General features: G+C 69.0%; 200 protein-coding genes, 1 tRNA gene and 2 pseudogenes (2 of these 203 only partly in view). 116 read left to right on the top strand and 87 right to left on the bottom strand.

What is annotated here, in order from left to right; translation table 11 throughout:
* A protein-coding gene (locus tag CYFUS_RS49990) for an ankyrin repeat domain-containing protein (RefSeq protein ID WP_198316420.1) crosses the window boundary here: on the top strand, window positions 1-3,090 show its 3' portion. It extends 1,077 nt beyond the left edge of the window; the window shows 3,090 of its 4,167 coding nt (coding positions 1,078-4,167); the start codon falls outside the window, past its left edge; it ends in the stop codon at window positions 3,088-3,090.
* Here the strand turns inward: CYFUS_RS49990 and CYFUS_RS49985 are convergent.
* Window positions 3,087-4,493: a Fic family protein gene (locus CYFUS_RS49985; RefSeq protein ID WP_157759127.1), complete on the bottom strand. Its 1,407-nt coding sequence runs from the start codon at window positions 4,491-4,493 to the stop codon at window positions 3,087-3,089. The genes CYFUS_RS49990 and CYFUS_RS49985 overlap by 4 nt on opposite strands.
* Window positions 4,494-5,046: 553 nt before the next feature.
* Here CYFUS_RS49985 and CYFUS_RS49980 point away from each other — a divergent pair.
* Both CYFUS_RS49980 and CYFUS_RS49975 read left to right on the top strand, forming a co-directional pair.
* Window positions 5,047-5,952, top strand: a complete 906-nt coding sequence (locus CYFUS_RS49980; protein ID WP_095991676.1) for a hypothetical protein — start codon at window positions 5,047-5,049, stop codon at window positions 5,950-5,952.
* A gap of 57 nt (window positions 5,953-6,009) precedes the next feature.
* On the top strand, window positions 6,010-6,567 hold the full coding sequence (locus CYFUS_RS49975; protein WP_157759126.1) for a hypothetical protein: 558 nt from the start codon (window positions 6,010-6,012) through the stop codon (window positions 6,565-6,567).
* Window positions 6,568-6,593: 26 nt separating this feature from the next.
* Here CYFUS_RS49975 and CYFUS_RS49970 read toward each other — a convergent pair whose 3' ends face one another.
* Window positions 6,594-7,469 carry a LysR substrate-binding domain-containing protein gene (locus CYFUS_RS49970; protein WP_095991674.1) on the bottom strand — a complete coding sequence of 292 codons (876 nt, stop codon included), beginning with the start codon at window positions 7,467-7,469 and terminating at the stop codon, window positions 6,594-6,596.
* Between the two features lie 140 nt (window positions 7,470-7,609).
* Between CYFUS_RS49970 and CYFUS_RS49965 the strand changes: the two genes are divergently transcribed.
* Together CYFUS_RS49965 and CYFUS_RS49960 are read left to right on the top strand one after the other, a co-directional pair.
* Window positions 7,610-8,671 carry an NAD(P)H-dependent flavin oxidoreductase gene (locus CYFUS_RS49965; protein WP_095991673.1) on the top strand — a complete coding sequence of 354 codons (1,062 nt, stop codon included), beginning with the start codon at window positions 7,610-7,612 and terminating at the stop codon, window positions 8,669-8,671.
* A gap of 169 nt (window positions 8,672-8,840) precedes the next feature.
* Window positions 8,841-10,463, top strand: a complete 1,623-nt coding sequence (locus CYFUS_RS49960) for a serine/threonine-protein kinase (RefSeq protein ID WP_095991672.1) — start codon at window positions 8,841-8,843, stop codon at window positions 10,461-10,463.
* Here CYFUS_RS49960 and CYFUS_RS49955 read toward each other — a convergent pair.
* Window positions 10,438-11,379, bottom strand: a complete 942-nt coding sequence (locus tag CYFUS_RS49955; RefSeq protein WP_095992696.1) for a LysR family transcriptional regulator — start codon at window positions 11,377-11,379, stop codon at window positions 10,438-10,440. The two genes, CYFUS_RS49960 and CYFUS_RS49955, sit on opposite strands and share 26 nt — an antisense overlap.
* Before the next feature lie 109 nt (window positions 11,380-11,488).
* On the opposite strand from CYFUS_RS49955, the gene CYFUS_RS49950 reads away from it, so the two are divergent.
* The 4 genes from CYFUS_RS49950 (at window position 11,489) to CYFUS_RS49935 (ending at window position 21,486) form a co-directional block, all read left to right on the top strand.
* Window positions 11,489-12,574, top strand: a complete 1,086-nt coding sequence (locus CYFUS_RS49950) for an L-dopachrome tautomerase-related protein (protein ID WP_095991671.1) — start codon at window positions 11,489-11,491, stop codon at window positions 12,572-12,574.
* 97 nt (window positions 12,575-12,671) lie between these two features.
* Window positions 12,672-13,814, top strand: a complete 1,143-nt coding sequence (locus CYFUS_RS49945; RefSeq protein WP_095991670.1) for an SH3 domain-containing protein — start codon at window positions 12,672-12,674, stop codon at window positions 13,812-13,814.
* 578 nt (window positions 13,815-14,392) lie between these two features.
* Entirely contained in the window at window positions 14,393-18,928 is a 4,536-nt protein-coding gene (locus tag CYFUS_RS49940) for a hypothetical protein (RefSeq protein WP_095991669.1), read from the top strand.
* Entirely contained in the window at window positions 18,925-21,486 is a 2,562-nt protein-coding gene (locus CYFUS_RS49935) for a hypothetical protein (RefSeq protein ID WP_157759125.1), read from the top strand. Before CYFUS_RS49940 ends, CYFUS_RS49935 begins: the two co-directional genes overlap by 4 nt.
* Here CYFUS_RS49935 and CYFUS_RS49930 read toward each other — a convergent pair.
* Window positions 21,468-21,752 carry a hypothetical protein gene (locus tag CYFUS_RS49930; RefSeq protein WP_232537271.1) on the bottom strand — a complete coding sequence of 95 codons (285 nt, stop codon included), beginning with the start codon at window positions 21,750-21,752 and terminating at the stop codon, window positions 21,468-21,470. The two genes, CYFUS_RS49935 and CYFUS_RS49930, sit on opposite strands and share 19 nt — an antisense overlap.
* A gap of 211 nt (window positions 21,753-21,963) precedes the next feature.
* Here CYFUS_RS49930 and CYFUS_RS49925 point away from each other — a divergent pair, with 211 nt between their 5' ends.
* Entirely contained in the window at window positions 21,964-22,869 is a 906-nt protein-coding gene (locus CYFUS_RS49925) for a type VI immunity family protein (protein WP_157759124.1), read from the top strand.
* A 76-nt stretch (window positions 22,870-22,945) separates the two neighbouring features.
* Here the strand turns inward: CYFUS_RS49925 and CYFUS_RS49920 are convergent, their stop codons facing one another.
* The gene (locus CYFUS_RS49920; RefSeq protein WP_095991666.1) at window positions 22,946-23,686 is read right to left on the bottom strand and encodes an Imm52 family immunity protein; all 741 of its coding nucleotides are present in this window, start codon (window positions 23,684-23,686) and stop codon (window positions 22,946-22,948) included.
* Between the two features lie 13 nt (window positions 23,687-23,699).
* Entirely contained in the window at window positions 23,700-25,064 is a 1,365-nt protein-coding gene (locus CYFUS_RS49915) for a Tox-REase-5 domain-containing protein (RefSeq protein ID WP_232537270.1), read from the bottom strand.
* Between the two features lie 516 nt (window positions 25,065-25,580).
* Here CYFUS_RS49915 and CYFUS_RS49910 point away from each other — a divergent pair.
* The 11 genes from CYFUS_RS49910 to CYFUS_RS49860 are packed head-to-tail and all read left to right on the top strand — an operon-like array spanning window position 25,581 to window position 37,083.
* Window positions 25,581-26,228 carry a cytochrome c3 family protein gene (locus CYFUS_RS49910; protein WP_095991664.1) on the top strand — a complete coding sequence of 216 codons (648 nt, stop codon included), beginning with the start codon at window positions 25,581-25,583 and terminating at the stop codon, window positions 26,226-26,228.
* Window positions 26,216-29,218, top strand: a complete 3,003-nt coding sequence (locus tag CYFUS_RS49905) for a TAT-variant-translocated molybdopterin oxidoreductase (RefSeq protein WP_095991663.1) — start codon at window positions 26,216-26,218, stop codon at window positions 29,216-29,218. Before CYFUS_RS49910 ends, CYFUS_RS49905 begins: the two co-directional genes overlap by 13 nt.
* Window positions 29,211-30,593, top strand: coding sequence for an NrfD/PsrC family molybdoenzyme membrane anchor subunit (gene nrfD, locus CYFUS_RS49900; RefSeq protein WP_095991662.1), 1,383 nt, complete (start codon window positions 29,211-29,213; stop codon window positions 30,591-30,593). The genes CYFUS_RS49905 and nrfD (CYFUS_RS49900) overlap by 8 nt, the downstream gene beginning before the upstream one ends.
* 3 nt (window positions 30,594-30,596) lie before the next feature.
* On the top strand, window positions 30,597-31,130 hold the full coding sequence (locus tag CYFUS_RS49895; RefSeq protein ID WP_095991661.1) for a DUF3341 domain-containing protein: 534 nt from the start codon (window positions 30,597-30,599) through the stop codon (window positions 31,128-31,130).
* Window positions 31,127-31,720: a c-type cytochrome gene (locus CYFUS_RS49890; protein WP_095991660.1), complete on the top strand. Its 594-nt coding sequence runs from the start codon at window positions 31,127-31,129 to the stop codon at window positions 31,718-31,720. The genes CYFUS_RS49895 and CYFUS_RS49890 overlap by 4 nt, the downstream gene beginning before the upstream one ends.
* Window positions 31,717-32,898 carry a hypothetical protein gene (locus CYFUS_RS49885; RefSeq protein WP_095991659.1) on the top strand — a complete coding sequence of 394 codons (1,182 nt, stop codon included), beginning with the start codon at window positions 31,717-31,719 and terminating at the stop codon, window positions 32,896-32,898. Before CYFUS_RS49890 ends, CYFUS_RS49885 begins: the two co-directional genes overlap by 4 nt.
* A complete protein-coding gene (locus CYFUS_RS49880; RefSeq protein WP_095991658.1) occupies window positions 32,895-33,284 on the top strand; it encodes a hypothetical protein in 390 nt (129 codons plus the stop codon). The genes CYFUS_RS49885 and CYFUS_RS49880 overlap by 4 nt, the downstream gene beginning before the upstream one ends.
* A 53-nt stretch (window positions 33,285-33,337) precedes the next feature.
* A complete protein-coding gene (coxB, locus tag CYFUS_RS49875; RefSeq protein ID WP_095992695.1) occupies window positions 33,338-34,459 on the top strand; it encodes a cytochrome c oxidase subunit II in 1,122 nt (373 codons plus the stop codon).
* Window positions 34,437-36,059, top strand: a complete 1,623-nt coding sequence (locus CYFUS_RS49870) for a cbb3-type cytochrome c oxidase subunit I (protein ID WP_095991657.1) — start codon at window positions 34,437-34,439, stop codon at window positions 36,057-36,059. Before coxB ends, CYFUS_RS49870 begins: the two co-directional genes overlap by 23 nt.
* Entirely contained in the window at window positions 36,049-36,687 is a 639-nt protein-coding gene (locus tag CYFUS_RS49865) for a cytochrome c oxidase subunit 3 family protein (protein ID WP_095991656.1), read from the top strand. The genes CYFUS_RS49870 and CYFUS_RS49865 overlap by 11 nt, the downstream gene beginning before the upstream one ends.
* A 12-nt stretch (window positions 36,688-36,699) precedes the next feature.
* Window positions 36,700-37,083 carry a cytochrome C oxidase subunit IV family protein gene (locus CYFUS_RS49860; protein ID WP_095991655.1) on the top strand — a complete coding sequence of 128 codons (384 nt, stop codon included), beginning with the start codon at window positions 36,700-36,702 and terminating at the stop codon, window positions 37,081-37,083.
* Window positions 37,084-37,091: 8 nt separating this feature from the next.
* On the opposite strand, the gene CYFUS_RS49855 is transcribed toward CYFUS_RS49860, so the two are convergent.
* Complete coding sequence (locus CYFUS_RS49855) at window positions 37,092-38,060, bottom strand: HEAT repeat domain-containing protein (protein ID WP_095991654.1); 969 nt, start codon at window positions 38,058-38,060, stop codon at window positions 37,092-37,094.
* Between the two features lie 56 nt (window positions 38,061-38,116).
* Window positions 38,117-39,079: an aldo/keto reductase gene (locus CYFUS_RS49850; protein ID WP_095991653.1), complete on the bottom strand. Its 963-nt coding sequence runs from the start codon at window positions 39,077-39,079 to the stop codon at window positions 38,117-38,119.
* Window positions 39,080-39,487: 408 nt separating this feature from the next.
* Between CYFUS_RS49850 and CYFUS_RS49845 the strand changes: the two genes are divergently transcribed.
* The 3 genes from CYFUS_RS49845 to CYFUS_RS49835 all read left to right on the top strand — a co-directional run bounded on the left by CYFUS_RS49845 (window position 39,488) and on the right by CYFUS_RS49835 (window position 42,211).
* Window positions 39,488-40,114, top strand: a complete 627-nt coding sequence (locus CYFUS_RS49845; RefSeq protein WP_095991652.1) for a TIGR02265 family protein — start codon at window positions 39,488-39,490, stop codon at window positions 40,112-40,114.
* Between the two features lie 134 nt (window positions 40,115-40,248).
* On the top strand, window positions 40,249-40,533 hold the full coding sequence (locus CYFUS_RS49840; RefSeq protein WP_157759123.1) for a hypothetical protein: 285 nt from the start codon (window positions 40,249-40,251) through the stop codon (window positions 40,531-40,533).
* Between the two features lie 163 nt (window positions 40,534-40,696).
* Window positions 40,697-42,211: a methyl-accepting chemotaxis protein gene (locus CYFUS_RS49835; protein WP_095991650.1), complete on the top strand. Its 1,515-nt coding sequence runs from the start codon at window positions 40,697-40,699 to the stop codon at window positions 42,209-42,211.
* A 7-nt stretch (window positions 42,212-42,218) separates the two neighbouring features.
* On the opposite strand, the gene CYFUS_RS49830 is transcribed toward CYFUS_RS49835, so the two are convergent.
* Window positions 42,219-42,707 (bottom strand): hypothetical protein, encoded by a 489-nt coding sequence (locus tag CYFUS_RS49830; protein WP_157759122.1) that lies wholly within the window; start codon window positions 42,705-42,707, stop codon window positions 42,219-42,221.
* A gap of 372 nt (window positions 42,708-43,079) precedes the next feature.
* Between CYFUS_RS49830 and CYFUS_RS49825 the strand changes: the two genes are divergently transcribed.
* The 5 genes from CYFUS_RS49825 (at window position 43,080) to CYFUS_RS49810 (ending at window position 46,810) form a co-directional block, all read left to right on the top strand.
* A complete protein-coding gene (locus tag CYFUS_RS49825) occupies window positions 43,080-43,454 on the top strand; it encodes a helix-turn-helix transcriptional regulator (RefSeq protein WP_232537904.1) in 375 nt (124 codons plus the stop codon).
* 33 nt (window positions 43,455-43,487) lie between these two features.
* On the top strand, window positions 43,488-45,344 hold the full coding sequence (locus tag CYFUS_RS49820) for an NADH-quinone oxidoreductase subunit L (protein ID WP_198316419.1): 1,857 nt from the start codon (window positions 43,488-43,490) through the stop codon (window positions 45,342-45,344).
* Complete coding sequence (gene mbhE / locus CYFUS_RS52160; protein WP_198316418.1) at window positions 45,248-45,775, top strand: hydrogen gas-evolving membrane-bound hydrogenase subunit E; 528 nt, start codon at window positions 45,248-45,250, stop codon at window positions 45,773-45,775. Before CYFUS_RS49820 ends, mbhE begins: the two co-directional genes overlap by 97 nt.
* Window positions 45,772-46,203: an MnhB domain-containing protein gene (locus tag CYFUS_RS49815; RefSeq protein ID WP_095991647.1), complete on the top strand. Its 432-nt coding sequence runs from the start codon at window positions 45,772-45,774 to the stop codon at window positions 46,201-46,203. Before mbhE ends, CYFUS_RS49815 begins: the two co-directional genes overlap by 4 nt.
* An 88-nt stretch (window positions 46,204-46,291) precedes the next feature.
* The gene (locus CYFUS_RS49810; protein WP_157759121.1) at window positions 46,292-46,810 is read left to right on the top strand and encodes a hypothetical protein; all 519 of its coding nucleotides are present in this window, start codon (window positions 46,292-46,294) and stop codon (window positions 46,808-46,810) included.
* 77 nt (window positions 46,811-46,887) lie between these two features.
* Here CYFUS_RS49810 and CYFUS_RS49805 read toward each other — a convergent pair whose 3' ends face one another.
* Together CYFUS_RS49805 and CYFUS_RS49800 are read right to left on the bottom strand one after the other, a co-directional pair.
* A complete protein-coding gene (locus CYFUS_RS49805) occupies window positions 46,888-48,171 on the bottom strand; it encodes an MFS transporter (protein WP_095991645.1) in 1,284 nt (427 codons plus the stop codon).
* A gap of 80 nt (window positions 48,172-48,251) precedes the next feature.
* Window positions 48,252-48,818, bottom strand: a complete 567-nt coding sequence (locus CYFUS_RS49800) for a PIN domain-containing protein (protein ID WP_095992694.1) — start codon at window positions 48,816-48,818, stop codon at window positions 48,252-48,254.
* A gap of 223 nt (window positions 48,819-49,041) precedes the next feature.
* On the opposite strand from CYFUS_RS49800, the gene CYFUS_RS53695 reads away from it, so the two are divergent.
* Complete coding sequence (locus CYFUS_RS53695; RefSeq protein ID WP_095991644.1) at window positions 49,042-49,515, top strand: helix-turn-helix domain-containing protein; 474 nt, start codon at window positions 49,042-49,044, stop codon at window positions 49,513-49,515.
* A 5-nt stretch (window positions 49,516-49,520) separates the two neighbouring features.
* On the opposite strand, the gene CYFUS_RS49790 is transcribed toward CYFUS_RS53695, so the two are convergent.
* Complete coding sequence (locus tag CYFUS_RS49790) at window positions 49,521-50,582, bottom strand: enoyl-CoA hydratase/isomerase family protein (protein ID WP_095991643.1); 1,062 nt, start codon at window positions 50,580-50,582, stop codon at window positions 49,521-49,523.
* Between the two features lie 37 nt (window positions 50,583-50,619).
* Window positions 50,620-51,690: a branched-chain amino acid aminotransferase gene (locus CYFUS_RS49785; protein WP_198316417.1), complete on the bottom strand. Its 1,071-nt coding sequence runs from the start codon at window positions 51,688-51,690 to the stop codon at window positions 50,620-50,622.
* A 138-nt stretch (window positions 51,691-51,828) separates the two neighbouring features.
* On the opposite strand from CYFUS_RS49785, the gene CYFUS_RS49780 reads away from it, so the two are divergent.
* From CYFUS_RS49780 to CYFUS_RS49730, 12 genes and pseudogenes are all read left to right on the top strand, one after another.
* Window positions 51,829-53,226, top strand: coding sequence for a PLP-dependent aminotransferase family protein (locus CYFUS_RS49780; protein WP_232537268.1), 1,398 nt, complete (start codon window positions 51,829-51,831; stop codon window positions 53,224-53,226).
* A gap of 72 nt (window positions 53,227-53,298) precedes the next feature.
* Window positions 53,299-55,050, top strand: coding sequence for a PAS domain-containing hybrid sensor histidine kinase/response regulator (locus CYFUS_RS49775; RefSeq protein ID WP_232537267.1), 1,752 nt, complete (start codon window positions 53,299-53,301; stop codon window positions 55,048-55,050).
* Between the two features lie 100 nt (window positions 55,051-55,150).
* Complete coding sequence (locus CYFUS_RS49770; RefSeq protein ID WP_095992692.1) at window positions 55,151-55,735, top strand: Uma2 family endonuclease; 585 nt, start codon at window positions 55,151-55,153, stop codon at window positions 55,733-55,735.
* A gap of 137 nt (window positions 55,736-55,872) precedes the next feature.
* Window positions 55,873-57,021, top strand: a complete 1,149-nt coding sequence (locus tag CYFUS_RS49765; RefSeq protein ID WP_157759120.1) for a hypothetical protein — start codon at window positions 55,873-55,875, stop codon at window positions 57,019-57,021.
* A gap of 239 nt (window positions 57,022-57,260) precedes the next feature.
* A complete protein-coding gene (locus CYFUS_RS49760) occupies window positions 57,261-57,647 on the top strand; it encodes a sodium:proton antiporter (protein ID WP_157759119.1) in 387 nt (128 codons plus the stop codon).
* The gene (locus CYFUS_RS49755) at window positions 57,647-59,023 is read left to right on the top strand and encodes a complex I subunit 5 family protein (RefSeq protein ID WP_095991638.1); all 1,377 of its coding nucleotides are present in this window, start codon (window positions 57,647-57,649) and stop codon (window positions 59,021-59,023) included. Before CYFUS_RS49760 ends, CYFUS_RS49755 begins: the two co-directional genes overlap by 1 nt.
* On the top strand, window positions 59,020-59,511 hold the full coding sequence (locus CYFUS_RS49750) for a Na+/H+ antiporter subunit E (RefSeq protein ID WP_095991637.1): 492 nt from the start codon (window positions 59,020-59,022) through the stop codon (window positions 59,509-59,511). Before CYFUS_RS49755 ends, CYFUS_RS49750 begins: the two co-directional genes overlap by 4 nt.
* Window positions 59,512-59,530: 19 nt before the next feature.
* Window positions 59,531-59,803 carry a monovalent cation/H+ antiporter complex subunit F gene (locus tag CYFUS_RS49745; protein WP_095991636.1) on the top strand — a complete coding sequence of 91 codons (273 nt, stop codon included), beginning with the start codon at window positions 59,531-59,533 and terminating at the stop codon, window positions 59,801-59,803.
* Window positions 59,800-60,120: a cation:proton antiporter gene (locus CYFUS_RS49740; protein ID WP_095991635.1), complete on the top strand. Its 321-nt coding sequence runs from the start codon at window positions 59,800-59,802 to the stop codon at window positions 60,118-60,120. The genes CYFUS_RS49745 and CYFUS_RS49740 overlap by 4 nt, the downstream gene beginning before the upstream one ends.
* Window positions 60,121-60,135: 15 nt before the next feature.
* Window positions 60,136-60,318 (top strand): annotated as a pseudogene (locus CYFUS_RS54450) (hypothetical protein); the annotation flags it as partial.
* Window positions 60,319-60,331: 13 nt separating this feature from the next.
* Window positions 60,332-60,580, top strand: a complete 249-nt coding sequence (locus CYFUS_RS52150; RefSeq protein ID WP_198316416.1) for a hypothetical protein — start codon at window positions 60,332-60,334, stop codon at window positions 60,578-60,580.
* A gap of 126 nt (window positions 60,581-60,706) precedes the next feature.
* Window positions 60,707-61,060 (top strand): DUF1428 domain-containing protein, encoded by a 354-nt coding sequence (locus CYFUS_RS49730; protein ID WP_002621275.1) that lies wholly within the window; start codon window positions 60,707-60,709, stop codon window positions 61,058-61,060.
* A 44-nt stretch (window positions 61,061-61,104) separates the two neighbouring features.
* Here CYFUS_RS49730 and CYFUS_RS49725 read toward each other — a convergent pair whose 3' ends face one another.
* Both CYFUS_RS49725 and CYFUS_RS49720 read right to left on the bottom strand, forming a co-directional pair.
* Window positions 61,105-61,749, bottom strand: a complete 645-nt coding sequence (locus CYFUS_RS49725) for a glutathione S-transferase family protein (protein ID WP_095991634.1) — start codon at window positions 61,747-61,749, stop codon at window positions 61,105-61,107.
* An 87-nt stretch (window positions 61,750-61,836) separates the two neighbouring features.
* Complete coding sequence (locus CYFUS_RS49720; protein WP_232537903.1) at window positions 61,837-62,808, bottom strand: AraC family transcriptional regulator; 972 nt, start codon at window positions 62,806-62,808, stop codon at window positions 61,837-61,839.
* Window positions 62,809-62,882: 74 nt separating this feature from the next.
* Here CYFUS_RS49720 and CYFUS_RS49715 point away from each other — a divergent pair, with 74 nt between their 5' ends.
* Window positions 62,883-63,695, top strand: coding sequence for an SDR family oxidoreductase (locus CYFUS_RS49715; protein ID WP_198316414.1), 813 nt, complete (start codon window positions 62,883-62,885; stop codon window positions 63,693-63,695).
* A 64-nt stretch (window positions 63,696-63,759) separates the two neighbouring features.
* On the opposite strand, the gene CYFUS_RS49710 is transcribed toward CYFUS_RS49715, so the two are convergent.
* The 4 genes from CYFUS_RS49710 to CYFUS_RS49695 form a co-directional block, all read right to left on the bottom strand.
* Window positions 63,760-64,926 carry an FAD-dependent oxidoreductase gene (locus tag CYFUS_RS49710; protein ID WP_157759117.1) on the bottom strand — a complete coding sequence of 389 codons (1,167 nt, stop codon included), beginning with the start codon at window positions 64,924-64,926 and terminating at the stop codon, window positions 63,760-63,762.
* 50 nt (window positions 64,927-64,976) lie between these two features.
* Entirely contained in the window at window positions 64,977-65,594 is a 618-nt protein-coding gene (locus CYFUS_RS49705) for a TetR/AcrR family transcriptional regulator (RefSeq protein WP_095991630.1), read from the bottom strand.
* A 307-nt stretch (window positions 65,595-65,901) separates the two neighbouring features.
* Window positions 65,902-66,372, bottom strand: a complete 471-nt coding sequence (locus CYFUS_RS49700; RefSeq protein ID WP_095991629.1) for an NUDIX hydrolase — start codon at window positions 66,370-66,372, stop codon at window positions 65,902-65,904.
* Window positions 66,369-67,655 carry a DUF2380 domain-containing protein gene (locus CYFUS_RS49695; RefSeq protein ID WP_332468332.1) on the bottom strand — a complete coding sequence of 429 codons (1,287 nt, stop codon included), beginning with the start codon at window positions 67,653-67,655 and terminating at the stop codon, window positions 66,369-66,371. The genes CYFUS_RS49700 and CYFUS_RS49695 overlap by 4 nt, the downstream gene beginning before the upstream one ends.
* A gap of 781 nt (window positions 67,656-68,436) precedes the next feature.
* On the opposite strand from CYFUS_RS49695, the gene CYFUS_RS49690 reads away from it, so the two are divergent.
* Window positions 68,437-68,859: a hypothetical protein gene (locus CYFUS_RS49690; protein WP_157759116.1), complete on the top strand. Its 423-nt coding sequence runs from the start codon at window positions 68,437-68,439 to the stop codon at window positions 68,857-68,859.
* A 190-nt stretch (window positions 68,860-69,049) separates the two neighbouring features.
* Here the strand turns inward: CYFUS_RS49690 and CYFUS_RS49685 are convergent, their stop codons facing one another.
* Window positions 69,050-69,934: a hypothetical protein gene (locus tag CYFUS_RS49685; RefSeq protein ID WP_157759115.1), complete on the bottom strand. Its 885-nt coding sequence runs from the start codon at window positions 69,932-69,934 to the stop codon at window positions 69,050-69,052.
* A gap of 329 nt (window positions 69,935-70,263) precedes the next feature.
* Between CYFUS_RS49685 and CYFUS_RS49680 the strand changes: the two genes are divergently transcribed.
* From CYFUS_RS49680 to CYFUS_RS49670, 3 genes are all read left to right on the top strand, one after another.
* Window positions 70,264-72,954: a kelch repeat-containing protein gene (locus tag CYFUS_RS49680; protein ID WP_198316412.1), complete on the top strand. Its 2,691-nt coding sequence runs from the start codon at window positions 70,264-70,266 to the stop codon at window positions 72,952-72,954.
* Window positions 72,955-73,076: 122 nt separating this feature from the next.
* Window positions 73,077-75,296 (top strand): TonB-dependent receptor, encoded by a 2,220-nt coding sequence (locus CYFUS_RS49675; protein WP_198316411.1) that lies wholly within the window; start codon window positions 73,077-73,079, stop codon window positions 75,294-75,296.
* A complete protein-coding gene (locus CYFUS_RS49670) occupies window positions 75,293-76,420 on the top strand; it encodes a hypothetical protein (protein WP_157759114.1) in 1,128 nt (375 codons plus the stop codon). The genes CYFUS_RS49675 and CYFUS_RS49670 overlap by 4 nt, the downstream gene beginning before the upstream one ends.
* Window positions 76,421-76,581: 161 nt before the next feature.
* On the opposite strand, the gene CYFUS_RS49665 is transcribed toward CYFUS_RS49670, so the two are convergent.
* On the bottom strand, window positions 76,582-77,073 hold the full coding sequence (locus tag CYFUS_RS49665) for a DUF6607 family protein (protein ID WP_332468450.1): 492 nt from the start codon (window positions 77,071-77,073) through the stop codon (window positions 76,582-76,584).
* 29 nt (window positions 77,074-77,102) lie between these two features.
* On the opposite strand from CYFUS_RS49665, the gene CYFUS_RS49660 reads away from it, so the two are divergent.
* On the top strand, window positions 77,103-77,303 hold the full coding sequence (locus CYFUS_RS49660; protein WP_198316410.1) for a hypothetical protein: 201 nt from the start codon (window positions 77,103-77,105) through the stop codon (window positions 77,301-77,303).
* A 241-nt stretch (window positions 77,304-77,544) separates the two neighbouring features.
* Entirely contained in the window at window positions 77,545-79,713 is a 2,169-nt protein-coding gene (locus CYFUS_RS49650) for a M4 family metallopeptidase (protein ID WP_095991622.1), read from the top strand.
* Window positions 79,714-80,037: 324 nt separating this feature from the next.
* Here CYFUS_RS49650 and CYFUS_RS49645 read toward each other — a convergent pair whose 3' ends face one another.
* Window positions 80,038-81,543: a carboxylesterase/lipase family protein gene (locus CYFUS_RS49645; protein WP_095991621.1), complete on the bottom strand. Its 1,506-nt coding sequence runs from the start codon at window positions 81,541-81,543 to the stop codon at window positions 80,038-80,040.
* A gap of 324 nt (window positions 81,544-81,867) precedes the next feature.
* Here CYFUS_RS49645 and CYFUS_RS49635 point away from each other — a divergent pair, with 324 nt between their 5' ends.
* The 5 genes from CYFUS_RS49635 to CYFUS_RS49620 all read left to right on the top strand — a co-directional run bounded on the left by CYFUS_RS49635 (window position 81,868) and on the right by CYFUS_RS49620 (window position 88,558).
* A complete protein-coding gene (locus CYFUS_RS49635; RefSeq protein WP_157759113.1) occupies window positions 81,868-82,425 on the top strand; it encodes a TetR family transcriptional regulator in 558 nt (185 codons plus the stop codon).
* A 591-nt stretch (window positions 82,426-83,016) separates the two neighbouring features.
* Window positions 83,017-84,717, top strand: coding sequence for a PQQ-dependent sugar dehydrogenase (locus CYFUS_RS49630; protein ID WP_198316409.1), 1,701 nt, complete (start codon window positions 83,017-83,019; stop codon window positions 84,715-84,717).
* Window positions 84,718-85,062: 345 nt separating this feature from the next.
* A complete protein-coding gene (locus CYFUS_RS52140) occupies window positions 85,063-85,191 on the top strand; it encodes an SEL1-like repeat protein (protein WP_198316408.1) in 129 nt (42 codons plus the stop codon).
* 189 nt (window positions 85,192-85,380) lie between these two features.
* Window positions 85,381-87,018, top strand: a complete 1,638-nt coding sequence (locus CYFUS_RS49625) for a BNR-4 repeat-containing protein (RefSeq protein WP_198316407.1) — start codon at window positions 85,381-85,383, stop codon at window positions 87,016-87,018.
* A 40-nt stretch (window positions 87,019-87,058) separates the two neighbouring features.
* Window positions 87,059-88,558, top strand: coding sequence for a glycoside hydrolase (locus tag CYFUS_RS49620; RefSeq protein WP_095991616.1), 1,500 nt, complete (start codon window positions 87,059-87,061; stop codon window positions 88,556-88,558).
* A 296-nt stretch (window positions 88,559-88,854) separates the two neighbouring features.
* Here CYFUS_RS49620 and CYFUS_RS53685 read toward each other — a convergent pair whose 3' ends face one another.
* Entirely contained in the window at window positions 88,855-89,307 is a 453-nt protein-coding gene (locus CYFUS_RS53685) for a hypothetical protein (protein ID WP_232537266.1), read from the bottom strand.
* Window positions 89,308-89,969: 662 nt separating this feature from the next.
* Between CYFUS_RS53685 and CYFUS_RS51535 the strand changes: the two genes are divergently transcribed.
* Window positions 89,970-90,128: a hypothetical protein gene (locus tag CYFUS_RS51535; protein WP_157759112.1), complete on the top strand. Its 159-nt coding sequence runs from the start codon at window positions 89,970-89,972 to the stop codon at window positions 90,126-90,128.
* Window positions 90,125-90,379 (top strand): hypothetical protein, encoded by a 255-nt coding sequence (locus tag CYFUS_RS49600; RefSeq protein WP_095991614.1) that lies wholly within the window; start codon window positions 90,125-90,127, stop codon window positions 90,377-90,379. Before CYFUS_RS51535 ends, CYFUS_RS49600 begins: the two co-directional genes overlap by 4 nt.
* 124 nt (window positions 90,380-90,503) lie before the next feature.
* Here CYFUS_RS49600 and CYFUS_RS49595 read toward each other — a convergent pair whose 3' ends face one another.
* Together CYFUS_RS49595 and CYFUS_RS49590 are read right to left on the bottom strand one after the other, a co-directional pair.
* The gene (locus CYFUS_RS49595; RefSeq protein WP_198316406.1) at window positions 90,504-95,858 is read right to left on the bottom strand and encodes an Ig-like domain-containing protein; all 5,355 of its coding nucleotides are present in this window, start codon (window positions 95,856-95,858) and stop codon (window positions 90,504-90,506) included.
* Window positions 95,859-96,143: 285 nt separating this feature from the next.
* Window positions 96,144-96,920 (bottom strand): helix-turn-helix transcriptional regulator, encoded by a 777-nt coding sequence (locus tag CYFUS_RS49590; RefSeq protein ID WP_095991612.1) that lies wholly within the window; start codon window positions 96,918-96,920, stop codon window positions 96,144-96,146.
* Window positions 96,921-97,033: 113 nt separating this feature from the next.
* Here CYFUS_RS49590 and CYFUS_RS49585 point away from each other — a divergent pair, with 113 nt between their 5' ends.
* Together CYFUS_RS49585 and CYFUS_RS51530 are read left to right on the top strand one after the other, a co-directional pair.
* Window positions 97,034-98,113: an alcohol dehydrogenase catalytic domain-containing protein gene (locus tag CYFUS_RS49585; protein ID WP_095991611.1), complete on the top strand. Its 1,080-nt coding sequence runs from the start codon at window positions 97,034-97,036 to the stop codon at window positions 98,111-98,113.
* A gap of 14 nt (window positions 98,114-98,127) precedes the next feature.
* Window positions 98,128-98,207: transfer RNA gene (locus tag CYFUS_RS51530), tRNA-Ser, on the top strand.
* A 48-nt stretch (window positions 98,208-98,255) separates the two neighbouring features.
* Here CYFUS_RS51530 and CYFUS_RS49580 read toward each other — a convergent pair.
* On the bottom strand, window positions 98,256-98,711 hold the full coding sequence (locus CYFUS_RS49580; RefSeq protein ID WP_095991610.1) for an immunity 26/phosphotriesterase HocA family protein: 456 nt from the start codon (window positions 98,709-98,711) through the stop codon (window positions 98,256-98,258).
* A gap of 2 nt (window positions 98,712-98,713) precedes the next feature.
* Complete coding sequence (locus tag CYFUS_RS49575; protein WP_157759111.1) at window positions 98,714-99,442, bottom strand: hypothetical protein; 729 nt, start codon at window positions 99,440-99,442, stop codon at window positions 98,714-98,716.
* A 716-nt stretch (window positions 99,443-100,158) separates the two neighbouring features.
* Here CYFUS_RS49575 and CYFUS_RS49570 point away from each other — a divergent pair.
* The gene (locus CYFUS_RS49570; protein ID WP_232537265.1) at window positions 100,159-100,971 is read left to right on the top strand and encodes a hypothetical protein; all 813 of its coding nucleotides are present in this window, start codon (window positions 100,159-100,161) and stop codon (window positions 100,969-100,971) included.
* Here CYFUS_RS49570 and CYFUS_RS54270 read toward each other — a convergent pair.
* Both CYFUS_RS54270 and CYFUS_RS49565 read right to left on the bottom strand, forming a co-directional pair.
* Window positions 100,959-101,090, bottom strand: a complete 132-nt coding sequence (locus CYFUS_RS54270; protein WP_269770193.1) for a hypothetical protein — start codon at window positions 101,088-101,090, stop codon at window positions 100,959-100,961. The genes CYFUS_RS49570 and CYFUS_RS54270 overlap by 13 nt on opposite strands.
* 105 nt (window positions 101,091-101,195) lie before the next feature.
* Window positions 101,196-102,101 (bottom strand): LysR family transcriptional regulator, encoded by a 906-nt coding sequence (locus tag CYFUS_RS49565; protein WP_157759110.1) that lies wholly within the window; start codon window positions 102,099-102,101, stop codon window positions 101,196-101,198.
* A gap of 102 nt (window positions 102,102-102,203) precedes the next feature.
* On the opposite strand from CYFUS_RS49565, the gene CYFUS_RS49560 reads away from it, so the two are divergent.
* Window positions 102,204-103,124 carry an NAD-dependent epimerase/dehydratase family protein gene (locus CYFUS_RS49560; RefSeq protein WP_095991608.1) on the top strand — a complete coding sequence of 307 codons (921 nt, stop codon included), beginning with the start codon at window positions 102,204-102,206 and terminating at the stop codon, window positions 103,122-103,124.
* A 231-nt stretch (window positions 103,125-103,355) separates the two neighbouring features.
* Here CYFUS_RS49560 and CYFUS_RS49555 read toward each other — a convergent pair whose 3' ends face one another.
* The 6 genes from CYFUS_RS49555 to CYFUS_RS49530 all read right to left on the bottom strand — a co-directional run bounded on the left by CYFUS_RS49555 (window position 103,356) and on the right by CYFUS_RS49530 (window position 109,882).
* A complete protein-coding gene (locus tag CYFUS_RS49555; RefSeq protein WP_095991607.1) occupies window positions 103,356-104,345 on the bottom strand; it encodes an aldo/keto reductase in 990 nt (329 codons plus the stop codon).
* A 144-nt stretch (window positions 104,346-104,489) separates the two neighbouring features.
* Window positions 104,490-105,515 (bottom strand): aldo/keto reductase, encoded by a 1,026-nt coding sequence (locus CYFUS_RS49550; protein ID WP_095991606.1) that lies wholly within the window; start codon window positions 105,513-105,515, stop codon window positions 104,490-104,492.
* Between the two features lie 284 nt (window positions 105,516-105,799).
* Complete coding sequence (locus tag CYFUS_RS49545) at window positions 105,800-106,648, bottom strand: helix-turn-helix transcriptional regulator (RefSeq protein ID WP_232537264.1); 849 nt, start codon at window positions 106,646-106,648, stop codon at window positions 105,800-105,802.
* A gap of 169 nt (window positions 106,649-106,817) precedes the next feature.
* Window positions 106,818-107,015, bottom strand: coding sequence for a hypothetical protein (locus CYFUS_RS51525; protein ID WP_157759109.1), 198 nt, complete (start codon window positions 107,013-107,015; stop codon window positions 106,818-106,820).
* Window positions 107,016-107,247: 232 nt separating this feature from the next.
* Window positions 107,248-107,427: a hypothetical protein gene (locus CYFUS_RS49535; protein WP_095991605.1), complete on the bottom strand. Its 180-nt coding sequence runs from the start codon at window positions 107,425-107,427 to the stop codon at window positions 107,248-107,250.
* A gap of 1,291 nt (window positions 107,428-108,718) precedes the next feature.
* Window positions 108,719-109,882: a hypothetical protein gene (locus CYFUS_RS49530; protein WP_095991604.1), complete on the bottom strand. Its 1,164-nt coding sequence runs from the start codon at window positions 109,880-109,882 to the stop codon at window positions 108,719-108,721.
* Window positions 109,883-110,218: 336 nt separating this feature from the next.
* Between CYFUS_RS49530 and CYFUS_RS51520 the strand changes: the two genes are divergently transcribed.
* Together CYFUS_RS51520 and CYFUS_RS49525 are read left to right on the top strand one after the other, a co-directional pair.
* Complete coding sequence (locus tag CYFUS_RS51520; RefSeq protein WP_157759108.1) at window positions 110,219-110,344, top strand: IS66 family transposase; 126 nt, start codon at window positions 110,219-110,221, stop codon at window positions 110,342-110,344.
* Window positions 110,345-110,353: 9 nt separating this feature from the next.
* Window positions 110,354-110,911, top strand: coding sequence for a dihydrofolate reductase family protein (locus CYFUS_RS49525; protein WP_095991603.1), 558 nt, complete (start codon window positions 110,354-110,356; stop codon window positions 110,909-110,911).
* A 253-nt stretch (window positions 110,912-111,164) separates the two neighbouring features.
* On the opposite strand, the gene CYFUS_RS49515 is transcribed toward CYFUS_RS49525, so the two are convergent.
* Window positions 111,165-111,626: a DUF6968 family protein gene (locus tag CYFUS_RS49515; protein WP_232537263.1), complete on the bottom strand. Its 462-nt coding sequence runs from the start codon at window positions 111,624-111,626 to the stop codon at window positions 111,165-111,167.
* 473 nt (window positions 111,627-112,099) lie between these two features.
* On the bottom strand, window positions 112,100-113,026 hold the full coding sequence (locus CYFUS_RS49510) for a heme-dependent oxidative N-demethylase family protein (protein WP_095991602.1): 927 nt from the start codon (window positions 113,024-113,026) through the stop codon (window positions 112,100-112,102).
* Window positions 113,027-113,288: 262 nt separating this feature from the next.
* Here CYFUS_RS49510 and CYFUS_RS49505 point away from each other — a divergent pair, with 262 nt between their 5' ends.
* From CYFUS_RS49505 to CYFUS_RS49490, 4 genes are all read left to right on the top strand, one after another.
* On the top strand, window positions 113,289-115,073 hold the full coding sequence (locus CYFUS_RS49505) for a thiamine pyrophosphate-requiring protein (RefSeq protein ID WP_095991601.1): 1,785 nt from the start codon (window positions 113,289-113,291) through the stop codon (window positions 115,071-115,073).
* A gap of 62 nt (window positions 115,074-115,135) precedes the next feature.
* Window positions 115,136-116,287, top strand: a complete 1,152-nt coding sequence (locus CYFUS_RS49500; RefSeq protein WP_095991600.1) for a zinc-dependent alcohol dehydrogenase — start codon at window positions 115,136-115,138, stop codon at window positions 116,285-116,287.
* 11 nt (window positions 116,288-116,298) lie between these two features.
* A complete protein-coding gene (locus CYFUS_RS49495; protein WP_198316404.1) occupies window positions 116,299-116,703 on the top strand; it encodes a hypothetical protein in 405 nt (134 codons plus the stop codon).
* A gap of 55 nt (window positions 116,704-116,758) precedes the next feature.
* The gene (locus CYFUS_RS49490; protein ID WP_095991599.1) at window positions 116,759-117,895 is read left to right on the top strand and encodes an aminotransferase class V-fold PLP-dependent enzyme; all 1,137 of its coding nucleotides are present in this window, start codon (window positions 116,759-116,761) and stop codon (window positions 117,893-117,895) included.
* A gap of 10 nt (window positions 117,896-117,905) precedes the next feature.
* Here the strand turns inward: CYFUS_RS49490 and glgC are convergent, their stop codons facing one another.
* Window positions 117,906-119,156: a glucose-1-phosphate adenylyltransferase gene (gene glgC / locus CYFUS_RS49485; protein ID WP_095991598.1), complete on the bottom strand. Its 1,251-nt coding sequence runs from the start codon at window positions 119,154-119,156 to the stop codon at window positions 117,906-117,908.
* A gap of 240 nt (window positions 119,157-119,396) precedes the next feature.
* Here glgC and CYFUS_RS49480 point away from each other — a divergent pair, with 240 nt between their 5' ends.
* Both CYFUS_RS49480 and pgm read left to right on the top strand, forming a co-directional pair.
* A complete protein-coding gene (locus tag CYFUS_RS49480) occupies window positions 119,397-119,828 on the top strand; it encodes a hypothetical protein (RefSeq protein WP_095991597.1) in 432 nt (143 codons plus the stop codon).
* Window positions 119,829-119,907: 79 nt separating this feature from the next.
* Window positions 119,908-121,545, top strand: a complete 1,638-nt coding sequence (pgm, locus tag CYFUS_RS49475) for a phosphoglucomutase (alpha-D-glucose-1,6-bisphosphate-dependent) (RefSeq protein WP_095991596.1) — start codon at window positions 119,908-119,910, stop codon at window positions 121,543-121,545.
* 69 nt (window positions 121,546-121,614) lie between these two features.
* On the opposite strand, the gene CYFUS_RS49470 is transcribed toward pgm, so the two are convergent.
* Both CYFUS_RS49470 and CYFUS_RS49465 read right to left on the bottom strand, forming a co-directional pair.
* Complete coding sequence (locus tag CYFUS_RS49470; RefSeq protein ID WP_095991595.1) at window positions 121,615-122,178, bottom strand: PIN domain-containing protein; 564 nt, start codon at window positions 122,176-122,178, stop codon at window positions 121,615-121,617.
* An 18-nt stretch (window positions 122,179-122,196) separates the two neighbouring features.
* Entirely contained in the window at window positions 122,197-122,694 is a 498-nt protein-coding gene (locus tag CYFUS_RS49465; RefSeq protein WP_232537262.1) for a helix-turn-helix domain-containing protein, read from the bottom strand.
* A 420-nt stretch (window positions 122,695-123,114) separates the two neighbouring features.
* Between CYFUS_RS49465 and CYFUS_RS49460 the strand changes: the two genes are divergently transcribed.
* The gene (locus CYFUS_RS49460) at window positions 123,115-126,195 is read left to right on the top strand and encodes a protein kinase domain-containing protein (RefSeq protein ID WP_198316403.1); all 3,081 of its coding nucleotides are present in this window, start codon (window positions 123,115-123,117) and stop codon (window positions 126,193-126,195) included.
* Window positions 126,196-126,228: 33 nt separating this feature from the next.
* Here CYFUS_RS49460 and CYFUS_RS49455 read toward each other — a convergent pair whose 3' ends face one another.
* Together CYFUS_RS49455 and CYFUS_RS49450 are read right to left on the bottom strand one after the other, a co-directional pair.
* Window positions 126,229-126,558 carry a Flp family type IVb pilin gene (locus CYFUS_RS49455; protein WP_095991593.1) on the bottom strand — a complete coding sequence of 110 codons (330 nt, stop codon included), beginning with the start codon at window positions 126,556-126,558 and terminating at the stop codon, window positions 126,229-126,231.
* A gap of 75 nt (window positions 126,559-126,633) precedes the next feature.
* A complete protein-coding gene (locus CYFUS_RS49450; protein ID WP_095991592.1) occupies window positions 126,634-127,626 on the bottom strand; it encodes an aldo/keto reductase in 993 nt (330 codons plus the stop codon).
* A gap of 134 nt (window positions 127,627-127,760) precedes the next feature.
* Here CYFUS_RS49450 and CYFUS_RS49445 point away from each other — a divergent pair, with 134 nt between their 5' ends.
* From CYFUS_RS49445 to CYFUS_RS49420, 6 genes are all read left to right on the top strand, one after another.
* On the top strand, window positions 127,761-128,396 hold the full coding sequence (locus CYFUS_RS49445) for a LysE family translocator (protein ID WP_095991591.1): 636 nt from the start codon (window positions 127,761-127,763) through the stop codon (window positions 128,394-128,396).
* A gap of 57 nt (window positions 128,397-128,453) precedes the next feature.
* Window positions 128,454-131,003, top strand: coding sequence for a bifunctional lysylphosphatidylglycerol flippase/synthetase MprF (gene mprF, locus CYFUS_RS49440; protein ID WP_095991590.1), 2,550 nt, complete (start codon window positions 128,454-128,456; stop codon window positions 131,001-131,003).
* Window positions 131,000-132,433 carry an AcvB/VirJ family lysyl-phosphatidylglycerol hydrolase gene (locus CYFUS_RS49435; protein ID WP_095991589.1) on the top strand — a complete coding sequence of 478 codons (1,434 nt, stop codon included), beginning with the start codon at window positions 131,000-131,002 and terminating at the stop codon, window positions 132,431-132,433. Before mprF ends, CYFUS_RS49435 begins: the two co-directional genes overlap by 4 nt.
* A 60-nt stretch (window positions 132,434-132,493) precedes the next feature.
* A complete protein-coding gene (locus CYFUS_RS49430; protein WP_095991588.1) occupies window positions 132,494-133,762 on the top strand; it encodes an MFS transporter in 1,269 nt (422 codons plus the stop codon).
* A gap of 112 nt (window positions 133,763-133,874) precedes the next feature.
* Window positions 133,875-134,294 carry a hypothetical protein gene (locus tag CYFUS_RS49425; protein WP_157759106.1) on the top strand — a complete coding sequence of 140 codons (420 nt, stop codon included), beginning with the start codon at window positions 133,875-133,877 and terminating at the stop codon, window positions 134,292-134,294.
* Between the two features lie 98 nt (window positions 134,295-134,392).
* Window positions 134,393-135,814: a serine/threonine protein kinase gene (locus tag CYFUS_RS49420; protein ID WP_198316402.1), complete on the top strand. Its 1,422-nt coding sequence runs from the start codon at window positions 134,393-134,395 to the stop codon at window positions 135,812-135,814.
* Window position 135,815: 1 nt separating this feature from the next.
* Here the strand turns inward: CYFUS_RS49420 and CYFUS_RS49415 are convergent, their stop codons facing one another.
* Window positions 135,816-136,547 (bottom strand): immunity 52 family protein, encoded by a 732-nt coding sequence (locus CYFUS_RS49415; protein ID WP_095991585.1) that lies wholly within the window; start codon window positions 136,545-136,547, stop codon window positions 135,816-135,818.
* The gene (locus tag CYFUS_RS49410) at window positions 136,540-138,240 is read right to left on the bottom strand and encodes a restriction endonuclease fold toxin 5 domain-containing protein (RefSeq protein ID WP_095991584.1); all 1,701 of its coding nucleotides are present in this window, start codon (window positions 138,238-138,240) and stop codon (window positions 136,540-136,542) included. Before CYFUS_RS49410 ends, CYFUS_RS49415 begins: the two co-directional genes overlap by 8 nt.
* A 203-nt stretch (window positions 138,241-138,443) precedes the next feature.
* Between CYFUS_RS49410 and CYFUS_RS49405 the strand changes: the two genes are divergently transcribed.
* Together CYFUS_RS49405 and CYFUS_RS49400 are read left to right on the top strand one after the other, a co-directional pair.
* Window positions 138,444-139,739, top strand: coding sequence for an AAA family ATPase (locus CYFUS_RS49405; RefSeq protein ID WP_095991583.1), 1,296 nt, complete (start codon window positions 138,444-138,446; stop codon window positions 139,737-139,739).
* Window positions 139,736-140,503, top strand: coding sequence for a hypothetical protein (locus CYFUS_RS49400; protein WP_095991582.1), 768 nt, complete (start codon window positions 139,736-139,738; stop codon window positions 140,501-140,503). Before CYFUS_RS49405 ends, CYFUS_RS49400 begins: the two co-directional genes overlap by 4 nt.
* Before the next feature lie 3 nt (window positions 140,504-140,506).
* On the opposite strand, the gene CYFUS_RS49395 is transcribed toward CYFUS_RS49400, so the two are convergent.
* Window positions 140,507-141,931, bottom strand: coding sequence for an RtcB family protein (locus CYFUS_RS49395; RefSeq protein WP_095991581.1), 1,425 nt, complete (start codon window positions 141,929-141,931; stop codon window positions 140,507-140,509).
* A 323-nt stretch (window positions 141,932-142,254) separates the two neighbouring features.
* Here CYFUS_RS49395 and CYFUS_RS49390 point away from each other — a divergent pair, with 323 nt between their 5' ends.
* The gene (locus CYFUS_RS49390; RefSeq protein ID WP_095991580.1) at window positions 142,255-143,514 is read left to right on the top strand and encodes a sensor histidine kinase; all 1,260 of its coding nucleotides are present in this window, start codon (window positions 142,255-142,257) and stop codon (window positions 143,512-143,514) included.
* Between the two features lie 17 nt (window positions 143,515-143,531).
* Here the strand turns inward: CYFUS_RS49390 and CYFUS_RS49385 are convergent, their stop codons facing one another.
* Window positions 143,532-144,560, bottom strand: coding sequence for an NUDIX domain-containing protein (locus CYFUS_RS49385; protein WP_232537261.1), 1,029 nt, complete (start codon window positions 144,558-144,560; stop codon window positions 143,532-143,534).
* A 130-nt stretch (window positions 144,561-144,690) separates the two neighbouring features.
* On the opposite strand from CYFUS_RS49385, the gene CYFUS_RS49380 reads away from it, so the two are divergent.
* Complete coding sequence (locus tag CYFUS_RS49380) at window positions 144,691-145,389, top strand: hypothetical protein (RefSeq protein ID WP_157759104.1); 699 nt, start codon at window positions 144,691-144,693, stop codon at window positions 145,387-145,389.
* Between the two features lie 21 nt (window positions 145,390-145,410).
* Here CYFUS_RS49380 and CYFUS_RS49375 read toward each other — a convergent pair whose 3' ends face one another.
* From CYFUS_RS49375 to CYFUS_RS49360, 4 genes are all read right to left on the bottom strand, one after another.
* Complete coding sequence (locus CYFUS_RS49375; protein WP_095991578.1) at window positions 145,411-146,208, bottom strand: hypothetical protein; 798 nt, start codon at window positions 146,206-146,208, stop codon at window positions 145,411-145,413.
* Window position 146,209: 1 nt separating this feature from the next.
* Window positions 146,210-147,313, bottom strand: coding sequence for an AAA family ATPase (locus tag CYFUS_RS49370; RefSeq protein WP_095991577.1), 1,104 nt, complete (start codon window positions 147,311-147,313; stop codon window positions 146,210-146,212).
* Window positions 147,314-147,398: 85 nt separating this feature from the next.
* The gene (locus CYFUS_RS49365; RefSeq protein WP_198316401.1) at window positions 147,399-148,802 is read right to left on the bottom strand and encodes a sensor histidine kinase; all 1,404 of its coding nucleotides are present in this window, start codon (window positions 148,800-148,802) and stop codon (window positions 147,399-147,401) included.
* Entirely contained in the window at window positions 148,799-149,464 is a 666-nt protein-coding gene (locus tag CYFUS_RS49360) for a response regulator transcription factor (protein WP_095991576.1), read from the bottom strand. Before CYFUS_RS49360 ends, CYFUS_RS49365 begins: the two co-directional genes overlap by 4 nt.
* Before the next feature lie 114 nt (window positions 149,465-149,578).
* Between CYFUS_RS49360 and CYFUS_RS49355 the strand changes: the two genes are divergently transcribed.
* The 6 genes from CYFUS_RS49355 (at window position 149,579) to CYFUS_RS51515 (ending at window position 156,292) form a co-directional block, all read left to right on the top strand.
* Window positions 149,579-150,655, top strand: a complete 1,077-nt coding sequence (locus CYFUS_RS49355; RefSeq protein WP_095991575.1) for an ABC transporter substrate-binding protein — start codon at window positions 149,579-149,581, stop codon at window positions 150,653-150,655.
* A gap of 19 nt (window positions 150,656-150,674) precedes the next feature.
* Complete coding sequence (locus CYFUS_RS49350; RefSeq protein ID WP_095991574.1) at window positions 150,675-152,345, top strand: ABC transporter permease; 1,671 nt, start codon at window positions 150,675-150,677, stop codon at window positions 152,343-152,345.
* Window positions 152,338-153,393 carry an ABC transporter ATP-binding protein gene (locus CYFUS_RS49345; protein ID WP_095991573.1) on the top strand — a complete coding sequence of 352 codons (1,056 nt, stop codon included), beginning with the start codon at window positions 152,338-152,340 and terminating at the stop codon, window positions 153,391-153,393. The genes CYFUS_RS49350 and CYFUS_RS49345 overlap by 8 nt, the downstream gene beginning before the upstream one ends.
* Window positions 153,381-154,835 carry an OprO/OprP family phosphate-selective porin gene (locus CYFUS_RS49340; RefSeq protein ID WP_232537260.1) on the top strand — a complete coding sequence of 485 codons (1,455 nt, stop codon included), beginning with the start codon at window positions 153,381-153,383 and terminating at the stop codon, window positions 154,833-154,835. Before CYFUS_RS49345 ends, CYFUS_RS49340 begins: the two co-directional genes overlap by 13 nt.
* Before the next feature lie 244 nt (window positions 154,836-155,079).
* Window positions 155,080-155,856 (top strand): hypothetical protein, encoded by a 777-nt coding sequence (locus tag CYFUS_RS49335; protein WP_157759103.1) that lies wholly within the window; start codon window positions 155,080-155,082, stop codon window positions 155,854-155,856.
* On the top strand, window positions 155,828-156,292 hold the full coding sequence (locus CYFUS_RS51515; RefSeq protein WP_157759102.1) for a hypothetical protein: 465 nt from the start codon (window positions 155,828-155,830) through the stop codon (window positions 156,290-156,292). Before CYFUS_RS49335 ends, CYFUS_RS51515 begins: the two co-directional genes overlap by 29 nt.
* 24 nt (window positions 156,293-156,316) lie before the next feature.
* Here the strand turns inward: CYFUS_RS51515 and fdhD are convergent, their stop codons facing one another.
* Window positions 156,317-157,741 (bottom strand): formate dehydrogenase accessory sulfurtransferase FdhD, encoded by a 1,425-nt coding sequence (gene fdhD / locus CYFUS_RS49330; protein ID WP_095991571.1) that lies wholly within the window; start codon window positions 157,739-157,741, stop codon window positions 156,317-156,319.
* On the bottom strand, window positions 157,738-158,985 hold the full coding sequence (gene glp / locus CYFUS_RS49325) for a gephyrin-like molybdotransferase Glp (RefSeq protein WP_095992683.1): 1,248 nt from the start codon (window positions 158,983-158,985) through the stop codon (window positions 157,738-157,740). Before glp ends, fdhD begins: the two co-directional genes overlap by 4 nt.
* A 93-nt stretch (window positions 158,986-159,078) precedes the next feature.
* Here glp and mobA point away from each other — a divergent pair.
* Both mobA and CYFUS_RS49315 read left to right on the top strand, forming a co-directional pair.
* A pseudogene (gene mobA / locus CYFUS_RS54755) lies at window positions 159,079-159,719 on the top strand (molybdenum cofactor guanylyltransferase).
* Between the two features lie 61 nt (window positions 159,720-159,780).
* Window positions 159,781-160,563, top strand: coding sequence for an SDR family NAD(P)-dependent oxidoreductase (locus CYFUS_RS49315; RefSeq protein ID WP_095991570.1), 783 nt, complete (start codon window positions 159,781-159,783; stop codon window positions 160,561-160,563).
* A 15-nt stretch (window positions 160,564-160,578) separates the two neighbouring features.
* Here the strand turns inward: CYFUS_RS49315 and CYFUS_RS49310 are convergent, their stop codons facing one another.
* Window positions 160,579-161,010: a winged helix-turn-helix transcriptional regulator gene (locus CYFUS_RS49310; protein ID WP_198316400.1), complete on the bottom strand. Its 432-nt coding sequence runs from the start codon at window positions 161,008-161,010 to the stop codon at window positions 160,579-160,581.
* Window positions 161,011-161,112: 102 nt separating this feature from the next.
* Between CYFUS_RS49310 and CYFUS_RS49305 the strand changes: the two genes are divergently transcribed.
* A complete protein-coding gene (locus tag CYFUS_RS49305; protein WP_095991568.1) occupies window positions 161,113-161,967 on the top strand; it encodes an SDR family oxidoreductase in 855 nt (284 codons plus the stop codon).
* A 33-nt stretch (window positions 161,968-162,000) separates the two neighbouring features.
* On the opposite strand, the gene CYFUS_RS49300 is transcribed toward CYFUS_RS49305, so the two are convergent.
* On the bottom strand, window positions 162,001-163,059 hold the full coding sequence (locus CYFUS_RS49300; protein ID WP_095991567.1) for a hypothetical protein: 1,059 nt from the start codon (window positions 163,057-163,059) through the stop codon (window positions 162,001-162,003).
* Between the two features lie 68 nt (window positions 163,060-163,127).
* Entirely contained in the window at window positions 163,128-164,228 is a 1,101-nt protein-coding gene (locus tag CYFUS_RS49295; RefSeq protein WP_095991566.1) for an esterase/lipase family protein, read from the bottom strand.
* Window positions 164,229-164,774: 546 nt separating this feature from the next.
* Between CYFUS_RS49295 and CYFUS_RS49290 the strand changes: the two genes are divergently transcribed.
* Window positions 164,775-165,290 (top strand): hypothetical protein, encoded by a 516-nt coding sequence (locus CYFUS_RS49290; RefSeq protein WP_095991565.1) that lies wholly within the window; start codon window positions 164,775-164,777, stop codon window positions 165,288-165,290.
* A 15-nt stretch (window positions 165,291-165,305) separates the two neighbouring features.
* On the opposite strand, the gene CYFUS_RS49285 is transcribed toward CYFUS_RS49290, so the two are convergent.
* From CYFUS_RS49285 to CYFUS_RS49245, 8 genes are all read right to left on the bottom strand, one after another.
* Window positions 165,306-166,151 (bottom strand): ankyrin repeat domain-containing protein, encoded by an 846-nt coding sequence (locus tag CYFUS_RS49285; RefSeq protein WP_095991564.1) that lies wholly within the window; start codon window positions 166,149-166,151, stop codon window positions 165,306-165,308.
* A gap of 140 nt (window positions 166,152-166,291) precedes the next feature.
* Window positions 166,292-166,999, bottom strand: coding sequence for a hypothetical protein (locus tag CYFUS_RS49280; RefSeq protein WP_095991563.1), 708 nt, complete (start codon window positions 166,997-166,999; stop codon window positions 166,292-166,294).
* Between the two features lie 64 nt (window positions 167,000-167,063).
* Window positions 167,064-168,944, bottom strand: coding sequence for a serine/threonine-protein kinase (locus tag CYFUS_RS49275; RefSeq protein WP_095991562.1), 1,881 nt, complete (start codon window positions 168,942-168,944; stop codon window positions 167,064-167,066).
* Window positions 168,945-169,179: 235 nt separating this feature from the next.
* Complete coding sequence (gene nrfD / locus CYFUS_RS49270) at window positions 169,180-170,340, bottom strand: NrfD/PsrC family molybdoenzyme membrane anchor subunit (RefSeq protein ID WP_095991561.1); 1,161 nt, start codon at window positions 170,338-170,340, stop codon at window positions 169,180-169,182.
* On the bottom strand, window positions 170,337-171,134 hold the full coding sequence (locus tag CYFUS_RS49265; protein ID WP_095991560.1) for a 4Fe-4S dicluster domain-containing protein: 798 nt from the start codon (window positions 171,132-171,134) through the stop codon (window positions 170,337-170,339). Before CYFUS_RS49265 ends, nrfD (CYFUS_RS49270) begins: the two co-directional genes overlap by 4 nt.
* Before the next feature lie 6 nt (window positions 171,135-171,140).
* A complete protein-coding gene (gene fdh / locus CYFUS_RS49260; protein ID WP_420042673.1) occupies window positions 171,141-174,407 on the bottom strand; it encodes a formate dehydrogenase in 3,267 nt (1,088 codons plus the stop codon).
* Window positions 174,408-174,525: 118 nt separating this feature from the next.
* Window positions 174,526-175,755, bottom strand: coding sequence for a phospholipase D-like domain-containing protein (locus tag CYFUS_RS49250; protein ID WP_198316399.1), 1,230 nt, complete (start codon window positions 175,753-175,755; stop codon window positions 174,526-174,528).
* A gap of 161 nt (window positions 175,756-175,916) precedes the next feature.
* A complete protein-coding gene (locus CYFUS_RS49245; protein WP_095991556.1) occupies window positions 175,917-177,365 on the bottom strand; it encodes a phytoene desaturase family protein in 1,449 nt (482 codons plus the stop codon).
* A gap of 193 nt (window positions 177,366-177,558) precedes the next feature.
* Here CYFUS_RS49245 and CYFUS_RS49240 point away from each other — a divergent pair, with 193 nt between their 5' ends.
* From CYFUS_RS49240 to CYFUS_RS49230, 3 genes are read left to right on the top strand one after another with little or no spacing between them, the layout of a single operon-like run.
* On the top strand, window positions 177,559-178,542 hold the full coding sequence (locus tag CYFUS_RS49240; RefSeq protein WP_095991555.1) for an SDR family NAD(P)-dependent oxidoreductase: 984 nt from the start codon (window positions 177,559-177,561) through the stop codon (window positions 178,540-178,542).
* A gap of 58 nt (window positions 178,543-178,600) precedes the next feature.
* A complete protein-coding gene (locus CYFUS_RS49235) occupies window positions 178,601-180,259 on the top strand; it encodes a hypothetical protein (protein WP_095991554.1) in 1,659 nt (552 codons plus the stop codon).
* 11 nt (window positions 180,260-180,270) lie between these two features.
* Window positions 180,271-180,903 carry a hypothetical protein gene (locus CYFUS_RS49230; protein ID WP_095991553.1) on the top strand — a complete coding sequence of 211 codons (633 nt, stop codon included), beginning with the start codon at window positions 180,271-180,273 and terminating at the stop codon, window positions 180,901-180,903.
* Here the strand turns inward: CYFUS_RS49230 and CYFUS_RS49225 are convergent.
* A complete protein-coding gene (locus CYFUS_RS49225) occupies window positions 180,897-181,523 on the bottom strand; it encodes a YigZ family protein (protein ID WP_095991552.1) in 627 nt (208 codons plus the stop codon). The genes CYFUS_RS49230 and CYFUS_RS49225 overlap by 7 nt on opposite strands.
* A gap of 160 nt (window positions 181,524-181,683) precedes the next feature.
* On the opposite strand from CYFUS_RS49225, the gene CYFUS_RS49220 reads away from it, so the two are divergent.
* On the top strand, window positions 181,684-182,121 hold the full coding sequence (locus tag CYFUS_RS49220; protein WP_198316398.1) for a DoxX family protein: 438 nt from the start codon (window positions 181,684-181,686) through the stop codon (window positions 182,119-182,121).
* Window positions 182,122-182,346: 225 nt separating this feature from the next.
* Complete coding sequence (gene gor, locus CYFUS_RS49215) at window positions 182,347-183,750, top strand: glutathione-disulfide reductase (RefSeq protein WP_095991551.1); 1,404 nt, start codon at window positions 182,347-182,349, stop codon at window positions 183,748-183,750.
* Here the strand turns inward: gor and CYFUS_RS49210 are convergent.
* Together CYFUS_RS49210 and CYFUS_RS49205 are read right to left on the bottom strand one after the other, a co-directional pair.
* Window positions 183,747-184,682, bottom strand: a complete 936-nt coding sequence (locus CYFUS_RS49210) for a proline dehydrogenase family protein (protein ID WP_095991550.1) — start codon at window positions 184,680-184,682, stop codon at window positions 183,747-183,749. The genes gor and CYFUS_RS49210 overlap by 4 nt on opposite strands.
* A gap of 17 nt (window positions 184,683-184,699) precedes the next feature.
* Complete coding sequence (locus CYFUS_RS49205) at window positions 184,700-185,419, bottom strand: alpha/beta fold hydrolase (RefSeq protein ID WP_232537259.1); 720 nt, start codon at window positions 185,417-185,419, stop codon at window positions 184,700-184,702.
* Between the two features lie 982 nt (window positions 185,420-186,401).
* Between CYFUS_RS49205 and CYFUS_RS49195 the strand changes: the two genes are divergently transcribed.
* The 8 genes from CYFUS_RS49195 to CYFUS_RS49160 all read left to right on the top strand — a co-directional run bounded on the left by CYFUS_RS49195 (window position 186,402) and on the right by CYFUS_RS49160 (window position 194,805).
* Window positions 186,402-186,947 carry a cell wall protein gene (locus CYFUS_RS49195; RefSeq protein ID WP_095991548.1) on the top strand — a complete coding sequence of 182 codons (546 nt, stop codon included), beginning with the start codon at window positions 186,402-186,404 and terminating at the stop codon, window positions 186,945-186,947.
* A gap of 87 nt (window positions 186,948-187,034) precedes the next feature.
* Complete coding sequence (locus tag CYFUS_RS49190) at window positions 187,035-187,901, top strand: tryptophan 2,3-dioxygenase (protein ID WP_095992680.1); 867 nt, start codon at window positions 187,035-187,037, stop codon at window positions 187,899-187,901.
* 73 nt (window positions 187,902-187,974) lie between these two features.
* Window positions 187,975-188,727 (top strand): hypothetical protein, encoded by a 753-nt coding sequence (locus CYFUS_RS49185; RefSeq protein ID WP_095991547.1) that lies wholly within the window; start codon window positions 187,975-187,977, stop codon window positions 188,725-188,727.
* Window positions 188,728-188,757: 30 nt separating this feature from the next.
* Window positions 188,758-189,870 carry a hypothetical protein gene (locus CYFUS_RS49180; RefSeq protein ID WP_095991546.1) on the top strand — a complete coding sequence of 371 codons (1,113 nt, stop codon included), beginning with the start codon at window positions 188,758-188,760 and terminating at the stop codon, window positions 189,868-189,870.
* A 174-nt stretch (window positions 189,871-190,044) separates the two neighbouring features.
* Complete coding sequence (locus CYFUS_RS49175; RefSeq protein WP_198316397.1) at window positions 190,045-191,958, top strand: sensor histidine kinase; 1,914 nt, start codon at window positions 190,045-190,047, stop codon at window positions 191,956-191,958.
* Window positions 191,959-192,115: 157 nt separating this feature from the next.
* Window positions 192,116-193,627: an adenylate/guanylate cyclase domain-containing protein gene (locus tag CYFUS_RS49170; protein ID WP_095992679.1), complete on the top strand. Its 1,512-nt coding sequence runs from the start codon at window positions 192,116-192,118 to the stop codon at window positions 193,625-193,627.
* Window positions 193,628-193,691: 64 nt separating this feature from the next.
* Window positions 193,692-194,051, top strand: a complete 360-nt coding sequence (locus CYFUS_RS49165) for a type II secretion system protein GspG (protein WP_095991544.1) — start codon at window positions 193,692-193,694, stop codon at window positions 194,049-194,051.
* A 175-nt stretch (window positions 194,052-194,226) separates the two neighbouring features.
* Complete coding sequence (locus CYFUS_RS49160; protein ID WP_095991543.1) at window positions 194,227-194,805, top strand: Fis family transcriptional regulator; 579 nt, start codon at window positions 194,227-194,229, stop codon at window positions 194,803-194,805.
* A 28-nt stretch (window positions 194,806-194,833) separates the two neighbouring features.
* Here CYFUS_RS49160 and CYFUS_RS49155 read toward each other — a convergent pair whose 3' ends face one another.
* Both CYFUS_RS49155 and CYFUS_RS49150 read right to left on the bottom strand, forming a co-directional pair.
* On the bottom strand, window positions 194,834-195,301 hold the full coding sequence (locus tag CYFUS_RS49155) for a hypothetical protein (protein ID WP_095991542.1): 468 nt from the start codon (window positions 195,299-195,301) through the stop codon (window positions 194,834-194,836).
* 130 nt (window positions 195,302-195,431) lie between these two features.
* A complete protein-coding gene (locus tag CYFUS_RS49150) occupies window positions 195,432-196,109 on the bottom strand; it encodes an SCO family protein (RefSeq protein ID WP_095991541.1) in 678 nt (225 codons plus the stop codon).
* A gap of 211 nt (window positions 196,110-196,320) precedes the next feature.
* Here CYFUS_RS49150 and CYFUS_RS49145 point away from each other — a divergent pair, with 211 nt between their 5' ends.
* The 4 genes from CYFUS_RS49145 to CYFUS_RS49130 all read left to right on the top strand — a co-directional run bounded on the left by CYFUS_RS49145 (window position 196,321) and on the right by CYFUS_RS49130 (window position 201,919).
* Complete coding sequence (locus CYFUS_RS49145) at window positions 196,321-199,257, top strand: ATP-binding protein (RefSeq protein WP_269770191.1); 2,937 nt, start codon at window positions 196,321-196,323, stop codon at window positions 199,255-199,257.
* 160 nt (window positions 199,258-199,417) lie between these two features.
* Window positions 199,418-200,002 (top strand): DUF4136 domain-containing protein, encoded by a 585-nt coding sequence (locus CYFUS_RS49140; protein ID WP_095991540.1) that lies wholly within the window; start codon window positions 199,418-199,420, stop codon window positions 200,000-200,002.
* A 143-nt stretch (window positions 200,003-200,145) separates the two neighbouring features.
* Window positions 200,146-201,252, top strand: coding sequence for a LysM peptidoglycan-binding domain-containing protein (locus CYFUS_RS49135; RefSeq protein WP_095991539.1), 1,107 nt, complete (start codon window positions 200,146-200,148; stop codon window positions 201,250-201,252).
* 241 nt (window positions 201,253-201,493) lie between these two features.
* Window positions 201,494-201,919, top strand: coding sequence for a nuclear transport factor 2 family protein (locus CYFUS_RS49130; protein ID WP_095991538.1), 426 nt, complete (start codon window positions 201,494-201,496; stop codon window positions 201,917-201,919).
* Here CYFUS_RS49130 and CYFUS_RS49125 read toward each other — a convergent pair.
* From CYFUS_RS49125 to CYFUS_RS53670, 10 genes are all read right to left on the bottom strand, one after another.
* A complete protein-coding gene (locus tag CYFUS_RS49125) occupies window positions 201,916-203,028 on the bottom strand; it encodes an ArsA family ATPase (protein ID WP_095991537.1) in 1,113 nt (370 codons plus the stop codon). The two genes, CYFUS_RS49130 and CYFUS_RS49125, sit on opposite strands and share 4 nt — an antisense overlap.
* Entirely contained in the window at window positions 203,025-203,984 is a 960-nt protein-coding gene (locus CYFUS_RS49120; protein WP_232537901.1) for an ArsA-related P-loop ATPase, read from the bottom strand. Before CYFUS_RS49120 ends, CYFUS_RS49125 begins: the two co-directional genes overlap by 4 nt.
* Window positions 203,985-204,101: 117 nt before the next feature.
* Entirely contained in the window at window positions 204,102-204,785 is a 684-nt protein-coding gene (locus CYFUS_RS49115; protein WP_095991535.1) for a hypothetical protein, read from the bottom strand.
* 87 nt (window positions 204,786-204,872) lie between these two features.
* Window positions 204,873-205,244, bottom strand: a complete 372-nt coding sequence (locus tag CYFUS_RS49110; protein WP_095991534.1) for a hypothetical protein — start codon at window positions 205,242-205,244, stop codon at window positions 204,873-204,875.
* A 342-nt stretch (window positions 205,245-205,586) separates the two neighbouring features.
* Window positions 205,587-206,210 (bottom strand): class II aldolase/adducin family protein, encoded by a 624-nt coding sequence (locus CYFUS_RS49105; RefSeq protein WP_095992677.1) that lies wholly within the window; start codon window positions 206,208-206,210, stop codon window positions 205,587-205,589.
* Between the two features lie 32 nt (window positions 206,211-206,242).
* On the bottom strand, window positions 206,243-207,358 hold the full coding sequence (mtnA, locus tag CYFUS_RS49100; protein ID WP_095991533.1) for an S-methyl-5-thioribose-1-phosphate isomerase: 1,116 nt from the start codon (window positions 207,356-207,358) through the stop codon (window positions 206,243-206,245).
* Window positions 207,359-207,446: 88 nt separating this feature from the next.
* Complete coding sequence (locus CYFUS_RS49095; protein ID WP_095991532.1) at window positions 207,447-208,790, bottom strand: hypothetical protein; 1,344 nt, start codon at window positions 208,788-208,790, stop codon at window positions 207,447-207,449.
* Window positions 208,791-208,908: 118 nt separating this feature from the next.
* Window positions 208,909-209,793, bottom strand: a complete 885-nt coding sequence (locus CYFUS_RS49090; protein WP_095991531.1) for an S-methyl-5'-thioadenosine phosphorylase — start codon at window positions 209,791-209,793, stop codon at window positions 208,909-208,911.
* Between the two features lie 88 nt (window positions 209,794-209,881).
* Window positions 209,882-210,307, bottom strand: coding sequence for a hypothetical protein (locus tag CYFUS_RS49085; RefSeq protein WP_157759099.1), 426 nt, complete (start codon window positions 210,305-210,307; stop codon window positions 209,882-209,884).
* A gap of 218 nt (window positions 210,308-210,525) precedes the next feature.
* Window positions 210,526-211,146 (bottom strand): LysM peptidoglycan-binding domain-containing protein, encoded by a 621-nt coding sequence (locus tag CYFUS_RS53670; RefSeq protein ID WP_157759098.1) that lies wholly within the window; start codon window positions 211,144-211,146, stop codon window positions 210,526-210,528.
* A 108-nt stretch (window positions 211,147-211,254) separates the two neighbouring features.
* On the opposite strand from CYFUS_RS53670, the gene CYFUS_RS49075 reads away from it, so the two are divergent.
* Together CYFUS_RS49075 and CYFUS_RS49070 are read left to right on the top strand one after the other, a co-directional pair.
* A complete protein-coding gene (locus CYFUS_RS49075) occupies window positions 211,255-212,379 on the top strand; it encodes an aminotransferase class I/II-fold pyridoxal phosphate-dependent enzyme (RefSeq protein WP_095991528.1) in 1,125 nt (374 codons plus the stop codon).
* Window positions 212,380-212,386: 7 nt separating this feature from the next.
* Entirely contained in the window at window positions 212,387-213,295 is a 909-nt protein-coding gene (locus CYFUS_RS49070; RefSeq protein ID WP_095991527.1) for an NYN domain-containing protein, read from the top strand.
* Between the two features lie 27 nt (window positions 213,296-213,322).
* On the opposite strand, the gene CYFUS_RS49065 is transcribed toward CYFUS_RS49070, so the two are convergent.
* Window positions 213,323-213,838 carry a nuclear transport factor 2 family protein gene (locus CYFUS_RS49065; RefSeq protein ID WP_095991526.1) on the bottom strand — a complete coding sequence of 172 codons (516 nt, stop codon included), beginning with the start codon at window positions 213,836-213,838 and terminating at the stop codon, window positions 213,323-213,325.
* A 75-nt stretch (window positions 213,839-213,913) separates the two neighbouring features.
* On the opposite strand from CYFUS_RS49065, the gene CYFUS_RS49060 reads away from it, so the two are divergent.
* The gene (locus CYFUS_RS49060) at window positions 213,914-214,531 is read left to right on the top strand and encodes a hypothetical protein (RefSeq protein WP_095991525.1); all 618 of its coding nucleotides are present in this window, start codon (window positions 213,914-213,916) and stop codon (window positions 214,529-214,531) included.
* Between the two features lie 6 nt (window positions 214,532-214,537).
* Here the strand turns inward: CYFUS_RS49060 and CYFUS_RS49055 are convergent, their stop codons facing one another.
* Complete coding sequence (locus CYFUS_RS49055; RefSeq protein ID WP_095991524.1) at window positions 214,538-216,472, bottom strand: molecular chaperone DnaJ; 1,935 nt, start codon at window positions 216,470-216,472, stop codon at window positions 214,538-214,540.
* A gap of 179 nt (window positions 216,473-216,651) precedes the next feature.
* On the opposite strand from CYFUS_RS49055, the gene CYFUS_RS49050 reads away from it, so the two are divergent.
* Window positions 216,652-216,870 carry a hypothetical protein gene (locus tag CYFUS_RS49050; RefSeq protein WP_095991523.1) on the top strand — a complete coding sequence of 73 codons (219 nt, stop codon included), beginning with the start codon at window positions 216,652-216,654 and terminating at the stop codon, window positions 216,868-216,870.
* On the opposite strand, the gene CYFUS_RS49045 is transcribed toward CYFUS_RS49050, so the two are convergent.
* From CYFUS_RS49045 to CYFUS_RS49030, 4 genes are all read right to left on the bottom strand, one after another.
* The gene (locus CYFUS_RS49045; RefSeq protein ID WP_198316396.1) at window positions 216,871-217,683 is read right to left on the bottom strand and encodes an MBL fold metallo-hydrolase; all 813 of its coding nucleotides are present in this window, start codon (window positions 217,681-217,683) and stop codon (window positions 216,871-216,873) included. It abuts the gene before it with no gap.
* A 63-nt stretch (window positions 217,684-217,746) separates the two neighbouring features.
* Window positions 217,747-218,058: a hypothetical protein gene (locus CYFUS_RS49040; RefSeq protein ID WP_095991521.1), complete on the bottom strand. Its 312-nt coding sequence runs from the start codon at window positions 218,056-218,058 to the stop codon at window positions 217,747-217,749.
* Window positions 218,059-218,154: 96 nt separating this feature from the next.
* A complete protein-coding gene (locus CYFUS_RS49035; RefSeq protein ID WP_232537258.1) occupies window positions 218,155-219,429 on the bottom strand; it encodes an AmpG family muropeptide MFS transporter in 1,275 nt (424 codons plus the stop codon).
* Window positions 219,430-219,576: 147 nt separating this feature from the next.
* Complete coding sequence (locus CYFUS_RS49030) at window positions 219,577-220,167, bottom strand: hypothetical protein (protein ID WP_095991519.1); 591 nt, start codon at window positions 220,165-220,167, stop codon at window positions 219,577-219,579.
* 202 nt (window positions 220,168-220,369) lie between these two features.
* On the opposite strand from CYFUS_RS49030, the gene CYFUS_RS49025 reads away from it, so the two are divergent.
* Genes CYFUS_RS49025 through CYFUS_RS49010 form a run of 4 tightly spaced genes read left to right on the top strand, consistent with a single transcriptional unit; the run spans window position 220,370 to window position 223,521 of the window.
* Window positions 220,370-221,656, top strand: a complete 1,287-nt coding sequence (locus tag CYFUS_RS49025; RefSeq protein ID WP_095991518.1) for a LamB/YcsF family protein — start codon at window positions 220,370-220,372, stop codon at window positions 221,654-221,656.
* Window positions 221,657-222,553, top strand: coding sequence for a biotin-dependent carboxyltransferase family protein (locus CYFUS_RS49020; RefSeq protein WP_095991517.1), 897 nt, complete (start codon window positions 221,657-221,659; stop codon window positions 222,551-222,553). It begins immediately after the preceding gene.
* 35 nt (window positions 222,554-222,588) lie between these two features.
* On the top strand, window positions 222,589-223,296 hold the full coding sequence (locus CYFUS_RS49015) for a YcnI family protein (RefSeq protein ID WP_095991516.1): 708 nt from the start codon (window positions 222,589-222,591) through the stop codon (window positions 223,294-223,296).
* Between the two features lie 12 nt (window positions 223,297-223,308).
* Window positions 223,309-223,521: a hypothetical protein gene (locus CYFUS_RS49010; protein ID WP_157759097.1), complete on the top strand. Its 213-nt coding sequence runs from the start codon at window positions 223,309-223,311 to the stop codon at window positions 223,519-223,521.
* A gap of 75 nt (window positions 223,522-223,596) precedes the next feature.
* On the opposite strand, the gene CYFUS_RS49005 is transcribed toward CYFUS_RS49010, so the two are convergent.
* Entirely contained in the window at window positions 223,597-223,992 is a 396-nt protein-coding gene (locus CYFUS_RS49005) for a hypothetical protein (RefSeq protein ID WP_095991514.1), read from the bottom strand.
* 117 nt (window positions 223,993-224,109) lie between these two features.
* On the opposite strand from CYFUS_RS49005, the gene CYFUS_RS49000 reads away from it, so the two are divergent.
* The gene (locus CYFUS_RS49000; protein ID WP_095991513.1) at window positions 224,110-224,691 is read left to right on the top strand and encodes a GNAT family N-acetyltransferase; all 582 of its coding nucleotides are present in this window, start codon (window positions 224,110-224,112) and stop codon (window positions 224,689-224,691) included.
* A 45-nt stretch (window positions 224,692-224,736) separates the two neighbouring features.
* On the opposite strand, the gene CYFUS_RS48995 is transcribed toward CYFUS_RS49000, so the two are convergent.
* Entirely contained in the window at window positions 224,737-225,144 is a 408-nt protein-coding gene (locus tag CYFUS_RS48995) for a plasmid stabilization protein (RefSeq protein WP_095991512.1), read from the bottom strand.
* Between the two features lie 85 nt (window positions 225,145-225,229).
* Between CYFUS_RS48995 and CYFUS_RS48990 the strand changes: the two genes are divergently transcribed.
* A complete protein-coding gene (locus CYFUS_RS48990) occupies window positions 225,230-226,093 on the top strand; it encodes an alpha/beta fold hydrolase (protein WP_232537257.1) in 864 nt (287 codons plus the stop codon).
* Between the two features lie 11 nt (window positions 226,094-226,104).
* Here the strand turns inward: CYFUS_RS48990 and CYFUS_RS48985 are convergent, their stop codons facing one another.
* On the bottom strand, window positions 226,105-226,384 hold the final stretch of the coding sequence (locus tag CYFUS_RS48985; protein WP_095991510.1) for a hybrid sensor histidine kinase/response regulator. It continues 1,367 nt past the right edge of the window; 280 of the gene's 1,647 nt are visible here — the last part of the coding sequence; its start codon lies beyond the right edge, outside the window; the stop codon is at window positions 226,105-226,107.

The following is a 226,384-nucleotide window of genomic DNA, read 5'->3' as shown; positions in this document are numbered from 1 at the left end:
TCGGGCGCGCTGCTCGTGCGCGAGCACTTCATCGCGCGAGCCACCTCCGAGCCCGTGAAGGAGGCCCTGACGCGGGCGCACGAGCGCTTCCTCTTGCGGTGGGCCTCGGAGACCGGGCAGCGCGCGGAGGAGGTCCGTTTGCGGCGCGAAGGGGTGTCCTTCTCCCAATGGGAGGGGGCGTTCGATCATACCCCCTACGTGCGCGCCCTCCTGAAGGAGGAGATCCCCGAGCTCGAGGCGCTGGCGGCGCGCAACCCGTCGGACTTCAAGTCCCTGCTCGGCCAGCGCGAGGCCCGCACGCTGCTGCACTGGGCCGCGCTCGGGGGCGCGGAGAAGAGCGCGGCGTGGTTGCTGGATCGGGGGGCGGTGCTGGAGGCGGAGGAACCCGCGCGCGGGTCGTCCCGGGGAGGCACCCCGCTGCGGATGGCGCTCGAGGAGGGTCACCTCGGTGTGGCCGCGTTGTTCGTCGAGCGCGGCGCGGTGTGGGGACAGGGCGAGCCTGGGGGAGAGGCCTCGCCGGAGCGGGATCGCCTCCTCGCCCGGGCCCGGAGGAATGGCGAGCTGCGCGCCGCGCTGAGGGAGGGACGGCTCGAGGTGCTGCCCGCGCTGCTCGAGGCGGGCGCGAGCGTGGATGCCGCGGCGGAGCTGCTCGCTCCCTCGGCGCTCGCGTGGCGCGTCCTGCGGGGAGATGGACTCGAGGCCCTCACCCGGCGGGAGCTGAACGCGCGGCCGGCCGACGTGGCGGGCCGCTCGGTGCTGCATTACGCCGCGGCGGCGGGCAACGTCGCGGCGGTGGAGAAGCTGCTGTCGCTCGGGCTCGCGGTGAGCGCGAAGGACAGGACGGGCATCACGCCCCTGGGCTACGCGGCGCGGCGCGGAGACGTGCCCACGCTGCGCCGGCTCCTGGAGGCGAGGGCCTCCGCGCTGGAGCCCGCGCGGCCGGGAATGCCCGCGCTCGACTTCGTCCTGTGCGAGCCCCATCCGGAGGCGGCCCTGTTGCTGCTGGAGCGGGCGGAGGCGTCCTCCACGAGCGCCGCGTGCTGGCCGAAGGCGCTGCGGCACGTGCTCTCGCGGGGCGAGGAGCGGGAGGCGCTCGCCCTGCTGGGCCACTGGAAGCCCACCGGGGAGGACTTCTCCTCGGAGCTGGCCCTGGCGGCGGCCGTGGGGGGCCGCACGCAGGTGGTGCGCTGGTTGTTCGACAACCTGGAGCCGCTCGCCCAGGGCTGGCGGCAGGCCCTGCTGTGGAAGGCCGCCGAGGTGGGGGCTCGGGACACGGTGGCGCTGCTGATCGATCGGAGCCCGCCGGGCGAGGTCCGGGCGCTGCTCCAGGAGAGCGCGCGCCTCGCCCTCGTCGCGGGGCGGCCCGCGGTGGCGATGCTCGCGGTGGATCGGGGCGCGGAGCCGTTGACGCTGTCGGCGGAGAAGGATTCCCGCAGGCTCGTGGGAGCGACGCCGGAGCATCCCCGGGCGGTGTCGCTGGCGGGCCTGGCGCTGGCGCTGGGCGAGCGGACGTTCCTCGAGCACCTGGAGCGTCAGCGGCCCGAGGTGTGGAAGCGGCTCCAGGAGGATCTGGACTACTTCCCGCTGGCGGTGCGGGGAGGGCAGCTCGCGCTCGTGCGGCGCTATGTGGAGACGGGGGCGAACCTGCTGGGCGAGGACGTCACGGGCGCGCCGCTCCTGGGGACCGCGGGCAGCGTGGAGGTGGCGGACTGGCTCTTCGAGCATGGCGCCATCCTGGAGCCGCCCCCGCCGCTCGGAGATCCCACCGTGCCGCGGGTGGAGCCGGATCCCCCCTTCACCGTGGCCGTCTCCCGGGGGCACTTCGACGTGGCCCGGTTCTTCCTGTCGCGTGGTGCCACGGCCCGCGTGGCTCCGGTGCTCGCGTTCCTCGAGGCGCGTTTGAACGCCGGCGAGCCCCTGGAGGAACTGGGGGCCAACACGCTCCAGGCGCTGGGCGAGCTGCTCCGGCAGCCGGCGTGGACGGTGGCGCAGCGGGTGGAGGTGGTGGAGCAGCTCGCCCGGCGCTTCTGCGGCACGCCCGCGCTGTTGGAGTCCGCTCTGTCCGGGCTGTCCACCGCGGAGGTGGCGGAGCGGACGGGGCCCGTGCTCGTCCAGCTCACGCGGTGCGCGGATCCCCGGACGCTCGAGGTGCTGGTGCGGCGGGGCGCGAACCCGCACGCGGTGGATGGCGCGGGGCTGGACGTGCTCGCGCATGCGCTCCGAGCGGGGAATGTGCCAGCGGCGCGGGCGCTGCTCTCGTTCGGGGTGAAGCCGCTGGCCTCGGTGGGAGACCCCTTCGCCCCGGTGCGGCTCGCCGTGGACATGAAGCTGGACGGACTGGCGCGGGAACTGCTCGAGCGGGGATTGGAGGCGCGCGAGCTGGAGGGGCCGCGGCTCGACGCGGCCCTGGTGTTGGCGCTGCGGACCCACGCCTGGACGCTGGCGGCGCGGCTGTTGTCACGAGGGGCGAGCGTCCGCGCGGAGAGCGGGGAGGGGCCCACGGCGCTCACCCTGGCGTTGAGCGAGGGTGGGCCCTGGCTGGTGGAGCTGTTCCTGGCGATGGGGGCGACGGATCCCTCGGGCGAGGCGCTCGCGGTGTTGCTGGGCCAGGGACAGCAGGACGCGGCCCGGCGGCTGCTGTATGAGGGGCGCGTGCCACCGGACATCGCGTTCGAGCGGCTGTCCACGGCGCTCGCCGCGGGGGCGGAGGCGGGCACCTCCACGCTCCTGCACGACTGGGCGATGCGCAAGTGGAGCACGCTCTCGCGGGAGAACCTCGAGTGGCTGCTGCGGCTCGCGGTGAGCGAGGATGACGAGGCGTTGTCGGCGGTCCTGTTGGAGCAGGGGCGGTTGGACGTGCGGCTCGCGGACGGCGAGGGGAGGACGCTGCTGCATCGCGCGGCCGAGCGGGCGGGAGCGCGGCTGGTGGAGTACCTCGTGGGGCATGGCGCGCCGCTGGACGCCGAGACACGGGAGTGCGTGCGTCCGTTGGATCTGGCGCGGGGGCGCGAGGACCGTGAGGGGCGCAAGGTGGTGAGAGTGCTCGAGGAGCGGGGTGCCACACCTGGCGGATGCCGGGGCCCGGGTTAGCGGGGAGCCCCGAAGGGTAGCAGGTGCTCCTGGACGATCTGCTCCAGGGCTCGCACTTCGTCCTCGGAGAGGGCGCTGAAGTACTTGTTCCGCTTGGTCGGCGACAACCGGCCTTCGTTCTGGAGACAGAACTGGACGAAGCGGTTGCGCATCGTGTCCGACATCTCGACGACGTTCTCCATCTTCTCTCGGGCCTCTCGGTAGCGGACGACGAAGTCCAACTCCTCGCGAAACTCCGTGTGGATGGTCTCCTCGGTCCAGCGGTAGAGATCCTCGGCCATCCGCGTGAAGTCGCTGTAGCGGTAGAAGCCGCCCGTCTCTTCCTTCACCGAGAGGCTCCACGCCTCGTCCGTTTCGTACTTCAGCCGGGTCATCAGTGGCTTGGAGAAGGACTCGAGGCACGCATCGTACTCCCCCCGTTTCTGCAACATGACGGCGGAGATGGGAAAGACGAGCCCCTGGGGAGTGAAACCAGCACGCGACAGGATGTAATGGATGAGCAGCCGGTGGAGCCGTCCATTTCCATCCTCGAAGGGGTGGACGAAGACGAAACCGAAGGAGATGGCGGCCGCATGGACGATCGGCTCCACCTGGGATGCCGTCATCCGCTCCAGGCAGGACAGCAGTCCGCTCATCAAGCGGGGAACGTCCTCGGGACGCGGCGGAACGAAGTGGATCCGCTGACGCATTCCCACGGATTCACCGACGTAGTTCTGCTCCTCGCGATAGTCATGCTCCCCGAAGCGCGGCTCCACGATCACGTTCTGCATCTGGACCAGTGCGGCCTTGTCGAGAGAAGTCCTGTCGGGCAGCTCTCGCAAGAGGGAAACGAAGCGCGCGGCACGATCCTCGCTGGGCTTCTCCCGCTCGATGTCGAACGAGGAGCGTGTCTCCTTCGTGTAGAGGTAGCTGACGGCACGGCGCAGGGCATCCTCGTCGTAGGACGCCACGATCCGCTTCGCCTCCTCGGCGAGCCGTTTCGCCTCGAACGCCTGGAGCGTGGGCGTGCGGCGCACCATGGGACAGAAGTCCACGTTGCCCAGGAGATTGTCGAGCACCCGGTGTCGCCGGCTTCGCACGGGAGCCGCCGTGTAATAGCGCTCAGGGTCGAGCAACTCGATGTAGTTGCCCTGGGTCGCGTCCTCCAGGGGCAACTGGCGTCCCATGAGGAACTCGTAGAGAAACCACAGTCGGCGCGTGTACTGCCCCGTGGGCCGCTCCTGGATATGGCGGCACAGGTCGTTCACGAAAGACGTCCCCTCCACCGCGCGGAACAACGCGGCGAGCACCTCCAGGGAAAGCCCCTCATGCTTGAGGGCGAACTCCAGGTGGGCGAAGAGCGATGGGCCCGGGTCGTAGGCGCTCGGATAGACCGCGAACTCGTGCCCCCCACTGAGGTGCACGCGCTTGCTCGATACTTGCGCCCAGGAGGAGGTCTGGTGCGGAGGAAGCACAGCGAGGCGGTAGTCCTCGATGACTTTCGCGTACCCGATGGGGGTACTCCCGGAAGCATTCACTCCTGAACCCCTTGATTCCACTGGCTCTTTGGTCGAAATCGGTGGTGGTTTGTCGAAATCGATAGCCGGAGACCTTCTACGCAATTTGCATTTCAACGCGTGTAGAAATCGTTAGAAACAGGGCCTGTTTCCCCAGAACAGTTATGTTCCAGGCCCTCCAGCCGAGCGGCGGAGGAGCGTCTGAGCGTCCCCTTGGCTGGATGGGTGGGGTGTGCGTGCGCGACGCCACCGTCAGCCGCGCGAGTCACTCCAGGGGCTTGTAGATGTCGTCGTCGAAGGACTCATCGGGCGGCGTCAGGCGTTGCCGGCGCGTGTCCTACAGCTCGAGTCACAGTGCCTCGGGGCTGGGATGGAAGCCCTTCGATCGGGTGCGTCTCGTTGAATAAAAGGCAGCCGAGCGAGTCAGGGGACACAGGCCGTTCGCCGCCCCGAGGAAATCATGACTCGCCGCCTCCAGTTCCTGTCCGCCGCAGTGCTCACCGGAATGCTGCTCGCCGCTCCCCAGGCCGAGGCCCGCTTCGGCAAGCGCTCGTCGACGGAGTCCCAGGACGACTCGCGTGAGACGCGCGAGTCGCGCGACTCGGGCTCGACGCACGATGCCTCTCCGGTGAACGCTCCCTCGCCTTCGCATGACTCCGGGCGCGACGACCGCCCGCGCGGACGGCCCCGTTACGAATCCCGACCACGCTATTATGCGCCGCCGCCTCCCGTCGTGTATGTCGACCCGGCCCCCTCCTATTACGTCGAGCCGGCCCCGTCTTATTACGCGGCGCCCGTGTCCTCCTCGGTGGCCGCCGCGGCGGACGAGTACATGTCTCGCCGCTACAAGAACTTCCTGTTCGGGCTCGACACCCTGATCCTCCGGGAGGGTGCCGGGGTGGCGCTCCATCTGGGCTTCGAGGGGGATCGGCTCGGCCTGATGCTGCGCGCGGGCGCACTGAGCTTGCGGGCGGATGATGGCAGTGGTGACACGGACTCCCTCGCCCTGCTGTCGGGGCACTTGTCGTGGGCGGTGCTCAAGGGGGACAGCGGCCGGTTGCGGCTGGAGGGCGGGTTGTCCATGGCCCGGGCGCCCGACATCACCTTCGTGGGCCCCAGTCTGGGCGTCTCGGCCGAGTACTACCTGTCGGACTTCTTCGCCCTGGAGGGGCGGGTGCACCTGACCCCCGTGCCCTACCGTCAGCTCGACGCGGCGGGCGGGGTGGTCGTGTACTTCGGCTACAAGCTGTTCGCCTTGCGCGGCGGCATGCGGATGCTGGTGCTGAACGATGCCGGCCTGGTGGATGGCGTCGTGCACCAGGACGTGCTCCCGGGTCCGTACCTCTCGATCGGCCTGACCATCTGACGCCGGGCGCGCGTGGGGTTCTGGGTTAGCGTGAGTGCCCAGGAGACGAGGGGCACCATGCGAGCTTCGTGGAAGGCGTGCCGAGGACTGATGTGGATGGGAGCGCTGTGCGCCTCGTGCGAGGCGCTGGCGCTGTCGCTGTCGCCCTGGCTGATTCCGGCCTCGTTTCCCCAGCCCGGCGAACTTTATCTCAACGGGGGGTTCCTCTTCAGCGCGACGGGGCGCCCCAGTGGTCCGGCGATGGGGCTCGGCGCGGAGCTCAGCCTCCATGCCTTCTTCGAGGCCGTGCCCATCGCGGGGGTGGGCGTCTTCGGCCAATGGCAGTCCATCAACGGCGAGCATCACCGTGTCTGCGCTGGCGTGCAGGCCACCACCCTCGTCCTGGGAGCCGAGCTGGGCGTGGCCCATGACTTCGCCGGAGCCCAGGGAGTGGCGACGACGAGCGTGCATCTCCAGCCCTTCTTCAGCATGGGCTTCCTGACGGCCGGCCTGCGCATCGGGATTCCGGTGGCGACCGGTCCCGGAGATCGGCCCGGTTATGGAAGCGACGTGGGTTTCGTCCTGTCGCTCAAGCTGCCGGTGCCGTTGAAGAAGAATCTCGACGGTGAGGGCTGACGGGCTCCCTCCACGCGAGCCGGGCCTCAGCGGCCCCCGTGGATGCGCTGGGCGCAGTCGATGAAGCGCAGGAGCGCCCGGGAGGTGAAGCCCTCGCGTCGGCGGATGAAGACGGTGGTGACGCGCGAGCGCGAGGTGGGCAGGGCATGCACGGCGACCGAGCCCGCGCGCCAGGCCGCCTCCACCACGGCGCGCGGCAGCAGCGTGAGGCCCATGCCCGCGCTCACGCAGCCGAGGATGCCATCCAGCGTGCCGAGCTCGAGCGTGCGCAGCGCCTTGAGCCCGCGCGAGGCCAGGAAGTGCTCGAGGTGCTGGCGGTAGGCGCAGCCGGTGCGGAAGACGAGCACCTTGGGGCCTCCGCTCAGGGCCGGGAGCTCCTCGAGGCGCACGCCGGGCGCCGTCACGAGCACCAGCTCCTCGGTGACCACGGGCTCCTCGATGAGCTCGCGGTGGCGCACCGGCCCCGCCACGAAGGCGCCCTCCAGCCGGTGCTCCAGCACGTCCGCGAGGAGCCCCTGGGTGGTGCCGGTGCGCAGCGAGACGTCCACCTGGGGACACTCCCGGGTGTACGCGACGAGGATGGGCGTGAGGCGCAGCGCGGCGGTCGTCTCCAGCGAGCCCAGGCTCAACGTGCCGTGTGGCTCGGGGCCGTCCGCCACGGCCTGGCGGGCCTCGGCCATGAGCCGCTCGGCCTGGGTGGCGTAGGGCAGCAGCCGCTGGCCCGCGCTGGTGAGCTTCACCCCGCGGCTGTGCCGGTCGAACAGCGGCACGCCCAGCTCCTCCTCCAACCGGCGGATGCGCGCGGTGACGTTGGACTGCACCGTGTGCAGCTCCTGTGCCGCCCGGCCGATTCCCCCCGTGCGGGCCACGGCCTCGAAGACCTTGAGTTCGGCTGCGTCCATGTCGGCACCTCGCGGGGGAGCGCGGCGCGGAGGGCTCGGGAGGAGCCATCGCTTCGGGCGATGACTCCCATCTGAACGATTCGCTACCGCGGATGGGCTCGCGGACACATTGTAGAGTCGGAGTTTCCCAGGAGGAAGGCATGACCCGGTCCACCGCTTGGAGTCGGCTCGCCGCGTTGCTGGGCGTCGAGCATCCCATCATCCAGGCCCCCATGGCGGGGGGCGCCACCACCCCGGAGCTGGTCGCCGCCGTGTCGAACGCGGGCGGGCTGGGCTCGACGGGCGCGGCCTACTTGAAGCCCGAGGACATCGTGAAGCACTCGCGGCGGGTACGCGAGCTCACCGACCGTCCCTTCGCCATCAACCTCTTCGTGCCCCCGCCGCCGCCCGCCGAGGTCGCGCCGGACCGGATGCTGGCGGTGCTCGCGGACTACCATGCACGGCTCGGGCTCGCGCCGCCCCAGCCTCCCACCTCCCCCATGCCCTCCTTCGAGGAGCAGGTGGACGCCGTCGCGGAGAGCGGCGCGCGCGTCTTCAGCTTCATCTTCGGGGTGCCGCCCGCGGGAGTGCTCGCGCGGCTGAGGGCGAGGGGCCTGGTGCTCGCCGGCACGGCCACGACCGTGCGGGAGGCGAAGCTGCTGGAGGAGGCGGGCGTGGACTTCATCGTCGCGCAGGGCAGTGAGGCCGGAGGACACCGGGGCACGTTCGTGGGGCCCGTGGAGAAGGCCCTGGTGGGCACGATGGCGCTGGTGCCGCAAGTGGCCGACGCCGTGGGCTTGCCGGTGGTCGCCAGCGGAGGCCTCATGGATGGGCGGGGCATCCGCGCCGCGCGGGCGCTCGGGGCGGCGGGCGTGCAGCTGGGCACGGCGTTCCTCACCTGCCCGGAGTCGGGCATCGCTCCCGTCTACAAGGCCGCGCTCCGAGAGGCGAAGGACGACTCGACCGTGCTCACGCGCGCCTTCTCCGGCCGTCCGGCCCGGGGGATCGCCAATGACTTCACCGAGGCCCTGCGCGACTCGCCCGACATCCTGCCCTTCCCCCTCCAGCACGCGGCCACGACGCCGCTGCGCGGTGCCTCGGCGGCGCGAGGCGACTCGCGCTTCATGGCGCTGTGGGCGGGACAGGCCGCCGCGCTGTCGCGGAGCCTGCCCGCGGCGGAGCTGATGCGCACGCTCATCGAGGAGTCCGAGCGCGGGGCTTGAGCGCGGGACGTTGCCTCCTGGCCGGATGCCCTCCGAGCGTGCTGACGGACCACCGCTGGCCCTCCCTCCGAGGCGGAATAGGGCCTCGATGAGCGTCCTTCTCTACCGGGCTCATTCGAGCCCTCCTCCCGCATTCGGGGGAGATGGGGGGCGAGGAGGCAGCGGGTTCGTGACACGGCAGGTCGGCAGATATCAGCTCATCCGCAAGCTCGCCGTGGGAGACACCGCCGAGGTGTTCCTCGCCAGGGCCACCGGGCCCCTGGGCTTCGAGAAGACGTTGGTGGTGAAGTGCCTCCTGCCGCACCTGGCTCGGGAGCCCTCCTTCGTGGAAGCGTTCCTCTCCGAGGCCATGGGGGCCGCCCGGCTCGCCCACCCGAACATCGTGCAGATCCTCGACTTCGGCGAGGCCGATGGCGCCTGCTTCCTGGCCATGGAGTACGTCGATGGGCCGAGTCTGCGCACGCTCCTGCGGCGCGCCTCGGCCCGGCGCCTGTCCCTGCCTCCCGCGGTCTGTGCCCGGCTCGTCTCCCAGGCCTGTGAGGGGCTGGCCTTCGCCCATGACTTCGTGGATCCGGACACGGGCGAGCCCCTGGGACTCCTCCACCGGGGCGTGAGTCCGGATCACCTCCTGCTGTCGCGTCAGGGCACGGTGAAGGTGGTGGACTTCGGCATCGCCCGGGCCTCTGGCCGGAGCCATCGGAGCCGCGGTGGCATCGGCCCGGGCAGGCGCGCGTACCTGGCGCCCGAGCAACTGCGCGCCCGGCACCTGGACCGGCGCGTGGATGTGTATGCGCTCGGGGTGGTGCTCCATGAGTTGCTCACGTTCCACAAGCCCCCCAGCGTGACCCTCCGCGATGAGCCCGTGCCCGAGGCCCTCCAACGCATCCTCGACCGGGCGCTCGCCCGGGAGCGTCACCAGCGCTACCCGGATTGTCATGCGCTCCAGGTGGAGCTGGAGGACTTCATCCTCGCGGAGGGCAGGGCGGTGACGACGCAGCAGGTGACCGAGCTCATCCACCGGGCCACCTCGGGCACGGGCCTGCCCGCGCAGCGGCTCTCTCGGGCCGTCGCGCCCCGCTCCCCACGTCGCGCGCCCATCGCTCCGCCCCGGGTGGCCGCGGAGGCGCGCGCCCTGGACTCGACTCCCGAGTGGCGCCCCCTCCCCGCTCTGCCCGAGCACCCGGTGGCTCCCCCGGAGGTGTTCTTCCCCGAGAACCCGCCTCCGTCCGCCCTGGCGCTGACGCTCGCGCGCACCCGGCCGACGCTGGAGGCCTGGTCGTGGACGCGGCAGGTGCTCGTCGGCGGCCTGCTGCTCGTGGCGGGCGGGGGCATGATGCCGTGGATGCGGAGCACGGCCCTGGAGCGCACCGAGTCCTCGGCCGTGGCGCTTTCCCTGGCCTCCTCCGCGATTCCTGCTCCCTTCCCACGAGCCCTGGAGCAGGTGCCTCGGGAACTGGCCCTGGGGGAGGAGGCGGCGGCTGCCTTCGCGGAGTCCGCTCCTCCTTCGCCCGCCGCCCGCGAGCGCATCGCGCGCTCCGTCAAATCCAGACGTCCCTTCCCCGCGGCCCTGGGCCACCTGGATGTACGCGCGCACCCCCATGCCGTCTATGCGGTCGTCACCGTGGATGGGCAGCCGAGTGGAACGACGCCCCTGGACAAGGCGCTGGAGCTGCCCGTGGGCACCTATACCGTGACGCTCACCAGTCCCTCCCTGTCGAAGACGGTGACGCGACGGGTGGAGGTGAAACCCGGCATGACGACGCCCCTCACCGTCTCCTTCCAGGAGGAGTGAGGGCCTGGTCGCCGGGGGTGGGCGCGAAGGCGGCCTCGGTGGCGTCGAGCAGGGTGCGCAGCCGGGGCTGGCGCTGGAAGTCCCGGTGATAGCCCACCCAGATGTCCCGGCCGGGGGGCTGCTCGCCGAGGTCCACCCGCTCGAGGCCCGGCAGGGCCTCCCCGAGCTGACAGGGCAGTACCGCGACTCCCGCTCCCGCGGCGCACATCCTCGCCTGCACGTCGCGGCTGTTGCTGCGCCCCGAGATGCGCGCCTGGGGCAGTAGCCTCGTGAGCCAGCCCACGTCCGCCAGGTGGTTGAACGCCAGGTCCATGGTGATGAGCCCATGGCCCACGCCACCCGTGGACGGGTCGGGGCGCCCCCGCTGCTTCAGGTAGTCGCGCGAGGCATAGGCCTCGTAGGTGACGTGCGTGAGCCGCTTCTGCACGATGTGCGCTTCCTCGAAGCGGCGGAAGCGGAAGACGAGGTCGGCTTCGCGCCGGTCGAGGTTCAACAGCCGCGTCTCCGTGATGAGCTCCACCTCCAACCGGGGATGCTGGAGCTGGATCCGGGCGAAGATGGGAGCCAGGACGTGGCTGGCGAACCACTCCGAGCTGGAGACGCGCAACGTGCCCTCCACCTCGCTGTCCCGCCCCGCCAGGCGTCGCGCGAAGGCCACGGCCTCCTCCTCCATGCGCTCGGCGTGGGCGAGCACCGCCTTGCCCTCGTCGGTCGGGACGAAGCCCTCGGTGGTGCGCCGCATCAGCTTGCAGCCCACGGTGCGCTCCAACGCCTGGAGTCGGCGTCCCATCGTGGGCTGCGTCTGGCCGATGGCTCGCGCCGCGCCCATCAGTGAGCCCGCCCTCGCGATGGCGAGAAACACCTTGAGGTCGTCCCACTGGAGATCGTTCACGTCCTTCGCCCGGTTCGATGGCATGCGCGAACGCATACCGCGAATTCAGAACTGTCGATTTCGGAACGAGGGCTCTTCGAACACTTTCCCGCCCGTGACGGTGCCTGTGCCGTCCCTATCGAGGAGCTTTCCCATGAGAACCTTTCCGCTCGTCACGAGTCTGTTGTTGAGTGCATGCGCCCTGCCCGCCGTCTCCTCCGCGACGAGCCCTTCGCTCGTCGTCGCCGCCGAGAGCGACGGGATGATCTGGAATGGCGTGGCCTTGTCCGACGAGGGACAGGTGTTCGTCGCGGGTCCGCGCTGGACCGGGTCCACGGGGCCGGCGCTCGGCGTCCTGGACGCGCAGGGCCAGCCCCACGCCTATCCCGATGATCGCTGGAACGCGTGGCAGCCGGGACAGGACGCGAGCGCGGCCTTCGTGAACATCAACGCCATCCACAAGGGTCCGGAGGACTCGCTGTGGGTCATCGACACGGGCTCGCCCGACTTCGGCGGAGCGCCCCTGCCGGGTGGCGCGAAGGTGGTGCGCATCGACTTGAAGAACGGCCAGGTGGTCCGCATCTACCCGCTGGGCTCCGACGTCGCGACGCCCACGAGCTATGTCGATGACATCCGCTTGAAGGGCACGCGGGGCTACCTGACGGACGCGGGCCGTCCCGGGCTCATCGTGCTCGACCTGGAGACGGGCGCGGCGCGGCGGGTGTTGGACCACACCCCGCCCGTCACGGCGCCCACGGATCGGCCCATCGTGCTGGAGGGCAAGGTGCTCAATGGGCCGGATGGCGCGCCGCTCCGGGTGCACGCGGATCCGCTGGAGCTGAGCGCGGATGGACGGTGGCTCTACTTCGCGTCCCTGCATGGGCCGTGGTCGCGCATCGAGACGCGCTGGCTGGACGATGCGAGCCTCTCGCCCGCGGCCGTGCTGTCCCACGTCGAGCCCTGGGCCGATCTGCCGCCCACGGGGGGCACGACGCTGGACGCGCATGGGAACCTGTACTTCAGCGACCTGGCCGAGGACGCGATCAAGAAGCGCACGGCGGATGGGCGCATCGAGACGCTGGTCGCGGATCCCCGGCTGCACTGGGTGGACGCGCCCTTCCTGGCCGCGGACGGATGGCTGTGGCTGCCGGTGCCGCAGATGGACCGGGTGGCGCTGTTCAACGGGGGCGTGTCGCGCACCGTGCGGCCCGTCCAGTTGCTGCGCCTGCGGGTGCGGTGAGCCTTCCACGGGGAGGAGAACTCCTCCCCGCCTATGCTCCACGAGGAGGAGCGTGCCATCATGACCTGGCGGGGAATCACCCCCTCGGGTCTTCGAGATGAAAACGGTACTGCTCACGCTACTGCTCGCCGCGGCTGGTGAAGACGCCGGCGTCCTGCCAAAGGTCTACGTCCAGGGCTCATCGGTCAACCTGCGCAAGGAGCCGAGCAAGGACGCGGAGGTGCTGGTCAAGGCGCCCATCGGGACGGAGTGCTCGGTGACGGACACGGCCGCGGCGGAGTGGATGAAGGTGCGCTGCGGGGACTACGAGGGTTACGCCGCCGTGTCGCTGGTGGCGCCGGAGAAGCCCTCGGTGGAGACGCTGAGGGCCGAGGCGAAGAATCCCATGCTCACGCCCGAGCACCGCGAGGAGAGCGCGCTGCGCGCCGCGCTGCTGGCTCCGGAGGACGCGGAGTTGCCGAAGCTGCTCGGCGAGCTCTTCTTCGAGCGCAACTTCAAGCTCCTGGCGGGCTTCAAGGGCACGGGGGCCTCGAAGCGGACCTTCTCGACCTACTGCGGTTTGCGCGGGGCCAATGTCTGCATCTTGGAAGTGGCGGGGGGGTTCCTCCGGGATGTCAAGATTCGAGTCGAGACAAGAAAAGACCTGTTCATCATCGCGGTGAAGGATCCGGAAAATGTCACGATCTACCGTGGCAAACACCAACTCGATCCGGAGACGACGAAGTTGACGATGGATGTCCTCGAGCGGAACTCCTTTCCCTCGACTCCGGTGATGGACAAGGCGCTCTTCGCGGGGGTGGAGGATGTCGATGTCAGAAACGCGGACCTCCCCTTCGGTCGATTCGTACTTGATGATGCTTCTCATGCGCTCCTGAACGGGGTTCCTTCTGCGTGGTCCCTGCTCAAGCAGGATGGCGAAGGCCGTTTCTGGACGCCGATCAACGATTGTCTCAAGACGCCCTATCTGCTCGAGTTCGTTCCGGACATCCACGGTCGTTGGATGATGTTGCGTGAAAAGGGGGCAGAAGGAAGAGAGACGTTCTGGATTACCTCGGTGTCGAAGCGGGAGAATGAACTCCAGCTGTCGCTTGCGAAGACCTACGGAAACGACATGACTCGCATGGTGTTCAAGCTGCCCGAGGGGCGTAAGGATATCGGCTACCTGAACGATGTGGCTTATACGTTCAAGTTGCGCAGGTACCCGGCGCAACACGACAATTGTAAAGAGGGAGGGCCTTGAGTTGTTGGCTGGTGTGACTCGCCACCCCGGGCGCGGTCTCTTGGGTGAGTCGTGCACGCAATGCATTTGTCGGGTTTCGTTATGTGACTGACAGGGGGATCAATGAGGAGTTCCCCTCATTGATAAGCAGCATGAAGAAAAGTAGATACGTGCCGGACTGGAAGTATGAGCTCCCGGAAAAGCTGCTCGCCAGGCTGGAGGAATACCACATCCTCAAGGTTCCTCTTCTCGGGCAGCATTACCCGGGTGGACCCTCGGACTGGTGCGGTCGAACTTCCTGCTCCATGGCGTACAATTATTACCAGGTTTTGCAGGGAGGCGATGATTTCGAATCCAGGCTCATTACCCACTGGGATGGTGGCAGGCAGGGCTGGTTCGTCGATCTTCGTTATCCGAACGGAGATCGAGCGTTTCACACGAAACCAAGAGAGCCTCCGGTTCACTGCAATCTCAGCGGCTATTCGGTTTCGAACCCTGATTACACTCAAGGCGATGTCGCTGTCGTCAAGCCACCCGAAATCGGGGTGAGTAGACCTGATTACAGCGCCTCCGCGGTTCTTGGATTCTCGCGGGGCGTCGTGTTGCCTTATGGTGAGTCCGGCCGGAAGGCCCAGGCCATCCAGATCGCGAACGATCCGGGGCAGATCGCGGCCAGGTTGGAGACCATCCTCCAAGCGGTCACCTCGAACAACCCGGTCATCTTCTACTCGGGTTTCTCCACCGAGAAGAGCGCGCCCATCCACCTCATCCTGATCATCGGTTACGCCTACATCACCGATGACAACGGCCGGCATCTCTGGCTCGCGGTGGCGGACCCCGCGACCCATGGAAACAAGATCTCCGCGCGCAAGGGGGCGGCCATCTTCTTTCCACCCACCGCCGATGCGCCAAACGACGTGGATGCGGTCGCCGAGCGCAAGCTGACGCACGAGCACGACCTCATCCGCGTCATTCCAGGGGCCTGGGAAGAAGCCCAGGGGGCATTGATCCTCATCCGTGCCCGGAAGCTGTTCGAGGAGAATCCCTTCAGCCGGCTCGACGACCTGTTCATGGACTATTGGTCGGACGGCGCGAAGGGGGGCACCTTCATCTATTCACACAAATCGACGCGGGTGCCTCCGGACTTCGTCTACACGAACGTGATGCGCTCCGTCTCCTTGCCGCTCGATGGCCAGCAGATGCGCTTCCGCCCCGTCAACGGCTACGTGACGGCGGAGCAGTCCGAGATGGGGCTCTTCCCCTTCGGGGGTCATCGGACACTCCACTCGGGGGTGCACCTGGAGCGCTCCCAGTTCCCAGCGCGGCCACCCCCGCCGCCTCCTTCCAAGAAGCCGGAGGAGACGAAGGCGCAGGGCTCTGGCAAGGGCGCGAAGAGCACCGCCCAGCCGGCTCCCCCCGTCACACCGACCAATCAGCGAGAGGTTCGCTGCCTGGCGCCTGGCCACATCGTGGCGCTCCGGCTGACGAATGCCCTTCCGGCCGCGGAATCCAGCGAAGCAGCCAAGGCGGGCCGCGAGAAGAACAAGCTCGCCCAGGAGCTCGTGGGAAACCACAACTCCTTCGTGCTGGTCCGGCACGACGTCGAGGTGATTCCACCCAAGGACGAGGACGCCCAGCCGGGCGCGGGCACGCCGGAGCGCTTCACCTTCTACAGCCTCTACATGCACCTGATGCCCCCGGACTGGAAGGACGCCAACACGTACCGGGACGTCGCCTGGCTCAAGACGCTCGCGCGCCGCGAGGGCTCCCTGGTGGTGATCGATCCCAAGCATCCGGCCTTCGGTCAGGTGCGCTGGCTTCAGCCTCCGTCCGAGGCGAGCAGCCCGGTGCAGGAGGACATCCTCCTGAAGTCGGGAGGCGAGTTCTCCGTCATCGGCGCGGGGCTCGGGTTGCCGGAGCCGCTGGAGCTCGGCGAGGGCACGGAGGGCGTGTCCGCCGTCTGGAGGAAGCCGGATCGCGACGTGACCGAACTCCACGAGGCGCTCATCGCGGGCAAGGTCGTCACGCTCGCCCATCCCTTCCTCATGGTCCGGGCTGGCGAGGTGCTCGGGTACCTCGATGACAAGAGTCGGGCGATGGGCGATGGCTTCCTCCACTGGGAGATCCTCGCGCCCAGCCAGAACAGCTCCATCGAGAAGCTGCTGAAGTTCACCGAGCAGAAGCTCGGGCTGTCGGCGGAGGGCGCGCCGTTCTTCAAGTTCTTCGAGGAGAAGGATCGAAACAACTTCTTTGAGCCTCCCCAGGATGAGTCCGGCAAGGGCAACGAGGTCATCGATCAGGTCCTGGCGCTCGCGCCCGAATCGAAGCACGCCAATGGGCCGGATTATGCGCGCTTGAAGCACTTCCGGAACACCTACAGCGAGGAGACGCTCCAGGAGATCCTCACGACCTATACGACGCTCCCGTTCTCCTCCGAGGAGCCCGAGTCCTCGGGGAAAGGGATTCCAGACGAGCCCAGCTACCCCGTTGATCTCCTCATCACCAACTACAAGGACTCCCTGCCTCCGGGGGCCTATCAGCTCAAGCTCACGTTCGAGCCGCCCTCCCGGGAACTGCTGATCGACTACGACGGCAAGCAGACCCACCTGCGGATCCGCCTGCCCGCGAACGCGCGCAAGGTCTTCGTGGAGCCGGCGGATCCAAGCCGCCTCCTGCTCCAGACTGGAAGTGGTGGCGGACAGGACGCCTTGAAGCGCGACGCCGCGCACTTCAAGAACGTGGCCTCCGTCCGCTGGCGCAACGTGGTCCTCCGGCACCTCAACGCGTGGATCCCCGAGGGCATCGCGAAGCAGGTGGAGGCGCAGCTGCGCTTCTACGAGGAACTCCAGATCGGCAAGACCCTCGTGAACTCCGAGAACGAGGAGGCGGCCACGCGCGCCATCAAGGAACTCTCGGACGTGGTGGGCTGGTGGGCGCACCAGGAGACGGTGGTGCTGGGCGTGCCGGGCCAGGAGAAGTCCCTGTTCGCCGCGCAACCCAACGGCGAGCAGTTGCCCAAGGACACGCTCCTGGACAACCCGCATCCAGTCACCTTCGCCTGGCTGTTGATGCTGCTGACGAATCACGGCCTCGTCCGGTTCTCGGACACACGGCCCTGGTTGTCCGACGAGGCGAAGGCGCTCTCCGCCATCGGGTGGGTCCCGGCCCGGCCGGAATACCCGCCGATGCGGGTCGGGGAGCACATCTATCTCGCGGCGATACAGCGGGGCGGCGCCACCGAGTCGGTGACGGCGCGCGTAAGCCATGAACAGCGGACCTACGAGCTGCCACTGGGAAAGGCCCGGGAGGGCACGGTCATGTATCCCCTCGAGTTCCCCGGGTGGGGCACCTGGAAGCTCGATGCCACGGGGGTCAAGGCGCTGGGGGGACTGGAGCTGACGGGACTCGAGCCGGTGCTGCTGTCCGCACGGAATCCGGCGGGCCTGACTTCCCACGAGGATGGCTCGTTCTCGTGGCGGATTCCGTTCCGCGACCATTGCCCGAAGAGCATCCGGGGCTGGGTGCTCCTGCGTGTGGCGAGCGCGGAGGATCCCAAGAAGCTTCCCCCCAAGAAGCCGGGTAGGCAGAAGCCAGGTGCGGAGCCACCGGCGCCCGCGCCGCCGCTCGAGTTCCAGGTGGCCGCGGTGGCCATCCCCGTCGAGGGGCGCGAGAGCTTGGCGTTCAGCGAGGCCAGGGGGTTCCAGGTCATCGACGGCTACGTCAAGCGAGGTGCGGTCAAGGATGCCAGCACCTATGTCTCGCAACACTTCACCTACAAGGCCTTCCTCGACGCGGCCGCCAAGGACGCGAAGGGCGCGGCCAGCACCGAGCCCCTGCTCGCGTGGGAGCTGGTCGACGCGGTCGAGCGCATCCAGTGCATGTACGGTCCCCGTCAGGCATTGGCGTTGACCGCGCTCTCCGGGGATGGCCTGTCGATCGTGCTCAGGTCCCTGAACCCGGACGTGCTGCGCCAGGTGGTGGCCCGGGCGAAGGACGAGGGGTGGATTCAGGACGCGGAGGAGGCGGGTAAGGGCGCCGTCCTCATCCGGGTAAAGGAGCCGCAGGCGAGCCAGCACCCCGGAGAGATCGTCATCGAGTTCGATGCCCACGAGGCCTTCTCCGCACTCCGCAAGACCCTTCAGCCCGAGAAGAAGCTGGTCGTGCAGTTCGGCTGTCTGTTCCCCAATGGCGGCCATCTGCATGACCCGCGTCTGTCTCGGACGGAGACGCTGGGCAAGCGTGCCGAGAAGGTGGACGTGGAGGAACTGAGAGGTCAGGCGAGTGCTGGCCATCTGGAGCTGTGGTCGACCGTCGAGGCGGAAGAGCTGCATCAACAGCCTTCGTTCGGGGTTCCGGAGGTTCAGCTCACCTCGGTGGGCATCCAGATCACCGTCCCCCTGTTGGGGGCCGATGAGCGTTTCTGGAAGGCGACCGCGCCGGTCATCAAGACCGGTCAAGACAAGCTCGATGTGAATCCGAAGTCGACCATCCAGGCCTCCGCCCATGGGCTCGGACTCGTTCGGCAGGTGAGATTCGATGGCGACGTGTGGAAGGATGAGGAGTTGAAGGATGCCGTGCTCCGTATCTTCGCGGAGGCCAAGAACAAGCGTGTGCCGCTGGAGACAGAGCGGATCGACGTCGAGCCATCGAAGACAGTTGATTACGACACGCAGCGTGGCGCCGAACTCGAGCTCAAACCGAGGCCGGATGATCCGTTCGTGCTGGGGGTCTCCCTGAAGACGTTCGCCGTCCCCTCGGGCCGGAGCTTCAAGCTCGAGCTCGTCGCGCCCGCGGACGGAGAGGGCGGAGCGCCACGGCCCTTGAAGCTCGCGAAGAACACCCTCGTCTACAAGTCGATGGTGAAGGGGTACGGCGTGACGCGCCCGGATGGCATCCTCCAGGCCGAGGTGAACCTGAGGGACGTCTCGGTCGCGCTCAAGGGGGGTCAGCGCTTCACGGTGCGCGCCGTTCCCGTCGCCAAGGGCGATGCGGATCTGCGCACCGAGGCCGAGGGCTCGCTGCCCGAGCCGCTCCAGCAACCGGCCATGCAGGATGTCCACGACTCCTTCCAGGGCATGTGGCCGGTGGATGGAATCAACATGCCCATGAAGAGCGAGGGGATGTGGCCCCCGTGACGACGAAACTCGAGCTGCGCATCACCCCGGGCTCGGAGAGTGTGCTCCGGCTCGTCGCCGTTCCACCCACGGAGCTGGCGCTCAAGCTGGTGGGCTCCCGGCGCAATGGGCGGACCTGCACGTTGACGCTGCGGGGAACGCAGAAGCACCTGCCCTCGGACACGGTGTGCAATGTCCTGTTCAAGACCACCAGCCTCCACGCGGATTCGCGGGATCACTCGGTCGTCGGCGTGCCCATGCACATCGAGGGCACCTCCTGCACCGTCGAGGTGAACGTCGATATCTTCGAGGCGGGTCTCTTCGGCAAGGGCAGGTCCGAGCTCACCGTCGTCCCGGACTTCCCGCTCGCCAAGGGGTGCACCGTCTCCAACCCGTTCGAGTTCGACCACCCGCTGAGGATCGAGGGGCTGGAGCTGGGTCCGGCGCTCCTCTTCGGCCGGCGCTTCGCGCTCGAGCCCAAGCGGGATCCGGTCTTCCGCAAGTCGAAGCTCGTGCTCTCCGTCTTCCACTCGCAGGCGCTCAAGAAGGACGAGAAGCCGAAGATGGCGCCGGAGACCCAGCGCTTCGCCACCTTCGACTGGGCTGCTCGGGACGAAGTGATGCACTGGCGCATCGGCTGCGCGGAGAGCGAGGGCTCCCTGCTGCTGCTCGATCTGAAGGCGCGCGACGACACCACCTACGACTTGCGGCTGGAGCTCCTCCAGGAGACGGAAGGAGAGGAGAAGTGCTACCTGGTCTGGGAGAAGCCGCGCGCCCTCGGGTTCAAGCGTCCCGTGCTCTCGGGGTTCGAGCTGGGCTCCTCCTCCGTGCGCATCCAGGTCGACGGCATCGAGCCGGGCTTCGAGCTGCCCATGGAGCTGTCACTCTGGCGGTGGGCCGTTCACGTCATGGACGATCGCTATGAGATTCCCGTGATGTACCGCCTCGGGCCGCCTTCGCTGGTGGATGCGCCCTCGTCCACGTTCTTCTGGTCGCTCTTGTTCCCCGGGCACACGGTGCAGCGCGAGAACCTCTTCGCGCTGCTGCGAGTCCCCAAGACGCTGTCGGGAACCGACGAGTACGTGCCCTTGAGCGTGGTGTTCGACTACGACGAGTCCCGCTTCCTCCAGTTCGATGACGAGCAGCTCTGGCTCGAGCCGCCGAGGAATCCCCGGGGCACTCGGCCCAAGCAACAGAAGACCCCCAAGGAGCTGGCCACCGCGCTCGCCTCCAAGGAGCTGACGTTCCGGCCCACCCGGACTCCGGACTTCGGCGACGTCCGGGTGGGCGTGCGTGAAGACAAGATGTTGGTCTCCATCAAGCTCATCGGAGATCCCTCCTACTGGAGCGCGGCGGCGCCGGTCTTCTCCGTCCATGGGCAGGTGACTCCGCCCGCGCGGGACCAGGTGAGTGACGCGCGAGGTCCCGCGAGCTACCCGCCGCCCGCGCGGCCGCCGCAGGAGCTCATGAAGCTCACCGCCTCGCCCTCCCAGGACAACCCGCGGTTGTACGAGGCGCTGGTGCCGTTGTCGGACAAGCGCCTGCTGGGCCAGAAGGTGTGCATCCAGGGCAAGGTGTCTCATCCGGGCGCGATGCTCTGGGGTGAGCTGGTGCCCGCTCCGCCCGTCTTCTCCCTCAACTACGAGGCGGTGCCCCGGTTCAGTGGCCTGGAGATGAGCTTCATCGAGCTCACCGACGACACCTCGCATGTGCAGTTCCGGTGTCATGCCCACCACATGCCGAACGGGGGGAAGGACGGAGCCGTCCTCGAGTTCCGCGTGTACGAGAAGTTCTCCAACCTGCCGGAGCCGATCGCGCTGACGATCCTCCGGCTTCGCTATGACGTCCCGAAGGGAAAGGGCGGGTACTGCGATGCCCAGGGCGTGCTGCGGGCCCGGCTCGTGGACGAGGAGGACGTGGAGCGGGTGCGGGGCGCGGGCAGGTTCCGGCTGGAAGCCGTCGTCACCAGCAATGGGGGGAAGGTGCTGTCCCACGCCGTTGCCGTGCTCGCCATGGAGTTTGGTGGAGCGCCTCGCTCCACCGAGGGAAAGCTGATCTACGAGACCCACCCGCTCGTGAAACCAGACTTCAAGAACAAGGTGCTGGCCATCTGCGCGGTGCTGGGGATCGACCCGAATCACCTGATGGCTTGTATGGCCTTCGAGACGGGGGAGAAGTTCTCGGCCAAGGTGCAGCACACCGGTGGTGCCCAGGCGTATGGGCTCATCCAGTTCACCAAGGATGGAGCCTCGGAGCTCGGCAAGACACTGGCTGAACTCCGGGCGATGACCGAGCTGGAGCAGCTCGACTACGTCCAGCTCTACATGAGCCGCTGCATCAAGGCCCGCGGACCGCTGCGGACGTTGAGCGACGTCTATATGGCCATCCTCTGTCCCGCCGCCGTGGGCAAGCCGGAAGAGCACATCTGTTACAGGGCGGGGACGAAGGCCTACACGCAGAACATCAACCTGGACAACAAGGACCCGGAGAAGCGCAAGGGCTACATCACCAAGCAAGATGCGACCGCCCGGGTGAAGGAGTTCGAAGACAAGGGTCGCAATTACATCACCCAGGGCTGAGGGGGCCGCGTCACTCGCTGGCGGGCTCTGGCTCCGGAAAGGTGGATTTCGGTGGCCTCCTTCTTCGCGTTCCACATCATCTGGCGGAAGCCCATGTCCTGCATGACCTCCTTGCCCGCGCGGATCCTGCCCTGGAGCAGGAGCTTCTCCAGCTCCGTGATGTCCACGCGGACAGGATGGCCCGGCAGCTCTCGGGGGACGCCTCGGCCCGCCCGGTACCACTGGGTGAAGGGCCGGACGGTGATACATGAGTGCGTTTCGTGCACGAGCGAGCCCTACTGCCTGGCTCGGATGGAGTATGGAGAGGTGCTGTATTTGAGCATTTTGGCCGGCGGCAATACCTGGCGTGGTCCGTAGAAGAGAGAGTCGATGCGCTACCCGCGAGTCCGAATCCCTGGACCCATCTCGTACACCTCGTCGGCGTCAGGGTCTGGCGTTGTCGAGCACTCATGGGCTCGACTCGTCGTGCGGGAGCTCGTGCGCATCGTCTTTTTCGTACCTCACGATCACTTCGACATCGCGGCGGGCGTGTCTCATGCCCTCGACAGCTACCTGCGCGCTGTGGATGACCGTCCGAATCCGTTGTCCGAATACACCTGCGGCTACTGGGAGCCGTCCAGGCTCGGTGACAGGGGCTGGGAACTCATCCGGGACACCCTGAACCCGAAGGAACGCAGGTACTTCGACGACTACGATGAGGACGAGGCCTTCCATCCAGAGAAGGCGGGCGCCGAGCCTTCCTTCGGCATTCACGGTGCGCAGGACAGTGGTTTCTCCTTCACCTACCACGCTCGCCTTCCGTGGCGTGAGACACCGCCTGGCTCCGTCAGTGTCCTGCGCGCGACCCTTGCAACGGAGTACCTCGAGGAGAGGGGGGCGGACTTCGTGCGCGAACTCGCCGTCGCCATGGCTTCACGGCTTCCCTTCGTCTCCGGGCACGTGGGGCTCGCGCTCGACGTCGCGTTTTCCTCTCTAGAGCAACTCGACATCCTGCGTCCGTTGATCTTCCGTCACCCTGGTTTCGATATTCGCGATGCCGGTGTTCGCGACAACCTGGGCACTCGGGTGGATGGTGTGCACTGGATGAACTTCGTGGGCCCTCCCGTGCTTGGCGAACTGGGGGGAACCACCGGTCTTCGCGCGAAGCTCCAGTCGCCCACCACTACCGTGCGCGAATTGGACGGTGAGCGTGTGCTGGTAAGCCTGGGGTCAGAGCCCGAAGCGGGAGACCTGGCTCAGGGACAGCCTCTTCCCGCGTACCGCGAACTCGCGCGGGTACTGGAGCCCTGGTTGGAGCCCTTCCCGTGGGGCTTTCTCCGTCGTCAGGGCCATGAGCGCGATGAGGGGGAGTTGCGCCGTTGGTGGAGACGCTTCCTCGACTGACCTCACGGCCCGTGGCTCCGGTGGCTGCGGGGGCGGTGAGCCTTTCCCATGGACCTGGGGGAGCCTCCCGCTCGTTTCACTCACCGGCGGGCTCTGGCTCCGGAAGCTCGATGAGGCCCGCCCGGTCGAGCAGCTCGCGCACGCGGGTGGTGAAGGCCACGTGCTCCGGGTTGCTCGCACTCATGGGCTCGGGGGAGAGGTGGAGGAGCCAGCCCAGCGTCCCCACCGGCTCGATGCGCACGGGGGCGGGAAGCGGCGGCAGCCTGCCCAGCCTGCGAGACAGGTACGTCAACCAGCCCACGCGCACCTCCCATTTTCCCTTCTCGACGAGGCGGACCATCTCGGTCGAGCTGACCATGGCGAAGTCCGGGTCCCACGCGGTGGCCATGCTGGTGAGCACTTCGGCGAGCACGGGAGCACACAGCAGCCGCTCCCGGAGCGGGCTCTCCCGGGTCGGGTAGAGCAGGCACGAATTGGGCCCGCCCCAGGGGAGGAAATAGCCACCGCAAGCAAGGTGGATTTCGGTGGCCTCCTTCTTCGCGTTCCACATCATCTGGCGGAAGCCCATGTCCTCCATGACCCTCTTGCCCGCGCGGATCCTGCCCTGGAGCAGGAACTTCTCCAGCTCCGTGATGTCCGCGCGGACAGGATGGCCTGGCAGTTCTCGGGGGACGCCTCGGCCCGCCCGGTACCACTGGGTGAAGGACGGATCACACCGCGCCAGCATGTGGAGGAAGAGTTCCGCGCGCCGGGCACACTCCAGCGCGGTTTCCTTGCGAGGGCCCCAGTACGCCCCCACGTAGTAGCTGTCCTGCATGCGTGCTCCTCCTCTATCGCTCGGGCCGAGTATGCTGGACGGTGATGTTGTTCCATCTTCGATCCGCGAAGATCTTGCGAAGGAACTTCGCGACGTTGGCATCGGCGACATGCCAGATCAGCGGTAGCCCCAAGTCGTGGGCAACCCGCGATTGCGCCTCGGCTTGCTTCATCATCTCGTTGAACTTGCCGGATTGGCTGTACCAGTACTTGGGCGTGCCATCCGCGTTGAAGAAGGAGCAATAGCCGGGGCCCTTGGCCTCCAATAGCTCCTTGGCCTTGATGCCGTCGAACTCCACTTCCCCAATCTTGTACACCCACCATGCGGGCCGTCCCGTCACCTGCTCCTGGTAGTCCAGGGAGTCCTTGGATTTGGTGGTGGGCTTCTTGTACGTCCACTTGCCGGGTCCCTGCGCCGAAGCCGTTTTGGAGGGTGTCCCCGCCTTGCCGCTCGCGCCGCTGGGCTTTCCCGGGCCTCTGCCCGCCATGTGGAGGATGGAGAGGGCCTCGAGGTTCACGCCCACGGTGGTCGCGGCGCCTCCTGCCACGATGGCTCCGCCCAGCACCCACTCACCCCTGGCCGTGAGTGAAAATGTCGGCAGTCCGGCCCCCCATCCGCTCATGCGCCCCAGGGTGGCCTCCGCACCTCCGAGCATCATCAGCACATGCGTGGACAGGCGCGCCGCCTCGCGAATCTGGTCTTCCCGAGACATGGCGCCATAGCGTGCGAAGTACTCGGGCGAGGAGACGATGAGGTGGGCCACCGTGGTGGGAAGTTGCGCGAGATCCTCCACGGTACGGATGGGGTGGAGGATGGAATGGGCGAGCGCCATCGCCATCTCTCCCAGCGCGTCCTGGGCCCCATCCAGCGCGGCGTTGAGTGGATCTCTCCCCAGTCCCAACTCGGTCAGGGGCGGACCGTCCGCCCGCCTCAGTGCTTCGGTGACCGGGTAGAAGACGCCCCCGCGCGAGAAGTAGAAGTCGCCCACCACGAGGCGCCTCACCCGCCACTGGCCTTCCACGAGTCGGAGCGGCCCCATGCGCTGGAGGGGCGTGCCAGTGAGCGCGGCCACGAGGTAGCCGTCCGGGCGCACCAACACCAGGAACCAGAATCGCTCGGCACGCCACTTCAAGTCGGCGTACTCCACACGCTCGCCGCCCGCGAGCACCTCGCGCAGCAGCCAGCACAGCACCCGGCTCGGGGCGAAGCTCTTCTGCGTCACCGGCATCTTCGCCAACCGGTTCAGAAGCTGGCGCGCCTGCTCCTGGTAGAGCGCCGCGCCCGCCGGATGCCGGGCCTCTTCTCCAAGGCCGCTGGCCTCCTGCACCACCTGGAATGCGTCAGCTGTTTCCTCGGCGATGTCGCCGGAGCCTCCCACCGCCTCTGCGGGAGTGGAGGGGACGGTGGGCTGCTGCGGCCCAGGGTGATAGGGGAGACCGACGCCGCTTGTCGGGCTCCCTCGCGGAGAGCCCGTGGCGCACCCTTCGGATAGCATGACCACGGCCAGGGTCATGAGGACTGCGCCAAACTGACGGTTCGGGAGACGAGGTTCTGTCGCCGCGTGGGGTCCCGCACCAGGTGCATGGTGTGTATTCATCGAGCGTGCCGCCGGGGTCATCCCGCCCATTTTGTGCATGTCAAACTTCATACAGTGTCCGCGAGCCGCTCGGGATGGAGACGCTTCCTCGACTGACGTCACGGCCCGTGGCTCTGGTGGTTTCGTCTCCCCAATGACACTCAGCACACAGCAGCATGGGCCGGCGGTACAGGGTCATGGCAGGCTTCATCGCTCCCGCCGCTCAATTCCAGACGCTTCCAGCCCATTCTCGCGGACCACGACCAAAGCGTGATTGTCGCCCCTATCGAGTCTCTTTAGGGTCGATGGCTCGTCCTTATGGCCTGGATCTTCACACCTCGCGCGAACACCGTGGCCCGGGTGGCCGCGCTGGGCCTGTTGGCCACGCCGGTGCTCGGAGTGGGCTCGCTGTGGCTCTATGCCCGGAGCCCGCTCGCGCAGAACATGCGCCAGCCCGTGGCGCAGCCGGTCCAGTTCGATCACCGCCACCACGCGGGCGACGAGGCCATCGACTGTCGTTATTGCCACAACACCGTCGAGGTCTCCCCGAGCGCCGGCTATCCCTCGGTGTCCACCTGTCTCAACTGCCACGCGCAGGTCTGGAACCAGAGTCCGCTCCTGGAGCCGGTACGCCAGTCTTTCTTCGCCGACCGTCCCATTCCCTGGCGGCGGGTGCATGACCTGCCGGACTTCGTCTACTTCAACCACTCCATCCATGTGCGCAAGGGCGTGGGGTGTGTCACCTGCCACGGCCGTGTGGACTTGATGCCCTCCGTCACCCAGGAGCATCCGCTCTCCATGGGCTGGTGCCTGGAGTGCCACCGCGATCCCGCTCCCCACCTGCGCCCGCTGTCGGCCCTCACCTCGATGCGCTGGGAGCGCCGTCCGGAAGATCCCTCGCCCGAGGAGCTGGTGCGCCGCCTCGACGTCCACCCCCGAATGGACTGCACGACATGTCATCGCTGATCGACCGCTACGCGCTGCCCGTCCTCCAGGACTCGCCCCGGCCTCGCGCCGACGCCGGACGTCCACGCGCCTGGCGCAGTCTGGAGGAACTGCACCGCTCGCCCGAGTGGGAGCGCGCCGCCTCGCGGGAGTTCCCTCCGGGCGCGGCCGAGCCTCCCCAGGGACTCGAGCGGCGCCGCTTCCTCCAGCTCGCGGGGACGGTGGCGGCGCTCGCGGGGTTGGCGGCGTGCAAGCGGCCCGCCGAGAAGGTCATGCCATACACCGTGCAGCCCCCGGACGTGACGCCCGGTGTGCCCAACGCCTATGCCACCGCCTGGGCCCCCGAGGGCTACGCGGCGGGGCTGGTGGTGACGAGCTGGGAGGGCCGCCCCACCAAGGTGGAGGGCAACCCGGACCACCCGGTGAGTCTCGGCGCCACCCACCCTCACGCCCAGGCGCTGCTCGTGGACCTCTATGACCCGTCACGCACGCGGAGCGTGACGCACCGGGGCGCGCCGAGCTCCTTCAATGCCTACCAGGACGCGCAGGTGGAGCACGCGCGCCGCCTGGAGGCCGTGGGTGGCGAGGGGCTGTGGCTGCTGTTGGAGCCCTCGGCCTCGCCCACGCGGCGCGAGCTGGTGGAGCGCATCCGCCAGCGCTTTCCCAAGGCGCGCGTGGAGACGTACCACGCGCTCGCGCGGGACAACGTGTACGAGGGGGCGCGGCTGGCTTTCGGCCGTCCGGTGGAGACGCTCGTGCGCCACGACGAGGCGCGGGTGGTGTTGTCGCTGGACGCGGACTTCCTCGTGCAGGGGCCTGCGAGCCTGCGCGAGGCGCGGGAGTTCGCCCGCTCGCGCACCCCCGAGCGCGGGACCATGGGTCGGCTGTACGTGGCGGAGAGTCACTTCAGCGTGACGGGGATGAACGCGGACCACCGGCTGCGCATGAAGCCCTCGGAGGTGGAGCGCTTCGCCCTGGCGGTGCTGGGGGAGCTGGCGAATCGGCTGCCGGGGCTCGAGCGCTTCCGGGAAGGCATTGCCCCCTGGCCGGAGCGCGCGCGCGCGGTGCGCGCGGTGGCGGAGGATCTGGCGCGGGCGGGGCCTCTCGCGGTGGTGGTGGTGGGCCCGAGGCAGCCGCCGCGGGTGCACGCGCTGGCGCACCTGCTCAACGCGCGCCTGGGCAGCGCGGGGCGGATCGTCACCTACCAGGAGTCCGGGGTGGAGCCGGGCCCGAGCGGGCTGGAGGTGTCGCGCGCGCTGGCGGAGGCGGCACTCGCGGGCCGGGTGGACACGGTGGTGGTGACGGCGTTCGACCCGGTGTCCTCGGCGCCGGTGGGGGTGACGTTGGGAGCGGCGCTCGCGGTGGTGCCCAACGCGGTGGCGTGGGCCTACCGCGAGGACGCCACGGCGAAGCGGTGCGCGTGGGTGCTCCCGGCGGCGCACGTGCTGGAGTCCTGGGGCGACGCGCGGGCGGTGGATGGCACGGTGAGCCTCGTGCAGCCGCTCATCCGGCCGCTCTTCCAGGGGCTCACGGAGCTGGACGTGCTCGCGCCCTTCGCGGGCGTGGCGGAGCGGACGGCGTACCAGCTCGTGCGGAGCCACTGGGAGCGGGAGCGGGGAGGGCCGGGGGTGGCCTTCGACGAGGCGTGGGATCAGGCGCTGGCGGTGGGCACCGTGCCGGACACCGCGCGGCCCGCGCTCGGGGTGACGGTGGACGCGGGCGCGGTGGAGACGGTCGTGCGGGCCTTCACGGGCGCGCCGTCCGAGGGCCTCGAGCTCAACCTGGTGCCGGGCTACAAGGTCCAGGACGGGCGCTTCTTCGCCAACCCCTGGCTGCAGGAGATGCCGGATCCGCTGACGATGCTGGCCTGGGGCAACGCGGCGCTGGTGAGCCCGGCCACGGCCGAGCGCCTGAAGTTGTCCCCGAGCGGCACGGTGCGGCTGACGCTGCGGGGCCGGCGGGTGGAGGCGCCGGTGTTCGTGCTGCCGGGGCACGCGGACGACACGGTGACGCTGGAGCTGGGCTGGGGCCGCGAGGGCCCGGAGCACGAGGTGCTGGGGGTGGATGCCTTCCTGCTGCGGCACGTGGACGCGCCGTGGTTCTCGGGGGGGCTCCAGGTGGAGCCGGGGGAGGGGGAGGGCGGGTGCGTGACGGTGCAGCAGCACTGGTCCATGGAGGGCCGGGAGGTGGCGCTCCAGGACACGCTGGACACCTTCGAGAAGAAGCGGCCCGAGTACCTCAAGCACCTCAAGGGGGAGGTGGCGGCGCTGTACGACCCGTTCAAGTACGCCGAGCCCTACCAGTGGGCGATGGCGGTGGACTTGAACCGGTGCATCGGCTGCGGGGCGTGCGTGGTGGCGTGCCAGGCGGAGAACAACGTGCCGGTGGTGGGGCGCGAGCAGGTGGCGCGGGGACGGGAGATGCACTGGCTGCGGGTGGACCGCTACTTCGAGGGCTCGCCCGACGCTCAGCGCGCCCTGCCGCAGCCGATGATGTGCCAGCACTGCGAGACGGCGCCGTGCGAGTACGTGTGCCCGGTGAACGCCACCGTCCACTCGGACGAGGGCCTCAACCAGATGGTCTACAACCGCTGCGTCGGCACGCGGTACTGCTCCAACAACTGTCCGTACAAGGTCCGCCGCTTCAACTACCTGGAGTACCGCCCCCGGGTGACGGAGGTGGAGAAGCTGGGACTCAACCCAGACGTCACGGTGCGCTCGCGTGGCGTCATGGAGAAGTGCACGTACTGCGTGCAACGGATCGAACGCGCCCGCATCGAGGCGCGCAAGGCGCGGAAGCCCATCGACACCCAGGCGCTCCAGTCCGCGTGCGCGCAGGTGTGTCCCACCGAGGCCATCGTCTTCGGCTCGCTGCACGAGCGGGAGTCGGAGGTGGCGCGGCGCCACCGGGACGCGAGGCATTACGCGGTGCTGCACGAATTGGGCACCCGCCCGCGCACGGCCTACCTGGCGCGCATCACGAACCCGAACCCGGAGCTGGAGCATGGCTGAACCACCCGCCACGCCCTCGGGCGATGCGCTCGTGTCCGAGCCGCTCATCAAGGGCGCGCCGAGCCCCGAGCACCTGTCGGAATCGCTCCTGCGGCCCACCCTTGGCGCGGCGGGGCGAGGCTGGTGGGTGCTGCTCGGCCTCTCGGGGCTCGGCACGGCGCTGTTCCTCACGGCCATCACCGTGACGCTGGTGAAAGGCATTGGGGCGTGGGGCAACAACATCCCGGTGGCGTGGGCCTTCGGCATCATCGACTTCGTGTGGTGGATTGGCTTTGGCCACGCGGGCACGCTCATCTCCGCCATCCTGTTGCTCTTCCAGCAGAAGTGGCGCGCGTCGGTGAACCGCTTCGCCGAGGCGATGACGCTCTTCGCCGTGGTGCAGGCGGGACTCTTCCCCCTCTTGCACCTGGGGCGGCCCTGGGTGGCGTACTGGCTCATCCCCTATCCGAGCACCATGCGCGTCTGGCCGCAGTTCAAGAGCTCGCTGCCGTGGGACGTGGTGGCCATCACCACCTACCTCACCGTGTCGGTGCTCTTCTGGTACCTGGGCCTCCTGCCCGACCTGGCGACGGCGCGCGATCGGGCGCCCACGCCGCGCAGGCAGTTCTGGTACGGGCTGGTGTCACTCGGGTGGACGGGCTCGGCGCGGCATTGGCACCACTGGCGCACGGCGTACCTGTTGCTCGCGGGGCTGGCCACGCCGCTGGTGCTCAGCGTGCACACCATCGTCAGCTTCGACTTCGCCATCGCCCAGGTGCCCGGCTGGCACACCACCATCTTCCCTCCCTACTTCGTGGCGGGCGCCATCTTCTCCGGACTCGCGCTGGTGCTCACGCTGCTGCTCCCCACGCGCGGCGCGCTGGGGCTCGGCCACGTCATCACCGAGCGGCACGTGGACATCCTGTGCAAGCTGCTGCTGGCCACGGGGCTGATGGTGTCCTACGGCTACCTCCAGGAGAACTTCTTCGCCTGGTACAGCGGCGACGAGGCGGAGATGGCCGCCTACTCCTTCAAGCGCTCGGGCACGTGGGCGGGCCTGTTCTGGTTCCAGATGCTCACCAACGTGGTGCTGCCCCACCTCTTCTGGTTTCCCCGGTTGCGCCGCAACCTCGCGGTGGTGTGGCTCGTCTCGCTGGCCGTGGACGCGGGCATGTGGGTGGAGCGCTTCACCATCATCGTTCCCTCGCTCTCGCGCGACTTCCTGCCGGGCAGTTGGCACACGTACTCGCCCACGTGGGTGGATCTGTCGCTGCTGGGCGGCTCCATGTGCTTCTTCGGCTTCCTCTTCCTGCTCTTCCTCAAGTTCGTCCCGCCCGTGTCCATCAGCGAGGTGAAGGAGCTGCACCACGAGTTGACGGCGGAGAAGGGGGCCTGAGCCATGCGCTACTGGGTGGTGGGGGAGTTCGGCTCGGGAGCGGAGGCGAAGCGGGCCCTCACGGCGCTGCGCGAGCGCGGCTGCGCGGCGGACTCGCTGGATGCCTTCTCGCCCTACCCGGTGGAGGGGCTGGACGAGGTGCTCGGGTTGAAGCCCTCGCCCCTGCGCGCCTTCGCCCTGTTGGCGGGCCTGTCCGGGGCGGTGCTGGCCTATGGGGTGCAGTGGTGGACCAACGCGGTGGACTGGCCGCTCAACGTGGGCAACCGGCCGCCGCACTCCTGGCCGACCTTCGTCCCCATCACCTTCGAGACGACGGTGCTCTTCGCCTCGTTGACGCTCTTCTTCGGGCTGATGGTGCTCTTCCGCTTTCCCCGGCCGCACCATCCGCTCTTCGAGCTGGAGTCCTTCCGCAGCGCATCCACCGGCGGCTTCTGGGTGAGCGTCACCACGAGTGAGCACGCCCGGACGGAGGTGCTGCTCGGCCACCTGCGCGAGCTGGCGGCGCGCACCACGGCGGTGGTGGAGGAGGAGACATGAGGCGCGGGCTCGCGGGGCTCCTCCTCGTCGGGGTGCTCGGGGGGTGCTCGGTGGACTTCCAGGGGTGGGCGGGGATGAAGGATCAGCCCAAGGGTCTGCCCTTCCGGGAGAACGCCTTCTTCGCGGACGGGCGGACGATGCGCCAGCCGCCGCCGGACACGGTGCCGAGGAGCCGGCGGGGAATCTCCCGGCGCTTCCTCACCGGCCGCGAGGCCCCGGACGCGGGCTACGTGGAGGAGATTCCGCTCGCGCTCACGCGGGAGTTCGTCGAGGGCGGACAGGGCTCCTTCGAGATTTATTGCGCGACCTGTCACGGGGTGCTCGGGGACGGGGTGAGCCAGGTGGCGCGCAACATGGGGCTGCGCGAGCCGCCCTCGCTGGTGGATCTGCCCGAGTACGAGGACGGGTACGTGTACGCCGTCATCAGCGAGGGGTATGGGCTGATGCCGGGCTACGCGGAGAAGCTGACGCCGGAGCAGCGCTGGGCGGTGGTGGCCTACGTGCGGGCGCTGCGCGAGAGCCAGCGGGCGAGGCTCGGAGACGTGCCGGCCGAGGCGAGGGCGCGGCTGCTCGAGGAGGGCGCGCCATGAAGGTGATGGAGCGCTTCACGGGCGGGCGCGTGCCCATGCTGGCCGCGGCGGCGGTGGGCGGGGTGGGGCTCGCGGTGACGGGCCTGGGGTGGGCGGTGGACACCCGGCGCGCGCTCTTCGCGTACCTGTTCGCCTTCGCGTACTGGGCGGCACTGGCGGTGGCCTCGCTGGTGCTGCTGGGCACGTGGCATGCGTCGCGGGCGCGCTGGCCGGTGGTGCTGCGCCGCATGCTGGAGACGATGGCGGCCTCGCTGCCGCTCTTCGCGCTGCTCTTCGTGCCGCTGCTCGCCGGGGCGCACCTGCTCTACCCGTGGCTCGGGCCGCCTCCCGCGCTGTCCGAGGAGGACTTGAAGAAGCTCGAGCACAAGCGCCCGTGGCTCAACCTGCCCTTCTGGGGAGCGCGCGCGGTGCTGTACTTCGCGGTGTGGAGCACGGTGAGCGAGCTGCTGTTGCGCTGGTCGCGCCGGCAGGACGAGACGGGCGAGCCCCGGCTCACGCGGTGGCAGTGGTGGTTGGGCGCGGGGGCGCTGCCCGGAGTGGCGCTGGCCATGTCCTTCGCGTCACTGGACTGGCTCATGTCCCTGGAGCCGCTCTTCGTGTCCACGGTGTATGGCTTGTATTGGTTCTCCGGGGCCTTCGTGGGCGCGCTGGCGCTGCTGACGCTGGCGACGGCGCTGGCGCGGGGGCCGCAGTTGTATGGCGAGCTCGTCAATGCCTCGCACTGGGCGAGCCTGGGCAAGTTCCTCCTCGCCTTCAGCATCTTCTGGGCCTACATGGCCTACAGCCAGTTCTTCCTCATCTGGATCGCGGATCTGCCGCAGGAGGTGCCCTGGTACGTGTTGCGCGCGACGGGGGCGTGGCAGCCGGTGGCGATGGCGGTGGTGGGCTCGCGCTTCGTGTTGCCCTTCTTCGTGCTCCTGTCGCGTCCCTTCAAGCTGCATGGCCGCACGCTGGCGGGGCTGGCGGTGTGGATGTTGTGCGCGCACGCGGTGGACACGTGGTGGCTGGTGATTCCGGTGGTGAGCCCCGAGGGGCCGCGGCTGCACTGGGCGGACGTGTCGGCGTTCCTCGGCGTGGGAGGCGCGGCGGTGGCCTTCACCCTGTGGCGGCTGCGGGGGCACGCCACCATGCCCGTGGGAGACCCCTACCTGCTCGAGTCCCTGGGGTACGACGAATGAGCGGCGAGTCCCAGCGGGAGTGGAAGACGTCCGAGCGCGACCCGGATGCCACCAAGGGGTGGCAGGTGGGCACGGTGCTGCTGGTGACACTGCTCCTCTTCACCGCCTTCGTGTGGGTGACCTGGAAGCAGCTCCAGGCGCGCGAGTGGCACCTCAACCCCGAGGGACCCTCCGAGCCTCCGGCGCTCGAGCAGCCGGAGATCAACATCGTGAACACGGGGCCCTTTCCGCTCGACACGCGGGCCTACGACGAGAAGAACGCACAGGCGGAGCAGCTGCACGGGTATGGCTGGGTGGATCGGGACGCGGGGGTGGTGCGCATGCCCATCGAGTGGGGCATCGAGCGCGTGGTGGGTGGCGCGCGGCGCGACGGAGGCAGCCCATGATGCCAGGGGGCGAGGACGTGGGGGGCGTGGTGGACGCGGGCAACGGCGGGACGCTGAACGAGTTCTTCCGCCAGGTGCTCTTCCTGCCGGAGCAGGCGTCCACCTTCGCCCGGGACGTGGATCATCTGCACTACGTCATCATCAGCACGGCGATGGTCGTGGCCACGCTCATCTTCGGCCTGGCGGGGTTCTTCCTCATCCGCTACCGCAGGCGCTCGGAGTCGCAGGCCACGCGCAAGGTGCAGACGTCGCTGGGCTGGGAGGTGCTCTTCGTGGGCTCGCCGCTCGCGGTGTTCCTCGCGTGGTTCTTCATCGGCTACCACGACTTCGTGTGGATGCAGACGCCGCCGCCCGAGGCGATGGACGTCTACGTGGTGGCCAAGCAGTGGATGTGGAAGTTCACCTATCCCGAGGGCCCCAACGCCATTGGCGTGCTGCGGGTGCCGGTGGGCCGGCCGGTGCGGCTGCTGCTCACCAGCCGGGACGTCATCCATTCGTTCTACGTGCCGGCGTTCCGGGTGAAGCAGGACGCGCTGCCCGGGGCCTATACCCAGACATGGTTCGAGGTGACGCGGCCGGGCCGCTACCGGGTGATGTGCACGGAGTACTGCGGATTGAAGCACTCGGAGATGTGGGCGGAGGTCGTGGCGCTCTCGCCGGAGGACTACGCGGCGTGGCTGCGCGAGCAGCGCGCGGGTCCGGTGGCGCTGCGGGACGCGACACCTGGGGCTGCCGAGCGCGACGAGCCCCTCGTCCCGGCGCGTCTGGCGATGGAGTACTCGGCGGAGGCGCCGCATGGGGAGTTGATGACGGCGGAGCGGGGCACGCTGGCCGAGCGGGGCGAGCGGGTGGCGGCGGAGAAGGGGTGTTTGAGGTGCCACACGGTGGATGGCACGGCGCACATCGGGCCCACGTGGTGGGGGTTGTACCGGCGCGAGGAGCGGCTCGAGGGGGGAGGGACGGTGGTGGCGGACGAGGCGTACCTCACCGAGTCGATGATGAAGCCACAGGTGAAGCAGGTGGAGGGCTACGCGCTGGTGATGCCGTCGTTCCAGGGGCAGTTGGACGCGGCGGAGGTGGCGGCGCTCATCGAGTACATCCGGACGCTGCGCGGCGCGCGGCGGGACGACATCCGGCCGGGAGGGCCCGTGTATGAACCCATCGACGGCAGGTAGCCTGGCCGAGCCCACCTATCTGAATCACGAGACGACGGTGCGCTCGTGGCTGCTCACGCGCGATCACAAGCGGATTGGCGTGATGTTCCTGGTGCTGGTCATCTCCGCGCTGCTGCTCGGCGGCGTATTCGCGATGTTGCTGCGGATTGAACTGCTCACGCCCGGGCCGACGATCATGGGCCCGATGACCTACAACCGGGTGTTCACCCTGCACGGGGTGACGATGGTGTGGCTGTTCATGATTCCGGCGATTCCCTCGGCGTTCGGCAACTTCGTGCTGCCGTTGATGCTGGGGGCGAAGGAGGTGGCCTTTCCGCGGCTCAACCTGGCGTCGGTGTACATCTACGCGGCGGGCGCGGCGCTGACGGTGTTCGGCATGGTGTGGAGCGGCGCGGACACGGGGTGGACGTTCTACACGCCCTACAGCACGACGTCGCCCACGGCGGTGACACCCATCCTGCTGGGCGTGTTCATCATCGGCTTCTCCACCATCATCACCGGGCTGAACTTCATCACCACGACGCATACGCTGCGGGCGCCGGGGATGCACTGGTCGCGCATTCCGCTCTTCGTGTGGGCCATCTACGGCACGTCGGTCATCCAGGTGGTGGCAACGCCGGTGCTCGCGATGGTGCTGGTGCTGGTGGCGCTCGAGCGGGTGGCGGGAGTGGGCATCTTCGATCCCACGCGCGGGGGGGATCCGGTGCTTTTCCAGCACATGTTCTGGTTCTACTCACACCCGGCGGTCTACATCATGGTGCTGCCGGCCATGGGCGTCATCACCGAGGTGGTGTGTGCCTTCAGCCGCAAGAACATCTTCGGCTATCGGATGATCGCCGCGTCCACGTTTGGGATTGCGTTCGTGGGGTTCTTCTCGTGGGGGCACCACATGTTCGTGTCGGGGCAGTCCACGTTCGGCTCGGGCATCTTCGGGGTGTTGAGCATGCTGGTGGCCATCTTCACGGCCATCAAGATCTTCAACTGGGTGGCGACGATGTATGGGGGCGCCATCGACTTGAAGGTGCCGCTGCTCTACGTGCTGGGCTTCATCTTCCTGCTCACGTTCGGAGGGATGACGGGGGTGGCGGTGGCGACCACGTCGCTGGACGTGCACTGGCACGACACGTACTTCATCGTGGCGCATTTCCATTACATCATGGTGGGCTCGGTGCTGATGGCCTTCCTGGCGGCGCTGCACTACTGGTGGCCGAAGATGTTCGGACGGCTGTTCCCCGAGCGCTGGGCATCCGTCGCGGCGTGCACCATCATCTTCGGCTTCATCGTGACGTTCCTGCCGCAGTTCCTGTTGGGGAACATGGGAATGCCGCGGCGCTACTACCAATACCCGAGCGAGATGCAGTGGCTGAACGTGCTGAGCACGGCGGGCGCGTCGCTGCTGGCGTTTGGCTTCGGGCTGATTGGCCTCTACCTGGTGTGGTCGCTGCGCTACGGGAAGGTGAGTCCGGCGAATCCCTGGGGCTCGAGGGGGTACGAGTGGTTCAGTGCCTCTCCGCCCGGGCCGCACAACTTCCGCGAGCCGCCGCGCTTCGAGCGCGAGGTCCACGACTACACGGTGTCCGAGGCGCCCCATGTCTTCTGAGACGACGCCCTGGCGGGAGTACTTCGGGAGCCGGGAGAACCAGAGCCATGCGGCGCAGCTGGGGATGTGGATCTTCCTGGGCTCGGAGGTGTTGCTCTTCACGAACCTGTTCGTCGGGTACGCGGTGTATCGCTATTACTACCCGGAGGTCTTCATCGAGGCGAGCCACCACCTGGCGACGGGGTGGGCCACGGTGCAGACGCTGCTGTTGGTGACGAGCAGTCTGTGCGTGGCGTTGGCGGTGCACTTCATCCGGAGCGGGAGGGCGTTCTGGATGGGGGTGGCGCTGCTGGTGGCGATGGGCCTGGGATTGGGGTTCCTCGTCATCAAGGGCTGGGAGTACTGGAAGCACTGGACGGAGGGAGCACTGCCCGGGGAGTACTACCGGCTGGCGGAGCTGCCGGATCGGGGAGGGAGCCTGTTCTTCACGCTGTATTTCCTGCTCACGGGGCTGCATGCGCTGCACATGCTGGCGGGGCTGAGCGTGTTGGGGTGGCTGGTGTGGGGGGCGTTGGTGGGGAGGTACACGGCCGAGTACCACGTACCGGTGGAGGTGGGCGGGTTGTACTGGCACCTCGTGGATGTCTTCTGGCTGTTCATCTATCCGCTGCTGTACCTGGTGGAGTGAGGGGAGGGCGCCATGGCGGAGCACGGGAGGAAGAGCGTCTGGGGTTACGTGGGGATATGGGGCGTGCTGGTGGTGCTGACGGTGGCGACGTGGTTGTTGGGGACGCGGGGGCACCTGGGGCACTGGTCGTTGCCGGTGGCGCTGGGGATTGCCCTGACGAAGACGGCGCTGGTGGCGATGTTCTTCATGCACCTGGTGGAGCAGCCGGGAGCGCGGCGGGTGGTGTTTCCGGTGTCGGCGCTGTTCCTGGCGTTGTTGCTCGGGCTGTCGTTGGTGGAGGCGATGACGCGGGTGCGCATGGCGAGGCCGGATGGGCCCAAGGCGCTGGAGCCCGTGCGTCCGGCGTCGACACGCACGGCCCCGCCGGGTTCACCCACGCGGAGGGTGGGACATTGAGCTGCCAGTCACCCGCGCAGCACCTGGGCCGCATCATCGAAGACCTTGGCCAGCGTAGGGTCCGCTGGCCGGTGCGCTTCGAGGAGCGCCGCATCCTCCTTGCGGCCCAGGTGCTTGAGCAGGACTGCGGCTTGAAGGGAGCACTTGAGAGAAGATGTCGCCGCGACCCACTTCCGGGCCATGTCACGCAACCTGTCGAGGGTGGTATCCGGGAGCATGGGGAGGAGATGCTCCGGCTTCAAGAGGAGCAGGGAGAACAAATCCACGCAGTAGGCCGAGGCTGCTCCTTTGTGGTTCACGGCCGTGTCCATCAGGGGCTCGGCCGAGGAGATGAAGGCGGGCAGGGTGGAGACGAGCGTCTCGGGTAGCTCCTCGGTGAGCACCGTGAGCACCTCGCCCTTGAGCTCGATGGGAACGGAGCCATCGGCGGCCCAGTGACGGAGTTCTTCCGGGGGCTTTTCCAGTAGCACGAGCAAGCCGTGCAGGGCGGTGGGAGTTGGATGTGCGAGCCTCTCCAAACACTGTCGGACGATGGGAATCAGCTCTGGATGCCGTTTGCGCCACAGGGCACAGGCCACATCGTTCAAGTCAGCGGGCTCTGGCCTGTCCGAGGCGACCAGCCGCTCCAGCCTGCGTGCGAGGCTCGCTCGTGCGCTCGCCCCTCGGATACGTCCCAGCGCTTGGGTGATGGCCTCCGCGACGGCGGCCCCATCATGACTTCCCCGTGCTTCCTCCAGGGCGAGCTGGTGCTCGAGGAGTTTGACGCTGGCGGCGCCGCCCAGCTCTCCGAGGCCGAATGCCGCGGCCTGTCGCGCGACTGCGTCAGGAGCCTCCAACATGGCCTCCAGCAGGGACCTGGCCTTGCGCGCACCGAACTGAATCACTTGGGCACGTGTCCGGGTCTCGTCTCCCTCGCGAAATGCCTCGATGAAGCTCAAGGCCAGTGTCGGGCGTGGCGGGGCGGGGACTCTGCTCATACCTGGATCATGTCCCAACCCGCGCCCCATTGCTTCCTGAGGCAAGTGTCGGCTCCTCACGTCTGCATCTGCGCCTGCAACTCCTCGGGCTCCTCGCCCAGCCACTGGGGGTTGGTCGCCGTGCCATCGTAGATGGATGACGTCTTGAACGGCTCGAACTCGCCCCGCAGCGCCGCCGTGCGCGTCCTGGCCAGCAGCGCCTGCAACTGCTCGTCGCTCAAGGGCTTGAAGGTGCGCACCGCCTCGAAGGCCTGCTCGAGGATGTCCATCCGGTCCACGCCCGTGATGACCACCGAGGTGGGCAGGTTCAGCGCGTAGTGCAGGCACTCGATGGGCGTCACCGTCTTGGAGCGGAGGATGGCGCCGTTGGCCATCGTCTTCATCGCGAGCACGCCGATGCCGTCCTTCACCAGCTCCGGCACCACGAGCTTCGCGAAGCTGCGGAAGTGCGCGTCCATCAGGTTGAGCGGTAGCTGCACCGCATCGAACGTGAAGCCGCGCTCGCGCGCCAGCTCCAGCATGGCCAGGTGGATGCGTGGATCCTTGTGCCCCGTGAAGCCGATGTAGCGCAGCTTGCCGGCCCGCTTCGCCTCGAGCAGCGCCTCCTGGGCTCCGCCCTCGCGGAAGATGCGATCCGGATCCTCGAAGCGCAGGATTTCATGGTGTTGCACCAGGTCGATGCAGTCCGTCTGCAGCCGCTCCAGCGAGTGCTCCAACTGCCGCGCGGCCTCCTTCTTCGTGCGGCCGTCGATCTTCGTCATCAGGAAGACCTTGTTCCGGTAGCCCTCCTGGAGCGCCTTGCCCATGCGCAGCTCGCTCAGGCCCTCGTTGTAGTCCCAGCAGTTGTCCATGAAGTTGATGCCGCGGTCGATCGCCGCGCGCACGATGCGCAGCGCCAGCTTCTCGTCCACCTGGGGCAGCCCGAGGTGCCAGCCCCCGAGGCCGATCGCCGACACCCTCTCCCCGGTGCGCCCCAGGGTCCGGTACGTCATCTCCGCGCGCGTGTCCGAGTTCGCCATGGTCTCTCCCCCCTCACACCCTGGGGATGAGCGTCGCCGGGAGGAAGTCGTCCGGGGCGCTCCGCCCATGCGCTGCCCGGGATGCCCCGCCTGCTTCCCTGCCCTCGGCGACCCCCGTCGGCGGTCCGGCCCGAGGGTGGGAGGTGCGCCTGTTTCCCGCTACCCCCGGGGTTTTCCGGGGTTGCAGAATCGTGTCAGCAGGACGTGGGCGTCCTGTTTCACTGACAGTGAGGGACATGGCCGACGCGGTGCGTGGAATTGATACGTGTCAGGCCGATGGATCGGGATGAACGGTTTTACCCGGACGTTCAGGTGTGACAGGATTTGCCGGCCAATGACTGAGCGGGGTCCGTCGTCACCGGTCAAGAAGGGGTCTGGCTGGAGGACGGCCTGGGGAGGGTCCACGCGATGAGCGGTCTCGGAGCTGAGGCGTACAGGGTTCAGACCGGAGCGGAACTGGGGCACCTGCTCACGTGGCTGGGGCCCGAGGACACCTTGAGGGGCATGTTCTTCCGCAGCCTGCAGGAGGCGATGTTGACGCTCCTGGGCGAGGCGGCGATGGAGGCGTGCCTGGAGGAGGTCACGGGCGAGCGCGACTTCGTGGACTTCTTCGCCTACCCGGCGGTGGACTTCCTGCGGATGGTGCGGCGCGCGGCGTGGCTGATGGAGGAGCGCGGGTGCGAGGGGCAGGAAACGCTGCGGATGCTGGGGCACCTGGGCACGGCGGCGTTCCTCAAGAGTCCGGCGGGCAAGGCGATGGACGTGCTCGCCTCGGGCACGCCGCGGCGGGTGCTCGAGAACCTGCCCATGGCCTACCAGATGCTCTCCCCCAAGGGAGGCCCGCTGTCGGTGACGGCGCTGGGGCCCACGCGCGCCCGGGTGAACTTCTCGCGCGACGTGCTGCCGTGCGCGTACCTGGAGGGGCTGCTCGAGGCGTTGCTCAAGAAGGCCGGCGCGCGCGGCGTGCGCATCGAGGGCCGACGCGTGAGCGCCTTCTCTTGCGAGTTCCTCCTGGCCTGGACCGAGGGCGACTGAGGGCCCGTCGCGCGCTGCGTCGTGCACGCGTTCACCGCCACGATGTTCAAGATGTGGCGGATGGAGAGCGGGACCCGCTGGAAAAGAGTGGCCCCTCTGTCGGCGGTCCCGCGGTCCTGGGCTACACTCGCCGTATGTCCTCTCAGCCCCCCGGAAAGCTCATCGTGCTTCCCTCGGCGCGGCAGCACTGGCACCGCGAGCGGATGCGTCGGCGGAAGATGAAGGTGGTGTTCGCGGGGGTGAGTCTGCTGGGACTCCTGGTGGCCCTGATGGACGTGGCCCTGGAGACGACCGAGGCTCCTCCGGGCGAGGGCGAGGAGGCCTCCTGGGAGAGCGGACCGCACCCGACCTCGGGCAAGGGGACGTCCGGGCGGAGGGACTCGGGACGGGACTGGTTCAGCACCATGGGTGAGCCGTAGCACCCACCCGGAGGGAGGGCGTCCGGACCAGGGAAGCCCTCTGGCGGGTGCTCTCCCCGTGGGGGGACGGACGGGCGAGCGAATGGCACCGACGGGAGACGGTCCACGTCTGATACGGTGAGGGTTCCGGATGCGCGGCTGACGCGGTCCGGGGCAGCTCCCTATGGACACCCTCCCCCGCCCTCAACCGATGCAGGAGACCTACGAGGACTTCCTGCTGACGCGTGGCCCGGCCCGACTGCGGCAGCTGTCGGTCATCGCCGTGGCGGCGACGGTCGTGTTGTTTTCCCTCGATGTGCTGCACGCCTGGGCGGGCCTGGGTGGTGGGCGGCCCTTGTCGGTGATGGCCCTGGCGCGCCTGCCCTGGGCGCTGGTGCCGCTGGTGATGTGGTCGGTGCGCGGGCTGCTCAGCCGCGAGGCGCTGCCGCCCGCCATCTTCTGGGCCACGGCCCTGTTCGCCATCGGCAACGAGTGGACCTTCTACCGCATCGGCACGGCGGGCTCGCTCTACCACGGGGTGATGGTGCTCCTGAACGTGCTCACCGGGCCGTCGGTGCTGCCGGTGGGCCGCGCGGGGCGCTATGGCTACTACGCGCTGCTGGTCGCGGGGCACCTCCTGCTCGACGCGCTGGGCTCGTCGATGTCCTTTGGCGCCTCGCTCGTGTTGGACCTGACGCTCTTGGCGGGCGCGCTCGGCGTGGTGCTGCTGCTCGAGGCGCTGCACCGCGGGCAGATCCGCCAGTTCTACCTGCGCCGCGACATGCGGCGCGCGCTGGCGGAGCTGGAGGAGTCGCGCGGCAGGGTGTTCCAGACGGGGCGCACGCTGGCGGGCTCGGCGCAGACGCTGTCCACGACGCTGGCGGAGATGTCCAACCAGGCGGCGCTGGTGCGCACCGCGGCGCTGCGCATCTCCGCGGCGAGCGAGCAGATGGCGAGCGCGGCCGGGGCGCTCTTCCGCCACTCGCGCGTGAGCGCCACCCAGGCCGAGGAGGCCCAGCGCTACACGGGCGAGGTGGACGTGCTGGTGAGCGGCATGGAGACGAGCCTGTCGGCCATTGGCCAGGCGGTGGGCCGCAGCGCGCTGAGCGTGCAGAAGCTGGAGGAGAGCGCGGACCGCATCAACGGCTTCGTGGAGACCATCCAGGAGATGGCGGCGGCGACGAACATGCTGGCGCTCAACGCGGGCATCGAGGCGGCGCGCGCGGGCGAGCATGGGCGGGGCTTCGCGGTGGTGGCGCGCGAGGTGGGCAAGCTCGCGGCGGAGTCGGGCCGCAGCTCGCAGCGGATTGGGGAGGTGGTGGGGGGCGTCACGCGGCAGATGTCCGAGACGCTGCACGCGGTGGGGCACATCCGCGAGACGGCCGGGCGCTTCACGCCGGTGCTCGAGTCGGCGCGCACCACGCTGCGCTCCATCCGCGAGACGGTGCTGCAGAACCAGAAGTTGATGGAGAAGAGCTCCAGCGAGGCGGATCGTCAGGCGGAGCAGACGACGCACATCTCCCAGGGGTGCGCGACGCTCCTGGAGCTGGTGGACACGTACGTGCGCATGGGCTCGGACGTGTCGGCCACGGCGATGCAACTGGGGATGATGGCGGACGAGCTGAGCCGGCTCATGCCGGAGCCGGAGCAGGTGGCGTCTCCGCCGCCGCCGCCGCCGCGCGAGCCGGGCGGCTTCTGAGGCGGCGTCAGTTCTCCGGGGACCAGTAGGAGATGACGGCCTCGTCGTCCACGAGGCGCGAGTTGAAGTGGCCCCAGATGTCGGAGATGGCGATGGCGTGGCCGCTGGACAGCCGGGGCGTGAGGTAGAGCGCGTGGTAGACGGCGCCGCTGCCATCGTCCACGGCGCCCAGCTTCTCCAGGGGGCGCCGGGTGGCGGGGCACAGGAGGGTGCACCGGGTGCCGGGGGCGATGTCGGTGAAGCCCTGGCGGCGCGTGTCGCCGTGGATGGGGGACAGGTGCACGAGTCCCTCGCGTCCCTCGGGCGTGCGCACGAGCACGGTGATGGCCGGGTAGCCGTTGAAGCGCACGTCGCAGAAGCCCACCAGGTTGTCGCCCCCGGGGCCGAAGGCCTGGGTGACCACGAGCGTCACTCCGTCGGACAGGGGCGGAAGGCTCTGCGACTCGGCGGGAGACCGGTCCACGTGGGACGAGGCGACGAGAGTCTCATTGTTCATGCAGGTGTCCTCCGGAGTGGTCATGCGGCGCCGCAAGATAGGTGCGGGGCCCTCGACTGGACACCCCCCCACGCGTACGCGGGTCCGGTGGGCTCGCGCCTACAAGGCCCCACAGAGGTGTGCCGGGAGGGGCGTCTGGGAGGAGAGGAGGGGGCGGCGATGACCTCCGGGGTCGGGTCGGCGCGCGGGCGACCTGGACGGCACCATACCTCGGAAGAGGGAGAGGGTTGGGTCAACTCCGGAAATGGGTAGAGCGCATTGACAGGATGTAACAAGTCAGTAAGGTGGGAAGCTCGCCGTCGCCTTGTCCGCTCCCGCGCAGGAGGCCGTCTCGTCATGCCCAGGCTCCCGGTTCGAGTTGAACGTCCCTTGGTGAGGGCCCTCGGTGCGCGGTTGCATGCCGTGCGGGTGCGCGCGGCGCTGACCCAGGCGCAGGTGGCGCGCCGGGTGGGGCTGGCGCCCGCGGAGTACGGCCGCATCGAGCGGGGCGAGCGTCTGCCGAGCATCCCCGCGCTGCGGCGGCTGTGTCTGGAGTTGGGAATCGACTCGGACGAGCTGTTGGGGCTGGGGGCGTCCTCGCCGCAGTTGCGCCGGCTGGTGCAGGCCGTGCGCCGGCTGAGCGCCTCGCAGTTGCGGATGCTGCACCTGCTGGCCGAGTCGCTCCAGCCGCCCTCGCGCGGCCAGGCGCTGTCCACCAGCGCACGAGCGTCCGGAGAAGCTCCGCTCGCGAGGCGCCCGGGCACCTAACCTCGGGGGCCCTCCTCTCCTCCCGGGCCCGAGATGACCGTCGTCCTTCCGCTGTTGCTCGTCCTGCTGGGTGTCGCCCTGGTGCTCGGGGTGGGTGCGTGGCGTCCGTCCTGGGCGGGACCGGTGGGCGCGCTCTGCTCGGCGGCGGCCCTGGGCGCCTTCCTCCGGTCCCGCGCGGCGGGCTTCGCCGGGGTGTCGCTCGAGTGGATTCCCACGTGGAACGTGCGCCTGGCGCTCGCGCTGGATGGGCTGTCCTTCCTCTATGGCACGTTGGTGCTGGGCGTGGGCCTGCTCGTCCTCGTCTACGCGTGCGCCTACCTGCCGCACTACCTCGAGGAGCGCCACCGGCCGCGCCGCGACGAGGTGCGCCTGTACGCGTGGGTGCTCGCCTTCATGGGGGCCATGCTGCTCCTGGTCATGGCGCGCGACGCGCTGCTGCTCGTCATCGCGTTGGACCTGACGACGGTGGCCAGCTACTTCCTCATCGGCTACGACCGGGAGCGCACCGGCTCGCGCTCGGCGGCGCTCATGGCGCTCGTCGTCACCGGGGGCACCTCGGTGGTGCTGCTGGCGGGGGTGGTGTCGCTGGGGCTCGCGTGTGGCACCTTCGAGCTGTCCGGGCTCGCCGCCCGCGCTCCCGGAGGCCCCCGCCTCTTCGTGGCGCTGGGCTGCGTGGCGGTGGGAGCCCTGGCCAAGAGCGCCCAGGTGCCCCTCCACTTCTGGCTGCCGCGCGCCATGGCGGCCCCCACGCCGGTGTCCGCCTACCTGCACTCGGCGGCGATGGTGGCCGCGGGCGTCTTCGTCCTCCAGCGCTTCCTGCCCGTCTTCGCCCTCGCGCCCGAGGTGCTCCAGGGGCTCGCCGGGGTGGGGCTTCTGTCCATGCTCGTGGGCAGCCTCTTCTCGCTGTGCGCGTGGCGCTTCAAGCGCGTGCTGGCGTACTCCACCATCGCCCAGTACGGCTACGTGCTCGTGCTGGTGGGGCTGGGCGGTGCGGGCGCTCCGCTCTACGTGCTGGCCCATGGCCTGTGCAAGGCGGCGCTCTTCCTCACCGTGGGCGCCGTCACCCACGCCACCGGCGAGGAGTCGCTCGAGAAGGTCGGGGGTCTGTGGCGCTCGTTGCCGGGGCTCGCGGGCGCGAGCGCCGTGGCGGCCGCGGGGCTCGCCGGGCTGCCGCTCACGCTGGGCTTCTTCAAGGACGAGCTCTTCTTCCGCGCGCTCGTGGAGCGGGGCGGGGCGTGGAGCGCGGCGGGGGTGCTCGGCGCGGCGCTGACGCTCGCGTACACCGGGCGGCTGTGGACGGGCCTCTTCCTGGGAGCGCCGCGCGGGGCGCGGGGACACGCCTCGTGGGGGCTGGTGGCGCCGGTGGCGGTGCTGGGGGCGGGGGTACTGCTGGGGGGCGTGTGGCTCGGGCCGCTCAACCAACTGGTGGACGCGGCGGAGGGGGAGATGCTCGGGCACCCGGCGCCGCTCGGGCTCGCCTACCACCTGGATGCGCGGGCGGAGAACCTGCTCGCGCTGGGCGCGTGGGCGCTGGGGGTGGGGGTGCTCGTCACGCGCCGGCGGTGGGAGGCTCCGCTGGAGGCGCTCACGCGCGCGGCGTCCGGCGTGGGCGTGGAGCGGGCCTATGGCGCGCTGCTGGCGGGCGCGGACGCGCTGTCGGATGGGCTGCGGCGGCTGGAGGTGCGCGACTTGAGGGACCGGGTGGCGTCGGTGCTGGTGCCCGCGGGGCTGCTCGGCGCGGCGGCGCTCTGGGCCACCCGGGGACGGGGCCGCTCTTCTCCTGGGGGCAGGGGGTGGGGCTCGCGGACGCGCCGCTGGTGCTCGGGCTGCTCATCGCCGCGGGCGCGGCCGTGGCGACGCTGCGCGCGGCGAGCCACCTGCACCTGGTGATGTTGCTGTCGTGCGTGGGCTTCAGCCTCGCGGCGGTGTTCGCCTTCGCGGCGGCGCCGGACGTGGCCTTCACCGCGGTGCTGGTGGAGACGACCTTCACGCTGCTCTTCCTCGCGCTGCTCTCGCGGCTGCCGCGCCACAGCCAGGAGCACGCGCAGGTGGAGGCCTCGCGCACGCGCTGGCGTGACTGGGTGTTCGCGGGGGTGGCGGGGGTGAGCGCCACGGCGACGTCGTGGAACGCGCTGACGCACCTGCGCGAGGAGCGCGTGGTGGGCGCGCACGTGGCGTGGACGGAGGCGGCGCATGCCCGGGACGTGGTGTCGGCCATCATCACCGACTTCCGGGGGCTGGACACGGTGGGTGAGACGTCGGTGATGGTGGTGGTGCTCTTGGGCATCATCCACCTGCTCACCGGGGAGCGCGCGGAATGAAGTCCTTCATCCCCTCCACGTCCCGGGTGGTGTTGCTGCCCGCGCTGGTGGTGGCGGTGGCGGTGTGGCTCAAGGGCTACGTGGAGGCGGGGGACAGCTTCGGCGCGGGCGTGCTGGGGGCGCTCGCGGTGCTGTTGCAGTACGTGGCGAGCGGGAGGCAGGAGGCGCGGCGTCTGCCCGGCGTGCGCTACGCGCCCCAGGTGGCCGGCGTGGGCCTGCTGCTGTTGTTGGGCGTGGCCTTCGGGCCGCTCGTGTGGGGAGCCGCGCCGGTGACGCACTACCCGCGCCCGGGCGGAGTCGTGACGCACTTCGGCACGCTGGAGTTCCACACCTCCGTCCTCTTCGACGCGGGCATCTTCCTGGTGGTCATGGGCTTCATCGTGACGGCCATCGATGGGCTGGTGGCGCAATCCCACCGGAGGGGGTAGCGCGTGGCGTGAATATTCAATTAAGCCTCCCGTCCGGGGTGCCCGTGCGCGATTGCACCGCACTCCTAATCCCGAGGGGGAACACACGATGTCGAAGCGTCTTGGAACCGTGGTCGCCGTGGTTGCCGTGATGACGAGCCAGGTGGGCTGCTACACCACGAAGGTCGTCAGTCAGGCCCGGCCCGATGGGCCCGCGTACACGGATCGCCAGTGGTTCACGATTGGTGGCCTCGTGCCGCTCTCCGGCCCCGCGGGGCGCGAGTGCGAGAGCCTGTCGACGGTGGAGAGCAAGCTGAGTGGCACGGACTGGCTCATCAACGCGGGCCTGGGGATCGCGGGCGGCATCGTGGGCGGACTGGTGTGCGGTGGTTCCTCCAACGATCCCTACCTGAATACTCTCGCCAGTGCCTCCTGTGCGGCGGGGTTCTCCACGCTGGTGCCCTTCCTGATCAGCTCGCGCACGGTGGAGTACACCTGCGCCGAGGGCTACGGCGGCGACAACCGGGGCAGCGGGCGCCTGGACTACATGCCGCCGCGCCAGGGCTACCGGGTGGCTCCTCAGCAGGAGGGCGCGCCCGCCGAGGCTCCTCCCGCGCAGACGCCTTGAGCCTGAGTTGACGGAAGTTCACCGAGGGGGTTGGAGCCACATGCGCTCCAGCCCCCTCGGTGCGTTCATGCGCCCGTTCACTCCTGGGGGCGGGAGGTGGCGAGCACGTCGGGCCGTCCGCGCCACAACGGGCGGGTCTTCCACAGCCAGAGGGTGCCGTAGAGCAGGGACGCTCCGGCGAGTCCCCAGGCGGCGCGGGTGAGGCCCACGCCCTCGGCGGCGACGCTGGCGGCGAGCGAGGACACGCCGATGCCCAGGGTGGCGAGGCCGAAGTCCAGGCCCATGATGCGCCCGCGCAGCCGGTCCGGCGTGGACACCTGGAGGCCATAGGTGGAGAGCGTCCACTGCGCGCCGCCGCCCAGGTGCGCGAGCAGCACGCACCCCGCGGCGAGCAGGAGCGAGGGGGCGGCGGGCAGCAGGAGATAGGCGAGCCCGTAGGTGATCATCGAGACGCCGCACGCGAGGAACAGGCGGCGATCATCCCGGCGCACCCAGCGCTGGCCGAGGAAGGGGCCGATCAACGCGCCCAGGCCGCGCGCGGACAGGAGCAGCCCCACACCCTCGTCTCCGGAGCCGAAGTTGCGCGCGGCGAACGCGGGCAAGAGCCCCACGAGTCCATTGCCCAGACCCACGCCCACCTTGGTGGTGAGTAGAGAGAGGGAGATGGGGTGGCTGCGGGCGAACGTCCAGGCCTCGTGGAGCTGGCGCCAGGTGCCGGTGTCGGCGGCGGTCGAGGTGACGGCGCTGGAGGGGGGACGCTGGAAGGAGCGGCGGATGCCGCGCACGAGCCAGGCGGAGAGCAGGAAGGTGGCGGCGTTGAGGAGGATGCTCACGTGGCGGCCGAAGGCGAGCGTGGCGAGGCCGCCGAGCGCGGCGCCGACGAAGAGCATGCTGCCCCAGACGCTGCCGAGCGCGGCCTGGGCGACGGGGAGCTCCTCGGGGGAGACGACGTTGGGGACGGAGGCCTCGGCGACGGGGTCGAAGAAGGCGGAGAGCGCGGCGAGCAGGGCGACGCACAGGATCGCGAGGAGGGGGGCGCGCCAGAAGAGGGCGGCGAGCATGCCGAGCGCGGGAAGGACGCGCACCAGGTCCACGGTGACCATGAGGCGCTGTCGGTCCATGCGGTCGGCGAGCAGGCCGGCGAAGGGGGACAGGAGGCTCGCCGGCAGGACGCTGGCGGCGTAGACGGCGGCCGAGGCGCTCAGGTGGCCGGTGGTCTCGGTGACGAAGCCGCTGATGGCCACGAAGGCGAACCAGTCGCCGAGCATCGACACGACGGTGGCGAGGAAGAGGCGGCGGTAGTCGGCATTGCGCCGCAGCAGCGCGAGCACGCTGCGCAGGGAGGGAGAAGCGGTGTCCATGAAGGTGCGGCGCAGCCTACCCGGGGCGGCCCCGCCGCGCGGATTCCCGTCGTGTAACGCGCTTTGTCACGGAGCCGCGGTCAGACACCGAGCAGTTGCTTGAGTCTGGCGACCGAGACGGACAGGCCATTGTCGTGGAGTCGCTCCAGGATGTCGGCGGGGGTTCTCGGGGGCGCGCTCAAGATCGCGGCTTGTGCCCGGATGATCTGGACGACCGTGGCTTCATCCAAGCCGATGAGATTCCGGACGAAGTCGTCGGGATGTTGCGCCTCCATGCCGTAACGGTCGAGGACGGGGGAGGGGAAGTCCTTGAGGTTGGAGGTGACGATGACCTGGGCACCACACCGGATGGCCGCGGCGACGACATGACGGTCGTCCACATCGGGCAGGCCGTGGATGCTCTCGATGAGGTCCTCATACCCCTCCACATTCACGTCGGGAATGGCGGTTTCCAACAGTTGTCGGCTTCGTGCGAGCCGGCCGGGGTCCAGGTCAGGACGCCGCCGCGCGATGCCACGGAAACATTCGTCCAGGATCCGCCGCGTCCACTTCGCCTGGCAGAGACCGGACAGCCCCAGTCGTACGAGCAGATCTCGGAGAGGGGCCGGGTGGAGGACACACGCGTCATACAAGACGATGAACGGCATGTGGATGGACCCGCCAAGTAGTAAGGTCACAGGTGACTTTTCCCGTAATACAGGGGAGGCACTGCTGTCCAGGCCCGTGGACATGATGGTTTGCTTGCTCGCTGGTCGTCACCTGCTCCGATTCGGCGTGCCGTTGCGTTTGTTTCGATTGCTGCGAATATTGCGGTGGGGTGCCAGACGGACCCCAGCGGCGGAAACGAGCCGATGCCAAGGGAGTGGCGAGATGGGAACCGCGCTGGATTTGATGGATGTGGTGCCTCCCAGTGAGGCCGAGGCCCAGGAGGCCGCACAAGCGGTCCGGCTCCTCTCCCCCTTGCTCAAGGCGTCCAAGCGAGGCGCTTCCCACGTGACGCTACGGCCCGAGGATCCCCGGGTGAAGGAAGCCGTGTCCGTTCCTCGGGGGGCTCTCGTGTTGCTCGTCCGGGTGCTGGAGCAGATGGCGCGGGGGAACGCGGTGACCCTCGTTCCCATCCATGCGGAACTCACGACCCAGGAAGCCGCCAATCTGCTCAACGTGTCGCGGCCCTACCTCATCGGCCTGCTCGACCAGGGGAAGATCCCCTTCCACAAGACGGGCACCCACCGCCGCATCCGCTTCGAGGACCTGCTCGCCTTCAAACGCGAGGAAGAGCGGCGTCAGGAGCAGGTCCTGAAGGAATTGGCCGCCGAGGCCCAGGACCTCGATCTCGGCTACTGAGGGGCTCACTCCCCCGGCGCGAGCGGCGCGAAGAACGCCTCTACGTCCTCGTCCCGCACCTCGGCGAGCGTGGATGGGTTCCACTGGGGCTTCTGATCCTTGTCCACGAGCACCGCGCGGATGCCCTCGCGGAAGTCCGGCTGGGACATGAAGCGCTGGCTCAGCCGGTACTCCATCGCCGCCACCTCGTCGTAGGACATGCCCCGGCCGAGCCGCAGCTGGCGCAGCGTCACCTTGAGGCTCGTGGGCGACATGCGCCCGAGCGTGGCGCGCGTCTCCTCCGCCCACGGCGTGCCCTCGGCCGCGAGCGCCTCGAGGATCTCCTCCACCCGGTTGCCCGCGAAGCACCGGTCGATCTCCCCCGCGTGGGCCGCGAGCGGCGAGGGCCCTGGCTCCGAGGTGAAGTCCGACAGCACCCGGGAGACGACCGCGTGCGCTGACCCGCCGCCCCAGTCCGCCGCCGCGAGCGCGTCCACCACGGCGTCCAGCCGATCATGCTTCACGCGCTGAGTCGCGTACCCGAGCCACAGCGCGTCCGCCGCGCCGCACCGGTTTCCCGTCAGTCCCAGGTACGTGCCCGACTCGCCCGGAAAGCGTGGCAGGAACCAGCCGCCGCCCACGTCGGGAAACAAGCCGATGCCCGTCTCCGGCATGGCCAGCAGCAGCCGCTCGGTGACGACGCGGTGCGAGCCATGCCGGCTCAGCCCCAGCCCCCCGCCCATGCAGATGCCATCCACCAGCGCCACGTAGGGCTTGGGGTAGTGGTGGATGAGCTGGTTGAGCCGGTACTCCTCGCGGAAGAAGGCGCGCGAGAACGGCTCCTGCTCCCCGGGCACGGGCGTGTCCAGCGTGCCGGCCACGGCCCGCACGTCCCCGCCCGCGCAGAAGGCCCGGCCGCCCGCGCCGCGCACCACCACCGCCTTCACTTCGGGGCGCCCCGCCCACTCCTCGAGCGCCGGGTGCAGCGCGCGGATCATCCCCAGGTCGAGCGCGTTGTGCGCCTTGGGGCGGTTGAGGGTCACCAGGGCCAGCGGCCCGCGCGTCTCCAGCAGCACGTCCGGATTCATGCCCCGGGGATAGCACGCCCCGGGGCCCTCCGGAGTCCTACGCGATGACCGTCATCCACCCGTGCCGGTCCGGCTGCGTGCCGTACTGGATTCCGGTGAGCGCGTCGTACAGCCGCTGGGACACCTCGCCCACCCGGCCCTGGCCGATCTTCAGCTCGCCCTCCTCGAAGCCCAGTCCGCCCACCGGAGAGATCACCGCCGCCGTCCCCGTGCCGAACACCTCGTGCAACGCCCCCTCGCGGTGCGCCTCGCGCAGCTCGTCGATGGACAGCTTGCGCTCGCTCACCTTCATGCCCCAGTCGCGCAGGAGCGTCAGCGCGCTCTCCCGCGTGATGCCCGGCAGGAACGTCCCATCCAGGGGCGGGGTGACAATCTCCTCCCCGATGCGCACGAAGAGGTTCATCGTTCCCACCTCCTCGATGTAGCGGTGCTCCAGCGCGTCCAGCCACAGCACCTGCGCATAGCCGCGCTTCTTGGCCTCCACCGACGCCTGGAGGCTCGCCGCGTAGTTGGCCGCCGCCTTCGCCCCGCCCAGGCCCCCGGGCGCCGCGCGCGTGTGCCGCTGCTCCACCCAGATGCGCACCGGCTCCGCCCCGTTGCTGAAGTAGTTGCCCACCGGGCTGAGGATGGCGAAGAAGATGTACTTGTCCGCCGGCCTCACCCCGAGGAACGCCTCCGAGGCGATCACCACCGGCCGCACGTACAGCGACGTGCCCGGCGCGCTCGGCACCCACGCCGCCTCCTCCTTCACCAGCGCCTCGATGGACTCGCGCGCCAGCTCCGGTGGCACCACCGCCATGCTCAGCCGCTCGGCGCTCGCCGCCAGACGCGCGCAGTGATCCATCAGCCGGAACGCCCGCAGCTTCCCATCCCGGCCCCGGAACACCTTCGCCCCGTCGAACACCGACTGCGCGTAGTGCAACGCCGCCGCGCCCGGATCCAACCCCAGCGGCCCGTACGGCACGATGCGCGCCTGGTGCCACCCGCGCTCCGGCGCGTAGTCCATCCGGAACATGTGGTCGGTGAAGTACTTGCCGAAGCCCAGCACGTCCGTGGCGGCGGGCTTGGGCTTCAGGACGGCGGCTCGCTGGACCTCGATGGGCATCATGCTGCGGCTCCTCTGGCTGTAGGGGGGCGGGGACGGTTCCGACGCAATTTCGTGACAAGTTGCGCCGGAATCGAGACAATCGATTACGTGGGACTCCAATCTTCGTCAAGTGTACCGATTGTCACCGAGACAAGCTGGATGCCGAGGCTCGAGGGGCGTCGGGGGCCGCTGTACCGGGTGATCGCGGACGCGCTGGCCGAGGATCGCGACGCCGGGCGGCTCCTGCCGGGCACGCGCCTGCCCACGCACCGGGAGCTGGCCGAGCGGCTGGGCGTCACCGTGGGCACGGTGACGCGCGCCTATGGCGAGGCGGAGAAGCGGGGCCTGGTGCGGGGCGAGGTGGGCCGGGGCACCTACGTGCGGGACAAGGCCGCGCCCACGCACATGCCCACGCCGCCCGAGGCGCGCGAAGCGGACGAGGGCTCGGTGGTGGAGCTGAGCATCAACGCGCCCGCGACGCCCGAGGGAGACCCGGCGAGCCAGGCATTGCGCGCGTCGCTGGAGGAGCTGGGTCGCTCGCCCCGGCTGGCGGAGCTGCTCGCCTACCAGCCGGCGGCGGGGGCGCTCAAGCACCGCGAGGCGGGCGCGGCGTGGGCGGGGCGCTTCGGCCTGTCGGCCCGGCCCGAGCAGGTGGTGGTGTGCGCGGGAGGCCAGCACGCCATGGAGGTGGCGCTGGCGGCGCTCACCCAGCCCGGCGACGTGCTCGCCACCGAGGCGCTCACCTACCCGGGCATCAAGGTGCTCGCGCGGCGCTTCCAACTGAGGATTCAGGGGCTGGCGCTGGACGCGGACGGACTCCTGCCGGACGCGCTGGAGGCGGCGTGCCGCGCGGGCCCGGTGCGCCTGCTCTACCTCCAGCCCACGTGCCACAACCCCACGGGCGCGGTGATGTCCGAGGCGCGGCGGCGCGAGGTGGCCGAGGTGGCGCGCCGCCATGGGGTGCTGGTGCTGGAGGACGACTCGTATGGGCTCCTGCCCTCGGTGCGCCCGCCGCCGCTCGCGTGCTTCCTGCCCGAGTCGAGCTACTTCATCGCCGGGGTGAGCAAGCTGCTCACGCCGGGGCTGCGCATCGGCTACCTGGTGGGGCCGGCACGGGCGCGCTGCGAGCGGCTTGCCGAGGAGGTGGGCCTGGCCTCGCTGATGACGACGCCGCTCATGGCCGAGGTGCTCTCGCGCTGGGTGGAGGAGGGCACGGCGGACGCGCTCGTGGTGGCCCAGCGGCGCGAGGCGGGCGAGCGTCAGGCGCTGGCGCGCGCGGTGCTCGGGGCGGGGGTGCGCTGCCAGGAGTCGGTGCCGCTCTACCACCTGTGGCTCGGGCTGCCCGAGGGGCGGCGCAGCGAGGCGTTCACCGCGCAGGCGCGGCGGCACGGGGTGTCGGTGACGAGCGCGGACCTGTTCGGCGTGGGGCCGGGGCTGGTGCCCGCGGCGGTGCGCGTGTGCATCGGCACTCCGCGCACGCGCGCGCAACTGGAGCGGGGCCTGCGGCGCCTGCGCGAGGTGCTGGACGCCGGGACCGAGCCGCTCGCGGTGGTGTGATTTCCGGCGGAGCGGGACTTCGCCCGCCCCCTTCGCTTGACGGACCCGGTGCCCGGTGTTCTGTAGAAATCCGTGGGCACTCCAATGGACACGGCGCCGAGCGAGCGACTGGCCACGCTCGAGGCGGAGAACGCGCGGCTGCGCCAGGCACTGGCGTGGGCGGAGGCCAATGGGACCTGGATTGGACCTCCCGGGGAGGGCACCCATCCCTCCGCCCTGGTGCGGCTCGCGCCGAGGATCTCCTGGACGGCGGACCCCGAGGGCCGCATCACCGGCCTGCCCGAGAGCTGGGTGGAGTTGACGGGCACGGAGCGCGAGGCGGCGCTTGGAGACGGGTGGCTGCGCCTGGTGCACCCCGATGATCGCTCGGCGGTCTCCGCGGCGTGGGCGCGGGCCATCTCCTCCACGGGCCCCTTCGAGGCCGAGTACCGCATGCGCCTGTCCCGGGGGGACTACCGGTGGATGCACACGCGTGCCCTGCCCCTGCTCGGCCCGAAGGGGGACATCCTGCGCTGGCACGGCATGACGGAGGACGTGCACGAGCGGCGCGCCGCCGAGGACTCGCTGCGCGTGCTCAACGAGACCCTGGAGACGCGCGTGGCCGAGCGCACGCACGAGCTCGCCGCCGCCAACGCCCGGCTCCAGTCGGAGATCGCCGAGCGCGGACGCGCCGAGGAGGCCCTGCGCCACGCCCAGAAGATGGAGGCGGTGGGCCAGCTCACCGGCGGCATCGCGCACGACTTCAACAACCTGCTGTCCGGCATCCTCGGCTCGCTGTCCATTCTCCAGAAGCGATTGGAGCTGGGCCAGGTGGATCAGGCTCCGCGCTACATCAACTCGGCCATGGCCTCGGTCAACCGCGCCGCGGCGCTCACCCACCGGCTGCTCGCCTTCTCGCGGCGCCAGCCGCTCGAGCCCCGGCCCGTGGAGGCTCACGCGCTCATCGTCTCGCTCGAGGAGCTGATGCGCCGGACGATCGGCCCCTCCATCCAGCTCGAGGTGCACCCGGCCGAGGGGCTCTGGCACACGCTGTGTGATCCGCACCAACTGGAGAACGCGCTGCTCAACCTCGTCATCAACGCGCGCGATGCGATGCCGTCCGGGGGGAGGCTGACGCTGGAGACGGAGAACACCCGGCTGGATGCGGGCGACCCCACGGCGCCGAGAGACCTGGCGCCGGGCGCGTACGTGCGCATCCGCGTGACGGACACGGGCAGTGGCATGCCGCCGGACGTGATCGCCCGGGCGTTCGAGCCCTTCTTCACCACCAAGCCGCTGGGCCAGGGCACGGGCCTGGGGTTGTCGATGATCTACGGCTTCGCCCGGCAGTCCGAGGGCCACGTGCGCATCGACAGCGAGGTGGGCCGGGGCACGAGCGTGACGCTCTTCCTGCCGCGCTTCCTGGGCGAGGCGCTGGAGGAGGGGGCGGTGGCGGGGGCGCCGGTGGCCGCGCGGGCGGAGGGCGAGACGGTGCTCGTCGTCGAGGACGAGCCGCTGTTGCGCGAGCTGGTGTTGGAGATCCTCGGGGAGCTGGGCTACCGGACGATCGAGGCGGCGGATGGGCCCGAGGGGCTCAAGGTGGTGCAGTCGAAGAAGCGCATTGATCTGCTCGTGACGGACATCGGGTTGCCGGGGCTCAATGGGCGGCAACTGGCGGACGCCGCGCGCGAGCTGCGCCCGGGGCTCAAGGTGCTCTTCATGACGGGCTACGCGGAGAACGCCGTGTTCGGCACGGGCTACCTGGACGCGGGCATGCAGATGATCACCAAGCCCTTCGATCCGGACGCGCTCGCCACGCGCGTGCGGAGCATGTTCGAGGGCTGAGCCCGTCCCACCCGACCTCGGATGTCGGACGGCCGGGTAGACTGGAGGAGTGGGGAAGAGCACGGCCCCACGGGTGTTGATCCTCCAGGAGGCGCGGCGCATGGGTCAGGGGTTGAAGATGGGACGGGGCAAGAAGCCGGCGACGTATGCGGACATCGAGGCCCTGCCGGACGGGTGGGTGGGCGAGCTGCTGGAGGACGAGCTGCTGGCCTCGCCCCGGCCCGCGGTGGGCCATGCGCACTGCGCCTTCTTGTTGGGCGTCGAGCTGGGAGGCCCTTTTTCCCTCGGACGCGGAGGGCCGGGGGGCTGGTGGTTCTTGGATGAGCCCGAACTCCACCTGGGGCGGGATGTGCTCGTGCCGGACCTGGCGGGCTGGCGCCGTGAGCGCATGCCCCAGCCGCCTTCCGCGCGAGAGCCCTTCGTTCCGCTCGCGCCGGACTGGGTGTGCGAGGTGTTGTCACCCTCCACGGCGCGGGTGGATCGGCACCGCAAGCTGCCGGTGTACTTCCGCGAGGGCGTGAGCCATGCGTGGCTCATCGATCCGCTCGCGCGCACGCTGGAGGTCTTCCGGAGGGACGCGGGGGGCTGGGCCCGGACGGAGACCCACGCGGGAGACGTGCCGGTGCGCGCCGAGCCCTTCGAGGCGGTGGAACTCGGGTTGGGAGCGCTCTGGCTCGTTCCCTGAGTGGAGATGAGTGTCCCACGGGGGAGATGAGCAGGATCGCCGCTCTCCCTTCGAGGGGCGCATGGCAGGCGGATTGCTCTGGCGGCACGGCGAAACCATTGCCTGGCCGGGTGCCAGGGTCGAGGGAGCCGCCGTTCATGGGTCGAGGGGTCTGGGGAGTGTTGGTGGGGGTGTGGATGGTGCTCGGCTGTGGTCCGTCCCGCTCGGAGGAGTGCGCGCCCGAGTGGGGCTGGCCGTGTACGGGGGGCAGGGCGTGTGTGGAGGGTGTATGTGTCGAGGACCCGGACGCCGGGCCGCCGTGCGTGGTGGGCGCGACACGGGCGTGCGAGGAGGGCTGCGCGGGAATCCAGACATGCGGGAGCGGTGGGACGTGGGGCCCGTGCGAGACGTGTGGCGAGGGGCAGCGGTGCGAGGGCCGCCAGTGCGTCTGTGATTCGACGTCGTGCGCGGGGGGCTGCTGCCAGGGAAATACCTGTCTGCCCGGCACCGCGCCCACCGCGTGCGGCACGGGAGGCGTGGCGTGTGTCATGGATGCGCAATGTGGCAAAGACACGCCTCGCTGTGAGCCGGGCTCGGGCACCTGTGTCTGCGTGAAGTCGGAGCCGCGCGAGAGCCAGTGCGGTGATGGGCGGGACAATGACTGTGATGGGCTGGTGGACTGCGCGGATCCGGACTGTGGCGCACGCGCGTGTGGTGCCCAGGGCCAGACGTGTGGGGGCTCCGCGTGCGTCTGCCCGGGGGGCTCGACGGAGCGGGCGTGTGGGGATGGGCAGGACAATGACTGTGATGGGCTCGTCGACTGCCGGGATCCGGATTGCGAGGCGCGCACGTGCCGGGCGGCGGCCGGGGTGTGCGACCAGGAAGAGGTGTGTGGCGCGGGCGTGTGTCCGGGGGACCGGCGCGTGGGCCCGGACGTGGTGTGCCGGCCCTCGCGGGGCATGTGCGACGTGGAGGAGCGGTGTGACGGAGTGGGCGTCGCGTGCCCCGGGGATCGCAAGGTGGCGGCGGGCTCCGTGTGCCAGCCTTCCACGGGTGGGTGCGATCCGGCCGAGGTCTGTGATGGCGTGAGCCCCGCGTGCCCGGTCGATCGCTATCTGCCCGCGGGCCAGGTGTGCCGCGCGGCGGCGGGCGTGTGTGACAGCGCGGCGCGGTGCTCGGGGACGAGCGGCGTCTGTCCCGACAACGCGGTGGACCATGCGCGGTGTGATGACGGCAAGGCGTGCACCATCGACTTCTGTGCCACGAATGGCTCCTGCCAGCACGTGCAGAAGGGCGTCTGCATTTGAGCCGGGTGTGCGTCCCCGCGCGCCGTGTAGGGAGGCGGCACTTCATGGGCCAGAACGTTCCCTAACGGACGTGCCCGCCCGCGCCCCCGTTCGTGCCCGGCCACTGGGGGCGCCTCGCCTTGTATGAGGAAGGGACTCCCCGGGAAGTAGGACGTGCCTGCCCTCGGGGTCCCTTCCACTCCGGGAACCGACCGACCGATGTGCCCGCCTTTCCCTCCGCCCGTGACCTGGAGCCCCGCGTGAACGCCGCCGTGGCCCTCACGGTGGGGCTGCTCTTCGGCGTGGGGGTGCTGCTCACGCTCAAGAGGGATCTGGTGCGCATGGCCGCGGGAGGGCTGCTGCTCACCAACTCGGCCATCCTCTTCATCCTCTCCACGGGCTTTCCCGAGCGCGGCGAGCCCCTGCACGACGAGGGCGCCACCCGGGTGGTGATGACGGATCCGCTCGCCCAGGCGCTGGCGCTCACCGCCATCGTCATCGGCTTCGCCACCTCGGCGCTGCTGCTGGCGTTCGTCTACCGGATGCACGAGCAGCACGGCTCGCTGGACCTGCGCGACGTGGTGCACGCCGAGCTGGAGGAAGAGCAGTCGCTCACGCGAGAGCCGTCCGAGCCGGAGGAGCGCTGATGCCGCTCGTGTTGCCCCTGGTGGGCGCGTGGGGGCTGGCCGCCGTGCTCTCCTTCCTGGACGGGCGCAAGAAGGCCGTGGCCGTCCTGGCGGTGGTGGGGCTCGTGGGGGTGCTCGGGGCGAGCCTCGCGCTGCTGCCCGCGGCCCTGCACGGCCCCGTGCCCGAGGTGGTCGCCGGAGGGTGGCCGGTGGGTATGGGCATCCGCCTGCGCGCGGATGTGCTGTCGGTGCTCTTCTGCGTGGTGACCAACGCGGTGCTCGCCGGGGCACTCCTGTGCGAGCTGCTCGAGGGCATCGGCACGCGCAGCTTCCCGGCGCTGGTGCTCTTCCTGGCCGCGGGGCTCAACGGGGCGTTCCTCACCGCGGACGCGTTCAACTTCTACGTCTTCTTCGAGCTGTCCATGGGCGCGGCCTTCGCGCTGGCGAGCTACGGCCGGGGGGCCTCGGCGCTGCGGGCGGGCTTCACCTTCGTGGTGGTGAACCTCATGGGCTCGGTGTTCTTCCTCACGGCGGTGGTGATGCTCTACCAGGCCACGGGGACGCTGGACATGGGAGGCATCGCCGAGTGGGTGGCCAGCCCCCACACGCGCCGGCTCGAAGTGCCGGGGGCACTGCTGCTCAGCGCCTTCGGGGTGAAGCTGGGGCTCTTCCCGTTCCACTTCTGGGCGCCGGCGGTGTACCGGGGGGTGAGCACGTCCATCGCCGCCATCTTCGCCGGGGCGCTGGTGAACATCGGCAGCTACGCGCTGGTGCGCCTGGGCCCGGGAGTGCTCGGCGACACCCTCGCGCATGGCGCCGAGGTGCTGGCGGTGCTGGGCGGAGCGAGCCTCGTCTACGGCTCGCTGCTCGCGCTCGCGCGGCAGGTGCCCGCGGAGACGCTGGCGTACGCGTCCATCGCCCAGGCGGGCTACCTCTTCGCGGCGCTGGGGCTCGGGTCGGGGCCGGGCGTGGCGGCGGCGGTGCTGCTCGCGCTGTCGGGCTCGCTGGACAAGGCGGTGCTGTTCCTCGCCATGGGGTTGCCGGGGTCGCGCTCGCGCGCGGCCTTCGCGGCGGCGGCCTTCAGCTCCGCGGGCCTGCCGCTGTCGTTGGGCTTCCTCGCCAAGACGGAGCTCTTGCGCGCGATGCTCGTCGGCGAGCGCTGGTGGCTGGCGGGCTTCGTCGTGCTCTCGAGCGTGCTGTCGCTGGTGGCGCTCGCGCGCACCTTCCAGCGCCTGTACTGGGTGGAGGCCCGTGCGCGCGAGGCGCATGACGGGGCGGCGAGCGGGGTGGTGCTGGCGCTGGCGTTGGTGGGGGTGGGGGTGGGCGTGTGGCCCGAGCCGCTGCTCGCGGTGAGTGCCCGGGTGGCGGGGGCGCTCGTGGGGGGAGGAGGGCCATGAAGCATTGGGGAGTGCCGTGGGTGCTGCTCACCGGGGTGTTCGTGTTGATGGTGGGCCAGGTGACGGTGGCGGACGTCGCGCTGGGGGCCGGGGTGTCGGCGGGGCTGCTCGCGTGGAGTGGGCGCTGGCTGCTGGACGGGCGGGCTCCGGGAGCGGTGGGGCCGAGGCGGCTGTGGGCCTTCGGGGTGCTGGTGGGCGCGGTGCTGGTGGACGTGGTGCGGGGCACCTGGCGCATGGGGTGGCTGATGCTCGGGCCCCGGCCGGCGGAGCGGCAGGGGGAGGTGGAGGTGGCGCTGGGAGAGCGCACGGACGGAGGGGCGCGGGTGTCGGCGCTGCTGGCGAGCATGTCGCCGGGCTCGGTGCTGCTGGGCATCGACTGGGAGCGGCGGGTGATGCGCTTCCACCTGGCGGATGCGTCGCGAGCGGAGGAGTTCCGCGCGGAGCTGGAGCGGTTCTACCGGGAGCGCCAGCGGGCGGTGTTCCCTTGAAGCGGGAGGTGGCGAGCCCATGCACGACGTCGTCTTCTACGTGGCGCTGGTGTGGCTGATGGGGCTGCTCGGCGTGTTGGTGGTGGTGTCGGCGCGGGCGCGCTCGACGCTGGACGTGGTGCTGGCGCTGGACACGCTGGCGCTGGTGTTCGTGGCGGTGCTGGGGCTGTTCGGCGCCTGGCGCGGGGTGACGGGCTACCTGGACGCGGCGTTGGTACTGGCGCTCGTCTCCTACGTGCAGACGGTGGCGGCCACGCGGCACCACGCGGAGCACAAGGCGGGGCCGCGATGAGCGCCGAGGCGTTCAAGTGGGTGGCGGACGCGCTGGTGCTGCTGGGGCTCGTGGCGGTGACGGTGTCGGTGGTGGGCATCATCCGCCTGCCGGGCATCCTCATGCGGGTGCACGCGGCGGGGCAGGCGGTGTTCGTGGGCGTCGTCATCATCCTGATGGGGGCGGTGGGCTCGGGCCAGTGGCCGCTCATGTGCCGTGCGCTGCTCGTGGCGGTGTTCCTGATGCTCACCGCGCCCATGTCCGCGCACGCCATCGCCCGCGCGGCGGCGCGCGAGCAGGGGGAGGCGGTGGCGGAGGAGGTGGACGCGGGGCAGTGAGCGGCGCGGTGCTCCCTGGCGTGCCCCGCCCCGCAGAATCCCTCGCCGGAACAGAAGCCCAAGCCGGAGCCAAAGGGCCCGGATTTCCCCCCTCTGGGCCTCATCGAAACCTCGGAGCGGGAGTGCCGCCGCAGGTACGAACCCATCCCGGTGCCGCACGAGGGCAAGGATGACGCGCATAACAGGTGCGCCGATCAATTTCCGCTAGCCCATGAGCCGCACTCCGGGCCGGCGCAGAATCCATTCATCTCCAGCAGACAGCCTGCTGCGCTCCATCCGCGAGGTGCTCGGCGCGGAGATCGCGACGGGCGAGGTGCTGGCCGCGTGGGGCGCCGCCTACCAACAGCTCGCCGAGCTGCTCATCTCGCGCTGCTCGCGCAATGGCTGCCCCGGGAGCGGGACATCGACGTCTACTTCCTCGGACCCACGTCCTTCATGGCGTCCATCCAGCGCTCCTTGAAAGAGTTGGGGGTGCCCGAGCATCAGTGCCACCACGAGTTCTTCGCTCCGGCGTCGCCATTGGCCTGACACGCCCCGCGGAGAGGCTATCCTCGGAGTCCCAACGAAGCAGTCCAGGAGAAGCGTGATGAGCTACGTCGATGGATTCGTGGTGCCGGTGCCCGCGGGCAAGAAGGACGCCTACCGCAAGATGGCCGAGGAGGCCGCCGCGCTGTTCAAGGAGCACGGTGCCACGCACGTCGTCGAGTGCTGGGGGGACGAGGTGCCCGACGGCAAGGTGACCGACTTCAAGGGCGCGGTGAAGGCCGAGGCCGGGGAGGTGGTGGTCTTCTCGTGGATCTTCTGGTCCTCGAAGCAGGCGCGCGACGAGGGCAACGAGAAGATCATGAAGGACCCGCGCATGAAGATGGACATGAACTCCGTCTTCGACGGCAAGCGTATGATCTACGGCGGCTTCGACGTCCTCGTCGACGTGCGCTGAGTGTTCCCACCTGGAAACCCGTCCGAGCCGGGTTCGGCGTCGCCTCAAGCCGGCACCGGCGGCAACTCCGGCGCGCTCAAGCCCGCGAACGGATCCGCCCACGCCGGCAGCGCCATCAGCCGTTGGTGCCACCGGTCCACGGCTGGGTAGTCCGCGAGCGGCAGGCGCGCCACGTCGTTGAACGGCAGGAACACCGCCATGCGGAAGTCCGCATAGCTGAGCCCGCTCGGCAGCAGCCAGTCGCGGTCGCGCAGCTGGTCCTCGAGGATCGTGGCGCTCGCATGGAAATGCGACAGCCCTTCGTCCAGCGCGGCCTGGTTGAACGGTCCGAGGCCGTAGCGCGGTTTCGTACCCCGTTCGAAGTGCACCGTGTCGCAGGCGCGCATGAAGTGGTCGCGCGCCCAGCTGACCCACCGGATCATGCCGGGCAGGTCGTGGCCGGTGCGCCAAAAGTCCGACCCCACCATCTGCGACAGCCGGCAGGCGATCGCATCCGCCTCCCACAGTGACCCGCCTTCCTCGGCCAGGATGGGCAGGCGCAGCGACGGGTTCAGGTGCCGGTACCGCTCGGCCTGGCCTGGCGCCAGCGGCTCCGCGAACTGGAAGCTGACGGGCGCCGCCAGATGCCGGGCCACGGCCACCGCGAGTCGCGGGTTGGGGTTGCGGGAGAAGTAGAGGGTCGTCGTCATGCGGGCGATGGAACCGATACCATGGACGCCGGGCAGTATGCGACCGGGGCACCGAAGCTCACCTTGGCAGGAGTCCTCCGTGCGTGGTCATCGCGCGGCTTCTCGCATTCGCCTTCTGTAGCGCCCTGGTGGTTCGCCAGCCCAGACGCGGAACGCCTTGCTGAACGTCACCTCCGTCTCGTAGCCGACTTGCTCTGCAATCCGCGCAAGCCCGTCGTTGCTTGTGCACAGCAGTCCCGCCGCGAGGTGCATCCGACGGTGGGTGACGTAGGCCATGACGGTCTCGCCAACCAGACGGCGAAAGCGCTGTGCGAAGACCGTTCGTGAGAGCCCGACCGCACGAGCGAGGCGCTCGACGGTCCACGGCTCGGCAGCGCGAGCGTGCACGAGACTCAGGGCGCGGCCGATGGAAGGGTCGAGCAGCCCCCGCAGCCATCCGCTCGAGGGGGCATCCCGCTCCGAGGCGATGTACGCCCTCACCGCCTGCACGAAAAGAATGTCGGCGACACGCTCCGCGATGGTCACCGCACCAGGGGCCTCGGAGAACGCCTCGTCGATGAGGAGGCGAATGGCGTTTTCAAGCCACGACGGGCCTCGACCGTGCTCACCCGCGACGCGGATCAGCGGGGGAAGCACCTCGAGCACGGGGTTTCGGCGTCGGTCTTGAAACGCGAACACGCCCGACATCACCCGAACGACCTCCCCTCTGGCCGAGCCGAACCGGATGGCTGCGGGACGGCCGGCCCGCTTTCCCGGCGCCCACGTCTCCACGACTCCGTTTTGCAGCAGAACCGACCTGAACGGTGTCACGGGCGCGGACGCCGATGACGACAGGGTATGAGCGTCGCCATGGGGAAGGACAACCAGATCGCCGGCTGCGAGCTCGATGGGCTTCTTGTGTTCCATTCGCAGGACGCAGCGCCCTTCGATGACCACATGAAAGGGCGCGCCCCCCTCGAGCCGCTGCTTGCGCAAGCCCCATGGAGCGTGAAGCTCGAAGACACTCAAGACCGTGCTCTCGAGTCGCAGATCTCGGAGGATATCGCTGAGAAGATCCACGGCCCGTACGATGAGCGAAGAAATCGCTCGTCGCAAGCATTCTTCGTCCTGGAGGCGGCTGCTACACGAGCGGCGTGATCGACGCGCGACAGGCGCGCGCCGAGGCACACCACGAAGCGTCACGGATGAGCGGAGAGCGAAAAATGAGCGGAGAGCGGAAGAGCGGCGTGCTGATCACGGGCGGCGGGTCGGGGATTGGGCTGGCAATGGCCGCGGAGTTTCTGAAGCGCGGATACGACGTCGCGATTTGCGGACGCGATCCGGAGAGATTGGCCGCCGCGAAGGGGAAGCATCCGGGGCTTCGCACGATGGAGGCTGACGTTGCTCGCTCCGAGGACCAGGCGAGGTTGGCCTCGTGGCTCGCGGCCGACCTGCCGCATCTCGGCGTCCTCGTGAACAACGCTGGCATCATGCATGCGTCAGACTTCCGCGGAAGCGTCGGGTTCGGCGAAATCCGGTCCGAGCTCGACACGAACCTGCTCGCTCCCGTCGCACTGACGGCCGCGCTGCTTCCGATGCTCGTTCGCAACGAGAAGCCCACGGTCGTGAACGTTACCTCCGGTCTCGCGTTCTGCCCCTCGGCTGAGTTTCCCGTGTACTGCGCGACGAAGGCCGCGCTGCATTCCTTCACCCTCAGCCTGCGGCATCAACTGACGGGGCGCGTCCGTGTGGTTGAGATCGCGCCGCCCATCGTCGCGACCGGACTCGACAAGAGGAGCCAGGCTCGGCGTCCCGCGGAGGGATCTGGACCGCCCGTCCTCTCCGCCGAGACCTTCGCGAGCGAGGCGGTGCAGCGCTTCGAACAAGGTGAAGCCGAGATCGTCATCGGTGTGGCGAACGGGCTGAGGCAGCGCGGCGAAGCGTTGTTTGCCAACATGAACCCATAGGTGCGCAGAAGAGGCCACCCTTCCATGGGGGCATGCTCACTCCCACTCGAGCCGGGAAGCCACGTCACGCGGCCCGAGCGCCCTCGCGGCGCGCGCTGTAGAAGCTTCGCATCCCCTCCATCATCCAGCCACGAGGCGTGAGCGCGAGGAAGGAATCGCGAACCGCCACCACCGCCCGGTTCCGTCCGAGAATCATCGACCCCATCCACCGGGCCTTGCGCTGGAGCCGCTCGGCGATGGGTTGCACGCGGGCCGAGTAGGTAGCGAGCGCGGCCTGGGCGTCGGAGGTGGTGCTCAGCGCCTCGGTCAACACGGCGGCGCTCTGGAGCGCGAAGGCACTCCCCATCCCCGACAGGAACGTGGGGCACGCGGCGGCGTCACCCAGCAGGCCGACCCTCCCGCGCACGATGGAGTCGAGGCGGATCATCTTGATGTCGTCGACGAACACGAAGCTCTGGTCGTCGATCCTCGCGAAGGCGGTGCGCACCTCCGGTGCGAAGGCGTTGTACTCACGGGCGAAGAACGCTCGCGTGGCGGTGGCCCCCCGGAGCTTCGGCCGGAGGATGTCCCCGCCGTGGTACACGATCACCGAGAGGCGCCCCGGTGCGCTCGGGACCATCGCCACCATCTTGCCGCGGCCGAGATACGCCGAGATCTCCCCGAGCTCGAGCCCATGCGCCACATCGATGTCGATGGCGACGTAGCTGCCTCCGAGCAGGAGCTCTCCGCTCTCGCCGAAGAGCCGCTTGCGCACCTTCGAGTGGACTCCATCGGCGCCAATCAGCAGGTCTCCCCACTCCTCGCGGCCATCGGAGAGCACCACGGTCACGCGCCCGGCCTCCTCGCGGAAATCGGTGACCTCGGTCCCAAAGCGCACGTCGACGTCGTCCCGCACGCGCCGGTGGAGCACATCGTGGAGATCGGCCCGCCGGATCGGGAGGAACCCCCCCAATCCCGCGTTCAAGGCGGCCAGGTGCTCGGCGCGCAGGCGCTGCCCTCCCTGTGTGCGGAACCGCACCTGGCCCGAGAGCGGAAGCGCACGGGCCTCGCATTCCTCGCGCACCCCAAGCCGGTCGAGCATGGCCACGCCCTCGGCCTTCAGCGCAACGAAGTGGCCCAGCGGCCGGAATTCGCGCGCGCGCTCGATCACCAGGCAGTCATGGCCCGCGTCGCGGAGAAGCCGCGCGAGGGCGAAGCCGCCAATTCCACCTCCCGAGATGAGCACCTTCATGTTCATTCCTCCTTCGGTTCGAGTGCGCGGTTTCGGCGCACACACTGCACTCAAGGGCGCAGCAGGCGCTGATAGGTGTCGAACACCACCCGCGCGTGCTTGCGCACGACGGCCCCGCTCAACGTCTTGCGGCTGGCGACGAGCGCCTCGTCGAGCACGGAGTCGCTCACCACCATCAGCGAGACCAGGAGCTCGACCGGGAGATCCGTGCGCACGCAACCGAGCTTGCGGCCCAACTGGATGACCGAGCGGAACTGCTCCTCCTGCCGACGACGCAGCATCGGGGCCAACCTCGGGCTCGCGCGCAATTGCTGGCTGAGCTGACGGAACGCGCCGAGCAACTCGGGGAATTTGCAAGCCGCCACCAGCCAGGCCGAGAAGGTCTGCTCCAGGCTCGGCCAGAATTCCTCGGCACTCACCGGCTGCTGGGGCAGAAGCGGCGGAAGCTGCGCCTCCAGGCGGTCGTACAGGTCCTCCGCGACGGCCGTGAAGAGGTCCTCCTTGTCCACGAAGTAATAGTAGTAGGCCCCCTTGCTCAGGCCCGCCTTCGCGAGGATCGCATTGAGCGAGGCCCCCTCGATTCCCTTCTCCGTGAACTCATGGAGCGCGATGCGCAGCAGCTCGGCGCGCCGGGCCTCGGGAAGTTTGTAGAACCGTTCGAGTGGCATGGACCAATGGTATAGACCACTGGTCTAAAACGCAACGCATTCTCGCCTTCAACACATTCCGTCCCCTTGGCCCCTGGTCACCGTGGGCCGGATTTCCGCTCCTCGGCCAGCAGCTGAAGTACTACAACCGCTTCGACGTGCAGGTGAGCCGCGTGGGCCCCGAAAAGGTGTCAGACGATTTGTAGTCGGCGGGATGTCGGAACGAGTTCTTTGACACCTTCCCCGGGGGCGACAGGGGGTGTGGGCCTGATGGCTCGGACCATTTCAGGAACGGTCCTCGCTCGTTATCTTATCTATGGAATGAAGTTCAGACTTCCTCGTCGGGAAGCAGGGTGAGGAGCAGTTCGTCGTCAGGTCTGAGCGGACGCCAGCCAGGCGGAGGTGGTGCGGCGAGGAGCGCATCACTGGCCTGGTCGACGCGCTCCTTATGGGTTTCCGGGGTGTAGGCGAACCACGAGCCAAGTGCCTTGGCCACCTTGAACCGGTTGGCGTCGTCCAGTACCGCGGGCCACCCGCCGGGGACGCTCTGGGACCAAAGGCGCACGAATACATCACGCACAAAGCGTGTGACCTGCTTGCGTTGCTCCGCCTCGGCGAGCAACCCGCGCAACACCTGTACCCCGGCGACATCGTCCTCTCCAAGCTCCTTGGCCAGGGCTACCAGCGAGGCGGTGGGACGCGCATCAGCGAAGGAAGTGAGCGAATCGTAGCCACGCTCGCGGACTCGCTCGTACAGTCGAGCCACCCAGTTGCCCTGCCAGGGATGTCCATCTCTCACGGACCTCTCCACGGGATGAATTTGAGCGGGATGTAGTACTCCTCCATACGCTCCGCGACGATGTCCAGGATCTCATTCCGCGTCAACATCCGGCCTGTCCTGGTCTCGGCTTTTTGCAACGCCTCCAGGATCATCCGATTCCATTCGCCGGGCCATGTGCGGCCCAGCTTCCAATTCCCACCGCCATGGATGGCCTCGTGGTTCGCCTGCTCCAGCTTGACGCAGAACTGGTCGATATCCATCTCGCCGGTGAAGCCGCGCTTCTCGAACCACTCGCGGAACTCCTTGGGCAGGATGTGGTGTCGTGGTGGCTCGTTCATGCCAGCCCCCGCTCTGCCCGTCACGTGCATTCCCTGCACCTCGGGCCCGTCGCCGAGCGCGTCGCGCACACCCTTGGGCAGCTCGTCGTGAGACTGCGCCATCATCACCTGGCCGGCCTGAATCCGCACGGCGGCGCTGACGGCCGGCAGGGAGAGGACGCCCGCCCGCACCAGGTGGCGCATCATCTCCACCCACTCGGCGGACACGACGAGGCGAGTGCCCATCATCACGCCGTCGCCACTCACTGTCAGACTCATGCCGAGCAGGGCGGGAGCGGACGGTGGAAGAGAGGGCAGCGAGAACTTCAACGCCGAGAGCAGGGTGATCGCTTCGATGGACTCCTTGAGAACCAGAATCTTCTGGAGCTTCTCCGCCCCCGCGCGCATGGCCTCACGCGTCGCCGCGAATTCGCGGGTGAGGTGGCCTACCAGGGCAGGGATGTCTCTAACCACCGCCTCCACCTGTCCTGACTCCCCGGAGGAGAGCGCCGTCATGGCGGGCTTGAGCATCTTCTGGACGCGGTCCAGGTCCACGACCAGCCACTCCACGCTGTAGATGTGCTGTTTGAGGGCGACGTCGGTGAGGTGGATGAAGTCGAGCCAGACGGCGAGCAGGAGGGAGCCCATCATGGCGGCCTCGAGCCGTGGACCGGCGCGGCGCAACAGGGCGAGTTGCATGTCCGGGTCCTTCACCTCCGAAGCAGCGTTGGCCAACTGGGTGGCGGCGGCGAGTTCGGCATCCATCCAGCGCAGTTGCAGGACACCATGGTCCACGTAGCGGACGAAGAGGCCGGAGGCCCTGCTGGCGATGCCAGGGGTGCTGGCCTCGAGTCTGGAGAGTTCGCCGGAGAGCCGACGTGTGGAGCCGGACACGTCGCCGACGGCACTGCGAAAGGCCAGATGGGCCGCGAGGGCGCTCTGCCATGTAGTTCCCTCGGCGCTGCCAGCGCCCGCCGCCGCCATGGCTTCTCGTGAGTCCTGGCGACGTTGCAGCCGCGCCGGTGCCTTGGGCTCGCGAGGGGAGGGTGGGGGAGAGGAGCGGGCGAGTGGAAACTCCTCGTTCGGCCTTTGGGGCAAAGGAGGCACCGCGACCTCGTGTGTCATGTGGCGCGAATTCATCCCATGGCTGGGCGGTGACGCCAGCGATGCACAACTGGTGGACAGCAGGGCCGTGGCGAGCAGCAGGCCTATCCACTGTGCCCCTGGTGAGTTATCGATCATGGTCCACCCCCCATCAGCCCGTGCGCCCAGCACATCCGAGGCGAAATCCTCAGCGTAGAGGGGTCCCAGTGGGGAGTGTCAACCCGGGGAAGGTGTCAAGGACTCGTACCAACACTTCGTCTCCTACGACTCCTCTGACACCTTGCCTAGCGAAGCGTTGTTTGTCGACATGAACCCGTAGGTGCGGATCGTGAAGCTCGAGAAGATCCGTAAGGGCGGGTTGGCGGTGGTCTACCTGGGCCCGGGCGTCTACAGCGCGACGCACGAGCGCAGCGGGATGCTGGTGGCCCGGCGCCCAGTTGCAGGCGCTCTACCAGCAGAACCCGAACGCGCCCATGTTCCGGGCCATCGATAGCGATGACGGGACGACGGGCTTGAGCTACCAGCGGCTCCTGGAGCACGCGACGGTCCTCGTCTCCCTCCCGTTGCCCCCCACACCCGGCTCCTCTTCGACCCGTGGGCCACCCAGCTCACACTGCGGCGTGGCATTCCGAGCACACTCGACACCCCCGCGTTGGATCCCGTGCTGATGCAGGATGGGCGCGCCCCTTTGCTCACGGCCCAGGCCCACGACGCCATCATGGGGCACGCCCAGGAGACGCGGGAGCCCACCGCCCGGGAGCTGGCGGGCATCGCCAGCTTCGAACAGACGCTGTTCTTCTCCCAGGCCTTGGAGAACCACGCGCGGACGGGCGTGGCGCCGGCACTGCCCGAGGGCAACACCGAGTCCGAGAAGCGGGGCCGGGCCTTCTTCCGGCCCGAGGGCGCCTGCGGCCAGTGCCACGGCGGCCCCCTGCTCAACGAGACGGGGCCCCGCAACATCCTCGGGCAGCCCCGGGGAAGCCGCTTCTCCAACGCGTTCGTCTCGGAGATCAACTTCCTCGCATTACCTGCCGCTCGCCGCCATCGAGCAGCCAGGCCCCGTCACGCTCCCGACCAAAACTGACTGACGCAGCCTCGCCCTACCTTGACACCAAGCGGACCCATCCTCGCCCCATCCAGGTGGGGTAGGCGAGCTGTTACGGCTTCACGGCAACCCCCCGTCTCATGACGTGGAGCCCCTGCCGCCCGCCAAGCACCAGGGGCCTGTCAAGCCGGAGGCTTCGGCGCAGGTGCCCGCGCCGAATTGGGAGAAGTCACTTCGCATCCCGTGGCTGCCACGCGGACAGCTTGCCACCCGCATACCGGTAGTGCAGCGTGTCATGCACTAGGTTACTCTCGACGCCCGTGGCCAGCTCGGTCCGGAGCTGGGTCTGGCGCACCTCGATGTCCAACCCCTGTTCCGAGGGCTTGACCTCGACCTCCGCCAGCGACGAGCGCTTGTGGGGCCCCTCCAGCTCGTCGCGCCGGAGGTCCACCGAGAGCAGCTCCTGGAACGTGGAACCTCTCAGCGACAGGAAGAAGCGGCCTATCCCATTGACGCGCTCGGTGCGCCTGAGTGACTCCGTGACGTCCAGCACCGCCGGGGCTGAAGCGAACTCGTGGAGGGTAATGGACTGAAGCGCTTGCCGACGGGTGTGAGCCAGCACGCGAGCGCTCTTGCCGATACCCGAGACCAACGCCAAGTAGCCCGCGCAGTCGGAATCCGGCGAGCCGGAGTAGGTGAGCGTCCGCGGACTCCTCGAAGACAGCAACAGGCGGCGGGCAAACTGTGCACACCACTCCCGCCGACTCTTCGGCACTTGCGAGAAGAGCAATGCACTGGCGTCGTCCGCAGAGAGCCTCTCGCTCGCCCCCAGAGGCTCCAGTTGAGACAGGAATGTATAGTCCGTGGTCCGGCTATCCAGTGCGACCTTCACCACCTGCTCAGGTTTTCCCTCCCAGCTCTTCTCGCCCACCATGGCAAGGACGGTGACGACCGTACCCGCTGCCACATTCGTCAGATCTTCCCTCTTGAGCGCACTGCTCCTGAAGAGGTCCAGCCTCCGCACTGCCTTCGCTTCAAAGGGAACCTGATGCCAGGTGGCATGTACTTCGGAGGGCTCGCTCGCCCAAGCAGCGGTGCTGGCGAGCGTAACCATGACAAGGGTGCAAAACCACGTCATTCCATACCGAGAAGACAATTCAATGAATTTTGGGCTCATGTGTCGGGGGGCATGGATGGTTACACGGTTTGGCAGACGTGGCAATCCTCGGTGCTGTGTTGATGCTCCAGCGAGGTCGACGAGTTGGACGATTTCGTCCGAAGCTGAAGCCAGGTGGACAGATCCGTCCAATCTCTTGTTTCTTCCAGAAGTACACACTTCAGGGACATGACCTCGAGGGCATTGGCACATGGCTTGCTGTTCGCGCTGGTCCCCGTTCAAGAAACCGGGTGACCAGGTGTGTCAAAGCCCATGAGGGAGTCTTCGTGACACTATTCAGAGCAAATACCGCCGCATTGATGTTCTTGCTGTCGTTGGGGTCTTCCGGCGTGGCACTGGCGGATCGCACCTACACGAAGAACGCAGATTTCGATGAGGGCACGCTCAATGGGCTCAACCATGATCCACCCAATGAAGATCAACTACAGATCAGTGAACTGCCGAAGGTCCCCCCCTTTATCTGGGTGGCCAACTATATCAACGGTACGGTCACAAAGATCAATACGGATACCAGAAAACAGGTGGCCAAGTACCACTCCGTGCTGAAGCAAAACTGGGATGGCAGTCTTCCAGATGTGGAAGATCCGAATATGATTGGTAACTGCAACTCTCCTTCGCGAACAACAGTGGATGGTGATGACAATGCCTTCGTCGCCAACCGTGGACTTTGCCTCAATGGCAGCCACACGAGGGCCTCGGTCACCAAGATCGCTGGCTCGTTGGGCTACTGTGTGGATCGCAATAAGAATGGCCGCATTGACACCTCTAGCGATCTGAACAGAGACGGGATCATCGGCAACGAGGAGGGGAAAGCCAAGGAATTTCTTGGTCAGGAGGATGAGTGCCTTCTTTGGACGAAAAATTACGCGGAGAAAGGAGACCTGGGCCGCTCGATCGCCATAGACGGTGATCAAAATATCTGGCTGGCTGGCTATGATTCTTCCAAGCTGTACAAGCTGAGTGGCAAGACCGGCGAGAAACTGTTGAAGGATCCCATCGACCTCAATGCGGAGCGTGGCGGTGGGGCCAACATCTATGGGCTTGCCGTTGGACCCGGAGGGTTCATCTACACTTCGGATGTGGGTGGTCGGAAGTTGAGGAAGATAGATCCGAAGGCTTCGGCGGGAAAGTATGTGGTATCCCAGGTCGAATCCGACGTGCCTACCTATGGTATTGCGGTGGATCGTAAGGGAATCGTCTGGCTGGGTCGTTGGATCGAGTACGACGGCGGCGAGAAGAAGGGCGGAGTGCTCAGGGTAGACTTCACCACGGGCATGTTCGAGAAGGTGGCCGTCAGTTCTTCTGCGGACTGCCAGGGGTATACCCGTGGGGTGGCCGTCGATGGCATCGGCGACATCTGGGCAGCTTGCTATAAAAACCATAAGTTGTTGCACTTCAAGCGGAACCCTACGACAGATATCGTTTCATACCATGCGAGTTATGACACGCCGGCTGGGACGTTGGGCGTGACGATTGATAGTCACCAACTCCCCTGGACATCCAATCACGACAGTGACACGGTGACGAGGGTAAATCCGCTCACCGGGATTGTCGAGTCATCTCCTGCCGGTGGCAACCCGTATTCCTACTGGGACATGTCGGGGTATCAGTACCGCAACTCCACCGTGCGACAGGGCGAGTGGGTCGTCACATATGACAGCGGCAAGCCGGGAACCGCATGGGGCACCGTCCATTGGAATCGTGAGCCGAAAGGCTCCATTCCAGCGGAGACGAGCATTGAGGTCTCCGGACAGGCCGCGGACGACCTGGGGGCGCTGCCGTCTCAGCCCATCTTCCCGATCACTCGCGCCAAGTCCTTCACGGCTGACGGCGTGACGGGCCGATACCTGCAACTGAGGGTCGTGCTTCGCACCAAGGACCTTCCGGTCTCTCCAGTGCTGAGTGATCTGAGCATCATTCCCAGCTGGAGCTGGGGCGACCATCCAACCCCCATGTGCAAGGGGTCGACTCCAGAGAGCCCTCTGCCTCCAGGCTGCAGTGTCTTGCAGTATCATCGCTCGGTGCTGCTGGACGACGGCAGGGTGTTCAGTGTTGGTGGCTACACAAATACCAGTGTGCGTTTTTTCAATCCGGCGACTGCAAGTTGGAGCGACGCCGCTCCCATGTCGGCCTCCAGGCGGCATCATTCGGCGACCTTGCTCGGGAGTGGTCGTGTCCTGGTGACCGGTGGTGTCGGAGGCAGGCCAGATGGCGCAGCCGACTTGTATGATCCGAAAAGCAATACCTGGACGCGTGCTTCGTCCATGCGGAAAGCGCGAGCCCGTCATACGGCGACGTTGCTGGCGAGTGGCCAGGTCCTGGCCGTTGGAGGTGAAGGGGCGGCGAGCACAACGGCTGAGTTGTATGATCCAACCACCAACACCTGGGTGGACACGGGTGGTTTGAACGATGGCCGTTATAGGCATACGGCTACTTTGCTGAAGGATGGCCGGGTCCTTGTGGCCGGAGGCTTCAATGCCAGCGGAACTGCCTTGGCGTCATCCGAGGTCTACGATCCTGTGACGGCTTCCTGGACGAGGTACTTCTTGACCGAAGCCCGTGTCGGGCACACGGCGACCTTGCTGAAGGATGGTCGGGTTCTCCTCACCGGTAATGGGCAGGGAGTCGCTAGTGCGGCGTCGACGGAGATCTTCGAGCCGGTTACCAACACATGGTCGCGTACCGCTAGCATGGCCTACAAGCGCTCCATGCATGCGGCGGTATTGTTGGAGACAGGCCATGTGCTCGTGGCTGGTGGCTATCACGACGCCGCCGTGGGCATCCTCAAGCAGGCCGAGTTGTATGACCCGAGTACCGGAACCTGGAGTTCGCTCGGATCGATGAAACTGCCTCGCTACGAACTCACACTCACCTTGCTTCCCAATGGCGAGGTGCTGGCGGTTGCCGGAATCGGGACGACTTTCTCAGATGTCTCCTCGGAAGTGTTCTCACCGTAGCCCCATGGGCCAGGGCCGTTGAGCGCAGGTCCGCTCCACATGCTCCGCCCCTCCTTTCATTTCGTGAAAGTAGGGGTGGGCTCTTCCTTCATCGGGCACCGAAAATGGGTGAGCCACAGGGGGTGCACGCTCGTACTCGAGCACGCCCCGGATTCTTCTCCTTCATCGGAGCACTCTTCATCGCGGGAGCATTGGGCGCATCGACGAAAGTCCAGGCGGAGCACCAGGACCCTCAACGCGAAACGACGGTCACAGCCACGACGAACGAGCAGCAGGAGCTTCCCGAAGGGCGAGCATTCAGCACGGTCCACCGTTCGGACCTCGAGCGCCGCCTGCCGCGCTCCGCTCCCGATGCGCTGCGCTATGAGCCCGGCGTCTTCGTTCAACAGAGTGGCCACGGCCAGGGCTCCGCCTTCATTCGGGGCCTTACGGGCCAGCAAACCCTCCTTCTCTTCGACGGCATCCGGCTCAACAACAGCACTTATCGGCAGGGCCCCAACCAGTATTTCTTCACCCTCGACTCCTCCACCATCGACTCCATCGAGGTGTTGCGCGGGGGAGGCTCCACCCGCTTCGGTTCGGATGCCCTCGGCGGCGTCATCCTGACCCATCCGCTAGAGCCTGCTCTTTCAGGAGAAGGCTTTCGAGTCCGTCCCCAATTGCGGTTGCGCGGCACCAGCGCGGATCGGGAGAGGGGTGGCCGGTTTCAGCTCGAGGCCAGCTGGAATGACCAAGTGAGCTTCATGGGAGGCGTTGGCGCTCGCCAGGTCTCGCTCCTGGAGAGCAGCGGACCGGTGCTCAATCCCACCGACGGGGGGCTCCCCGATGTGCCCCGCTTCGCCCCGGATCAACGCACCCAGCTCGGCACGGGTTTCAACGAACTCACCGCCGACGGGCGGGTGGTGTGGCGCCCCGCTCCGGGTCACACCCTCATCCTGGCCGGCTATCTCTATCGGCAGTACGATGCGCCTCGGACGGACCAGTGTGCGCCTCCCTATGCGCCCTACGACGAGTGTCTGCGCTATGAGCAGCAGTTCCGCACACTCGCCTACGCTGTCTGGGACATCACGGTGCTCGGCGCTCCGGCCCAGCAGGCTCGATTCACCCTGTCCTGGCAGCGCCAGCACGAGCGCCGTCGTCACGACCGCCCCGCCTCCTTCGTCTCCTCGCTCGGGACGGATGATGTGGATACCTTGGGCTTCACGGGACGGGCGCATGCTCGGCCCCTGACGCTACCCGGTGGGCACCCCCTGGTGCTCGATTATGGCGTGGAGACCTACGTGGACCTCCTGCACTCCGCGTCCACGACCAGCTTCACCGACGTAGGCTTGTCCGTGCGGCGAAGCCGGGGCCAATACCTCGATGGCTCCTGGTACCTCTATGGAGGTGCCTTCCTGGACGCAGAGCTCTCGCTGCCCCAACGCTTCGTGGCGCGCGCCGGAGCACGCGCCTCATGGATCACAGCGCACGCTCCGGGAGATGCCGAGTCCGGTTCCGCCCCCGTGAACCGCTCGTGGTGGCCCGTCGTGGGTCATGCCGGAGTGGAATGGACGCCCCTCGGGGGACTCACTCTGCTGGCCAACGTGGACCGCTCCTTCCGGGCACCCAACCTCGACGATCTCACCTCACGTCAGCAGACCGGTCCGGGCTTCCAGTTCGAGAACCCGCACCTCCAGCCCGAGCGGGCCACCACCCTCGAGATCGGCACCCGGGTCCGCACTTCGCTCGTGACGTTCCAGTTCTGGGCCTTCTCCATGCTGCTGGAAGATGCCGTGGGCAAGCGCCCGCGCGACAGTGGGGATTGCCCGGTGAACACCCCTCAGTGCGTGTCGTCCTGGTCACGCCTCCAGCTTGTCAACGCACGTGAACTGTCCGAGCTGAGGGGAGTGGAGGCCTCCGCGCGGCTGCGTCTGATTCCGGGCCTCGTTGCCAACCTCACGGGCGCATGGACCTGGGGAGAGGGACCCAACCTCGGGGACCCGCCCTCGGACCCCTCCATTCCCTTCGAGTACCGGGTACCGCTTTCTCGCGTGCCTCCGCTCAATGGCACGTTGGAGCTTTCCTGGACCCACCCACTAGGTCTGGGCGCGGGCGGGGCGTTGCGCTGGGCCGCCGCGCAGACGCGGCTCGCGGTGGCGGACCGCTCGGATGCACGCATTCCCCTGGGAGGTACTCCGGGTTTCGCCGTGCTCGATGCCCGCCTCTCCTACCGCCTGGACAGGGTGCTGACCGCGGGCCTCGTCCTGGAGAACCTGTTGGACACCCCCTACCGCTACCACGGCTCGAGTGTGAATGGCCCGGGCCGGGGGATCAGCGTCTCTCTCGAAGGAGCCCTGAAGTGAATACATCTCGATTGAAGCCCCTGTACCCGCGTTTCCCCTCGCTGACACTGGTCGCGCTCCTCTGCGCCTGTCATGGCGATGTTACCCCGCCCACGGACGAGCCGGCGCCCATCACCGATGCGTCAGGTGAATGTATCGATCGGCCCAAGTACACGGAGGACGTGTCCAACTGCACGCCGCTGGCGACTGATTACCAGCCGCGCGTGGCGGGCTCCGCTCAGGACGCGTGGGCGGTGTGCATCTCGGACGACAACACCTACCACCGCCTCTACACCAGCATCTCCACCATCGGCCGTGTGGCGGCCTTCGACTTCATCGCCGATTCGCTGTGGATGAAGACGAAGGAGCCCACTGTGGAGGACTTTACTCAGGCGCGCCTGCGCTACACCGAATCGGAGGGGCTGGGCTCGCGGGTGGAGCGGCGCGAGGACATCCACTACCCGGCGGCTCCCGCGGCCTGCAACTCGAGCGCATCCATTCCCGCGGACTACCCGGAGCGCTGCGTGGGTCCGGCGAAGCTGCGGCCGCTCATCAACGAGTCCTTTGCTTCGGGCATGCGAGGAGAGACGCCCCGGGTGAACGCGGCCCGCATCGAGGCGGCGCTGCTCTGGTTCCTTTACGTGTCACCCCTGTCCGAGGTGACGAGTTGCACGACGAAGGACGCGGACTGCGACAGTGCCTGGGCCTACTACACGGGCGGAACGCCTCGCGACGAGGCCGTGGGATTGGCTCGCTATGTGAGGGAGCTGGCACCCGAGACGCACGAGCGTGCGTACGATGCCACGCTGGCCGTGCGCTGCTGGAGGGATCTGGACCGGGCGACTCCGGCGACCCAACTCGAGCTGCGGGATCGGGCCCGCTCGCAGCTCGACGCGGCGCTGCTGCGTGGCATGGCCGTCATCGTGCGTCAGCGCTTCCAGGAGTTGTCGTGCACCTCCGGCGAAGCGCGGGAGGCGCGCTGGGCCTTCTTGAAGGTGCTCGTGCCCTTGATGGATCGCGAGGCTCGTCTGAGGGACGAGGCCAGGGCGGACACGCTCGAGCGCGAGGTGCAGAGGGCCCATCCGGAGGAGGTAGACATCCCCGCCGCTGTCGCGGCCCTGGATGCGCTCTTCGCGTGTCCATGACGCGCCACGCCGGGCCGCCGGGGCCACACAGAGGGCCTATCCCTGGAGCAGGGCCAGAACCCGTCTCCGGCCCCTCCAGGTCGCATCCGGCGTAGTGACTCTGGAGCGGTACTCCACCACGCGAAGTGCGCCTGCGAGCCCCCTCACCACTAGCCTCCTGGTCAGGGGGCCTTGGTTGCGGCAGCGGGGCGGTAGGTCTGGATGATCTCCAGGATCCGCTTCCTGGCCTCGACCTTCCCCGCCGGCTCGGCCAACCGGGGCAGCACCTCGTCCTCCAGCTCCATCAACTTCATGAAACGCGGAGGAGCCTCGGGTGGAGTGACCTCGGTGAAGTCATCCACCTGCTCGAACAGTTCCGCCCAGGTCTCCTGCAGCAGCCGCCAGTAGGCCGACCTCGGCTTCGCGAAGTCCATCGCCTGCTGGCAATCCTTTTCCGGCATCCGCAGGTACCAGTTGCGGCCCACTTCCTCCGCCAGCGGCTTGCGCTCCTCACCCGCCACCACCGTCTTCACGTTCTTCTGCCGCTCCACGAAGTGCGAGGGGAACGTGACCAGCCGGGTACCGTGCACCAGCGCCTGGTAGTCCGAGCGCTTCATGTCCCGCGTCTCCCGTCCCGGGATGGGAGCGAAGTTGTCGCCGCACTCCCACTCCAGCCGCTGTGCGCATAAGAGGAATGGGGGAAATGTCGAGGGCAGAGGGGGGAGAGCGGTTCGATGTCCGCATCGTCTCCGGCTCCGTCGCGCTCATCAACGGCGTCTACTTCGCGCGCGTGGACTTCCAGGGCTCGGGCCTGCTCGAGATAACCCTCGCCTTCAGCGCCGTCTGGGAGCAGCGCGGCGGCGTGTGGAAGGCGCTCCTGCACCACACGTCGAAGTTGGAATGAACAGGCGGGTTCACGCCGGAAATGACGAGCAGCGCGCCCAATGCCTGCATCCACGTGGGCCGCCCGCCTCGCACCAGCCACGCGGTGAGCGCCGCCACCACAGGCGCGCATGAGAGGGTTGGAAGTCATTGGGGGATGCAACACCAGACAGACGACCCATTCCAGTGTCCTGGTTGCACTGCACGGAAATGCATGATGGATTCCCTTCGCGGCATTCCGCCGCGAGTGGAGGAACCCGTCGATGCGCAATCGCTTGCTCGCAACCTGTTTGTCGCTCTCGCTCGCGGCTTGTGGAGGAACGGAAGCACCCACCACCACCAAAGACGCCCACTCCGCCCTCGCCGCGCTGCCCTCAGCGGAGATCATCGGCACGCACGAGGATGGTGTCCCCTTCATGATTCGCGGCGAACTCGGCTCGGTGGGCGGCTCCGTGCGGGGGCTCGCCGCACGCGAAGTCCATGAGCGCGTCAGCAGCACGCTGGCCGCCGTCGCCCCCGTGTTCCACCTGCGCGCCGAGGATCTCGTCGTGCAGCGCGCCTCGCGCGACGAGCAGGGCCACACGCACATCCGCTATGCACAGGTGCGCAACGGCCTGCCCGTATTCGGCCACGAGCTCATCCTCCACGTGGATACGTCCGGCCGCGTCTATGCCGCCAACGGCTCGGCGCGCGACGGCGAGTCCGCCCCCAACCCCGAGGAGGCAAGGGTCTCACCCGAGGCCCTCCAACGCGCCGCGCTCGACTCGACCCCGGGCGGCGTACGTGTGGAGGGCGAGCCCCGGCTCCTCTACGCCCGCTCCACCCGGGACCAGCGGCTGAAGCTGGCCTACGAGGTGCTGGTCACGGGTGAGCACCTCGGCACGCCCGTCCAGGAGCACGTCTTCCTGGACGCACTCGATGGCACTCCCGTCCTGCGTGACTCGGACATCCAGAACGCGCGCAGCCGCCGCGTCTACTCGGCGAACAACGGCACCTCGCTTCCCGGCACCTTGAAGCGGGCCGAGGGAGCCCCGCCCACGAGTGACGTCGTCGTGGACAAGACCTACGACAACCTCGGCATCACCTACGACTGCTACAACATCCTCTTCAACCGGCAGTCCTACGACGGCGCGGACGGGCAGCTTCGAGCCACCGTCCACTACAGCACGAACTACACCAACGCCTTCTGGAATGGGAGCCAGATGGTGTGCGGCGACGGCGATGGCGTCACGACCGGCTCGCTCTGCATGGACATGGACATCATCACGCACGAGTTCACCCACGGGCTGATCAGCACCACGTCCAACCTCACCTCCTCGGGCGAGCCCGGCGGCCTCAACGAGAGCCTGTCCAACATCCTCGCCGCCGTCTGCGAGAGCTGGACGACGGGTACCTGGTCCACGGGCGCGGACATCTGGAAGATCGGCGAGGACACGTCCCTCGGCGGCACGGTCTACAGCATGGCCGACCCGGCCGCGCATGGAGCGCTCGACTACTACACGCCCCTGCCTTCCGACGTCCACGACCTCGCGGGCATCAGCGATCTGGCCTTCACGCTGCTGTCCAAGGGCGGCCAACACCCGCGCGGCAGGAGCACCCTCACCGTCACGGGCATTGGCGTCGAGAAGGCCGGGCGCCTCTTCTACAAGGCCAACACGGACTACTTCACCGCCAGCACCACGCTCGCCCAGGCGAAGACCTACACCGAGCTGGCCGCGGACGCCCTCTACGGTACGGGCTCGGGGATGAGGACCTCCGTCACCCAGGCATGGCAGGCGGTGGGCGTCGGGGTGGTCCCCGCGCCGTGCCCTCCGCTGGCCAACGGCACCGCGCTCACCGGCCTCTCAGGCGCCTCGGGCAGCGTGAGCTGCACCTATTCGATCTCCGTGCCAGTGGGCGCCACCCACCTGAAGGTGGAGGCCTCCGGAGGCACGGGTGACGTGGACCTGTACGTCAAGTTCGGCTCGGCGCCGACCACGTCGTCGTTCGACTGCCGGCCCTATCTGGGCGGCAACACCGAGTCCTGCACCTTCCCCACGCCGAGTGCCGGCATCTACTACATCATCCTGCGGAGCTTCTCCGCCTACTCGGGCGTCTCCCTCAAGGCATCGTTCACACCGCCCGTGGGCGCGTATGTCTTCCCGAACCTCTCGGGTACCTCAAGCTCCGAGCAGTTCTTCACGTACAACGCGGCGGCCGGGCAGGCGGTGACCGTCACCCTGTCACCGGGCGAGGGAGGGAGTACGGGTGATGTCCACCTCTACGTGAAGTTCGGCTCGGCCCCCACCTCCACCGCGTACGACTGCCGCCCCTATCTCTCGGGCAACAGCGAGCGGTGTACTCTCAGCCAGAGCCAGGCGGGCACGTACTACGTCATGCTCAAGGGGTTCTCGGCCTACACGGGCGTCGATCTGACGCTCTCCGTGCCCTGAGAAAGTCTGGCGGGCACCTCGAGCGGACGGGTGGCACTCGACAGCCGCTCCGGGATGCGCGCGACGAGCACGTCGATGGCGGCGCGCACCTTCGAGGGCGAATGGGGGAAATGTCGAGGGCAGTGGGGGGCGCAGAGGGGCAGAAGAAGCCCCGCGCAGCGGTCAGTAAGGAGCCGATGAGGAGAAGACGCGGAGAGGAGACTCCCGCCGAGTTGCGCAGGAGGACGTTCGACTTGGACATGTTCGTCCGCGTGAGGTGTGGAGGACGGCGGCGGGTTGGGGGGCGGGTCCTCTCGGCTCGAGCGCCAACCGCGAGAGAGAGGCTCAGACCGTCATCGGCGCGACGACGGGCGTGTAGGCGGCCGCCGGCATGACTGGCTCGCTGATCGTCGTGCGCGCCGCGAGCTGGTGGACCGCTCGCGTCTGGGAATCGAAGGTGGGCCAGGACAGGTGCCCGTCGGTGACGAAGCGGACCCACGTGCCGTGGACGTAGTCCGCCAGTTCCTGCGGCGCCGACATCCCTGTCATGCCGCGCCGGCCGGTGGTGCTGGTGAGGGTGTCGAAGACGAACGGCAGCTCGAGGCCGTGCGCCGCACCCATTCGCCCCCCGGCGGCGGGGGAGGCCCAGTCGAACTCGTAGACGTGCGTCCGGCCCTGGTGGGCGGCGGCGAACTGGCGGGCCGGCCAGCGGAAGGCCATGTCGGTCAGGACCCGGGCGAGAACCGCTCCACCCCGACGCTCGGCGCGCGAGGTGGCCTGCTCGGCATAGGCATCGAACAACTCGTCTGCTCGTGGCGCGATGCGGCGCAGCAGGCGGCGTGAAATCCCGGTGGGCAGCCACGACAGCCGGGTGGGGCCGAACCAGTAGCTGGCCTCGGTCGCGGTGGTCCCGATGAGCAGGTCCACGTCCGCGCCTGCCCCCCGCTCCAGGGCGAGCAGCGGATGTACTGGCAGCACGTCGTCGCCATGGACCGGGTTGACGACACCCAGGCCGAAGGACGGGTCGAAGCCGTTGGCGTCGCGCAGGTCGAGTGTTCCAGGGCGGGACACCTTGTGCAGCGCCTGCACAGCGCGCTCGGGCGGCACGGAGCGGAACCCCTCGGCATCTGGCGTCACCGAGAGCGCCCGTGCCAACGCCATGGTGGTGCGCTCGGCGATCGACACCGGGTAGACCGCCGAGCCATGCCCGCTCTGCACGACGGCACGGCGGAACAGCCCGACCGAGAGGGGACTGCTCACCAGACAGGCGACCAGCATGGCTCCGCCGGACTCGCCAACCACCGTCACGTTGCCGGCGTCCCCACCGAAGGCGGCCACGTTGTCCTGGAGCCAGCGCAGGGCGGCGATGACGTCGCGCAGGCCCAGGTTCGTGGGGGCGCCGGGGATCGGGACAAAGCCCTCGACGCCCAGCCGGTAGTTCATGGCGACGGCCACCACGCCGTCACGCGCGAACGCCGTGCCGTCGTAGACGGCGGCGTCCTTGGTGCCCAGCACGAGCCCACCGCCGTGCACGTACACCACCACCGGCCGAGCGGCCGCGTCGACAGGCGCCCAGACGTTGAGGGTGAGGTAGTCGTCACCGCGACGCCAACGCGCACCGGTGACCGCGAAGGCATCCAGCCCCGCGAAGGAGTCGAGGGCTCGCTGCGGTGCGCTGGGCCCAGCATCGAGCACGGGACGCACGCCCTCCCAGGGCCGCACCGGCTGCGGTGGTCGCAGGCGCAGTGGCCCCATCGGCGGCGCCGCGTACGGCACTCCCAGGAAGGTCGCCACCCCTCCTGACTGCTGGCCCCGGACTACGCCCTGCCTCACGGACACATCGATGTGCATGGCACCTCCCTCGCGGTTGATACTCAGTCTCAATATGAGACTCGGTATCATGTCGAGTCAAGGTCTCACGTCGCGCCGGACAACCACCCACGGGTCGGCGGGGCTGAAAAGCCAAGTCATTCCGGATGTTTGGATGCCATGCGCCATCGAGAAAACCGATCTGGACCGCCTCGGCCGGGATGGGTCCATTCCGGGGTGCCTGTCCTTTGAGCACCAGAGGGGTGTGCCCGCGGGCCGAATCCAGTGAACGGTCACGACGTAGGATGGGCGGCTGTGAGCCGAGTGACCGGAAGAGATACCGCCTGGGACCGTTCCCGCCACGCCGTGCAGCAGAAGGTGCAGGAGTTGGCCTTCGCGCTGTTCGCCGAGCACGGCTTCGACGCGACGACGGTCGAGCAGATCGCCGCGGAGACCGGCGTGTCACGAGCGACGCTGTTCCGGTACTTCGGGACCAAGGAAGACATCGTCCTCGGCGACACCGCCGAGCAGTGCGCGGTCCTCACCACGGCCTTCGCGGCGCGCCCGCCGGAGGAGGACGTCTGGATCTCGCTCCAGAGAGCGGCCGAGGCTCTGCCGAGCGCGCAATCCCCGGAGCACGCCCGGCAGGTCGCGATGCTGGTGCACAGCAGTGCTTCGCTGCGCAGTCGCTACCTGGTCAAGATGGCCGCGTGGCAGGAGGTGCTGGTCCCACTGGTCGAGCAACGCCTGGGCGCCCAGCGCGGGACGCGTTCACGGGTGCGGGCCGCCGCCATCGTCGCGTGCTCGCTGGCCTGCCTGGATGTCGCCGCCGATGCGCTCCGCCACAGCGCGGAGCTCACGCTCGACCAGTTGTACGGCGAGGCGGTCTCCGCGGTCAGAGGCCCGGCCGGACCGAAGAGCTGACCCGAACTCAGGAGCACCAACAGCATCGCCATACCGCATGACTTCAGGGCGAATGCCCGTAACGGGAACTCGCGGGCCACCGGACGGCGCAGAGGTGTCAGAACGAGTCCTTTGACACCTTCCCGAGACACCTTCCCGAGCGCTCGCGAGTGCCCACGGGAGCGCGTTCTTCGCCTTCGACCCCGCCCGCCCCCGTCCCCCTCCGCGTCTCGACAGCGCGGTCGGCGAGCCTGTCCTCCCATCAACCTGTCACTCATTCTTGTCTTCCAACAAATCCATATTCACTTGCTCTTGTCTTCTAACAAATCTGTATTCATCTACCCTTGTCCGCAGCAGACCCGCACCCAGCGTATGGGCACGCAAGGTATGCAATGGAAGACAACCCGCACTCCAGAGACGGCGCTCCCGCTCCCCTCGAAGGACGCGTGAGAATTCACGTGCATGCACCCCGTGAATTCGCGCCTGGGTGCATCTCGTCGTGATATGAGACAGACATCCCAATCCGGCGCTCTCGCCCGTTCTGGGAAAGGAAACCGCTTTGTCGCCAACCGGGTTTCCTGCGACCCAACTCAAACAACATGGAGTTCCGCAATGCGTCGCGTGCAACACCCGCTTCTGCTGCTGGCCGGCCTCGCCGCCCCATGCGCCCTCGCGCAGACCGCACCGGTCAATCTCGCGCTGAACAAGCCCATCACCGCCAGCAGCACCGAGAACCCCGAGGCGTTCAAGGCGGCCAACGCCAACGACGGAGACCTGGGCACCCGCTGGAGTTCGGAGTTCGTGAGCCCCTCGTGGATCACCATCGACCTCGGCAGTGAGCAGTCGATCGGCCGCGCGGTGCTCCACTGGGAGAACGCGTACGCCACCACCTACACCATCCGGGTCTCCAACGACGGCACCACCTGGAGCACCGTGCACACGAAGACCAACGGCCAGGGGGGCACGGAAGACATCTCGTTCACGCCCGTCCTGGCGCGCTACGTCTCGATGTACGGCACGCAGAAGAGCGGCCCCTACGGCTACTCGCTGCACGAGTTCGAGGTCTACGCCACCAGCGGCGGCAGCCAGCCAGATCCGGATCCGACCGACCCGCAGCCCCCCGCCGAGCCGGGCACGGCGCCCACCGTGTCATACAACGCGCGTGTCACCGGCAACCAGACGGAGCCCGCGGCGCCGTTCAACATCACCGATGTGGCGGCCTTCACCAACCCGTGGGGTCTGGACTTCCTGCCCGACGGCCGCATCGTGGTCACCGAGAAGAGTGACCGCATGTACATCGTGACGCCGGCCGGCGTGAAGACGTCCGTCAGCGGCCTGCCGGTCTCCGTGGGCGCCAACGGCGGTGGCGGCCAGAGCGGTCTCCACGACGTGGCGACCTCGCCGACCTTCGCCCAGGACCGCAAGCTGTGGTTCAGCTACGTGGCCAAGGGCGCGGACAACAACAATCACCTCACCCTGGCGTCCGCGCGCCTCGATGAGGGCGGCGCTACCGCGAGCCTGTCCAACCTCCAGGTCATCTGGCAGGAGCCGTCGAGCTACTCCGTCCGCGGTCAGCCGGGCGCGCGCATCGCGTTCGCGCCGGATGGCCAGCACGTCTACCTCGCCGTGGGCGATGGCGACATCCCGGCCGCCAATGGTGACCGTGGGCACGTCGCGCAGCAGACGGACAGCGCGCTGGGCAAGATCATCCGCCTGAACCTCGACGGCAGCACCCCCAGCGACAACCCCGAGGCGTCCTTGGGCGGCGTGCGCGGACAGGTGTGGGCCAAGGGCTTCCGCAATCCCTACGGCCTGGCGTTCGACGGCAGCGGCAACCTGTGGCTCAGTGAGATGGGCCCCGCCTCCGGCGACGAGTTCAACTTCATCATCAAGGGCGCCAACTACGGCTGGCCGCTGGTGAACAACGGCAACCGCTACAACGGCGATGCCTACCTGCCGGGCCAGCCGTATCCGCGGCATGACACCGCTCCGCAGTTCACGCCGCCGGCGGCATACTGGGGCTGGTTCTCCACCACCGCCTCCATGTCTCCGTCCGGACTGGCGTTCTACAACGGCGACCTCTTCCCCCAGTGGAAGGGCTCCGCGCTGATCGGCGGAACCTCGTCCATCGCGCTGTACCGTATGGTGATCGACCCGGCGACCAACAATGTCACGGGCGTCGAGCGCTACGGCCGCAGCGCGAACGACGTGTACACCGGGAGGGTGCGCGCACTGAAGGTGTCTCCTGACGGCAGCATCTGGTACCTCAGGGACGGTGGCGACGGCTTGCTGCGAAAGCTGACCCCTCGGTAGTCGAGCGTCACGATGGGACCGGGTTCGTCCCGGTCCCATCCGCCGATCCAGGAGCCCCCTTTACCGGTGAGCTTCATGTGTTGGATCGGCTGGCGGGCCACATTGATGAGCCCCCACAAGAACCCTCGTGACGACCACAGCCAGACCAGCCCCAAGAACAACGCCCATCCCTGAGAGCCATGGAGGGCCAGATAGACAATTCCACCGAACATGCCCACCATGACGGGCAGATAGGGCATCCACATGAAGAAATCTGCCTGGTCCGCCCTCCTTGGAGGGGCGACAGGGGGTGTGGGCCTGAGGGCTGTGGCTGCTCGAGCCTCAACACCCACGGGAGGCCAGGCCATGGCCTGTTACGCTCTCGGAGTCTGCTATGACGAGGGCCGTGGAGTCGCGGTCGACAGGAAGCGGGCGCTCGAGCTGACCAACAGTGCGCGCCAGGCCGGTTTCGCCCTGGCCTGTGGCACCAGGTAGGCCACGGGATGGGGGCCTGAGAAGGTCCTCACCATGGCTGAAGTTCTCCAGGACGCCTCGAAGACAGCCACCTTGAAGGGAATGGTCCGTGCTTCGAGGTTTTACCTGTTTTGCATGCTTTCCTCGCCGAGGTGGGGTTAAGCTGGTGACGTCCCCGGCCTGGGGATGTCAACGACACAGGGAGGCTCCGTGGTCACGTCGCGCTTTCTCGCCTTGTGCGCTCTGCTGCTTCCACGCCTGGTCGTGGCGGAGCCCTTCCAGGGACTGGCCGACCCCGGCGCCGTCATCGGTCAGCTGGACGGCGTGGTGCTCGAGGGAGACCAGTACTTCCTGCACGGGTGGACTTGTCAGCAGGGGGTCGCGGCTTCCTTGCGGATCCATGTCTATGCCGGAGCCTCGGCGTATGACGAGCCCCGGGGCCAGCTGGTCCTCGAAGGGGCCTCGCAATTCATGGCCGAGTCGGCGGTCGGAGAGCGGTGCGGAGCGGGCAACGGACGCTATCGCTTCCACGTGGCCATTCCGGAGAGCGTCCTCGCGGCGGTCGGCGGGCAGCCACTCTACGTCCATGGGCTGCGCGTGCTCGGCACCGTGCGGAACTCGGCCCTCGTGAACTCGGGGAAGATTCGCTTCCCCCATCCGCTCGGGAGCGCACCCCGTGGGTGCATGCCGTCGCTCTGGAACGACAACGTGGAGCGAAATGCGTATCCCTCGGGCAACGCCCAGGGCCAGGGCCAGCCCTGGGTCTACATGGCCTGGGTGTGGCGGGAGACGCCCGCGGTGGAGACCAATCACAGCGTCTCGGTGGCCCGGAGCCAGGATCTGGTGAACTGGTACAACACCTGCGGGGAGAAGCTCACGCTTCCCCTCACGACCGCGTCCCACGCCGTCGTCGATCCGATCCAAACCCACCAGGGCGTGCTCAACAACCTGAATGTCGGCTTCGATGGCGAGGGCCGCCCCGTCGTGACCTATCAGACGTACAAGGTTGTCTATTCCGCGGACGTGCCGCCCGTCTGGACCACCCAGGTCTACAACGCCCGGCTCGAGGGCGGTCAGTGGAAGATCCATCAGAACCGCCTGGAGGGGGGGAGCGCGGATATCTCCGGGACGGGAGAGATCGCCTCACTCGGCGCCACGGATGGACCGCTGCACTGGGACGCTCAGGATCCGGCGCTGACCTATTACCTGCGCTGGGAGTCGATGCCCACGAATCGGGACCTGCCCTATGATTGCTCGGGACGCGCGCTCTCCGTGTCGCAGCCCACGGAGACGACCTGCCCGGACAAGTTCCTGACGGATCTCGTCGTCTGGAGCTACGACGCGACGGCGAAACTCTGGCGCGCCAGCCGCGTCGACCGGGCCTGGGGCGGGAGCTCCGCCACGTTCGACTTCGTGGTCTTCAAGCGGCACCAGCTCGTCGCCTACTACGACGCCAACCGGCGCGTGAAGGTCGCCATCCGCAATGGCGACGGGGCATGGACCTACAAGGTCCTCGATGATCAATTCAAGGGCTGGGACAGCCACAACTATCTCACGCTGGAGGTCGACGACAACCACGACATCCACCTGTCGGGCGACCTGCACGGCCATGCGCTCACCTACTGGCGGTCGCGCGGGCTCGTCGCCTCGTCGTTCGCCCGTCAGCCCATGGTGGGAACACTGGAGACGCAGGCCACCTATCCCCGCTTCTACCGGGGCCCACAGGGCGATTTCCTCTTCAAGTACCGGCAGGGGGGCAGCGGAGACGGGGAGTGGATCATCAACCGTTACGATGTCAGGACGTACCGCTGGTCGCGGCTCCTCGCCCAGCCGCTTTTCGGAAGGTAACGACCGACACGAAGGACAGCACTCGCGCCAGGGAGATGACATGTCGATTCAAACAAGGAAATCCTTCTCATGGGCGGTCGGTGCCGCGACCTCGCTCGTCGCCGCACTGACGCTCGGTGGAACCCAGGCGCGGGCCGACTATGTCGTCACGCCCAACCCCTCCAGCACCTTCGGCACGTGGCAGGGGTGGGGCTGTTCGCTGGCATGGTGGGCCCATGCCTTCGGTGACCGCGAGGACCTGGCGGATGCCGTCTTCACCCAGAACGCCTCCGTGAGCCTGTCCACCAACGCGGGCACCTACTCCGTGCCGGGTCTCGGCATGAACGTGGTCCGTTACAACATCGGCGGTTATGGCACCCGGGCCGTCGGGACAACCGTTCCCCTCTATCCCCCCACGAGCACGCTCCCGGACTTCAAGCGTATCCCTGGCTATTGGCTCGACTGGTCCAGCACGGATCCCTCCTCTTCCAGCTTCGACTGGAACATGGACTCCCGGCAGCGCAACATGATGTGGAAGGCACGGGATCGCGGTGCGAACGTCTTCGAGGCGTTCTCCAACTCACCCATGTGGTGGATGGACTACAACAAGAGTTCCGCGGGCAGCAATGGTGGCGGTGACAACCTCCAGTCCTGGAACCATGGCGACTTCGCTCGCTATCTGGCCACCGTCGTCAAGTACGCCAAGGACCACTGGGGGGTGAACTTCACCACGGTCGAGCCGTTCAACGAGCCGGCGGAAACCTGGTGGACGTACCCCAAGAACCAGGAAGGCTGTCACTTCGACAACGCCACGCAACGCCAGGTCCTCGGCTACCTCCGCACCGAGCTGAACAACCGGGGGCTCCAGGGCGTGGGTATCGCCGCCTCGGACGAGAACTCTCCGGACCGGGCGCTCAGCACCTGGAACGCCTTCGATGCGACCACGAAGGCGCTGGTCAACCAGATCAACGTGCACGGCTACAGTGGCCTCGAGCCCTACCGGGGGCCGAACCGGGGTCCCCTCTACTCGGCCACGAGCGGCAAGCGGCGCTGGGTCTCCGAGTATGGGGATGGAGACGGCAGCGGCATGCCGATGGCCGACTCCATCATGCGCGATCTGCGGGAGTACCACCCGACCGCCTGGGTCTACTGGCAGCCGTTCGACAGTGGGGGGTGGGGCCTCGTCCAGTCCAACCCCGGTGACAACTGGATCGGAACGGCCAATGCCAAATGGTATGTCATGGCTCAGTTCAGCCGACACATCCGGCCGGGCATGACCCTGCTGAGTGGAGATGACCGGAACACCGTGTTCGCCTATGACGCCGTGGCCCGCAAGCTGGTCGTGGTGACGGTGAACTTCGCGACGGCTCAGTGGATTGACTATGATTTGTCCCGATTCGGCACGGTCAGCGGCCCCATCACCCGTTGGACCACGGTGACCGCCAGCGGGGGAGAGCGGTACGCGCAATACCGTGACACGAGCTTGAGCGGGAAGCGCTTCTGGTCGTGGTTCCCCGCCAACACCGTCCAGACCTTCGAGATCCAGGGCCTCTCCCCTTGAGGCGAGCAGCCCATTCACCGTTTTCCCGCCATCCCGATTAATGTTCTCGGACCTTGGTTTCCCTCCATCGACTCGTCTTCCTCACGACCACCTTGCTGGCGCATAAGAGGAATGGGGGCAAGGTCGAGGGCAGCGGGGGGAGCAGAGGGGCAGAGGAAGGCCGCGGAGGGGAGCCCACGAGCTGTGAGCCATGGCGGTGCACTCTAAGTGGAGACCCCTTGGGGTACACGCCTGCCGGGTCCGCCCTCCTTGGAGGGGCGACAGGGGGGGGCCTGAGGGCTGTGGCTGCTCGAGCCTCAACACCACGCGGCCTGGGGTGGCCCTCGCGCTGGGGCCAGGCGCGCACCTGCCATGGGCAATCCCAGGTGCTCCAAGATCGCTCCCACCCCGCCCCCTTCCTTGTCAATCGCAAGCGGACCTTCGAGGTTGATCCGACGACCCTCAAGCTCAGCGAGGCGCCACCGTGGGAGGCCGGCGCCTTCGGCGGATGGCACGAGCTCGTCAAGAACCGCTTCTTCTACCTGCCGACGCACGACGCCCTCGTCTAGGTGCGCAAGGGAGAAGAGAACGTGCGCATCTTCCGACTCCCCTGAGCTGTGGCCCACCCGCTCGACGAGTGAACGCGCGGCGTAGGCTTCGAACTGCAATCGACCGACGCGGCGGCCCACCAATCCCTCCGCCGGATTGTTGTCCAGACGCAGCGCCACATCGGCCTCGCGGCGAAGGAGCGAGACCTGCACATTGGTCACGCCGAGGGTCACTTCCACCCCCGGATAGAGGAGGGGGGATGGGCATCGCCGCAGGCGGCGGGAACGCACTATAGGCGCCCGGAGGGGGCCTTGCCTGGGCGATGGAAACGGGGGTAGAAGCACGGAGCATGACGTTTTGAGTAGGAGTCTTCGGAATGACCTCCCGCGTGATGGGGCTCGGCGTGCTGGTCGCCACGGCGGTTCATGCCCAGGCAGTGGCTCCAGCTCCACCTCCAGCTCCGTCCATCCCAGTGCCTGTTCCCCGGTACGTGCCCGCGGGAGCGGGGGCACCCGTGGTGGGACAGCCAGGCGATCAAGCCGCGCCGGTCGCACGCTCGCCCAACACTCGCGTGCTTCCACCAACACCCGAGCCTGGGCTTTGGGCTGCGGATGAGTTGGGCGCCGTCAAGAGGCCCACCGCCCCCCAGCCGGACGTCGACGAATTGCTCCTTGCCCGACCGAGTCCGGGCGCTCCCGCGCTGCCGATCTGCCGTCAGCGAGTCTTGCGCGCCTCCAAGGCGTCTGGCAGCGAGGAGACCCGCCACAATCTCCCTCGCACCTCCCGGGAGTGCCTGACGGCGCGCCTCCTGCTCCACTGCTTCCACCGGGAGCAGTACGAGTTTGAGGCGAGCCTGCGTCAGACGCCCCGGACGGAGGAGGTCATGCGCGCCATCGAGCGGCGCGAGAAGGAGGCAATCACGACGGCCCTCTGGCAGGCGAGACTGTGTGAGGCGTTCCAAAGCCTGCCGTCAATCGAGGGTCTCCACGCGGTTATCGTCGCCTGGCTTGAGCGGCAGTTTCCCCGTCCGGTGTCGCGATGACGGCCACATCAGGAAAGACAGAGGCGGCCTTCCGCCTTTCTGGGGTCACGGGCAGGATTGAGAAAGTCCGCGAGAACGCGGGCCGGGACGTCGAAAAGCTCGCGGCACTCTCCGCCGAGCTCGAGCGCGAGCTACGCGAGGAATTCCCGGGCGAGCCGCTCATCGCCTATTATGCCAAGACAATCCTAGCGGACTTCTGCTCGCTAGCCCGTCACGGCATTTTTCCGGAGCCGTTCCGCGAAGAGCTTTAGCCTGGCTAACTCCACAGTTGGACGTCACCCGACGAGGCCCATCGTTCTGGCATGGAGCACCTCCTACCCTGGGATACTGGCACCCTCCTTCCATGCACCGAGGGCGCCAGTACCCGTATGGCGGCTATTTGATCGTCACGGTGACCGCCGCGGACGTGGTGACATTGCCGGCCGCATCGGTGGCCCGGGCCGTCAGCGTGTGCTGGCCCTTGGCCGCGAACAGGATGCTCCAGCTCACGCTGTAGGGCGCCGTGGTGTCCGTACCGATGACGGTGCTCCCATCGTAGAACACCACCTTCGTCACGCCGCTGGGGTCGCTCGCACTGGCCTGAAGGGTGGCGTTCACGGACAGTGCCGACAGCGACGCCCCATTCGCCGGAGAGGTGATGGCCACGGCCGGGCCAGTGTTGTCCACGGTGAAGGTGCGCGAGGCACTCTGGACATTCCCTGCGGCGTCATAGGCCTTGACGGTGATCGTGTGGCTGCCATCGGGCACCCCCGTGGTGTCCCAGCTCAGGTCGTGAGAGGTCGAGGTATCCGTCCCGAGCAGCGTCTGCCCGTCGTAGAACTCGACCTTCGCGACGTACTGGTTGTCGGTGGCGTTGGCCATCACCGTGACGGTTCCCTGGATGTTCGTGGCCGTGGGCGCGCTGACCGACACTTGCGGAGCGACGTTGTCGACGAGCACCGAGAGCCCCGAGGAGGTCGCCGTGAGGCCAACACCATCGTAGGCCTTCGCCGTGAGCGTGTGGGTCTCCTCCGCCGCGCCCACGGTATTCCAGCTCACGGAGTACGGCGCGCTGGTCGCGGTGCCGATCAGCGTCGCGCCGTCATAGAACTCGACCTTCGCGAGGGTCTGGTTGTCGCTGGCGGTGGCCGACAGCTGGATGGTCCCGTGGACATAGAAGGCGCCCAGAGAGGTGAGCGACACCTGCGGAGCGGTGTTGTCGACGATCACCGTGACCCCAGCGGAGGTCCCCGTGAGGCCAACGCCATCGTAGGCCTTCGCCGTGAGCGTGTGAGTGCTCCCAACCGCGCCCAGGGTATTCCAGCTCACGCTGTAGGGCGCGGTCGTGTCTGTCCCCAACAGCGTCGCGCCGTCATAGAACTCGACCTTCGCGATGGCCTGGTTGTCGCTGGCGGTGGCCGTCACCTGGACGGTCCCCTGCACGTAGGTGGCCGTGGGAGAGGTGATCGACGCGGTCGGAGCCGTGTTGTCGACGCTCACCGTGACCCCAACGGAGGTCCCCGTGAGGCCAACCGCATCGTAGGCCTTCGCCGTGAGCGTGTGGTCTCCATCCGCCACCGCGCTCGGGTTCCACGAGATCGCGTAGGGCGAGGAGGAGCTGGAGCCGATCAAGGAGCCGTCCACGTAGAGCTCGACACGGGAGACCTGTGAGTCGTCGGTGGCGCTGGCCTGGACCGTCACGTTCCCACGCACCGTGGTGCCCGCCGAGGGAGAGGTGATCGACACCGTGGGCGCGGTGGTATCGCGCACGACCGTCACGTTCACCGGCGGCGAGACCTCCACGTTGCCCGAGGAGTCGTAGGCACGGGTGGTCAGGACATACGGACCGGTCGGATCGGCGATGGTGTTCCAGCTCGCGCTGTAGGGAGACGAGTAGTCGGTGCCGAGCAGGCGGGTGCCCGCGTAGAACTCGACCCGCCACACCTTGCTCGGGTTGCCGGCCGTGGCGGAGAGCGTCACCGTTCCCGCCACGCTCGCCCCATTCGTGGGGCTCGTGAGGGTGGCGAGCAGCGACGCGTGATCGTTGGTCACCGTCACCACCACGGGGCTCGAGGTGCCCGGGTTCCCGGCGGCATCCCGGGCCACGGCGGTCAGCGACTGGCTGCCGTTGGGGACGTTCCAGCTGTTGAAGCTCACGCTGTACGGCGGCGTGTCATCCGTCCCGAGCAGGGTCGTCCCCGCGTAGAAGTCCACGCGCGCCACGTCGTAGTCATCGCTCGCGATGGCGGTCGCCGTGGCCATCCCCGTCAGCACCGCACCCGCGGCCGGAGAGGTGAGCTGCGCGAACGGCGGCGTGGTGTCCGGCGCGTCGGCGAGCGTGAAGACCAGGTCGTCGTGGTCATTCCCGCTGCCGGAGCTGCACGAGGAGACATTCGTGGTCGTGCGATAGTTCGCGCGCACGGCCTGCACGCTTCCGGAGGGCAACCGGTACTCCGCGGAGAGCGTCTGCGAGCCATACACGCTCGGCTTGAGCGTGGTCAGGAACGTCCACGACGGGTGGGCCGCGTCACTCGTGTAGTACAGGTCCAGGGACTCCTGGGTCTGGCTGTAAGACCAGACGTCGACGTCGATGCGGACCCGCTTTCCGGCGGCCAGGTTCGTCCCATCCGGCCGCGACACGCGGATCCGATCGATGGACACCGTGGAGGAGTGATGGTTATACGCGGTGCCGTCGGCACAGCCATCCAGGGTGTTGGGCCTGTTGGTCTCGTAGGAGCCCATTCCACTCAGCAGCTTGCCCGAGTCGCAGTAGTTGGAGGCCAGGGTGCAGGTCGGGGCCTTCAGGGTCGCATCGTAGGCCGCACCGCCCGGGTTGCTCAGGTTGACAGTGACGGCGGTGCTCGTCTTCGAGTTGTATTGACCATCGACGGCCTGCGCCGTCAGCGTGTGGCTGCCATTGGTCTCGATCGTCGAGTCCCACGTCGCCGTGTAGGGAGGCGACAGGCTTCGGCCGATCCAGTTTCCATCGACATGGAAGTCCACCCAGGCGACCTGCCGATCATCACTCGCGGTGGCCTCGACGGAGACCTGGCCGCTCACGGTCGCTCCAGCGGCCGGCGAGGAAACGGCCACCGTCGGAAGCGTGTAATCGTTGTCCACCACCACGTTCACCGGCCCCGCGAGGGTGGAGTTGCCCGCCCCGTCAGTGGCCTTCACGTAGATCGCCATGGTGCCGTTGGCGTAATTGCCGCGGGTGCTCCAGTACACGTCGTAGGGCGGCGTCGAGCTGCTGCCCATGGAGCTGTAGGGCGAGGGAGGGTTCGTATAGAAGTACTCGACACGCACGCTCCCGCCCCGGTCATCACTGGCGCTGGCGCTCATGTGCACGGACCCGTTCACCGCCTCTCCCTGCGCGGGCGTGAGGAGGGTCACCTGCGGCGGGACGATATCGTTGTTGAAGATGAGGTCGATGGGGTCCGACGTGGTGTTGAGGCCCACGGCGTCGTAGGCCCGCGCCGTGATACGGTGCGTGCCATTGGGCGAGCCCTTCGTGGTCCACTGCACGGTGAAGGGAGGCCGGGTGGCGCGGCCGATGAAGGTCGTGCCGTCATGATACTCGACGCTCGCCACTCCGAAGTTGTCGTCCGCCGCCACCCCGAGGAAGAGGGTGCCTTCCACCGTGGCGCCCGCGACGGGAGAGTTGATCGCCACCGTGGGCGGAACGTTGTCCGTCTCCTGGCCCACCGCGAAGACCAGATCATCCTGGTCGTTGCGAACCCCCGTGTTGCACGCCTGGGCGCTTCCCTGGGTGCGGTACACACCGCGGATGGCCTGCACGCCTCCCTGGGGCAGGAGGAAGGTGGTCGAGACGACCCGGTCGCGAGAGCCGCCAGGATGGAGGGTCGTGAGGAACGTCCAGACCGGATTGCTCGCGTCGGCCGCGGAGTAGAGGTCCAGGTATTCCACCCCGTACTGGTGGCTGGCCCGGACCGTCGCCTGGATCGTCACCTGCTTGCCCGCGGCGAACGCGGTGCCATCGGACCGGAAGATGGCCAGCCGCTGCAGCGCGGGAGCGGGGAGAGCCGGCCGGTCCGTTCCATCCGCGCAGCCGCCTCCCAGGGTGTTCGGGGCATGGAGCTCGGGACCGAGCGGTCCCCGCCCCTCGAGCAGCCACACCGAGTCGCACCGGCTGCCCACGGTCGCGCAGGCGGGCACCTGCCACTGCGTGTCGAAGATCGCGTTGCCCGTGTTCAGGACGGACACGTCCACGGGAGTGCTCTGCGTCCAGCCGCAGCTGTCGTCGTACGCCCGGACGGTGAGGGTATGAGAGCCATTGCTGGCGGCGGTGGTGTCCCACGTCATCTCGTAGGGCGGCGACGTGTCCGTGCCGAGCAGGTGCGTGCCCGCGTAGAACTCGACCTTCGTGACGCCCATGTCATCCGTGGCGGTGGCGGAGAGGGTCACCGTGCCGCTCAGCGCCGCTCCGGCCGCCGGTGCGGTGAGGGAGACCTGCGGTGGCTGGGTCATCTCCAGCACCGAGCAGGGGGTGAACAACATCCGGTTCGGCGCGCCCTCGGGATAGGAGACCTTGTCCGGCGTCGCGCGGCTGATGAGCCTGTTCGCGACCTGCTCGGGCGTGGCGGTGGGATCGCCTTCCAGGTAGAGCGCGACCGCGCCCGTCACATGGGCGGCGGCCATGGAGCTGCCACTGGCCGTGAGCGTGGAGGAATAGGGGCCACCCGGCCAGGCCGAGACGATCTGCGCGCCCGGCGCGAAGAGATCCACGCAGCTGCCATAATTGGCGGTCGACCACCGCTTGTCCGTGGAGTCCGTGGCGCTGACCGTGATCGCCGCCGGAAGCCGCCCGGGAGAGCGGCCGCACGCATCCGCGCCGAAGTTGAAGGGGCCGCCGTCGTCGTCACCCGCGGCCACGACGTAGGTGATGCCCGCGTTGATGGAGCGGGTGATCGCGTCCTCCAGGGCTTGCGTATCGGCCCAGGCCGTCAGGCTCATGTTGGCCACCGCCGGCTTCACGTGGTTGGCCGTCACCCACTCGATGCCCAGGATGGCGTCGGAGACGTACCCCGCGCCGTCGCAGCCGAGCACGCGCACCGCGTGGAGCGTCACCCCCTTGGCGACGCCATGGGTCTTGCCCCCGATGATTCCCGCCACGTGCGTGCCGTGGCCATTGCAGTCCGGGTTGCCCTGGTTCCAGCTGTAGCTGGCCACGTCGTACTCGAAGCGGGCGCGCCCCTCGAACTCGTTGTGGGGCGTCCAGATACCCGTGTCGAGCACGTAGACATGAACCCCACTGCCCGTCCGGCTGTAGGAATAGCTCTGGTCCACCGGCAGAGCCCGCTGATCGATTCGATCCAGGTTCCACGGGGGCGCCGTCTGCGTGCTGCTGGCGGCCTTGAGCATGCCGTCCTCCTCGACGTAGCGCACGCGCGGGTCCAGGCTCAGCTTCCGTGCGTCGGCCTCGGACATCGTCGCGACGAACCCCGAGAGGGTGTGCGAGTACACATGCCCGACCTTCGCCCCGTGGAGCGCGGCCAGCTCGGTGGCCATGCGCTGCATCGGCGCCTGACGCGCGGCGTTGTCATCGAGGACGACGATGTACCGCCCGGGGAAGGCCTTCTCGGTCTTCAACAACCGGGTGCCGGCGACGAACGCCTTGCCGCCCGGAAGTGAGAGCCGCGGGGACTCGGCATCCACCGCGCTGGGAGAGGTCTGTGGATCACAAGCCAGGAACGTGAGGCTCGCAGCCAGCAGAAATGGAAAAATGCGCATAACCATAATTGTAAGATGACCGTGAAAATGGATCACGCTCCGTGTGAGGATTCGCTCAGCGGGACCCATGCTGCGGCACGTCAAAACCGGAGAACCCTACAGGACTTGTCAGTCGTCTTGACTCGTAGGGTCAAATCCGTTCCCCTGTTCGTCCAGGAAGCGCGCATCCACGGGGAGGCACGAGACCCAGTGTCTTCCACGAGCCTCGCGTGTGCGGGTTGCCCGGGAGTTGACGTTGGGGCCCCCACAGGGGGTACTCCAGAGCCGAGGCGGCGCACAGCCGCCTCACCCCGGCGTGTAGATGACCAGCTTCAGCGCGGGATTGTCATTGGATTGAAAGCTCGCGTACTCGAAGCGCAGCGCGCCCTTCTGGGGATGGTTCAGCAGCTTCTGGCCGGCCGCGACCTGGCGGATGTCGTGTGCCTCCCACCAGAGCGCGAACTCGGGGCTCTTGCTCCGCAGACGCTCCAGCAGCTCGAGGAACGCGGGATCGTCGGCCCAGAGGTCATGCGTCGCCCGGAATTGGGCCACCATGCGCCTGGCCTCGTCGGCCCAGGACGCGCCGAAGATGCGCCGGGCGCCCGGATCGCTCAGCACGTAGACGAGGACGTTGCGATCCGCCTCGGCCAGCCGGCCGAAGTCCATGAAGAGGTCGGCCGCGGCGGCATTCCACGCCAGGACGTCCCACCGGCGGCCGGTGACGTAGGCGGGATGCTCGAGTCCCTGGAGCATGCGGTGGATGACGTCGGGGACGGTCTCTCGGCAGAACGCGCGGTGGTCGGCGTTGCGCGCCAGCTCCCTCAAGTGGGCGTGCTCGGCCTTGTCGAGGCGCAATGCGCGGGCCAGCGCATCGATCGTCGCGACAGAGGGACTGACGGTCCGGCCCTGTTCCAGCCGGACGTACCAGTCGATGCCGATGCCCGCGAGCTGGGCGACCTCCTCCCGTTTCAAGCCCGGCGTGCGGCGCTTGCGCCCCCCGGGCAGACCCACGGTCTCGGGGTGCAATCGTTCTCGTCGCGATCGGAGGAAGTCGCCGAGTTCGCTTCGGCTCGAGCCCGCCATGGCCTTCGCTTTCCGTGAGGGAGGTACTCGCCAATCCTAGGATGGCGCCAGGCCTTCCCGCGAGCGCGAGGCCCTCGAAGAATAGAGGTCCATTCCCCGAGGAAGGACCCACCATGAAAGCCGCGATCCTGAAGTCCTTTGGAGCCCCTCTCGCCATCGAGACACTTCCCGAGCCCCTCTTGGGGACCGGAGAGGTGATCGTGGATGTCGTGGCGGCGCCGGTGCTGCCCTACGCGAACGAGGTCTTCAGTGGCGAGCGGCGGTATCTGCTGACGCCGCCGGTGGCGCCGGGGTGCGGGGCGGTGGGCCGCGTGCGCGCCGTCGGACCGGACGCGACCCGGCTCGCCCCCGGGGACTGGGTCTTCTGCGATCCCACCGTGCGGTCGCGTGACGGGGGGCTGTCTCCCGACATCACGCTCCAGGGCTGGAGCGCCCGGGGTGAGGGGGGCCAGCGCCTGCAGAAGCATTTCCACCATGGCTCCTTCGCCGAGCGCATCCGGGTCCCGACGGAGAACGCCCATCCCTTGGGCCCGCTGGACGACGCGGAGGCGGCGCGGTGGTGCGCCCTGGTCACGCTGCTCGTGCCGTATGGCGGTTTGCTCAAGGCGGAGCTCCGGGCGGGGGAGACGGTCCTCATCAGTGGCGCCACGGGGAACTTCGGCAGCGCGGCCGTCGCGGTCGCCCTGGCGATGGGCGCGGGCTGCGTCATCGCGCCGGGCCGCAAGGAGACGGTGCTCGAGGACTTGAAGCGCCGTTTCGGGCCCCGCGTCCGAACCGTGAAGCTCGGGGGCCAGGAGGAGGAGGACCGGGAGCGGATGCGGCGGGCGGCGCCCGGCCCGATCGACTGCGTGATGGATCTGCTGCCCCCCTCGGCCAGCACCCTCCCGGTGCGCGCCGCCCTCATGACGGTGCGGCCCTCCGGACGGGTGGTGCTCATGGGGGGCGTGGGGATGCTGGGGGGGGCGGGCCTGGACCTGCCTTACCCGTGGATCATGCGCAACTGCATCACCCTCCACGGGCAGTGGATGTGCCCACCCGAGGCCGTCCTCCGCATGGCCAGCCTCGTCCGCTCCGGGCTCCTGCGGCTGGAGGAGTTCGACGTCACGGCCTTCGCCCTGGACGACGCGAACGAGGCCGTCACGCACGCGGCCGCCCACGGCGGCCCCTTCAAGCTGACGGTGCTGCGGCCGTGATCAGAACGGGAGCTGAAGGCATTCGTCGGTAACGGCGCGACCTGCTTGGGGTTTTGCTTCCGCCTTGCGGCGGGTTCGATTCCCGCTGCCTCCATGCAGAACAATCCGCCGCTTTGAGCCGCGTCCGCTCCGATGAGCGTGCCTATTTCAGGCGCACCTTCAAGCGCTCCACCGAGGCGTTGGGCCGCCCCATGAAGGCATCGAGCAGGCGTTCCTCAACCCCCACCTCTTCCCAGACAGCCGAGCACTCAAGCCCGACACACTCCTGGGGCTCCGCGCTTCTCTCATTGCCAACGGTGTCGAAGATCGTGCAGTCGCGGAAGTTCCCAATGTCCTGCATGAACTGGACGATCGGTTGAGAAAACTGCTCCTCCAGCTTTCTCCACCCAATGAGCTCCCATGCCCGCTCCTCCATATGGCGAACCATGATCTTGAAAAGGATAGGCTTGGAGGCAATCCGATCCAGATCTGGATCTGGAGTGTCGGTCCTGTAGTCGTAATAGGCATCATGCGGCAGTTTGAGCACCCTGCCGTAACCGAAAGAGCCGTCGGCAAGGGGGATTCTCAAGAACGAGCCCGGTTTGTAGATTCGCGGCATCCCTAGTATCCCGTGTAAGGGTGAAGTTGGCCCCACGACTCCGTCGCGGCGGCGTGGAGCCTTCTGCCTTGTGGATTTTCTTTCGCCACTCCGCGTACGGCATTCTCGGTGCGATAAGGCTCTCCGGTGTCAGAGCGGGCTCCTCCAAGGGAATCAATCAACTGCTGCTCCCTCCCGCGAATCCGCCAATAAGCGACGTCGTCATATCTCCGGCTATAGTCAACTGCGGTGCCGACATCGAATCGATCAGTCCGCGCCAGGTCGAACATGGCGCCCGCCGGTTCAGCATTCTCGTCCAGGTGGTGATTCCGATCTCGAAGGAGAACTGCCAGTGCAGCCTGAACTCGCAGAGGCTCAGCAAGATCGACGACCATGCTGGTCCGCCCGGCGTAGTAGCGGTGGGTCATCTGATTGAGTTTCGTGTAGGTGACATAGATGCGCCCCAGCCTCTTGTCGGTGCTCTCGTCGGGTTTCGACCTGGGCGCTGCGCCAGGAGGAGGAACCTGGGCCGGGTATTGACCTTGAACCCACCCCTTCACGTCTCCGAAGTGTGTGCCGTAATACTCGTCCGCAATCTCGATGGGGGTCTTCTCCCCATCCAGGGCCGCACGGGCCGTCAAGCAGACCAGCAACCCACTGCCCACGGCTGCGACGAACGCTCCCCCCACCACCACCGTCTCCCCTGCGGCACCGCCAGCCCCTACCTCCGCGCCCGCGCCTGCTTCAGGCACCAAACGGAGCACTCCCCGGGGAATGCCGTTCCCCAACCCCTCACCCGACAGCCCTTCCAGGGCAGGGGCCGGACTTGGGGCAGGGGGAGCCACGGGCGAAGCCCCCGCCGTCGCCGAGCCAAGCACCACGTGCACACCCGCGCGAGCGGAGGGCACCTTCTTCTTCCAGGCTCCGGCCGCCTCGTCACGGGACGGGACATAGACACAGCGCCTCTGCTCATCCGGCGTATGACGGACGCTTGGAGCAGCGCCGCCACACCCCATCAGGGCCACGCAGAGCAGCACCAGTGAACAACGCATCACGTAGCACCTCAGGGTGTGGGCTCCTGCCTTGAAGCGTTCGAATCTACGGAATCCTATGAGTGGCGCATAGGGCGGCCAGCGGAGGGAACGGCGGGCGGGGCGTAGCCGGCCACGACGCTGGCGACGTGGGCAACTGCCTTGCGCGGGTGCCCGCCGCCGGAGGTGTCAAAGGATTTGAAACGAGAGACCCGAACCAGAACGAGACTCGGCGTGGACGGTTGAACCCACCCCCTTCAAATGCTTCCGCGGACTTGCGAGTTGGCGCGCACGATGCATGCGGCCTGGCGGAACGCAAGCAGGGGGAGGGGGATGGGCTGGCCGCTGAGGATGTTCCAAGAGGAGGGCTACTACTTCGTCACCTCCAGGTGCTTCCAGGGACGGCTGTTGCTGCGCCCCAGCGCGGAGTGGGAGGCGTGCTGGCCCGCGCCGTCCAGCAGAGTGCCGGCACCATCCGGCTGTACGCCTTCACCTTCGCCTCCAATCACTTCCACTTGTTGGTGTGGGCACGAGGGGCCGCGCTCGCCGGCTTCATGCAGTACCTGAGAGCCAACCTCTCCAAGAAGGTGGGGAAGTTGGTGGATTGGAGTGGAGGTTTCTGGGAGCGGCGCTACTCCGTGGAGCCGGTGCTGGACGACACCGCGCTGGTGGGCCGGCTGCGCTACGTGCTGGCCCATGGGGTGAAGGAGGGCCTGGTGGACAGGAGCGCCGAGTGGCCGGGTCTCACGTGCTTGCCGCAACTGTTGGGGCCCGCACGGCGGCTGTTCCGGTGGTTCAACTGGACCAGGCGCTGGAGCAAGCGCGGAAGCGAGGACATGGCAGAAGAGGGACGCTTCGCTCAGGCATGGGCCGAGCCGGTGGAGTTGGAAATAGCGCCCCTGCCGTGCTGGCAAGGACTGAAGGAGGACGAGAGGCAGCGAGCGGTGCGGGGGCTCGTGGAGCAAGTGGAAGCCGAGGCTCAATCCCGGGGCACGCCCGTGTTGGGAGCAAGTGCCGTGAGGGCGCAACACCCGCATACCCGGCCCGAGCACCTCAAGAGGAGCCCGAGGCCGTTGTGGCATGCCTCCACGCGGCAGGCGTTGAAGGAGCTGCGCGAGCAGTACCGGGCCTTCGTCGCGGCATTTCGAGAGGCGGCGGCCCGGTGGAGTCGAGGAGACTTCTCGGCGCTCTTCCCGCCCTTCTCCTTCCCGCCGCGTGTCGCTCCAGCTCGTGCTGCTCAAGTTCTTTGACACCCTCTCGGCTCCTGGAGCGACGGCTCCAAGCCGAGCTCCGCGAGCTTCTGGTTGTAGTCGATCGTCAGCTTCAGGGCCTCGGGCGAGACCGTGTACGGATTCATCCTGGCCTTCATGGTGCGACTCCTGGGTCATCGGCAGGGGATATCGCCTGCACAACCCCAGGACGACGCAGGCCGGGCCGCGTGTGACATGCCCCTCGAGAAAAGAGTCCGCCCCCCTCACCGGCCGGACGCTCGCGACTGGGGAAGGGAGCGGCGGGCCTCCTCGGCGAAGTGGTCCATGAAGACCCTCACCCGCGAGGCGAGCTGCCGTCCCTGGGGGAACACGAAGGAGATGGGAAGACCCTCGTCATCGGGCGCATCCCCGGGCAGGCGCACCAGGGCGCCCCGCCGCAAGTCCTCGAGCACGGTGAACTCCGGCAGCCTCGCGATGCCCAGGCCGTCGAGCGCGAGCTGGCGCAGCACCGCGTTGCTGTCGGCCGCGTAGGGCGCCCGGATCGAGAGCCGTTGCTTCGTCACGGGATTCCAGCCCTCCTGCCGGTTGCCGCGCAGGTAGCCCAGCCAGACATGCCGGGTCATCTCCCCCATGTCGCGCGGCGTGCCCCGCTCCCGGAGATAGGCGGGAGCGGCGCACAGGCAGTTGCGGAAGCGGCCGATCGGCCGGAGCGTGAGCCGCCCGTCCTCGACGGGACCCACCCGGAGGGCCACGTCGAAATGCTCGGACAGCAGGTCCACGACCTTGTCACTCAGGCTCAGCTCCAGCTCTATCTGGGGATGGAGCCGCGCGAATCCCGTCAACCGGGGCGCGAGCCAGTCCCGCCCCACGTCGGGCTGCGCGCTCACCCGGAGCAGTCCGCGAGGCGCGCGGGCGCGGGTGACCTGGGTGCAGGCCTCCTGGACATCCTCCAGCGCCCGTTCGAGCCGCAGGTAGAACTCCTGGCCCTCGGGTGTCGTGCGCAGGCCGTCCGCGCCCCGGACCACGAGGCGCAACTTCAACTGCTCCTCCAACCGGGCCACGCGCTTGCTGAACGCCGAGGGGGTCTTTCCCGCGTCCCGGGCCGCCGCGCTGAAACTCCCCGCGCGCACGCTGTGGACGAAGGCGAGAAGGTCGGGCCACGAGTCCATGATGCTTTTCCTCCCAGGCACAGGCCCTGTGTGTCCAGCGCCCCTGCCGCGTTCGAGCGCCGGAGTCTATTCCCCTCCCATCACCTCGCGGAGGACTCAGACATGAAGCGTGCATTCGTGATGGGAGTGACGGGTTACATCGGTGGCTCGGTGGCGCGGCGGCTGCTGCGCGACGGCTACCAGGTCACGGGACTGGTGCGCACCCAGGCGGCCAGCGAGCGCGTCGCCGCCCTGGGCATCCAACCCATCCTGGGAGACATCGAGAACGGGGCCCTGCTGAGCCGCTGCGCCCGGCAGGCCGACGTCGTCATCAACGCGGCCAACATGCACCACCGGGGCTCCGTCGAGGCGCTCCTCGAGGGTCTGAGCGGCACGAACAAGACGCTCGTGCACACGAGTGGCTCCTCCATCGTGTCGGAGTTCGGTGAGGGGGAGGTCTCCGAGCGCATCTTCGAGGACGACACCCCCTTCACCCCCGAGCCCGTCAAGGCCGAGAGCGTCGCCATCAACCGGCTCGTCCTGGACTCGGCCGCGCGGGGGGTGCGCGGCATCGTCATCTGCCCACCGATGATCTACGGGCGGGGAACGGGCTTGAAGCGCGACTCCATCCAGGTGCCCGCGCTGATCCAGATGGCGCGGACCCAGAGCGCGGGCGTGCATCTGGCCCGGGGACTCAACGTCTGGTCCAACGTCCACATCGACGACCTGGTGGACCTCTACGCGCTCGCCATCGAGCGGGCGAAGCCTGGAGACTTCCTCTTCGCGGAAGCGGGCGAGGAGCGATTCCTGGACATCGCCGCCGCCATCAGCCGCATGCTCGGGTATGGAGGGCGCACCGTCTCGTTTCCCATCGCCCAGGCGGTCGCCCTCGTCGGCGAGACCGAGGCTCGCTACAGCGGCGCGTCCAACAGCCGGGTGCGCGCCACGCGGGCGCGAGGTCTCGGATGGACCCCGAAGCACACCTCCCTGCTGAGGGAGATCGAGCAGGGCAGCTACCGCGAGGACTTCGCCGGTCCCGCCTGAGCCCGAAGAAGGTGTCAGACGATTCGTAGGAGGCGAAATGTCGGAACGAGTCCTTTGACACCATCGACGGACACCATCGACGGGCCGCTGTGAGCCGCGCCCTCTGCTGGCAGGGGGGCGCGGTTTGCTTTTGGGGACCAAATCGGGCTCCTCGGGACCAAAGAAGGACCAAACGGAGGGGTTCCGACGTGGGCAATCGCAGGGTATGGACTGGCAGATAGCTCTGTAGCTCTATCGGCCGAATTGGGACTGCAGGCTCTCTGGGACGCGCGCTCCTTGGAGCTGGATGTGCGCGGCTGCTTCCTCGATGCTCTGCAGGTCTCGAGACGTCAGCTCAAGGTCGATAGCGCCCAGATTTTCTTCCAGTCGATGCAGCTTGGTGGTGCCGGGGATCGGCACAAACCACGGCTTCTGCGCCAGCACCCAAGCAAGCGCGATTTGCGCCGGGGTCGCCTGTTTGGCGGTAGCAATGTGCTGGAGCAAGTCGACTAGCGCTTGGTTGGCTCGCATGGCTTCGGGCGCAAAGCGGGGCAGCAGACGGCGTAGATCGTTGTCGGCCAACGGTGTGGTGAAGTCCATTTTGCCAGTAAGAAAACCCTTGCCGAGCGGGCTGAAGGGTACAAACCCAATACCCAGCTCCTGAAGCGTTGGAATGATTTCCAGTTCGTGCTCTCGCATCCACAGCGAGTATTCGCTCTGCAACGCAGTCACACGTTGCACGGCGTGGGCGCGGCGAATGGTCGTTGCACCGGCCTCTGACAAACCGAAGTGCTTGACCTTGCCCTCTGTAATCAGGTCTTTGACTGTCCCGGCTACATCTTCGATAGGCACGTTCGGATCGACACGGTGCTGGTAAAGCAGGTCGATGCAATCGGTTCCAAGACGCCTGAGCGACGCTTCGGTCACTCGACGGATCTGTTCGGGTCGGCTGTCGACGCCCGAGAGCGGGCTTGGCCCGTGCTCGCCGTGCTTGATACCAAACTTCGTTGCGATCACAACTTGGTTGCGTACAGGCGCTAGCGCCGAACCGAGTAACTCCTCATTGAGGAATGGGCCGTAGACTTCGGCAGTGTCAAAGAAAGTCACGCCACGATCGACTGCAGCGCGCAGCAACTGTGTCATCTCTGTCGAGTCGGGCGGCGAGCCATAAAAGAAGCTCATACCCATGCAGCCCAAGCCCATGGCAGAGACTTCGAGTTCTCCAAGTTTGCGCTTTTGCATTGACGATTCTCCTGCCGCACGCGGGGCCGACGCACAAGCCCTTTATCTCATTGACCGCTTGAATGCCTCCGACGAGCCCGCATGGTCGCCCACGGCGTGAACGACATGCGGGCATGCGGGCTCGCCAGACGGCAACAGTTGACGTTAGCGAGCGTTCTTCGGCGCTCTGCCTTGGTTGCGTAGGAACTCGATCATCCAGCCCGGGTATTCGGCGGGCAGTGCGCTCACCTTGTCGAGCTCGGCGAGCTCGGCGGGGTCGAGCACGAAGTCGCTCGCCTTCAGGTTGTCCCTGAGCTGCTCCTCGTTCTTCGCGCCGACAATGATCGCGGAGACGTGGGGCTTTGCGAGCAGCCACGCAAGCGCGACGCATGCGACGCTCGCGCCCTTGGCGTCGCCAATCTTCCGCATCGCGTCGATGCAGTCGAAGGCGCGCTCCTTGTTGACGGGCGGGAAGTCGAAGCTGGCTCGGCGCGAGCCGTCAGGGCTTTTGCCGTCACGACCATGCTTTCCGGACAGCAGGCCCCCGGAGAGCGGGCTCCATACCATGAGCCCCATCTGCGCGTCGTTCAGTAGAGGCACGAGTTCGCGTTCGAGATCGCGGGTGGCGATCGTGTAGTGGGCTTGCAATGACTCGAAGCGAGCCCAACCATGGCGCGCCGCGATGCCGTTGGCCTTGGCGAGCTGCCATGCTGCGAGATTCGAGCAGCCGACGTAACGCACCTTGCCAGAACGGACAACGTCGTCGAGGGCGCGCAGCGTCTCGTCGAAGGGGGTCACCGGGTCGAAGCCGTGAATCTGGTAGAGATCGACCCAGTCGGTCCCGAGGCGCTTCAGGCTGCCCTCGATGGCGCTCATGATGTGAGCGCGGGAGAGGCCCTGCTGGTTCGGACCCGTGCCGACCTTGCCGCGCACCTTCGTGGCGAGCACGACGTCTTTGCGGCGCGCGCCGAGGGCCTTGCCGAGGATCTTCTCGGACTCGCCCTCGGAGTAGACGTCAGCGGTGTCGAAGAAATTGATGCCGCTCTCGAGCGAGATTGACACGAGCTCGTCGGCCTCGGCCTGGGCCGTCTTACCAATGGGCTCGTAGAAGCCCTTCCCGCCGAATGTCATCGCTCCGAAACAGAGTTCCGAGACGTAAAGGCCAGTGCGGCCGAACAGTCTATAACGCATGCGAAATTCTCCTCAACGCAGGCCACCGGACGCCCCGGTCGGCCTGCTCACGGCGCTCACGATACGACCGGCGTGAAAGGTTGCCAGAGGGAGGTTTTATCCTGGGACTGCCACCACCAGACTGAAGGCGTAGCTGCTTGGGGCTTCTTTAGCCCGCGGTACTCGCGGACCTCGTGGGCTTCGACGACGTTGACGCGTTCGCGACCGAGACCTCGGTAGGGTGGACCCCGAAATCTATCCCGATCGGCTCTGGGCGGTGAGCGAGCACTGGACCGGCGCGCCGTTCACCTTGTGATCGGCCCGAAGAGTCGCCTCGTGCGCTCCTCGCTCTCGCCAGCCTGCGGTGAGTAGAACGTGACACGAAGCACGCGCCCGTCGGGCTCCGCCTGCGTGAGCGTCACGTACTCGAAGCGCACGAGCCCCACGTCCGAATGGATCAGCTCCTTCGAGCCCTCGCCCACCTCGACCACGTCATGGTCGCCCCACCAGCGGGTGAACTCGGGGCTCACCCGCGACAGCGCGGCCGCCAGCTCGTCGAAGGCCGAGCGGTCGGCCGAGCGCGCCGCGTCGAGGCGAAAGCGCTGCACGCTGGCTCGCGCGATCTGCTCCCAGGCGGGTATCATGCGGCGCCTGTTCGGGTCGGTGAACAGTCTCCAGAGCCCGTTGCGGAGCGCGGGCGTGAGCTTTGAGAAATCTCCGTAGAGCCTCACCGCGGCCGTGTTCCAGGCGAGGTAATCCCAGCGCATCGTGGCCACGAGCGCCGGGAACGGGTGCACGTCGAGCACCCGCTGCAGCGCCTCGCTCACGCCGGCCGGGGCGATCAGCGGGCTCGCCGCCGGCCGCCCCTGGGCGAGCGCAAACAGGTGCGCTCGCTCGCTCGGAGTCAGCCGCAGCGCCTGCGCCAGCCGCTCGAGGAGCGGCTCGGACACATGGATGTCGCGCCCCTGCTCGAGCCACGTGTACCAGCTCACCCCCACGTCGGCGAGCTGCGCGACCTCCTCGCGCCGCAGCCCCGGCGTGCGCCGCCGCGCGCCCTCGGTCAGCCCCACATCGGACGGCCGCAGCCGCGCCCGGCGGGTCCGGAGAAAGTGCCCCAGCTCGGAGTGCGGAGACGACAGGGACGCGGCGGTCACGGGCCGCAGTCTAGTGGAGTGTCCGGCAAATAGTTGGACATAGTCGCGGAGCCCGTACTGTTCCCGGCGCAGGAGTCCGGGCGCTGGGCCTTGGACGACTATGTCCAAGAACTTCGCGGACACTCCACTCGCGCGCCGCGCGCCTCACCTCCGCCGGTGACCCCGTGAATCAGGGCTCCTCGTCGCACGGCTCGTCGAAGGCGGCCAGGATCTTGGCGGAGATGCGCTCGAAGTCCTCGAGGTCGCGGTCGTCGAGGACGGCGGCGAGGCGGTCGATGATGCCCTCGCGCGCCTGCTCGACCCGGTCGCGGGCGCGCCGGGCGTCCTTCGCCGCAGGTCGAGCAGCGACGTCGTGAGTTGGAAACAAGCGAGGTGGTTCAGCGCGAACGTCAGCGGTGAGCGGTGAGGAAGAACAAACCACGAAACGCAGGCGAGGGGTGAGTCGCCGGGAGGCGCGCGAGTCGCCGGCAGGACGCCGGGAGTGCACCGTCCGCGCCGCTTCCGCGGCCGTCCGGGCGTGCGGGCGTGCGGGGGCATGCGCCGGCGAGAGGCGCCCCCTGCAGACACGTCTCCGGGAAGGGCTGCCGGGAGAGTCGGCTTCAGGCGCCCCTGGCGAGGGCGCCCGCGCCCGCCCGCCCGCGCGACTCCAGCCGCGCCAGCCACTCCTGGGCGGACGCCCGGGACGTCACGCACGTCAGCACTCGCCGCACACCTCCGCATGGGCAGCGCCGCACGTCGGCTTCAAGTGAGCGCAACTCCTCCTGAATGTCCTTCGCCATCGCCCGGTCGATGGTCCACCTTCGCGCCACGTCTCCGGGCAGGCCGTGCACAGGGCGAGCACGAGTGACATCCATGATCAGCGCATCAAGAGAACCCCCATCGACTCAGCTTCTCACGGCCGATATCGGGGAGCCCAGGCCCTTCTGCTCTACGGCGAAGACCTGGGAATGTCGAGTGTGCAGACGGCGGGGCCTTCTGGGAGGTCCGTGCACTTGAAGCCCTCGTCACAGCGGCCATCGGGTGAACACCGCGCGAGGCACTGGTTATCTTCACAGATAGTCCCCTCGGGGCACGCAGGCGCTCCCTTGCGGCCACAGCCCTGGGTGCACTGCATCCAGACCTCCCTCGCGGGTTGAGGATAGGTGCTCACCGAGCAGTACTGGCCGGGAGCACAGGGCTCGGATTGACAGTCCTTTCCATGAACGCGCGCGCAGATGGAACGTTTTCCTCCCACGCCGATACATCGCTCTCCCTCGGGGCAGGCGCGTCCCTCGCAGGTGGGCTGGCAGGCCGCGCCCGCACGGGCCTTTTCACAGAAGAATCCTTCTGGGCAGGTGGAGGGATCGTCCGGATCGCAAGGACGGCCACAGCGCGTATGGCAGAGCAGCCCCCGCTCACAGCCACGCTCCGGATCTCGAGTCCACTCCGAGCACAGCTCTCCCTCCTGCCTGCGGCCCACCACCGAGCAGATCCGGATCAACTCCGGCCGTTGGCGCACGGGATAGGTCTGACAGGAGAAGCCTTCCGGACAGTGTTTGTCGACCACGCAGTCGCTGTCCATGCAGTAGCGGGATTCCAGCGTCAGACTCGAAAAGCAGCGCAGTTGGGAATCACAATCGTCATGGGTACGGCATTCCCGGCCGTAGGTGAGCGTGCCTTCCCGCTCCGCGGGCGGGAGCATGGGAACGAGAGTGAGTGCCGGTGTCTGTGCCGTGCGCATGGAATATCCCCCAGGCAGGGAGACGAAGAGCCAGACCAGCGGCACGGGCAAGAGGAGGCTCCCGAGGACCGCGAGCCATGTCCGGATCCGTCCGTCCCCTCGCATGCTAGGGCTCACACGCACGATGGCAGGGGTTTGATTCCTCCCAGTCCTCACTGCCAGCACACTGCTCCTCCCACTCCTCCTCGGAAAGGGCGCAGTGGGAAGGAAGTTGCCGATCCCGCCATTCGGCCTTCACGTCCTTCGCCAGGGCCCGGTCGATGCGGCCACCCTTGCGCCACGTCTCGGGGCATGCCGTGCAGAGAACGACGAGAACCAGGGCCGACACTGAACGCGTCATATGTTCGAGCCTACCTGTTCTTTCCGCCGGCGCCTACAGGGCGCTGGTGCTCCACGAGTGCGCGCCGCGCGAGGAACTGGATGAGTTCAACGTCTGGTCCCAGTTCAAAGACCTCCGCGGCGAACGGGACGAAGACCTCGCTTTCAGCCCTCTCCTTCGTGTGAACGATGCGGCACCTGAGCTGGTAGAGGCGATCCATGGTGTCCTGCAGGAGGTCTCGCTCGGTGTGCGTGATGTGAATGTGCTCGCCAACGATGGGCATTTCCGGCTTGGCGTAGAACGCACGCAGTTCTTTGTTCTGCCCAATGAATGCCCGGAGTTCCTCAGCCGTCACCAAGTCCTCGAGGGTCTTTTTGAACAGGACCTTCTCGTTTCCCTTCCCATACCTGGTAAAGAAGTACTCCAGCGTCTGGTAGAACCCGAGAAACCGAGCGGCGAGGTTGTTTGTCTCCAGTCGCGCGTGCATGTACAGATTCAGGGGCGCCGCGTCCGGAGTCAAGGTGACGGGCCCCAACGCCGTCGACGGTAGACCAAAGTCAAGTCGAAACCTGAAGGGCCGGTAGGCCTGGAGTCGGGCAGCGCTGTCCGTTTGCCGCTCAAGTTCCAACAAGGCTCCGTTGCCGAACGCCTCTAACTGCGCATTGGCCTCGCCTTCCGAAGCCAAGGACAACCCCTCGATCCGCAGGCACGGGATGAGCGCTCTTCCGAAGAGGCTTGTTGTCTCTGTATCCATGACGTTGACGCCCGTCTTGCGCCACACGCGCAGTGCATCTGATGCGAAACGCAGGGACACTCGTGGCGCGTTCGACTCCGAGGGAAAGGTTATCTCCAGGGATTGGATGTCCTCACCCAGAGGGGGACGGCCCAACCGATGGAGCACGTGGGTAAAGGGGTGGTCACCGGGCAACTGCGTGGGAAGGGCGATTTCCGCCTCGATGACGCCCAGCTCGCGCGACCACATGGCCACGTACCCGGAGATAGGTCGGTACTTGTCAAAGTCCGTCGCGACGACGAACTCCCATTCGAAGCGGAGTTGGAAGTGGATCCAGGTCTCATCGTCCTTGGATCGGATGGCCCAGCCCCGAACCCCACCCTCCTCCACCTGCTTTTCCAGGAAGAGTTCCGTACCCGCGAAGCGGTGCTTGAAGTGGTTCTCCATCTCTTCTTCGGTCATCACGTTGGCTCCTCTGGGGAGTGTCCCCCAGGTTGAGTCCCCCGGCGCGGGGCCGGGTGGCGGAGGATGGTCCTCGCGGTGAGGGCTTTCCTGACGCCCAGGGAGGCCACCCTCCCCTCTTCCTCGGGAACACCCCCGGGGGGCGGCCCGGTTGGTAGCTTCCGTAGCTCGTGCTGCTCAAGTTCTTTGACACCCTCTCGGGCTCGTGCTGCTCAAGTTTTTTGACACCCTCTCGGGCGAGCGCTCGACGACCTGCTCGATGGCATCGATCTCGAGGCTCCGTCGCGGTCCCGCCGACGCGACGCCGGCGCGGCGGACACTGCCGAGCCGACGATCGTGACCGCACCGCTGCCGCCGCAGATCCTGCCGCGCGCGCTCGCGACACCTTCGCTCCTGGCGCACATCCTCAGCGACAAGTTCTGCGACGGCCTGCCGTTCCATCGCCAGGAGTGTATGGCTTAGACTCGCCGCATGGGACTCTTGACCTTCAGCATCAACGTCACCCTGGACGGCTGTGTCGACCACCAGGAGGGAATCGCCGACGACGAGACACACGCCTTCTTCACCCGCCTCATGGACGAGGGCGGGGCGATGCTGTGGGGCCGCGTCACCTACGAGATGATGGAGAGCTACTGGCCGGCGGTCGCCCGCGGCGATGAGGAGGCGCCGCCGGCGATGCGCGAGTGGGCGGTCAAGCTGGATGCCAAGCCGAAGTACGTGGTGTCGTCGACGCGAAAGGACTTCCCGTGGACCAACAGCCACCACATCGTCGGCGACCTGCGCACGGGCGTGCAGAAGCTCAAGGACGCGACCCCGGCCGGCGTGCTCCTCGGTAGCGGCAAGCTCGCGACCGAGCTGGACCGGCTGGATCTGATCGACGAGTACAAGTTCCTCATCCACCCCAGGATCGTCGGCCACGGCCCGACCCTGTACCAGAGCGGGCTGCCCAGCACGCGACGGCTCGAGCTGGTCTCGGCGAAGCCGCTCCGCGGCGGCGCGGTCGCCATGCACTACCGGCGCGCGCGCTGAGCAGATGTTCTTCAAGAACGTGATCGTCGGTGGTGGCCCAGCTCCAGTGCGCGCTTACATCCGCGAGCTCCTGCCGGAGGTTCTCGAGGGAACGATCGAGCCTGGGCGGGTGTTCCGGGAAAGGTGTCAGACGATTTGTAGTCGGGGAAAACGGGTGGCGTGCCCTGGTCCCGAGTGGGGGCGGATCCACCCGTAGCGGCTTCGATCCCGCCGCCTCCACATTCAGAAGCTCAGCAGTCTCAAACCCATGTCCTCAGCCGGAGATGGGCTTGCTCCGTCCCGCTCGAGCCCGCGACTGCTTGCGCTCTGCTGCGCTCTTGCGCGCGTGGGCGGCGATCTCCCGGTCGATCATGCGTTCCAGCTTACGTAGGAGCGCCTTGGGAAGAAACTCCGGGTACGTCCTGGGAAATCCCAGGTAGCCGTCATCGCTCCCCACCCACCGCAGGTCCTCTTCGTCCCCGTTCACCAGGTCCCCGGCGGCTCGGAGAGCGAGTTGCAGCGCCTGCATGGAGTCGATTCCCCAGAGTTCGAACAGCTCCCTCTTCCCCGAGTGCACCCACTCCACGCAGCACCTGTAGTTGCCTGTCCGCGAATCCCTGGCCGGTGCACGGACACGGATGGAGGCACGAGCGCCACCAGAACTCTTGAACTTGCGCTCCGCCAAGATGGGCCCAGTGGGTTTGCGGCCGCGCATCAGTCGAGTCACCGTGGTCATGGCAGAGACCTCTCAGCTTCCGAAGTAGTTGGAACAAAATCCCCGACACTGCTGCTCGCTCTCATTGGCTTTGGAGAAGCAAACGGCACGTGTCGCGGGTTTTTCGATGTCGTTGCAGAAGTTGATGAAGACCGCGCCACCAGCGGCACACGAATCGAGGCAACGACTCAGATTGACCGGGCGCTTCCGCGGCTCCTCTTCCTTTCCTGGGGACTTGGGTTTCCTTGGAGGTTTACGCGCTCCCCCTCTTTCAGGACCAGATGAGAGGAGGGGTAGCTGATGCCATGGGGGCTCTGCCAGAAGCTCGAATCCTGGCAGAGTACAGGCCGTAATAAGCACGAGCGTGTGTGTCCAGGTCATGACGCGTCCTTGATGGCCATGCTAACCCAGGCCACGAAGCGTTAGCACTGAGGTAGCCACCGCCCTCCTCCGCCGCCGTGCAACCCCCATGGCGGCGGAGAGCGGCGCGCCGCTCAGGAGCGGGTACCCGGCTCGAGCCAGGCGAGGAGCTGGGGGAGGAAGGCGGTGAGGCCCTTGTAGTCGCGCGTCTCGGGGGGGAGGGTGCGCAGCACGCCCGCGAGCAGCCGGCGCCGCTCGGGATCCTCCACCTCGGTGGCCACCGGGGCGCGGTAGGTGTGGATGGTGAAGAGGATGGCGCCCGAGGTGGGCAGCATCGAGAGCGTCTGCCGCTCCAGCCGCAGGTAGCACTTCTCTCCGGCGTTGCGCGCGGTGACTTCCTGGCGCAGGTGGCGCCACTCGGGCTGGGTCCAGGGGGCGAGGTCGAGCTGGGGGGTGACGCTGATGCCCCAGTTGACGCGGGTGACGGGGCGGCCGGACTTGAGTCCGCGCATGAGGCGCACGGTGGCGCCGCCGAGCTGCTCGCCGAAGCCGGGCACGGTCGCGTGGATGTCGAGCACCGGGTGGCCCAGCTTGTCGGCGAGGCACCAGCCCGCGGGGAAGCAGAGCTGACCGGCGATGAGGGGCAGACCCTCGTGCGTGCCGTCCATGAGGAGCAGATCCTCCTGCACCTGGCGGCCGAGCCAGTCGAGCGGGGCGAGGGGGAGGCTGTCCGCTTCGCCGGGGATGAAGTGCGTCCGGGTGTCGAGCAGGTGGTTGTGCCAGTGCCAGGCGTCCGCCGTGCGCTCCAGGGTGAAGTGCTGGGGGTGCTGGTGGGCCATGAGCGGGAGCAGCTCGGTGACGGCCTCCCACTGCGCCGCGAGGGTGCGGGGGAGGGCGGCGAAGCGCACGCGCTGGGCATCGGCGAGCAGGGACTGCTTGAGCGCCAGCTCCTCGGCGTAATGCGGCTCCTCCACCTCGATGAGCGGCTCGCCCGGGCGGAGCGCGCGCACGCCGAGCCGCATCGCGAACAGCTCCTGCTCGAAAGGGAAATAGGGCAACACGGTGTCGGCTCCTCTCTCCTGGAGAAGTGTAAAGGATTGGGACCGCGGTGGGTGTTTCCGTTCGTTTCCGGCATCGACGGGGCGACGGAAGGAGCAGACGGACGAGCGGGCCCCCGGGTGCCCAGGGCTAGGGCGAGACGGGCTGCGAGGCAGGGAGAGCGGCCTGCTCCCGCTCGTGGGGGCGTGCGTAGGTTTGCGCCACGGCGGGGGCCGAGGCGGGGGGAGGTGTCCCTCCACGCGGTCAGCCCAGGGGAGACACGCCATGAGTGGCACCGTCAGCGACTACCTGCTCTACCGGTTGAGCCAGTGGGGCGTACGCCGCATCTACGGCTATCCGGGTGACGGCATCAACGGCGTGATGGGCGCGCTGCGGCGCAACTCCGAGTTCCAGTTCATCCAATCGCGCCACGAGGAGATGTCGGCCTTCATGGCGTGCGCGCACGCGAAGTTCACCGGCGAGGTGGGCGTGTGCATGGCGACGTCGGGGCCGGGGGCCATCCACCTGCTCAATGGCCTGTACGACGCGAAGCTCGACCATCAGCCGGTGGTGGCCATCGTGGGGCAGCAGGCGAGCATGGCGCTCGGGGGCCACTACCAGCAGGAGGTGGACCTGTCGACGCTCTTCAAGGACGTGGCGGCCGAGTACATCACCCTGGTGACGCACCCCTCGGCCATCCGCCACGCGGTGGATCGGGCGATGCGGATCGCCCAGGCCGAGCGCACGGTGACGTGCATCATCCTGCCCAACGACATCCAGGAGCAGCCCTACGAGTCGCCGCCGATGAAGCACGGCACGGTGCACTCGAGCGTGGGCTACAGCGCGCCGCGCGTGGTGCCCCAGGAGCGGGACTTGAGGCGCGCGGCGGACGTGCTCAACGCGGGCGGCAAGGTGGCGATGCTGGTGGGCGCGGGCGCGATGCGCGCGGTGCCCGAGGTGCTCGAGGTGGCGGACCTGCTGGGCGCGGGCGTGGCCAAGGCGCTGCTGGGCAAGGCGGTGCTGCCGGATGATCTGCCCTTCGTCACGGGCGCCATCGGTCTGCTCGGTACCCGGCCGAGCTGGGACCTGATGATGGGCTGCGACACGTTGCTCATGGTGGGCACGAGCTTCCCGTACTCGGAGTTCCTGCCGCCCGAGGGCCAGGCGCGGGCCGTGCAGATCGACCTGGACGGGCGCATGCTGGCCATCCGCTACCCGGTGGAGGTGCCGCTCACGGGCGACTCGAAGGAGACGCTGCGCGCGCTCATTCCGCTGCTCAAGTGCAAGGCGGATCGGAGCTGGCGCGAGGGGGTGGAGAAGGGCGTGCGCAAGTGGTGGAAGGTGGTAGAGGCCCAGGCGATGGTGGACGCCAACCCCATCAACCCGCAGCGCGTGTTCTCCGAGCTGTCGCCGAAGCTGCCGGACCGGGTGATTCTCGCGGCGGACTCGGGCTCGACGGCGAACTGGTTCGCGCGGGACTTGAAGATCCGCGGGGGGATGATGGCGTCGCTGTCGGGCAACCTGGCCACCATGGGCTGCGGGGTGCCGTATGCGATTGGGGCCAAGTTCGCCTACCCCGAGCGGCCCGTCATCGCGCTGGTGGGTGACGGGGCCATGCAGATGAATGGCAACAGCGAGCTCATCACCGTGGCGAAGTACTGGCGCGAGTGGAAGGATCCGCGCTTCATCGTCCTGGTGCTCAACAACCGCGACCTGAACATGGTGACGTGGGAGCAGCGGGTGCTCAACGGCGACCCCGAGTTCAAGGCCTCGCAGGAGCTGCCGGACTTCCCCTACGCGCGCTACGCGGACTCGATTGGCCTGCGCGGCATCCGGGTGGACAAGCCGGAGCAGATCGCCGGGGCGTGGGAGCGGGCGCTGGAGTCGGACCGGCCGGTGGTGCTGGAGGCGTACGTGGACCCCGACGTGCCGCCGCTGCCGCCGCACATCTCCCTGGAGCAGGCCAGACACTTCTCCGAGGCCCTCCTCAAGGGGGACCCCAGGTCGGCGGGCATCCTCAACCAGTCCATCAAGGCCATGGTGGAGAAGCTCAAGCCGCACAAGAGCTGACCCGCGTTTCACCTCAACACCCATCACCCGCGGCGGGCAAGCCGCGGCAGCAGGAGTGGTGCATGCAAGCGATGGTCTACGAAGGGCCCTACCGCGTGTCGGTGGGCAAGAAGCCGGATCCGGTCATCCTCCACACCAATGACGCCATCGTCCGGGTGACGCACACGGCCATCTGTGGCTCGGACCTGCACCTGTTGCACGGGCTCGTCACGGACACGCGCGTGGGGTGTACGTTCGGCCACGAGTTCGCCGGCGTGGTGGAGGAGGTGGGCCGCTCGGTGCGCAACCTCAAGCCCGGGGATCGGGTGGTGGTGCCCTTCAACATCTCGTGCGGCAGTTGCTTCTATTGCAAGCGCGGCCTGTTCGCCAACTGCGAGAGCAGCAACCCCAACAGCGACCTGGCCTCGGGGGTGTATGGTTATTCGCACACCACGGGCGGCTTCGAGGGCGGCCAGGCACAGTACGTGCGCGTGCCCTTCGCGGACGTGGGGCCGATGAAGATTCCGGACGACATGGAAGAGGAGGAGGTGCTCTTCCTGAGCGACATCCTGCCCACGGGCTACCAGGGGGCGGAGATGGGCAACATCCAGCCGGGGGACACGGTGGCGGTGTTCGGCTGCGGCCCGGTGGGCATCTTCGCCCAGAAGTCCGCGTGGCTCATGGGCGCCGGGCGCGTCATCGCCGTGGACCACATCCCCTACCGCCTGGAGTTCGCCAGGAAGTACAGCCAGGTGGAGACGCTCAACTTCAAGCAGGAGGAGGACATCATCTCCACCTTGAAGGAGATGACGGACGGGCGCGGGCCGGACGTGTGCATCGACGCGGTGGGCATGGAGGCCGAGGGCGAGACGCTCAACAACATCCTCGGCGTGAAGCTCAAGCTCCAGGCGGGCTCGCCCACGGCCATCAACTGGTCCATCAACGCCGTGCGCAAGGGGGGGACCATCTCCATCATCGGCGTGTACGGGCCCCCCTTCAACTTCATCTCCATCGGCACGGCGATGAACAAGGGCCTGACGATGCGCATGAACCAGTGCAACACCAAACGCTACATGGCCCACCTGCTGGAGCACATCCGCGCGGGGCGCATCGACGCCAAGGGCATCATCACCCACCGCTTCCCGCTGGCCGAGGTGTCCAAGGCGTACGACCTCTTCTCGGGCAAGAAGGACGGGTGCATCAAGTGCGTGCTGTTGCCGCACGGACACGCGTGAGGAGACCGGACATGGCACGGCGAGAACACACGGAAATCAATGGCTGGGGCGCGGACGAGGATCCGAGGAACCGGCCCGGAGTCCCCATGCTGCTCGAGCCCCGGGTGCGCGGTGGCGCGCACTGGGAGAAGCCCGAGCGCCAGCCACCTCCCGAGGTGCCCGTGTTCAAGCGCACGTCGCTCGAGGAGCTGACGCCCGTCTTCAGCACCGCCATTCCGCCCAGGGGGCTGAGCGGTCTTCTGCGGAGCGTGGCGTATGACATCCCCGAGCACTACTTCCGGCACGTGGCCCTGCTGCTGCTGGCGGACCGGGTGGACGTGCTGGAGTCGCGCGTGCGCACCCAGCCCGTGCGCACCCTGGGCACCGTGCTGGGCCTGGCGGGCGGGAGCTGGCTGCTCAGCCGCCTGCGCAAGTAGACACGCGCAGACAGAAGGCGGGCGCGGGGTCCCTGGGGCGCTATGCTCCGGGCCCATGCGCCTGCCCTGCCAACGCCACCTGTTCGACCTGCCCGAGGGCCTCACCTGGCTCAACTGCGCGTACATGTCGCCCCAGTCCCACGCCGTGACGGAGGCGGGGCGCGAGGCGGTGGTGCGCAAGGCGCGGCCCTGGCTGTTGCGGCCCGAGGACTTCTTCTCCGAGTCGGAGGCGCTGCGCCGGCTCTTCGCGAGCCTGGTGGAGGCGGACGCGGAGGGCGTGGCGCTGGTGCCCTCGGTGAGCTACGGCATGGCGGTGGCGGCGTCCAACGTGCCGGTGCGCGTGGGCCAGCGCCTGCTGGTGCTCGCCGAGGAGTTCCCCTCCAACGTGTACCCCTGGCGGGAGCTGGCCGGGCGCTCGGGCGGGCAGATGGTCACCGTGCGCCGGCCTCCGGACGGGGACTGGACGCGCGCGGTGCTCGCCGAGCTGGACGAGCGCGCGGCGCTGGTGGCGCTGCCGCACTGTCACTGGACGGATGGGAGCCTGGTGGACCTGGAGCGCGTGGGCGCCCGGGCGCGCGAGGTGGGCGCGGTGCTGGCGGTGGACGCGACGCAGTCGCTGGGCGCGCTGCCCCTGAGCGTGGAGCGGGTGCGGCCGGACTTCCTCGTGACGGCGGGCTACAAGTGGATGATGGGGCCCTACAGCCTGGGCTACCTCTACGTGGCGCCGCGCTGGCGCGAGGGCCGCCCGCTGGAGCACAACTGGCTCACGCGCGCGGGCAGCGAGGACTTCGCGCGCCTGGTGGACTACCGGGACGACTTCCAGCCGGGGGCGCGCCGCTTCGACGTGGGCGAGCGCAGCAACTTCGCGCTCGTGCCCATGGCGCTCGCGGCCCTGCGCCAGCTGTCCTCCTGGGGCGTGGCGGACATCCAGGAGACGGTGGGCGCGCTGACGGCGCGGCTGGCGTCCGGGGCGCGCTCGATGGGGCTGGAGGTGGCGCCCGAGGGCCTGCGCGCCGGTCACCTCATGGGCCTGCGCAACCCGGGGGGCTATCCCCCGGACGTGACGGCGAAGCTCGCGGCGCGCCGGGTGTTCGTGAGCGTGCGCGGTGACAGCCTGCGCGTCTCGCCCCACCTGTACAACACGGAGGCGGACGTGGACCGCCTCCTCGAGGAACTGGACACGTTCGCGTGAGCGCGCGGCCTCAGTCGAACTTGTAGTTCTTGGGCACCACGACGATGCCGCTGTCCGTCACGGTGAAGCCGCGCGCCTTGTCCTGCTCCCGGTCGTAGCCAATCTTCGTGTGGGGTGGCACGCGCACGCCCTTGTCGATGATGGCGTTCTTCACGTGGGCGTGCCGGCCGATGTCCACCTCGTCGAAGAGCACCGAGCGCTCCACGAGCGAGTAGGAGTTCACCCGGACGCGGCGCGACAGGATGCTCTGGCGCACGGTGCCGCCGGAGATGATGCTGCCGCCGGCCACCATGGAGTCCAGCGCCCGTCCCATGCGCTCGCCCGCCTCGTGGACGAACTTGGCCGGAGGGCTGAACTCCACCGCGGTGCGCAGCGGCCACTCCGGGTTGAAGACGTCGAACTCGGGGTTGGCCGACACCAGATCCATGCTGGCCTCGTGGTAGGCCTCGAGCGTGCCCACGTCGCGCCAGTACGTGTTGGCGCGGTCCTGGCCGGGGATGGGGTTGGAGTGAAAGTCATACGACTGGATGTGGTAGCCGTCGCGCAGCGCGCGCGGCAGCACGTCCTTGCCGAAGTCGTGCTGGCTGCCCTCGGTCTTCGCGTCGATCTCCAGCAGCTCCTCGAGCACCTTCCTCTTGAAGATGTAGTTGCCCATGCTGGCCAGCGCGTGCGTGGGCTTGTGCGGCATGGCCGGGGGGTTCTTCACCTTCTCCTGGAAGTCGGTGATGCGGCCGCGCTCGTCGATCTGCATGACGCCGAAGCGGTGCGCCTCGGCGAGCGGCGTGGGGTAGGCGGCGATGGTGATGTCGGCGCGCGCGGCCTCGTGCTGCTCGAGCATGTGCGCCACGTTCATCTTGTAGATGTGATCACCGGAGAAGATGGCCACGTTGTCGGCGCGGTAGTTCTCCACCAGGTGGAGGTTCTGGTAGATGGCGTCCGCCGTGCCGCGGTACCACACCGGGCCCAGCTCCTCGTAGAGGTACATCTGCGCGGGCACCAGGGTGATGAAGTAGTCGGCGAGCAGCCCCGAGCCGAAGCGCCAGCCACGCTGGATGTGCTCGGTGAGCGACTGCGCCTTGAACTGCGTGAGCACGTAGATGGAGTAGACGCCCGAGTTGAGGAAGTTGCTCAACGCGAAGTCGATGATGCGGAACTTCGAGCCGAACGGCACGGCGGGCTTGGAGCGTTTGGCCGTCAAGGGCGCCAGGCGTGTGCCCTGGCCTCCCGCGAGAATCATTCCGAGGATGCGCTTGCTGCTCATTCGTGGGTGAACCCCCTCTGGGCGCGGCAGTATAGGAGGCTGTTCACGGAAGGCGCGGTTCTCTTCTACTTCCTCGATTCATGCCGCACGGCGGCATGATTGGGGACCCAACGCCACGGGTGCGCGGCCGCTCCGTTCCCGGGGGAGCGGCCGGCCACGCGAGGGCCGCCTGTCACTCGCGAGCGCGCTGCTCATATTCGCCTCGGCGCACACACCACGGAATTTTCGAAGGAGGGGCGTATGACGAGGACCAGGCTGTTGTGGACCGGACTTTTCGCGGGAGCGATGGCGTTGGGGACGGCGTGCTCGTCGGACATGTCCGCCCGGCGCTCGGAGCCGGCACCCGTTCCCCAGGTGGGGCAGCCCTCCGAGGTGGGCACGGGCGGCGCGGGGGATGAATCCGGGAAGGGCAACACGGGCGTGTATGACGACTACTCGGTGCCGCAAGAGGACCGCGGGAGCACCGGGGGCTCGGGCTACGAGGATTCGGTGACGAACCCGGACGCGAGTGGCACGAGCAACTCCAAGGAGGACGTGCGCGACCAGGATCCCTCGCAGGATCCAGGCACGGGCGGCTCTGGCTACGAGGAGGACAGCCAGATGTTCGAGGAGAGCCAGGAACTGGGCGGCAGCCGCTTCCCTGGAGACAAGGCCGTTCCCCAGCACCTGTAGCCCCTGATGCGGGCGTGAACGGGACAACATCGCGGAAAACGGGACGTGCCGGAGGGGCGCGCGGCGCTAGAGTGGCCGCGTGGCCCATCAATACGCTGGCAAGCCCCCTCCCGATTCCATCCTCATCAACCCCGACACCCTGCGCTCGCAGTACTACTCGGAGCTGCCGGACGTGCGCGAGCCCGAGCAACGCGTGGCGTTTGGCACCTCGGGTCATCGTGGCTCGGCCGCGCGCCGCAGCTTCAACGAGGCGCACATCCTGGCTGTCGTTCAGGCCATCTGCGAGTACCGGGAGAAGCAGGGCATCAACGGCCCGCTGTTCCTGGGCATGGACACGCACGCGCTGAGCGAGCCCGCGCAGCGCACGGCGCTCGAGGTGCTCGCGGCCAACGAGGTGCGCGTGCGCTACACGCCCGGCGCGACGCCCACGCCCGTCATCTCCCACGCCATCCTCACCTACAACCGGGGGCGGCAGACGGGCCTGGCCGACGGCATCGTCATCACTCCCTCGCACAACCCGCCCGAGGACGGCGGCATCAAGTACAACCCGCCCAACGGCGGCCCGGCGGACACCAACATCACGAGCTGGATGGAGAAGCGCGCCAACGAGCTGCTCGGCTCGGGCAACGCGGCGGTGCGGCGCATGCCCATCGAGCGCGCGCAGAACGTGGCCCATCTGGAGCGCTACGACTTCATCACCCCGTACGTGGAAGACTTGCGCAACGTGGTGGACCTGGACGTGGTGCGCGGGGCGAAGCTGTCGATTGGCGCGGATCCGCTGGGGGGCTCGAACCTGGACTACTGGGAGCCCATCGCCGCGCGCTACGGGCTCAACCTCCAGGTGGTGAACAAGACGGTGGACCCCACCTTCCGCTTCATGCGCGTGGACCATGACGGGAAGATCCGCATGGACTGCTCGTCGCCCTACGCCATGGCGGGGCTGGTGGAGCTCAAGGACCGCTACGACATCGCGTTCGGCAACGACACGGACTCGGACCGGCATGGCATCGTGACGAGGAGCGTGGGGTTGATGAACCCCAACCACTACCTGTCCGTGGCCATCAGCTATCTCTACCGCAACCGGCCCCAGTGGAAGCAGGACGTGGGAGTGGGCAAGACGCTGGTGAGCAGCAGCATGATCGACCGCGTGGCGGGGGACCTGGGCAGGCGCGTGGTGGAAGTGCCGGTGGGCTTCAAGTGGTTCGTGGACGGGCTCTTGGATGGCTCGCTGGGCTTTGGCGGCGAGGAGAGCGCGGGTGCGTCCTTCCTGCGCCACGACGGCACCGTGTGGTCCACGGACAAGGATGGCATCATCCTGGACCTGCTGGCGGTGGAGATATTGGCGCGCACGGGCAAGGACCCGGGCGTGCACTACCAGGAGCTGACGAAGAAGTTCGGCGCGCCGCTGTACACGCGGATTGATCAGCCGGCCACGTCCGCGCAGAAGGCGGTGCTCAAGAAGCTGTCGCCGGAGGCGGTGCGGGCCACGACGCTGGCGGGCGAGCCCATCACCCAGCGGCTCACGCGCGCGCCGGGGAACAACGCGGAGCTGGGCGGGCTGAAGGTGGTGGCGGACAACGGGTGGTTCGCGGCGCGGCCCTCGGGTACGGAGGACGTGTACAAGATCTACGCGGAGAGCTTCCGGGACCAGGCGCACCTGGACGCGCTGGTGAACGAGGCGCGGCAGATCGTCGGCGACGCGTTCTCGCGCGGCTGAAGCCGGGAGCGAGGTGGAAATGCTGCAGGACGGCAGAGGCCAATGCCGTCCGAACGCAGTTGAGCGGGGTCAAATCAGGGGGCGATGGCGGCGGACCTCCTCGACGAACCCGGGGACGGACTTCGCCAATCCATCCAGAAGCTGAGCGAGCGTCATGGGAGGCTTTCTGAGAGCCTCGGCTTGAGCACACAGCACTTCCATCATGATGAGCCGGTTTTGATCGAAGAGGTGCTGGAGGAACGTGTCCGGATCCTGGGCCTGGATTCTGGGGGGCAGGTGCTCTTTTCGGAAGTCACGCAGGTTGCTCGTCACGATGGTCTGGGCGCCAACATGCACCGCCACGGCGAGGACGTGCCGATCATTGACGTCATTGCGCATCGCCGGAATGAGCCAGTCATGTCCCGAGACCATGGCTTCGGGAAATGCCTCCTTCATCGCGCGGATGAGCTTGGTGGCCTTCTCTTCTGGAAGCTGGAGGGCCCGGATGAGGTTGCGTCGTACCTCGTCCAGGATCTCCTCTGACCAGTAGGGCTGGATGAGCCCTTCATTGGCGGCGCGGAGCAGAGTGTCCCGGATGCTGAGCGGAATGAGCACGTTCGCATCGAGAACAACCGGGAATGAGGCGGGAAACACAGTGTACGAGCCTGGGACTCATTCCAACTCGGGATAGCCGCCCGCGTCTTGTGTCTCCTGGCTCATCGCATCGAGCTGTGCGCGACGTTCACGCTTCCTCTGTGCGCGGTACTCCAGGACGTCCTTGCTGTAGAGCCGCCGGTGTGTACCCGTGCGGTGGAAGGGGATCTTCCCCTCATCGAGGAGTTGCACGAGGTATTGTCGTGACACGTTGAGCAGGTTCGCCGCTTCTTGGGTCGTGAGTTCCTGGTGCACGGGTACGACCGTGACGGCATCTCCCGATGCCAGGATGGCCAGGAGTTGCTTCAGGAGGGTGAGGACGTCCGCGGGAAGTCGCTCGGACGTGTAGTCGGGTCCGATCAGGCCGAATCGAGGCTGACCTTCTTCGTCGCGGAGGTCTCGGTTGACGAGCTGCATGAGCCGCTGAACTTGATGCAGGGTGGCCTCGGTCGCGGCAATAGGCTCTAGGGCCCGCGGAGCATCGAGGACATCAGGAGAAGAATGTTGTGCGGTCATATGCCCCTCCATGGGCGGACAGACGCAGTGGAATCGTCGGTTGCACACAACTGTGTTGACGTAACAATGCGTACATTCGACGTAACCGCAAGCCGATTTCGACATGTACGTGTGTAGAATCGAGATATGGATCCAACCCATTGAAATCAGGTGGGTTTTGGACCGTCCTCCGTTCTGCTCCCTTGGCGGCTGAGACGCCTGGTTGCTGTAAGTGCAACCAATGGCCCTCCATCCCCTCGTGGAAACGCCCTTCTCCCTGGTTGCCCAGTGTCGGCGCCGTGCGTGTACGAGAAGAAGCACGTGCGATTCGCAGTCGATGATTGGAGGGGTAGCCTCCTGGAGTCTCCGTCATGCATGCCTGGGGAGCACCGGGCTCGTCCGGGTCCAGTCGGGGACGGCTATGCTTCGAACCACCCCTCCATGGCCTCCCCGCCTCGTCCTCCCTCCGCGCAGCCTCCCTCTCCAGCGTGTCTGAAGCCGCACGAGGTCTCCCTCTTCCTCCAGGGACAGCTTCCTCCCGAGCGGCGGCAGCGGGTGGAGGCCCACCTGGGCGGGTGCGCGCGGTGCCGGGCGGAACTCGCCCCGACCGCCGCGGATCCCCCCCGCGACTCGCGCCCCGCCGCCCCGGTGCGGCCCTCCGAGCCTCCCTCCCAGGACACGACGCGCACGGAGGACTCCCAGGACGCGACGCGCGCCGAGGGCTCCCGGGCAGCGCCGCGACCCCAGGCCTCCGCCGCACCCCAGGACTTCGAGCCCGGCAGCCGCGTGGGCCGCTACGTCATCGAGCGCGTGCTGGGCACCGGTGGCATGGGCGCCGTCTACCTGGCTCATGACCCCGAGCTGCACCGTCGGGTGGCCATCAAGCGGCTGCACTCCTGGATGTCCGAGCGCCCGGAGCACGAGGAGCACAAGACCCGCTTCCTGCGCGAGGCGCAGGCCATGGCGAGCGTCTCGCATCCCAACGTGGTCACCATCCATGACCTGCTCCACGTCGAGGGCCGGTTCTTCGTGGCCATGGAATACGTGGAGGGCACCACGCTGCGCGAGTGGTCCCGGACGCCCCGCTCCACGCGTCAGATCCTGGAGATCTTCCGTCATGCAGGCGCGGGGCTGGCCGCCGCGCACGCCGCGGGCCTCATCCACCGCGACATCAAGCCGAGCAACATCCTCATCGGCGTGGACGGCTCGGTGCGGGTGTCGGACTTCGGACTGGCCCGCTCCCGGGAGGGCCTCCCGGACGCCCCACGGTCCGAGGGCGCACCCGGACAGGAGCGGTGGCTCGGCCAGGAGTTGACCCGGGCGGGGTTGGTGGTGGGCACGCCCGGGTACATGGCGCCCGAGCAGATGACCCTCCTGTTCCCCGTCGACGAGCGCAGCGACCAGTTCAGCTTCTGCGTGGCGCTGTACGAGACGCTCCACGGCTGTCGGCCCTTCGCGGGTGACAACGACGCGGAAGTGGAGTGGAACATCCGGACCCGGCGCTTCCAGCCCTCGAGCACCCGCACCCGCGTGCCGCCGTGGTTGAGCGACGTGGTGCTGCGTGGGTTGAGCCATGACCCCAAGGAGCGCTTCCCCAGCATGGAGGCGCTGCTCCAAGCGCTCGCGAGAGACCCCGCGCGCGAGCAGGAGAGCGCCCGGAACCGGGTGCGACGGCGGGTGCGGCGCGGCGTGCTGCTGGGCGCGCTGGCCACCGCGCTCGTGATGGCCCTGGCGCCCACGCACGCCTGGCGCGGCTTCGAGGAGCGCGCGCAGGGGTTGCTGCTGACGGCCCGTCCCCGGCCGTGGAACAAGCAGGTGGTGCTGCTCGCCATCGATCAGCCCACCATCGACACGGTGGGCTGGCCCCAGCCACGCCACGTCCAGGCGAGGATGGTGGAGGCGCTCGGGCGGGCCGGGGTGAAGGCGCTCGGAATCGACTCCTTCCTCTACCTGCCGGCGCGAGACGGCCCCAGCGCGGACGCGGCCCTGGGCGAGGCCATCGCCCGGTACGGCCGGGTGGTGCTGGCCGCGCCCTGTACCTTCGAGGCCAACGACAAGGCCCAGGCGCTGGCCCAGCGGCTCGAGTCCTCCTCCCTCGCCCCGGGCCCCTCGCCCCGCTTCGGGTGCCAGGGCGTGCTCGCGCCCCAGGAGCCCCTGCTGCGCGGCTCGGTGGTGGCGCAGGTGGAGGTGGCGCGCTCGGCCTCCGGCAACGTCCGCGGCGCATACCTGTTGTCGAACCTGGCGGGACGGGCCCTGCCCACGTTCGCGCTGGGCATGTACATGCGGGGCCTGGGGCTGCCCATCTCCGACATCCTCCAGGAGCCGGACGGCGTGCGACTGGGTGCCCTGCACGTGCCCACCGACGACAGCAGCGCCGTGCTGGCCAGCTTCCGCAGGCCCGGGGCCACGGACGTGCTCTCCTACGGCGCGCTCTACGCGGAGCTCGCCCAGGCACGCGAGCCCGTCTTCCCCCCGGCGCTGGCCGAGCACCTCAAGGACAAGTACGTGCTGGTGGGGCAGACGGCGGAGAGCGTGCGCGACCTGGGCCCCTTCGCCAATGGTCAGACGTTGCCGCTGGTGCTGCTGCACGCCTCGCTCCTGAGCGATCTGCTGGAGGCGCGGCCCGTGCGCGAGCTGCCCCTGGGACTGCAACTCGCGCTCATCGCCCTGTGTGGCGCGCTGCTGACGGGGGCGGTGCTGGTGCTGCGCCCCTCGCTGACGTTCGCCTCGGTGCTGGTGGTGCTGCTCGGGGTGGTGGGCGGAGCGCTGCTGCTGGCCGAGCGCGGGGTGGTGCTCGGGCCCCTGGGGCCCATGGTGGCCTCGGTACTGGTCTTCGGTCTGGTGCTCGCGGGGCGCATCTCCGCCGACGAGCAGGAGCGCTCGCGGATGCGTCACACCTTCGAGGGCTATGTGGATGACGCCGAGCTGGAGCGGCTGGTGTCCGCCTCGGAGGGGGTGCTGAGCCTGGAGGGCTCCCGCCAGCGCGTGTCGGTGCTGTTCGCCTGGGTGCAGGGTGCCACGGGCGCCCTGGAGCGCCTGCCTCCCGAGGAGGTGGTGGGCGAGCTGCGCGAGGTCCTCGACGGGGTGGTGCACGAGGTGCTCGCGCGCAAGGGGCGCGTGGACTCGCTGCGCGGCGAGGGGGTGCTCGCGGTGTTCGGGGATCCGCAGCGGATGGTGGACCATGCGCGGCGCGCGGTGGAGGCGGCGCTGGCGGTGCGGTCCCGGCTGGAGGCGCGGGCCACGTCCCGGGTGGCCCTGGAGGTGCGCGTGGGCGTGGCCACCGGCGAGGCGCTGGTGGGCAACGTGGGCTCGCGGGGGGGCCGGTGGGAGTACACGGTGCTCGGCTCGCCGATGGATCAGGCGCGGCAACTGGCGCGGCACGCCCCTCGAGGAGGCGTGCTCGTCTCGGCGGACACCCAGGCGTCGTGCGGAAGGCGGTTCGACTTCACCCCCACGCGCGGCACCGAGGCGGGACAGCTCGCCTTCGTGGTGCGGGACGGCGGCGGGAGTCAGGCCGCGTGACAGGCCATCTCGCGGGACTCGACCCCCACGGACCTATCTTTCCGCGCTCCCGGAGTTCGAGCTCCCGCCCGGGTTGCCCGTGTCGCCACTCGCGCCCTTGATGCTCCACTTGCTCAGGTCCGAGGAGGGCGCGGTCCCCCCGTTCTGCGCGGTCGATGCACCCGCGATGGATTCCGAGCTCGTCCCGAAGAGCTGGCGCAGGTTGTCGCCGAACAGCCCCACCACCCCGATCGTCCCCACGGCCACGAGGAACGTGATGAGGGCGAACTCGGTGAGGTTCTGACCCCTCCGGCGCCACGGCGCGGAGCTTCGGGGGGACGGAGCGAGGCGGGCGTTCATGAGGAGGCGCAGGTTAAGCAACATATAACGCGGAATTCCAGGACTTCCTCCGCGCCTCCGAAGGGAGGGCGGCGTGGGCAGGGAGTCGTCGTGCATGGCTCAGTTCCCCGGCGTCGGCGCGTGCGCGGGCAAAAGGCCCTCCTGCTTCAGCTCCCGCCAGAACGCGCCGGGGATGGACTGGCGCATCAGCTCCACGTTCTGGCGCACCCGCTCGCCGCTCTTGGCGCCGGGAATCACCGAGGCCACCACCGGATGCGCGGCGCAGAACTGGAGCGCCGCCGCCTTGATGTCCACGCCATGCCGCTGGCACACCGCCGCCACCCGGTCGCGCGCGGCCACCTGCTCGGGGGGTGCTTCCGCGTACTCGAACGTGCTGCCGCCCGCGAGCAGCCCCGAGTTGTAGGGGCCGCCCACCACCACCTTCACGCCGCGCGCGGCGCAGGCGGGAAACAGCGTGTCCAGCGCCGTGAGATCCAACAGGCTGTAGCGCCCCGCGAGCAGGAACACGTCTGGATCCGACTCCTCCAGCGCCTTCTGGCAGGCCTCCACCCGGTTCACCCCCAGCCCCCAGGCGCGGATGAGGCCCTCCTCGCGCATCCGCGTCAGCTCCCGCGCCGCTCCCTTCATCGCCGTGGCGAACACCTCCTTCCACCCCGGGCCGTGATGGTCCTCGGCCACGTCGTGGATGTAGGCCACGTCGATGCGCCCCACGCCGAGCCGCTGCAGGCTGTCCTCGATGGACCGGCGCGCGCCCTCGGCCGAGTAGTCGTACTGCACCCGGAAGGGCAGCACCCCGAGGAAGGGCCCCAGGTTCTCGGGCGCTCTCGGGTCGGGGAGGAGCAGCCGGCCCACCTTGGTGGACAGCACGTAGGCGTCGCGCTCGAAGCGGCGCAGCACGCGGCCGAAGCGGTGCTCGGACAGGCCACACCCGTACATGGGCGCGGTATCGAAGTAGCGGATGCCGCTGTCCCAGGCCGCCAGCAGGGCGCCCTCGGCCGTCTCCTCGTTCACGCGGTTGAACATGTTGCCCAGGGGGGCGCCCCCGAAGCCGAGCGGGCCGGGGGGTGAGAAACGCTTCGAGCTGTCGCGCATGGGGAATCCTCCTGGGGGCGTATGTACCGGCCCGGCGCGCCGGGACAAGGGCCCCGTGTGCGGCAGCGTTGAATGCAGAGCGGCGGCGTGCTCGGGGCCGCCCGGTCCGCCCGGTTCGGTGCTCCAATCCAGACATGGAGTTGCTCCTCACCGTGCTCGTCGCCTTCGCGTTCGGCTTCATCGGCTCCATGCCGCTGACGGGGCCCGTGGCGGTGATGGTGTTCTCCGAGTGCTTGCGAGGGCATCATGGCGTGGCCCTGCGCGTGGGCCTGGGCGCCGCGCTGGCGGAGGCCTGCTATGCCGCCGTGGCCTTCTGGGGCTTCACCCACTTCTTCTCCGCGCACCCCGCCGTGCTCCCCGTGTCCAAGGGCCTGAGCGCGCTGCTGCTCGTGGCGCTCGGGGTGTACTTCGCCCGGTGGTCCCCACGAGGGGACTCGGCGCTCGAGCCGGAGCGGCACGTGACGGGGTTCCTGGTGGGCTTCTCCGTGTCCGCGCTCAACCCCACGCTCCTGGCCACCTGGAGCGGCGTCGTTGCCTTCCTCTACGCGCGGCAGCTCGTCCACTTCACGCACCTGGGCGTGCTGCCCTTCGGATTCGGCGCGGGCGCGGGCGTGGCGTGCTGGGAGGCCGCGCTCGTGGGCCTGCTGTGGCGCCACGGCCGGCGCTTCTCCCTCCGCGCGATGACCTGGGTGGTGCGGGGCATGGGTGTCCTGCTGCTCGGGGGCTCTGTCGTCTCCGGGATGGATTTCGTCCGAAGCTTCCAGCGGTGAGCACATGGGCCGGGCCGTTCATGCCCACGCACTGGCGCCTTGCTATGCGCGAGGAGCATGAAGCCCTCCCGCGCACTCACCGCGCTCCTGCCCGTGGTGCTGCTGGCCCTGTCGGCCTGGGTCCTCCACCGCGAGCTGCGCGACTTCCACTGGCGCGACGTGTCCGCGGCGCTCGACGCCCTGCCCCTCGGCCGCGTCGGCCTGGCGGTGTTCGTCACGGCGGCCAACTACCTCCTGCTGTCGCTCTATGACGTCCTGGCGCTCGCGTACGCGGGCAAGGCACTGCCCTATCCCCGGGTGGCGATGACGTCCTTCATCGCCTACGCCTTCGGCAACAACCTGGGCATGGCCATGCTCAGCAGTGCTTCCGTGCGCTACCGCCTCTACTCCGCCTGGGGCCTGAGCGTGGTGGACGTGTCCCGCGTGGCCGTCTTCTGTGGCCTCACCCTGTGGCTGGGCCTGGGATTCGTCGGGGGCCTCGCCCTCGTGGCCGAGCCCGTCCAGGTGCCGGGCATCGTGGCGCTGCCCCTCGGCTCGCGGCTGCTGGGCGCCGTCCTGCTCGCGGCCACCCTGGGCTACGTCGTCCTGTGCGCCGTGTGGCGCGAGCCGCTCTCCGTGCGCGGGCATGCCGTGGCGTTGCCCTCGCTCCGGTTGGCGTTGGGACAGGTGCTCGTGTCGGGCGCGGACTGGCTGCTCGCCGCGATGGTGCTCTTCCTGCTCCTGCCCGAGGGCGCGGACCTGTCCCCGCCGGCCTTCATCGGCCTGTACATGCTCGGGCAGGTGGCGGGGCTGCTCAGCCAGGTGCCCGGGGGCCTGGGCGTCTTCGAGTCCATCCTCGTCGCCGTCCTCACCCCGCGCGTGCCCGCCCCGGCGGTGCTGGGCTCGCTCATGGCATGGCGCGCCATCTACTACGTCGGGCCCTTCGTCCTCGCGGCGGGGGTGATGGCGGCGAGCGAGCTCATGCGCCGGCGCGAGCGGGTGTCGCGGATCGTCAGGGGCGTGCATGCCTCGTTCGCTCCGGTGGTGCCGTTGGTGGCCGCGGCGGGGGCGGTGCTCGCGGGCGCCGTGCTGCTCTTCTCCGGCGCGACGCCCACCGTGGCGGAGCGGCTGCTCGTGCTGCGCCGCTGGCTGCCCCTGCCCCTGCTGGAGCTGTCCCACCTGCTCGGCAGCCTCGCGGGCGTGTCGCTCGTGCTGCTCGGCCGGGGCCTTCAGCGGCGCCTGGACGCGGCGTACGTGCTGACGCTCGGGCTGCTCGGGGTGGGTGGCGTGGTGTCGCTGGTGAAGGGCCTCGACTTCGAGGAGGCGGGTCTGCTCTTCGCGCTGGCGCTGGTGCTGGCGCCCTTCCGCGCCCAGTTCTACCGGCACACCTCGCTCTTCGCCGAGCGATTCAGCGCGCCGTGGCTCCTGGCGCTCGCCGCGGTGGTGGGCGCGTCGGTGTGGCTCGGCTTCTTCTCCTACCGGCACGTGGACTACGGCGGGGAGCTGTGGTGGCGGTTCACCTTCGAGGGCGACGCGCCGCGCTTCCTGCGCGCCTCGGTGGGCGTGTGCGGGGTGGTGCTGTTGTTCGGCGTCGCGCGGCTGCTCGCGCCCTCCTCGCCCCGGAGCGAGCTTCCCTCGGAGGAGGCCCTGGCCCGGGCCCGTCCCCTCGTGGCGCGCTCCCCCGAGTCCATGAGCCACCTGGCGCTCGTGGGGGACAAGTCGCTGCTCTTCAACGAGGCGGGCACGGCCTTCATCATGTACGGCGTGGCGGGGCGCGCATGGGTGTCCATGGGGGAGCCGGTGGGGGGCACGCCCGAGGAAGCCACGGAGCTGGCGTGGCGCTTCCGGGAGCTGGTGGACGTGCACCACGGCTGGACGTGCTTCTACCAGGTGGGTCCTGGCTCGCTGCCGCGCTACCTGGACCTGGGGCTGTCGCTGCTCAAGCTGGGCGAGGAGGCCACGGTGCCGCTCGCGGACTTCCAGTTGGACTCGCCCGAGCGCCGCTCGCTGCGCCACGCGCACCGCAAGCTGGAGAAGGAGGGCGTCATCTTCGAGGTGGTGCCGCGCGGGAGCGTGGAGCCGCTGTTGCCCCAGCTCGAGGCCGTGTCGGATGCGTGGTTGGAGGAGAAGAACACGCGCGAGAAGGGCTTCTCGCTCGGCTACTTCTCCGAGCGCTACCTGCGCGAGGGCCCGGTGGCGGTGGTGCGCCAGGGCGGGGAACTGCTCGGGTTCGCCAACCTCTGGGCGCCCGAGTTGAAGGTGGAGCTGTCGATAGATCTGATGCGCTACCGGCCGGGCGCGCCCCGGGGGGTGATGGATCACCTCTTCGTGTCGCTCATGCTGTGGGGACGCGAGCAGGGTTACGAGCGCTTCAACCTGGGCATGGCGCCCTTCTCCGGCTTCGAGTCGCATGCGCTCGCGCCACTGTGGCAGCGCGCGGGCGCGTTCCTCTTCACCCACGGCGAGCACTTCTACAACTTCCAGGGATTGCGTCGGTTCAAGGAGAAGTTCAAGCCGGTGTGGACGCCGCGCTACCTGGCTTCTCCTGGAGGGCTCGCGTTTCCGCGGGTGCTCGCGGGCGTGGGTTCACTCGTCTCGCGGGGCATTGCCGGATTGGTGGCACGATGAATCACCTGAAGGGCTGGGTCGTGATGGGCGCGCTGCTCGCCGCGTCGGTGGGAGGGGCGGCGGACGTGGGGAGCACGGTGTCCTTCGGCCGCTTCGGCGAGGTGGCGCTGGTGCGTCCCACGGGGGCGCCGAGCGCGGTGGTGCTCTTCCTGTCGGGAGACGCGGGGTGGGGAGCGGGGGAGCGGGCGCTGGCGAAGGAGCTGGCGGGCCAGGGCGCGCTGGTGCTGGGCGTGCGCACGCCCGCGTACCTCGCGGCGGTGGGGGCGGGGAAGAAGTGTGCCTACCCGGCGGGGGACCTGGAGGCGCTCAGCCAGTCCACGCAGAAGAAGCTGGGCCTGCCCGAGTACCTGCATCCGGTGCTGCTGGGCACGGGGGCGGGGGCGGGCCTGGTGTACGCGAGCCTCGTGCAGGCGCCGGTGAACACCTTCGCGGGCGGGGTGAGCCTGGGGTTCAACCCCGTGCTGCGCATGGACGGGACCCTGTGCAGGGGCAGCGGGCTCGTGCGCCAGCGCACGCGTGAGGGTGAGCGGCTCGGGCCCTTCAAGCCGCTCTCCGAGCCCTGGCGGGTGCTCGTGGGCGAGAAGGACACGGTGTTCCCGGTGGAGCGGGCGCGGGCCTTCGCGGAGGGCGTGCGGCGGGCGGAGGTGACGCGGGTGCCCGGGGTGGGACGGGGCCTCGTGCCGCTGGGGGGGTGGACGGACGCGGTGCTCGCGGCCGAGGCGGAACTCGCGCGTCACGCGGCGCCCCCGCCTCCGGTGACGGCCACCCGGGAGGAGGAGAGCGGCGCGCCGCTGGAGGACGTGTCGGACCTGCCCCTCATCCAGGTGCCCGCGGGCAAGGAGGGAGGGGATTCGCTGGTGGTGCTGCTGTCGGGCGATGGGGGCTGGGCGGGCATCGATCGCGACGTGGCCTCGGTGCTGGCGGCCCAGGGCGTGCCGGTGGTGGGCTGGGACTCGCTGCGCTACTTCTGGAAGCGGCGCACGCCCGAAGCCACCGCGAAGGACCTGGAGCGCGTGCTGGCGCACTACCTGCGGGACTGGAAGAAGGCGCGCGTGGTGCTGGTGGGCTACTCACGCGGGGCGGACGTGCTCCCGTCGGTGGTGGCGAAGCTGTCCGCCGAGGCCCGGAAGAACGTCCAGGCGCTCGCGCTCATCGCGCCGGGCCAGGAAGCGGAGCTGGAGGTGCACGTGGTGGATCTGCTGGGCGGGGGCGGGGGAGAGCCCATCCTTCCCGCGGTGAAGTCGCTCGGAGGCCTGCCCGTGGTGTGCCTGTATGGGAGCGACGAGGCCAGCGAGAGTCTTTGTCCTCTGCTCTCGGACGTGCCGGGCGCGCGGGTGTTGGAGCTCGAGGGGGGGCACCACTTCAGCGGTGACTACGCCGCCGTGGGCCGTGCCATCCTGGCCCCCCTGCGCGAGGGCCAGCATCTGTAGAGAGCCTGGCGGGAGGGGTACACTGCGGACCCTGTCGACCCCTTGCCTCCCGAGTCATCCGTGATCGAGTCCGAAGTGGTGGCACCCGCCACCTCCGAAGAGCGTTGGTCCTGGCCCCCCCTGTTCGGTCTGCTGGAGATCCAGTTCGGCGCCGCCGTGGGCTTCCTGCAGACGGCGGTGCCCTACTGGCTGGCCCGCGAGGGCATGCCGCTCGCGGAGATCGGCCTGCTGTCCGGCACCGCCTTTTCTCCTCACGCCTGGAAGCTCTTGTGGGTGCCGCTCATCGACCTCGGGCCCTGGCGGCGCATCTGGTACGGCGTCTGCACGCTGCTCACGGCGCTGTTCCTCCTGGCGTGTGCCTTCCTGGACGAGCCCTCCAAGCACCTCGGGCTCTACACGCTGCTGCTCACGGGCATGCAGGCCACGGCGTCCACGGCGCACGCGGCGCTCAACGGGCTCATGGCCACCACCACGCGGCTCGAGGACAAGGGGCGCACGGGCGGCTGGCAGATGGCGGGGAACGTGGGGGCCACGAGCATCCTCGGTGCGCTCTGCATCTGGCTCGCCAGCTCCTTCTCCCGGCAGGTGGTGGGCGTGGTGATGGCCGTGCTGGTGCTGGGCAGCGGGGTGGGCATCTTCTTCATCGTCGAGCGCGCGGGTGCCCGGGCCGAGCCGGGGCCCCTGCTGCGCGCGGCCTGGGAGCGCGTGAAGGGAATCGTGATGGACCTGGTGCGCACGGCCTTCAGCCGGGAGGGGCTCGTCATGCTGGTGTTGTGCCTCCTGCCGGTGAGCTGCGGCGCGCTCACCAACCTCTTCAGCGCCATGGCGGGCGACTACCAGGTGCCCGAGCACGTGGTGGAGCTCGTCAACGGCCTGGGCATGGGCGTCACCGGGGCGCTCGGCTCGCTGCTGGGCGGGTGGCTGTCGGACCGGGTGAATCGCAAGCTCAACTACGCGCTCATGGGCGGGCTCACGGGGCTGTGCGCCCTCGCCATGGCGGCCGCGCCCATGACGCCCACCACCTATATCTGGGGCACGCTGGCCTACAGCTTCGCCAACGGCGCGGGCTACGCGGCCTTCGCCGGCATGGTGCTCGACATGGTCAGCGAGGGGGCCGCCGTCACCACGAAGTACACGCTCTTCGTCGCGACCTCCAACTTCGCCATCAGCTACGTCACCGCCCTGGACGGGCACGCGTCGGGCTTTCGCGGCCTGGGCGCTCGCGCGAGCGTGGCGTTCGACGGCCTCATCACCTTCGCGGGCATCCTGGGCGTGGGGCTGCTCTTCCTGTTCTTCCTGCGCCGCAAACCCCAGCCCACGGCGGCTTGAGTCCTCGCCGCCGTCACACGGAAGTCGCTCCCCGCGCGGCGCTTTTGCTTGGAACCCCTGGCGAGTGCGGCTGTCTACTGCGCTCGCGATGAAACAAGAGGGGGTGCACCTGATGCGTCATTCGATGCGGTGGCTGTCCGTGGTGGGCGCGCTGTGCGGGTCGTGGAGCGCGGTGGCGATGGCGGAGGGCCCGCCCGTCGATTGTGGAGGCATTGACGGCGAGGCCATCCGCGAGATGAGGGCGCTGTACGAGGCGGAGCGCTCCTGGCTCTATGAGAAGGACAAGTATTCACAGGACCTGGCGCAGGTGGGCTTCGCGCCCCTGGGCTGCACGGATGGCACGCGCCCCTCGGGTCCGGACAGCTCGTGGGTGGGCGGATGCCGCTTCATCTACCAGGTCGGGGTGACGGGCCCGCGCTCCTTCATCGCCACGGCGCGCGCCGTGTCCGGGGTCATCTCGGGCCTGACGCCGCGGATCGACGAGACCGGCACGCTCACCCGCACGCCCGCTCCCTCGGGCGCGTGCCCGTGAGCCGGCCGCCGGAGGTGGGCCGGACGAGGTGACCTCCGGCGTCAGGTCGTGGTATTGAGCGCTCGTCCCGGCGGTGGGACGAGCGCGGAGGTGCACGGGTGGCCACGAGTCCTGGAACGGTGCGGCTGTACCCGGAGGCCCTGGCCCCGGGGACGCGGGTGGGCCGCTGGCGCGTGGTGGAGCCGTTGGGCGTGGGAGGCCAGGGCGCCGTCTACCGCGTGGAGGACCTGGAGCACCCGGGGGACTTCTACGCGCTCAAGTTCGCGTGGTACGCGAGCGACGGACGGGTCGAGCGCGAGGTGGAGCTGATGATGACCCGGGCGGCGCATCCCCACGTGGTGGGGTTCCACGGCTGGACGCGCTGGCCGCACCCTCGCGAGGGGTGTCTGGGTTTCGTCATGGATTGGGTGCCCGGTCTGGCGCTGGACGTGTGGGCCGAGAAGGAAGGTACCACCTTCCGGCGGCTCGCAGAGGTGGGGGCGACGGTGGCGAACACCCTGGGCGAGCTGCATGCGCGAGGCGTGCTGCACCGCGACCTGAAGCCAGAGCACATCCTGGTGCGTGAGTCGGATGGACAACCGGTGCTGCTCGACTTCGGCGTGGGCTGGTACGAGGGAGCGGCACCGCTCACCACGGGTCCGCTCCCTCCGGCCACCCTGTACCTGCTCACCCCCGAGGCGGTGCGCTTTTTGTGGAAGAGCCGCGAGCACCCCGGCGCGCGTTATGCCTTTCAACCGGGCGATGACCTGTATGCGCTGGGCGTCTGTCTTTACCGAGCGGCCACCGGGCATCAACCCTTCCCCGAGGGGCTACCGGCGGACTTGTTGCAGATGGCGATCCTCGAGGCGCGGCCGATGGCGCCCGTGCTCGTCAATCCCCGGGTGCCCCGGGCGTTGAGTGATGTGATTGTGCGGCTGTTGTCGAAGGACCCCTCGGAGCGCTACCCGAGTGGCGCGGCGCTGCACGAGGCGCTGGTGGCGGCGGCCAGCGATGGGGCGCCCGCGTGGGACGCGAGCATCTTCGAGTGGGAAGAGGTGCCGCCGGCTCAGGAGGGGGGCAGTCCCGAGCGGCGCCTCGTCCGGCCCCCGAGGCCAAAGCCCTCCTGGATCGCTCCGCCGCCGCCCCCCGTTCCCGCGCGAGTGGAGCGGCGGAGCCACTGGCCCAGGGGGCTCGTGCTCGCCGCGGTGGTGCTGTTGGCGCTGGTGTCCATGGTACGCGTTTCACCCGAGGCGCCGAGTGTTCAGGCTCCAGACGAGAAGTGGGCCACGGATGTGCGGGTCGACCCGCCGGGCTCCGCCCGGTACGAGCAGGCACCGCTCCCGGTGAGGAATCAGAAGCAGGCCCCCTGTACGGAAGGGATCGAGGTGGAACTGTCCGGCACCTGCTGGCGTACGCTCGAGCAGAGATCTCCAACCTGCCCACGCCTGACGTTCGCGTACAAAGGCAGATGTTTCCTGCCCGTGTTGAAGGAGCAGCGTGCTCCCACCAGCGTGGATGCTGGAGTGCCCGAGGAGCGGTGAGTCAGGTGGGTGCGGGCCGTGGTTGAATCACCAGACGGAGCAGACCCTGTTCCTCCAGCAGAGTCTGGACGCGCCGTGCCAGGGCCACATGTTCGGGATTGCTCGGGGTGAGTCGTTCCGGGGTGAGGATGACGAGCGTGCCCTTGTCTCCTACCGGCTCCACCCGTACGGGGGCGGGCAGAGGTGCAACTTCCCCACGTTCGCGCGAGAAGTATGTCATCCAGCCGATGAAGCAGCCGAGCCGACTGCCATTGGAGAGCTGGTCCCACAGTCCGTCCGCCGTCGCGAGGGCCCATTCTGGCTCCCAGGCCACGGCCATGGCCCGCATGATGCCGGAGACAACTGGCGAGCTGAGCATGCGCTCGTGGCCCAGGGGTTCAGTCGGAAAGAAGAGGCGCAGCACGTTGGGCGAAAATTCGGCTTTCGACCCGCAGTTGAACATGACCATGCCGCCCTGGTCTTGTTTCTCGCGCCCCGTCCAGGCGCTGAAGTGAAACCCGTCATTCCCGCTCTGGTACTTCTTCCGCCCGAAGAACCTCACGAAGGTCTCGCGGGTAGGCTCGAAGCCGAGCTGCAGCGCTTTCCGGATGGAGTTGCTCTGCTCGTACCAGCGGGCATAGTTCGGGTGGCACTCCGCCATGAGCCGGAAGAATGTTTCCGCACGTCGAGCGCACTCTTCGACCGACTCAGGGCGACGCCCCCAATAGGCTCCAGCTCCGTAGGATTCACTCATGGGTGGCGGTCCTCACGGCTCCGGGCTTCGTATAAACAATTTCTATGCGGTGAAAACCCTGTGGAGCAAAATGCTTACGGAGCACATCCACCATCCGTGGTTCCGCGACGTGCCAGCGAAGCGGGAACTCACCCGCTACCCGTAGCTGTCGCCGAGCTTGATCAATCATACTGTCCAAACCCCTGTATTCAAATCTAGGATCTAGATTCTCGTCGAACCACTTGTCGTACTCGCGTGCCTTGGCTTCGAGCAGGGTGCCCGTCTGCGGATCGTAGCCGTCGTAATTCACGCACTCACCGTCTCGACAAACCCTGTAGGCCCATCGCTTGGGTGCGCCCGTCACCTGGGCCTGGTAGTCCCGGGCCTGCTCGGACATGCTGGAGGTGTCCTCCACCCACTGCCCGGGCCCACCCACTGGAGGCCACCCACCACCGGCCCCAGCGCCCCGGGCTCCCGTGTTGGCCATGTGAAGCACGTAGGTGGCGCTCAGTGCGTTGCCCGCCACGGCCACGGCACCTCTCGCGGGTACCGCCACCAGGCGCACCGCCAGGAGACCGTCCCCCGACATCGACAGCAGGGGAACACTCATGCCGCCGAGCTTCCCGCCCCACGATGCGGCCTTCGAGGCCCCTGCTCCCGAGGTGCCCACCGTCAGGACGATGCCCGTCGCGAGCCGGGACACGGTGCGCACCCTCTCCGCATAGGGCTTGTGGCGGAACTCCTCCCAGAGCCGCGGCGAGTTCTCGTAGAGCTGGCGCACCGCGCTCGGGAGTTGGGACAGCCCCTCGAGCGTCTCGCCCGTGTGGAAGACGAGCCGGTAGAGACCCTCGACCATGTCCACGACCGCCAGCACGGCGCCCTCGGCCACCGCGAACCCGGCGTTGTCGTCCGGCTCGTAGCTGCCCGCTGGTGGAGCCCCGTGCGGCACCTCGAGCTTTACATCCACCGGGAAGAGTCGCCCGCCGTCGATCGCGTAGAACGGGCCCACCTCGAAGCGGCCGGCTCGCAGCGTCCCGTCATTGGCCAGCACCACCTGGCCGGCCTTCTGAACCGCCACCCCCGAGGTGGCCTTCACCAGGTAGCCATCCGGGCGGAGCACCAGCAGCCGAGAGAAGCGCCGCATGCGCGCGTGCAACTCGTCGCGGGACACCGGAGCTCTACCCGTGGCCACTTCCAGGAGCAGGTGCGCCGCCATGCGTCGCGAGCCGAAGTTGCCCAATGTCACCGGCGTGGAGAGCAGGTGCGGCACCAGCTCCAGCGCTTGCCTTGGGGACAGCGTGCGCCCGTCCGTGGGCACCGCGGTGGTGGGCACCCCGGCCTGCACGAGGAAGCCCTGGAAGTAGTCCAGGGTGATGGGCACCGTGAGGGGCCGGCCATCCCCCACGCCATCCGGCCAGCCAATCGCGCTCCCTTCCCGGTGTTCCGCCTCGTCTACGTCCCTCGCGCTGCTGGGTTGGCTCCATGGCCGCGAGTGGGTGCTCCTGGCTTCGCTCTCTGCTAGTTCCTTCGTGGCTGGGTTGTTCGGGTGGGTCGCGCGCTGGTGGCGGCGTGTCTCCACCGGGGATGCATCGAGGGAAGTGTTCGTGACACACGCGGTCTGCACCACGAAGGCCAGCAGGCAGAGCGCCATGCCAGCCAGCCCTCGCGCGCCAACACTCCCCGCCACCTCGGAACTCATGGGCTCCTTGGACATGACAGCGGCCTTTCTCCCGGTGAAGAGATCCTGGAGGGTAGGCTACCACTCACCCGATTCGTCAGGACCGCCTGCCTCCATGGTCGTGTTCGCGGTCATCCACGAGAATCCTCCGACAGAGGCATGCCGCTGGACACCTGAGGACCGGCACGTATTCTCGGCGTTCTCCTCCGTGGGCGCGTTGCGCCGCAATCAGGTGTCCGATGGTCAAGCTCCAGTGGCTCCAGGTGAACAAGTTCCGCTCGGTGAAGCCGGGAACGCGGCTGACGTTCAACGCGGGGCACAATGTGCTGCTCGGACAGAATGGCACCGGGAAGACCACGCTGCTCAACCTCATCGCGACGTCCGTTAGGTCAGATTTTACTGGCTTCAAGGATGAAGAATTCGACATTTCCTACGAATGGGCTTCGGACAAGGCGTCAGCCACCGTCTCGGTGCGTAACGAGAGTCGGTCAGCTATTCCCTCGGAGCTGAAGAGCCTTTCACCTCTGTATTCGGACGTCTTGGCCTCTGCAGGTGAGTTGCGCTCTCCAGAGATGTCGCTCACTGCTGTCTTCCTTGAGAAGTCCACAGGAATTCAAATCAAAGTCGATGCTAAGGGTAAGAGTGGATCGGTTCGACGCATAGATGAACCAGAATCGGAAGTATCTCTTGAGAGTTTTCATTCACGGATTTGGGTGACGATGGTTTCGGGGTTGGGGGAATGGTTGCTAAGTCGAGGTGCGCCCGGGTTGGAAGATACAGTTTCCAACTTGATGAGCTTGTTCCTCGAGGCTATGACGCGCCGCTTTGATGAGGCTCTCGAGTATTTTGACAGACTTGGTAAGTATCGGCTTCAACTGAAGCAGGATGATGATGGACAGCTCTCTTTATCTGGAGACCTGGGGCTCAATAGTGATATATTCAAAGAGCAGCTCGCCGCTCAGGCCACGCAAAAGTGGGCAGCAGATCGGTACATCCTGACGGATGCTGATCTTCCGTTCCTCAGGCGTACAATTCAGCTTCTCGACTTTGAATCTGCTGAAGCCATCTTCGAGTTGCAGGACTCGACCAGAAAAGAGACAGGTGGTGTCATGCATCTGGGTGGTTTGAGATTTTATTTCCAACACCGGGGAGGATGGAGGGTGTCGGAAAAAATGCTCAGCTATGGTCAAAAGCGCATGCTGGCCTTTATGCATTATGTAGCTTCGGCGAAGTCGACCATCATCGCGGACGAACTCGTCAATGGGCTTCATCATGAATGGATTCGAGCCTGCTTCGAGTTGCTGGGTGAACGGCAGGTCTTTCTGACCAGTCAAAATCCACTCCTGCTCGACTACTTGAGCTTCGAGTCTCCAGTGGATGTCCGATCTACATTTATCCTCTGTAGTCGGGACAGGAACTCGGAACAGATGGTCTGGGAGAACATGTCCCAGGAGGCCGCGGAGGATTTCTTCGACTCCTACAAGGTCGGCTTCCAGCAGGTGGGCGAGTTGCTCCAGGCGAAGGGACTCTGGTGAGCGGCTACACCAATACCCTGTCGGTCATGGTGCTGACCGAGGACTCCGGAGCGGGCGCCTACGACACCGTGCGCGCACTCGTGAAGGAGATGTTCAAATTGCTCGTCCCCGCCGTGTGGACCCACCGTATCGACTTCAAGCCCCTGGAGGACGAGAGCGCGCGTCGCGCCATGCACGCCAACCTCTGGAAGAGCAACAATCCGCTCGACGAGCGCAATCGTAGATTGCTCATCCGCAGCATCATCACCGAACTCCTCAAGCCCCACGGCTTCGTCCTCTACCACATCGATGGAGACAAGCCCTGGTCCCGGCATGAATCGAGCGAGAACGTCCGCGAATTTCTCACGCGCATGCGCTCGCCTATTGAAGCGGGCGTGCGTTCTCAACTCCCAGCGGAGGTGGAGACGCGGATGAAGCGCCTGCGTCTCCTCGTGCCCTTCTACAGCATCGAGGCCTGGCTCTATCAGCACACCCGCGAGGCATGGCAGCTCTGCGCGGAAGAGGGCTGTGGTCGGTGCCACACGCAGCTCGGGGATTGGGAGAAGAACCGCGCGAGCCTCGATGAAGTCACCCAGCCCAAGGAGACGACGCTGTGCTTGAAGGACAAGCACAACGCACGGCTCGCTTCTTCCGGGTTTCCCGCGAGGCAAGTCTACGAGGCCGAGGCGTCCTTCACGGGTGCTGTTGATGGGCTCCTGGAGTGTGACGAGCTGACGGCGGCGCTGGAGCGGACCTGCGCCACCTCCTTTACCCCGTCGCCTTGAGCCTCACGCCTTGAAGGTCATCAGCGGGCGCATCCGCGCCACCTCCCGGACGATGCCCGCCTCCACCTGCGAGGCCACCACCGGGCCAATCGGTTTGTAGGCCGCGGGCGCCTCCTCGATGCGGCGCTCGGCTCGCAAGGTGATGCAATCCACTCCCGTCAGCCCCAGCGCCTCCTCCCGCTGATCCGCTCCGCCCCGCGCCATGGAGAAGCGCGAGCGCGCCCGTCCCGCTCCGTGCGACGCCGACGCCAGCGCCCGCGCATTGCCCAGCCCCACCATCAGATAGGACTCGGCCCCCATGGAGCCGGGGATGATGACCGGCTGCTCCTCCTCCGCCGGGCACGCGCCCTTGCGCGCCAGCCACCCGCCCTCCCACGGCAGCGTGATGTTGTGCGGCACGTCGTAGACGAGCGGCGCCTCCACGTCCCCGAACAGCTCCCGCAGGGTGAGCCGCAACAGCTCCGCCAACAGCAGCCGGTTGAGGAAGGCATAGTTGGCCGCCGTGGCCTCGGCCCGGAGGTACTCGCGCACCAGCGCCGGATCCGCCAATGGCAGGATTCCGCTCTCCGGGAAGGGCGCCCCCACCGGCCACGTGGCCCTCGCCCGCTCCTGCCACGTGAGCCCCACGTGCTTGCCCAGGTCCCTCGAGCCGGAGTGCACCATGAACGCGAGCTGCCCCTCGCGCACGCCCCACCGCCAAGCCCGCGCGCGATCCACCACCGCCTCCACCCGCTGCACTTCAACGAAGTGGTTGCCCCCGCCGATGGTCGCCAGCCCCGGGTCTCGCACCACGCCCTCGCGGCGCAGCCCCATGGGCGCCCACGCTGGATCTCCCTCGAGTGCTCCCCCCAGGTGCACCCGCGTGGACTCCCGATCGAGCTGTCCCAGGTCCGCCCTCGCCACCGCGCCCAGTGGCTGCTCCAGCGTTTCCACGAGCCAACCCGGCAGGCCGTCGCGCAGGAGCGCCTCCACCGCGCGCGAGCCCAGGGCCACGTCCCGGGTGCCGAAGAAGTAGTGGCCCTTCATCCGTTCGACGAAGGCGTCGCGGCGGGCGAGGAAGGCCTCCACGGGAATGTCCGCGACGTGCAGACGCATGCCGCAGTTGATGTCGGTGCCCACCGCGCCGGGCACCACCAGCCCCTCCGTGTGCACCACCGAGCCGATGGCCACTCCGGAGTCGCCCGGGTGGAAGTCCGGCGTGGCGCGCACGTGCTTCACACGGCCTCCGTCCGGATGCTTCAGCGCCGCGAGCGCGGCGAGTTGTTGGAAGGCCTTGCCCTCTACGGGCAGGTCGGGCGGAAGAAGCACCTCGGCGGGGGGAGCGTGCGCGTCCCGCTGGAGGCGTACCGTGTAGACACGACCGTCGTACGTCACATCGAGCCCCTCGCGGGCGAGCGCCCGCAGGAGCCGGTTCAAGTTCGGCTGCATGACCTTCTCGGAATCTGGCCCGCGCCCGGAGGGGCACGGGGGACGTGTGCGAATGGATTCGAGACCTCGGGTCAGCAGCCGCGGTCGTGGACGCCGGAGCGTCCGCCGCGCCAGGGACGTCCTGGCTCCTCCGGGCCTGACGGGGAGCCGCTCGTGTGGACCTTCGGAGGCGGACGCGGAGGGCTCATGCGAGCCGAGCCTGGTTGAAGGCGCGCCTGGGGAGGGTCCTGGCGCCTCCCCCTGTCCGCACGCGGGATTGCGCCACTACCTTCTCCCACAGCAGAAGACTCCCTTGGGGAACACACCCATCGAAAGGGGGGGACATGAGTGCGGAGGACGAAGCGCCGGAGAAGGCGGCGGCTCCCGAGACGACGATCGCGGAGTTGCTCGCGCTGGTCGCGAGGATGGCAGCCCAACAGCCGCATGCTCCGATGCACGTGGGGAGCGGACCGCTCGCTCCGCTGGCCGTGGCGCTCAACGACCTGTCCGCCCGGCTCGAGGCGCGCCGCACGAAGAAGACGGAGGACGTGTTTGGCATCCAGACGCTGATCGCACAGTCGCCGAACATCATGTTCGCCTGTGATGCCGAGGCGAGGATCCGCTTCCTCAATTACACCCTGCCCCTGCACACCCCCGAGATGGCGATGGGGACTCTCCTCTATTCCTGGTTCGAGCCGTACATGGTCGAGCGGGTCCGCGGCATCATCGAGAAGGTGCTCACGACCGGCGAGCGCTATGCCTTCGAGATTCCTCCCTCCCTCCACACCGGCGCCGAGTGGTACATGGCCCGGGTCGCGCCCATCCGGATGGGTCAGCAGCTCGTCGGCTTCACGGTGATCCTCACCGACATCTCCGAACTCAAGCACTCCCAGCTCAGTCTGGAGCGCTCCAACCGCGAGCTGGAGAGCTTCGCGTATGTGGCCTCGCACGACCTGCAGGAGCCGCTGAGGAAGATCCAGACCTTCGGCGAGCGCCTGGTGAAGACGTCCGCCACCACGCTCAGCCCCGAGGGCCGCGACTACGTCGATCGCATGCAGGGCGCCGCGACTCGCATGCGCCGGCTGATCGATGATCTGCTCGCCTTCTCGCGGGTATCGTCGAAGACCCGGCCCTTCTCCCAGGTGGACCTCGCCGTGGTCGCCCGCGAGGTGCTGGCGGACCTGGAGTCGGCGATCGAGCAGGCGGGAGCGACCGTCACGCTGGAGGCGCTGCCCGTGCTCGAGGCCGATGCCACGCAGATGCGCCAGCTCCTGCAGAACCTGGTGGGCAACGCCCTCAAGTTCCGCCGCGAGGGCGTGCCTCCGGTCATCTCCGTGCGCGGCACGGTGGATCCTCGCTCCCAGCGGTGTGAGCTGGTGGTGGAGGACAACGGCATCGGCTTCGAGGAGAAGTTCGCCGATCGCATCTTCAACGTGTTCCAGCGCCTGCACGGGCGTGGCCAGTACGAGGGCACGGGGATTGGTCTCGCCATCTGCCGGAAGATCGCCGAGCGTCACGGGGGGAGCATCCGGGCACGGAGCACCCCTGGAGAGGGAGCGGCCTTCCTCGTCTCGTTGCCGCTCAAGCAGCTCATGCGCCAGTGAGGCGTCCCAGGTGCTCCTCAGGTCCTCTCGAGGAGGCCGTGGCGCTCGGCCCACTGGAGCAGCAGGATGGTCTTCGCGTCGATGATCTCCCCGGAGTCGATCTTCCGCAGGGCCTCGGAGAATGGGAGCTCGAGCACCTGGATGTCCTCGCCCTCGGCGGCGAGCCCCCCGCCCTCCGCAGCCCGTGTGTCCCGGGTGTAGGGCGCGGCGAAGAAGTGCAGGCGCTCGGTGACCGAGCCCGGGCTCATGAAGAGGTCGAAGACGGGTTGCACCTCGCCGATGCGTACCCCGGTCTCCTCCTCGACTTCCCGGCGGATCGCCGCGTCGGGGTGCTCGCCATCGAGCAGGCCCGCGGGGGCCTCGAGGAGCATGCCGTCGGGGTGGCCGTTCACGTAGGCCGGCAACCGGAACTGGCGGATGAGCAGCACCGTGCCCCGCGAGGCGTCATGGAGCAGGACGGTGGCCCCATTGCCCCGGTCATAGGCCTCGCGGTTCTGCCGGCTCCAGGTGCCATCCGAGCGCCGGTAGTCGAACGTCACCTTGCGCAGGACGTACCAGTTGGAGGACAGGACCCGCACGTCGGTGATGCGCACGGCGTCGTTGCGCGAGGGCTCCGTCCGAGGATCTCGGAAGCCGCCCGGGTTACGGGGCGCCGGGGGCGGCGAGATCTCTCCATGGGCCGGGGGCAGCTCGTCGAGCCCGAAGTACACCGCCTTGCCGTGGGCGCGAGCCATGCTGACCATTTCGTCCGCGCCCGCCGAGGGGCCTCCGACGCGCAGCACGGCGTCACAGTGGGGGATGAGCCGGCGGGCGATGGGGTGGAAGATCTCGTTGAAGACGCTGTCCCCGATGGCCTTGCTGCCGGCCAGTTCGATCAACGGAAGCGCCAGGGCCTCGCCCGTCACCGGCAGGTGTCCCGCCCGGTAGAGGGCGAGCGCGGCCTCGTTCATCACCCGCACGTTCGCGGCGAGCTTCGCGGGATCATCCCCCGTTCCGGACCGGTAGGGGCCCGCCACGAGGACCATCAGGGGCGTATGCGCGTTCATGCTCGGAAAAGTGCATGAATGTAGAGGAATTCGCAACCAAAAGAGCAGATATGAGCGTATTCGCACAAGAGTAGCGGGCGAAAGGGGCTCCCTGTCGCTCTCCCAACCCGCTGGGGTAGCAACCGGGGGCATGCAAGACGCCATGACGGTGGTGCTCCTCCTGGGGCTGGGGGTGTCGCTCGCTGGAATCGCGCTCCTGGTGGTGGGCCGGACGCTGCGCGCGCGGTTGCGGCGCATGCCGAGGACGCTGGTGCGAGAGGCTCGCGCGGGCGCGTTCGTGAAGATGGTGGGGCAGGTGGTGGCCCGGGAGCCCGTGCACGCGCCGCTGGCCGACGTGGACTGCGCCTACTTCCAGATGACCGTCCAGGAAGTGCAGGAGGAGATGAAGAAGCTCGTGGAGACGGTGTACTCCGAGAAGGAATACGCGACGGGCTGTGGGCTGGACGACGAGTCCGGCCGCATCGAGCTCGAGCCCGAGGGGGCGGTGTTCCATTACCTCCGCGCGCGCGAGTTCGCTCCCGGCCTCGCCGCCTGGGTTCCCGAGATCCGGCAGGATCTGCTCGCGCGCTACATCAGCGCTCGCGAGGGCAGGACGGACCTGCGCACGCGGCTGCGAGAGGAGCGGCTCGAGCTGGGGACGACGGTGGTCGCGCTGGGGTGGGTGAGGGAGGGGCCACGAGGGCTGGTGCTCACGGGGGGTTCGGAATTGGAAGTGTTTGGCGAGACGGAGAAGCAACTCTCCTCGCTCAAGGGCTCGGACGTGCTGGGCGGGGTGCTGCTGGCAGTGGGCCTGCTCCTGTGCGCCGCGGGGGTTTCCGCGCTGGGTTAGAGGCTTGGGCTCCGGTCTTTGTCAGTCCTGGGCGGGGGGCGGCTTGGGGGGCTCTCCACTGAGGCGCGGAATCAGCGACCGCGCGGACTCATCGAGGAACGCGCTCAGCCCGCTGGGCCCGCCGCGAGCACGCAATCGCGTGAGGGGCGCTTCGGTCCAGCAACGGACCGCCCGATCGCGCTCGCCGGCTGTGAGTTCCTCGAGCACGCGCTTGGGATTTCGCCTGGCCTGCTCCTTCTTCGCATCGAGCCGGTGCGCCTCTTCACAGGGGTTGAATCCGAGTTCCTGGCGCATGGCGGCGAGGCGTTCCCGCTCGGCCTCCGTTTCGGGCTCGAATCCGGCGAGCACCCAGGCCTCGCGCATCGGGTCGGGACAACCGAGGACGATCTCGAAGGGGACGAGGGAACGCGCCTCGGTGCTGGCTTGAGTCAGACCCTTGCGTCTGTCCTGTCCCTGGTCATCCATGTCCCAGACGAGGATGACCGCTTCGAGCTTCGTGTCCTGGAGCGCGAGCTCGCGGGCCACGAGAAAGGCCGTGCGTCCCATCAGGGCGCCGGCTTCGCCCGGCCGACCCGCGAAGTGCCCCTGGGGCACACGGAGCTTGTGGCGGCGCGCATAGGCTGACAACTTGTGGAGATCGAAATAGCTCCGGCCCTCACCATCGGGCATCCACTCGCGGAACTCTCGGGCTCCTTCGTCGGGACCATCGAGGAGATCCCGGACCCAATCAGGACCCTGCTCCCGGAGGACGCGCTCGACGAGGGCCTGAATGGTCTCGAGATCGGCGGGGGACTCGCAGAAGACGAGGAGCTTCGCCATCTCAGCCCTCCCCCGCGACCCAGCGCCACTCCGGATCGAGACTCCAGAGCTGACCGGTGGTGAGGACTCCGCGCATCTTCTCCGCTTGCGGATGATCCGAGAGGCTCCGGCATGCGATTAAACCATCCTTACGCGGAGCGAACACCCGGACATCGGAGGGCTCAATGGCGTCGAGGATGTAGGGGGAATGCGTGGTGGCGACGAGCTGGAGCTCCGGGAAGTTCTCGAGGAGGCGTTTCAACTCGCCCATCAGCTCCATCTGCGCCTGGGGATGGAGGGATTGATCGATGTCGTCGAGCAGCAGGATGCGCGGGCGGTTCGGGCTGAAGAGCGCGGTCAGCAGCGCGAGGGTGACGAGCGTGCCTTCGCTGGCACCGTGGGCCGGGACGTCGGGGGCGCCCTGGAAATCGATGAAGATCTTGTTGCCGACCCGGGGCTCATTGGAGTTGTCGGTGGGTGGCATCTTGACCCGTCGGACGCGAATCCGCTGAACGCTCGGGACGATCTTGCGCAGCTCCGACTCGATCTGCTCGAAGATCTCTTCACGTTCGAGCTTCAATGCCGCGAGAACGACCGCGGTGTTCCCTCCGTCCGCGTCGACGGCTGGGTTTTCCTCGGAGCTGTAGGCGGCGGCGGCGATCCGGCGGGCGTCGAAGTGGTAGAGCACCGCCGGGCTGACGAGCGATGGGATCTTGTTGCCCTCCGCCTCGGATCTTGCGTGTTGGAGGGCATGCAATTCTGTCCGAGGGTCACCGGAGTACGAGCCATACAACCATTCCGTCCTCCTCAGGATTTCCTTGTGGACGCCCTGCGGGTCCGGTTCAGCGAATTGCAGGACGAGGCTCCAATCCTGCGCGTTGTCCCTTCCCTGCACGGCGAGGGTGGTGGGCCCCTGTCGTGAGCGGCTCAAGAGATCCTGAGGTCTCAGGTCACCGCGAAGGACATTCTCAGCCCGATTGTGCGCCAGCTCGGAGATCAGTCGGAGCGCCTGGAGCACGCTGGTCTTTCCGGTGCCGTTCGGACCCACGAGCACGGTCAGACGTTCCAGGGGCACGATGGTGTCGAGGTGGCCCTTGAAGCTCCGGAGTTGAATGGACGTGATCATCCTGGGGGTTCCTTCGGCCGTTCCTGGCGGCGCAACCTAGCAAGGCCACGCCGCTGAAGGTGGCGCATAACAACGGGCCACGCCCTTAGCGCTCATTCCACGGCTGGAAGCGCACGGCGGCCGTGAGTCCGGCACCGCCCGTCCCATCACGCAGGACGACCTCGGCCTCCATGTGCTGCGCGAGCGAGCGGACGATGGGCAGGCCCAACCCGCTTCCGGACTGGGACTGGTCCCGCGGCAGTCGGTGGAATCGCTGGAACACGCTCTCGCGCTGCTCGCGAGGAATCCCGGGGCCGTCGTCCTCGATCTCCAGCCAGGGCGCTCCGTCGCGGGACGTCACCCGCACCGTCACCTGCCCGCCCCGCCGGTGGTAGCGGATGGCGTTGTCCAGGAGGTTGCCAGCCACCTCGCGCACCAGCACGGGATCCGCGCGGATGGGCAGCTCCGGCTCATGGCCCTCGAACTGGACCTCGACGTCCGCGCGCAACGCCTGGGGCACGAAGTCCGCCGTCACCTGGGCCGCGAGGCCATTCAAATCCACCCGTTGCAGCGCGGGCAGGGCGCCGCGCTCCTCCGCTCGCGCCAGTGTCAGCAATTGCGTCAGGAGCCGCTCCAGCGACAGCGTCGCGTCCCGCACCTCCGACAGGGCGGTGTGCCGCTCCTGCTCTGTCGCGTCCTCGCGCAGGGCGAGCGCCAGGTGCGTGCGCAGCACCGCGAGCGGGGTGCGCATCTGGTGGGAGGCATCGCCGGTGAAGCGGCGCATGCGCGCGGTGGACTCCTCCAGCCGGGACAGCAGTGCGTTGACGGCCTCGACGAAGGGGCGCAGCTCGGTGGGCACGGACGCGAGCGGCAGCGGTGACAGCTCCACGGGCGCGGCGCGGGCCTTGGCCTCCACGCTGGCGCGCGCGCGGGCCAGGGGCTTGAGTCCCCACCGCAGGGCGGGCCGGGCCGTCAGCGCGGCGCCGAGGATGAGAGCGGCCTCCAGCAGGGCCAGTCCGAACACCATGCGGGCCTGGAGCGCCCGCCGCGCCTCGAGCGTCTCCGCGACCTGCACCACCACCGGCTCCTTGAGCCGCGGAATCCTCCGGCTCACCGCCGCCACGCGCACCGGCTGGCCTCGGAACGTCTCGTCACGGAAGGCCACGGTGTCGCGCTCGGGGGGCTCGGGGGGAAACGCCAGCTCCGGGTAGCCGGTGATGAGCCGTCCCTCGTGCCGGATGGCGTAGTAGACGTTGTCGCGCTCGCTGTTCTCCAGCATGCCGAAGGCCGCGGGCGGAAGGTCCAGCGTCAGCTCCCCGTCTTCCAGCGCCACGGTCTCCGCGATGGCGCCCACCGAGCCCGCGAGGATGCGATCCCCACTGCGCTGCACCACGCCGTGAATCAGCCAGGCGCCTCCCAATCCCAGCACCAGTGCCAGCGCCAGCAGGGGACCCGCCATGGCCACCACGAGCCGCGTGGTGAGGGAGCTCGATTCACCCGGTGTCTTCACGAGGCGTTGAGCAGGTAGCCGAGGCCACGGATGGTGCGGATGGTGGGGCCGTCGGGCTCGAGCTTCTTGCGCAGCCGCCCCACGTACACCTCGAGCGCGTTGGGGCCCACCGGCTCGTCATGGCCGAACACCTCGGTGCTCAGCCGCTCCTTGGTGACGACCTTTCCCGCCCGCATCATCAGGCTCTCCAGGACGGCCCACTCCCGCCGGCGCAGCTCCAGCGGACGCCCATGCAGCGTGGCGGTCCCCGTGGAGCGATCGAACACCAACCCACCGAGCGTGAGGGCGGGCGCTGGCTGTCCCTGGCCGCGTCGCAGCAGCGCGCGCACGCGGGCCTCCAGCTCGGCGGGCTCGAAAGGCTTGAGCAGGTAGTCGTCCGCTCCCAGGTCCAGTCCCTTCACCTTGTCGTTGAGGGCGGCGCGCGCGGTGAGGATCAACACCGGCGTCTTCGAGCCGCGCTGGCGGAGCTGTCTGAGCACCTCGAAGCCACTGAGGTCCGGCAGGCCCACGTCGAGGATCATCAGGTTGTAGGGGACGAGCCGCTCTTCATCCAAGGCCGCGACGCCATGCGTTACATGGTCCACGGCGAACCCAGACGCCCTGAATGACGCGGTGAGTCCACGCGCCAGGGATGCGTTGTCTTCGACAATCAGGATGCGCAAGCGACCTCCTCACCGGCGCGCGACAGGTCGGTGACAGCTTCGATTCATATCGTCGGTGTTGCAAGACAAGCCGAATTGGGAACCCCGACACCCGAGAGGTCTTCCTTGAAACGAATGCTGACCGCCCTGGCGGTGGCCCTGTTGTCGACAGGTGCCGCGGCCGAGGGCTCCGACGTTCCGCTGCCCGAAGGCTATCCCCGCTCCTACGCTCGCATCATCGAGGCCGCCCAGAAGGAGGGCGTGCTCAGCATCTACTCCGCCACGGACGCGAGCGAGGCCGCCGCGCTCATCCGTGAGTTCGAGGCCACCTATCCCGGTGTGCGTGTCGAGTACGCGGACCAGAACTCGACGGAGATCTACAGCCGCTTCATCGCGGAGGTGGCGGCCGGGCAGGGCACGGCCGACCTCGTGTGGAGCTCGGCGATGGACCTCCAGGTGAAGCTCATCAATGACGGCTACGCGCAGGCGTATGCCTCGCCGGAGAAGCCGAACCTGCCCGATTGGGCGGTGTGGAAGAACGAGGGCTATGGCGTCACCGCCGAGCCGCTCGTCATCGCCTACAACAAGCGGCTGATGCCTCCGGAGGACGTGCCGCGCACGCGCGCCGACCTGGAGAAGCTGTTGCGCGCGAAGAAGGACTTCTACCGGGGCAAGGTGGCCAGCTACGACCCGGAGCGCAGCGGCGTGGGCTTCCTGTTCATCTCCCAGGACGTGCAGATCAGCCGGGACACGTGGAGCCTGGTGGAGGCCATGGCCGGCACCGAGCCCCGGCTCTACACCTCCACGGGCGCGATGATGGAGCGGCTCGTCTCCGGCGAGCACCTGCTCGTCTACAACATGATTGGCTCCTACGCGCTCCAGCGGCGGAAGAAGGACCCGTCGGTGGGCATCGTCTTCCCGGCCGACTTCACGCTGACGCTCTCGCGCATCGCGTTCATTCCCACGGAGGCGCGCCACCCCAACGCCGCGAAGTTGTTCCTGGACTTCATGCTGTCGCGGCGCGGCCAGTCCTTGCTGGCTCAGCGCGACATGACGCCGGTGAGGACCGACCTGGGAGACGTCGACGTGCCCCGGCCTCCCGCCGAGCAGGTGCGTGCCATCCGCGTGGGACCGCAACTGCTGGCCAACCTGGATCAACTCACCCGCCTGCGTTTCCTCAAGCAGTGGAAGCGCATCGTGCGCGGCCGCTGAGCGGCGGAGGACTCCGACCATGAACCGCTCACTGAGAATCGGGATCGTCCTGGCCTCCGCGCTGGCCATCCTCGCTCCCCTGCTGCTGGTCGTCTGGCAGAGCTTCCTGGATGGCCCCTTCTTTGCCCGCAACGTGCACCCGACGCTGGGGGCCTATCAATTCGTCTTCGAGGATCCGGACTTCTACCGCGCGCTGGGCACCTCGGTGGTGGTGTCCGTGGGCATGACGCTCATCGCCGTGCCGGTGGGGGCGCTGCTGGCCTTCCTGCTGGTGCGCACGGACCTGCCGGGCCGGCGGTGGATGGAGCCGCTCATCCTCACGCCCATGTTCATCTCCTCCATCGTGCTGGCGTTCGGCTTCGTGGTGGCCTTCGGGCCGGTGGGCATCGTCAGCCTGTGGGTGAAGGGGTGGCTGGGCTCGCTGCCCTGGGATGTCTATTCGCTGCCGTCGCTCATCCTGATCGCGGGGCTCACGCACGCGCCCCACGTGTTCCTCTACGCCGCCACGGCGCTGCGCAGCCTGGGCTCGGACGTGGAGGAGGCGGCACGCTCCATCGGCGCGGGGCCCCTGCGGGTGGCGGTCACCGTCAGCCTGCCGATGATCCGCCCCGCGCTGCTGTACGCCGCCGTGCTCGTGTTCTTCCTGGGCTTCGAGCTGTTCGGCCTGCCGCTGGTGCTCGCGGACCCCAAGGGCGTGCTGGTGCTGGCCACCTATCTCTACAAGCTGACGAACGTGCTGGGCATTCCCTCCTACCAGCTCATGGCCGTGGTGGTGATGGTCATCGTCTTCATCGCGGTGCCGCTGGTGTGGTTGCAGAACCGGCTGCTGCGAAGCGCCAACCGCTACGTGTCCATCAAGGGCAAGGCGCAGGGCGCGCGGCCCATCGCCCTGGGCGCGTGGCGCTGGCCCGCGGCGGCGTTCATCGCGCTCTGGCTGCTCACGGTGGTGGTGGCGCCCGTGTGCGCGCTCGTGTTGCGCTCTTTCCTGTCGAGCTGGGGCGAGGGCGTGGAGCTGGCCAGTGCGCTGACGCTGGACCACTTCCGCGAACTCACCCACTACCCCAACCTGGTGCGCGGCATCACCAACACCCTGGTGCTGGCCGCGGTGGGCGGGGCCGCGTCGGTGGTCGTCTACACCCTCATCAACCTCGCGGTGCATCGCTGGCAGTCGGCGTGGGCGCGCGTCATCGACTACCTCGTGCTGTTGCCTCGCGCCATGCCGGGCATCGTCGCCGGTCTGGCCATCTTCTGGGTCTTCCTCTTCTTCCCCCCGTTGCAGCCGTTGCGGCAGACGCTGCTGGCCATGTGGGTGGCCTACACGCTGGTGTGGATGGCCTATGGCATGCGCCTGGTGTCCGGCAGTCTGTTGCAGATTGGCCCGGAGCTGGAGGAGGCCGGCCGGGTGGTGGGTGCCTCTCCGGGGCGTGTCAGCCTGGACGTCACGTTGCCGCTGATTCGCGCGGGCCTGCTCGGCAGTTGGATGCTCGTCTTCGTCACCTTCGTGCGCGAGTACTCCACGGGTGTCTACCTGCTGGGGCCCGGAACGGAAGTGATTGGTTCGTTGCTCGTGTCGCTCTGGGCCACCGGAGCGGTGGACACCGTCGTCGCCTTGTCGGTCATCAACATCGCGATGGTCGGCGCGGGTCTCTTGTTGCTCACCCTGTTCGGAAGGAAGGCACATCATGGCTAGGTTGCTCGTCGAGGACGTGCACGTCCGGCTCGGCACCAATGACATCCTCAAGGGCATCACCGCCGACTTCCGCCACAGCGAGGTGGTGGCGTTGCTCGGGCGCTCGGGCTGCGGCAAGTCGACGCTGCTGCGCTCCATCGCCGGGCTGGAGACGCCCCTCCGGGGTCGTATCCACATTGGAGATCGCACGGTGTTCGACGCGGCGGCGAAGGTGAACCTGCCGCCAGAGCAGCGCGACCTGGGGCTCGTCTTCCAGTCCTACGCGCTGTGGCCTCACAAGACGGTGGCGGAGAACGTCGCCTATGGGTTGAAGCTGCGCAAGCAGTCGAAGGAGGCCATCGACCGGGCGGTGCACGAGGTGCTCAAGGGCGTGGATCTGGAGGGCGTGGGCGATCGCCTTCCCAGCCAGCTCTCCGGAGGCCAGCAGCAGCGCGTGGCCCTGGCTCGCGCGCTCGTCTACAGCCCGCCGCTCGTGCTGCTGGACGAGCCCTTGTCCAACCTGGACGCGAAGCTGCGCGAGGAGGCACGCATCTGGATTCGCGCCCTCATCAAGCGGATGGGGCTCACCGCCCTCTTCGTCACGCATGACCAGGTGGAGGCGATGGCCATCGCGGATCGCATCATGCTCCTGGACGGGGGGCGCATGGTGCAGGACGGCACGCCGGAGCAGCTCTACACGGAGCCCCAGAGCTTGTTCGCCGCGAACTTCATGGGGGTGAACAACACCCTGCCGGGGCGGGTGGTGGAGCGCCGTGGGAACGAGGCCCGGCTGGAAGTGGGTGGGCTGTCGCTGTGGGGCCAGCAGCGGGGCGGGACGGGCGGTGAGGGGACCGCCACGGGGGTCATCCGCGTGGAGGAACTGTCACTGGCGTCCGGGCCCGGGGAGAACCGGCTGCCGGCGCACCTGGACAGCTCCATCTACGTGGGTGGCCGCTGGGAGCACCAGTTCCAGCTCGAGGGGCACGCGCTGCGCGCCACCACGCGCGAGGCGCTGTCCCCCGGGGCGTACACCCTCGCGTTCCCGAAGGAGCGGCTGTGGATCTTCTGACGCGTGTGCTCGTGGGCTCGTTGTGGGTGGCGTCCGCTCCCGCCCTCGCACAGGAGCCCGTGGCTGACGCCGTGTCCAACGATGCGACGGACGAGGCGCGGCGGGCGGAGATCGACGCGCTGCGCGCCCGGCTGGAAGCGCTCGAGAAGAGACAAGCGAGGGATCATGCGGAGCTGGAGGAGGTCCGCGCGGTCATGGCGCCGATCGCTCCGCAGTTGGTTCCTCCTGGTCCGGCCACGGCCCCGGTCGACACGGCGCGAGCGGTGGCCGTGCCCTTGCCCGGCGCGAAGGCGACGGACGTGCAGGTCGAGTGGGGCGCGGGTGCGCCGATCTTCCGTTCGGGGGACGGGGTCTTCTCGTTCAAGCCGCGTGGGAGAATCCTGCTCGATGCGAGCGGCAGCGGGGGTTCTGCCTACGAGGCCCGGAACATCACGACGACGGGCTCGCGGGCGCTGCGCCTGGGCATCGAGGGGGGCGTCGGTCCACACCTCTTCTACCAGTTCGAGAGCGACTTCGCCGAGAACGGCGTCGACGTGGTCACCGCCTTCCTCGGCTGGCGTCACAAGGTGCTGGGGCTCGATTACGACCTCCGCATTGGCAATCTCTTCAACGATCGTGGCCTCGAGGGCTCGACGGGCTCGGACTCGACGCCCTTCGTCGAGCGGACGGTCGTCGGAACGGCGATCATCCCGCAGCGGGGCTTCTATGGCATTGGCGCGCAGGGCCGGCTGTTCGGGCCGAACTGGCACGCCTCGCTGACGCTCTCGGGGGACGACGTCGACAGCGCCTATGCCGTCAATGACAGTCGCACCGTGCTCGCGCGAGCGCACTGGAACCCGGTGAAGACGGACACCACGGTCGTCCACGTGGGGGCGTGGGGCTTCGACGAGAAGCTGTCCTCGGCGGCGGGTACGGTGACACGCAACACCGTCATCGGTGGCCGGTTCAATGGCAGCCTGCGCGTGTCGACGGGTCCACTCACCGGGGCCACGGGCGACACCGGCTATGGGGCCGAGCTGGGAGGCTATTGGCGCGCGCTGTGGGCCATGGCCGAGCTGGGCCGGCGCGAGGTGCGGCTGGTGGGCCAGCGGGACTTCCTGAGCGATGCCTGGAGTGTGTCGGTGGGCGGCTTCGTGACGGGCGAGACGCCGCCCTACAACCCCCGCTTCGGCAACTTCACCCAGCCGAAGGTGAGCCGGTCGATCCTCGATGGGGGCCCCGGGGCCATCGAGCTGACCGCGCGCTACGAGCGTCTGGCCTTCACCCAGGAGTCCCGGCTGGGCGAGGGCTGGGCGGCGACCGTGGGGGTGAACTGGTATCTCAACAGCTTCACCCGGCTGATGCTCAATGGCATCCACTGGCACACGGACAACCGCGGTGGCGACTTCACCGGCGGAGACGACGGCGAGACCGTGACCCTGCGCGCGCAGGTGTCCTACTGAGCGGGCGGGCAAGTGGTCCATGGGCGGAGACGGAGCAGGCGACGCTGTCCCACCCAGAGCCTCGGCCGACGAGGCCACGGCTGTGGAGAACAGGCGTAACGTCTAGTAAACATTGGATTTTTTACTTCAGGTGCTGGGGATGCGGAACGCTCCGGTACCCTGTATATTCGCCCTGATCATGGTGCTCTCCCCGACTATTGCCTCGGCTCTGCCCATCTCCTCGGGGGGAGGCATATTCGCGCTCGTGGAGTTCATCCTCTCCCTGCTGCCAGGTGAGCGACTGACTCCGGCGGAAACGGCGCTGCTCAAGGGCGTTCGCGAGCTGACCGATAGTTTTGGCGCCTACATCCTCGAATCCGAGAACCGGGACGATGTCCTCACCCGGGTCGATGCCGTCCTCGAGGATCCCCAATTCCATGAGGCGCTCCTTCGCTTCTCGACCCAAGCAGCCGAGGAGGGCTTCGACGCTGTCGAGGCCCTCGATGAGGCCTCGGGGAGGGACATCGCCTCATCGCGTCTTGCCCATGCGCTCGGGCCCGCGGCGTTGCCAGCATTGAGGCAGTTCGATGCGCACGTGATTGAAATCGCCCGGTGCATCAAGCCCTGGCTCGTGGTGCTCCCTTCCGGGGCGGCCTCCGGTATTCCAGCCAACATCGGGGATGATCCGCTCGCATTCGTCTCTTCACCGGATGTTCCGGTTCCCATGGCGGAAGCCTTGCTCGCGATGCTGCGGCTCTGTGCGCTTCTCTTCGCCGCGGGTTCTGTCGCCTTCAAGGAGTCTTCTGCGGAACGGTGGTTGGGATTGGCCATCGCGGAATTGCTGGCGAGAAACAGTCGGCGCATGCTGGCCTTCGTGGCGGCTTTGCCAGGAAGTGATGTGCCAGTGAGCCTCCTCCCCCCGGAGGAGCGACTCGATCTGAGTGCCTTGGCAGGCACCGCACGGGCTGTTCGAGAAGCATACGTGCGATTCAACACCGCTGCGGAGCGTTCGGGTGAACCGGTATTCCCCGCCTCCTCGTAAACATCAAATCGCTGCGCGCAGTCTGGTGTGGGTGGATGTTGGCGGTGCGCCTCATCCGGCCATCGTGGTTCGCCTCGAGCCTGGCGAAGACAGGGCCGTCGTGCTGTGTGGCACGGGCACCAGGCGTGCTGAGTACGCCGTCATCGAGGTGCCGAGCAGGTCCGCTGCGGGAAAGGCCCTGGCACTCACCAAGGACACCTTCTTCTATGCGACGCAACTGCGCAGCGTCCGGCTCGGCCACTTGAGGGCAAGCTCCGGTCGTTGTCCGCCCGATCTTTTTCTTCAAGTACGCCTTCTCGTTGAAGGTGCTTTGTCCATCCTCACCCCTGCGGAGCAGAGCAAGGGGCTCGCGGAGGATGCGATTCCACGCGCAGCGCAGACTGGAGCCGCTTCATCGGCGGTGGGTGGGAGTCAAAAGACAGAAGAAGGCGGCTGACGACACCGCGAGGCATGCTTGCCCTCAGTCCTCGCGGAGGCGCTCGGGGTGGCAGTAGACGTTGAAGCGTCCACCGCGCACGAACGTGGCGAGGGTGATTCCGGCGCGCTCGGCCAGGTCGATGGCGAGCGAGGTGGCGGCGGACACGCTGGCGACAATGGGAATGCGTGCCACGGCGGCTTTCTGGAGGATGTCGAAGCCCACCCGTCCGCTGACCACGAGCAGCGCCGGACGCGGTGAGTCCTTGAGGGCCGTGCGCGCCGAGCGCAGGCCGTGCTCGAGCACCAGCGCCCCCACCACCTTGTCCACCGCGTTGTGGCGCCCCACGTCCTCGAAGGCCGCGAGCACCTCGCCGTGCACGTCGAGCGCCGCGGCGGCATGGACTCCGCCGCTGTGGGCGAAGTTGAGCTGCGTGGCGCGCAGGCGCTCGGGGGCGCTCGCCAGTACGGACGCGGAGAACAGCGGGCCCGGGGGCACCGGGTGGCACGCGGCCACCAGGTCATCCACGCTGCGCCGGCCACACACGCCACACGCCGCCGTGGTGAGGGTGCCCCGGCGCGTGGCGCTCACGCGCTCCAAATCGAGCACCAGCCCCGGCGCGGGCGTCACCTCCACCGTGTTGCCATACCCCTCCTCCCCGGGCCGGCCGCAGTGCACCAGGCCTCCCAGGTCCTCCGCCCCGTGGATGAGGCCCTCGGCGAAGAGGAAGCCGGTGACGAGGAAGCGATCCGCGCCGGGCGTGCGCAGGGTGATGGCCACCGTGTCTCCACTCACGCGGATGTCGAGCGGCTCCTCGATGGCCACCGCGTCGTCCCGCTCGGGAGACAGGCCGCCGTCCACCGTGTGCCGCCGCACCGGCCGCCGGGTGACTCCCGGGGGAAGCACGGCGGGACCCGCCCGTCCCGGATCCGGAGCCTCGGGTCGCGAGTGCGCCACGGGACGCCAGCCTCCCTCGCCCAGGCCGCGCTGGAGGAAGTCGGCGATGCCTCGCGTGTCCTCGGGGTCGAAGCGCGGACGGCCTTCCATCATGGAGCCCGGACCCCCTCCCGGCCCGACGAAGGCGAGCACGTCCGAACGCGTGGCCGACAGGGGTGCCTCGAGTCCCTCGCGCCACACCTCCAGCTTGGGCAGGGGCCCGTCCTTCCACCCCTCGACGAGCACCAGGTCCAGGTGTCCGGCGAAGCGCTCCAGCAGGGCGCTCAGCCGCGCGGGCGGCGAGGGGAGCGACACCTGCACGCCCTCGGGGGTGGCGAAGGCCACGAGCGCCGCGCCCGCCCGGGCGTGCAGCGCGGTGTCCCGTCCCTCGGGGTGCAGGGGGTGGGGATGCGAGGTGTGCTTCACCACGCCCACGCGCAGTCCCCGCGCGCGCAGCTCGGGCACCAGCCGGGTGATGAGCGCCGTCTTGCCCGCGCCGGACCAGCCGATGATCGAGACCGCGATGGGCGTCATTCCGGCTCCACGGGCACGTAGCGGGGATGGTCGAAGCGCTCGAAGTCCACGAACTCGCCCTCGGCGAAGTCGGCGCGGCCCGGGGGCAGCAGCGCGAAGCCCTCGGCGCCGATGTGGCGCAGGGCATGGCCGCCGCCCTTGTCGCGCAGGCGCGTCCACACGGTGCCGTCCTCGCGCGTCTCCAGGGTGCCGCCGATGAGGTAGGTGAGTCCCGCCTGCTTGTGCTGTTCCTCGTCCAGCCGCGCGCGCACGAGCTGGCGCTCCTCGCTCACTCCCTGGTGGCGCAGGAGCAGGGGCCGGGCGAACTGGTCGAAGGCGACGAGGGCGGCGCCCGGCGTGCCGGGCAGCACGACGACGGCGGTGGTGCCCAGGCGCGCGACGGCCACGGGCTTGCCGGGCTTGAGGGCCACGCCATCCACGAGGAAGGTGGCACCCAGCAGGGTGAGCACGCGCTTGACGCGATCCTTGTCCCCCACGGACGCGCCCCCGGTGGTGATGAGCACCTGGGCGCGGTCCGCCAGGCGCAGCAGGGCCAGGCGCAGCATGTCGTCGTCGTCCCCGGTGCGCTCCCGGGCGACGACCTGGGCGCCGGCCTCCCGCGCGAGCGCGGAGATGAGCACGAGGTTGCTCTCGTACACCTGGTGGGGGAGGGCCGCCTGGCCGGGCGGCACGAGCTCGTCGCCGGTGGCGAGCACGGCGACATGGGGCGGCGGGCGCACGAGCACCTGGGACTCGCCGAGCGAGGCAATGACACCGAGCACGGAGGCATCGATGCGCTGCCCGACGCGCAGCAGGGGGGTGCCCACGAGCAGCTCCTCGCCCTCGGGGCGGATGTCCTTGCCGGGGGGCGCGGGGACGAAGATGTCCACGGCGCCGCCGTCCGTCACGGGCCGGGTGACTTCCTGGCGCACGACGGCGGTGGCGCCCGCGGGCAGGGGCGCGCCGGTGAAGATGCGCGCGGTCTGGCCGGGCTGGAGCGAGCCCGAGGGCAGGTGGCCGGCGTAGATGGTGTCGGTGACGCGCAGGCGCACGGGTTGCTCGCGCGTGGCGTGCGTGGTGTCCTCGGCCCGGACGGCGTACCCATCCATGGCGGACACGGGGCAGCCGGGCACCGAGCGCGAGGCGACGAGCTCCCGGGCGAGGAAGCCTCCGAGGGCGTCCAGGAGGGGGACGGGCTCGGGGGGCGCGGGCGAGAGCGCGCCGAGGGCGGCCCGCCGGGCGGTGGCGAGGGGCGTGAGGGACATGGGGAAGCCGTGCACCGGGCTTTAGCCCAAGCGGAGGCGGGCGGCGACGGGGTGGAGGGGAGTTTCGCGTGGTGGACGACCCCCGGGGACGTCATGAGGAGCGACGAGGTGAGCGAGCGGGTGGAGTTTCCGGAGGTGACGCTGGCGGTGATCGCGGGGGGACGGGGGTCCCGGCTGGGGGGCGTGGCCAAGGGTCTGTTGGAGGTGGAGGGGCGGCCGGTGCTCGAGCGCGTGCTGGCGCTGGGCGGGCTGTGTGGGGACGTGCTGCTGGTGGCCAACGAGCCCGGGCCCTACGCGCGCTGGGGCCTGCGCGCGATGGCGGACGTGGTGCGCGGGCGGGGGCGCCGGGCGGGGTCCACGCGGCGTTGGTGGGCGCTCGCACCGAGTGGGTGCTGGCGGTGGCGTGCGACATGCCCTTCGTGACGCGGGAGGTGGCGCGGGTGCTGCTGGCGGCGCGCGCGCCCGGGGTGGACGCGGTGGCCTTCTCGGTGGCGGGCCGGGTGGAGCCGCTGCTGGCCCTGTACCACCGTGCCCTGGCACGCCCCTGGGGCGAGGCGCTCGAGGCCGGGGAGCCCTCGCTGCGCGCGCTGCTGGCCGGCTGCCGCGCGAGGCTCCTGCCCGAGCAGGCGCTGCGCGCGGTGGACCCGGCGCTGCGCGCGGTGGTGAGCGTGAACACGCCGGAGGACCTGGCGCGTCATGGTGCCTCGCTGCCCCCGGCGGGAGGCGGAGGCTGAATCCCGTTTCATTTCAGACAGGACAGGCCCGGGTTCCAGGTAAGGTGTGATTCCTCCAGCTATGGATCGACTCAAGGACAAGGTGGCCCTCGTGACGGGGGCGGCGTCGGGGATTGGCCGGGCCACGGCGTTGTTGTTTGCGAGGGAAGGCGCGCGGGTGGTGGCGACGGACATCGCCACCATGGGCGAGGAGGTGGCGCGGGACATCCGCGCCGAGGGCGGGCAGGCGCTGTTCCTCCTGCACGACGTGACGGACGAGGTGGCGTGGCACGCGGTGATGAGCCGGACGCTCGAGGCGCATGGGCGGCTGGACGTGCTGGTGAACAACGCGGGCATCTCCACGTCGCGCGCGGTGACGGAGCTGTCGCTGGCCGAGTGGCGCGAGCAGCTCGCGGTGAACCTGGACGGCGTCTTCCTGGGCATCAAGTACGCGGTGCGCGCCATGCGCGCGGGCAAGCGCGAGGGCTCCATCGTCAACGTGGCGAGCGTGTCGGGGCTGGTGGGCAGTCCGGGCACCGCGGCCTATTCGGCGAGCAAGGGCGGGGTGCGCATGTTGAGCAAGGCGGTGGCGATGGAGTGCGCGGCCGACCGCATCCGCGTCAACACCGTCTTCCCGGGCGGGGTGCGCACGCCCATCTGGCAGAACGCCGACTGGTGGAAGGGCTTCGTCGATCAGGTGGGCAGCGAGGCCGAGGCGTGGAAGCAGTTGGATGCCTCCGCCCCCCTGGGCCGCATGGCCGAGCCCGAGGAGATCGCCGAGGCCATCCTCTACCTGGCCTCGGACGCCTCGCGCTACGTCACCGGCACCGAGCTCGTCGTGGACGGCGGCTACACCGCGCGCTAGGCCCCGCGCGGGGACTCAGGAGGCTCGGTCGTCGGCCGCGTACCTGCCGCGCGCCTCGAGCACCCGCCCGAGGTTGTCCTCGATCCAATCCACGAGGGACTCCACGCGCTCGGCCACCTCGCGGCCCAGGGGCGTGAGGCTGTAGTCCACGCGCGGGGGAATCACCGCGTAGGCCTCGCGCAGCACGAAGCCATCCTGCTCGAGCGCGTGCAGCGTCTGGGCGAGCATCTTCTCGCTCACGCCCCCCACCTTGCGCCGCAGCTCGCTGAAGCGGTGCGTGTCCTCCAGCAGGCACACGAGCACCAGCACGCCCCAGCGGCTCGTCACGTGCTCCAGCACCCCGCGAGAGGGGCACATGGGCGCGAGCACGTTTCCCTGCTCCCTCGCCTCGCGCGCCGCCTTCGCCACCTTCGTGGCCAACCGTCCCGGCTGCTTTCTTTCCGCCATGTTAGTACCTTACTCAAAGGTGGGTACTTACGCAAGGTAAGTGACGGCGTTAGGGTAAGTGCAACTCGAACGCGGCACACCCGCGACGCAAAGGGAGTCCCCATGTTTCTCGTCACCGGAGCCACTGGAAAGCTGGGCCGTCACGTCATCGAAGGGCTGCTGAAGAAGGTCCCCGCGGGGCAGATCATCGCGGCGGTGCGCGATCCCCAGAAGGCGGCGGACCTCGCCGCGAAGGGTGTGCAGGTGCGCCCGGCCGACTACGGCCGGCCCGAGACGCTCGCCGCCGCCTTCGCGGGCGCGACGCGGGTGCTGCTCATCTCCTCCAGCGAGGTGGGCCAGCGCATCGCCCAGCACCGCGCCGTGGTGGAGGCCGCCCGGAAGGCCGGAGTCCGCCTGCTCGTCTACACCAGCATCCTGCGCGCGGACAGCTCGGGCCTGGCGCTCGCCGCCGAGCACAAGGCCACCGAGCAGCTCATCCGTGACTCCGGCCTCCCCTTCGTCTTCCTGCGCAACGGCTGGTACCTCGAGAACTACACCGAGAACCTCGCGCCGGCGTTGGCGCACGGCGCGCTCGTGGGCAGCTCGGGCGAGGGCCGGGTCGCCGCCGCGAGCCGGGCGGACTACGCCGCCGCGGCGGTGGAGGTGCTCACCGGTACCGGCCACGACAACCGCGTCTACGAGCTCGCGGGCGACACCGCCTTCACCCTGTCCGAGCTGGCCGCCGAGGTGTCCCGTCAGTCGGGCCGGAGCATCGTCTTCAAGAACCTGCCGCCCGCGCAGCACCAGGGCGTGCTGGAGCAGGCGGGGGTGCCGGGCGCCTTCGCGGGGATCCTCGTGGACTCGGACCAGGGGGCGGGCCGGGGCGAGCTGAACGACGCCTCCGGGCAGCTCGGCCGGCTCATCGGCCGTCCCACCACCCGGCTCGCCGACGCCGTCGCCGCCGCCGTGCGGCACTGAGGGCCCGAGGGATGGCTCGAGAAGGGGGGCCCGTCAGTTGCGGCCCCACTGCCGGGGCTGGCCGAAGCGGAAGAAGCCGCTGGCCTCCTCCTCGGCAAGCGTCTCCGCCTCGTCCGGGAAGTAGCGCGCGCGCAGCGCGGCGAGCCGCGCGTCCAGCTCGGGGCCCGAGGCCTGCTGGGTGAGGGCGGCGCGCTCGGCCATGTAGCGCTCTCCCAGCTCCCAGCGCGTGTCGCGCCGCAGGTCCAGCTCCTTCCACCGCTCGAGCGCCGCCTCGTCCAGGCCCATGCCCCGGCGCACCTCGCGCAGGCTCCGGGCGCGCTCCTCGGGCGACATCGCCGAGAGCTCTCGCTGCACCGAGCCCAGGTCGAGGAAGCGGTTCATCAGCTCCTGCTGGTGCTCGCGCACGTACTCGGTGGACTCCGCGCCATACGTCTGGGCGAGGCTCTTCTGGTAGCGCTCGAGCCGCTCACCCACGTTCGCCTGGGGCAGGGCGTCGATGGCCCCGAGCGCGTCGGACACGGCCGCGGAGCGCAGCTCCCCCGCCCACAACCGCTCCGCCACGTCCTTTCCGAACAGCCGCTCGCGCTCCGCCCACACCGCCGCCCGGCGCTCGGCCTCGGGCAGGCCGAGCAGCTCCTTCTGGTGCTCCTCCATCCACCGCCCGTACTCCACGCGCTGGCGCAGCCGCTGGGCGAGCAGGTCGGCCTGTTCCGGGAAGGCCCGCCGCACGAGCGCCAGCAGCTGGGCCTCCCACCCCATGGGGTTGAGCTGCTGGAAGTGGCGCATGAGCTGCTCCAGCAGGCGCATCTGGGTGTGGGGCTCGTGCAGGCGCCCGCCGTAGCGCGCGCGCAGGGCGGCGATGAGCTCCTCCTCGGAGCGCGCGGCGTCGGGAGTCTCGGGGGGCGTGCCCGGCGGACGGGCGAGGGCGCGGGGGATGCCCGGAGTCGCGCCGGTGGGGGAGGTGGCTTCCCGCCGCGCCGGGGACGCTCCTGGGGGAGCGCCGGACTCCGGCAGCGGCCGGGTGAGGAGGACGGCGGTGCCCGCGAGGAGCAGGGCCAGGGCCATCAGCAGGGGGGCCTTGCGGCGGTTCATGAAACGGAAGGCTACTCCCGGAGGCCCCTCCCGCGCGACGGGGGAGCCGTCCGGAGAGGCACGGCGGGTCAGTCGTAGCTGCCGATGTACTGGAAGATCGCGGCGTAGAACTCGGGCTCGTCGAAGGTATCCGGCCCCACGCCGATCACGTCCATGTGGTCCTGGTTGATGAGGCCCGAGGAGGAGGTCATCTGCGCGGAGGTGGGCGCGTTGAGGTCCCCCAGGTAGGCGACGTTGGTGTCGTTGGTGACGGAGTCGAAGCCGAAGAGGCTCTCGGTGTACTTGAGCCGGTAGCCCATCTGCTGCGAGTTGATGCCCACGAGCCCGTCATCGTCCTCGTCACCGGCGTTGCCGTTGCCCTTGCCGCCCGCGCCGTCGTTGTCGCAGTCGTCGACGCAATAGCCGTTGCCGTCGATGTCGTAGAGGAATTCCTTGATCAGGTAGAGCGCGGGGTTCACGCTCGCGCCCCGCTGCGAGGTGACGAACGAGGCGTAGCGCGAGGCGTACTTCGCGTCGATGGGGTTGTTGACGTTGAAGGCCTTGGCGCCGGTGGTGATGCCGTCGCTCGCGCTGTAGTCGTTGTAGACGAGCTGCTTGGCGGCCGCGTAGCCGTCGTTGCCCGGCCCGTAGATGACGTCTCCGTAATACGTGGCCAGGGCGTTGATGACGCTGACGACGCCGGGCTTGAGGTCGAGGATGTACTTGGCCACGGGCGAGCCGCGGTGGGGCGAGGACACGCTCACCAGCACGGACACCACCGTGTAGCCCTTGCGCTGCTGGAGCACCTTGGCCGCCTTGCGCGCGTCCAGGCCTCCCTGCGAGTGGCCCACGATGTTCACGCGCGTGGCGCCCACGCTCGCCATGTAGCCCTCGATGTCGTTGGCCAGATCCAGGCCCCGCACCTCGGAGGACTGCATGGGCTGCACCTGGCCCACGAACGTCTGCTGGTTGTCGTCGATGTCCTCGTTGCACGTCCACGCGCTCTTGCACGTGGTGCCCACGAACATGCCGTAGTCATCCCCCCAGTAGTCGTAGCCGAGGATGTCGTCGAAACCGCCCATGCCATGGGCGAACACCACGGGATACGTCGTCTTCGCCGCTCCGGCATGGGCCTCGGGGGCAAGGCCAAACGCGCACAGCGCCAGCACGAGGGCAGGCAGTTGCTTCATGGAAGAAGGTTCCTTGGGGTTCCCCGGGCCGGAGGTCATCCGGTCCGGGGACGGAGGCAGGGGGGGTAAGGACGCTGCGTTGGTCTGGCTCGCCGGGGAACTCGCCGTCGGGAAGCGCTGAAACCATCCAGTCGTCCCCCAGCCCTCGCATGTTGAGCAACTTCCACGCCAGACCTGATGCGTCACGAATGCCAGGACGACGCGTCGCGTTACCTCCAGGATGTGGAGCATGGATGCTCCACTTTCCCCGGCGGCCCTTTTGTCGCCTCTTCGCTACTGACTCGTGGGAGCCATAAGAAAAACCAGGGGTTGGTGTCTTCCACGTGACTGTCCTGAAACAGGACGGTGGGGGTGTCTTCCTCCAGGACATGTACTGGAGGACAGGTACCGGCGGGAGGGCTCCGGGTCATGTCAGGGGGCTGCTGTACGCTGGCGGGGTCGACGCTGAAGACGCGTAGGGCGGGGGTGGGTGGGGAAAAGGTGACCGCCAGGACGGGGTGCCGGTAGGGTGCGGGGTTCGGGGTTTTGGAGGGGTACGTGGCCAGGATGAGACTCGACACGCTCGCGGGGGAGACGTTCCTGCGTCAGGACGAGGGAGTGCTGGAGCAGGGCACCCGATTGAGCCTGGTGACCTGTGGGGAGCAACTCGCCCGGTTGCTGGACGGGGCGCTGGCGTGCAGCTTCTCGCACGAGGAGCCCGAGCAGGCGGAGGAGGGCTCGGTGGTGGAGGGCTTCCTGCGCGACTGCGCGGAGTTCTGCGACGTGACGGGGCTGCCCGAGCCGCTGCGCGTGGAGATGGAGGAGTACTTCGGTCAGCGGCTCGACGCGCTGTGGCGGCTGGACTGGCTGGTGTTCGGCGGCACCCGGGACGCGGTGCTGGAGCCGGGCGAGCCGCCCCTGGCGGGCCGGACGGTGACGCTGTGCCTGGCGCGCTCGGACAGTCCCTCGGTGCAGATGGACTCGCGGCTGCGCCGCTCCCTGGAGCGCTTCCGGACGGCCATGGCGCGCGTGCGCGAGACGCCGGACGAGGGGGAGGACTCCGGCGGAGGACTGCTGCACTGACGCGGGGGGCGCCGCTCAGGTGGCGCGCCCGCCCACGCCCCGCACGCGGTGCAGCACGCGCGTGAGGGGGGCTTCCTCGGCCCGGCGCTCGAGCAGCCGGGTGATGTGGGGTTTGCCCTGCCGCCGCGACAGCGACAGCGCGCTGGCGCGGCCCAGGTCCTCGCGCAGTGGCTCCGCGCCCGCGCGCAACAGCAGCCGCACGGTGTCCTCGTCCCCCTGGAGCACGGCCAGCATCAGCGGGGTGGTGCCCAGGGTCGTCGCGGCGTCCACCGCGGCGCCCGCGTCGAGCAGTTGTTGCACGAGCAGCGCGTGCCGGCGGTCCGCGGCGTAGTGCAGGGGTTGCCAGCCGGAGTCCTGGAGGTTCTCCAGGGCGAGGAAGTGGGAGCTGGGCGCCGCCACGTCCGCCCCCCGCCGCAGCAGCTCGTCCGCCAGGGCCGAGTGGCCTCCGAGCACGGCGCACGTCAGGGGCGTCTTGCCCTCCGCTCCGCCGTACTCGAGCGGCGCTCCCGCCTCGTCCAACAGCCAGGCCGTCACCTCGTGCTGCCCGGCGCCCACCGCGTGCCGCAGCGCCTCGCCCCGCTCGTCCACGTCCGCCCGGGGGATCAGCTCGCGCACCGCCTCCAGGTGGCCCCGCTCGGCCGCGAGCATCAGCGCCGTGGCGCCCCGGATGTCCTTCACCGCCGCCTGCGCGCCGTGCGCGAGCAGCCAGCTCACCAGCTCCACCGTGCCATGCCAGGCGGCCCACATCAGTGGCGTCATCCCCCGCGCGTCTCCCCGGTGCAGGGATTGGGGATCCCGCTCGAACAGCGCTCGGACCACGCCCGCGTCTCCCAGACGCACGGCATCAATCAGGTTGGCCATGAGCTACCTCGCCAGATCAACGATGGGCACTGCCGCCGGGGGGGCTGGTGGGACGACTCGCGCGATGTGGATGACCGGCGCGAAGTGAATGATTTTCGACGGAGCGTGGTGAGCGCAAGTTTATCGGTCCCCGGAAACGCTCACGGGGAGTTCAGGTGTTTCGTGTAAAGCGATTCCAGAGTCAGGAAATAGCCACGTTCTTCCCACAGCACGGCGGCGAGCCGCTCGGCGAGTGAAGTCTCCTCGCCGGAGTCGTCGAGGTGGGGGCGCAGGGGTGCGCCCTGGAAGTGGGCGAGGGCCTCGGAAAGGGCCTCGTTCACCAGCCGGCTGCCGGCCCACAGCCGGCGCAGGGCCTGGTTGATGGGGCGCGCGTCCAGCTCGGCGCAGGCGGCGTGGATGGCGGCCTGCACGCGGCGCGCGGTGTCCGGGGTGGCGAGGGCGTGCGCGGGCAGGTCTCCCCGCTCGAGCGCGTATTGCAGGAGATAGCCGTGGTGCAGGCAGAGCGAGGCCATGTCCACGCAGTCCTTGAGCCACAGGGCGGTGATGAGGCGCCGGTAGCTCTTGCGCCAGGCGAGCCGCAGCGACAGCAGCGCCGCCTTGCCCGCGAGTTGTTGCAGGCGGCTGCCCTCGCGCGGGTGGAGGCCGGCGAGCACGCGCAGGGTGGGCCGGGGCGCGGAGAGGCCCCGCTCGGCGAGCAGCGAGCGCACCATGTCCTCGCGCACGCGGCGCAGCGCGTAGTCATCCACGAAGGGCACGGGGACGAGGGGGGTGAGGCCCGCGGCCACGGCGTGGGTGGCCACGCGCCGCACCGGGGCGGGGATGTCGAGGGGAGGAAACGGGGGCGGCATGGTGGGGGCCTCCGGAGGAAGGCCCCGGGAGTTAGCACGGCGCCCTCCGGGAGGGGAGCGGTCCCTAGGCGCCCGAGGCCTTGTTCCGCGGGGGGACGGGCGCCTCGCGCTCCAGCGCGCGGCAGACGGCGTGGTACTGCCGGTGCAGGTCCAGGGAGAGGGGATCCAACAGCAGGGCGCGCTCGTAGTCCTCCCGCGCGAGCGCGAGCATGCCGGCCTGGTGGTGGGTGCGCGCCCGGGCCAGGTGGGCCTTCAACGAGGCCTGACTGTGCGGATGCCGGGCGAGGAAGTCATGGCGCAGCTCCTCCAACTGGCTCACGGTGAGTCCCTCGGACAGACAGCGCACCACGCCGGCGAAGTTGCCGCGCTCGGCGTCGTAGAGGGCGCGGCGCCGCGGGTGGCCGAGCGTGTCGGCCGCCTTGCGCACGCGATCGAGCACCACGTGGACGCGGGCGCGCAGCGCCGGGGAGATGGGCCGCTCGCACAGCCGCTCCAGGGCCTGTCCGGCTCGGCGCGCGCGCAGCCGCAGCTCCTCGCAGCTCTTGTCCGTCGCCAGCGCGAGCACGGCGTAGAGATCCTCGATGCCGCGCACGTGGTACGGGGCGAGTATCTGCTCCACCTCGGCCTCCACGGCCGGATCAATGGGGGGGCGCAGCGTGTCCAGCGGCTGGCCGAGCATCAGGTGCGCCACCGCGGCCTTGAAGGAGATGGAGGGCTCCACGAGCTGCACGCCGAAGCCCGGCTCCATGCCCCAGGCGAGCGCCTCGTCGGGCAGCACGTGCCGCACCACCTCGCACTCACAGCTCAGCTCGCCCTCGGGGTGCTCGAGGGACACCGTCAGCCGCGACAGCAGGGAGGGGAGGCGCTGGGTGCACAGGAACATGCCCGCGCGCGTGAGCTCCGTGCAGCGCAGCGTCTCGCTCGTGGCGCCGGGGCCCGGCGTCGTCACCCGCACGGGCAGATCCAACGCGGGATTGGGCACGAAGGTGGACAGGGTGGTGGGCGTGGCGCGGGTGGTGGGCCGCGCGTGGCCCTGCTCGAGCGCCACCTGGAGCGCGCCTCGCAGCGCGGCGGCATTCTGGTAGCGCTCCTCGGGATCCTTGGCGAGCGTCCGGAGGATGACGCTGGAGAGCGCCGAGGGCACCCCGGAGCGCAGCACGTGCGGGGCGATGGGCTGCTTGGTCTGGTGCGCGAGCAGCAGCGCGGTGAGCGACTTCTCCACGAAGGGCCGCCGCCCGGTGAGCAACTGGTAGGCGATGACGCCCAGCGCATAGAGGTCCGCGCGGCCATCCAACCGCTCACCGCGCGACTGCTCCGGCGCCATGTAGTCCGCCGAACCGACGATGGCGCCCTCGGCGGTGTCGGTGTTGCGATCCTCGGCGTCCATCAGCTTGGCGATGCCGAAGTCGAGCACCTTGACGAAGGCGGGGCCCTGGCCGCGCTGCACGAGGAAGAGGTTCTCCGGTTTGAGATCCCGGTGGACGATGCCCTGGGCGTGCGTGGCCTCCAGCGCGTCGCACACCTGGGTGAGCAGGGCCACGGCCACCTCGGGGCGCACCGGACCCCGGGCGAGCAGCGCCGACAGGGGCTCGCCCTCCAGGTACTCCATGACGAGGTAGGGCCTTGGCGGCGCCGGGTTGATGTCGATGATGCTGACGATGTTCTCGTGGCCGATGAGGTTCACCGCGCGCGCCTCCATGCGGAAGCGGCGCATCACCTGGCACGAGGCGCTCAACCGGGGGTGGAGCACCTTGATGGCCACGCGGCTGCCAATGTCCACGTGCTCGCCCAGGTACACGGTGCCCATGCCGCCCTGATCCAGCTTGCGGGTGAGCCGGAAGCTGCCCAGACACGTTCCCAGGAGAGGATCCGTCCCGGAGCCCTGCGGCCCCTTGGTGGGCGCGGCGGGGCAATCACTGCTGTCTGAAGCAGCTTGGCTGGACATGGACCGGTCGGCCGTCGGGGCGGACGTGAAGGGGCCGGCGGAACGTACCCCCCCGGTACATTCCCCCCTGCGTGGGCGTGGGTTTTCTGAGATGACGCGATCATCATCCTACGCTCCTGCTGCGCAGGCACGCGGCCTCGGACCACCGGGGTTCACTGGTTAGCCCGACATCTGTGGATTGGTGGACAGTGATGGCCCTGGAAGGCAGGGCGCTGTTCGCGGCCCCACATCCGGATCACGTCGAGGTGGGTGCGTCGCGCAGCACGGGCAGGGGGAACTTCAGCGGCCTGCCGTCCGAGGCGTGGGAGTGTCCCGTCACCTCGGCGGCGCCCAGGCCCTGGCGCTGTCCCTGGAAGGTGGCCTGGGGATCTCTCGACGACGTCTTGCCCGCGTGGAACAGGGCGAAGCGCGTGAGCAGCGCCCCCGCCGTGCCCAGCACCGCCGCGGCCACCTTCGTCGCCGGACGTCGCCGCTCTGGCCACACGTCCAGCGCGAGCGAGGCCGCGGTGCAGACGTGGGCCGCCACCCACATCGCCCCCGTCCAGCCCCGGCGCAGCGGTCTGCCCACGGCCTCCACGCGCGAGGCGTCGCGGTGGGTGGCGAGCCCCGCGGCGAGCGCGGCCACCTTTCCCCCCATGCCGAACAGGTGGAGGACTCGCTCCTCCTCGGGCGCGTGGGGCAGCAGTTGGAGCAGGCTGCCCGCGCCCGCCACCGACGCGGCCATGAACAAGAGGGGCAGGCTCTTGTGGACGGACTGCCACAGGGCCACCGACGTGTTGGTGATGAGCACCGCCGTGTACCCCGCGAGTGGCATGCCCAGGAGGCCCCCGATCAGGGCCGCGCCGTCTCCCGCGCGCCCGAGCCAGCCTTTCTGGCCCGAGAGCACCGCGGCCGCGCCGTTCATCGCACCCGAGCCCGAGAGGATCCACGTGCCCAGGTTCATGGGCGAGGTGGGACGGAAGACGCGCAGCATGTGGAGGAAGCGCTCGGGCCGGCCCAGGTCATGGATGAGCAGTCCCGCGCTCACGCTGTCGCCCACCGCGCCGATCCACCGGCACCGCACCCCCAGCGGCCGCAGACGCTCGCCGCCGAGCACCTCCGCCGTCGCGCCCAGGAGGCTCGCCGCGCCCGCCGTGCCGCCCACGTGGAAGTAGAGCGGAATGGTCCAGATCCACACCGGCTCCTTGAGCACGGGCTGCCCGTAGTAGCTCGGCGTCGCCGAGGTGACGTCGGATCGGGTGGGCCGCGTGTGCATCACCTCGCGCGCGGGGTTGGCCTCGTCCAACTGTTTCACCCGCTGCCAGGCGCCCTCGCCGGACAGCTCGCCCCGGCTCGTGTCGATGTCGCGCCCATCCCCGCGCTTGTCCAGCTCCTCTGGCCGGATGCCCTTGCTCACGCGTGCTTCCCCCTTCCGAGCAGCACCGCCCCGAGCGCCAGCGCCGCCATGCCCAGCGCACCCCAGCCCGCCATCGCCCAGGACTCCTTGCCCTTCATCGTCGGCACCACGGGATCGGGCGGCAGGTTGTAGACCTCGGGCTTGTCCACGAGCAGGAAGAAGGCGTTGAGCCCCCCCGTGCCCGGCTGGTTCTCCGGCTCCGCGCCATACAGGTACGCCTGGCCCAGGCCCCGCTCGTGCAATTGCTCCACCCGGCGCCGGGCGCGCTCGCGCAGCTCGTCCACGTCGCCGTACTGGATGGACGCGGTGGGGCACGCCTTGGCGCACGCGGGCGTCATGCCCTCGCCCAGCCGGTCGTAGCAGAGCGTGCACTTCCACGCGCGCCCGTCGTCCTCGCGCCGGTCGATGACGCCAAAGGGACATGCCGTCACGCAGTAGCCGCAGCCGTTGCACACGTCCGGCTGCACGTACACGGTGTCGAACTCGGTGCGGATGATGGCGCCCGTGGGACACGCCTCCAGGCACCCCGCGCGCTGGCAGTGCTTGCACACGTCCGAGCTCATCAACCACGAGAAGTCGAGCAGCCCCACCGTCTGCCCGGGCAGGGGCACGGGCCGCTCGACGAACGCCACGTGCCGCCAGGTGGAGGCGCCCAGGTGCCCCGTGTTGTCGTAGGACATGCCCGTCAACTCCAGGCCGTCCTCGGGCAACTGGTTCCACTGCTTGCAGGCCACCTCGCACGCCTTGCAGCCGATGCAGAGGGTCGTGTCGGTGAAGAAGCCCTTGTGTCCCATGCGGTGCTACTCCCTCGGGTCCTGCTCGGGTTGGGGCGAGGGCGGACCCACGCCTTCATTGTCCCGTGGCACTTCCACCACGCCTGGAGGCAGGGGTGGCGGCTCCCAGCCCATCGCCGCGAGCCTTCCCTGCCCGCGCCGCCCCGGCAGCACGTTGCACGCGAGCACCTTGGACTCCTGGATGGAGACGTTCGGGTCCGCCGAGAAGGCCGTCAGATCATTGGTGCTCTCGCCCTTCACCCGCCCCGAGTAGCCCCAGTGGTACGGCATGCCCACCTGGTGCACGAGCTTGCCGTCCACCCGCAGCGGACGCAGGCGCTCGGTCACCAGCACCCGGCACTCCACCTGGCCCCGTGCCGTGGACACCGTGCACCAGCCGCCGTTCTCCAGCTCCGCCCGCGCCGCCAGCTCCGGCGACACCTCCACGAACATCTCCGGCTGCAGCTCGCTCAGCCACGGCAGCCAGCGCGACATGCCGCCCGCCGTGTGGTGCTCGGTGAGCCGGTACGTGGTGAGCATGTACGGGTAGCGCGGATCCTCCCACGCCCGCGCCATGGGGTTGTCGCGGCGCCGCCAGTCGTAGCGCGCCGGGTTGCACTGCTGCCCGTAGAGGGCGTTGTGCACCGAGGACTCCAGGGGCTCGTAGTGCGTGGGCAGCGGGCCGTCCACCATGCCGCTCGGCGCGAACAGCCACCCCTTGCCATCCGCCTGCAGCAGGAAGGGATCATCCCCGGAGAGCGTGTCCAGCCCCTGGTCTCCCTTGCTCGCCCGGTACGAGGGCTCCCGGTCCACGATGAAGTCGGGCACGTCCTCGCCCGTCCACCGGCGCTGGCCCTCGTCCCACCAGACGTACTTCTTGCGCTCGCTCCACGGGCGGCCCTCGGGATCCGCCGAGGCGCGGTTGTAGAGCATCCGCCGGTTGGCCGGCCACGCCCAGCCCCACTCGGGCGCCACCCACGTCTGCTCCTGGCCCGGCTTGCGCCGCGCGGGCTGGTTCACCCCGTTCGCGTAAGCACCCGAGTAGATCCAACAGCCACACGCCGTGCTGCCGTCCGCCTCGAGCTTCGTGAAGCCCGGCACGGGCACGCCGTCCTTCACCGTGTAGCCGTTGATCTCCCTGAGCACGGCCTCGGCGTCCGGCTCGTCGAGCGGGCCGTGGGTGGGGTAGTCCCAGGTGAGCGCCTGGATGGGCCGATCCTTCTCCTCGGTGGAGTCCGCGTAGAGCGCCTTGAGCCGGCGCCCCAGCTCGAAGATGAACTGCAGATCGCTCCGGGCCTCGCCCGGTGGCTCCACCGCCTGCGAGTGCCACTGCAACAGGCGCTGGGTGTTGGTGAACGAGCCGGACTTCTCCGTGTGCGCGGCGCTCGGGAAGAAGAAGACCTCGGTCTGGATGTCCTGGGGCCTCACGTCGCCGCGGAGGACTTCCGGGGCGGTGCGCCAGAACTCGGCCGTCTCGATGAGGGTGAGGTCGCTCACCACCAGCCACTCGAGCTTGTGCAGCGCCTTGCGGTGCAGCGCGCCGTTCATCGAGCCCACCACGGGGTTCTGCCCCATGACGAAGTAGCCCTTGAGCTTGCCGTCGGCCATGTCGGCCACGGTCGTCATGTGCGAGTGGTCCCCGGTGAGCTTGGGCAGCCAGTGGAAGCACCAGTCGTTCTTCTTCGTCGCGGCGTCGCCGTAGTACGCCTTGAGCAGCGAGACGACGTACTTGGGGAACTCGCTCCACCAGCCGCTGGCCGACACGTTGTTGTGGAGGTACTGGTCGAAGCGCTGCGCGTCCGGCGCGTGCGGCATGGGGATGTAGCCGGGCAGCAGGTTGTAGAGCGTGGGGATGTCGCTGGAGCCCTGGATGGAGGCGTGGCCGCGCAGGGCCATGATGCCGCCACCGGGCCGGCCGATGTTGCCCAGGAGCAATTGGATGATGCCCGCGGCGCGGATGTTCTGCACGCCCACCGAGTGCTGCGTCCAGCCCACCGCGTAGCAGATGGCGCTCGTGCGCTCGCGCCCCGAGTTGTCGCACAGCGTCCTGGCCACCTTGAGGAACAGCTCCTCGGGCACGCCGCAGATGCGCGAGACAACGGCCGGCGTGTAGCGCGCGTAGTGGCGCTTGAGCACCTGGAAGACGCAGCGCGGGTGCTGGAGCGTCTTGTCCCGGGACACCTCGGTGATGTGCTTGCCTTGCACCTTGCCGTGACCGCCGGCACCGGGCTCGGCGAAGATCTCCTTGTGACCCGCGGCGGGCACCACCCCGTCCAGCCCCTCGTACTGCCAGGTGTGGGGCGAGTACTTGCCCGTCTCCGGGTCATACCCGCTGAAGAGCCCGTCCAGGTCCTCGGTGTCCCGGAAGTCCTCGCGCAGGATTGCGGGCGCGTTGGTGTAGTGCACCACGTAGTCGTGGAAGTAGCGCTCGTTCTCCAGGATGTAGTGGATGATGCCGCCGAGGAACGCGATGTCCGTGCCCGCGCGCAGGGGGACGAACACGTCGGCCATGGCGCTGGTGCGCGAGAAGCGCGGATCCACGTGGATGACGGTGGCGCCGCGCTCACGCGCCTCCATCACCCACTGGAAGCCCACCGGATGGCACTCGGCCATGTTGCTCCCCTGGATGAGGATGCAATCCGAGTGGGCCAGATCCTGCTGGAATCCGGTGGCTCCGCCGCGTCCTAGCGTGATGCCCAGACCGGGCACCGTGGAGGAGTGTCATATTCGAGCCTGGTTCTCCACCTGGACGATGCCGAGCCCCGCGGTGAAGAGCTTCTTGATGAGGTAGTTCTCCTCGTTGTCGAGCGTGGCGCCGCCCAGGTGCGCGATGCCCAGGGTGCGATTGACGATGTCGCCCGACTCCGTCTTCGCCTGCCACGTGGTGTCGCGTGCCTTCTTCACGCGCTCGGCGAGCATGTCCATGGCCTTGTGCAGGGGAAGCTTCTCCCACTGCATGGCGCCTGGGCGCCGGTAGAGCACGTCGAGGACGCGGTGGTTGCCCGTGACGAGCTGGAAGCTGGCGCTGCCCTTGGGACACAGCCGGCCGCGCGAGATGGGGGAGGCCTCGTCCCCCTCGATGTCGAGGATCTTCCCGTCCTTCACGTAGACCTTCTGGCCGCAGCCCACGGCGCAGTAGGGGCACACGGAGGGAACGACCTTGTCGGCCCGGACGGTGCGCGGCTCCAACTGGCGGCTGCGCTCGCTCATGGCCGACTCGCCCAGGCCGAGCGCGTCCTTGCGCTGGATTTGACGCAAGAGGGGCCAGCGCGACAGCAGGTTGAAGAGTCCCACGGTTCGCCTCTCGGATGGACAGGGCTGCGGCGCAACCATGGGCATGCCGGGGAACGGTGGCGATGGGTCCCCGGGACGACATCCGCCTGCCCGCCAGGTGGCTGTCCGGGAGTGGACGTCAATCGAACCGGTCGAATATCCACCACAGGACGCGGCGCATGCCGGAGATCAGGAGGTAGTACCAGGGCGTCGTGTGCACCTCGCGCGAGACGTCGAGATCCTCGAGGAAGGCCCGCGCGAGCGCGGTGGTGAGGGCGGGGTCCTTCACCACGAGCGAGCCCTCCTGCAGCACGTTGAGGGAGAAGGGATCCAGGTTGGTGGAGCCGACGATGCACTGGTCCTCGTCCACCACGGCCGTCTTGGCGTGCATCATCGAGGGCTGGTACTCCCAGATGCGTACGCCGTGCTTGAGCAGGGAGCGGTAGGTGGAGCGCTGCATGGCGCGCGCCACGGGGACGTCGTTGATGGGACCCGGCACGAGCACGCGCACGTCCACGCCGGCATGGCGCTGGCGGATGAGCAGGCGGGTGAAGGCGTCGTTGATGGCGAAGTAGCCGCTGGAGATCCACAGCCGGCGCCGGGCGGAGCTGAAGACCGCTTCCAGCATCTGCTCGGCGGGCTCGGCGCCGGGGCGGGCGCGGCTCTGGATGAAGGCGGCGCGGGCGGGGCCCTCGGGGGCGAGGGAGGGGAAGGAGTCGGGAGGGAGCGGCTCGCCGCCGGAGTGCTGCCAGTCCTCGGAGAAGGTGGCCTGCATCTGCGCGAGGGCGGCGGGGCCGAGCACACGCACGTTGGTGTCACGCCACTCGTGCTCGCGCTGGCCGTGGCCGTCCCACTCGTCCGAGATGCACCAGCCGCCGGTGAGCCCCACGCGTCCGTCGATGACGAGCAGCTTGCGGTGGTTGCGCAGGAGCAGCCGCCAGAAGCGGCGGAGGCGGGGAGGGTGGAAGCGGCGAACCTCGCACCCGGCGCGCTCCAGGCGAGGGCGCACGTGCTTCTCGAAGCCGCCCCGGCTGCCCACGGCGTCCACGAGCAACCGGCAGGCGACACCCGCGCGCGCCCGCTCCTCGAGGGCCGCCACGAGGCGATCCGATACCTTCCCCGGGCGCCAGATGTAGATGCACAGGTGGATGCTCGAGCGGGCCCGTGCGATCTCCCGCTCGATGACCTGGAAGATGTGGCCGTTGCACACCAGCTCCACCTGGTGACCGGGCAGCAACTGGGGGCACGGCTCGGAGGCGCCCTCGGGCGGGAGGGCGGTGGGAACGATGGGCTGGAGAGGGCCCTGGACGAGCTGGAGCCCCGGGTGGGGCGGGACGACCAGGGTGCCTTGAGGGGGCGTGTGGCTCATTCGAGGACTGGGACGGCGCGGTGGAGGCGGGTCATGAGACGAATGGCGGAGAAGTTGTGCACGGCGGCACGCTTGCTCCATCTCCCGGGGAGCGTGGGGTGGAAGCTCGCCCGCCTGCTGGGGATGCGAACACAGACCTCCGAGTACTCGCACGTACTTCTCTACCCCTTGCGCCACACCTCGCTGGCGAGCAGGGCGCGCGCGGCGAGGAACCCGCACAGCCCATGTACTCCGGCCCCGGGGGGCGTGGAGGACGAGCACAGATAGATGCGCGGATCCGGCGTGGCGTAGGGCACGAGGCTCGCCACGGGTCGGGCGAGCAGTTGCAGGCCCTCCATGGCGCCACCGGAGATGTCCCCGCCGATGCAGTTGGCGTTGTACGCCTCGTATTGCGCGGGCGAGCGCGTGTGCCGGGCGAGCACGAGGTCGCCGAAGCCCGGGGCGAAGCGCTCCATTTGCGCCTCGATGCGGGCGGTCATGTCCTCGGTGCAGCCGTTGGGCACGTGGCAGTACGCCCACCCGGTGTGTCGGCCCTTGGGGGCGCGGCTGTCGTCGAAGGGGGTGTGCTGGGCCACGAGCACGAAGGGGCGCTCGGGCACCTGACCCCGGGCGACGGCGGCCTCGCTCGCGGAGATCTCCTCCAGGCTGCCGCCCACGTGCACGGTGCCCGCGCGGGAGCACCCGACGGCGCGCCAGGGGATGGGGCCAGCGAGGGCCCAGTCCACCTTGAACACGCCGGGCCCGTAGCGGAAGCGCCGCAGCTTCTCCACGTAGGGCGGTGGCAGCCGGTGGCCGGCGAGCTTCACGAGCTGCGCGGGCGTCACGTCGAGCAGCACGGCGCGGGAGCGGGGCAGCTCGTCCACGTTCGTCACGCGCTGGCCCGTGACCACCTCGCCGCCGAGCGCGCGCAGGTAGCACACGAGCGCGTCCACGAGCTTCTGGGTGCCGCCTCGGGGGAACGGCCAGCCCACGGCGTGGCCCGAGGTGAGCAGGAGGATGCCGAAGGCGGAGGTGAGGGGGCGCTCGAGGGCGGAGAAGGAGTGCGCGGCGCCACCGGCGAAGAGGGCGCGGGCGAGGGGTCCGCGGAAGGCGCTCCGGGCCTGGGCATGGGCGGAGCGCAGGGCGCGCAGGCCGAAGCGGGCGAGCCGCAGCGGATGGCGGGGCAGGCGCAGGGGGTCGCCGAGCTGGGCCATGACGTCCTCGAAGGCGTGCACCATGGGGCGCATCCAGCGCTCGTAGCGCCTGGCGTCGGGGCCGAGTCCCCGCGCGGTGGCCTCCAGGGAGCGCTCGAGCACGGCGGCGTTGCCATCCTCCAGGGGGTGGGCGAGGGGCGCGTCCGGGTGGACCCACTCCAGGCCGTGGTCGGCGAGGGGGAGCTGGCGCAGGAAGGGCGAGGCCACGGCGAGCGGGTGGACGGCGGAGCAGACGTCGTGGACGTAGCCGGGCAGGGTGAGCTCGGCCGAGCGGGCGCCGCCGCCGGGGGTGGGGGCGGCCTCCACGACTCGCACCGAGCGGCCCGCGCGGGCCAGGGTCACCGCGGCGGCGAGCCCATTGGGTCCCGCGCCCACCACGATCGCGTCGAGCACCGAACTCATGGCGGACAGCTTCATCCAACCTGGAGAGTCCAGGTGGAATATCCCACCGCGATGCGTTCACCACTGGACGTCTGGAGTCGTCTGGCGTGGGGACACCCGAGCGGACAGGCGGCCAGGGGAAAGGCGCGTGTGTGCGTTGGGAGAGGGGCGTTCGCATCCTGTGCGCACGGGGGTCCGCGTGGCGCGGAGCCGGACAGGAGGAGGGGGCATGGGTCGCCAGGAATTGAGGGGCCAGGTCGCCATCGTGACGGGGGCGTCGAGCGGGGTGGGGTGGCAGGCGGCGGTCCGGCTGGGGGAGGCGGGGGTGCGGCTGTGCGTGACGGCGCGCTCGGAGGAGGCGCTCGCGCGGCTGTGCCAGGACATCCAGGCGAAGGGGGGCGAGTGCATCGCGGTGCCCGGGGACGTGACGGTGCAATCGGACGTGGAGCACGTGGTGCGCGAGTGCGTGGCGCACTATGGGCGGGTGGATCTGTTGGTGAACGATGCGGGAGTGCAGTCCTACGGCCTCTTCGACGAGCTGCCGTGGGAGCACATCACGCGGGTATTCGACGTGAATTGCTTTGGCTTCATGCGCTTTGCGCGGGCGGTGTTGCCGCACTTCCGGCACCAGGGCAGCGGCCACATCCTCAACGTCCAATCCATGCTGTCCAAGGGTGGGGCGCCGCTGTTGTCCACGTATTCGGCGAGCAAGCACGCGACGCTCGGCTGGGCCAAGTCGCTGAAACTGGAGCTGTCGGACACGGACATCCAGGTGTCCAACATCCTGGTGCCCTCGGTGTCGTCGAACATGTTCGCGCACGCGCCGACGATGTTCAGCCGGGCGCCCAAGCCGGTGCCACCCACGTATGACGTGGACGTGGTGGCGCGGGCGGTGGTGCGGGCCGCGAGGTCACCGGGCAGGACGCTCGTGCCCGTGTTCCTCCAGGGCTGGCTCATCCTGGTGATGGATACGATTGTGCCCTTCCTGGGGACTTTCATCCTCGGCCGCTGGGGCAAGCGCATGCAGATGCGCGAGCAGTCGGTGGCGCGCCTCGAGGGCAATCTCTTCCAGCCGATGCCCCGGGTGATGGGCCCCTATGGCCCGGTGCCAGCCACGCCGCGCTGGAAGCGCTTCTCGGCGACGGCGGCCATCGCGGCGCTCGCGGGGGGCGCGGTGCTGGGCGTGGCGAGGCTCGCGCGCGCGGCCCGTTAGGCTCGCACGGGAGGACGGGCATCCGAGGCGGTCAGGTGGTCTCGGTGTAAGGTGAGCCGTGTCCACCCGACCTGCTGGTCCGCGCCTGCCTGCCGCTCAGTTCCGTCCCTTGCTGTGCGGCTGGTTCCTCTTTGTCCTCTTTCTCCAATCCGCCTGCGCCACGGGCACTCCACGGGATCGCGTCCCCCCACCGGCTCCCAAGGTGGGTGAGGCCCTCAAGGCGGAGCCCGGCCTCGAGTCCGCTACCGTATACGCCGTGGACTTCCTGGAGCCTGGCCCTGTCTCCACCCGGCCGGTGCGCATTTCCAGGGCCGAGTTCCAGCGGGCTTTCCTGCGCCTGTCCCGGGACGTGCGGCTGAAGCACAAGACACCACGGCAGGCCGCACACGAACTGCTCAGCCTCTTGGATCCGTCACCAGACGCCCCCTGGGTGGCGGCGACGGGAGTCTGGAAGCTGGAGCAGTACCGAGGCGAGGGTTTCACCTTCATTCCCGAGCGCCAGGAGGGCCTGGTTGTCCTCACGCCCCAAGCTGAACAAGCCCTCAAGGAGAAGTACCTCCGGTGGTGTGAGCACCAGGGGGGCGGTGACTGCCTGGGCCTGCTGGACGACGACGCCTGGCTGCGCACCGATGACCGGCGCACCTTGGCCCTGGCGCTGGCTTTTGGCACCGTGTTTGATGAGACGCGCGCGGCCCTGGGGCGAGAGTTGCTCGACGCGCGGGCGATCGTCTCCATGGTCGTCTGGACGGTGGCCCTCTACTGCATGATGTGGGTGGTGCCCGAGCCGACGACCAAGGCACTGGCCGCCACCCTCACCGTCCTTCTCATGAGCTACCTGGGCCTCGAGACGGTGTACGGGCTGATGGATGGCTGGGCTCGTCTGGCCGACACGGCGCACCACGCCAGCACCTTCGAGGAACTGCGCGCGGCGGGAGAGGACTTCGGCCGAGTGCTGGGCGAGGACGCGGCACGGGCGATGATTCTGGCGGTAGCCACGCTGAGCGGGCACACGCTGGGGCAGGTGCTGCCGCGGGTGAAGTCGCTTCCGGGCTTCAACCTTGCGGGGAGACAGTGGAAGGCACAGGGGGGCGCTGCTGTCATGAGCCGGGTGGAGGCTGAAGAGACGGCACTCGTGACGGAGGGGGCGCTGGCCCACGCCATCGCGGCGGTGGAGACGGTGGCCACCTCACCGCAAGGCCCCATGGCCGTGGTGATGTTCAAGAAGGGGCTGGGTAGTGGGAAGGCGAAGGCTCCTGGGGGCCGCTTCGCGGAAACCGTCATTCGCCACCGGGGCGGCAACCGGCAGGTGGAACTCAGTGATGGGCAGCGTTGGCACCTGCCACGCGGCAAATCGGCCGCGGACATTCCCGCCCAGGACAAGGTGGGGGACATGCTCCAGGAGGCCGTCACCAGGGCCTCCAAGGAGTGGGGGCCCGATAGACTCTCGGACGCGGAGAAGGAGGCCATCAAAACTGCTCTGGACAAGGGCGAGTATTGGCTGGCGCGGCTGTTGGAGCGCGAGGCCCGGGGGCGCTACGTGCAAACGAAGGTGAAAGCGCAGTTCGAGCACCTCTACGACTTCAGCCTGAGTAAGGGCATCGACGTGGTTGACCCGGCAACGGGCACCCGATACGAGATTCTCTCCGGATCGGCGTCGAATCTGGCGCGGCATGGCAGGCGCATGGCGGGCGAGTTCTTCCGGATGCTCGCCTTTTGAAAGGGGCGGCGATGGATTCGCTCGGTAACGTCGTCTTCGAAGACCAGGAAATCGAAAACGAGCGGTTGGAACTGACGGACAAGAAGGCGAACTACATCCTCGGTCCCAAGCTGACGCTGAGAAACTGTACCCTGGTGCTGAAGGTGTCCGCTCGGCGCCTGAGCCTCAAGCAGCCCCGCTTCAGCGACTGCACCTTCGAGGTGAAGCAGGAGTTGAAGAATTTCCAGAGCTGGGTGGCCGCGTCCCTCAAGGGCTGCCGGTTCAAGGGGTGGCTGACAGGGTGCGACTTCGGCCTCTGGCCTGAGTACAGCAGCCTGCCGTGGTATCAGCACGGTTCCATCGAGGACTGCGACTTCACCGAGGCTTGGATGGATGGCTGCCGCATCATGGGGTGTGATCCCTCCACCCTACGCTTTCCCAAGTGGCCCTGCTTCACCTTCGTGGACCCCATCGGCCGTGCCTCCGAGTTGAGCAGCGTCAGATGGCCGGGCCGATTTGGGCGTGTCACCGTGGAGGAGCTTCACACCCAACCAGCTCCCACCAAATCGTTGACCTATCACGCTCCTTCGGTAGCCAAGCGGATGGAGACCACCCCGGAAGAACTCCGGGCCGTCATCGAGAAGTTCGACTGCATCATCTACTGACGGGGCTCGAGCACCTCGATGAGCACCTCGCCTAGGGTCAGGTCGAGCAGCGCCTTGCGGAAGGCTTCCAGCCGCGAGACGGGTAGCAGGAGCTGGTAGCCCACGGTGGCGGCGTACTCCTCGGACACCAGCTCCGCTTCGTGGGCGGGGAGCATGCGGCGCAACCCGTCCACGCTCGCGTATTCGATTTCGATGGCCAGACGTGCCTTGGGCACGCGCTCGAGGGTGGGAAGGCTCTCGAGTGCCTGTTGCACGCACCCGGTATAGGCGCGCACGAGCCCGCCCTTGCCCAGCAGCGTGCCTCCGAAATAGCGGGTGACGACGACGGCCACCTCGCCCACGCCGCCGTGGAGCAGGGCATTGAGCATGGGCCGGCCGGCGGTGCCGTGAGGCTCGCCATCGTCGCTCATGCCCACCTGGGCGGTGGAGCCGGGCGGACCCGCGACATAGGCCCAGCAGTTGTGGGTGGCGTCGGGGAATTCCTCGCGCACGCGGGCGATGAAGGCCCGGGCCTCCTCCACCGTGGGCGCCGGAGCGGCCGTGGTGAGGAAGCGGCTCTTCTGCAACTCCTGCTCGACCCGGTGGACGCGCGCGGGCACGAGGTAGCGTTTGGCTTCCATCCCCCGTCCACTCTACGGCCTCGGACGCTGGTTGCACGCTCCGGCGTGGAAATTCACCTTCCGTGTCTCCTTGCGCGCGCCCCGTCCGGTCGCTATTCAGCCGGGCATTCGTTCGGTTCACCCCATCCAGAAGTCTCTCTCCGCCGCTGGGAGCCCCCCGATGTCCACCCCCGCCGAAGCCTCCACCCTGTCGTCTCCTCCCTCCTCCTCGGCTCCCACCACCAGCAAGACCATGCTGTGGATCGGACGCGCCGTGTCGGGCCTGTCCGTGGCCTTGTTCCTGATGAGCGCCGTGATGAAGCTGTCCCAGAATCCGCAGGTGGTCCAAGGTTGGCAGGAGAAGCAGGGCTACCCACTGTCCACGCTGGTCCCCATCGGCGTCGTCGAGTTGCTCTGCGTGGTGCTCTACGCGGTGCCGCGCACCGCCGTGTTGGGTGCCCTGCTGCTCACGGCCTACCTCGGAGGGGCCGTCGCGACGCACGTGCGCATCTCGGACCCGTTCACCAGCCCCATCATCATTGGCGTGGTGGTGTGGGCGGGGCTCTACCTGCGCGACGCGCGGATCCGCGCGCTGGTGCCGCTGCGGCGCGACCCCTGAACCCTCACGTCCCGGTCGCGGAGAGCACGGCCTCGGTGACGAGGCCCTATCGTGCAAGGGTTCCCAGGCACTCAAGGTCAGGGGCCCTGGCCTCCCGGGCGTGTGAGGCCGCTTCCTTGCTGGAGGGGTGGGCACTCCCGTCCTCTGCATGGAGGACACGCGTCCGGGGGCATGCCCATCGTGTGGTCTTGAAGGCTGAACCCGACCCCTCGCGAGGAAGAGCCCATGCCGGAATATGACTTCGACCTGTTCACCATTGGAGGGGGCTCGGGAGGCGTGGCCGCGAGCCGCCGGGCGGGCGGGTACGGCGCCCGGGTCGCGCTGTGCGAGGACCAGGCGGTGGGCGGCACCTGCGTGCACCGCGGTTGTGTGCCCAAGAAGCTGCTCGTCTATGGCGCTCATTTCCGCGCGGAGTTCGAGGACGCGGTGGGCCATGGCTGGTCCGTCGCCGAGCCCGGCTTCGATTGGAAGAAACTCCAGGCGGGCAAGGACCGGGAACTCGAGCGATTGGATGGGGTGTACCGGCGGCTGCTGCACGAATCCGGCGTGCGGCTCATCGAGGGCCGGGGCCGGGTGGTGGATGCGCACACGGTGGAAGTGAACGGCCAGCGCTACACGGCCAGGTACATCCTGGTGGCCACGGGCTCGCATCCCTTCCTGCCCCAGCTTCCCGGCATCGAGCATGTCATCACCTCGGACGGGGCGCTGCGGCTGCCAGAGCTGCCGCGCCGGGTGGCCATCGTGGGTGGGGGCTACATCGGGGTGGAGTTCGCGGGCATCTTCAACGCATTGGGGTCGCGGGTGACGATGTTCCTGCGCGGCGGCACGGTGCTGCGCGGCTTCGATGACGACGTGCGCGCGGTGCTCGCCGAGGAGATGCGCAAGAAGGGGATTGGCTTGCGCACCGAGAGCCTGCTGCGAGGCATCGAGAAGCAGGCGGATGGGACGTTGAGTGTGCTCACGGGCCTGGAGACACTCGAGGTGGACACGGTGTTGTTCGCCACGGGGCGGGTGCCCAACACGAAGGGGCTCGGGTTGGAGGAGGTGGGGGTGGAGTTGAACGAGCGGGGCGCGGTGAAGGTGGATGAAGGGTCGCGCACCCGGGTGGAGAGCATCTACGCGGTGGGCGACGTGACGGACCGCATCAACCTCACACCGGTGGCGATCGCCGAGGGGCGCGCGGTGGCCGAGACGCTCTTCCATGACAATCCCACGCGGATGGACCACACGGGGGTGGCCTCGGCGGTGTTCAGCCAGCCGCCGGTGGGTACGGTGGGGTGCACCGAGCGCGAGGCGCGTGGGAAGTTCGGCGCGGTGGACGTGTATGTGTCCAGCTTCCGGCCCATGAAGCACGTGCTGAGCGGGCGTGACGAGCGGGTGATGCTCAAGGTCATCGTCGCGCGGGAGAGCGACCGGGTGCTGGGCATCCACATGGTGGGCGCGGACGCGCCGGAAATCATCCAGGGCCTGGCGGTGGCGTTGAAGTGTGGCGTCACGAAGAAGCAGCTCGACGCCACGGTGGGCATCCACCCCACGGTGGCCGAGGAGTTCGTCACCCTGCGCGTCAAACGGCCGGATCCCGAGGCCGAGCGGGTGGGAGATCTCGGCCGGGACGCGGCGGGGGCCTAGCCCTTCATGAAGTTCTTCAACACGAACCAGACGTTGGCGGGGCGCTCGGCGAGCCGCCGCATGAAGTACGGGTACCAGTGCTTGCCGTAGGGCACATAGACGCGCACCGGGTAGCCCTCGCCCACGAGCAGCTCCTGCAGGTCGCGGCGGATGCCATAGAGCATCTGGAATTCGAACGCGTTGGGCTTGAGCTTCTTCTCCTTCGCGTAGGTGAGCGTCTCCTGGATCATCCGCTCGTCATGCGTGGCGATGCCATGGTACAGCCCGCTGTCGAGCAGCACGCGCAGGGTGCGCAGGAAGCACTCGTCCACCTCGCGCTTGTCCTGATACGCCACGTCGGGCCCCTCGAGGTAGGCGCCCTTGCACAGACGGATGCGGATGCCCTCGGCGCACAGGGCCTTCGCATCCGCCTCGGTGCGGTACAGGCTGCTCTGCAGCACCGCGCCCACGTGCCTGCCACCGAATTCCCGGTGCAGCGCGCGCACCACGTCCAGCGTGGCCTGGGTCACCTCGCTCTGCTCCATGTCCACGCGCACGAACGAGCCTCGCCGCTTCGCCTCGGCCACCACCTCGCGCGCGTTGGCGAGCGCCAGCTCCTTGTCGATGAGCAGACCGCACTGGGTGAGCTTGAGCGAGACGTTGCCGCGTGCCTTTTCCTGGTCGATGCGCGCGAACAGCCGGAGGTACTCGGCCACCTCCGCGCGCGTCTCGTCCGGGGTGCGCACCGCCTCGTTGAGATGGTCGAAGGAGACGGTGATGCCGCGGGCATTCAATTCCTTCACCGCCGCGACGGCGTCCTCGAGCGTCTCGCCGGCGATGAAGCGGCGGGCGACCCGCCCCAGGGCGGGCACGCGCGTGGCGGCTTCCTTCAACCCCTCGCGGCGCGAGAGGAACATCAGGGCGGAGCGGGACAGCGAGGTGGTGGGATCCATGGAGGGGCGGGGGCGGCTCAGGCGGTGTGTTGGCGGAGGAAGTCGTCGATGAAGGCGTTGAAGGCGTCGGGATGGCTCATGTAGGGCAGATGGCTGGCTTCGCGCAGCACTTCCAGCCGCGCGCCGGGAATGCGCCCGGCCACGTCCCGTGCATAGGACAGGGGCACGAGCTTGTCCTGCCCTCCATGGAGGATGAGGGTGGGGACCTTCAAGCCCCCAAGCTCTTCCAGATAGCGCGCGGCGAGGATGTCCTTGAGCCGCCGCAACATCTCCAGGGGGGAGAGGCGGCGGCCCTCGCGCACGATTTCCGCCCGGCCCTCCGAGGGCAGGGAGCGCCCGCCCAGGATGCGCGCCACCGTGGGGGCGAAGAGGTAGGCGAAGGGTTTGGGAATGCGTACCAGGGTGGACAGCGCCACGGCGCCGCGGCGGATGCGTTGCACGCTCGCCACGGGCGATACCAGCACCAGGGCCTTGAGGCGGAGACTTCCAAAGGAAGAGCCCACCAGGGCGAAGCGCTCGGGGAGTCCCGCCTCGGGGCGAGCCAGCGCGTCGACGTTCCATTGCAGGGGTGTATGCGTCAGCGGCGTCTGCAACGGGGGCGTCCACAACAACAGCCGCCAGCCGGACGCGAGCGGACGCATGGGCGCGAAGGAGCGGCCCGAGGCACCCAGTCCTGGCAGACACACCACGGTGCGCGAGGGCTCCTGGTTTCCCCCTGGAAAGGTGAACAGGCGCACGGATGCTCCGTGCACCCGCCGCGTCGAGCACCTCCAGCGCCTTCTGCCGTGTGCCTTCCACCCTCCCGAGCCAGGGCAGCAATGTCTTCACCACGGGGAGCTTGAGGCATCCCCGCTCGGCGAGCCCCAGCGGGTAGCGGCCTGTAGCGCGATGCAGCAGATGGAAGAAGGCGGGGGTTTCGTAACCCCAGAGTCCGTGATTGCCCACGAGCAGGATTGGACCCGCCGCGGGCAGATGCCGTGCTCCCAGCAGCCGGGCCCGGTGATAGCGCGCGGACAGCGCCGCGCCCCGCTCGGCGAAGCGGAAGAACGCACGGCGCAACGGATTCGGGTCGGGCGCGGACTCCACGGGGAATGAAGATGGGGATGGCCGGTTGGGATGGCACCTGCGAGAGAGGCGCCGGGGCTTGCCTGTCTGCCCGTCAACTCCTGGCGGGGCGGTGACGCGCGGTGTCTGGGAGCCCCCGGTGTCTCTCCGGTGCGTCATCGGTGTCTCAACGGCTTGCAGCCGGGCGCACCGAGGGGCCATCCCGGACGTGGGACGGTGGCTCCGAGCCCGGGGAAGGGCTCTCGGAGTCTCATGAAGTGTTGTCAGGCGAGCGGGACGGTCGGCCCAAAGGGAGGGGTGAGGGGGGCCGGAGCGCGGATTCTCGGCCTCGCGGCGATGAGACCGGCTGTGTGCCTGGCGGCGTACGACTGCAACCCCAGGTGTTGTACTCGGGGCCGGTGCCTCGTGTCTGGCGGCCCACGCGAGGCTTTTGGGGTTGGGATTCCTGCTCAATCGCGTACTGAAAGAGCGTTCAGATGTAGCAGCATGATTCACGGGGGAGACGACATTTAATTAAATTTAATCGACAAACGGTGTATTTATGGCGTTATGTTTGTTGGGCTGTTGTGTACAACAGCAGCTCCAACAGCAAACCCCCAGTGATGAGCCGTGCCGCGCCGGAGCGGCGGCCATCGAGCACGAGGATACAAGAGCATGTCGGTCGACAAGGCATTCAGGGATATGGTTCGTAACGAGATCGAGATTCAGCTCAAGCCGCTGCGCGACCTGGTGTCGCGTCTGGAGGCGGGCACGTCGGATCTCGACAGCCTGCGCAGCGTGGCCGAGCAGCTCGCGCCGCTGGCCAGCGCGGTGGGTCCCCTCTTCGGCGTGTCGGGTGCTCAGCGCGCGTCGAGTGCCGCCGCCACGCGGCGCAGCCCGGGCCGTCCTCCCCGCGCTTCTTCCGCGGCTCCGTCGGCTTCGTCTTCCGCCTCGTCGGGTGGCAAGCGTCGTGGCCGCAAGCCGGCCGCCAGCACCGAGGGCGGTGCGCGGGATTGCGCCATCATTGGCTGTGGCAAGCCCAGCCGCACCAAGGGCTACTGCGCCGCGCACTACCAGAAGCTGCGCATGCTCGAGAAGACCAACCGCCGCCCGGGCGAGTGGAAGGACTACGCCGAGCCCAACAGCGTGGAGGACATCAAGCTGCCCCGTGGCCGCGCCGCCGCCAAGGCCCTGGCCGAGGCCCAGAAGAACGCCGGGTAGTTTCCGCCTGGCACGGCGACCGGGGGGCGGGTCTTTCTCCTGACGGGGAAGATCCAGTCCTCCTTGCGGGCCTCGGGGGGGCCCGCCATGCTGGCGTTCATGAACAAGCGCGAGTTGGAGCCTGGAATCTTTACCGACCTGGCCGGTCGGACCACGTATGGCGAGTATCTGCAGCTGGAGCGATTGCTCTCCGCGCAGGTTCCCCGCTCGCAACCCCCCCATCACGACGAGCTGCTCTTCATCATCCAGCACCAGACGAGCGAGCTGTGGATGAAGTTGCTCGTCCATGAGCTGGAAGCCGTCATCCGCTACGTGCAGAAGGACGAGCTGGAGCCCTCCTTCAAGATCTTCTCCCGGGTGGGCCACATCCAGCGCATGCTCTTCGAGCAGTGGAGTGTCCTGGAGACGCTCACGCCCAACGAATACCTCGAATTCCGGGGCGCGCTCGGGCAGGCGTCCGGCTTTCAGAGCCATCAATACCGGGCGCTGGAGTTCCTCCTGGGCCACAAGAACGAGGCCACGCTCGCTCCCTTCCGGCACTCGCCCACCGAGCATGCGCAGCTCGAGCGGTTGTTGGAGTCTCCCAGCGTGTATGACGAATTCCTGCGCCACCTGTCGCGCAAGGGCTTCGCCGTGCCAGCGGATCGCATCGAGCGGGATTGGCGTCAGCCCTACGAGAAGAGCGCCGGGGTGATGGAGACGTTCCGGATCATCTACGAGAACCCCGAGCGCCATTGGGACGCCTATGAGATGTGCGAGAAGCTGGTGGACGTGGAGGAGCGTTTCCAGCTGTGGCGCTACCGCCACATGATGACGGTGATGCGTGTCATCGGCTTCAAGCCCGGCACGGGAGGCTCCTCGGGCGTGGGGTTCCTGCGCAAGGCGTTGGATTTGCGCTTCTTCCCCGAGCTGTGGGATGTGCGCACGGAGCTCGTCCCCCCCGGGGTCCGCTAGGGCCGGGCGGAGAGTGTTCACCGGTGGATGGGGGTGGATTGGGGGCTCGGCGCGCGCGTGCTAGAGCCTGGGAATGCTCGTGTTTCCGCTCGCCCTGCTGCTGACGGCCACCCCCCCCGCCCTGGAGACCTGGGCCACCCGGGCGTGTCCTCCGTCCAAGGCGGAGCCGGACTCGAACGTGGAGATGAAGCTCATGGGGCAGCGGCGCGCCGAGTGTCTGCGCAAGGCCATGAACAAGGCGCTCGACCGCGCCATCCTCCCGCTCAAGAAGTCCAGGCCCGACGCCTTCAAGGAGTGGATGGCCTTGCAGGACGACTACAACCGCTGGATGGCGGAGGCCTGTGCCGCCGCCGAGGAGGCCAACTGGGTGGACCTCACCACCGGCGAGCGCTCCATGGGCACCGGGTATGGTTTCACCGAGAGTCAATGTCTCCAGCGTCACCATGCCTGGCGTGGCTACTACGCCGATGCCTGGGCCCGCGGAGAGCGCAACCCGCTCGCGCCCCTGTCCCCGGCGCTCGAGGGGCCCGCGGCCGAGGCCCGCAGCGCCTGGAATGCCTACCGCGACCGGGTCCTCCAGACTGTCGCCCGCGCTCCCACCCGGGCCGTGGATCCGGCGCGCCCCTCGCGCAAGCTGTCCCGGGATGATTGGAAGCCCTATGTGGAAAGGTTGGAGCGCGTGCTGGCCGGTCCCGAGCTGCTCGCCACGCACCAGTGCGCCCTCGTCCCCGCGCGCCCCACCGACTGCGTCCAGCGCTTCGCCGACAGTCTTTTCGCCCAGATGGATCCTCCCCAGCCTCCGGGCCCCTCCGAAGGTGGACCGTAAGCCTTCCCAAGCGGTTAAGCTGCCGCCCCCATGTCGGCTCCCACCCCGCTCCTCCTGGAGAAGGCTCACGTCCTCTGCTATCGCACCTTCGACATCGCGGAGGAGCTCGACCTGGAGCGGGCCCGGCAGGTCATCTCCGCGGACGCCCGCCGCCTCAAGCTGAGCCGGGAAAACAGCCAGTATCTGCTCCTGCTCAACCCGCCCCTGGCCTTCGAGCTGGGCCGGCGCGTGCTCGCCCTGCGCCAGGGGCCCGTCACGGTGGATGTGACGGCGCGTCTGTTCGACCATGGCGCCGCCTCCATCATCCTGCGCGTCCCGGTGACGCCGGGCACCGGCTTCGACGCGCTCACCGCGCTCGCCGATGAGCTGTATGACAGTGTGGCCCTGGAAGCGCTCGCCCTGGAGCTCGTCGAGTCGGTGCGGCACATGATTGCCCCGGCCGCCCAGGGGCCCCACCTCTGGGAACAGAACGAGAGCTATACCGTGCTCTTCGTGGAGCGCATCGAGGGCGCTCCGAACGCCGAGGAATTGCTCGCGCGCGCGGACCTGGCGCGGCTGCTGCTCGGGGAGGTGGACTCCAAGGCCCTGTCCCCGCGCGAGCGCGAGTCCGTCCTCTCCTCGCGCTTCAGCTATACCGTGGATGACCTGGTCATCGTCGACTGGAACAGCGCCTTCGTCTACGAGCCCTCCGGCTCCAATGACATCCCGGACCTCCTGGAGGTGGCCAACGCGCAATTGCTGGAGTTCCGCTATTACGACGACCTGTTGGACTCGCACATCGGCCGCATCCACGACCGGATGCAGGAGCGCCGCCGGGGCTGGTCCACCCTCGTGCGCAGCCCCTACCGCCACCTCACCCGCGAGACGCTCGCCACCCTGGTGGACCTCAACGAGTTCGTCGAGCGCGTGGAGAACAGCCTGAAAATCATCGGCGACTTCTACCTGTCCAAGGTCTACGAGGCCGCCGTCAAACGCATGCGCATCCCCTCCTGGCAGGCCTCGGTGACGCGCAAACAACAGCTCCTCGCCCAGACCTACGGCCTGCTCAAGGGCGAGGTGGACACGGATCGCTCCCTCTCCCTGGAGCTCACCATCGTCCTGCTCATCGTCCTGGAAGTCCTCTTCGCCATCTTCGTCCATTGAACCGGGGGACAATTCCAGGCGGAGCTGGACACACACACCCGGTGGGAGCATCCGGGGGAAGACGTTCGGAGGCGAGGCGGGTAGGCAAGCGTCACGAGGCGTGAAAAGCTGTCCGCTCGCCCGATGGAGTCCCGGGCGGGGGGGGTGGGCATGCAAGTGCCCCAAGACAACATCATGACGATCGTGAATCGCATGTCTCATGCGTCGGAGCAGCCAGTGGGCGCTCCCTCGGCCACGGGCATGCTGCGCGAGCTGGTGCGCAGCGCCGCGGACGCGGTGCACGTGGTGCAAGTCCAGGCGGAGGCGGCCGCGCTGCGGCTGAGATTGCTCGCCGAGGCGGGGGTGCTGCTGTCCGGACCGCTCGAGTGGGAGGAGGCGGTGGCCGCGGTGGCCCAGCTCGTGGTGGGGGGCTTCGCCGACTGGTGCGCGGTGGACTTCCTCGACGACCACGGCGCGCTCAGGCGCCTCACCGCGCGGCACGCGCACGTGGAACGGGCTCCGTGCACCGGGTGTCTCGAGGCCTTCACCCCCGAGCGCGTGCGCCCCTCGGCCATCACCGAGGTGGTGCGCACCGGCTGCCCCCTGCTCGTCACCGGGATTGGCGTGCCGGGCACGCGGGGGCTCGCGCCGGAGCCCGGAGGCCTCGAGTCCGGTGGTTCGCTCCTCGTCGTGCCCCTGGCGGCGCGCCATCGCACCCTGGGCGCCATGTCCTTCGTGCGTGGGCCCGGACGCGAGCCCTTCGGCGAGGCGGAGCGCATCCTCACCGAGGACCTGGCATCGCGCGTGGGACTGGCGATCGACCATGCGCGGCTGTTGCGCGAGTCGCGCGCCGCCGAGGCCGAGTCGCGCCGCCACGCCGCGCGCCTGCGCATCCTCGTGGACGTGGATCGGCTCCTCGCCCAGGCGGGGCTGGAGCTGCCGGCGGTGCTGGACGTCATCGCCCACAAGGTGTCCGAGGTCATCGGCGACGGGTGCGTGCTCCAGCTCATCCGCGAGGAGGACTCCACCCTGGAGCCCGTCGCCCTCCACCACCCGGACCCGGAGGCGCGCTGGTTGCTCGCGAGCACGGTGCACGCGCGCCGGCAGCGCTCGGGCGAGGGGCTGCACGGGGGCGTCGTGCTGGGGGGCCACTCGGTGTTGCTGCCGGACATCGACGCGGAGGCGGCGCGCGTCTCGGAGGGCCTGACGGAGTACGTGCCCTACCTGGAGCGCTACGGGTCCCAGAGCCTGCTCGTGGTGCCCCTGCGCGCCCAGGGGCGGGTGGTGGGCACGCTCGGGGTGGTGCGCGACGTGGCGGGCGGCAGCCGGCCCTACACCGAGGAGGATCGGCTCCTCTTGCAGAGCCTCGGCGAGCGCGCGGCCCTGGCCATCGTCGGCGCGCGGCTGTACGGCGCGGCCACCGAGGCGGTGCGGCTGCGCGATGACTTCCTCTCCGTCGCCGGACACGAGCTGAAGACGCCCCTGTGCGCGCTGCGGCTGCAGATTCAAATGCTCGCGCGCCTCACGCGGGGCGTGGCCTCCGCGCCGGACGTCGCCGAGCGCGTGGCGAAGGCCGAGCGCGCCAGCGAGCGGCTGGGGGTGCTGGTGGACGAGCTGCTCGACGTGGGCCGCATCTCCTCGGGGCGGCTGCTGCTCGAGCGCGAGGAGTTGGACCTGGCGCAGCTCACGCGCGAGGTGCTCGGGCGCATGTCCGAGGCGTTCTCGCGCTCGGGCAGCGAGGTGCGGCTGCTCGCGGACGCCGTCCCGACGGGGCGGTGGGATCGGATGCGCCTGGAGCAGGTGCTCGTCAACCTCTTGTCCAACGCGGTCAAGTACGGCCGCGGCCAGCCCGTGGAGGTGCGGGTGGAGGACGGCGGTCCGGTAGGAGTGCGGCTCGTGGTGAGGGACCACGGCATCGGCATCGCGCCCGAGGACCGGGCGCGCATCTTCGAGCGCTTCGAGCGGGCGGTGCAGGACCATCGCTACCAGGGGCTCGGCCTGGGGTTGTGGATCACCCGGGAGATCATCGATGCGCACGGGGGCTCCATCCAGGTGAGTGGCGCGCCGGGCGAGGGCTCCACCTTCACCGTGACGCTACCGTGCGGGTAGTCCCCGGGCCGTCCCCTGGCGGCCACTCGAAGGCTGGGCGGCCAGGGGAGCGTTTCTCCGGGGTATTTCGAGGGGCCGGTGCTGGGGTACGCTGGGGGCCTTGGAATCCCCCCCCACCAAGGTGGAGAGCCCGTTGAGCCGTCCTTCCCTGGACAACGTGCCGGCCCCCGAGCGCCCCGACCCCCACCGCGCGGTTCGCGCGGACAGCCCGCTTTTCGGCGAGCTGCTGCTCAAGCTCGGCATCGTCACGCCCAAGCAGATCGAGGAGGCCCTCTCGCTCCAGGCGCTCAACGGCCAACGCCTGGGCGAGGCCCTCATCTCCCTGGGCTACGTCACGCGCGAGCAGATCCAGGAGGCCCTGGGCGAGGCGCTCGGCCTGAACCACGCGCCCCCGGGCTTCCTTCCCATCCACCCCCCGCTGGGCGAGGTGCTCGTGGGGCTCAAGTACCTCACCCTGTCCCAGCTCGACGAGGCGCTCACGCTCCAGCGCCGCTCGGGCCGCAAGCTGGGGGAGATCCTCGTCGAGCACGGCTATTGCTCCTATAAGCAGCTCTACGAGGGACTGGCCCTGCAGGGGCGGGTCGCCGGCCGCCAGGAGTCCCCGGCGCGCGCCCAGCCCGAGGCGGGGCACCACCGCGTCATGGTGGTGGACGACAGCCCCCTCGCGTGCGCCTTCGTGCAGGACGGGCTCGTGTCGCTCGGCTACGAGGTGGTGTGCTTCCAGGACCCGTACGAGGCGCTGGAGCAGGTGAACAAGGTGCAGCCGGCCATCGTCCTGAGTGACCTGGACATGCCGGGGCTGGACGGCATGGAGCTGTGCCGGCGGCTGAAGGAAGGCCCCACGCGGGCCATGCCCGTCATCATCCTCACCGCCAACGACAACGACGCCGAGCGCGTGAGCGGCCTGCGCGCGGGTGCCGACGACTACGTGAACAAGTCGGCCTCCATGGACGAGCTGGCCGCGCGCATCGAGAGCGTCATGCGCCGCACGGGCGAGACGGAGCGCATCCGCAAGCTCTTCGCCCGCTACACCTCCGATGCCGTGGTGGAGGAGATCCTCAAGAGCCCGGACGCGGTGGTGCTCACGGGCGAGAAGCGCGAGGTGACGACGCTCTTCGCCGACATCCGCAACTTCACGGGGCTCGCCGACAACCTTCCCCCCGAGCAGACGGTGGGCGTGCTCAACCAGGTGCTCGGCGGCCTGTCCGACGCGGTGCTCACGTGTGGGGGCACCCTGGACAAGTTCCTCGGGGACGGGCTCATGGCCGTGTTCGGCGCGCCGGTGTTCCGCCCGGACGACGCCCTGCGCGCGCTCCAGTGCGCCAAGATGATGATGGCCTTCATGGTGGACCTGCGCCGGCGCGCCGAGGCCGAGTGGGCCACCACGCGCGAGGGCCGGCCGCTCAAGCTGGAGCTGGGCATCGGCATCAACACGGGCGCGGCGGTGGCGGGCAACATCGGCGGCGCGGTGCGCGCCGAGTACACCTGCATCGGCGACGCGGTGAACGTGGCCGCCCGCCTGTGCGCGCTCGCCGGCCCCGGGGAGATCCTGGTGGGCGAGCGCACCGTGGCGGTGCTGCCCGGTCATGAGTCCTCCTTCGAGGAGCTGCCGCCCGTGCGACTCAAGGGCAAGCCCCATCCGGTGCCGCTCTTCCGCGCCCTGTGGTAGGTGCCGGGGGGTGAACGCCCCCTCGAGTCAAACGTCTGGGACGCCCCGCCGCCGCGTCCACCCCATGATTCCCTTCCTGCTCCTGGCCCCGGTGCTCATCGGCCTGTCCGTGTGGCTCGGGCTGCGCGGGAAGACCGACCCGGGAGTCGCCCAGACCCACGCGGACTTCGCCCGCATCACCGCCGCGCTCGAGGTCTATCGCACCGAGCATGGCTCCCTCCCCGAGGAGGGCGACCTGTCCTTCCTCGTGCCCAAGTACCTGCCCGAGGTGCCGGTGAACCCCTGGGGCCACCCGTACGCCTACGCGAGCAATGGTCAGCGGCCCTTCCTGCAGTCCTATGGCGCCGATGGGATGCGCGGGGGCAATGGCCCCAACGAGGATCATACCAGTCACGACGGCCACTCGGCCTTCCTGCCACGTTAGTCATGACACGGGGCCATCCGGGGTGACCCGCCGGGTTGGTTGCCCTGGCTCCGCCACCTCTCCCGGCCGCACGGAGAGGCCGGTTTTTCGGCTCGTCAGCACTTGCAAGTGTTCCAAGGGGAACCCGTTTTGCGTTAATCTTTGCCCAGAGCCGTCATGACCAGGAGGGCTACCTGTGGCATCGCAAGGCTACGGCGAAGAGGAACTGCTGACGAATCGTGCTTCGGTGCTCGTGAGTGGCGGGACGGAGGATGAGCGGCGGACGTGGGCCTCGGTGGCGGCGCGAAACTTCCTCCACGAGGGCGCGCTGCTGGAAGTGCGCCAGAACGAGCAGCTCACCGAGGCGCTCAAGAAGACGCGCGGCGTGGTGTTCATCCCCGACGTGGCCCGGCTGAACTTCGTCACCCAGGGGCTGCTCGTGCGCTGCCTCCAGACGCAGGAGGAGCGCCCCAAGTTCATCGTCGGGTTGTCCGGCGCCGTGGAGCCGGCGCGCGGCAAGGGCACCCTGCGCGAGGATCTCCTCTACCGGCTGCACCGCGCCCACGTGGACATGTCCGCCGAGGGCATGCGCGAGCGCATGGTCCAGCGCCGCGCCCAGCTCGCCGCGGACGACCTGGTCCGCAAGGCCGAGGCCGAGCGGCTCGCCGCCGAGAAGGTCGCCCAGATGAAGGCCTCGGGGGTGTCCGTCAAGAGCGCGCGCATGCACAGCCGCTCGCTGTCACGGTCCGCCTCCCCCAAGGTCACCCGCACCTGAGTCCACCCGCGCGGGGCGCGCTCCCACGTCAGTGGTCGTGGGTGTGCTTCTGGCCCCGCTTGGCCTTGAAGCCTCCCGTCCGGGCCGTGGCCCGCTTGGGCGCCGTGGCCGTCGGCGTCGTCTTGCGGCCCTGCGTCCTCGACTCGCCCGCCTCGGGGCTCGCCTCGACCGTCACCTCGAGCGGGTGCCGCGCCGGCCGCGCCTGCTTGATGCGCTGCTGCACCGCCCGCGCCTCGTCCATGATGAGCTCCGCGGTGGCCCGCTTCCGCGCGCGCAGCTCGGACCCTTCCCCGGCCTCGTCGCGCTCCTCGCGCGAGGCGCGTCGGGAGGGGCGCTCCTCCTCCTGCTCCTCGTATCGGGCCAGCTTCTCCTGGAGTTGCTCGATGGCCTTCGTCGCCACGGCGGCGCCCTCGGCGAGGTAGTGGACGCCCTGGACGCCCGCCTTGACCGCCACGTGCCTCAGCTTGCCCACCAGCTGATCCTTGTAGTTCAACATGTGCGTCCCCCTTTGGATTGGCTGCCCGGCCAAGCTATGCACGGGGGGCACGATTGGAAGCAGTGCGTCACCCACATGACGCACGCTCGCCCGGTCGGTGTGGCCTTCCGGGCGTTTTCCAGCACTCCGCCTATTCGGCGCCGCGCACCAGGCGCTCGGCGTCGCGGGTGAGCCGCTCCACCGTGTCGTCGTCCTCGCTGTCGTAGTAGCCGCGGATCTCCCCCGTGGCGTCCACCAGCACGAAGTGCGAGCCGTGGAAGATGCCGGGGATGTCGTTCTCGTCGTCACTGTTGCGGCCCATGGCGATCTTGAAGCCGCCGACGACGGTGTCCTGCAGCCGCGTGTAGTCCCCGGTGAGGAAGCTCCAGCGCGAGGGGTCCGCCCCGTAGCGGGCGGCGTAGGCGGTGAGGCGCTCGGGGGTGTCGTACTTGGGGTCCACCGAGAAGGACACGAGCCCGAGCTTCGGGCCGAGGTCCGCCGTGCGCTTCTGCACCTGGGCCATCTTCTGGGTGAAGACGGGGCAGATGGTGGGGCAGCGGGTGAAGATGAAGTTGGCCACGAAGGGCCGGCCGAGCAGCTCGGCGCGGCCGAAGGGCTGGCCGTCCTGACGCGTGAAGGTGAAGTCCGGCAGCGTGCCCAGGCGCTGCAGGGGCTGGGCGCGCGGCCACACGAACGCGACGCCGAGCAGCAGCAGACACAGGGTGCCCGCGGCCACGGGCAGCCAGGGCCGGCGGGTCGCGGCGGCGGGGACGGAGGGCGAGGGCTCGGGAGCGTGGGCGGCGGACGGAGACGGAGGGGGCATGGACATGGGGGCGCGGCCCGACTGCTAACGGATGCCTTCCCGGGGCACAAGGCCTCGTCCGGGAAGGCCGCCTCCCCGCCCCCCGGACAACTTCAGGTGGACGAGGTGTTTGCTACTCCCACCTCGGAGCGGCCTGCGCTCAACACTCGGGGCCCGGGCCGGGGCGCGTGCCCCCCGTGCTCTGCTAACCAGGGGCTCCCGTCCAGGAACGCCCGTCATGCCCATCCACGAGCCGTCCAGAATTTCCCTCGGCGGCCTCGCGCGCCCCGTCCCCGAGGAGCGCGCGGTGCTGCTCGATGGTGTCACCGATGGCATCCTCGTGGTGGACGGACAGTGGCGGATGTCGTGGTGCAACGCCGTGCTCGAGCGGCTCCTGGGGCGCTCGCGCGAGGCGCTGCTGGGGCGGGTGTTGTGGGAGGGGCTCGCGGAGCTGGCGGACAGCGGCTTCGCCCCGGCGTGGCGCCGCGCCATGGCCACGCGCGCGCCCGTGGTGCTCGAGGACCTGCTCGCCCCGGCGGAGATGTGGCTGGAGTCGCGGGCGCTGCCCTCGGGCGACGGGCTGGCCCTCTTCCTGCGGGACGTGACGGAGCGGCGCCTGGTGGAGAACGAGCGGGTGCGGCTGCTCGCCGCGGAGAGCGAGGCGCGCCTGGCCATCGAGGGCGAGCGCGCCCGCTTCCAGGACATGTTGATGCTGGGCCCCACCGCGGTGTGCCTCACCCGGGGCCCCGAGCACCGCTTCATCTTCTCCAACCTCCTGCACCGCCGCCTCCACGGCAACCGCGAGCTGGTGGGACTGCCGGTGCGCGAGGCCCTGCCGGAGCTGATGGGCCAGGGCCTGCTCGAGGTGATGGACCGGGTGTACGTGTCGGGCAGCACCTACGTGGGGCGCGCCCGGCCGCTCAAGCTGACGCGCGAGCCGGGCCAGCTCCCCGAGGAGCTGTTCTTCGACATCGCCTGCCACCCCCAGCGCGACGCCGCGGAGCGGGTGGAGGGCCTGGCCATCTTCGCCTACGACGTGACGGACCTGGTGCGCTCGCGCCGCACCGCCGAGGCCCTGGCGCGCGACCTGGGGCACAGCGAGGAGCGCTTCCGCTCGCTCGTGACGGCCACCATGGACATCACCTGGGTGACGCCACCCTCGGGCGAGTTCGTCGAGGACCAGCCGGACTGGCGCGCCTTCACGGGCCAGACGCGCGAGGCGCTGCTGGGCTGGGGCTGGCTGGACGCGGTGCACCCGGAGGATCGCGAGGCCACCGCGCGCCTGTGGAACCAGTGCCTCTCCGCGAGCACGCCCTTCCAGTACGAGTACCGGCTGCGGCGCCAGGACGGGGCGTATCGCGACATGCTGGTGCGCGCGGTGCCGGTGCGCGAGCCGGATGGCACGGTGCGCGAGTGGGTGGGGTCACACCGGGACGTGACGCGCCAGCGCCAGGGCGAGGCCGCGCTGGAGCGCCTGCTCGCGCGCGAGCAGCACCACGCCGCGCAGCTCCAGGGCTTGGCCAGCGCCGCGCTCGTCATCAGCGAGGCGGACTCCATCGGCCACATGCTCAAGGCCATCACCGGCCAGGCGCGCGAGGTGATTGGCGCGCACCAGGCCCTCACCAGCCTGGTGCTGGAGGGCGACTGGGCGCGCGCGAGCACCGCCGTGTCGCTGTCGGACCGGTACGCGGCGTGGCGCGAGCAGCAGGCGCGGCTGGATGGGACGGGCATCTACTCGTGGGTGTGCCGGCTGAATCTGCCCATGCGGCTGACGCAGGCGGAGCTGGAGGCGCACCCCGAGTGGCGGGGCTCGGGCCGGCAGACGCACCTGCCGCCCCTGCGCGGCTGGCTGGGCGCTCCGCTGGTGGGGCGGGATGGCAAGAACCTCGGCTTCATCCAGCTGTCCGACCGGTACGAGGGCGACTTCAGCTCCGAGGACGAGGCCATCCTCGTGCAGCTCGCGCGCATGGCGTCGGTGGCCATCGAGAACACGCGGCTGATGGCGGAGACGCAGGCGGCCAACCGCGCCAAGGACGAGTTCCTCGCGGTGATGAGCCACGAGCTGCGCACGCCCCTCACCGCGGTGCTCGGCTGGACGCAGATGCTGCGCGGCCGCCAGGGGGACGCGCGCGCGGTGGACAAGGGGCTCGGCGTCATCGAGCGCAACGCGCGCGCGCTCGCGCAGCTGATTGAGGACGTGCTGGACGTCTCGCGCATCATCACCGGCAAGCTCACGCTGCACAGGAAGGGCGTGGAGTGGGTGGGCGTGGTGCAGGCGGCGGTGGAGGTGGTGCGCTCGCACGCGGAGCAGAAGGGGGTGTCGCTCGCGCTCGAGGTGGACGTGGGCCCCACGGGCTCGGCGCTGCTGGTGGGCGATCCCGGGCGCCTGCAGCAGGTGTGCTGGAACCTGCTGGTGAACGCGGTGAAGTTCACCCCGGCCGGCGGGCACGTGCGCGTGCGGGTGACGCGCGCCGAGCGCGAGGTGAGCCTCCAGGTGACGGACACCGGCAAGGGCATCCGCGCGGACTTCCTGCCGCACCTCTTCGAGCGCTTCTGGCAGGCGGATGGCTCGGCCACGCGCGAGCACGGAGGGCTGGGGCTGGGGCTGGCCATCGTGCACCACCTGGTGGGGCTGCACGGCGGGAGCGTGAAGGCGGAGAGCCCGGGCGAGGGCCGGGGCGCCACCTTCATGGTGACGCTGCCGGTGCCGGCGGTGCTGCCCGAGGTGCATGCCGAGGTCCTGCCGGGCGTGGAGGCGGCACCGGCGGTGAATCTCGACGGGGTTCGCGTGCTGCTGGTGGAGGACGCGCCGGACGCGCGCGAGCTCATCGCGATGATGCTGCGCGAGCGCGGCGCGCGGGTGGACACCGCGAGCATGGCGGCCGAGGCGATGGCGCGCCTGGAGGAGTCGCTGCCGGACGTGTTGGTGTCGGACATCGGCCTGCCGGGCGAGGATGGGCACTCGCTCTTGCGGCGGGTGCGCGCGTGGGCCGAGGAGAGGGATCAGTGGGTGCCGGCCATCGCGCTCACGGCCTACGCGGGCGCCGAGGACGCGCGGCGGGCCTACCGCGCGGGCTTCCAGGTGCACATGGCCAAGCCGCTGGAGCCCGCGGCGCTCATCGAGGCGGTGGCGCGGCTCGCCGGTCGCGACACCGTGGGCGCCCAGACGGGGTGAGTCCGCCCGCCTCGTTCTCCCGGTCATTGAGGCCGGTCAATGAGGGGGCGAGCAGCCAATCGGGACCGGGGCGGCGTCGCGCGCCTGCGGGGCTCCCGGGCACGCGGGATGACTACCCTTCCCCCACGAACGTACCCGTGGTGCGCTGAAGGAGAACGACATGTCCTTGTCCTCGCGTTTGGCTGGAGCGGTGTTGGTGGGGGCGCTCGCCGCCTGTTCGGGAATCCAGACCCGGACGAACTTCGATCCCAGTGCCGTGCAGGCGCTCGAGAGCTACCGTACGTACTCCTGGCTGCCCATGAAGGAGGGCGCGGACACGCGCATCTACAACTCCATCATCCAGTCCCGGGTCCGGCTGGCGGTGGATCGGGAGCTGGCCGAGCGCGGCTACCGCCTGGTGGACGAGAACCAGAAACCCGACTTCAAGCTGGGCTGGCACGGTGCCATCGACAAGCGGGTGGACGTGGACGTCATCAACAACTTCTACGGCTACAGTTGGGATCCCTGGTACGACCCCTTCTTCGGTCCGGTCGCCTATGGCGGCGCGGGAGTGCCCACGGCCAGCGTGCGCGAGTACCGCGAGGGCACGCTCATCCTCGACGTGGTGGACGCCAGGTCCAACAACCTCGTCTGGCGCGGCACGGCCGAGGCCACCCTGGCCGACAACATGAACGCCAGGAAGAGCCAGAAGCTCATCGATAGCGCCGTCGAGAAGATCCTCAAGGACTTCCCGCCGGAGAAGTAGCGGTGCCCGAGGCCCCTGTGAATCCAGGGGCTTGCGCGGCCAGGGGGAAAAATCCCGGGTTCCAAGCAACTGTTTCTCGGCCGTTGCGAGAATAGGAGAAAGCTTCCCCACCTTTCCCCCTTCTTCCGCACGGAGCCCTCAACATGAGCACCTACTCTGTCCGTAGCGGCGACACCCTCTCGGCCATCGCCCAGCGCTACCACACCACGGTCGGCGCGCTCGCCCAGGCCAACGGCATCAAGAACCCCAACCACATCCTGGCGGGCCAGAAGCTCACGGTCCCCGGTGGGGGGAGCGCTCCCAGCTCCGGCTCCGGCAGCTACACCGTGCGCTCCGGGGACACGCTCAGTGGCATCGCCCAGCGCCACGGCACCACGGTGAGCGCACTCGCCCAGGCCAACGGCATCAAGAACCCCGACCTCATCCAGGTGGGTCAGAAGCTCTCCATCCCCGGCAAGGGCGGCGCGAGCGCCCCCAGCGCTCCCAGCTCCGGCTCCGGCAGCTACACCGTGCGCTCCGGGGACACGCTCAGCGGCATCGCCCAGCGCTACGGCACCACGGTGAGCGCGCTCGCCCAGGCCAACGGCATCAAGAACCCCAACCTCATCCAGGTGGGCCAGAAGCTGCGCGTGCCCGCGGGTGACCACTACGAGCCCGCCCCCAGCAAGCCCTCCACGGGCGGCGCCGGCCCCGTCACCGGCCCGAGCAACGAGCCCGGCTCGAAGGGCGGCGTGTCGCTCGCGCAGCTGCGCCGCATCATGCCCAACCTGTCCCAGGCCAAGGCCGAGCAGTACCTGCCCCACGTCAACCGCGCCATGGCCGAGGCCGGCATCAACACCCCCAAGCGCCAGGCCGCCTTCCTCGCGCAGCTCGCCCACGAGAGCGGTGAGTTCCGCTACATGGAGGAGATCGCCTCGGGCGCCGCCTACGAGGGCCGCCGAGATCTCGGCAACACGCAGCCGGGCGATGGCGTGCGCTTCAAGGGCCGTGGTCCCATCCAGCTCACCGGCCGCGCCAACTACCGCGCCGCCGGTCAGGCGCTCGGCATCGACCTGGAGAACAATCCCAAGCGCGCCGCGGATCCGGACGTGGGCTTCCGCACCGCCGCCTGGTTCTGGAACAGCCGCAACCTCAACCAGTACGCCGACGCGGGCAACTTCCGCGAGGTCACCCGCCGCATCAACGGTGGCTACAACGGCCTGGCCTCCCGCGAGGCCTACTACCAGCGCGCGCTCGACGTGCTGGGCTGACAGCTTTTGCCCCCCTGGACCGACCCTGCTCCGGGAGACAGGGTCGAGTTCCCCTGGACCGCGGTGCCCGTATCGGGCCGCGGTCCTTGCTTTTGCGGGCTTCCCCGGCGCCGGGCTCGCTCCGTGACGAGGGGCCCGCCGCTCGCGGGGCGGCCGGGCGGCCGGTGCGCCGGGCCGGGCGTGCGGGTCGTGCTCACCGTCGAGGGACAGGACCCCTCACCCAGACGGAGCGAGAGACCCCATGGCGATGGAACGAGCACGGCGTTTCGTGGATGCGTTGACGCGGTTGGAGGAGACGGGCGAGCTGGACGCGTTGCTGGCGCTCTTCGGAGAGGACTCCCAGGTGAGCAACGTGGTCTCCCACCGGACCTTCCACGGCAAGGACGGCGCGCGGGACTTCTGGGCCGAGTACAAGGGCATGCTGCGGCAGGTGAAGTCCACCTTCCGCAACATGATCGAATCCGGGGACCGGGTGGCGCTCGAGTGGGAGTCCAACGGCACCGCGCACAACGGCGCGGCGGTGAGCTACGAGGGCGTGTCCATCATCGAGTGGGAGGGCGAGTGCATCTCGCGCTTCTACGCGTACTTCGATTCGCGCGTGCTGGGCCTGGAGCTGAGCCGGGGCAGCGCGCCGCGCTCGGAGGCGCCCGCCACCGTGCCGGCCTAGCCCATGGCGAGCGCGTCGCCCAGACGCACCAGGCCCCCGAAGTCCTCCAGCTCGCCTCCGGACTCGGGGGCGGCCACCGCCACCGCGCCCGCGGGCAGCTTCTCCGCCAGCCGCTGCAACAGTCCCCGGTGCACCTCGGCCCGGGCTCGCTCCTGCTCGGCCAGGCGGATGAGCGCCTCCACCCCGCCGCGCGCGGTGTCGTCCTCCACGTGCCGCAACAGCCCCTCGGGCGGCAGGAGTCCGTCCTCGCGCGCCCAGCTCCGGTTGAGCACGTAGCCCGCGAAGGGCAGGCCCTTCTCGTGCAGCATGTCCCGGAAGAAGGACGCCTCGTCCAGCGACGCCTGCTCCGGCGACGTCACCAGCAGGAAGGCCGCGTCCTTCGCCGACAGCCGCTCGCGCAGCCGGTCCGCGCGCAGCCGGATGCCGGCGAACAGTCCGCTGAAGGCTCCGAGGAAGGCGCGCATCTCCTGGGTGAAGCCCTCGCCGAAGATGCTCCCCAGCACGTTGCCGAGCAGCTGCGACGTCTTGCGCCACAGCCGCCCCCCGCGTCCCTTCTCCTCGGGCAGGAAGAGCGACACGATGCGATCATCCAGGAAGCGCGCCAGCCGCCCCGGTGCCTCCAGGAAGTCCAGCGCGTGGCGGCTCGGGGGCGTGTCCAGCACCACCAGATCGTACTTCCCCTCGTCGAGGAAGTGATCCAACGCCTCGGCCGCGGCGTACTCCTGCATGCCCGCCACCAGGTCCGACAGGAAGCGGTAGAGCCGGTTGTCGAGGATGGTGCGCGCCGCCTCGGGCGTGGGCGACAACCGGTGCACGAAGCGCTCGAAGACGACGCGCGGATCCAACATCCACACGTCCAGCCGGCCCGTCCCCGGCGTGCCCCCGGCAAACAGCCGCTCGGGGGGAATGGTGGTGGGCTCGGCGCCGCCCTCCTTCAGGCCCATGGCCTCGGCGAGCCTCCGCGCGGGGTCGATGGTGAGCACCAGCACCTTGCGGCCCGAGCGCGCCGCCGCCACGCCCAGCGCCGCCGCCGTCGTCGTCTTGCCCACGCCGCCCGCGCCACACAGCACGAGGACGCGCTTGTCACGCAGCAGGGATTGCAGGCTCATGGCTGGGCTCCGGCGCTCTCGCGCGAGGCGGGGGTCGAGGGCACTCGGGTGAGGTGCGCGGCGAGCTGCTCCACCAGGCGCCTGTCCGTGGCGGCCTGCTCCGGCAGGGTGAGCAGCTGCGCGGGGAAGTTCGTCTCCAGCCGGCTCTGCGCCGCGCGAGCCCTGTCCAGGCGGCCCAGCGCGCGCTGGCCCCGGTGCGGCCCGTGCGCTTCGAGCAGCCGCTTCACCGCGTCCCGCCCGTCCGGCGAGAAGGGATTGTCCGGCATGCGGTTGAGCACCCCCGCGGCGAGCGGAATGCCGTGGCTGCCGATGGCGGTGGCCAGCTCCAGCGTCTCGCTCACGGGCAGGGGCTCGGGCAGGGTGACGAGCACCGTGCCGGTGAGGGCGGGATCCCTCAAGAGCGTGAGCCCCTCGCGCACCGAGCGCCCGATGGGGCCGCCGGGCATGACGGACAGGAGCGTGTCGGGCAGTGCCGCGAGCGCGAGCGCGTGGCCCGTGGCCGGCAGATCCAGGATGCACAGGGGGTGCTTCGCCTGGCCATCCGGCCGCGTGAGCCGCAGCAGGTGGAGCATCTGGTAGAGCACGCCCATCTCCCGCAGGGCGGGGGCGGCCTCCAGGAAGCGGCGCAGGGCGCGCATGCGCATGGCCGCGTCCGCCATGACCCTCAGGGGGAGGATGTCCTGGAGGAAGAGGCGCTGGCCCTCGATGGCCGACAGGCGCACGAAGGACAGGCGCTCGGACACGGAGACGACCTGGGCGCCAGAGGGGCGCGCGCCCACGAGCTCCGCCAGGGGCGAGGGGCTGTCCGCGTTCTCCGAGCCCAGCTCGACCTCGGCGAGCAGCACCCGCTTGCCGGCACTCACCGCCGCGCGCGCGAGCGCCGCCGCGACGGTCGTCTTGCCCACGCCGCCCTTGCCCGAGACGAGCAAGGCCCGTCGTTCCCACAATGCGTCCACCAAGGCCGTCGCCCCTCTAGGAGATAGCGTGAGGGGTGGGAGTCTGAACGACCCACCCCCCTGGCGACAAGGGCGGCGCGCGAAACCGGTTCCCCGCCGGGCAGGGGGGAACGTCGGTTAGTGTACGGCCCAGCGAGCGGCGATCTCCTCGCAGGCGTGGCGCACGTCGCACAGGCGGCGCGTGCGGGCGCGGGGGGCCGAGTAGGCCCGGCCGGCGAACACGTCCACCACGAGCATCCGCCGGGAATCCAGCGGTCCGAGCGGCGCGAGGTGCTGCTCGGCGAAGGCGCTCAGCAGCGTGGCGATGTACTGCCCGGAGCGCTCGTCCAGCGGGTGGTGCTTGGAGAAGTAGAGCTTGAGCAGGCCGACCTGGTTGTCGCCGTGCGCGTCCACCGCCTGGAGCACGACCTGGGGCCGCACCTGGATGCTCACGCCGGCCACCTCGAGCGGGGGCGGCGCGTCGCCCACGGTGGTGGCGATGAGGCCGCCGAGCCCCAGGGACGGGTGCAGCCGGCGGTAGTGCTCGATGGCCTCGATGCACGACTGGGCGCGGTGCGCGTCGTACTCGGACTCGAAGACGGTGGTGGCGAGCCGGTGCTGGTGGCGGCGCAGGATGGACTCGTCCTGGCCATGGCAGAGGAAGTCGGTGATGGCGTGGGCGGCGTCGGGGTAGCGCAGGTAACGCGGATCCGGGGGATGCTTCTGGGTGTGGATGAGCTGCTTGCGCAGCGCGGGTGCCGCCGTGAGGTAGCGCCCCAGCTTGTTCTCCGAGACGTGGGGTGACTCCGTGCGTCCGTTCATGATCGGCCTCCCTGATGCGTCGTGCATGAGAGGAAGAATACAGGGGGGGTCTGACAAGGAACGGACACCCGGAGCGTGCGGTTTTCGTCAGCGAGCGGGGTAGAGATCCACGCGCACGTGGGTGTCGCCATCCACGTAGAAGTGGCCGCTCGCCTCGAAGGAGACGTAGCCGGAATAATCGATGGCCTCGATGTAGAAGTCGTAGTCGCCCGGGTAGAAGTCGTAGAGCGTGACGCCGTCGTAGCCGTTGGCGCTGCAGGGGTAGTAGCCGCGGTTCTCGAGCGACTCGCCGGGGATGGTGATGTGGACGTCCCTGACCTCGCCATCGCGGGCGCAGCTGTAGCCGTCGAAGGTCCAGGTGAAGGTCACGTCTCCGGGGACGGGCTCGGTGTAGACACACGCGGACGTCAGGCCCAGGGACAGCACGGCGAGGCTCGAGGCGAGGTTCTTCAGGTTCATGAGGGACTCACGGGCTAGGGAGGAACCGGCCCATTCCACATGCCAGATCGTGATCGCTCAAGGTGCGTGAGACACGCTTCCGCCACAATTGGCAGAAGGGACACTTCCGCCTCGAGTGTGGGCCACGTGACGCCCGCGTGTTGGGAGCGCGGTGCCCCTGTGGGCTGGCCGGTTGGATGGGTCTGTTGCGTGATTTGCCCAAGGGGAGCAATGCAGGTTTCGCGACAGCGCCGCTCTACGCCGCGCCTCGAGAAGGAAGCGAGGCCGCGGGGGCCAGACGCTACGGAAGCAGCACCGAGTTCGTGAGAAGTGCCGGGACCCCAGAGGACGGAGCTCAGGGGCTCAGCCTCCGCGCGTGGGCTTCTGGCCGTACGTCTTGAACTTCTCCAGCACCCGTTGCATCTCCGCCGACTCCAGCAGCACGGGCTCGCCCACCTGGAGCGCGCGCCAGTACATGGCCGCGAGCGTCTCCACCTCCACCGCCAGCTTGAACGCCCCCGCCAGCGTCGCCCCCAACGCCACCATGCCGTGGTTGGCCATCAGGCACGCCAGCCGGCCCTCCAGCGCCACCAGCACGTGCCGCGACAGCTCCTCGGTGCCGAACGTGGCGTAGTCCGAGCACCGGATGTCCTCGCCCCCCGCGCGCGTCACCATGTAGTGGAAGGCCGGAATCGGCCGGCGCAGGCACGCCAGGCTCGTGCTGAACATGGAATGCGCGTGCAGCACTCCCCCCACCTCGGGCCGCGTGGCGAGGATGTCCCGGTGGATGCGCCACTCGGTGGACGGCTCGCGGTGCCCCTCGTACGTGCCGTCCATCCGCATCCGCACCATGTCCCCCGGCGCGAGCGTGTCGTAGTCCATCCCCGAGGGCGTGAGCAGGAAGCCGCCCTCCACCCGCACGCTCAGGTTGCCACTGGTGCCCTGGTTGAGCCCCGTGGCGTTCATCCGGCGGCCCGTGGCGATCATCTCCTCGCGCAGCGCGCGCTCGTCCGGTGCGCTCACGTGCCCGTCCTCCCGCCGAGCTCGCGCCGCTCGGGGAAGAGCGACAGCAGCCCCTCTCGCGTGGCCGGACACACGCCGCGCTCGGTGACGAGCGCCGTGACGAGCCGCGCGGGCGTCACGTCGAAGCCGTAGTTGGCCACCGCGCTGCCCTCGGGCGTCACCCGCACCGTCACCACCTCGCCCGAGGCGAGTCGTCCACTCACGTCCGTCAGCTCGCGCCCGTCGCGCTGCTCGATGGGGATGTCGCGCACGCCGTCCTCCAGCGTCCAGTCGATCGTCGGCGAGGGCAGCGCCACGTAGAAGGGCACCCCGTTGTCCCTGGCCGCCAGCGCCTTGAGGTAGGTGCCGATCTTGTTCGCCACGTCGCCCCGGGCCGTGGTGCGGTCCGTGCCGACGATGCACAGGTCCACCTCGCCGTGCTGCATGAGGTGGCCGCCCACGTTGTCGGCGATGACGGTGTGGGGCACGCCGTGCTGGCCCAGCTCCCACGCCGTCAGGCTCGCGCCCTGGTTGCGCGGCCGCGTCTCGTCCACCCAGACGTGCACCGGCAGGCCCTCGTCCCGCGCGAGGTACAGGGGCGCGAGCGCCGTGCCCCAGTCCACCGTGGCCAGCCACCCCGCGTTGCAATGCGTGAGCACGTTCACCCGGCCCTGGCGCCCCTTGCGCTCCCACGCCTCCTGGATGAGCTTCAGTCCGTGCTTCCCGATGGCGTGGTTGATGGCCACGTCCTCGTCACACAGCGCGGCGGCGTGCGCCCAGGCCGCCGCCACCCGCTCGGAGGCGGGCAGGGGGCGCAGCACACGGCTCATCCCATCCAGCGCCCACTTCAGGTTGACCGCCGTCGGCCGGGTGGCCTGCAGGAGCGCGCACGCCCGCTCGAGCGCTCCGTCTCCCGCGTCGACCCGCAGCGCGAGGCACACCCCATAGGCCGCCGTCGCTCCGATGAGCGGCGCCCCGCGCACCTGCATGGCGCGGATGGCGTGGGCCGCCTCCTCGAGTGTCGTGAGCCGCAGCGTCACGAACGCGTGGGGCAGGCGCGTCTGGTCGATGATGCCCACCGAGCCATCCGGCTCGCTCCAGATGCTGCGCGTGGCTTTTCCGTGGACCTTCATGCGGCTCTCCCGTGGGGGACAAACTCCCTCATCATGCCCTGGCGGCGGGCCTGTCTGGTGGAATTCAGGCGGCCCGGCCAGGGAGCGCTCAGTGGCTCCAGTCCACGAGGTTGGAGAAGGCGAGCTGCTCGGTGGCGATGATCATATAGGCGCTCGTGTCCACGAAGCGCTGCCAGGCGACGGGTCGGGCTCCGGTGGCGGTGTCCACCCAGTCGACGAACCCACCGGGGACGCCGTCCACGGACGTGTTGTTGACCCAGCAGCCCGAGCCGCTCGTCGAGTTCAGGGCCGACACGGCGAAGTTGTAGTGGCGCCACGCCGCGCCATACAGGTCATGGTAGTTGCCCGTGGCGCGGGCGATCTTCCACTCCGCGTCGGCGAGCTGGAGCGCGGAGCCCGGGTACACCTTGGTGTCGGTGCCATTCTGCGGGGTCCACTGGTGCACGCCGCCCGCGTAGCGCCCGCTCGCGATGCTCAAGGGGACGCCGTTGTAGGCCGTGCCCGTCTCCCACCAGTCCGCGAGCTTCTTCGCGTACGCCTCGCCCGGGTCGCGCGCGCTGAACTCGTAGGGCGAGAAGCCCGTCTGGTCGATGCCCCCGTTGTAGACGCCATTGCCGGCGCCATCGAGGTAGGCGTAGTAGTTGCCCCAGCTTCCCTTGTCCTGCGCGTTGGCGAGCCAGCCAGCGACGGTGTTCGCCTGGTTGTCGTAGAAGGTCGCGGTGGCGGTATCGCCCACCGCCGAGGCCCAGTGCGAGAAGGCGCGGAAGGCCGCCACGGCGTAGGCGCGGTCGATGGTCCACGAGCCCAGGTGGGCGTTGACGTAGTCCGCCATCCGGTGCGCCTGGAGATAGTTCTCCGACTGGTAGTTCGCCCGATCCCCATTGGGCGAATACAGACAGTACTTGCGCATGGCGATGAGCACCTCGGCCGTGGCGGCCGCCCCGCCGGGGAACGAGTTGGTGCGGTTGCCGTTGACGTCGTAGTTGACGAACTGTCCCGTGGGCGGCTGCATGAAGCCCACGCGGGTGACGCCGTTGACCGTCTCGGTGACGTGGTTCTGCGGGTTGCGCGCCCAGCTCCAGAAGTAGCCGCTGAGCGCCGTCTTCACCCGGTTGTCCAGATCGGCGTTGCTGCGCCCCGCGGCCACCAGCCGCTGATGGCCATACAGCAGGCCGATGGCCCCGATGGCCGAGGTGCCCGGGTCCACCGCGTCCGCGCTGCCATTGCCGATGCGCCAATCATTCAGGGCGCCATGGCCCGGCGCCGCGGTGGAGATGTTCTTCACCGTGGGGTTGGCCGACGTGAAGGAACACTGGGAGATGTAATGGCTCTCCATCCACACGTTGTCGTAGCTGTCCGCCCGTGCCTCCGTCGCGCCGAGCAGCAGCCGCACCGCGAGGGAGCCAATCACCCACTGCCGAACCAGACGCATACCGGCCCTTTCCCGAGGAGGATGCCCGGCGCAGGCCGGGGAGTCCTCCTCCTACTTCGGATAAGGCCGGTTAATCCATGTGTTTCCGTTTTACTGGGAGCGGAAGGGCCCGCGAGCGTCAGCGGCGGAGCACCCGGCCGGCCACGGCGTCGAGCCGGGCGAGGACGGCGGGGTCGCGCGCGTCGGGGGCGGTCATGATGGCGTGGTCGAGCGCCCGCTGGCAGCCGTGGACGCACGGCACGGAGTGTTTGCCGAGCCGGGGCACGGTGTTCTTCACCAGCGCGCGCGCCTTGCCCGAGTTGGCCGTCATCACCGCGACGACCTGGTCCACGGTGACGGCGTCATGGCCCGGGTGCCAGCAGTCGAAGTCGGTGACCATGGCCACGCTCGCGTAGCAGAGCTCCGCCTCCCGGGCGAGCTTGGCCTCGGGCATGTTCGTCATGCCGATCACGCTGCAGCCCCAGGAGCGGTACAGCTCGCTCTCGGCGTGCGAGGAGAACTGGGGCCCCTCCATCACCAGGTAGGTGCCGCCGCGCCGCGCGGGGATGCCGAGCGTCTCGCAGCCGCCCATCACCGCGTCCCCCAGGCGCGAGCACACCGGCCGGGCCATGGACACGTGCGCCACGCACCCGGTGCCGAAGAAGCTCTTGGTGCGCGCGAAGGTGCGGTCGATGAACTGGTCCACCACCACGAAGGTGCCCGGGGGCAGGTCCTCGCGCAGGCTGCCCACCGCGGACACCGACAGCACGTCCGTCACCCCCGAGCGCTTGAGCGCGTCGATGTTGGCGCGGAAGTTGATCTCCGACGGGGCGATGCGGTGCCCCCGGCCATGGCGCGGCAGGAACACCACGGGCGTGCCCTCGAGGGTGCCGAAGCACAGCGCGTCCGAGGGCGCGCCAAAGGGCGTGCTCACCTCACGCCAGACGACGTTCTCCAGGCCGTCGATCTGGTAGAGGCCACTGCCTCCGATGATGCCGATGACCGGGGTGGGGGAAGGCGACATGGCGGAGCTCCGGGCGTGGGGGAATGGGCGTGGGCGGCCACTCTTCCCGCCGTGCGCTCCCGAGGCAAGCGCCGAAGTGATGCCGGGCTCAACTCGTGGGCAGGGCGTAGTGGGCGCGCACCCGCCGCGCGGCCTCGCCGAGCCCCCGCTCCTGGAACTGTCCCGCGGCCCAGGTGGCCGCCTCCGGCAGCGTGCGGGTGACGACGAAGGGCGTGTGCAGCGCGGCCCCGTGACGGATGAGGCTCGCGAGCATGTGCCCTTCCGGGGAGTTGAGCACGTACGCCGAGCCGATCATCCACTCGCGCAGGGCACACTCGTGCTCGCGCAGCCAGTCGATGTAGCGCTGGCGGTAGGGGGCCACGCGGATGGGCACCGCGCGCGCGTCGATGATGCTCACGTGCGGCTCACACCGCTGGAGGCACTCGGTACGCCAGTCCAGGTAGGCGTCGAACGTCTCGCCCGAGAGGCCCGCCCCGAACCGCACCGTCAGCAGCGGCCAGAGCGTGTCTTCCACGACGATGCCGCCCCCCAGTGGGAAGCGGCCGGCCCCCGGGTTCGAGAGGGGGGGCGGCCTGTTGGGAACGAAGGGTGAATCAAAAAGGAGCACGATGGAGGATATCGTAGCACCAAATCGCACCCGTGGCGAAAGGGCCAATGGAGGGGGCCCGGGAAGCGGTGTCCTCGCGGCTCCAACCAGGGGGGCCGCCGCTCGGGAGGGCGGCCCTGGGCGCCTCAGTAGCCGACGTAGCCGCCGCCGCCGTTCATGGACTGGAGGCCGGGCACGTTGGACACCGAGCCGTAGCGGTCGATGGAGTAGCGCACCGCCGCGATGATGTTGTCCACCGGGTCGCGGATGTTGTCGTGGCCGGGCAGCTTGTACGCGTCGAACGTCGGCTGGATGGTCTGCATCAGGCCGATGGACGGCGTGCCGCGCTTGGCGTTGTCATCCCAGAGGTTGATGGCGTTGGGATTGCCGCTGGACTCGTGCTGGATGATCTTCGCGATGTCCTGGGGGTTCATCTTCTCCACGGGCACGCCCGCCGCCTTGAGCTTCTCCGTCGCCTGGCGGATCCAATCGCCCACCTGGCCCTCGGGCATCTCTCCGATTTCCTGGGGGCCCTCCACCGACTCGGGACCTTGCGCGTGCAGCTGCTGGCCGGGCGGAAGGGTGCCCTGGGGGCCCCCTTGCACGAACTCGTCCTTGGCGCCCGGGATGTTGAGCTTGTCGTCCGCGAGGATGAGGTTGGGGTCCTTGATCTGCGTGTTGGCCTTCATCAAGGCGTCGACGCTGGTGTTGTAGCGCTGCGCGATGCTGCTCAGGGTGTCGCCGGAGCGGATACGGTAGTCGCCCATGATGAAGCTCCTCTCTCTCGGGGGGATGGCGGTGAAGCGGTTGGGAGCCCGAGTGTCGCACACATCTTCCCGTTCATCGAGCACCCGGAGCGCGGTAACACGGGGGGTATGCGCATTCCCGAGTTCAAGTTGGAGCGGTATTTCTCGAAGTGGGAGTTCCGCGCGCCCTACCTGCTGTGCTCCTCGGACATCGAGGGGTGGCGGATGAGCGAGCTGCTCGCGCTGGCGGACGCGGACGCCCGCGAGCGCTGGGAGCAGTTGACGCTGGGCTACACCGAGACGCCGGGGCTGCCGGTGCTGCGCGAGGAGCTGGCCGGGCTCTACCCCGGGGTGCGGCCCGATCAGGTGTTGACGTTCGCGGGCGCGCAGGAGGCGATCTTCATCCTGGTGAACGTGCTCCTGGGGGCGGGGGACCACGCGGTGGTGACGTGGCCGGGCTACCAGTCGCTGTACGAGGTGGCTCGGGCCACGGGGGCGGAGGTGACGCTGCTGCGGCTGCGCGAGGAGGATGGCTGGCGGCTGGACCTGGCCGAGCTGGAGCGCGCGCTGCGGCCGGACACGAAGCTGCTCGTGGTCAACTTCCCGCACAACCCCACGGGGGCGCTGCCGGACGCGGACACGTGGCGGGAGCTGTTCGCGCTCGCCGAGGCGCGGGGCGTGTACGTGCTGTCCGACGAGGTCTACCGGCTCATGGAGTACGACACGCGCGACACCCTGCCCGCGGCGGTGGAGCTGTCCGCTCGGGGGGTGAGCCTGGGGGTGATGTCCAAGAGCTATGGGCTCGCGGGCCTGCGAGTGGGGTGGCTGGCGTGCCGGGACTCGGGAATTCTCTCCCGGTGCGCGGCGTACAAGGATTACACGACCATCAGCAACGCGGCGCCGAGCGAGGTGCTGGCGCTGATGGCGCTCCGGGCGCGCGAGCGGGTGCTCGCGCGCAGCCGGGCGATCGTCTCGGACAACCTGGCGCGCGTGGAGGGGTTCTTCTCGAGGTACGCGGAACATTTCGGCTGGGTGCGTCCCCGGGCCGGCAGCGTGGCGTTTCCCCGGCTGAGGAGTGACGTTCCCGTGGCGACGTTCTGCGAGCGACTGGTGGAGCAGGAAGGCGTGTTGCTCCTGCCAGGAGACGTGTATGACTTCCCGGGCAATCATTTCCGGCTGGGGCTGGGCCGTACGAACCTGCCCGACGCGCTCGTGAGACTCGAGCGCTTCTGCAGCACCTTCTTCCAACGCTGAGGCGTATTTGGACAACGAGCACCGCATCGCGCTGTTCCTCGACTTCGAGAACCTGGTGACGAACACCGGGATCTCCCCCAACAACTTCGACTTGCAGCCGGCCATGGACCGCCTGCTGGAGCGCGGCAAGGTGGTGTTCCGCCGCGCCTACTGCGACTGGTCGCGCTTCAAGGAGGCCAAGGGCAACCTGCACGGCTTCGGCGTCGAGCTCATCGACGTGCCCCCCTCCACGCGCTCGGGCAAGAACGGCGCGGACATGCGCATGGTCATCGACGCGCTGGAGCTGTGCTACGCGCGCGAGCACATCGACACCTTCGCCATCGCCTCGGGCGACAGCGACTTCTGCCCGCTCGCCTACAAGCTGCGCGAGAATGGCCGCACCCTCATCGGGCTGGGTGTGAAGGAGGCGACCAGCCCCCTGTTCGTCAAGGCCTGCGACGAGTTCATCTACCTGCGTCCCCGCCACAAGGAGAAGGACGAGAAGAAGGACGAGCGGCGCGAGGACAAGGACAAGAAGGACAAGCGCTCGGAGGACAAGGGCCGCAAGCACGGCAAGGAGTCCGCGTCCGCCCCCTCGTCCCGGGCCAAGGCGGAGGTGCCGGAGATCGCCCTGGAGGTGGTGCAGCGGTTGCTCTCGCGCGCCACGGGCTCGGTCAATCCGTCCCTCATCAAGGAAGCCATCGTGCGCAAGGAGCCGGACTTCGACGAGCGCGACCACGGCTTCTCCACCTTCGCCAAGCTCCTGGCGGCCATGGAGCACGATGGTCTGCTCAAGCGCGTGCAGCAGGGCCGGCAGTGGTACGTGGTGGCGCCCGACTCGGCCCCCGAGGCCCCTTCGTCCCCTCCGCGTGGTGGCAAGCACGCGCGCCACGACGAGGACGAGGAAGAGGTCTACCCGGATCCCATCGACGACTGAGCGGGCCGGCGCCGGGCGGGGACGAGGCTACTTGCCCGGCTTCGCCTTGTTCTTCTCGTACTGCTCGATGCGCGCCTTGACGTCGTCGAGCACGTCGTTGGGGATGGGGATGGAGAGGTTGTACTGGGCGATCTTCCACGTCCCCGCCTCCTTCACCAGCACCCCCGAGCCGCGCGCGGGCCCCAGGTTGGGCGTGGCGAGCACCTCGTCGAACCACGCCAGGGTGCCGTCCCTGGACAGGCTCACGTGTCGCGACGAGGGTGTGAAGTCCCAGGCCTTGCCCTTGGCGAAGTAGGGATGGGCCCACGCGCGGAACTCGTCCCGGGTCCAGCGCTCGGTGGCGTCCGTGCCCAGGTAGACCGCGTCCGGGGTGAAGTGGGCGAAGTAGCGCGCCTCGTCCGCCTGGGCCGCCGCCCGGTGCCAGTCGTCCAACACCGCGTTCACCGCGGCCGTGGCCGCGGCGGGGGGCGCCGCCGAGGGCTTCGCTCCCGTGTTCGGGGGGGCGCTCAACAGCGTGAGGCACAACAGGGTGAGGGCGGTCATGGTGGGTCGGACTCCTTGCTCAGGTACGCTATAGAGGGGGTTCCATGTTTCGAACCCCAAGGGGGGAGTTACCACATGAGCACCGCGCTTCAGCCTCGTCCGAGCAGTGAGCTGGCCTCCGGCCGCTTCGGCCAGAGCCGCTACGTCATCCGCCGCAAGTTCTTCAAGATCTTCGGCGACGCCTTCCACATCTACGACGAGGCGGGTCAGGTCCTCTTCTACTCGAAGCTCAAGGCCTTCAAGCTGAAGGAGGACATCCGCGTCTTCACCAGCGAGGACATGAACGAGGAGGTGCTCACCATCAAGGCGCGCAACATCCTCGACATCAGCGCCACGTACGACGTCACGGACGCGAAGACGGGCGAGAAGCTGGGCGCGCTGCGCCGCAAGGGGCTCAAGTCCATCCTGCGCGACGAGTGGCTCATCCTCGACGCGCGCGACCAGGAGGTGGGCCTCATCCAGGAGGACAGCATGCTGCTGGCCCTGGTGCGCCGCTTCCTCTCCAACCTCGTGCCGCAGACCTTCACGGCCAGGGTGAGCAACGAGCCCGTGTTCTCCTTCCGCCAGCACTTCAATCCCTTCATCCAGCGCATCTCGCTCGACTTCGGGATGGACCGCTCGCGGCGGTTGGATCGCCGTCTGGGCATCGCGACGGCCGTGCTCCTGTGCGCCATCGAGGGTCGGCAGCAGTAGCGCGTGCTACCGGGCCGGGTCGGGCCGGAAGCGCCGCTCGATGCGTGAGCGCAACAGCTCCAACAGTTGCGCCTCGCTCTGGCCCGCCTCGGGGGCGAGCTTCAGGGTGACGGCGCCCCGGTCCACGCGTGCCTCGCCGTCGAGCACCTGTCCCGCCTGCACGAGCCGCACGTGCTCGGGAGCCAGCTCCACGCCGTAGGGTTGCAGGTACAGGTCCACGAAGCGCTGGCGCAACTGGGCCGCCGTGAGCGCCTCGCGCTCCTCGGGCAGCATCTGGAAGCTCACGCTCGTGCGCGCCAGCCGCACCGCCTGCTCCACCACCGTGCCCAGCCGCAGCGCGTGCGGCAGCAGCGCCTCCTGGCCCTCGGTGCGGCTGTAGAGCCAGTAGCTCTTCTGTGGATGGGCGCACAGTGGGCAGAGCTGGCCATGGCGCTCGTCGAGCCCCCGCGTGCGCAGCAGGTGTTGCAACAGCACCTCCTCGCCACAGCGCTTGCACTGCTCCTGCGGGCCGATCACCGCCAGCACCGAGCGGCCCCGCTCGGCCACGTCCGCCCGCTGGAGCGCCAGCGGTACGGCGGCGAGCAGCTCGGACTCGCGCAGTTGCAGGCCGAAGTGCACCTCTTTCTTCTTCTTCATCACCCGCAGGCCTGGCTCCAGGTGGCGCGGCAGTCGCGTGAGGGCCTCGTCGAACGGGGGCGCCTCCGGCATGTCGAGCTCGCGCAGCAACTCGTAGCGCTCGGCCCAGGCGTCGCTGGTGTCGAGTCCCGGCGGAGGGCGGCCGGCCGACTCGGCGAAGAAGGCCATGAGGGTGAGGGCCACCTGCCAGGGCTCCTGGGTGACGGCGTCCTCCAGCCAGCGGGCGAGCTCCCTCGCGGCGGGGGTGGCCCGCTGCCGCTCCAGGCGCAGCACTCCCTGGCGCACCAGGGGGCTCTCCAGCACCGGATCGAAGACGCGCAGCTTGCGGCCCTTGCCGCTCTTGATGAGCGTGTTCATGCGCTTGTTCCTCAGGGATGTCAGGGCGCGCGCGGCGCGCTCGAGCTGACGCATTCGGGCGCGGGCATCCCGCGCGAGCTCCTGGACTTCCTCCTCCATCTCGGCGCGCGTCTCGGTGAGGTAGTTACGGCCCTCGGCCTCGCGGCGCAGGGCCTCCTCGTACAGGCGCGCGGTGGCGGTGGAGCGCAGGCGCTCGCGCTGCTCGCGCAGGGAGTGGGCCGCCGTGGAGAGCACCTGGATGCGCCGCTCGAGGTGCGCCAGTCGCGCGTCCTCGGTGAGCGTGTCCTCGGGCTCGCCTGCCCCCACCCGCGCGGCGAGCAGCTCCATCGTGGCGCGATCCCCCGCCGAGTACGCCGCGTTGACGCGCGCCATGAGCCCGTCCAGCCGCTCGCGCTCCTCGTCCGTCTGCGCGAGATCCGGATGCAGCAGCCGCGCCAGGCGCCGCCGCAGCCGCTTGAGATCCACGGCCTCGTCCTCGGCCCCTTCGCCCGAGTCCGCTCCGGCGGAGCGCTCGCCCTCGGGCAGGGCGTCGTCCTCGTCCTCGAAGTCCTCGGTGTCTTCGTCCTCGTCCTCGGGCGGGGGAGGGGTGGACACACGCGGGGAGGTGGGAGCGGGAGCGTGCCGCGCGTCCGCGGGGGTGGGGGGCTGTGGGGGCTGCTCCAACAGGCGGATGAGGGCGCTGGTGGCGTCCTGGAGGTGGCGCAGCCGGCGCAGGAGCCGCTCGGAGCGGCTCACCGTCTCGGAGGCGGCGGAGAGGGTGTCCTCGTAGGCCCGGGCGAAGCGCTCCAGTTCTCCCCCGAGCGCGTCGATCTCCGCGTCCAGGGCGTCGATCTCCGCGAGGAGTTCTTGCAGGCGCAGCTCCGCGCGGCGAAGGGGCGTCTCCTCGAGCGGAGGGACGTGGAGCAGAGCCGTCTCGGGGGCGAGCGGTGCGGTCGACGAGGAAGACATGGGGGAGGGGCGAGACCCGTGCAGGGTAATCCGGTGGCCGGGTGATCGCTCGGAAACCTCTCGGGAGCAAGGCCGTGCCCGCCCGGAAGGCGGGCGAGGGGAAAACAGGTGGGTGCGCGGTGCAAGGGGTGGGAAGTCCGGCTTATGCTCTCCGGAAACCCCTTACCTGGAGGTCGTCCATGGCGGGCAGGGATCCCAATCGGCGCATCTACGGCTCTCGGCCGCTGGGCCGGGTGAACAGCGGCCAGGATCAGTTCGACAAGGAGGCCCAGGAGGGCGCTCCCGAGTCCCCCACGGATCAGGTGCGCGAGCAGCGGGGGATGAACGCCTCGCTCAATCCGAACCGCAAGAGCTTCGCGGCCAGCCTGGAGCGCTTCGCGCCGCCGAAGAAGAAGTAGCTACCCGGCCAGGGCGCGCCATTCCTTCTCGTCGTGGGCGCAGAACACCCGCACCCGGTCGGACTGGGTGCGCACCAGCTCGCGCAGCCGCTCGCGGTTGTGCAGCCGCTCCGGGCCCTTCATCTGGAGGGCGCTCTGCATCAGGCGCAGCCCGAGCGGGCAGCGATCCGTGGGCTCCATCTCCCCGTGGAAGAAGTAGGCGTCGCCCGCGTGCAGGAGCCACCGCGCGCCCGTGTCCACCGCCACCGCGCAGTGGCCGCGCGTGTGGCCCACCAGCGGCACGAGGAGGAGCTCCGGCGGCAGGCCCTCCAACTGGCGCACGCACTCGAAGCCGAACCACGGCTCGCCCCGGGTCGTCTCGTAGAGCTTCCAGTCCGGGCCATGGGCCCACTGCACGTCCTGGTAGCGCTGGCGCTCGCGCAAGGCGCGCTTGTCCCGGGCCGCCGCGTGCTCCGTCGCGTACACGTGGACCCGCGCCTGGGGGAAGTCCGGCAGTCCTCCGGCATGGTCCAGGTCCAGGTGGGTGAGCACGATGTGGCGCACGTCCTCGCGCCGGAAGCCGAGCTTCTCCACCTGCCGCGCCATGGTCTGCTCGGGATTCCACCTCGGGCCCATGGGGCCCATGCCCCGGCGCACGCTCTGGTGGGAGGGTGCCTGGATGTCCTCCAGCCCCAGGGCCGTGTCCACCAGCACCAGCCCCTCGCTCGTCTCGATGAGCAGGCAGTGGCACACCAGGCACCCGTTCGGGTCTCCCAACAGCAGGCCCCGGCCCACCGGACACAGCGTCGAGCCATTCAAATGATGAACGCGCATGGGCGGTGAGAATGGACCGCCACGCACGTGTGTCAATCCGCTTCGCGGGGAGGGGAGGACGGCTCAGTCCGTCTCGGGCTTCTGATCCGCATAGGCCGCCCAATAGCTCGAGGGGAGCGGATTGGTGCCCTGGTCACTGCGCACCCCATCCCCATCGGGGAGCGCGCCCACGCCTCCGCTGGCCCGCTCCCGCTCGGCTTCCTCCTCTTCCTCCTCCATGCCGGGCCGGGCCTTGCGCTCGTGCTCGGGCAGTTGGTGGGCCCCTTGTGCCTCACGTCCGGCGTCGGACTTCTCTTCGTCCCGCGCGCTCATGGGACGCCCGAACATGTCCTCGGCGGGTTGCTTCGGGGGAGCCTGCGTCTCGCGTTTCGCCATGATGGTCGTGCCTCCGTCCCCATAACTTCGGCAGGCTTCTTCCCACCAGCAACCAGGCGATCGTGCCCGCAGGGAGGGCAGGCGGGCGGAGGGACGTCAGGCGGCGGTGGCGGGCGCGGGGGGAGAGGCGGGGGGCGGCTCCTCGACGGGCTGGGCGATGCCCTCGGGGAGGAAGGCGAGCAGGACGAGGGCGGGCAGGGCGAGCACCACGGTGAGGCCGAAGAAGCCGGCCCAGCCGATGCCCTCGGCGAGGAAGCCCGAGGTGGCCGAGAGCATGCGTCCGCCGAAGTTGGCCAGCGCCGAGAGCAGGGCGAACTGGGTGGCGCTGAAGCGCTTGTTGCACAGCGACATGGTGAAGGCGCCGAACGCCGTGGTGGCCATGCCGCCGCAGATGTTGTCCGAGCAGATGGCGAGCGCGAGCACCGCGTGGTTCTTGCCCACCAGCGCCAGCGCGAGGAAGGTGAGGTTGGTGACGGCCTGCAGGGCGCCGAAGACGAAGAGGCTGCGGCGCAGGCCCATGCGCGCGAGCAGCATGCCGCCAAAGAGCGCCCCGACGATGGTGGCCGCCATGCCCACGCCCTTGCTGATGGTGCCCACCTCCAGGTTGGAGAAGCCCATCTTGAGGAAGAAGGGCGTGGTCATGCCCCCGGCGATGGCGTCGCCGAGCTTGTAGAGCAGCAGGAAGAGCAGCGCGAGCAGCGCCCCGTCCCGGCGGAAGTAGTCGACGAAGGGGACGACGGCGGCCTCGGCGAGGGTGCGGGGGGGACGCTGGCCCTGGGGCTCGGCGGCGACGAGCGTGGCGATGACGCCCACGAGCATGAGCGCCGCCATGATCCAGTAGGTGCGCGGCCAGCCGATGAACTGCGAGAGGCTGAGCGCCACCGCCCCCGCGGCGATCATCCCGAAGCGGTAGCCCATGACGAAGGTGGCCACGCCGAAGCCGCGCTCGGCCTCGGAGAGGGTGTCGGTGCGCCACGCGTCCGACACGACGTCCTGGCTGGAGGAGAGGAACGCCACGAGCAGCGCCAGGCTCGCCATGGCCAGGGGCGAGTCCTTGGGGTTGACCAGTCCCATGGTGGCGATGGCGACCATGAGCCCGAGCTGCGTGACCAGCATCCATCCGCGCCTGCGCCCGAGGAAGGGCAGCGCGTAGCGGTCCATGAAGGGCGCCCAGATGAACTTGAAGGTGTAGGGCGTGGCCACCAGGGTGAAGACGCCGATCGTCTTCAGGTTGATGCCCTCGTTCGTCATCCAGGCCGACAGCGTGCCGCCCACGAGCAGCAGCGGGAGCCCGGAGGCGAAGCCGAGCGCGACGAGGAGCCACGCGCGGGGACTGGCGAGGATCTGGAGCAGGGAAGTCTTTTGGGCCATGGGCGAGGGCTCCACCATACCGGTCCTGGCGGAGAATCCCTCCTGTCTGGCGCTACCGGGGTCGGAAGCGTCGCCCGCCTGTCAGCCCGGGAGCGGGCCCGGGGGGCGTTCTGTCGGGTCTTCCCCCTTCACACCGGGGCGCGCGGCTCAGTAGCGGCGGTGGTCATCGCGCCACTCGCGGCGGTCCTCCTGACGCTCGCGCTTGTCCTCGCGCATCTCCTGCTTGTTGTCGCGGATCTCCTGGCGCCCCATCTGGATGAGCTGGGTGATGAGGGTGCGCGTGCGGTGCAGGTCGGCCGGCCTGCGGCTGCCCACGAGCGAGGACAGCTCCCGGGCGATGGACGAGCGGGCCGACATCGAGGCCGCCTCCGTCCGGGCATCCCGGACGTCATCGCGCCGGTCGCGGCGATCATCCCACCCCCCCCGGTCTCTCTCATCGCGGCGGATCTCCCGCCGGTCCGCGGTCAGCTCCTGGCGGCCCTCGGCCAGCTCGGCCCGCATCAGGTCGCGCAGCCGCGTCTCCACGTCGCGCATCGCGCCCTCGTCGCGCCGGGCCTGGGCGCTGTCGAAGCGCCGCAGCACGTCCTCCAGCTCGCGCACGTCATAGCGGTCATCGCGCATCTCCGCCTTGTTCTGCCGGTCCTCCTGGCGGTTCTGCGCGCGCTCGCGGGGTTGGGCGGAGGCGGCCCCCGCGGAAAAGAGGACGGCGGCGAGCACTGCGGAGCCAAGGCGCTTCATGGTGGATTCTCCTGGAGAGGGTAAGGTCGTAAAGGAAGGGAGTCGCCGTTTCTCGGCAACGCGGGCTCGGACGGCGGCTCTGTCTTTTTATTCGAGCCCACGCGCCCGTCCGGATGTTCACCCATAAGAGGTTCTCGGGGTTGCTCGGCCGGAGAGCGGGGCGGGCTGCGCTAGGCTCGGCCAGGCTCGGTTCGGGGGTGCCATGGTGGAGTGTCTGCTGAACATCGATCTGGGCGAGCTGCCGGATGAGGACGAGCGGCTCTACGTCCACGCGCAAGTGGCCCACATCGCCTGCGGAGGGCATGCGGGCGACACGGCCTCCATGCGCCGGGCACTCGAGGCGTGCGCGCGCCACGGCACGCGCGCCGGAGCGCATCCCTCCTTCGAGGACCGGGAACACTTCGGCCGCCGGGAGCTCACCGTGGCCCCCGAGCTGCTGCGCTCCCAGGTGGCCGCGCAGTGTGCCCGGCTGGCGACCCTGGCCGCGGAGGTGGGAGTGCCCGTGTACTCGGCCAAGCCGCACGGCGCCCTGTACCACGCGGCCAACCGCGACCCCGCGCTCGCCCGCGCCGTGGTGGACGGGGTGGTGGAGGCACTGGGCTCGGGGACGGTCTTCGTGGGGCCGGCCACGGGCGCGCTGCGCGAGGCGGCACGGGAGGCGGGGCTCGCCTATGCGCGCGAGGGCTTCGCGGACCGGGGCACGCGGCCGGATGGGTCGCTCATCCCCCGGGGCGAGCCGGGCGCGGTGCTGACCGACCCCGGGGTGGCGCGCGACAACGCGCTGCGCCTGAGCCTGGGCGGCGCGGTGGACACACTGTGCGTGCATGGGGACTCGCCGGGCGCGGTGGAGATGGCGCGCGAGGTGCGCGCGGTGCTGGACGTGCTGGCCATGCGCACCGAGCCCCTGGGTGAAGGGGCGCTGCGGCTCGTGCTGCCCGAGCGGCTGGAGCGGCGCGGGGTGCTGGAGGCGCTCCAGGCCATCCCGGGCGTGCTGGACGTGGTGGTGGGCGAGGCGCATGCCTGCGTGTACTTCGATCCGGCGGCGCCTCCGGAGGAGCCCCGGCGCGTGCTGGGCCGGAGCGCGGGCCGACTCGTGTCACCCGAGGAGCGGCCCCTCGTCATCGTCCGGGTGCGCTACGACGGGCCGGACCTCGAGGCGGTGGCGGAGCGGGTGGGGCTGGCGGTGGACGACGTGGCGCTGCTGCATTCCTCGTGCGAGTACACGGTGCGCGCGGTGGGCTTCATGCCCGGCTTCGCCTACCTGGGCGAGGTGGATGCGCGCATCGAGGTGCCCCGGTTGGCCATGCCGAGGCCCGTGGTTCCGGAGCACGCGGTGGGCATCGCCGGGCGGCGCACCGGCATCTATCCCTTCGCCTCGCCGGGGGGGTGGAACCTCATCGCCACCGCCGTGGACTTTTCTCCCTTTCATCCCGGCAGCGGGGCGCGTTTGCGGCTCGGGGACCGGGTGCTCTTCGAGCGGGTGGACTGAATGGACGCGCGATTGGAGGTGCTCGACGTTCGGGGGCCGGTGGCCGTGCAGGACGGAGGCCGCCCGGGCCGCATGCACCAGGGCGTGCCGCCGGGAGGCGCGCTGGTGCCGGAGTGGCTCGCCGCGGCCAACCGCGCGGTGGGCAACGCGTGGAGCGCGGCGGCGCTCGAGTGTTACGGGCGGCTGGATTTGCGGGTGACGGGCCGGAGTGCGTGGGTGTCGGTGGGGGGCGAGGCCTTCCAGGTGGCCGACGGGGAGTCCTTCCGCGTGTCCGCGCCCGAGCGGGGCGTGGTGCGCTACGTGGCCGTGGAAGGAGGGCTCGCCGTGCCCGAGGTGCTCGGAGGGCGGGGCCTGTTGCCGGTGGCGCGGCTCGGTGGCTGGGAGGGTCGGATGCTGCGGCCCGGGGACGTGTTGCCCCTGGGCGTGGGGGGAAGTGAGCGGCTCGCGCCGAAGCTCGTCGAGTCACCCGGGGAGGTGATTCGCGTGGTGTGGGGGCCGGAGCCGGGCCGCTTCGATCCGGGGGCCCAGGAGGCGTTGCTCTCGGGGCGCTTCACGGTCTCGCCCACGAGCGATCGGGTGGGGATGCGGCTGCGCGGGCCCCACCTGGCCCATGCGGACACGGGCTCGGGCGTGTCGGGCCCCATGGTGCGCGGCGCCCTCCAGGTGCCCGCCTCCGGTGAGCCCATCGTGCTCGGGCCGGACCATCCCACCCTGGGGGGCTACCCGGTGCTCGCGGTGGTCATCCGCGCGGATTGGGGCCTGCTGGCCTCGCGCCGGCCCGGCGAGACGGTGCGCTTCGCCGCGGTGGGCGTGGACGAGGCCCGCGCGGCCTGGAAACGTCTGGCCGTGGATGGTGCGACAACATGTCTCATTCCGGGCACGGGGGCCGGCTCCTAGAAGGCACTCCTCGCCCGTCGCCTGGAGGAGTTCAGATGAAGGTTTCATCGCGGACGCTGTCGGCCATCGCGGCCTTCCTGCTGTGCCACACCGCCGAGGCCCATATCGGCCTGTCCACCACGGCACAGCCCATCGCGGCCACCACCCAGGAGCTGTCCTTCCTGGTGGGTCATGGCTGCGACGGCCTGGACACCTACCGCATCGAGGTGCGGATCCCCGAGGGCGTGGGCGGCGTGCGGCCGTTGGACTCGGCGTTCGGCCGGGCCGTGGTGACCAAGGATGACACGGGCCGGGTGAAGGCGGTGACGTGGACGAAGCCCGAGGCCAGCGTGCTGCCCGAGGACACCCAGTTCTACAAGGTGACCCTGCGCGCCAGCCTGCCCAATGCCCCCTTCACCGCGCTGTACTTCCCGACGATCCAGACCTGCCGCGCGCCGGACGGCACCGAGAAGGTCGCGGAGTGGGTGAGCACCTCCGGCGAGCACGGCCACCTGGCCGAGGGCTCCACCGAGCTGCCGGCGCCCTCCCTCGTCATCGTGCCGTCGCGCACGCCCGGGTGGAACAAGTACACGGTGACGCAGCACGTGCATGACCTGAGCGTCTTCAAGGACGCTCAAATCGTCTGGGCGGGCAGTGCCGCCTACAGCCCCAGCGACTACATCTCCGGCCTCATCGCCCAGGAGCCGAACACCCAGGTGCTCCAGCAGATCCACCCCGGGACCGAGATCTGGGTCCGGTACTGAGCGAGGCTGACCGTGAGACGTCCCTGGCTCGTCGTGATCGCGCTGTCGTCGTTGTCGCTGGCCTGCCCCGCGGGCACCGTGGATCCCGGTCCGGGTGACTCGGGAACGCCACCGGCCTCCGCGTCCGGGTTGCCCTCGGAGCTGCGGCCACCCACCCCTGGCTCCAGCATGGAGCGTCCCCCCGAGGGGAAGGGCCTGCCCGAGCACCTCAAGCCGCCTCGCTGAGGGGCTCCCCGTCAGACACGACGGGCCCCCGGGGAGTGATGCCCGGAGGCCCGACGGGTCCCGCGGCCCGTGTGCCTACTGCTTGGGCATGGGCTGCATGTCCTCGGTCATGGTGTCGTCGTCGTCCATGGACGAGTCGATGGGCGGCGTGGTCTTCATCGGCTCGTCGATGGGCTCGTTGCCGATGGCGTCCGGAGGAGGCGTCATGCCGTCCGGCTCCAGACCGGAGCCACCCGTGCCGGGCTCGTCGATGGGTGTGTTGTGCACGTCCGGTTCGCGCTCGCGGATACCGTCATCGGGCAGCGGAGCGGGCTGGGGCGTGTCGAAGCCCGTGCCACCCGTGCCGGCGTCCTCGGTCGTGGCCGGCGTCATCGGCTCCGGGCTCGTGGTGGCCGTGTCCGTCTTGCACGCGGTCCCGAACGCCACCGCCCCCGTGAGAAGCCCCGCCAGCAGAAGTTTCGTCTTCGTCATGTGTCTTCCCTCCCTGTTGTCGTGCTGGGCGGAAGGTGCGGAGTCCCCGAGTCGCGTGCAGCGAACGGCTGCCCGTCAGGCCGCCCTGTTCGGTGGGGTGGAGTAGGGTGCCCGGCCATGACCTCTCCCGAACTCCGGTTGGTGCCCGCGCTGCCCGAGCACGTGGACATGTGGAGGGCCCTGCGCGAGGAGCCCGTCTCCCGGCGGCTGGTGCCCCTGGAGCCCTCGTCGCGCGAGTCCCTGCTCGAGCGGCTCCAGGCGGCGACGCATGACCTGGGTCACCCCACGGCCACGAGCTTCCGGTGGATGGTGGAGTGGGACGGACGGCTCGTCGGCACGGTGTCCGCGCGGGAGCTGTCGCGCTTCCACGGGCGCGTGGAGATTGGCTACATGCTCTCGAGCGGTTTTCACGGGCAGGGGCTGGGCACGCGCGCGGTGGCGGGCGTGGTGGCGGGCCTCTTCGACGCCTGGCCCTTCCTGCACCGCGTCTGGCTCACCACGGCGGAGGACAACCTCGCGTCACAGGCCCTGGCGCGCAAGCTCGGCTTCACCCAGGAGGGGTTGATGCGCGGGCACTTCCTCATCGAGGGGCGGCGTAAGGATCAACAGGTCTGGGGTCTCTTGCGGCCCGAGTGGGAAGCGCGCCGGGCGCACCTCACCTTCCCGTTCGCTCGGATGCACGGCCCGGCTCCTCGCTGAGCCGGGCGCGTCCGGGGTGCTCCACGTGCCTCGTGTTCCCGCGGCTCACGAGCGCTTGCGCGGGCTGCTCGAGCGCTTCGCCGTGGCGCGCTTGGTGGTGGTGCCGCGCCTGGCGGTGGTGCGCTTGGCCGCTCCCCGCTTGGCGGCCGCGGTGCGCTTGACGGCCTTGCTCTTGCGTGTGGCCGCGGCCTTCTTGGCGGCGGTGGAGCGCTGGGCGGTGGTGCGCTTGGACATGCTGCGCTGACCGCCGCGCCGGGAGGACTGGTGGGTCTCGGGCTTGCCGTAGCCGGAGCCGCCGGGCTTTTCTCCGCCGTGGGACTCGGCGTTCACCGTGGCCCAGGCCCGGCGCACGGCCTCCTTCTTGTCCGTCCCATGTTGCTCGTAGCTCTTCTCGATATGCTCGGCGCGGCGCTTCTGCTTGTCGGTGTATTTGCTCTTGTCTCCACGGGGCATGAGGGCACCCTCCTTGACACTCAATTTGAGGTGGCTCGTTCCAGATGCAACCGACCCGGCCGTCATTGAGTCACCCAGGAGATGAATGTCGATGCGTGATGAGCCAGGAGTCGTCCCCGGGATTGGCATCTCGTCGCTGGAGCACCAGGGCTGCCGTCTCTCGTATGGCGTGGAGGGCTCGGGTACTCCGGTGGTGCTCATCCAGGGCGTGGCCGTGCAGGGCGAGGCCTGGCGCCCCCAGCTCGACGGGCTCACGGCGCACCACCGCTGCCTGTGGTTCGACAACCGGGGACTCGGCCGCAGCCAGCCCCTGGGCGTCGCGCTCAGCGTCGCCCAGATGGCCGAGGACGTCCGCGCCCTGCTGGACGCGCAAGGTTGGGACTCGGCGCACGTCGTCGGGCACTCGCTGGGAGGGCTCATCGCCCAGCACCTCGCGCTGACCGAGCGTGCGCGCGTGCGCAGCCTGTCCCTGTTGTGCACCTTCGCCCGGGGCCGTCATGTGACGGTGCCCTCGCTCCGCATGATGTGGCTGGGGTTGCGCTCGCGCGTGGGCCCGCGCGCCTGGCGCCGCCGCGCCTTCCTTCGCATGGTGATGCCGCCCGACGCCTTCCTCCAGGAGGACCCCGACGCGCTCGCCGGCCGCCTCGCGCACCTCTTCGGCCATGACCTGGCGGACTCGCCCCCGGTGGCGATGCGGCAGATGGCGGCCATGGGGGCCTATGACTCCACGCCCCGGCTCCAGGAGCTCGCGGGCCTGCCCACCCTGGTGGTGAGCGCCACGGAGGATCCCATCGCCCCTCCTCGCCTGGGCCGGGTGCTCGGCGAGGGCATTCCCGGGGCGCGCTACGTGGAGTTCCCCGGCGCCTCCCACGGGGTGACCATTCAACACGCCGGACGCATCAACACGCTGCTGCTCGAACATCTCGCGCAGGCCGACGCGCCGCGTTGACTCCCCCGTGTTCAGGTCCTCGCGGCGCCGAAGCGGCCCGACAGCGAGGCGAGCACCACGAGCAGCTCCACGGGCTCCACGGGCTTGGGCACGTGGCTGTGGAAGCCCGCGAGCAGCACCCGGGTCCGGTCTTCCACGCGCGCGTAGGCGGTGAGCGCGACGGCGGGGGTGCGGCCGCCCTCCTTGGGGGGGAGCGCCCGGACGCGGGAGATGAGGGTGAAGCCGTCCTCGCCCGGCATGCCGATGTCGGAGATGAGCACGTCGGGCCGCTCCTCCTTGAGCCGCTCGAGG

Origin of the sequence: Cystobacter fuscus (assembly GCF_002305875.1) — a bacterium.
Lineage (GTDB): Bacteria > Myxococcota > Myxococcia > Myxococcales > Myxococcaceae > Cystobacter > Cystobacter fuscus_A.
This window is presented reverse-complemented; position numbering and strand designations above follow the sequence as displayed.

Excerpts from the sequence above, each read along its gene's own strand:
- CYFUS_RS49295 (WP_095991566.1), bottom strand. The coding sequence starts at position 164,228 with ATGAAGCAACTGCCTGCCCTCGTGCTGGCGCTGTGCGCGTTTGGCCTT.
- CYFUS_RS49140 (WP_095991540.1), top strand. The coding sequence starts at position 199,418 with ATGTCCTTGTCCTCGCGTTTGGCTGGAGCGGTGTTGGTGGGGGCGCTC.
- CYFUS_RS49515 (WP_232537263.1), bottom strand. The coding sequence starts at position 111,626 with ATGACCACGGTGACTCGACTGATGCGCGGCCGCAAACCCACTGGGCCC.
- CYFUS_RS49370 (WP_095991577.1), bottom strand. The coding sequence starts at position 147,313 with ATGATCACGTCCATTCAACTCCGGAGCTTCAAGGGCCACCTCGACACC.
- CYFUS_RS49885 (WP_095991659.1), top strand. The coding sequence starts at position 31,717 with ATGAAGGTGATGGAGCGCTTCACGGGCGGGCGCGTGCCCATGCTGGCC.
- CYFUS_RS49880 (WP_095991658.1), top strand. The coding sequence starts at position 32,895 with ATGAGCGGCGAGTCCCAGCGGGAGTGGAAGACGTCCGAGCGCGACCCG.
- CYFUS_RS49460 (WP_198316403.1), top strand. The coding sequence starts at position 123,115 with ATGGCCTCCCCGCCTCGTCCTCCCTCCGCGCAGCCTCCCTCTCCAGCG.
- CYFUS_RS49135 (WP_095991539.1), top strand. The coding sequence starts at position 200,146 with ATGAGCACCTACTCTGTCCGTAGCGGCGACACCCTCTCGGCCATCGCC.
- CYFUS_RS49415 (WP_095991585.1), bottom strand. The coding sequence starts at position 136,547 with ATGAGTGAATCCTACGGAGCTGGAGCCTATTGGGGGCGTCGCCCTGAG.
- CYFUS_RS49180 (WP_095991546.1), top strand. The coding sequence starts at position 188,758 with ATGTCGGCTCCCACCCCGCTCCTCCTGGAGAAGGCTCACGTCCTCTGC.
- CYFUS_RS49905 (WP_095991663.1), top strand. The coding sequence starts at position 26,216 with ATGTCATCGCTGATCGACCGCTACGCGCTGCCCGTCCTCCAGGACTCG.
- CYFUS_RS49025 (WP_095991518.1), top strand. The coding sequence starts at position 220,370 with ATGGTGGAGTGTCTGCTGAACATCGATCTGGGCGAGCTGCCGGATGAG.
- CYFUS_RS49535 (WP_095991605.1), bottom strand. The coding sequence starts at position 107,427 with ATGGCGAAGGACATTCAGGAGGAGTTGCGCTCACTTGAAGCCGACGTG.
- CYFUS_RS49480 (WP_095991597.1), top strand. The coding sequence starts at position 119,397 with ATGACGAGGACCAGGCTGTTGTGGACCGGACTTTTCGCGGGAGCGATG.
- CYFUS_RS49585 (WP_095991611.1), top strand. The coding sequence starts at position 97,034 with ATGAAAGCCGCGATCCTGAAGTCCTTTGGAGCCCCTCTCGCCATCGAG.
- CYFUS_RS49685 (WP_157759115.1), bottom strand. The coding sequence starts at position 69,934 with ATGGTTACGCTCGCCAGCACCGCTGCTTGGGCGAGCGAGCCCTCCGAA.
- CYFUS_RS49820 (WP_198316419.1), top strand. The coding sequence starts at position 43,488 with ATGACCGTCGTCCTTCCGCTGTTGCTCGTCCTGCTGGGTGTCGCCCTG.
- CYFUS_RS49275 (WP_095991562.1), bottom strand. The coding sequence starts at position 168,944 with ATGTCCAGCCAAGCTGCTTCAGACAGCAGTGATTGCCCCGCCGCGCCC.
- CYFUS_RS49555 (WP_095991607.1), bottom strand. The coding sequence starts at position 104,345 with ATGCAAAAGCGCAAACTTGGAGAACTCGAAGTCTCTGCCATGGGCTTG.
- CYFUS_RS49560 (WP_095991608.1), top strand. The coding sequence starts at position 102,204 with ATGAAGCGTGCATTCGTGATGGGAGTGACGGGTTACATCGGTGGCTCG.
- CYFUS_RS49285 (WP_095991564.1), bottom strand. The coding sequence starts at position 166,151 with ATGGCCAACCTGATTGATGCCGTGCGTCTGGGAGACGCGGGCGTGGTC.
- CYFUS_RS49630 (WP_198316409.1), top strand. The coding sequence starts at position 83,017 with ATGCGTCGCGTGCAACACCCGCTTCTGCTGCTGGCCGGCCTCGCCGCC.
- CYFUS_RS49095 (WP_095991532.1), bottom strand. The coding sequence starts at position 208,790 with ATGCGTCTGGTTCGGCAGTGGGTGATTGGCTCCCTCGCGGTGCGGCTG.
- CYFUS_RS49620 (WP_095991616.1), top strand. The coding sequence starts at position 87,059 with ATGTCGATTCAAACAAGGAAATCCTTCTCATGGGCGGTCGGTGCCGCG.
- CYFUS_RS49045 (WP_198316396.1), bottom strand. The coding sequence starts at position 217,683 with ATGCGCGTTCATCATTTGAATGGCTCGACGCTGTGTCCGGTGGGCCGG.
- CYFUS_RS49395 (WP_095991581.1), bottom strand. The coding sequence starts at position 141,931 with ATGCAGCCGAACTTGAACCGGCTCCTGCGGGCGCTCGCCCGCGAGGGG.
- CYFUS_RS49790 (WP_095991643.1), bottom strand. The coding sequence starts at position 50,582 with ATGAATCCGGACGTGCTGCTGGAGACGCGCGGGCCGCTGGCCCTGGTG.
- CYFUS_RS49105 (WP_095992677.1), bottom strand. The coding sequence starts at position 206,210 with ATGATCGCCACGGGCCGCCGGATGAACGCCACGGGGCTCAACCAGGGC.
- CYFUS_RS49695 (WP_332468332.1), bottom strand. The coding sequence starts at position 67,655 with ATGGCGGCGGCGGGCGCTGGCAGCGCCGAGGGAACTACATGGCAGAGC.
- CYFUS_RS49845 (WP_095991652.1), top strand. The coding sequence starts at position 39,488 with ATGAGCGGTCTCGGAGCTGAGGCGTACAGGGTTCAGACCGGAGCGGAA.
- CYFUS_RS48995 (WP_095991512.1), bottom strand. The coding sequence starts at position 225,144 with ATGCCCCGTGGAGACAAGAGCAAATACACCGACAAGCAGAAGCGCCGC.
- CYFUS_RS49865 (WP_095991656.1), top strand. The coding sequence starts at position 36,049 with ATGTCTTCTGAGACGACGCCCTGGCGGGAGTACTTCGGGAGCCGGGAG.
- CYFUS_RS49660 (WP_198316410.1), top strand. The coding sequence starts at position 77,103 with ATGTCGAGGGCAGAGGGGGGAGAGCGGTTCGATGTCCGCATCGTCTCC.
- CYFUS_RS49890 (WP_095991660.1), top strand. The coding sequence starts at position 31,127 with ATGAGGCGCGGGCTCGCGGGGCTCCTCCTCGTCGGGGTGCTCGGGGGG.
- CYFUS_RS49240 (WP_095991555.1), top strand. The coding sequence starts at position 177,559 with ATGGGTCGCCAGGAATTGAGGGGCCAGGTCGCCATCGTGACGGGGGCG.
- CYFUS_RS49800 (WP_095992694.1), bottom strand. The coding sequence starts at position 48,818 with ATGCCGTTCATCGTCTTGTATGACGCGTGTGTCCTCCACCCGGCCCCT.
- CYFUS_RS49280 (WP_095991563.1), bottom strand. The coding sequence starts at position 166,999 with ATGCCGCCCCCGTTTCCTCCCCTCGACATCCCCGCCCCGGTGCGGCGC.
- CYFUS_RS49375 (WP_095991578.1), bottom strand. The coding sequence starts at position 146,208 with ATGGCGAAGCTCCTCGTCTTCTGCGAGTCCCCCGCCGATCTCGAGACC.
- CYFUS_RS49550 (WP_095991606.1), bottom strand. The coding sequence starts at position 105,515 with ATGCGTTATAGACTGTTCGGCCGCACTGGCCTTTACGTCTCGGAACTC.
- CYFUS_RS49145 (WP_269770191.1), top strand. The coding sequence starts at position 196,321 with ATGCCCATCCACGAGCCGTCCAGAATTTCCCTCGGCGGCCTCGCGCGC.
- CYFUS_RS49975 (WP_157759126.1), top strand. The coding sequence starts at position 6,010 with ATGCGAGCTTCGTGGAAGGCGTGCCGAGGACTGATGTGGATGGGAGCG.
- CYFUS_RS49810 (WP_157759121.1), top strand. The coding sequence starts at position 46,292 with ATGTCGAAGCGTCTTGGAACCGTGGTCGCCGTGGTTGCCGTGATGACG.
- CYFUS_RS49125 (WP_095991537.1), bottom strand. The coding sequence starts at position 203,028 with ATGAGCCTGCAATCCCTGCTGCGTGACAAGCGCGTCCTCGTGCTGTGT.
- CYFUS_RS49305 (WP_095991568.1), top strand. The coding sequence starts at position 161,113 with ATGTTTCTCGTCACCGGAGCCACTGGAAAGCTGGGCCGTCACGTCATC.
- CYFUS_RS49035 (WP_232537258.1), bottom strand. The coding sequence starts at position 219,429 with ATGGCCCAAAAGACTTCCCTGCTCCAGATCCTCGCCAGTCCCCGCGCG.
- CYFUS_RS49445 (WP_095991591.1), top strand. The coding sequence starts at position 127,761 with ATGGAGTTGCTCCTCACCGTGCTCGTCGCCTTCGCGTTCGGCTTCATC.
- CYFUS_RS49805 (WP_095991645.1), bottom strand. The coding sequence starts at position 48,171 with ATGGACACCGCTTCTCCCTCCCTGCGCAGCGTGCTCGCGCTGCTGCGG.
- CYFUS_RS49250 (WP_198316399.1), bottom strand. The coding sequence starts at position 175,755 with ATGAGCCACACGCCCCCTCAAGGCACCCTGGTCGTCCCGCCCCACCCG.
- CYFUS_RS49465 (WP_232537262.1), bottom strand. The coding sequence starts at position 122,694 with ATGACCGCACAACATTCTTCTCCTGATGTCCTCGATGCTCCGCGGGCC.
- CYFUS_RS49495 (WP_198316404.1), top strand. The coding sequence starts at position 116,299 with ATGGCACGGCGAGAACACACGGAAATCAATGGCTGGGGCGCGGACGAG.
- CYFUS_RS49190 (WP_095992680.1), top strand. The coding sequence starts at position 187,035 with ATGCTGGCGTTCATGAACAAGCGCGAGTTGGAGCCTGGAATCTTTACC.
- CYFUS_RS49060 (WP_095991525.1), top strand. The coding sequence starts at position 213,914 with ATGAGCACCGCGCTTCAGCCTCGTCCGAGCAGTGAGCTGGCCTCCGGC.
- CYFUS_RS52150 (WP_198316416.1), top strand. The coding sequence starts at position 60,332 with ATGAGCCGCACTCCGGGCCGGCGCAGAATCCATTCATCTCCAGCAGAC.
- CYFUS_RS49020 (WP_095991517.1), top strand. The coding sequence starts at position 221,657 with ATGGACGCGCGATTGGAGGTGCTCGACGTTCGGGGGCCGGTGGCCGTG.
- CYFUS_RS49830 (WP_157759122.1), bottom strand. The coding sequence starts at position 42,707 with ATGAACAATGAGACTCTCGTCGCCTCGTCCCACGTGGACCGGTCTCCC.
- CYFUS_RS49410 (WP_095991584.1), bottom strand. The coding sequence starts at position 138,240 with ATGTCCAAGGAGCCCATGAGTTCCGAGGTGGCGGGGAGTGTTGGCGCG.
- CYFUS_RS49265 (WP_095991560.1), bottom strand. The coding sequence starts at position 171,134 with ATGGGACACAAGGGCTTCTTCACCGACACGACCCTCTGCATCGGCTGC.
- nrfD (WP_095991662.1), top strand. The coding sequence starts at position 29,211 with ATGGCTGAACCACCCGCCACGCCCTCGGGCGATGCGCTCGTGTCCGAG.
- CYFUS_RS49230 (WP_095991553.1), top strand. The coding sequence starts at position 180,271 with ATGGATTCGCTCGGTAACGTCGTCTTCGAAGACCAGGAAATCGAAAAC.
- CYFUS_RS49315 (WP_095991570.1), top strand. The coding sequence starts at position 159,781 with ATGGATCGACTCAAGGACAAGGTGGCCCTCGTGACGGGGGCGGCGTCG.
- CYFUS_RS49980 (WP_095991676.1), top strand. The coding sequence starts at position 5,047 with ATGACTCGCCGCCTCCAGTTCCTGTCCGCCGCAGTGCTCACCGGAATG.
- CYFUS_RS49195 (WP_095991548.1), top strand. The coding sequence starts at position 186,402 with ATGTCGGTCGACAAGGCATTCAGGGATATGGTTCGTAACGAGATCGAG.
- CYFUS_RS49110 (WP_095991534.1), bottom strand. The coding sequence starts at position 205,244 with ATGAACCTGAAGAACCTCGCCTCGAGCCTCGCCGTGCTGTCCCTGGGC.
- gor (WP_095991551.1), top strand. The coding sequence starts at position 182,347 with ATGCCGGAATATGACTTCGACCTGTTCACCATTGGAGGGGGCTCGGGA.
- CYFUS_RS49245 (WP_095991556.1), bottom strand. The coding sequence starts at position 177,365 with ATGAAGCTGTCCGCCATGAGTTCGGTGCTCGACGCGATCGTGGTGGGC.
- CYFUS_RS49090 (WP_095991531.1), bottom strand. The coding sequence starts at position 209,793 with ATGTCGCCTTCCCCCACCCCGGTCATCGGCATCATCGGAGGCAGTGGC.
- CYFUS_RS49765 (WP_157759120.1), top strand. The coding sequence starts at position 55,873 with ATGGGTCGAGGGGTCTGGGGAGTGTTGGTGGGGGTGTGGATGGTGCTC.
- CYFUS_RS49750 (WP_095991637.1), top strand. The coding sequence starts at position 59,020 with ATGAAGCATTGGGGAGTGCCGTGGGTGCTGCTCACCGGGGTGTTCGTG.
- CYFUS_RS49950 (WP_095991671.1), top strand. The coding sequence starts at position 11,489 with ATGAGAACCTTTCCGCTCGTCACGAGTCTGTTGTTGAGTGCATGCGCC.
- CYFUS_RS49150 (WP_095991541.1), bottom strand. The coding sequence starts at position 196,109 with ATGTCCATGCCCCCTCCGTCTCCGTCCGCCGCCCACGCTCCCGAGCCC.
- CYFUS_RS49345 (WP_095991573.1), top strand. The coding sequence starts at position 152,338 with ATGGCTAGGTTGCTCGTCGAGGACGTGCACGTCCGGCTCGGCACCAAT.
- CYFUS_RS49850 (WP_095991653.1), bottom strand. The coding sequence starts at position 39,079 with ATGGCGAACTCGGACACGCGCGCGGAGATGACGTACCGGACCCTGGGG.
- CYFUS_RS49650 (WP_095991622.1), top strand. The coding sequence starts at position 77,545 with ATGCGCAATCGCTTGCTCGCAACCTGTTTGTCGCTCTCGCTCGCGGCT.
- CYFUS_RS49385 (WP_232537261.1), bottom strand. The coding sequence starts at position 144,560 with ATGAACGCGCATACGCCCCTGATGGTCCTCGTGGCGGGCCCCTACCGG.
- CYFUS_RS49565 (WP_157759110.1), bottom strand. The coding sequence starts at position 102,101 with ATGGACTCGTGGCCCGACCTTCTCGCCTTCGTCCACAGCGTGCGCGCG.
- CYFUS_RS49530 (WP_095991604.1), bottom strand. The coding sequence starts at position 109,882 with ATGACCGAAGAAGAGATGGAGAACCACTTCAAGCACCGCTTCGCGGGT.
- CYFUS_RS49895 (WP_095991661.1), top strand. The coding sequence starts at position 30,597 with ATGCGCTACTGGGTGGTGGGGGAGTTCGGCTCGGGAGCGGAGGCGAAG.
- CYFUS_RS49165 (WP_095991544.1), top strand. The coding sequence starts at position 193,692 with ATGATTCCCTTCCTGCTCCTGGCCCCGGTGCTCATCGGCCTGTCCGTG.
- CYFUS_RS49225 (WP_095991552.1), bottom strand. The coding sequence starts at position 181,523 with ATGGAAGCCAAACGCTACCTCGTGCCCGCGCGCGTCCACCGGGTCGAG.
- CYFUS_RS49745 (WP_095991636.1), top strand. The coding sequence starts at position 59,531 with ATGCACGACGTCGTCTTCTACGTGGCGCTGGTGTGGCTGATGGGGCTG.
- CYFUS_RS49000 (WP_095991513.1), top strand. The coding sequence starts at position 224,110 with ATGACCTCTCCCGAACTCCGGTTGGTGCCCGCGCTGCCCGAGCACGTG.
- CYFUS_RS49030 (WP_095991519.1), bottom strand. The coding sequence starts at position 220,167 with ATGAAGCGCCTTGGCTCCGCAGTGCTCGCCGCCGTCCTCTTTTCCGCG.
- CYFUS_RS49725 (WP_095991634.1), bottom strand. The coding sequence starts at position 61,749 with ATGACGACGACCCTCTACTTCTCCCGCAACCCCAACCCGCGACTCGCG.
- glp (WP_095992683.1), bottom strand. The coding sequence starts at position 158,985 with ATGTCCCTCACGCCCCTCGCCACCGCCCGGCGGGCCGCCCTCGGCGCG.
- CYFUS_RS52140 (WP_198316408.1), top strand. The coding sequence starts at position 85,063 with ATGGCCTGTTACGCTCTCGGAGTCTGCTATGACGAGGGCCGTGGAGTC.
- CYFUS_RS54270 (WP_269770193.1), bottom strand. The coding sequence starts at position 101,090 with ATGAAGGCCAGGATGAATCCGTACACGGTCTCGCCCGAGGCCCTGAAG.
- CYFUS_RS49380 (WP_157759104.1), top strand. The coding sequence starts at position 144,691 with ATGCAAGACGCCATGACGGTGGTGCTCCTCCTGGGGCTGGGGGTGTCG.
- CYFUS_RS49835 (WP_095991650.1), top strand. The coding sequence starts at position 40,697 with ATGGACACCCTCCCCCGCCCTCAACCGATGCAGGAGACCTACGAGGAC.
- CYFUS_RS49015 (WP_095991516.1), top strand. The coding sequence starts at position 222,589 with ATGAAGGTTTCATCGCGGACGCTGTCGGCCATCGCGGCCTTCCTGCTG.
- CYFUS_RS49645 (WP_095991621.1), bottom strand. The coding sequence starts at position 81,543 with ATGCACATCGATGTGTCCGTGAGGCAGGGCGTAGTCCGGGGCCAGCAG.
- CYFUS_RS49355 (WP_095991575.1), top strand. The coding sequence starts at position 149,579 with ATGCTGACCGCCCTGGCGGTGGCCCTGTTGTCGACAGGTGCCGCGGCC.
- CYFUS_RS49455 (WP_095991593.1), bottom strand. The coding sequence starts at position 126,558 with ATGTTGCTTAACCTGCGCCTCCTCATGAACGCCCGCCTCGCTCCGTCC.
- CYFUS_RS53695 (WP_095991644.1), top strand. The coding sequence starts at position 49,042 with ATGGGAACCGCGCTGGATTTGATGGATGTGGTGCCTCCCAGTGAGGCC.
- CYFUS_RS48990 (WP_232537257.1), top strand. The coding sequence starts at position 225,230 with ATGTCGATGCGTGATGAGCCAGGAGTCGTCCCCGGGATTGGCATCTCG.
- CYFUS_RS53670 (WP_157759098.1), bottom strand. The coding sequence starts at position 211,146 with ATGGGCGACTACCGTATCCGCTCCGGCGACACCCTGAGCAGCATCGCG.
- CYFUS_RS49065 (WP_095991526.1), bottom strand. The coding sequence starts at position 213,838 with ATGACCGCCCTCACCCTGTTGTGCCTCACGCTGTTGAGCGCCCCCCCG.
- CYFUS_RS49965 (WP_095991673.1), top strand. The coding sequence starts at position 7,610 with ATGACCCGGTCCACCGCTTGGAGTCGGCTCGCCGCGTTGCTGGGCGTC.
- CYFUS_RS49390 (WP_095991580.1), top strand. The coding sequence starts at position 142,255 with ATGAGTGCGGAGGACGAAGCGCCGGAGAAGGCGGCGGCTCCCGAGACG.
- CYFUS_RS49115 (WP_095991535.1), bottom strand. The coding sequence starts at position 204,785 with ATGAACGGACGCACGGAGTCACCCCACGTCTCGGAGAACAAGCTGGGG.
- CYFUS_RS49580 (WP_095991610.1), bottom strand. The coding sequence starts at position 98,711 with ATGCCGCGAATCTACAAACCGGGCTCGTTCTTGAGAATCCCCCTTGCC.
- CYFUS_RS49310 (WP_198316400.1), bottom strand. The coding sequence starts at position 161,010 with ATGGCGGAAAGAAAGCAGCCGGGACGGTTGGCCACGAAGGTGGCGAAG.
- CYFUS_RS49855 (WP_095991654.1), bottom strand. The coding sequence starts at position 38,060 with ATGAGCAGAGTCCCCGCCCCGCCACGCCCGACACTGGCCTTGAGCTTC.
- CYFUS_RS49175 (WP_198316397.1), top strand. The coding sequence starts at position 190,045 with ATGACGATCGTGAATCGCATGTCTCATGCGTCGGAGCAGCCAGTGGGC.
- CYFUS_RS49005 (WP_095991514.1), bottom strand. The coding sequence starts at position 223,992 with ATGACGAAGACGAAACTTCTGCTGGCGGGGCTTCTCACGGGGGCGGTG.
- CYFUS_RS49860 (WP_095991655.1), top strand. The coding sequence starts at position 36,700 with ATGGCGGAGCACGGGAGGAAGAGCGTCTGGGGTTACGTGGGGATATGG.
- CYFUS_RS49500 (WP_095991600.1), top strand. The coding sequence starts at position 115,136 with ATGCAAGCGATGGTCTACGAAGGGCCCTACCGCGTGTCGGTGGGCAAG.
- CYFUS_RS49755 (WP_095991638.1), top strand. The coding sequence starts at position 57,647 with ATGCCGCTCGTGTTGCCCCTGGTGGGCGCGTGGGGGCTGGCCGCCGTG.
- CYFUS_RS51535 (WP_157759112.1), top strand. The coding sequence starts at position 89,970 with ATGCGCGCCATCGAGCGGCGCGAGAAGGAGGCAATCACGACGGCCCTC.
- CYFUS_RS49910 (WP_095991664.1), top strand. The coding sequence starts at position 25,581 with ATGGCCTGGATCTTCACACCTCGCGCGAACACCGTGGCCCGGGTGGCC.
- glgC (WP_095991598.1), bottom strand. The coding sequence starts at position 119,156 with ATGAGCAGCAAGCGCATCCTCGGAATGATTCTCGCGGGAGGCCAGGGC.
- CYFUS_RS49040 (WP_095991521.1), bottom strand. The coding sequence starts at position 218,058 with ATGGCGAAACGCGAGACGCAGGCTCCCCCGAAGCAACCCGCCGAGGAC.
- CYFUS_RS49730 (WP_002621275.1), top strand. The coding sequence starts at position 60,707 with ATGAGCTACGTCGATGGATTCGTGGTGCCGGTGCCCGCGGGCAAGAAG.
- CYFUS_RS49815 (WP_095991647.1), top strand. The coding sequence starts at position 45,772 with ATGAAGTCCTTCATCCCCTCCACGTCCCGGGTGGTGTTGCTGCCCGCG.
- fdhD (WP_095991571.1), bottom strand. The coding sequence starts at position 157,741 with ATGACGCCCATCGCGGTCTCGATCATCGGCTGGTCCGGCGCGGGCAAG.
- CYFUS_RS49870 (WP_095991657.1), top strand. The coding sequence starts at position 34,437 with ATGAACCCATCGACGGCAGGTAGCCTGGCCGAGCCCACCTATCTGAAT.
- CYFUS_RS49075 (WP_095991528.1), top strand. The coding sequence starts at position 211,255 with ATGCGCATTCCCGAGTTCAAGTTGGAGCGGTATTTCTCGAAGTGGGAG.
- CYFUS_RS49525 (WP_095991603.1), top strand. The coding sequence starts at position 110,354 with ATGGGACTCTTGACCTTCAGCATCAACGTCACCCTGGACGGCTGTGTC.
- mprF (WP_095991590.1), top strand. The coding sequence starts at position 128,454 with ATGAAGCCCTCCCGCGCACTCACCGCGCTCCTGCCCGTGGTGCTGCTG.
- CYFUS_RS49055 (WP_095991524.1), bottom strand. The coding sequence starts at position 216,472 with ATGTCTTCCTCGTCGACCGCACCGCTCGCCCCCGAGACGGCTCTGCTC.
- mtnA (WP_095991533.1), bottom strand. The coding sequence starts at position 207,358 with ATGAAGGTCCACGGAAAAGCCACGCGCAGCATCTGGAGCGAGCCGGAT.
- CYFUS_RS49780 (WP_232537268.1), top strand. The coding sequence starts at position 51,829 with ATGCCGAGGCTCGAGGGGCGTCGGGGGCCGCTGTACCGGGTGATCGCG.
- CYFUS_RS49920 (WP_095991666.1), bottom strand. The coding sequence starts at position 23,686 with ATGCAGGACAGCTACTACGTGGGGGCGTACTGGGGCCCTCGCAAGGAA.
- CYFUS_RS49505 (WP_095991601.1), top strand. The coding sequence starts at position 113,289 with ATGAGTGGCACCGTCAGCGACTACCTGCTCTACCGGTTGAGCCAGTGG.
- CYFUS_RS49600 (WP_095991614.1), top strand. The coding sequence starts at position 90,125 with ATGACGGCCACATCAGGAAAGACAGAGGCGGCCTTCCGCCTTTCTGGG.
- CYFUS_RS49955 (WP_095992696.1), bottom strand. The coding sequence starts at position 11,379 with ATGCCATCGAACCGGGCGAAGGACGTGAACGATCTCCAGTGGGACGAC.
- CYFUS_RS49425 (WP_157759106.1), top strand. The coding sequence starts at position 133,875 with ATGCGTCATTCGATGCGGTGGCTGTCCGTGGTGGGCGCGCTGTGCGGG.
- CYFUS_RS49595 (WP_198316406.1), bottom strand. The coding sequence starts at position 95,858 with ATGCGCATTTTTCCATTTCTGCTGGCTGCGAGCCTCACGTTCCTGGCT.
- CYFUS_RS49050 (WP_095991523.1), top strand. The coding sequence starts at position 216,652 with ATGGCGGGCAGGGATCCCAATCGGCGCATCTACGGCTCTCGGCCGCTG.
- CYFUS_RS49770 (WP_095992692.1), top strand. The coding sequence starts at position 55,151 with ATGGGTCAGGGGTTGAAGATGGGACGGGGCAAGAAGCCGGCGACGTAT.
- CYFUS_RS49405 (WP_095991583.1), top strand. The coding sequence starts at position 138,444 with ATGGTCAAGCTCCAGTGGCTCCAGGTGAACAAGTTCCGCTCGGTGAAG.
- CYFUS_RS49840 (WP_157759123.1), top strand. The coding sequence starts at position 40,249 with ATGTCCTCTCAGCCCCCCGGAAAGCTCATCGTGCTTCCCTCGGCGCGG.
- CYFUS_RS49155 (WP_095991542.1), bottom strand. The coding sequence starts at position 195,301 with ATGTTGAACTACAAGGATCAGCTGGTGGGCAAGCTGAGGCACGTGGCG.
- CYFUS_RS49290 (WP_095991565.1), top strand. The coding sequence starts at position 164,775 with ATGAGACTCGACACGCTCGCGGGGGAGACGTTCCTGCGTCAGGACGAG.
- CYFUS_RS49945 (WP_095991670.1), top strand. The coding sequence starts at position 12,672 with ATGAAAACGGTACTGCTCACGCTACTGCTCGCCGCGGCTGGTGAAGAC.
- CYFUS_RS49220 (WP_198316398.1), top strand. The coding sequence starts at position 181,684 with ATGTCCACCCCCGCCGAAGCCTCCACCCTGTCGTCTCCTCCCTCCTCC.
- CYFUS_RS49130 (WP_095991538.1), top strand. The coding sequence starts at position 201,494 with ATGGCGATGGAACGAGCACGGCGTTTCGTGGATGCGTTGACGCGGTTG.
- CYFUS_RS49590 (WP_095991612.1), bottom strand. The coding sequence starts at position 96,920 with ATGGCGGGCTCGAGCCGAAGCGAACTCGGCGACTTCCTCCGATCGCGA.
- CYFUS_RS49450 (WP_095991592.1), bottom strand. The coding sequence starts at position 127,626 with ATGCGCGACAGCTCGAAGCGTTTCTCACCCCCCGGCCCGCTCGGCTTC.
- CYFUS_RS49490 (WP_095991599.1), top strand. The coding sequence starts at position 116,759 with ATGCGCCTGCCCTGCCAACGCCACCTGTTCGACCTGCCCGAGGGCCTC.
- CYFUS_RS49785 (WP_198316417.1), bottom strand. The coding sequence starts at position 51,690 with ATGATGCCCATCGAGGTCCAGCGAGCCGCCGTCCTGAAGCCCAAGCCC.
- CYFUS_RS49710 (WP_157759117.1), bottom strand. The coding sequence starts at position 64,926 with ATGAAGGTGCTCATCTCGGGAGGTGGAATTGGCGGCTTCGCCCTCGCG.
- CYFUS_RS49350 (WP_095991574.1), top strand. The coding sequence starts at position 150,675 with ATGAACCGCTCACTGAGAATCGGGATCGTCCTGGCCTCCGCGCTGGCC.
- CYFUS_RS49740 (WP_095991635.1), top strand. The coding sequence starts at position 59,800 with ATGAGCGCCGAGGCGTTCAAGTGGGTGGCGGACGCGCTGGTGCTGCTG.
- CYFUS_RS49705 (WP_095991630.1), bottom strand. The coding sequence starts at position 65,594 with ATGCCACTCGAACGGTTCTACAAACTTCCCGAGGCCCGGCGCGCCGAG.
- CYFUS_RS49210 (WP_095991550.1), bottom strand. The coding sequence starts at position 184,682 with ATGGATCCCACCACCTCGCTGTCCCGCTCCGCCCTGATGTTCCTCTCG.
- CYFUS_RS49300 (WP_095991567.1), bottom strand. The coding sequence starts at position 163,059 with ATGAACCGCCGCAAGGCCCCCCTGCTGATGGCCCTGGCCCTGCTCCTC.
- CYFUS_RS49435 (WP_095991589.1), top strand. The coding sequence starts at position 131,000 with ATGAATCACCTGAAGGGCTGGGTCGTGATGGGCGCGCTGCTCGCCGCG.
- CYFUS_RS49185 (WP_095991547.1), top strand. The coding sequence starts at position 187,975 with ATGCTCGTGTTTCCGCTCGCCCTGCTGCTGACGGCCACCCCCCCCGCC.
- CYFUS_RS49970 (WP_095991674.1), bottom strand. The coding sequence starts at position 7,469 with ATGGACGCAGCCGAACTCAAGGTCTTCGAGGCCGTGGCCCGCACGGGG.